Origin of the sequence: Demequina iriomotensis (genome assembly GCF_000971395.1) — a bacterium.
Lineage (GTDB): Bacteria > Actinomycetota > Actinomycetes > Actinomycetales > Demequinaceae > Demequina > Demequina iriomotensis.
Genome location: NZ_BBME01000010.1, coordinates 1 through 226,024, shown reverse-complemented (window position 1 = coordinate 226,024; position 226,024 = coordinate 1). Strand labels below are relative to the sequence as shown.

The 226,024-nt window shown below is 71.8% G+C and carries 218 protein-coding genes and 4 pseudogenes (1 of these 222 cut by a window edge); 172 read left to right on the top strand and 50 right to left on the bottom strand.

All coding sequences use genetic code 11. The annotated features are described in order from the left end of the window. A protein-coding gene (locus tag AOM09_RS04560; RefSeq protein ID WP_062384985.1) for a hypothetical protein crosses the window boundary here: on the top strand, positions 1-303 show its 3' portion. It extends 144 nt beyond the left edge of the window; the window shows 303 of its 447 coding nt (coding positions 145-447); its start codon lies beyond the left edge, outside the window; the stop codon is at positions 301-303. Here the strand turns inward: AOM09_RS04560 and AOM09_RS04555 are convergent. Then, complete coding sequence (locus tag AOM09_RS04555) at positions 300-809, bottom strand: adenine phosphoribosyltransferase (RefSeq protein ID WP_062384983.1); 510 nt, start codon at positions 807-809, stop codon at positions 300-302. The two genes, AOM09_RS04560 and AOM09_RS04555, sit on opposite strands and share 4 nt — an antisense overlap. A gap of 235 nt (positions 810-1,044) precedes the next feature. Between AOM09_RS04555 and ndk the strand changes: the two genes are divergently transcribed. The 17 genes from ndk (at position 1,045) to AOM09_RS04470 (ending at position 19,177) form a co-directional block, all read left to right on the top strand. Continuing rightward, on the top strand, positions 1,045-1,464 hold the full coding sequence (gene ndk, locus AOM09_RS04550) for a nucleoside-diphosphate kinase (protein WP_062384980.1): 420 nt from the start codon (positions 1,045-1,047) through the stop codon (positions 1,462-1,464). A gap of 54 nt (positions 1,465-1,518) precedes the next feature. Continuing rightward, the gene (gene smc, locus AOM09_RS04545; RefSeq protein ID WP_062384978.1) at positions 1,519-5,076 is read left to right on the top strand and encodes a chromosome segregation protein SMC; all 3,558 of its coding nucleotides are present in this window, start codon (positions 1,519-1,521) and stop codon (positions 5,074-5,076) included. A 156-nt stretch (positions 5,077-5,232) separates the two neighbouring features. Next, positions 5,233-5,490: a hypothetical protein gene (locus AOM09_RS04540; RefSeq protein ID WP_062384976.1), complete on the top strand. Its 258-nt coding sequence runs from the start codon at positions 5,233-5,235 to the stop codon at positions 5,488-5,490. Between the two features lie 56 nt (positions 5,491-5,546). Beyond that, positions 5,547-6,677 carry a signal recognition particle-docking protein FtsY gene (gene ftsY / locus AOM09_RS04535; protein WP_228375058.1) on the top strand — a complete coding sequence of 377 codons (1,131 nt, stop codon included), beginning with the start codon at positions 5,547-5,549 and terminating at the stop codon, positions 6,675-6,677. A gap of 195 nt (positions 6,678-6,872) precedes the next feature. Next, positions 6,873-8,132 carry an ammonium transporter gene (locus AOM09_RS04530; protein ID WP_062384974.1) on the top strand — a complete coding sequence of 420 codons (1,260 nt, stop codon included), beginning with the start codon at positions 6,873-6,875 and terminating at the stop codon, positions 8,130-8,132. Positions 8,133-8,134: 2 nt separating this feature from the next. Beyond that, positions 8,135-8,473, top strand: a complete 339-nt coding sequence (locus tag AOM09_RS04525) for a P-II family nitrogen regulator (protein ID WP_042215355.1) — start codon at positions 8,135-8,137, stop codon at positions 8,471-8,473. A gap of 17 nt (positions 8,474-8,490) precedes the next feature. Then, positions 8,491-10,269 (top strand): [protein-PII] uridylyltransferase family protein, encoded by a 1,779-nt coding sequence (locus AOM09_RS04520; RefSeq protein WP_062384972.1) that lies wholly within the window; start codon positions 8,491-8,493, stop codon positions 10,267-10,269. A gap of 29 nt (positions 10,270-10,298) precedes the next feature. Further along, the gene (gene ffh, locus AOM09_RS04515) at positions 10,299-11,906 is read left to right on the top strand and encodes a signal recognition particle protein (RefSeq protein WP_062384970.1); all 1,608 of its coding nucleotides are present in this window, start codon (positions 10,299-10,301) and stop codon (positions 11,904-11,906) included. 1 nt (position 11,907) lies between these two features. Then, positions 11,908-12,981 (top strand): amidohydrolase family protein, encoded by a 1,074-nt coding sequence (locus tag AOM09_RS04510; RefSeq protein ID WP_062384966.1) that lies wholly within the window; start codon positions 11,908-11,910, stop codon positions 12,979-12,981. Positions 12,982-13,039: 58 nt separating this feature from the next. After that, entirely contained in the window at positions 13,040-13,582 is a 543-nt protein-coding gene (locus tag AOM09_RS04505) for an FMN-binding protein (RefSeq protein WP_062384964.1), read from the top strand. Next, on the top strand, positions 13,579-14,991 hold the full coding sequence (locus tag AOM09_RS04500; protein WP_062384962.1) for a ferredoxin reductase family protein: 1,413 nt from the start codon (positions 13,579-13,581) through the stop codon (positions 14,989-14,991). The genes AOM09_RS04505 and AOM09_RS04500 overlap by 4 nt, the downstream gene beginning before the upstream one ends. Positions 14,992-15,162: 171 nt before the next feature. Continuing rightward, complete coding sequence (locus AOM09_RS04495; RefSeq protein WP_062384960.1) at positions 15,163-16,506, top strand: ferredoxin reductase family protein; 1,344 nt, start codon at positions 15,163-15,165, stop codon at positions 16,504-16,506. A gap of 10 nt (positions 16,507-16,516) precedes the next feature. Continuing rightward, entirely contained in the window at positions 16,517-16,927 is a 411-nt protein-coding gene (locus AOM09_RS04490) for an FMN-binding protein (RefSeq protein ID WP_062384958.1), read from the top strand. A gap of 3 nt (positions 16,928-16,930) precedes the next feature. Next, positions 16,931-17,551, top strand: coding sequence for an FMN-binding protein (locus AOM09_RS04485; RefSeq protein WP_062384957.1), 621 nt, complete (start codon positions 16,931-16,933; stop codon positions 17,549-17,551). Further along, on the top strand, positions 17,548-18,324 hold the full coding sequence (locus AOM09_RS04480; RefSeq protein ID WP_062384955.1) for an FAD:protein FMN transferase: 777 nt from the start codon (positions 17,548-17,550) through the stop codon (positions 18,322-18,324). Before AOM09_RS04485 ends, AOM09_RS04480 begins: the two co-directional genes overlap by 4 nt. Before the next feature lie 158 nt (positions 18,325-18,482). After that, complete coding sequence (rpsP, locus tag AOM09_RS04475) at positions 18,483-18,944, top strand: 30S ribosomal protein S16 (RefSeq protein WP_062384953.1); 462 nt, start codon at positions 18,483-18,485, stop codon at positions 18,942-18,944. A 2-nt stretch (positions 18,945-18,946) separates the two neighbouring features. After that, positions 18,947-19,177 (top strand): KH domain-containing protein, encoded by a 231-nt coding sequence (locus tag AOM09_RS04470; RefSeq protein WP_062301210.1) that lies wholly within the window; start codon positions 18,947-18,949, stop codon positions 19,175-19,177. Between the two features lie 69 nt (positions 19,178-19,246). Here AOM09_RS04470 and AOM09_RS04465 read toward each other — a convergent pair whose 3' ends face one another. Continuing rightward, the gene (locus tag AOM09_RS04465; RefSeq protein ID WP_062384951.1) at positions 19,247-19,657 is read right to left on the bottom strand and encodes a hypothetical protein; all 411 of its coding nucleotides are present in this window, start codon (positions 19,655-19,657) and stop codon (positions 19,247-19,249) included. 42 nt (positions 19,658-19,699) lie between these two features. Further along, a complete protein-coding gene (locus AOM09_RS04460) occupies positions 19,700-20,107 on the bottom strand; it encodes a hypothetical protein (RefSeq protein ID WP_062384949.1) in 408 nt (135 codons plus the stop codon). A 78-nt stretch (positions 20,108-20,185) separates the two neighbouring features. Between AOM09_RS04460 and rimM the strand changes: the two genes are divergently transcribed. From rimM to AOM09_RS04420, 8 genes are all read left to right on the top strand, one after another. Further along, complete coding sequence (gene rimM, locus AOM09_RS04455) at positions 20,186-20,719, top strand: ribosome maturation factor RimM (protein ID WP_062384947.1); 534 nt, start codon at positions 20,186-20,188, stop codon at positions 20,717-20,719. Positions 20,720-20,721: 2 nt separating this feature from the next. Beyond that, entirely contained in the window at positions 20,722-21,444 is a 723-nt protein-coding gene (trmD, locus tag AOM09_RS04450; RefSeq protein WP_062384945.1) for a tRNA (guanosine(37)-N1)-methyltransferase TrmD, read from the top strand. Between the two features lie 182 nt (positions 21,445-21,626). Beyond that, positions 21,627-21,974: a 50S ribosomal protein L19 gene (gene rplS, locus AOM09_RS04445; protein WP_062384943.1), complete on the top strand. Its 348-nt coding sequence runs from the start codon at positions 21,627-21,629 to the stop codon at positions 21,972-21,974. Positions 21,975-22,077: 103 nt separating this feature from the next. After that, on the top strand, positions 22,078-22,689 hold the full coding sequence (gene lepB / locus AOM09_RS04440) for a signal peptidase I (RefSeq protein ID WP_062384941.1): 612 nt from the start codon (positions 22,078-22,080) through the stop codon (positions 22,687-22,689). 1 nt (position 22,690) lies between these two features. Then, entirely contained in the window at positions 22,691-23,341 is a 651-nt protein-coding gene (rnhB, locus tag AOM09_RS04435; protein WP_062384939.1) for a ribonuclease HII, read from the top strand. Between the two features lie 67 nt (positions 23,342-23,408). Next, positions 23,409-23,732, top strand: a complete 324-nt coding sequence (locus AOM09_RS04430; protein WP_062309872.1) for a DUF2469 domain-containing protein — start codon at positions 23,409-23,411, stop codon at positions 23,730-23,732. Between the two features lie 218 nt (positions 23,733-23,950). Further along, complete coding sequence (locus AOM09_RS04425; protein ID WP_062384938.1) at positions 23,951-24,574, top strand: TetR/AcrR family transcriptional regulator; 624 nt, start codon at positions 23,951-23,953, stop codon at positions 24,572-24,574. 59 nt (positions 24,575-24,633) lie between these two features. Next, on the top strand, positions 24,634-26,244 hold the full coding sequence (locus tag AOM09_RS04420) for an MDR family MFS transporter (RefSeq protein ID WP_082098832.1): 1,611 nt from the start codon (positions 24,634-24,636) through the stop codon (positions 26,242-26,244). Positions 26,245-26,387: 143 nt separating this feature from the next. Here AOM09_RS04420 and AOM09_RS15615 read toward each other — a convergent pair whose 3' ends face one another. Next, on the bottom strand, positions 26,388-26,684 hold the full coding sequence (locus AOM09_RS15615) for a hypothetical protein (RefSeq protein WP_267127874.1): 297 nt from the start codon (positions 26,682-26,684) through the stop codon (positions 26,388-26,390). Here AOM09_RS15615 and AOM09_RS15510 point away from each other — a divergent pair. The 7 genes and pseudogenes from AOM09_RS15510 to AOM09_RS04390 all read left to right on the top strand — a co-directional run. Further along, positions 26,575-27,105: pseudogene (locus AOM09_RS15510) on the top strand (MFS transporter); the annotation flags it as partial. The gene AOM09_RS15615 and the pseudogene AOM09_RS15510 overlap by 110 nt on opposite strands. 1 nt (position 27,106) lies before the next feature. Further along, entirely contained in the window at positions 27,107-28,105 is a 999-nt protein-coding gene (locus AOM09_RS15505) for an MFS transporter (protein ID WP_228375057.1), read from the top strand. 171 nt (positions 28,106-28,276) lie between these two features. After that, positions 28,277-28,633, top strand: a complete 357-nt coding sequence (locus AOM09_RS04410) for a YraN family protein (RefSeq protein ID WP_062384934.1) — start codon at positions 28,277-28,279, stop codon at positions 28,631-28,633. Continuing rightward, the gene (locus AOM09_RS04405; RefSeq protein ID WP_062384933.1) at positions 28,630-30,138 is read left to right on the top strand and encodes a YifB family Mg chelatase-like AAA ATPase; all 1,509 of its coding nucleotides are present in this window, start codon (positions 28,630-28,632) and stop codon (positions 30,136-30,138) included. The genes AOM09_RS04410 and AOM09_RS04405 overlap by 4 nt, the downstream gene beginning before the upstream one ends. Beyond that, positions 30,135-31,322, top strand: coding sequence for a DNA-processing protein DprA (gene dprA / locus AOM09_RS04400; protein ID WP_062384931.1), 1,188 nt, complete (start codon positions 30,135-30,137; stop codon positions 31,320-31,322). Before AOM09_RS04405 ends, dprA begins: the two co-directional genes overlap by 4 nt. 68 nt (positions 31,323-31,390) lie before the next feature. Continuing rightward, on the top strand, positions 31,391-32,317 hold the full coding sequence (locus AOM09_RS04395; RefSeq protein ID WP_062384929.1) for a tyrosine recombinase XerC: 927 nt from the start codon (positions 31,391-31,393) through the stop codon (positions 32,315-32,317). A gap of 14 nt (positions 32,318-32,331) precedes the next feature. Then, the gene (locus tag AOM09_RS04390; RefSeq protein WP_439644956.1) at positions 32,332-33,153 is read left to right on the top strand and encodes a sigma-70 family RNA polymerase sigma factor; all 822 of its coding nucleotides are present in this window, start codon (positions 32,332-32,334) and stop codon (positions 33,151-33,153) included. A gap of 116 nt (positions 33,154-33,269) precedes the next feature. Here AOM09_RS04390 and AOM09_RS15675 read toward each other — a convergent pair. Then, a pseudogene (locus tag AOM09_RS15675) lies at positions 33,270-33,449 on the bottom strand (M23 family peptidase); the annotation flags it as partial. Positions 33,450-33,989: 540 nt separating this feature from the next. On the opposite strand from AOM09_RS15675, the gene rpsB reads away from it, so the two are divergent. From rpsB to AOM09_RS04305, 17 genes are all read left to right on the top strand, one after another. Then, positions 33,990-34,853: a 30S ribosomal protein S2 gene (gene rpsB, locus AOM09_RS04385; protein ID WP_062384927.1), complete on the top strand. Its 864-nt coding sequence runs from the start codon at positions 33,990-33,992 to the stop codon at positions 34,851-34,853. Positions 34,854-34,864: 11 nt separating this feature from the next. Continuing rightward, a complete protein-coding gene (tsf, locus tag AOM09_RS04380) occupies positions 34,865-35,704 on the top strand; it encodes a translation elongation factor Ts (RefSeq protein WP_062384925.1) in 840 nt (279 codons plus the stop codon). Positions 35,705-35,767: 63 nt separating this feature from the next. After that, entirely contained in the window at positions 35,768-36,514 is a 747-nt protein-coding gene (gene pyrH, locus AOM09_RS04375) for a UMP kinase (protein ID WP_062384922.1), read from the top strand. A gap of 32 nt (positions 36,515-36,546) precedes the next feature. Then, positions 36,547-37,095 carry a ribosome recycling factor gene (gene frr / locus AOM09_RS04370; protein WP_439644959.1) on the top strand — a complete coding sequence of 183 codons (549 nt, stop codon included), beginning with the start codon at positions 36,547-36,549 and terminating at the stop codon, positions 37,093-37,095. A 31-nt stretch (positions 37,096-37,126) separates the two neighbouring features. Continuing rightward, positions 37,127-38,200, top strand: coding sequence for a phosphatidate cytidylyltransferase (locus AOM09_RS04365; protein WP_062384916.1), 1,074 nt, complete (start codon positions 37,127-37,129; stop codon positions 38,198-38,200). Then, positions 38,197-39,309: a dual-specificity RNA methyltransferase RlmN gene (rlmN, locus tag AOM09_RS04360; RefSeq protein WP_062384912.1), complete on the top strand. Its 1,113-nt coding sequence runs from the start codon at positions 38,197-38,199 to the stop codon at positions 39,307-39,309. The genes AOM09_RS04365 and rlmN overlap by 4 nt, the downstream gene beginning before the upstream one ends. Next, positions 39,309-39,872 carry a DivIVA domain-containing protein gene (locus AOM09_RS04355; RefSeq protein ID WP_062384910.1) on the top strand — a complete coding sequence of 188 codons (564 nt, stop codon included), beginning with the start codon at positions 39,309-39,311 and terminating at the stop codon, positions 39,870-39,872. The genes rlmN and AOM09_RS04355 overlap by 1 nt, the downstream gene beginning before the upstream one ends. Continuing rightward, the gene (dxr, locus tag AOM09_RS04350) at positions 39,869-41,023 is read left to right on the top strand and encodes a 1-deoxy-D-xylulose-5-phosphate reductoisomerase (RefSeq protein ID WP_062384905.1); all 1,155 of its coding nucleotides are present in this window, start codon (positions 39,869-39,871) and stop codon (positions 41,021-41,023) included. The genes AOM09_RS04355 and dxr overlap by 4 nt, the downstream gene beginning before the upstream one ends. Positions 41,024-41,028: 5 nt before the next feature. Next, positions 41,029-42,336 carry a M50 family metallopeptidase gene (locus AOM09_RS04345; RefSeq protein ID WP_062384902.1) on the top strand — a complete coding sequence of 436 codons (1,308 nt, stop codon included), beginning with the start codon at positions 41,029-41,031 and terminating at the stop codon, positions 42,334-42,336. Positions 42,337-42,393: 57 nt separating this feature from the next. After that, the gene (gene ispG, locus AOM09_RS04340) at positions 42,394-43,527 is read left to right on the top strand and encodes a flavodoxin-dependent (E)-4-hydroxy-3-methylbut-2-enyl-diphosphate synthase (RefSeq protein WP_062384897.1); all 1,134 of its coding nucleotides are present in this window, start codon (positions 42,394-42,396) and stop codon (positions 43,525-43,527) included. After that, positions 43,524-44,444 (top strand): GNAT family N-acetyltransferase, encoded by a 921-nt coding sequence (locus AOM09_RS04335; RefSeq protein WP_062384894.1) that lies wholly within the window; start codon positions 43,524-43,526, stop codon positions 44,442-44,444. Before ispG ends, AOM09_RS04335 begins: the two co-directional genes overlap by 4 nt. A gap of 144 nt (positions 44,445-44,588) precedes the next feature. Beyond that, complete coding sequence (locus tag AOM09_RS04330; RefSeq protein WP_062384891.1) at positions 44,589-44,933, top strand: hypothetical protein; 345 nt, start codon at positions 44,589-44,591, stop codon at positions 44,931-44,933. Continuing rightward, positions 44,908-46,047 (top strand): sensor histidine kinase, encoded by a 1,140-nt coding sequence (locus AOM09_RS04325; protein ID WP_062384887.1) that lies wholly within the window; start codon positions 44,908-44,910, stop codon positions 46,045-46,047. Before AOM09_RS04330 ends, AOM09_RS04325 begins: the two co-directional genes overlap by 26 nt. Beyond that, positions 46,044-46,727: a response regulator gene (locus AOM09_RS04320; protein ID WP_082098830.1), complete on the top strand. Its 684-nt coding sequence runs from the start codon at positions 46,044-46,046 to the stop codon at positions 46,725-46,727. Before AOM09_RS04325 ends, AOM09_RS04320 begins: the two co-directional genes overlap by 4 nt. Before the next feature lie 118 nt (positions 46,728-46,845). Beyond that, a complete protein-coding gene (locus AOM09_RS04315) occupies positions 46,846-47,526 on the top strand; it encodes a hypothetical protein (RefSeq protein WP_062384884.1) in 681 nt (226 codons plus the stop codon). Between the two features lie 244 nt (positions 47,527-47,770). Next, positions 47,771-49,123: an S-layer homology domain-containing protein gene (locus tag AOM09_RS04310; protein WP_062384879.1), complete on the top strand. Its 1,353-nt coding sequence runs from the start codon at positions 47,771-47,773 to the stop codon at positions 49,121-49,123. 78 nt (positions 49,124-49,201) lie between these two features. Then, entirely contained in the window at positions 49,202-50,995 is a 1,794-nt protein-coding gene (locus AOM09_RS04305; RefSeq protein ID WP_082098865.1) for a proline--tRNA ligase, read from the top strand. 131 nt (positions 50,996-51,126) lie between these two features. On the opposite strand, the gene AOM09_RS04300 is transcribed toward AOM09_RS04305, so the two are convergent. Then, positions 51,127-52,071: a hypothetical protein gene (locus tag AOM09_RS04300; protein WP_062384873.1), complete on the bottom strand. Its 945-nt coding sequence runs from the start codon at positions 52,069-52,071 to the stop codon at positions 51,127-51,129. A gap of 81 nt (positions 52,072-52,152) precedes the next feature. Here AOM09_RS04300 and rimP point away from each other — a divergent pair, with 81 nt between their 5' ends. From rimP to AOM09_RS04185, 23 genes are all read left to right on the top strand, one after another. Then, the gene (rimP, locus tag AOM09_RS04295; protein ID WP_062385264.1) at positions 52,153-52,617 is read left to right on the top strand and encodes a ribosome maturation factor RimP; all 465 of its coding nucleotides are present in this window, start codon (positions 52,153-52,155) and stop codon (positions 52,615-52,617) included. A gap of 6 nt (positions 52,618-52,623) precedes the next feature. Beyond that, entirely contained in the window at positions 52,624-53,631 is a 1,008-nt protein-coding gene (nusA, locus tag AOM09_RS04290) for a transcription termination factor NusA (RefSeq protein WP_062384871.1), read from the top strand. 18 nt (positions 53,632-53,649) lie between these two features. Beyond that, positions 53,650-53,934, top strand: coding sequence for a YlxR family protein (locus AOM09_RS15660; protein ID WP_156162231.1), 285 nt, complete (start codon positions 53,650-53,652; stop codon positions 53,932-53,934). A gap of 128 nt (positions 53,935-54,062) precedes the next feature. After that, positions 54,063-56,804 carry a translation initiation factor IF-2 gene (gene infB / locus AOM09_RS04280; RefSeq protein WP_062384865.1) on the top strand — a complete coding sequence of 914 codons (2,742 nt, stop codon included), beginning with the start codon at positions 54,063-54,065 and terminating at the stop codon, positions 56,802-56,804. Continuing rightward, a complete protein-coding gene (rbfA, locus tag AOM09_RS15145) occupies positions 56,804-57,238 on the top strand; it encodes a 30S ribosome-binding factor RbfA (RefSeq protein ID WP_062384862.1) in 435 nt (144 codons plus the stop codon). The genes infB and rbfA overlap by 1 nt, the downstream gene beginning before the upstream one ends. Before the next feature lie 3 nt (positions 57,239-57,241). Beyond that, positions 57,242-58,180, top strand: coding sequence for a tRNA pseudouridine(55) synthase TruB (truB, locus tag AOM09_RS04270; protein WP_062384859.1), 939 nt, complete (start codon positions 57,242-57,244; stop codon positions 58,178-58,180). 36 nt (positions 58,181-58,216) lie between these two features. Continuing rightward, entirely contained in the window at positions 58,217-59,191 is a 975-nt protein-coding gene (locus AOM09_RS04265; RefSeq protein WP_062384856.1) for a bifunctional riboflavin kinase/FAD synthetase, read from the top strand. Between the two features lie 93 nt (positions 59,192-59,284). After that, positions 59,285-60,034: an amino acid ABC transporter ATP-binding protein gene (locus AOM09_RS04260; protein ID WP_062384853.1), complete on the top strand. Its 750-nt coding sequence runs from the start codon at positions 59,285-59,287 to the stop codon at positions 60,032-60,034. A gap of 53 nt (positions 60,035-60,087) precedes the next feature. Then, positions 60,088-60,978: a glutamate ABC transporter substrate-binding protein gene (locus AOM09_RS04255; RefSeq protein WP_439644958.1), complete on the top strand. Its 891-nt coding sequence runs from the start codon at positions 60,088-60,090 to the stop codon at positions 60,976-60,978. 57 nt (positions 60,979-61,035) lie between these two features. Continuing rightward, the gene (locus AOM09_RS04250; protein ID WP_062384847.1) at positions 61,036-61,686 is read left to right on the top strand and encodes an amino acid ABC transporter permease; all 651 of its coding nucleotides are present in this window, start codon (positions 61,036-61,038) and stop codon (positions 61,684-61,686) included. After that, complete coding sequence (locus AOM09_RS04245) at positions 61,683-62,681, top strand: amino acid ABC transporter permease (protein WP_082098827.1); 999 nt, start codon at positions 61,683-61,685, stop codon at positions 62,679-62,681. The genes AOM09_RS04250 and AOM09_RS04245 overlap by 4 nt, the downstream gene beginning before the upstream one ends. 159 nt (positions 62,682-62,840) lie before the next feature. Beyond that, complete coding sequence (rpsO, locus tag AOM09_RS04240) at positions 62,841-63,110, top strand: 30S ribosomal protein S15 (RefSeq protein WP_062384843.1); 270 nt, start codon at positions 62,841-62,843, stop codon at positions 63,108-63,110. 314 nt (positions 63,111-63,424) lie between these two features. Continuing rightward, positions 63,425-65,641, top strand: coding sequence for a polyribonucleotide nucleotidyltransferase (locus tag AOM09_RS04235; RefSeq protein ID WP_062384841.1), 2,217 nt, complete (start codon positions 63,425-63,427; stop codon positions 65,639-65,641). Positions 65,642-65,916: 275 nt separating this feature from the next. Then, positions 65,917-66,774, top strand: coding sequence for a hypothetical protein (locus AOM09_RS04230; protein WP_156162230.1), 858 nt, complete (start codon positions 65,917-65,919; stop codon positions 66,772-66,774). Further along, positions 66,771-67,151, top strand: coding sequence for a GntR family transcriptional regulator (locus AOM09_RS04225; protein ID WP_062384833.1), 381 nt, complete (start codon positions 66,771-66,773; stop codon positions 67,149-67,151). The genes AOM09_RS04230 and AOM09_RS04225 overlap by 4 nt, the downstream gene beginning before the upstream one ends. Positions 67,152-67,271: 120 nt before the next feature. Continuing rightward, positions 67,272-68,591, top strand: a complete 1,320-nt coding sequence (locus AOM09_RS04220) for a M16 family metallopeptidase (RefSeq protein WP_062384830.1) — start codon at positions 67,272-67,274, stop codon at positions 68,589-68,591. Positions 68,592-68,700: 109 nt separating this feature from the next. Further along, the gene (locus AOM09_RS04215; RefSeq protein WP_062384824.1) at positions 68,701-69,951 is read left to right on the top strand and encodes an efflux RND transporter periplasmic adaptor subunit; all 1,251 of its coding nucleotides are present in this window, start codon (positions 68,701-68,703) and stop codon (positions 69,949-69,951) included. A 41-nt stretch (positions 69,952-69,992) separates the two neighbouring features. Beyond that, complete coding sequence (locus AOM09_RS04210; RefSeq protein WP_062384821.1) at positions 69,993-70,718, top strand: ABC transporter ATP-binding protein; 726 nt, start codon at positions 69,993-69,995, stop codon at positions 70,716-70,718. After that, positions 70,715-71,947, top strand: coding sequence for an ABC transporter permease (locus AOM09_RS04205; protein WP_228375055.1), 1,233 nt, complete (start codon positions 70,715-70,717; stop codon positions 71,945-71,947). Before AOM09_RS04210 ends, AOM09_RS04205 begins: the two co-directional genes overlap by 4 nt. Before the next feature lie 31 nt (positions 71,948-71,978). Then, positions 71,979-72,896, top strand: coding sequence for a hypothetical protein (locus AOM09_RS04200; RefSeq protein ID WP_156162228.1), 918 nt, complete (start codon positions 71,979-71,981; stop codon positions 72,894-72,896). After that, positions 72,896-74,755 carry an efflux RND transporter periplasmic adaptor subunit gene (locus AOM09_RS04195; protein WP_062384814.1) on the top strand — a complete coding sequence of 620 codons (1,860 nt, stop codon included), beginning with the start codon at positions 72,896-72,898 and terminating at the stop codon, positions 74,753-74,755. Before AOM09_RS04200 ends, AOM09_RS04195 begins: the two co-directional genes overlap by 1 nt. 49 nt (positions 74,756-74,804) lie before the next feature. Beyond that, positions 74,805-75,548, top strand: coding sequence for a 4-hydroxy-tetrahydrodipicolinate reductase (dapB, locus tag AOM09_RS04190; protein ID WP_062384811.1), 744 nt, complete (start codon positions 74,805-74,807; stop codon positions 75,546-75,548). Further along, positions 75,545-76,003 carry a hypothetical protein gene (locus AOM09_RS04185; protein WP_156162227.1) on the top strand — a complete coding sequence of 153 codons (459 nt, stop codon included), beginning with the start codon at positions 75,545-75,547 and terminating at the stop codon, positions 76,001-76,003. The genes dapB and AOM09_RS04185 overlap by 4 nt, the downstream gene beginning before the upstream one ends. Positions 76,004-76,115: 112 nt before the next feature. Here the strand turns inward: AOM09_RS04185 and AOM09_RS04180 are convergent, their stop codons facing one another. From AOM09_RS04180 to AOM09_RS04145, 8 genes and pseudogenes are all read right to left on the bottom strand, one after another. Then, complete coding sequence (locus tag AOM09_RS04180; RefSeq protein ID WP_062384805.1) at positions 76,116-76,598, bottom strand: GNAT family N-acetyltransferase; 483 nt, start codon at positions 76,596-76,598, stop codon at positions 76,116-76,118. A gap of 19 nt (positions 76,599-76,617) precedes the next feature. Beyond that, complete coding sequence (locus AOM09_RS04175; RefSeq protein WP_439644955.1) at positions 76,618-76,941, bottom strand: AzlD domain-containing protein; 324 nt, start codon at positions 76,939-76,941, stop codon at positions 76,618-76,620. Beyond that, positions 76,938-77,630: an AzlC family ABC transporter permease gene (locus tag AOM09_RS04170; protein ID WP_062385255.1), complete on the bottom strand. Its 693-nt coding sequence runs from the start codon at positions 77,628-77,630 to the stop codon at positions 76,938-76,940. Before AOM09_RS04170 ends, AOM09_RS04175 begins: the two co-directional genes overlap by 4 nt. Then, positions 77,627-79,381 carry a GNAT family N-acetyltransferase gene (locus tag AOM09_RS14850; RefSeq protein ID WP_169747610.1) on the bottom strand — a complete coding sequence of 585 codons (1,755 nt, stop codon included), beginning with the start codon at positions 79,379-79,381 and terminating at the stop codon, positions 77,627-77,629. The genes AOM09_RS04170 and AOM09_RS14850 overlap by 4 nt, the downstream gene beginning before the upstream one ends. A 55-nt stretch (positions 79,382-79,436) precedes the next feature. Beyond that, positions 79,437-79,958 carry a dihydrofolate reductase gene (locus tag AOM09_RS04160; RefSeq protein WP_062384802.1) on the bottom strand — a complete coding sequence of 174 codons (522 nt, stop codon included), beginning with the start codon at positions 79,956-79,958 and terminating at the stop codon, positions 79,437-79,439. Further along, positions 79,958-80,425 (bottom strand): annotated as a pseudogene (thyA, locus tag AOM09_RS15495) (thymidylate synthase); the annotation flags it as partial. The pseudogene thyA (AOM09_RS15495) and the gene AOM09_RS04160, both read right to left, overlap by 1 nt. Before the next feature lie 807 nt (positions 80,426-81,232). Next, a pseudogene (thyA, locus tag AOM09_RS04150) lies at positions 81,233-81,514 on the bottom strand (thymidylate synthase); the annotation flags it as partial. A gap of 150 nt (positions 81,515-81,664) precedes the next feature. Beyond that, positions 81,665-82,234, bottom strand: coding sequence for a hypothetical protein (locus AOM09_RS04145; RefSeq protein WP_062384797.1), 570 nt, complete (start codon positions 82,232-82,234; stop codon positions 81,665-81,667). A 193-nt stretch (positions 82,235-82,427) separates the two neighbouring features. On the opposite strand from AOM09_RS04145, the gene AOM09_RS04140 reads away from it, so the two are divergent. From AOM09_RS04140 to AOM09_RS04120, 5 genes are all read left to right on the top strand, one after another. Next, entirely contained in the window at positions 82,428-82,766 is a 339-nt protein-coding gene (locus tag AOM09_RS04140) for a cupin domain-containing protein (protein ID WP_062384794.1), read from the top strand. A gap of 44 nt (positions 82,767-82,810) precedes the next feature. Then, the gene (gene dapA / locus AOM09_RS04135; protein ID WP_062384791.1) at positions 82,811-83,704 is read left to right on the top strand and encodes a 4-hydroxy-tetrahydrodipicolinate synthase; all 894 of its coding nucleotides are present in this window, start codon (positions 82,811-82,813) and stop codon (positions 83,702-83,704) included. 10 nt (positions 83,705-83,714) lie between these two features. After that, on the top strand, positions 83,715-85,397 hold the full coding sequence (locus AOM09_RS04130) for a ribonuclease J (protein WP_062384788.1): 1,683 nt from the start codon (positions 83,715-83,717) through the stop codon (positions 85,395-85,397). Positions 85,398-85,593: 196 nt separating this feature from the next. Then, the gene (locus AOM09_RS04125; protein WP_156162225.1) at positions 85,594-88,257 is read left to right on the top strand and encodes a DNA translocase FtsK; all 2,664 of its coding nucleotides are present in this window, start codon (positions 85,594-85,596) and stop codon (positions 88,255-88,257) included. Next, positions 88,242-90,500, top strand: a complete 2,259-nt coding sequence (locus AOM09_RS04120) for a putative bifunctional diguanylate cyclase/phosphodiesterase (RefSeq protein WP_082098824.1) — start codon at positions 88,242-88,244, stop codon at positions 90,498-90,500. The genes AOM09_RS04125 and AOM09_RS04120 overlap by 16 nt, the downstream gene beginning before the upstream one ends. Before the next feature lie 4 nt (positions 90,501-90,504). Here AOM09_RS04120 and AOM09_RS04115 read toward each other — a convergent pair whose 3' ends face one another. Further along, on the bottom strand, positions 90,505-91,842 hold the full coding sequence (locus tag AOM09_RS04115) for a CapA family protein (RefSeq protein ID WP_062384784.1): 1,338 nt from the start codon (positions 91,840-91,842) through the stop codon (positions 90,505-90,507). Positions 91,843-91,926: 84 nt separating this feature from the next. Between AOM09_RS04115 and pgsA the strand changes: the two genes are divergently transcribed. The 10 genes from pgsA to dapF all read left to right on the top strand — a co-directional run bounded on the left by pgsA (position 91,927) and on the right by dapF (position 100,263). Beyond that, a complete protein-coding gene (gene pgsA, locus AOM09_RS04110) occupies positions 91,927-92,496 on the top strand; it encodes a CDP-diacylglycerol--glycerol-3-phosphate 3-phosphatidyltransferase (protein WP_228375054.1) in 570 nt (189 codons plus the stop codon). After that, positions 92,483-92,965: a CinA family protein gene (locus tag AOM09_RS04105; protein ID WP_062384781.1), complete on the top strand. Its 483-nt coding sequence runs from the start codon at positions 92,483-92,485 to the stop codon at positions 92,963-92,965. Before pgsA ends, AOM09_RS04105 begins: the two co-directional genes overlap by 14 nt. A gap of 91 nt (positions 92,966-93,056) precedes the next feature. Next, positions 93,057-93,368 (top strand): helix-turn-helix domain-containing protein, encoded by a 312-nt coding sequence (locus AOM09_RS04100; RefSeq protein ID WP_062384778.1) that lies wholly within the window; start codon positions 93,057-93,059, stop codon positions 93,366-93,368. 4 nt (positions 93,369-93,372) lie between these two features. Next, complete coding sequence (locus AOM09_RS04095; protein WP_062384773.1) at positions 93,373-93,609, top strand: DUF3046 domain-containing protein; 237 nt, start codon at positions 93,373-93,375, stop codon at positions 93,607-93,609. Between the two features lie 197 nt (positions 93,610-93,806). After that, positions 93,807-94,880, top strand: coding sequence for a recombinase RecA (gene recA, locus AOM09_RS04090; RefSeq protein WP_062384770.1), 1,074 nt, complete (start codon positions 93,807-93,809; stop codon positions 94,878-94,880). Between the two features lie 3 nt (positions 94,881-94,883). Beyond that, entirely contained in the window at positions 94,884-95,444 is a 561-nt protein-coding gene (locus tag AOM09_RS04085; protein ID WP_062384767.1) for a regulatory protein RecX, read from the top strand. 27 nt (positions 95,445-95,471) lie between these two features. Beyond that, on the top strand, positions 95,472-96,932 hold the full coding sequence (gene rny, locus AOM09_RS15140; protein WP_062384764.1) for a ribonuclease Y: 1,461 nt from the start codon (positions 95,472-95,474) through the stop codon (positions 96,930-96,932). Positions 96,933-96,935: 3 nt separating this feature from the next. After that, positions 96,936-98,444, top strand: a complete 1,509-nt coding sequence (miaB, locus tag AOM09_RS15135) for a tRNA (N6-isopentenyl adenosine(37)-C2)-methylthiotransferase MiaB (protein WP_062384760.1) — start codon at positions 96,936-96,938, stop codon at positions 98,442-98,444. Continuing rightward, positions 98,441-99,397 (top strand): tRNA (adenosine(37)-N6)-dimethylallyltransferase MiaA, encoded by a 957-nt coding sequence (miaA, locus tag AOM09_RS04070; protein ID WP_062385249.1) that lies wholly within the window; start codon positions 98,441-98,443, stop codon positions 99,395-99,397. The genes miaB and miaA overlap by 4 nt, the downstream gene beginning before the upstream one ends. Positions 99,398-99,411: 14 nt before the next feature. Continuing rightward, a complete protein-coding gene (dapF, locus tag AOM09_RS04065; RefSeq protein ID WP_062384757.1) occupies positions 99,412-100,263 on the top strand; it encodes a diaminopimelate epimerase in 852 nt (283 codons plus the stop codon). On the opposite strand, the gene AOM09_RS04060 is transcribed toward dapF, so the two are convergent. Both AOM09_RS04060 and AOM09_RS04055 read right to left on the bottom strand, forming a co-directional pair. Beyond that, positions 100,260-101,291, bottom strand: a complete 1,032-nt coding sequence (locus AOM09_RS04060; RefSeq protein WP_062384754.1) for a hypothetical protein — start codon at positions 101,289-101,291, stop codon at positions 100,260-100,262. The genes dapF and AOM09_RS04060 overlap by 4 nt on opposite strands. 117 nt (positions 101,292-101,408) lie before the next feature. Beyond that, a complete protein-coding gene (locus AOM09_RS04055; protein WP_062384752.1) occupies positions 101,409-101,996 on the bottom strand; it encodes a class I SAM-dependent methyltransferase in 588 nt (195 codons plus the stop codon). A gap of 76 nt (positions 101,997-102,072) precedes the next feature. Here AOM09_RS04055 and hflX point away from each other — a divergent pair, with 76 nt between their 5' ends. Both hflX and AOM09_RS04045 read left to right on the top strand, forming a co-directional pair. Further along, complete coding sequence (gene hflX, locus AOM09_RS04050) at positions 102,073-103,590, top strand: GTPase HflX (RefSeq protein ID WP_062384749.1); 1,518 nt, start codon at positions 102,073-102,075, stop codon at positions 103,588-103,590. Further along, positions 103,587-105,500 carry an ATP-dependent DNA helicase gene (locus AOM09_RS04045; RefSeq protein WP_062384747.1) on the top strand — a complete coding sequence of 638 codons (1,914 nt, stop codon included), beginning with the start codon at positions 103,587-103,589 and terminating at the stop codon, positions 105,498-105,500. Before hflX ends, AOM09_RS04045 begins: the two co-directional genes overlap by 4 nt. A gap of 54 nt (positions 105,501-105,554) precedes the next feature. Here AOM09_RS04045 and lexA read toward each other — a convergent pair whose 3' ends face one another. Continuing rightward, a complete protein-coding gene (gene lexA, locus AOM09_RS04040) occupies positions 105,555-106,298 on the bottom strand; it encodes a transcriptional repressor LexA (RefSeq protein WP_062384744.1) in 744 nt (247 codons plus the stop codon). A gap of 177 nt (positions 106,299-106,475) precedes the next feature. On the opposite strand from lexA, the gene AOM09_RS04035 reads away from it, so the two are divergent. Next, a complete protein-coding gene (locus AOM09_RS04035) occupies positions 106,476-106,790 on the top strand; it encodes a LysM peptidoglycan-binding domain-containing protein (protein WP_062384741.1) in 315 nt (104 codons plus the stop codon). A gap of 65 nt (positions 106,791-106,855) precedes the next feature. Continuing rightward, positions 106,856-107,341, top strand: a complete 486-nt coding sequence (nrdR, locus tag AOM09_RS04030) for a transcriptional regulator NrdR (protein ID WP_062384738.1) — start codon at positions 106,856-106,858, stop codon at positions 107,339-107,341. Here the strand turns inward: nrdR and AOM09_RS04025 are convergent. Together AOM09_RS04025 and serA are read right to left on the bottom strand one after the other, a co-directional pair. After that, complete coding sequence (locus AOM09_RS04025) at positions 107,304-108,929, bottom strand: DEAD/DEAH box helicase (protein ID WP_228375068.1); 1,626 nt, start codon at positions 108,927-108,929, stop codon at positions 107,304-107,306. The genes nrdR and AOM09_RS04025 overlap by 38 nt on opposite strands. Positions 108,930-109,030: 101 nt before the next feature. Beyond that, a complete protein-coding gene (gene serA, locus AOM09_RS04020; RefSeq protein ID WP_062385246.1) occupies positions 109,031-110,236 on the bottom strand; it encodes a phosphoglycerate dehydrogenase in 1,206 nt (401 codons plus the stop codon). Positions 110,237-110,354: 118 nt separating this feature from the next. Between serA and AOM09_RS04015 the strand changes: the two genes are divergently transcribed. Next, positions 110,355-111,164, top strand: a complete 810-nt coding sequence (locus tag AOM09_RS04015; RefSeq protein WP_156162224.1) for a hypothetical protein — start codon at positions 110,355-110,357, stop codon at positions 111,162-111,164. A gap of 10 nt (positions 111,165-111,174) precedes the next feature. On the opposite strand, the gene AOM09_RS04010 is transcribed toward AOM09_RS04015, so the two are convergent. Next, entirely contained in the window at positions 111,175-113,355 is a 2,181-nt protein-coding gene (locus AOM09_RS04010; protein WP_062385243.1) for a HelD family protein, read from the bottom strand. Positions 113,356-113,510: 155 nt separating this feature from the next. On the opposite strand from AOM09_RS04010, the gene AOM09_RS04005 reads away from it, so the two are divergent. Both AOM09_RS04005 and AOM09_RS04000 read left to right on the top strand, forming a co-directional pair. Beyond that, positions 113,511-114,434 (top strand): PAC2 family protein, encoded by a 924-nt coding sequence (locus AOM09_RS04005; RefSeq protein ID WP_062385241.1) that lies wholly within the window; start codon positions 113,511-113,513, stop codon positions 114,432-114,434. A 142-nt stretch (positions 114,435-114,576) separates the two neighbouring features. Further along, positions 114,577-114,780, top strand: coding sequence for a cold-shock protein (locus AOM09_RS04000; protein ID WP_042214354.1), 204 nt, complete (start codon positions 114,577-114,579; stop codon positions 114,778-114,780). Positions 114,781-114,935: 155 nt separating this feature from the next. Here AOM09_RS04000 and AOM09_RS03995 read toward each other — a convergent pair whose 3' ends face one another. Then, positions 114,936-115,715, bottom strand: coding sequence for a spermidine synthase (locus tag AOM09_RS03995; RefSeq protein WP_062384729.1), 780 nt, complete (start codon positions 115,713-115,715; stop codon positions 114,936-114,938). 83 nt (positions 115,716-115,798) lie between these two features. Here AOM09_RS03995 and AOM09_RS03990 point away from each other — a divergent pair, with 83 nt between their 5' ends. Beyond that, complete coding sequence (locus AOM09_RS03990; RefSeq protein ID WP_062384727.1) at positions 115,799-116,164, top strand: SCO2097 family morphological protein; 366 nt, start codon at positions 115,799-115,801, stop codon at positions 116,162-116,164. A gap of 92 nt (positions 116,165-116,256) precedes the next feature. Here the strand turns inward: AOM09_RS03990 and AOM09_RS03985 are convergent, their stop codons facing one another. From AOM09_RS03985 to AOM09_RS03975, 3 genes are read right to left on the bottom strand one after another with little or no spacing between them, the layout of a single operon-like run. Next, on the bottom strand, positions 116,257-118,422 hold the full coding sequence (locus AOM09_RS03985; protein ID WP_062384725.1) for a transglutaminase TgpA family protein: 2,166 nt from the start codon (positions 118,420-118,422) through the stop codon (positions 116,257-116,259). After that, positions 118,419-119,675, bottom strand: coding sequence for a DUF58 domain-containing protein (locus tag AOM09_RS03980; RefSeq protein WP_062384723.1), 1,257 nt, complete (start codon positions 119,673-119,675; stop codon positions 118,419-118,421). Before AOM09_RS03980 ends, AOM09_RS03985 begins: the two co-directional genes overlap by 4 nt. Further along, positions 119,672-120,667: an AAA family ATPase gene (locus AOM09_RS03975; RefSeq protein ID WP_062384721.1), complete on the bottom strand. Its 996-nt coding sequence runs from the start codon at positions 120,665-120,667 to the stop codon at positions 119,672-119,674. Before AOM09_RS03975 ends, AOM09_RS03980 begins: the two co-directional genes overlap by 4 nt. 243 nt (positions 120,668-120,910) lie before the next feature. Between AOM09_RS03975 and mraZ the strand changes: the two genes are divergently transcribed. From mraZ to AOM09_RS03870, 21 genes are all read left to right on the top strand, one after another. After that, entirely contained in the window at positions 120,911-121,339 is a 429-nt protein-coding gene (gene mraZ / locus AOM09_RS03970; protein ID WP_062385238.1) for a division/cell wall cluster transcriptional repressor MraZ, read from the top strand. A 108-nt stretch (positions 121,340-121,447) separates the two neighbouring features. After that, a complete protein-coding gene (rsmH, locus tag AOM09_RS03965; protein ID WP_062384718.1) occupies positions 121,448-122,443 on the top strand; it encodes a 16S rRNA (cytosine(1402)-N(4))-methyltransferase RsmH in 996 nt (331 codons plus the stop codon). Further along, positions 122,440-122,832: a cell division protein FtsL gene (gene ftsL, locus AOM09_RS15130; protein WP_062384713.1), complete on the top strand. Its 393-nt coding sequence runs from the start codon at positions 122,440-122,442 to the stop codon at positions 122,830-122,832. Before rsmH ends, ftsL begins: the two co-directional genes overlap by 4 nt. A gap of 5 nt (positions 122,833-122,837) precedes the next feature. Then, entirely contained in the window at positions 122,838-124,628 is a 1,791-nt protein-coding gene (locus AOM09_RS03955; RefSeq protein WP_062384709.1) for a peptidoglycan D,D-transpeptidase FtsI family protein, read from the top strand. Positions 124,629-124,630: 2 nt separating this feature from the next. Next, on the top strand, positions 124,631-126,169 hold the full coding sequence (locus AOM09_RS03950) for a UDP-N-acetylmuramoyl-L-alanyl-D-glutamate--2,6-diaminopimelate ligase (RefSeq protein WP_062384704.1): 1,539 nt from the start codon (positions 124,631-124,633) through the stop codon (positions 126,167-126,169). Next, positions 126,166-127,554: a UDP-N-acetylmuramoyl-tripeptide--D-alanyl-D-alanine ligase gene (locus tag AOM09_RS03945; RefSeq protein WP_062384701.1), complete on the top strand. Its 1,389-nt coding sequence runs from the start codon at positions 126,166-126,168 to the stop codon at positions 127,552-127,554. The genes AOM09_RS03950 and AOM09_RS03945 overlap by 4 nt, the downstream gene beginning before the upstream one ends. Then, complete coding sequence (gene mraY, locus AOM09_RS03940; protein WP_062384698.1) at positions 127,551-128,636, top strand: phospho-N-acetylmuramoyl-pentapeptide-transferase; 1,086 nt, start codon at positions 127,551-127,553, stop codon at positions 128,634-128,636. The genes AOM09_RS03945 and mraY overlap by 4 nt, the downstream gene beginning before the upstream one ends. After that, positions 128,633-130,009, top strand: coding sequence for a UDP-N-acetylmuramoyl-L-alanine--D-glutamate ligase (murD, locus tag AOM09_RS03935; RefSeq protein WP_228375053.1), 1,377 nt, complete (start codon positions 128,633-128,635; stop codon positions 130,007-130,009). The genes mraY and murD overlap by 4 nt, the downstream gene beginning before the upstream one ends. A gap of 8 nt (positions 130,010-130,017) precedes the next feature. Then, positions 130,018-131,232, top strand: coding sequence for an FtsW/RodA/SpoVE family cell cycle protein (locus AOM09_RS03930; RefSeq protein ID WP_062384695.1), 1,215 nt, complete (start codon positions 130,018-130,020; stop codon positions 131,230-131,232). After that, a complete protein-coding gene (locus AOM09_RS03925; RefSeq protein WP_228375052.1) occupies positions 131,225-132,337 on the top strand; it encodes a UDP-N-acetylglucosamine--N-acetylmuramyl-(pentapeptide) pyrophosphoryl-undecaprenol N-acetylglucosamine transferase in 1,113 nt (370 codons plus the stop codon). Before AOM09_RS03930 ends, AOM09_RS03925 begins: the two co-directional genes overlap by 8 nt. Beyond that, on the top strand, positions 132,334-133,689 hold the full coding sequence (gene murC, locus AOM09_RS03920; protein ID WP_062384692.1) for a UDP-N-acetylmuramate--L-alanine ligase: 1,356 nt from the start codon (positions 132,334-132,336) through the stop codon (positions 133,687-133,689). The genes AOM09_RS03925 and murC overlap by 4 nt, the downstream gene beginning before the upstream one ends. After that, on the top strand, positions 133,682-134,737 hold the full coding sequence (locus AOM09_RS03915) for a cell division protein FtsQ/DivIB (protein WP_062384689.1): 1,056 nt from the start codon (positions 133,682-133,684) through the stop codon (positions 134,735-134,737). The genes murC and AOM09_RS03915 overlap by 8 nt, the downstream gene beginning before the upstream one ends. Positions 134,738-134,874: 137 nt before the next feature. Next, positions 134,875-136,038: a cell division protein FtsZ gene (gene ftsZ, locus AOM09_RS03910; RefSeq protein ID WP_062384686.1), complete on the top strand. Its 1,164-nt coding sequence runs from the start codon at positions 134,875-134,877 to the stop codon at positions 136,036-136,038. A 6-nt stretch (positions 136,039-136,044) separates the two neighbouring features. After that, complete coding sequence (locus AOM09_RS03905) at positions 136,045-136,776, top strand: purine nucleoside phosphorylase YfiH/LACC1 family protein (RefSeq protein ID WP_062384683.1); 732 nt, start codon at positions 136,045-136,047, stop codon at positions 136,774-136,776. A gap of 60 nt (positions 136,777-136,836) precedes the next feature. After that, complete coding sequence (locus AOM09_RS03900) at positions 136,837-137,313, top strand: cell division protein SepF (protein ID WP_369346016.1); 477 nt, start codon at positions 136,837-136,839, stop codon at positions 137,311-137,313. Between the two features lie 20 nt (positions 137,314-137,333). After that, a complete protein-coding gene (locus AOM09_RS03895) occupies positions 137,334-137,630 on the top strand; it encodes a YggT family protein (RefSeq protein ID WP_062384677.1) in 297 nt (98 codons plus the stop codon). A 101-nt stretch (positions 137,631-137,731) separates the two neighbouring features. Beyond that, positions 137,732-138,571: a DivIVA domain-containing protein gene (locus tag AOM09_RS14835; RefSeq protein ID WP_082098819.1), complete on the top strand. Its 840-nt coding sequence runs from the start codon at positions 137,732-137,734 to the stop codon at positions 138,569-138,571. Positions 138,572-138,673: 102 nt separating this feature from the next. Continuing rightward, positions 138,674-139,126: a TraR/DksA family transcriptional regulator gene (locus tag AOM09_RS03885; RefSeq protein ID WP_082098818.1), complete on the top strand. Its 453-nt coding sequence runs from the start codon at positions 138,674-138,676 to the stop codon at positions 139,124-139,126. Continuing rightward, entirely contained in the window at positions 139,123-139,662 is a 540-nt protein-coding gene (gene lspA, locus AOM09_RS03880) for a signal peptidase II (protein WP_082098817.1), read from the top strand. Before AOM09_RS03885 ends, lspA begins: the two co-directional genes overlap by 4 nt. Next, the gene (locus AOM09_RS03875; RefSeq protein ID WP_062385231.1) at positions 139,655-140,572 is read left to right on the top strand and encodes an RluA family pseudouridine synthase; all 918 of its coding nucleotides are present in this window, start codon (positions 139,655-139,657) and stop codon (positions 140,570-140,572) included. Before lspA ends, AOM09_RS03875 begins: the two co-directional genes overlap by 8 nt. After that, positions 140,572-141,072: a GNAT family N-acetyltransferase gene (locus AOM09_RS03870; protein ID WP_062384674.1), complete on the top strand. Its 501-nt coding sequence runs from the start codon at positions 140,572-140,574 to the stop codon at positions 141,070-141,072. The genes AOM09_RS03875 and AOM09_RS03870 overlap by 1 nt, the downstream gene beginning before the upstream one ends. Before the next feature lie 151 nt (positions 141,073-141,223). On the opposite strand, the gene AOM09_RS03865 is transcribed toward AOM09_RS03870, so the two are convergent. Together AOM09_RS03865 and hrpA are read right to left on the bottom strand one after the other, a co-directional pair. Continuing rightward, positions 141,224-142,195, bottom strand: a complete 972-nt coding sequence (locus tag AOM09_RS03865) for an alpha/beta hydrolase (protein ID WP_062384671.1) — start codon at positions 142,193-142,195, stop codon at positions 141,224-141,226. A gap of 10 nt (positions 142,196-142,205) precedes the next feature. Then, positions 142,206-146,330 carry an ATP-dependent RNA helicase HrpA gene (gene hrpA / locus AOM09_RS03860; protein WP_062384668.1) on the bottom strand — a complete coding sequence of 1,375 codons (4,125 nt, stop codon included), beginning with the start codon at positions 146,328-146,330 and terminating at the stop codon, positions 142,206-142,208. Between the two features lie 233 nt (positions 146,331-146,563). Between hrpA and AOM09_RS03855 the strand changes: the two genes are divergently transcribed. The 4 genes from AOM09_RS03855 to AOM09_RS03840 all read left to right on the top strand — a co-directional run bounded on the left by AOM09_RS03855 (position 146,564) and on the right by AOM09_RS03840 (position 154,422). Beyond that, positions 146,564-147,562, top strand: a complete 999-nt coding sequence (locus tag AOM09_RS03855; protein WP_062384666.1) for a hypothetical protein — start codon at positions 146,564-146,566, stop codon at positions 147,560-147,562. A 60-nt stretch (positions 147,563-147,622) separates the two neighbouring features. After that, positions 147,623-151,165, top strand: a complete 3,543-nt coding sequence (gene dnaE, locus AOM09_RS03850; RefSeq protein ID WP_062384663.1) for a DNA polymerase III subunit alpha — start codon at positions 147,623-147,625, stop codon at positions 151,163-151,165. A gap of 394 nt (positions 151,166-151,559) precedes the next feature. Continuing rightward, positions 151,560-152,864 carry a histidinol dehydrogenase gene (gene hisD / locus AOM09_RS03845; protein ID WP_062384661.1) on the top strand — a complete coding sequence of 435 codons (1,305 nt, stop codon included), beginning with the start codon at positions 151,560-151,562 and terminating at the stop codon, positions 152,862-152,864. Between the two features lie 139 nt (positions 152,865-153,003). Continuing rightward, on the top strand, positions 153,004-154,422 hold the full coding sequence (locus AOM09_RS03840; RefSeq protein ID WP_062384658.1) for an Rv1352/Rv1906c domain-containing protein: 1,419 nt from the start codon (positions 153,004-153,006) through the stop codon (positions 154,420-154,422). A 41-nt stretch (positions 154,423-154,463) separates the two neighbouring features. Here the strand turns inward: AOM09_RS03840 and AOM09_RS03835 are convergent, their stop codons facing one another. Further along, entirely contained in the window at positions 154,464-156,659 is a 2,196-nt protein-coding gene (locus AOM09_RS03835; RefSeq protein ID WP_062384655.1) for a DEAD/DEAH box helicase, read from the bottom strand. Between the two features lie 109 nt (positions 156,660-156,768). On the opposite strand from AOM09_RS03835, the gene AOM09_RS03830 reads away from it, so the two are divergent. The 10 genes from AOM09_RS03830 (at position 156,769) to AOM09_RS03785 (ending at position 164,211) form a co-directional block, all read left to right on the top strand. Beyond that, on the top strand, positions 156,769-158,034 hold the full coding sequence (locus AOM09_RS03830; RefSeq protein WP_082098815.1) for an Nramp family divalent metal transporter: 1,266 nt from the start codon (positions 156,769-156,771) through the stop codon (positions 158,032-158,034). A 49-nt stretch (positions 158,035-158,083) separates the two neighbouring features. Then, positions 158,084-159,178 (top strand): histidinol-phosphate transaminase, encoded by a 1,095-nt coding sequence (locus AOM09_RS03825; protein ID WP_062384652.1) that lies wholly within the window; start codon positions 158,084-158,086, stop codon positions 159,176-159,178. After that, positions 159,175-159,774, top strand: coding sequence for an imidazoleglycerol-phosphate dehydratase HisB (gene hisB / locus AOM09_RS03820; RefSeq protein WP_062384649.1), 600 nt, complete (start codon positions 159,175-159,177; stop codon positions 159,772-159,774). The genes AOM09_RS03825 and hisB overlap by 4 nt, the downstream gene beginning before the upstream one ends. Then, positions 159,771-160,223: a hypothetical protein gene (locus tag AOM09_RS03815; RefSeq protein ID WP_062384646.1), complete on the top strand. Its 453-nt coding sequence runs from the start codon at positions 159,771-159,773 to the stop codon at positions 160,221-160,223. The genes hisB and AOM09_RS03815 overlap by 4 nt, the downstream gene beginning before the upstream one ends. Beyond that, positions 160,220-160,876, top strand: coding sequence for an imidazole glycerol phosphate synthase subunit HisH (gene hisH / locus AOM09_RS03810; protein ID WP_062384643.1), 657 nt, complete (start codon positions 160,220-160,222; stop codon positions 160,874-160,876). The genes AOM09_RS03815 and hisH overlap by 4 nt, the downstream gene beginning before the upstream one ends. A gap of 57 nt (positions 160,877-160,933) precedes the next feature. After that, positions 160,934-161,614, top strand: a complete 681-nt coding sequence (locus AOM09_RS03805; RefSeq protein ID WP_062384641.1) for a hypothetical protein — start codon at positions 160,934-160,936, stop codon at positions 161,612-161,614. A gap of 60 nt (positions 161,615-161,674) precedes the next feature. After that, positions 161,675-162,082 (top strand): hypothetical protein, encoded by a 408-nt coding sequence (locus AOM09_RS03800; RefSeq protein WP_062384638.1) that lies wholly within the window; start codon positions 161,675-161,677, stop codon positions 162,080-162,082. Positions 162,083-162,177: 95 nt separating this feature from the next. Beyond that, positions 162,178-162,915 (top strand): bifunctional 1-(5-phosphoribosyl)-5-((5-phosphoribosylamino)methylideneamino)imidazole-4-carboxamide isomerase/phosphoribosylanthranilate isomerase PriA, encoded by a 738-nt coding sequence (gene priA, locus AOM09_RS03795; protein ID WP_062384635.1) that lies wholly within the window; start codon positions 162,178-162,180, stop codon positions 162,913-162,915. 53 nt (positions 162,916-162,968) lie between these two features. Further along, complete coding sequence (locus AOM09_RS03790; protein WP_062384632.1) at positions 162,969-163,454, top strand: hypothetical protein; 486 nt, start codon at positions 162,969-162,971, stop codon at positions 163,452-163,454. Positions 163,455-163,485: 31 nt separating this feature from the next. Beyond that, a complete protein-coding gene (locus AOM09_RS03785; RefSeq protein ID WP_062384628.1) occupies positions 163,486-164,211 on the top strand; it encodes an SseB family protein in 726 nt (241 codons plus the stop codon). Positions 164,212-164,218: 7 nt separating this feature from the next. Here AOM09_RS03785 and AOM09_RS03780 read toward each other — a convergent pair whose 3' ends face one another. The 5 genes from AOM09_RS03780 to AOM09_RS03760 form a co-directional block, all read right to left on the bottom strand. Then, positions 164,219-164,923 carry a S1 family peptidase gene (locus AOM09_RS03780; RefSeq protein WP_062384626.1) on the bottom strand — a complete coding sequence of 235 codons (705 nt, stop codon included), beginning with the start codon at positions 164,921-164,923 and terminating at the stop codon, positions 164,219-164,221. Continuing rightward, positions 164,916-165,449, bottom strand: a complete 534-nt coding sequence (locus tag AOM09_RS03775) for a hypothetical protein (protein ID WP_062384623.1) — start codon at positions 165,447-165,449, stop codon at positions 164,916-164,918. The genes AOM09_RS03780 and AOM09_RS03775 overlap by 8 nt, the downstream gene beginning before the upstream one ends. After that, positions 165,446-166,204 carry a S1C family serine protease gene (locus tag AOM09_RS03770; protein WP_062384620.1) on the bottom strand — a complete coding sequence of 253 codons (759 nt, stop codon included), beginning with the start codon at positions 166,202-166,204 and terminating at the stop codon, positions 165,446-165,448. Before AOM09_RS03770 ends, AOM09_RS03775 begins: the two co-directional genes overlap by 4 nt. Then, entirely contained in the window at positions 166,204-166,884 is a 681-nt protein-coding gene (locus tag AOM09_RS03765) for a hypothetical protein (RefSeq protein ID WP_062384618.1), read from the bottom strand. Before AOM09_RS03765 ends, AOM09_RS03770 begins: the two co-directional genes overlap by 1 nt. 104 nt (positions 166,885-166,988) lie before the next feature. Then, positions 166,989-167,360 (bottom strand): DUF1844 domain-containing protein, encoded by a 372-nt coding sequence (locus tag AOM09_RS03760; RefSeq protein ID WP_062384614.1) that lies wholly within the window; start codon positions 167,358-167,360, stop codon positions 166,989-166,991. 236 nt (positions 167,361-167,596) lie between these two features. On the opposite strand from AOM09_RS03760, the gene infC reads away from it, so the two are divergent. The 11 genes from infC (at position 167,597) to AOM09_RS15655 (ending at position 179,967) form a co-directional block, all read left to right on the top strand. After that, positions 167,597-168,271 (top strand): translation initiation factor IF-3, encoded by a 675-nt coding sequence (gene infC / locus AOM09_RS03755; protein ID WP_062385227.1) that lies wholly within the window; start codon positions 167,597-167,599, stop codon positions 168,269-168,271. Positions 168,272-168,365: 94 nt separating this feature from the next. Further along, entirely contained in the window at positions 168,366-168,560 is a 195-nt protein-coding gene (gene rpmI, locus AOM09_RS03750; RefSeq protein WP_062384610.1) for a 50S ribosomal protein L35, read from the top strand. 31 nt (positions 168,561-168,591) lie between these two features. Further along, positions 168,592-168,972 carry a 50S ribosomal protein L20 gene (gene rplT, locus AOM09_RS03745; RefSeq protein WP_062294445.1) on the top strand — a complete coding sequence of 127 codons (381 nt, stop codon included), beginning with the start codon at positions 168,592-168,594 and terminating at the stop codon, positions 168,970-168,972. Positions 168,973-168,984: 12 nt separating this feature from the next. After that, entirely contained in the window at positions 168,985-169,836 is an 852-nt protein-coding gene (locus AOM09_RS03740; protein ID WP_062384606.1) for a TrmH family RNA methyltransferase, read from the top strand. 90 nt (positions 169,837-169,926) lie between these two features. Next, the gene (locus tag AOM09_RS03735; protein WP_169747609.1) at positions 169,927-171,612 is read left to right on the top strand and encodes a diguanylate cyclase; all 1,686 of its coding nucleotides are present in this window, start codon (positions 169,927-169,929) and stop codon (positions 171,610-171,612) included. Between the two features lie 9 nt (positions 171,613-171,621). Continuing rightward, positions 171,622-172,077 carry a hypothetical protein gene (locus AOM09_RS03730; protein ID WP_062384600.1) on the top strand — a complete coding sequence of 152 codons (456 nt, stop codon included), beginning with the start codon at positions 171,622-171,624 and terminating at the stop codon, positions 172,075-172,077. A 13-nt stretch (positions 172,078-172,090) separates the two neighbouring features. Beyond that, on the top strand, positions 172,091-173,602 hold the full coding sequence (locus tag AOM09_RS15630) for a GGDEF domain-containing protein (RefSeq protein WP_062384596.1): 1,512 nt from the start codon (positions 172,091-172,093) through the stop codon (positions 173,600-173,602). Positions 173,603-173,816: 214 nt separating this feature from the next. Beyond that, the gene (pheS, locus tag AOM09_RS03720) at positions 173,817-174,902 is read left to right on the top strand and encodes a phenylalanine--tRNA ligase subunit alpha (RefSeq protein WP_062384593.1); all 1,086 of its coding nucleotides are present in this window, start codon (positions 173,817-173,819) and stop codon (positions 174,900-174,902) included. Then, positions 174,902-177,484, top strand: a complete 2,583-nt coding sequence (pheT, locus tag AOM09_RS03715) for a phenylalanine--tRNA ligase subunit beta (protein ID WP_062384590.1) — start codon at positions 174,902-174,904, stop codon at positions 177,482-177,484. Before pheS ends, pheT begins: the two co-directional genes overlap by 1 nt. 217 nt (positions 177,485-177,701) lie before the next feature. Further along, a complete protein-coding gene (locus tag AOM09_RS14830; RefSeq protein ID WP_169747608.1) occupies positions 177,702-178,895 on the top strand; it encodes a DNA cytosine methyltransferase in 1,194 nt (397 codons plus the stop codon). Beyond that, positions 178,816-179,967: a DNA cytosine methyltransferase gene (locus AOM09_RS15655; RefSeq protein WP_369346014.1), complete on the top strand. Its 1,152-nt coding sequence runs from the start codon at positions 178,816-178,818 to the stop codon at positions 179,965-179,967. The genes AOM09_RS14830 and AOM09_RS15655 overlap by 80 nt, the downstream gene beginning before the upstream one ends. Here AOM09_RS15655 and AOM09_RS14820 read toward each other — a convergent pair. Then, positions 179,865-181,073: a 5-methylcytosine restriction system specificity protein McrC gene (locus AOM09_RS14820; RefSeq protein WP_169747606.1), complete on the bottom strand. Its 1,209-nt coding sequence runs from the start codon at positions 181,071-181,073 to the stop codon at positions 179,865-179,867. The genes AOM09_RS15655 and AOM09_RS14820 overlap by 103 nt on opposite strands. Positions 181,074-181,138: 65 nt before the next feature. Continuing rightward, positions 181,139-182,965: an AAA family ATPase gene (locus AOM09_RS14815; RefSeq protein WP_169747605.1), complete on the bottom strand. Its 1,827-nt coding sequence runs from the start codon at positions 182,963-182,965 to the stop codon at positions 181,139-181,141. A gap of 295 nt (positions 182,966-183,260) precedes the next feature. On the opposite strand from AOM09_RS14815, the gene AOM09_RS03705 reads away from it, so the two are divergent. The 4 genes from AOM09_RS03705 (at position 183,261) to AOM09_RS03690 (ending at position 189,371) form a co-directional block, all read left to right on the top strand. Continuing rightward, positions 183,261-186,974: a TM0106 family RecB-like putative nuclease gene (locus AOM09_RS03705; protein ID WP_169747604.1), complete on the top strand. Its 3,714-nt coding sequence runs from the start codon at positions 183,261-183,263 to the stop codon at positions 186,972-186,974. Positions 186,975-187,146: 172 nt separating this feature from the next. Then, positions 187,147-187,989 (top strand): hypothetical protein, encoded by an 843-nt coding sequence (locus tag AOM09_RS03700; protein ID WP_062384581.1) that lies wholly within the window; start codon positions 187,147-187,149, stop codon positions 187,987-187,989. Positions 187,990-188,029: 40 nt separating this feature from the next. Further along, positions 188,030-188,578: a hypothetical protein gene (locus AOM09_RS03695; protein WP_062384576.1), complete on the top strand. Its 549-nt coding sequence runs from the start codon at positions 188,030-188,032 to the stop codon at positions 188,576-188,578. A gap of 7 nt (positions 188,579-188,585) precedes the next feature. After that, the gene (locus AOM09_RS03690) at positions 188,586-189,371 is read left to right on the top strand and encodes a DUF2201 family putative metallopeptidase (RefSeq protein WP_062384573.1); all 786 of its coding nucleotides are present in this window, start codon (positions 188,586-188,588) and stop codon (positions 189,369-189,371) included. A gap of 14 nt (positions 189,372-189,385) precedes the next feature. On the opposite strand, the gene AOM09_RS03685 is transcribed toward AOM09_RS03690, so the two are convergent. Further along, positions 189,386-190,543, bottom strand: a complete 1,158-nt coding sequence (locus AOM09_RS03685; protein WP_062384570.1) for a hypothetical protein — start codon at positions 190,541-190,543, stop codon at positions 189,386-189,388. Between the two features lie 154 nt (positions 190,544-190,697). Between AOM09_RS03685 and AOM09_RS03680 the strand changes: the two genes are divergently transcribed. From AOM09_RS03680 to AOM09_RS03665, 4 genes are all read left to right on the top strand, one after another. Continuing rightward, positions 190,698-192,125, top strand: a complete 1,428-nt coding sequence (locus tag AOM09_RS03680) for a hypothetical protein (RefSeq protein WP_228375051.1) — start codon at positions 190,698-190,700, stop codon at positions 192,123-192,125. Positions 192,126-192,303: 178 nt separating this feature from the next. Beyond that, positions 192,304-193,134 (top strand): hypothetical protein, encoded by an 831-nt coding sequence (locus AOM09_RS03675; RefSeq protein WP_062384564.1) that lies wholly within the window; start codon positions 192,304-192,306, stop codon positions 193,132-193,134. After that, positions 193,131-194,267, top strand: a complete 1,137-nt coding sequence (locus tag AOM09_RS03670) for a hypothetical protein (RefSeq protein ID WP_062384561.1) — start codon at positions 193,131-193,133, stop codon at positions 194,265-194,267. Before AOM09_RS03675 ends, AOM09_RS03670 begins: the two co-directional genes overlap by 4 nt. Positions 194,268-194,561: 294 nt before the next feature. Then, complete coding sequence (locus AOM09_RS03665; RefSeq protein ID WP_062384558.1) at positions 194,562-195,359, top strand: hypothetical protein; 798 nt, start codon at positions 194,562-194,564, stop codon at positions 195,357-195,359. 141 nt (positions 195,360-195,500) lie between these two features. On the opposite strand, the gene AOM09_RS03660 is transcribed toward AOM09_RS03665, so the two are convergent. From AOM09_RS03660 to AOM09_RS03645, 4 genes are all read right to left on the bottom strand, one after another. Next, on the bottom strand, positions 195,501-195,932 hold the full coding sequence (locus AOM09_RS03660) for a hypothetical protein (protein WP_156162220.1): 432 nt from the start codon (positions 195,930-195,932) through the stop codon (positions 195,501-195,503). Positions 195,933-196,133: 201 nt separating this feature from the next. Next, entirely contained in the window at positions 196,134-196,568 is a 435-nt protein-coding gene (locus AOM09_RS03655) for a hypothetical protein (protein WP_062384551.1), read from the bottom strand. Next, positions 196,565-197,032 (bottom strand): hypothetical protein, encoded by a 468-nt coding sequence (locus tag AOM09_RS03650; protein ID WP_062384548.1) that lies wholly within the window; start codon positions 197,030-197,032, stop codon positions 196,565-196,567. Before AOM09_RS03650 ends, AOM09_RS03655 begins: the two co-directional genes overlap by 4 nt. A 129-nt stretch (positions 197,033-197,161) precedes the next feature. Then, a complete protein-coding gene (locus AOM09_RS03645; protein ID WP_062384545.1) occupies positions 197,162-197,737 on the bottom strand; it encodes a metallophosphoesterase in 576 nt (191 codons plus the stop codon). 100 nt (positions 197,738-197,837) lie between these two features. Between AOM09_RS03645 and AOM09_RS03640 the strand changes: the two genes are divergently transcribed. The 9 genes from AOM09_RS03640 to AOM09_RS03600 all read left to right on the top strand — a co-directional run bounded on the left by AOM09_RS03640 (position 197,838) and on the right by AOM09_RS03600 (position 204,686). Further along, positions 197,838-199,394: a hypothetical protein gene (locus tag AOM09_RS03640; protein ID WP_156162218.1), complete on the top strand. Its 1,557-nt coding sequence runs from the start codon at positions 197,838-197,840 to the stop codon at positions 199,392-199,394. Further along, the gene (locus tag AOM09_RS03635) at positions 199,391-200,131 is read left to right on the top strand and encodes a hypothetical protein (protein WP_062384539.1); all 741 of its coding nucleotides are present in this window, start codon (positions 199,391-199,393) and stop codon (positions 200,129-200,131) included. The genes AOM09_RS03640 and AOM09_RS03635 overlap by 4 nt, the downstream gene beginning before the upstream one ends. Before the next feature lie 6 nt (positions 200,132-200,137). After that, on the top strand, positions 200,138-200,419 hold the full coding sequence (locus tag AOM09_RS03630; RefSeq protein ID WP_062384536.1) for a hypothetical protein: 282 nt from the start codon (positions 200,138-200,140) through the stop codon (positions 200,417-200,419). Between the two features lie 304 nt (positions 200,420-200,723). After that, complete coding sequence (locus tag AOM09_RS03625; RefSeq protein ID WP_062384533.1) at positions 200,724-201,503, top strand: metallophosphoesterase family protein; 780 nt, start codon at positions 200,724-200,726, stop codon at positions 201,501-201,503. A gap of 31 nt (positions 201,504-201,534) precedes the next feature. Next, on the top strand, positions 201,535-202,071 hold the full coding sequence (locus tag AOM09_RS03620; RefSeq protein WP_156162217.1) for a hypothetical protein: 537 nt from the start codon (positions 201,535-201,537) through the stop codon (positions 202,069-202,071). 21 nt (positions 202,072-202,092) lie between these two features. Next, positions 202,093-202,644 (top strand): HAD domain-containing protein, encoded by a 552-nt coding sequence (locus tag AOM09_RS03615; protein ID WP_228375064.1) that lies wholly within the window; start codon positions 202,093-202,095, stop codon positions 202,642-202,644. Beyond that, complete coding sequence (locus AOM09_RS03610) at positions 202,641-203,060, top strand: hypothetical protein (RefSeq protein ID WP_062384526.1); 420 nt, start codon at positions 202,641-202,643, stop codon at positions 203,058-203,060. The genes AOM09_RS03615 and AOM09_RS03610 overlap by 4 nt, the downstream gene beginning before the upstream one ends. Beyond that, a complete protein-coding gene (locus AOM09_RS03605; RefSeq protein ID WP_062384524.1) occupies positions 203,057-203,896 on the top strand; it encodes a metallophosphoesterase family protein in 840 nt (279 codons plus the stop codon). Before AOM09_RS03610 ends, AOM09_RS03605 begins: the two co-directional genes overlap by 4 nt. Before the next feature lies 1 nt (position 203,897). Next, entirely contained in the window at positions 203,898-204,686 is a 789-nt protein-coding gene (locus tag AOM09_RS03600) for a metallophosphoesterase family protein (RefSeq protein ID WP_062384522.1), read from the top strand. 38 nt (positions 204,687-204,724) lie between these two features. Here the strand turns inward: AOM09_RS03600 and AOM09_RS03595 are convergent, their stop codons facing one another. Beyond that, positions 204,725-205,066, bottom strand: coding sequence for a HepT-like ribonuclease domain-containing protein (locus AOM09_RS03595; RefSeq protein ID WP_062384520.1), 342 nt, complete (start codon positions 205,064-205,066; stop codon positions 204,725-204,727). After that, positions 205,063-205,494, bottom strand: coding sequence for a nucleotidyltransferase family protein (locus AOM09_RS03590; RefSeq protein ID WP_062384518.1), 432 nt, complete (start codon positions 205,492-205,494; stop codon positions 205,063-205,065). Before AOM09_RS03590 ends, AOM09_RS03595 begins: the two co-directional genes overlap by 4 nt. Before the next feature lie 133 nt (positions 205,495-205,627). Here AOM09_RS03590 and AOM09_RS03585 point away from each other — a divergent pair, with 133 nt between their 5' ends. After that, the gene (locus AOM09_RS03585) at positions 205,628-207,253 is read left to right on the top strand and encodes a sodium-dependent transporter (RefSeq protein WP_082098809.1); all 1,626 of its coding nucleotides are present in this window, start codon (positions 205,628-205,630) and stop codon (positions 207,251-207,253) included. After that, on the top strand, positions 207,250-207,393 hold the full coding sequence (locus AOM09_RS15125) for a methionine/alanine import family NSS transporter small subunit (RefSeq protein ID WP_156162216.1): 144 nt from the start codon (positions 207,250-207,252) through the stop codon (positions 207,391-207,393). Before AOM09_RS03585 ends, AOM09_RS15125 begins: the two co-directional genes overlap by 4 nt. Positions 207,394-207,421: 28 nt before the next feature. Here AOM09_RS15125 and AOM09_RS03580 read toward each other — a convergent pair whose 3' ends face one another. Next, a complete protein-coding gene (locus AOM09_RS03580) occupies positions 207,422-208,450 on the bottom strand; it encodes a transglutaminase domain-containing protein (RefSeq protein WP_062384514.1) in 1,029 nt (342 codons plus the stop codon). A 252-nt stretch (positions 208,451-208,702) separates the two neighbouring features. Between AOM09_RS03580 and AOM09_RS03575 the strand changes: the two genes are divergently transcribed. The 4 genes from AOM09_RS03575 (at position 208,703) to AOM09_RS03560 (ending at position 212,022) form a co-directional block, all read left to right on the top strand. Beyond that, positions 208,703-209,629, top strand: coding sequence for an ABC transporter substrate-binding protein (locus AOM09_RS03575; RefSeq protein ID WP_062384511.1), 927 nt, complete (start codon positions 208,703-208,705; stop codon positions 209,627-209,629). Positions 209,630-209,640: 11 nt separating this feature from the next. After that, positions 209,641-210,606, top strand: a complete 966-nt coding sequence (locus AOM09_RS03570) for an amino acid ABC transporter permease (RefSeq protein ID WP_062384508.1) — start codon at positions 209,641-209,643, stop codon at positions 210,604-210,606. 5 nt (positions 210,607-210,611) lie between these two features. Further along, positions 210,612-211,367: an amino acid ABC transporter ATP-binding protein gene (locus AOM09_RS03565; RefSeq protein ID WP_062384505.1), complete on the top strand. Its 756-nt coding sequence runs from the start codon at positions 210,612-210,614 to the stop codon at positions 211,365-211,367. 103 nt (positions 211,368-211,470) lie between these two features. Next, complete coding sequence (locus AOM09_RS03560) at positions 211,471-212,022, top strand: hypothetical protein (protein ID WP_062384502.1); 552 nt, start codon at positions 211,471-211,473, stop codon at positions 212,020-212,022. A gap of 7 nt (positions 212,023-212,029) precedes the next feature. Here the strand turns inward: AOM09_RS03560 and AOM09_RS03555 are convergent, their stop codons facing one another. Beyond that, positions 212,030-212,929: an NAD(P)-dependent oxidoreductase gene (locus AOM09_RS03555; RefSeq protein ID WP_062384500.1), complete on the bottom strand. Its 900-nt coding sequence runs from the start codon at positions 212,927-212,929 to the stop codon at positions 212,030-212,032. 92 nt (positions 212,930-213,021) lie between these two features. On the opposite strand from AOM09_RS03555, the gene AOM09_RS03550 reads away from it, so the two are divergent. The 3 genes from AOM09_RS03550 to AOM09_RS03540 are packed head-to-tail and all read left to right on the top strand — an operon-like array spanning position 213,022 to position 215,700. After that, entirely contained in the window at positions 213,022-213,852 is an 831-nt protein-coding gene (locus tag AOM09_RS03550; protein WP_062384497.1) for a phosphodiester glycosidase family protein, read from the top strand. 19 nt (positions 213,853-213,871) lie between these two features. Then, positions 213,872-214,789: a phosphotransferase gene (locus AOM09_RS03545; protein ID WP_062384494.1), complete on the top strand. Its 918-nt coding sequence runs from the start codon at positions 213,872-213,874 to the stop codon at positions 214,787-214,789. Between the two features lie 59 nt (positions 214,790-214,848). Then, on the top strand, positions 214,849-215,700 hold the full coding sequence (locus AOM09_RS03540) for an alpha/beta hydrolase (RefSeq protein ID WP_156162215.1): 852 nt from the start codon (positions 214,849-214,851) through the stop codon (positions 215,698-215,700). 28 nt (positions 215,701-215,728) lie between these two features. On the opposite strand, the gene AOM09_RS03535 is transcribed toward AOM09_RS03540, so the two are convergent. The 4 genes from AOM09_RS03535 to AOM09_RS03520 all read right to left on the bottom strand — a co-directional run bounded on the left by AOM09_RS03535 (position 215,729) and on the right by AOM09_RS03520 (position 220,308). Beyond that, the gene (locus AOM09_RS03535; protein WP_228375050.1) at positions 215,729-216,343 is read right to left on the bottom strand and encodes a sugar O-acetyltransferase; all 615 of its coding nucleotides are present in this window, start codon (positions 216,341-216,343) and stop codon (positions 215,729-215,731) included. A 46-nt stretch (positions 216,344-216,389) separates the two neighbouring features. Further along, a complete protein-coding gene (locus AOM09_RS03530) occupies positions 216,390-216,800 on the bottom strand; it encodes a VOC family protein (RefSeq protein ID WP_062384486.1) in 411 nt (136 codons plus the stop codon). A 40-nt stretch (positions 216,801-216,840) separates the two neighbouring features. After that, complete coding sequence (locus AOM09_RS03525) at positions 216,841-218,745, bottom strand: DUF4914 family protein (RefSeq protein WP_062384483.1); 1,905 nt, start codon at positions 218,743-218,745, stop codon at positions 216,841-216,843. 177 nt (positions 218,746-218,922) lie between these two features. Beyond that, on the bottom strand, positions 218,923-220,308 hold the full coding sequence (locus tag AOM09_RS03520; RefSeq protein WP_156162214.1) for a hypothetical protein: 1,386 nt from the start codon (positions 220,306-220,308) through the stop codon (positions 218,923-218,925). A gap of 113 nt (positions 220,309-220,421) precedes the next feature. Between AOM09_RS03520 and AOM09_RS03515 the strand changes: the two genes are divergently transcribed. Then, positions 220,422-221,507 carry an Rv2578c family radical SAM protein gene (locus tag AOM09_RS03515; RefSeq protein ID WP_082098807.1) on the top strand — a complete coding sequence of 362 codons (1,086 nt, stop codon included), beginning with the start codon at positions 220,422-220,424 and terminating at the stop codon, positions 221,505-221,507. Positions 221,508-221,537: 30 nt separating this feature from the next. Here the strand turns inward: AOM09_RS03515 and gnd are convergent, their stop codons facing one another. Both gnd and zwf read right to left on the bottom strand, forming a co-directional pair. Further along, positions 221,538-222,575: a phosphogluconate dehydrogenase (NAD(+)-dependent, decarboxylating) gene (gene gnd, locus AOM09_RS03510; RefSeq protein WP_062384479.1), complete on the bottom strand. Its 1,038-nt coding sequence runs from the start codon at positions 222,573-222,575 to the stop codon at positions 221,538-221,540. Position 222,576: 1 nt separating this feature from the next. Then, the gene (zwf, locus tag AOM09_RS03505; protein WP_062384477.1) at positions 222,577-224,019 is read right to left on the bottom strand and encodes a glucose-6-phosphate dehydrogenase; all 1,443 of its coding nucleotides are present in this window, start codon (positions 224,017-224,019) and stop codon (positions 222,577-222,579) included. 175 nt (positions 224,020-224,194) lie between these two features. On the opposite strand from zwf, the gene AOM09_RS03500 reads away from it, so the two are divergent. The 3 genes from AOM09_RS03500 to AOM09_RS03490 form a co-directional block, all read left to right on the top strand. After that, positions 224,195-224,704, top strand: a complete 510-nt coding sequence (locus tag AOM09_RS03500) for an O-acetyl-ADP-ribose deacetylase (RefSeq protein ID WP_228375049.1) — start codon at positions 224,195-224,197, stop codon at positions 224,702-224,704. A gap of 9 nt (positions 224,705-224,713) precedes the next feature. Next, a complete protein-coding gene (locus AOM09_RS03495; protein WP_062384474.1) occupies positions 224,714-225,541 on the top strand; it encodes a hypothetical protein in 828 nt (275 codons plus the stop codon). Between the two features lie 296 nt (positions 225,542-225,837). Next, positions 225,838-226,024: hypothetical protein (locus AOM09_RS03490; RefSeq protein ID WP_156162213.1), on the top strand; the 187-nt coding region annotated here is incomplete at its 3' end.

Genomic DNA, 226,024 nt, shown 5'->3' with positions numbered 1-226,024 from the left:
TTCGTGGGGCTGCTGCTGCTCAACGTGTCGGTGTTCTACGCGCTCACGCGATGGGCGAGGTTCCTGCGCGAGCACCCCGACACGCGCCAGCTGCCGCCGTGGTTCCTCGTAGCGATCATCGTGGTCGCGGGCGGCGTGCTCGTCACCGGGGTGGCCGTGCACGCGGGCTACCTGCGCTCGCTCGAGACGGTGCCGATGAGCATCAGCCAGGGCTTCGTCGCGTTCGAGGCGTCGTTCGCGGCGCTCGCCCTCGTGCCGCTGGTGCTGCTCGCGGTGCGCTGGTCCGGCGGGTACCGCCGCTAGACCACCACCACGGACGTCACGTCGTAGCCCTCGAGCGCGGCGCGGCCGGGCAGCGCGCCGATCTCGATGAGGAAGCTGAACCGCACCGAGGCGGCGCCGCCCCGCTCGAGCATCTCCGCGACCGCGCGCGCGGTGCCGCCGGTGGCGAGCACGTCGTCGATCACCAGCACGTGGCGGCCCTCGACCGAGCCCGCGCTCACCGCCAGGTCCCGCGCGCCGTACTCGATCTCCGCCGACGACTCGAGCAGATCGGTGCCGGGCATCTTGCCCTTCTTGCGCACCATCGCCATGCCGACGTCGAGGGTCTGCGCGACCACGGGGGCGAAGATGAAGCCGCGCGCGTCGACGCCGGCCACGATGTCGACGGGCGACCCCGTCGGCGGCATGAGCTGGATGCACGCCTCGCGGAAGCGCTCCGGGCTCGCGAGGATGGGCGCGATGTCGTAGAAGAGGATCCCCTCGACGGGGAAGTCGGGATACGTGTCGAAGTCGTCCAGCGTGATCACGCGGACCATCCTTTCACGCACGCTCGACACGTAGGGCCCAGATTCCCGCGTGAGCGAGCCTGAATTCGACACGATCCACCCAGGTTCGCGTGGGTCGGCGAGCGCGGTGGCGGGCAGCGCGCCGCCTCGTCGCGCGCTCTCAAACCTGGTGCGATCGTGTCGAGAACCGCCGGGCAACGGGCGCAACCTGGGCGGATTGTGTCGTAGCGCGGCGCGCGCCGCTAGGCTCCCAGCCATGACGGAACGCACCCTCATCCTGGTCAAGCCCGACGGAGTGAAGCGCGCGCTGTCCGGGGAGGTCCTCCGCAGGGTCGAGGCCAAGGGCTACACGCTCGTCGCCGTCGAGCTGCGCCAGGCGACCCCGGAGCTGCTCGCCGAGCACTACGCGGAGCACGTCGGCAAGCCCTTCTATGACCCGCTGGTGGAGTTCATGCTGTCGGGCCCCGTGCTCGCGGTCGTGGCCGAGGGCGAGCGCGTGATCGAGGGCTTCCGCTCGCTCGCGGGCGCGACCGACCCCACCACCGCGGCGCCCGGCACCATCCGCGGCGACCTCGCACGCACGTGGGACCTGCCGGTGATCCACAACATCGTGCACGGCTCGGACTCGCCCGAGTCCGCCGAGCGCGAGATCGGGATCTGGTTCCCGGGTCTCTGACGACCGGCTCGCGCCTCCGCTGAGCAGGAAACGGGTTCCCCTACACTCGCACCCATGCATCTCAAGACGCTGACGCTGCGAGGCTTCAAGTCCTTCGCGTCGGCGACCACCCTCGAGTTCGAGCCCGGCGTCACGTGCGTCGTGGGGCCGAACGGCTCGGGCAAGTCCAACGTGGTGGACGCGCTCGCGTGGGTGATGGGCGAGCAGGGCGCGAAGACGCTGCGCGGCGGCCAGATGGCGGACGTGATCTTCGCGGGCACGTCGGGCAGGGCGCCGCTGGGTCGCGCCGAGGTCTCCCTCACCATCGACAACTCCGACGGTGCGCTGCCCATCGACTACACCGAGGTGACGATCAGCCGCACGCTGTTCCGCAGCGGCGGCTCGGAGTACGCGATCAACGGCTCGGCGTGCCGCCTCCTCGACATCCAGGACCTGCTGTCGGACTCCGGCCTCGGCCGCGAGATGCACGTGATCGTGGGTCAGGGTCAGCTCGACGCCGTGCTGCGGGCCACCCCCGAGGACCGCCGCCACTTCATCGAGGAGGCCGCGGGCATCCTCAAGCATCGCCGCCGCAAGGACAAGGCGCTGCGCAAGCTCGACTCGATGCAGGCCAACCTCACGCGCGTGCAGGACCTCACCGGGGAGATCCGCCGGCAGCTGGGCCCGCTCGGCAAGCAGGCCGAGGTCGCGCGGCAGGCGCAGCGGATCCAGGTGGATGTGCGCGACGCGCGCTCGCGCCTCCTGGCGGACGACATCGCGAGCCTCACCGAGTCGATGTCGCAGGACAAGGCCGACGAGACCGCGTTGCTCGAGCGCCGCGCGACCGTCGACAAGGCGCTCGCGGAGGCTCGGGACCAGCTCGCGGAGCTCGAGCGTCAGGCCGCGGAGGCCGCGCCCGCGCTGACACGGGCGAACGACATCTTCTACCGCCTCGGTGCCATCCGTGAGCGCCTGCGCAACCTCTCCACGCTCGCCGAGGAGCGCGTGCGCATGCTCGGGAGCACGCAGAGCGAGGCGCCGCCCACCGATCTGGTGGACCTCGACGAGCAGGTGGAGCGCGCCAGGTCCGCGCGCGCCGAGCTCGAGGCGGAGGTCGCGGCCGCCGCGGACGCGCTCGAGGCCGCCATCGAGGCCCGCAAGGACGCCGAGGACACGGCCTTCCAGTCGGACCGCCACCACGCGAACCTGCTGCGTTCGGTCGCGGACCGCCGCGAGGGCGTCGCCAGGCTCGCCGGCCAGGTCGCCGCGAAGCGGTCGCGCGTCGAGTCAGCCGAGGCCGAGATCGGCCGTCTGCAGGAGCAGCTCGCCGCGGCCGAGAAGCGTGCGCACGATGCGACGGCCGAGTTCCAGGTGGTGGAGACCTCCGTCGCGACCCTCGAGCCCGGCGAGGACGACCTCGACGTGCAGCACGAGGCGGCCACCGGGGAGTGGGAGCGCGCCAAGGCGGCGGTCACGGAGCTCAAGGACGCCGTCCACCACGCGATGCGCGAGCGCGACACGTGGGCCGCGCGCGGCGAGGCCCTCGAGCTGTCGCTGGTGCGCAAGGACGGCGCCGGTGCGCTGCTCGCGAGCGGCACGCGCACGGTCATGGGCACCGTGGCCTCGCTCGTCGACGTGTCCGGCGATGCCGAGGACGCGATCGCGGCCGCGCTCGGCCCGCTCGCGGATGCCCTCGCCGTCGCCACCGTCGAGGACGCGGTCGACGCGATCCGCTGGCTGCGCGACGAGGACGCCGGTCGCGCCCGCTTCCTGGTCGCCGACCCGACGGCCGTCGCGACCAACCCCGCCGCAGACCTGCCTGCGGGCGCCGCATGGGCCACCGACCTGCTCGACGGGCCGTCGGGGCTGATCGAGACCGTCCGCTCGCTGGTCGCCGGTGTCGCGGTGGTCGAGGACCTCGCCGCGGCCCGCGCGCTGGTCGCGGCGCACGCGCACGTGGTCGCCGTGACGCGTCGCGGCGACGTCCTGGGAGGACGGACCGCCTCGGGCGGCGCCGGCGACGCGCCGAGCATCATCCATGTCCAGGCCGCCTTCGACGATGCGCGCGAGAGGCGCGACGCGGCCGCGGGGGAGCTCGCCCTCGCGCAGGAGCGCCTCGCCGCCGCGGAGGCGACCGAGACGGAGACGCGCGGCGTGCATGAGCGCACCCTCGCGCGGCTCAACGAGGCCGATGCGAAGGCCGCCGCGGCCGCGGAGCAGCTGGGCCGCCTCGGCGCCCAGGCGCGCTCGGCGAAGGCGGAGGTCGAGCGCTTCACCGAGCAGCTCGAGCTCGCGCACGGCCGCGTCGCGGCCGACGCGGACGACCTCGCGAGCCTCACGGAGCGGCTCGCCGCCGCGCAGGCGGAACCCGAGCAGTTCGAGGCGGACACGCGCGCGGCCCAGGAACGCCGCGACGAGGACGAGGCGATGGCGCGCGACGCGCGTGCCAAGGAGACCGAGGCGCGTCTCGCGCTGCGCACCTCGGAGGAGCGCGCCCGCGCCCTCGCGTCGCGCGCCGAGAGCCTCGAGCGTGCCGCCGTCGCCGAGCGCGAGGCGCGGGCCCGCGCCGAGGCTGCGGCCGCCCGCCGGGAGCTTCAGGCGCAGGCCGCGCGCGAGGTCATCGCCGGCAGCCGCGATGCGCTCGCGCTCATCGACGTCGCCGTCCAGCAGGCGGACGATGCGCGCGCCGCCGTCGAGGCCCAGCGCGCCGAGCGCACGGGGACCCTCGCCCAGGTGCGCCGCAGCGTCGACGAGCTGTCCACCGAGCACGCGCGCCTCACCGACGACGCGCATCGGGACGAGGTCGCGCGCGCCGAGCAGAACGTCCGGCTCGAGCAGATGCGTCAGCGCGCGGTCGACGAGCTCGGCATGGACCCCGACCGCCTGGTCGAGGAGTTCGGGCCCCACCTGGGCGTGCCCGTGGTGGACCCCGACGCCGACCCGGAGGCCGGGCCCGAGACGGTCCCGTACGTGCGGGAGCAGCAGGAGACCCGCCTGCGCAAGGCCGAGCGCGCCATGAACCAGCTGGGACGCGTCAACCCCCTCGCGCTCGAGGAGTTCGCGGCGCTCGAGGAGCGGCACAAGTTCCTCACGGACCAGCTCGCGGACATCAAGCGCTCGCGCGAGGACCTCCTCACCATCGTCAAGGAGATCGACGAGCGCGTCGAAGTGATCTTCGCCGAGGCGTTCGCGGACACCGCGGCGCAGTTCGACCGCGTGTTCCCGCGCCTGTTCCCGGGAGGCGAGGGCCGCCTGGTGCTCACCGACCCCGCGCACATGCTCACCACCGGCATCGAGGTAGAGGCGCGTCCCGCGGGCAAGAAGGTCAAGCGGCTGTCGTTGCTGTCGGGCGGCGAGCGCTCGCTCACCGCGGTCGCGCTGCTCGTGTCGATCTTCAAGGCGCGCCCGAGCCCGTTCTACGTCATGGACGAGGTCGAGGCGGCGCTCGACGACGTCAACCTGGGACGCCTGCTGGAGATCTTCCGCGAGCTCCAGGAGGACTCGCAGCTCATCGTCATCACCCACCAGAAGCGCACCATGGAGATCGCCGACGCCCTCTACGGCGTGACGATGCGCGGGGACGGCGTCACCACCGTGATCAGCCAGCGCCTCCGGGACGACGCCACGGTCTGACGTCCCTGCTAGCCGGGCGATCTCGCTGCGGCTGGAAACTTCTGCCGCGCTCGCGCGTTATCCAGCCGGATCCCTGCGGTCCTTTCGGGCGACTTGTCCGATCTGCAGGGATGGGGCACCATTCCGAGGTCGAGCACCTCGGCGGTAGGGAGCGAGATGTTCAGTCAGATGGTGGGGACCCTGGTGGTCGCGGGGCTCATCGCGCTCGTCGTGTTCGTGGCGGCGTTCGCCGCCGAGGGTCGCGGCCGTCGCGTCGTGAGGCTCGTCCTCGGCGTCGAGGAGCGCCGCGGGGTGCGCGAGCACCTCTACGACGAGATCGAGCGCCCCGCAGCGACGCTCGACGTGGTCGGCGAGCTGGGCCGCGAGACCGGCTCGATCCCGGTGGTCGCGCCCACCGCACGCCACCGCCACTGACGCCCCGGCCGCCGCCGCCCTCCCGGGTGCGCGCGCCGACCTGACAGACTGTGCCCGTGGACGTCTCATGGATCCCAGGTGACAGCGACCTCCTCGTGACCGTGGTCGCGGGGCTCGTGGTGCTCGGCGGCGCGGGTGCCGCCCTGCTCGGCAGGACGCGGAAGGCGCCGCCTCGCGAGGCGCCCCCGCGCGAGGACGATGCGGCGGTCGCCCCGGCGGCGGCCCCCGCCGAGGCGCCGGTCGCGACGGAGCCCGAGTCCGCGGTCGAGACCCCGGAGGCCGTCGACCACCGCTTCGGCCGCCTGCGCGGGCGCGTCGGTGCCGGCCTCGGGCAGTCCCTGCTCGCGATCTTCCGGCGCGGCAGCCTGTCGCAGGACGACTGGGACGAGCTCGAGGAGACGCTCCTTCTCGCCGATGTGGGCGCGGCGGCGACGGACGAGCTCATGGCCGATCTGAAGGCGCGCCTCAGGGCCGATCCCCAGGCGGATCCGCGCGCGCTGCTGCGCGCCGCGCTGCTCGACGTGGTCGACCCGGGGCTCGACCGGTCGCTCAGGCTCGGCGCGGCGGGCGACGGGGCGCTGCACTCCGCGATCGTCGTCGGCGTCAACGGCGTGGGCAAGACCACCACCGTCGGCAAGCTCGCGCGCGTGCTGGTCGCGGAGGACCGGACCGTGGTGCTCGGCGCCGCCGACACGTTCCGTGCCGCGGCGGCCGACCAGCTCGAGACGTGGGGCACACGCGTGGGCGTCCCCGTGGTGCGTTCGCACGTCGACGGCGCGGACCCGGCCTCGGTGGCGTTCGAGGCCGCGGACCGCGCGCGCGCCGAGCAGGCCGAGGTGCTCCTGGTCGACACCGCAGGTCGCCTCCAGAACAAGCAGGGCCTCATGGACGAGCTCGGGAAGATCGTGCGCGTCGTGTCGAAGGTGAGCCCGCCCTCCGAGGTGCTGCTCGTGCTCGACGCCACCACGGGACAGAACGGCCTCACCCAGGCGCGCGTGTTCGGCCAGGTGGCGCCCCTGACGGGCATCGTCCTCACCAAGCTCGACGGCACCGCCAAGGGCGGCATCGTCCTCGCGGTGCAGCGCGAGCTGGGGGTGCCCGTCAAGTTCGTCGGGCTCGGCGAGGGCGCGGACGACCTGGCGCCGTTCGACCCCGCAGGCTTCGTCGACTCGCTCCTGGGGGAGTAGCTCGTACCAGGGGCCGGGCCGCCCGCGGACGTCCGGGAACCTCGAGGCGTTCCGATTCGTACGTCTGCGCAACGCATCTTTTACCTGCGCAAGGACCTTGTAACCATTACGAAACACAAGGGTCGTTCAGGGGAAACAGGAGTGCGCGAGTCTTCTTGACGACTAGCCGACGGGCTAGCGAAAAGGAGAAGCAGAATGGATAGCGGCAACATCGCCTGGCTCCTGACTTCTGCCTCGCTCGTGCTCCTGATGACGCCTGCCCTGGCGTTCTTCTACGGCGGCATGTCGCGAAGCAAGTCGGTCCTCAACATGATGATGATGAGCTTCGGTGCCCTCGGCGTCGGCATGCTCGCCTGGGTGCTCTTCGGGTACTCGATCTCGGCGGGCGACACCGTCAGCAACCTGTTCGGCGACCCCCTGTCGAACCTCGGCATGGTCGACGTCCTGAACAACTACGCGGAGGACCCCGACTCGGTCATCGCCGCCGGCTTCGGTGCGACCTTCGCGATCATCACCGTCGCGCTGATCTCGGGCTCGGTCGCGGACCGCATGAAGTTCGGCTCCTGGCTGCTCTTCGCGTTCCTCTGGGTGGTCCTGGTCTACTCGCCCGTCTCGCACTGGGTGTGGGGCACCGGCACCGCGGGCGAGGGCTTCGACGCCCTCCTCGGCGGCGGCGGCCCGCTCTTCGCGGACCTCCCCGGACCGTACGACTTCGCGGGCGGTACCGTCGTCCACATCAACGCCGGTGTGGCCGGTCTGGTGCTCGCGCTCCTGCTCGGCGTCCGCAAGGGCTTCGGCAAGGAGCCGATGCGTCCGCACAACCTGCCGTTCGTCATGCTCGGCGCCGCGCTCCTGTGGTTCGGCTGGTTCGGCTTCAACGCCGGTTCGGCCTTCGCCGCCGACGGCTACGCCGCCCTCGCGTGGGTCAACACCACCACCGCGACCGCGGTCGCGATGCTCGGCTGGCTGGTCACGGAGAAGTTCCGCGACGGCAAGGCCACCTCGCTCGGTGCCGCCTCCGGTGTGGTCGCCGGTCTGGTCGCGATCACCCCGTCGTGCGCCTCGGTCGACACGTGGGGCGCGATCGTCATCGGCTTCTTCGCCGGTGTCCTCTCCGCTCTCGCGGTGGGCCTCAAGTACAAGCTGGGCTACGACGACTCGCTCGACGTCGTGGGCGTCCACCTCGTCTCGGGTCTCTGGGGCACGCTGGCCATCGGCCTCGTCGCCTCGGGCACCATCAACGGTGACGCCGGTCTGTTCTACGGTGGTGGCATCACGCTCCTCGGTGTCCAGGCGGCCGCCGCGGCGATCGTCATCGTCTACTCGGCGATCATGACCCTCATCCTCGGCCTGCTGATCAAGTACACGCTTGGCCTGCGCGTCAGCGAGGATGTCGAGGTGTCGGGTATCGACCTCGCCGAGCACGGCGAGACGGCTTACGAGGAGGCGAAGTAACCATGAAGCTGGTCACCGCGATCATCCAGCCCCACCGCGTCGACGAGGTCCGTGCGGCTCTCGAGGCCGCGGGCGTCAAGGGCGTCACGGTCTCCGAGGCTGCCGGTTACGGCCGCCAGAAGGGCCACACCGAGGTCTACCGCGGCGCCGAGTACACGGTCGACCTGGTGCCGAAGACGCGCCTCGAGGTCCTCGTGGACGACGCCGACGCCGCGACCGTGACCGAGGCGATCGTCTCGGCCGCGCAGACCGGCAAGATCGGTGACGGCAAGGTCTGGGTCGTCCCCGTCGACGACGTGGCCCGGGTCCGTACCGGCGAGCACGGCGCGGACGCCCTCTAAGGGACACCGCATCACGCATGGGCAGCCACGACGGCTCCCGCGCTGAGGTCCCGCACCCCCGAGGGGTGCGGGACCTCAAGCGTCTGAGGAGAGAGCACGGCGAGATGCTCGCGGCGAGCGCGCTCAGCGGTCGCGAGCGGCGCCAGTCCATGAGCGACATGGTCTTCGCTCACCTCAAGGAGCACTGGGACGAGCACTCGGCCGGGATGCGAGAGGGGATCGCGTTCGGCGCGGTCGGATCCGTGGGCCGCGGCGACGCCGGCCCCGCCTCCGACCTCGACCTGGTGATCCTGCACGACGGATCGACCCACACGAAGGAGGAGGTCGCCGAGCTCGCGCAACGCCTGTGGTACCCGATCTGGGACGCGGGCCTCGAGCTCGACTACTCGACGCGCACCCTCACCGAGTGCCGCCAGGTCGCCTCGAAGGATCTCGCCGCCGCCGCGGGCCTGCTCGACCTCCACCTCATCGCGGGCGACGAGCACCTGCTGCTGCAGGCCCGCACGCATATCTACCAGGATTGGCGGGCAGCCGCGCGCAAGCGGCTGCCCGACCTGCTCGCCGCCTCGCGCGCCCGCGCCGAGCGCCACGGCGAGCTCGCGTACCTCATCGAGCCGCACCTCAAGGAGGCCCGCGGCGGACTTCGCGACTACGTGAGCCTCACGGCCCTGTCCGCGACGTGGCTCACCGACCGGCCGCACGGCGCCGTCGACGAGGCGGGCGACCTGCTCCTCGACGTGCGCGACGCGCTCCAGCTCGAGACCGGGCGCAACGTGGCGGTGCTCGGCCGCCATGTCGCCGCCGAGGTGGGAGCGCGGCTCGGCTACGACGACCCGGACGACCTGCTGGCGGCCCTCGCCGAGGCGGGACGCACGGTCGCCTTCGCGCTCGACACCACGGAGCGCGGCGCGCGGCGCTCGCTCGAGCGGTCCGGCGTCGGCTCCCGCGCCTTCCTCGCGCGGCGGCGCGCGGCGGCGCCGCGCCACGTCAAGGTTGCCGAGGGCCTCATCGACGTCGACGGCGAGCTCGCCCTCGCGCCGGGCCACCGGGCGGAGGACGATGCGCTGCTGCCCCTGCGCGCCGCGGCCACCGCCGCGTCGACCGGCCTCACGTTCACGCCGACGCTGCTCGAGTCGCTCGCGCGCTGCCCTGACCTGCCCGTGCCGTGGCCCGAGGAGGCGCGCCTGCACCTGCGCGACCTGCTGCGGTCGAGCGCGCACCTGGTCCCGGTGTGGGAGGCGCTCGACCTGCACGGCGCCGTCGTGCGCTGGATCCCGCAGTGGGACGGCGTGCGCAACCGGCCGCAGCGCAGCCCGATCCACGTCTACACGGTCGACCGCCACATGCTCGAGGCGGTGACGCTCGCGGCGAAGCACCGCCGCGGCGCGCAGCGGTCGGACCTGCTCCATCTCGCGGCGCTGCTGCACGACATCGGCAAGCGGCCGGGCGCCTCGGACCACTCCGTGGACGGCGCGGCGCTGATCCCCGCCATCGCGGAGCGGTTGGGGCTCTCGGACGCGACGGCGCATGACCTCGAGCTGCTGGTGCGCGAGCACCTCACGCTCGCGGGCCTGGCCACCACGCGCGACCCCGACGCCCCCGAGACGGTCGCCGCGCTGCTCGACGCGGTCGAGCACCGCGAGGACCTCCTCGAGGTCCTGCGCGCGCTCACCGAGGCGGACGCGAAGGCGGCCGGGCCCAAGGTGTGGACGGCGTGGCGGGCCCAGCTGGTCGACACCCTGACGGCGCGCGCGCGTGACGCCCTGGCCTCCGGGGGCGCCTCCGGGGGACGGTAGTCTGGTGGGCACGTTGTGAAGGGATATCCGTGTTCGCCAACCTCTCCGATCGCCTGACAGAGACGTTCCGCAACCTGCGGGGCAAGGGCCGCCTGACCGAGGCGGACATCGACGGCACCATCCGCGAGATCCGTCGCGCGCTGCTCGACGCCGATGTCGCGGTGCCCGTGGTCCGCACCTTCACCGCCAACATCCGCGAGCGTGCGCTCGGCGCCGAGGTCTCGGGAGCGCTCAACCCCGGCCAGCAGGTCGTCAAGATCGTCAACGAGGAGCTCATCGCGATCCTCGGCGGCGAGACCCGCGCGCTGCGATTCGCGAAGCACGGCCCGACGGTCATCATGCTCGCGGGCCTCCAGGGCGCCGGAAAGACCACGCTCGCCGGCAAGCTCGCGCACCACCTCAAGGGCCAGGGCCACACCCCGCTGCTGGTCGCCGCGGATCTGCAGCGCCCGAACGCCGTGACGCAGCTCAAGGTGGTCGGCGAGCGCGCGGGAGTCCCGGTATTCGCGCCCGAGGCCGGCGTGACGCGCGAGGACGAGCGCCCTCGCGGCAACCCGGTCAAGGTGGCGAAGAAGGGCCTCAAGGAGGCCGAGCAGCGCCAGCACAGCGTCGTCATCGTCGACACCGCCGGCCGCCTGGGCATCGACCAGGAGCTGATGCGCCAGGCGTCCGACATCCGCAAGGCCGTCGAGCCCGACGAGGTCCTCTTCGTCATCGACGCGATGATCGGTCAGGACGCCGTCGCGACCGCGACCGCCTTCCAGGAGGGCGTCGACTTCACGGGCGTGGTCCTCACCAAGCTCGACGGCGACGCCCGCGGCGGTGCCGCGCTGTCGGTCGCCGAGGTCACGGGCCGGCCCATCATGTTCGCGTCCACGGGCGAGAAGCTCGACGACTTCGAGGTGTTCCACCCCGACCGCATGGCGTCGCGCATCCTCGACATGGGCGACATCCTCACGCTGATCGAGCAGGCCGAGCGCACGTTCGATCAGGCCGAGGCCGAGCGCATGGCGCAGAAGGTCACCCAGGGCGAGGACTTCACCCTGGCGGACTTCCTCAGCCAGATGCAGCAGCTCAAGAACATGGGCTCGATGAAGAAGATGCTGACGATGCTCCCGGGCATGGGTCAGATCCGCGACCAGATCGAGAACTTCGACGAGCGGGAGCTGGTGCGCACCGAGGCGATCATCCAGTCGATGACGCCTGCGGAGCGCGACAACCCGAAGATCCTGAACGGCTCGCGACGCTCGCGCATCGCGGCGGGCTCCGGCATGCAGGTCTCGGACGTCAACTCGCTGGTCAAGCGGTTCGAGCAGGCGCAGCAGATGATGCGCGCGATGTCGCGCGGCGGCGGGATGCCGGGCATGCCCGGCATGCCCGGTGCAGGCGGTGCGCCCGGCGCGTTCGGCGGGCTGCCCGGCGGCAAGAAGTCGAAGGGCAAGCAGGCGCCCCAGCGCAAGGTCAAGGGCAAGTCCGGCAACCCGGCCAAGCGCGCCCAGCAGGAGGCCGACGCGCGCGCGGGACGGCCGGCGCAGGCGCCGTCCCAGGGCTCCGCGTTCGGGCTGGGCCAGCAGGCGCCGCAGGACGTCGACCGCGATGCGCTGAGCGCGGACCTGTCGAAGTACCTCGGTCGCTGACGTGGTCCTCCACCTCACGGGCCCCGTGGTCGTCGGCGACGACGACGTGCGGGAGCAGGCCTGGGTGGTGGACGGCAGGATCACGTACGCCGCGCCGTCAGAGGCGCCCAAGCGCACGCTCGACGGGACCGTGGTGCCCGGGCTCGTCGACGTCCACTGCCACGTGGGTCTCGACAGCGGGGGAGCAGTGGACCCCGAGCTCGCCCTCAAGCAGGCGTTGGTCGACCGCGACGCCGGCACCCTCCTCATCCGCGACGCGGGCTCGCCCACGGACACGCGCTTCATCGACGCCCTGCCGACGGCGCCGCGGCTGATCCGCGCGGGCCGCTTCATCGCGCGGCCCATGCGCTACCTGCGTCACTACGCGCGCGAGATCGAGGTCGCCGACCTTCCCCGCGTCATGGCGGAGGAGGCGCGCGCGGGCGACGGCTGGGTGAAGATCATCGCGGACTGGATCGACCGCGAGGTGGGCGACCTCACGCCGCTGTGGCCCGCCGACGTCCTGGCCGAGGGCATCGCCGCGGCGCACGAGGCGGGCGCGCGGGTGACCGCCCACGCGTTCGCGACCGAGTCCATCGACGCGCTCCTCGACGGCGGGATCGACTGCATCGAGCACGGCACCGGCATGACCGCGGAGCACATGGCGGAGGCCGCGCGGCGCGCTGTCCCCGTGGTGCCGACGCTGCTCCAGGTGGCGAACTTCGAGGGCTACGCCGCGCAGGGCGAGGCCCGCTTCCCCGCCTACGCAGCGCGCATGCGGCCGATGCACGAGCGCCGCTTCGCGCATGCCCTCGCGCTCCACGAGGCCGGCGTGCCGCTGCTCATCGGCACCGACGCGGGCGGGACCATCGGCCACGGCGCGCTCCCGGCCGAGGCGGCCCACCTGGTGGCGGCCGGCATCCCCGCCGCCGACGTGGTCGCGATGGCGTCGTGGCGCGCGCGCGAGTTCCTGCGGGCTCCCGGTCTCGAGGAGGGCGCGCCCGCCGACCTCGTGGTCTACGGCGAGGACCCGCGCGCGGACATCGGCGCGCTCGCCACCCCGCGCCACATCGTCCTGCGCGGCGCCGTCGTCTGAGGCGTTCCCAGCGAACTCCGAGCATGCGCGCGGACCCCTCCCAGGGTCCGCTGGTGACATGGGGACCATGAAGCGCTCCTCCGGCATCATCGTCACGGGCATCTCGGCCACGCTGCTGTCCACGGGCGCGGTCCTGGGCTCGGGCCTCCTCAGCCCCGACGCGGCCACCACGTCCACCGCGGATGCCGCGGCGGCGAGCGAGACTTCGAGCGCCTCGACCGACGCCGCCGCCACCGACACGGCGACGCCCGCGCCCTCCGAGACCACCGCATCGTCGGAGACCGCCACGCCCGAGGCGACCGCCGCCTCGGACCAGGCGACCGCGGGTACCTACGACGGTGAGGCCGTGAGCTCGCGCTACGGCACCTTCCAGGCCGAGATCACGGTCGAGGACGGGCAGATCACCGCGATCGACTGGCTCCAGTCGGGCGAGGCCGATCACCACTCGCAGCAGATCAACGACTACGCGATGCCCGTGCTCGAGGACGCGATCCTCGAGGCCCAGGACGTCAACGTCGGCTACGTGTCCGGCGCGAGCTACACGTCGGAGGCCGTCGAGGAGGCCGTCTACAGCGCGATGGAGCAGGCGGGCCTGGCATGACCGCGGTCGCCCCCCGTCGCCCGGCATCGTCCGCCCGTCCGCCGGCGCGGGACGCGCGGCTCGCGACACGCCGCACCCGCGGCGCTCGCCACGGCCGTCGCCGGGACGTCCTCGAGGCCGCCGCGTGGCTGGTGGGCGTCCTCGGGGTCGCGTTCATGCTCGCCTCGGGCTCGGTCGACGTCACGTCGCTGTCCGGCCTCCTGGTGACGCTCGGGCGCGTGGCCGGGATCGCCGCGTCGACGATGATCATGGCGCAGCTCATCCTCATCGCCCGGATCCCGCTGGTCGAGCGTGCGATCGGTCACGACCGTGCGGCCCACCTTCACGGGCAGCTGGGCAGGCTCTGCTTCATCGTCATCCTCGTCCACATCGTCCTGCTGGTGGCCGGGTACGCGATGCCGACGCAGACGGGGCTGCTCGCGCAGGCCTGGGACTTCGCGATCGGCTGGGGCGGCCCGATGTTCATGGCGAGCGTGGGCTTCCTGGTGCTGGTCGCGGTGGTGGTGACGTCCTACGCGATCGTGCGGCGCCGGTGGCGCTACGAGTCGTGGCACGCCGTCCATGTGTTCAGCTACCTCGCGATCGGGCTGTCGATCCCGCACCAGCTCACCGACGGCGAGACCTTCATGTCCATGGGCGTCGCGTGGTGGTACTGGGTGGTGCTGTGGACCGTGGCCGTGGGCGGGCTGCTCGCGTTCCGGGTGGTCCGGCCGCTGGCACGGTTCTGGCGTCACGGCGTCCGGGTCGCGGCGGTGGGGACGCTCGCGGACGGCTCGACCGTGATCGCGATGCACGGGCGGCGTCTCACGGCGCTCGGCGCCAGGGGCGGGCAGTTCTTCCTGTTCCGCTTCCTCCAGCGGGACATGTGGGGCCAGGCGCACCCGTACTCGACCTCGCGGACCGTGCGCGACGGCTGGATGCGGATCACCGTGAAGCCTTTGGGCGACGGCTCCGCGGCGCTCCGCGGACTCAGGCCCGGCACGCGCGTCATGCTCGAGGGACCGCTCGGCGTCTTCACGGACGATCAGCGCACGGGCGAGCGTCTGGTGCTCGTGGGCGCCGGCGTGGGCGTCACGCCGATCCTCGCCCTCCTCGAGGACGCGGACATCCGGCCGGGGGAGTGCACCGTGATCGTGCGTGCGCGCACCGAGGCCGAGATCCCGCACCTCGACGAGCTCCGCGAGCTGGCGGCGCAGCGGGGCGCGGACCTCCACGTGCTCACCGGGGCGCGGGGCGGCGGGTGGTCGCCCGCGGCCACGCCCGTCACGCTCGCCGACCTGGTGCCCGCGCTCTCCCGCGCGGACGTCTTCGCGTGCGGGCCGGCGCCCTGGATCGAGGCCGTGATGGACGATGCGGCGCGCGCCGGGGTGCCCGAGGAGAGGCGGCACCTCGAGGAGTTCTCCTGGTAGCGCGCGCCGTGAACGATAGGGACCGCGGTGGTGCCCCAACTCTCAGGGAATCCTCAGGTATCGCGTGGCCGAGGCCGGGCCCCCAGCACGTACGATGCACATGCGCGACCCGGGAGCCTCCCGAGTCGCGCGCGTCGCAGGTCCCCCCGTCCCCGACCTCCCGGAGGCCACGTGAGCACGCTCGAGGCGTACGCGCGCCGCACCCGCGCGCGCGGATGGTGGCGCGACGGGCTCGAGGCCTCGATCTACCTGATCGCGGCCGTGGGTGTCGCGTTCATGGTCGCCGGCGGCGGGCTGCTCGCCACGGCGCCGCGCGACTACGGGTACGCGCTCGGCCGCGCCGTCGGCATCGTCGCCGCGGTGCTGGTGCTCGCGCAGATCACGCTGATCTCGCGCGCCCCGTTCGTCGAGCGGGCCTTCGGGCACGATCGCGCGGCCGCGGTCCACGCGCGCATCGGCAAGGTCGCGTTCATCCTCATGCTCGTGCACGTCGCGCTGATCCTCGTGGTCTCGGCGCAGTACGACGGGCGGTCGATCCTCGCGCAGACCGTCGCGTTCTGGGACCTCGGATGGTTCATGGTCGCCGCGCAGGCGGGGCTCGCGCTCTTCACCATCGTGGTGGCGACCTCGCTGGTGGCCGTGCGGTCGCGGTGGCGCTACGAGCGCTGGCACGCCGTCCACCTGCTGGTCTACATCGCGATCGCGGCGGTGGTGCCGCATCAGTTCCTCGAGGGCTCGACGTTCCGCGGCGCGGGTGCCGCGTGGTGGTTCTGGCTGATCCTGTGGGTCGGTGCGGTGGGCTCCTTCCTGGTGTTCCGCATCGTCCGCCCGCTGGTGCTGCTGCGCCGGCACGGCCTGCGCGTCTCCGCGGTCGAGGCGCTCGCCGACGGCTCCACCAGCGTGGTCATGACCGGAAGCGACCTCGAGCGGCTGGGCGCGCGTCCGGGCCAGTTCCTCCTGTGGCGCTTCCTCGACCGCGAGCGGTGGGCGCAGGCGCACCCGTGGTCGCTGTCGCGCGCCCCGCACCCCGGCTCGCTGCGCATCACGGTGAAGCCGTCCGGGGACGCGTCCGCCCGGCTGCGCGACGTCCGCGTCGGGACGCGCGTGCTGGTCGAGGGCCCGCTCGGCGTCTTCAGCTCCGTCGCGCGCACCGCGCCCGGCACGGTGCTGCTCGCCTCGGGCATCGGCGTCACGCCGGTCCGTGCGCTGCTGGAGGAGGTCGAGGGCCCGTGCACCGTGATCCTGCGGGTGCGCTCGCGGACCGAGGCTCCGCTGCTCGACGAGGTCGAACGGCTCGCCGCCGAGCGGGGCGCCGACCTGGTGCTGGTCGAGGGGCCGCGCGGTCCGGGCTGGGGCACGGCCGCGCAGGAGAGCCTGGCGGCCCTGGTCGCCGACGTCGCGGAGCGCGACGTGTACATCTGCGGTCCCGTGGCGTGGGCCGATGCGGTGGAGGCCGAGGCGCGGGCGGCAGGCGTGCCAGCCGCGGCGATCCACCGCGAGCGATTCGAGTTCTGAGGGAGACGGGATGACGACGATGACGATGACGAGGACCGTGGGCGCGCTGGCCTTCGCCGGAGCGGCGAGCACGCTGCTCGCCGGCTGCGGCGGCGATGCCGAGGCCGAGACCGCGGGCGGGGACGTCGCGGCGACGAGCTACGCGGACGGCACGTACGACGGTCCGGCGGTCACGAACGAGAAGGGCGTCTTCCAGGCGCAGGTCACCATCGTGGACGGCGCGATCACCGCGGTGGCCGCGATCCAGGCCGGCACGCAGGACCCGCAGTCGCTCGACATCAACGCGCGCGCGATCCCCGAGCTCGCGGACAAGGTGGTCGCGGCGCAGAGCGCGGACGTCGAGGCCGTCTCCGGCGCATCGTTCACGTCGCCGGGCTTCCTCGAGTCGGTCGACGGCGCGCTCGACCAGGCGGCGGGATAGCCCATGCGTGCATCGCGGGCCGTGGTCGTCGCGGGCGGGTGCGCCGCGATCGTGGGCGCCGGCTGGGCGGTGTCCCCGAAGGAGCTGCCCACGCTGGACCTGGTCGCGCCGTCCACTCCCGAGGCCTCGGCCACGCCGTCGGCGAGCCCCACGCCGACCGCCACGGCTGCCGCGAGCCCGTCGGCCGTGCCGAGCGACGACGAGGCTGAGGACGACACCGACGACGACAAGGGCGGGGAGCGCGACGAGGACGAGAGCGACGACGCCGCGACGCCGCAGCCGTCCCGGACGGCGACGCCCGTCGAGACCGCCGAGCCGGACCCCGTGGTCACGCCCGTCGAGCCCGCCACGCAGACCTTCGACGGCCCCGTGGTGACCAACCCGCGCGGGCAGTACCAGGCGCGGATCACGGTCGAGGGCGGCACCGTCACGGACGTGCAGGCCGTGGTCGCGGGCACGCAGGACGCGCAGTCGGTCCAGATCAACGCGAAGGCCATCCCGATCCTGCGGGACGAGGTCCTCGCCGCGCAGACGTGGGACGTCGCCGCGGTGAGCGGCGCGTCGTTCACCTCGCCGGCGTTCATCGAGTCGCTGCGGGGCGCCTTCGGGCAGGCGGGCCTGTGACGGGGACCTACCGGGTCACCGTCCACGCGATGGCCATGCCGTTCGTCGTCGAGCTCGACGACGCGGATCCCGAGGCCGCCGAGCCCGCGATCGCCGCGTTCCATGCGGACCTCGTGTGGGCCGACGAGGTGTTCTCGCTCTGGCGCGACGACTCCTACCTGAGCGCGCACCTGCGAGGGGACATCGCCCTCGACGAGGCCCCGCGGGAGCTGCGCGAGGTGCTCGAGGCCTGCGAGTGGTACCGGGAGGCGACGGGCGGCGGGTTCGACGCCCGCCGCGACGACGGCGTCCTCGACCCCACCGGGCTGGTCAAGGGCTGGGCCGTCGCGCGGGCGAGCCGCCACCTGCGCGGCGCGCGAGCGAGCGGCTGGATGGTCGGCGCCTCGGGCGACATCCTCGCGACCGGCGGCCGGCTGCGGCGCATCGGGATCGCGGACCCGCGGGTGACGGGGGACCCGACGGGCACCCCGGTGGTCGACGTGGTCGAGCTCGGCGGCGCCTTCACCGCGCTCGCGACCTCGGGCGGAGCCCAGGTGGTCGACCACATCTGGGACCCGACCACCGGGGAGGTGGCGCGCCATTACATGCAGGTCTCGGTCGCGGGCACCGACCTCACGGAATGCGACGCCTGGGCGACCGCGATCGCCGGCGGCGGGCCGCGCATCGTCCCGGGAGCGCTCGAGCGCGGGCTCGAGGTGCTCCTCATCGCCGGCGGTCGGTACGACGGCACGTACGATGCCCAGACGAGCCCGGGGTGGCCGAGCGTGAGGTGACGCGCGCGAGTTTGGCCGTGCGCCGAGCGTTCTGGCACAATGGGTCGCTGGCGAGCGCGGCCCTCTACCCGTGCACGCCGATTCGTCTTGTCAGTGCGCGACCCGTGTTTCCCCGCGGCGAGCGCACCGGCTCACACCGAATTCAGAAGGAGACAGCCATGGCTGTGAAGATCCGCCTCAAGCGCTTCGGCAAGAAGCGCGCCCCGTTCTACCGCGTCGTCGTCATGGACTCGCGCACCAAGCGCGACGGCCGTGCGATCGAGGAGATCGGCAAGTACCACCCCACCGAGGAGCCCTCGGTCATCGAGATCGACTCGGAGCGCGCGCAGTACTGGCTCTCCGTGGGCGCGCAGCCCACCGAGCAGGTCACCGCGCTGCTCAAGCTCACCGGCGACTGGGGCACCTTCAAGGGTGACAAGGACGCGAAGAGCACCGTCAAGGGTGCCGCCGCGAAGACCGACGCCGCCGACGCGATCAAGGCTCACGCCGACGCCGCCGAGAAGGCCAAGGCCGACGCCGCCGCGAAGAAGGAGGCCGCCAAGGCTGAGGAGGCTGCCGCCGCCGCTGCCGAGGAGACCACCGAGGAGGCCGCCGAGGCCCCCGCCGCGGAGGAGAACTGACGATGGTCGTCGACGCTCTCGAGTTCCTGGTCCGCAGCATCGTCCGCAACCCGGACGACGTCCGCGTGACCGAGCGCTCCGGGCGTCGCGGCACCACTCTCAACGTGGTGGTGCACCCCGACGACCTCCCCCGGGTCATCGGTCGCCGCGGTCGCACCGCGACGGCGATCCGGACGGTCGTCGAGGCCGTCGCGAGGGACGACGTCCGCGTCAACATCGTGGACGTCGCCTGACTCAGGCCCCATGCATCAGGACGCCCTCACCCGATCCGGGTGGGGGCGTTCTGCGTTCGGGGGCGGCGGTCAGGCGGCCTGCAGGCCCTTGAAGAATGCGGCCGCCCGCCGCGTGAGCAGCAGCCCGACGATCGCGACGGCGACCACGATGTTCACGAGCGCGTGCCACGCCGTCGAGCCGCCCACCTGGGCGAGCTCGTAGACCGCGGCCGCGACCTTGGCCGCCATCACCAGGATCACGATGACCCGGGCACCCTGGGACCCCATCCACAGGCCGGCCGCGACCGCCGCCGTGAACACGCCGAGCGCGAGCATCATGAGCCCCAGCCACCACAGGCCCTCGACGTCATCGATGCCGGTCGCGTCCTCGGGGTGGTAGTACAGCCACAGCATCCCCGCGCCCACGAGCGCGTCCAGGGCGGCGGTGAGCCACGCGATGACGGAGACCAGGGTGACGGAGCCGGGACGGGCGCTGGACATGGCGGTCCTCCTTCGCAGCGGCGCGCATCATCGCGCCTGCTCCTAGGATGACCGGAAGTAGGCGAACGCGCTCGGCGTCGCGAGCGCCGCGATGACGAGCGCCGATCCGACCCCCTGGCCCAGCGCCTGCCAGCGGACCAGGTCGCCCAGCACGCTCGACGCGTAGATCGCGGCGGCGATCCGGCCGGCCATGAGCAGCATCACCAGGACGCGCGAGAGCTGCGAGCCCGCGGCGAGGCCGAGCGCGAAGGCGGCCGCGAGCAGGCCGGTCGCGAGCAGCGCGAAGCCGTAGCCCCGCAGCTCGGACTCGGTCAGCGCGATGTCGACGCCCTCGAGGTTGAGGCTGAGCCACACGAAGGCCGCGCCCGTGACGAGGTCCGTGATGGCGGCCACCCAGGTGAGGATGACAACGAAGGTGACGCCCGCGGGGCGTCGCGCGGTCTCGCTCATGCTGCTCCCACCTGCCGTGTGTCGGCTCCACGCTAGCGTGCGCGCGGGCGCCTCCCGGGGTGAAAGTACGCTGGTGTCATGAGATTGACCGTCGCCCGCATCGGCCGCGCCCACGGGCTCAAGGGGGAGGTGTCCGTCGAGCTGCGCACGGACATCCCCGAGGACAGGCTCGTCCCCGGGGAGGTGTTCGACACGGAGCCCGCCGCGGCCGGCCCGTTGACGGTCGCCCGGGTGCGGGTCCAGGCGAACCGCTGGTACGTGCAGTTCGCGGAGATCGCGGACCGCGATGCGGCCGAGGCCGCGCGCGGCGTCGAGCTCACGATCGACGGCGAGGAGTCCGACGAGGAGGACGCATGGTACGTCCATCAGCTGGTCGGGCTCGCGGCCGTGCGTCCCGACGGCGCCGCGGTGGGCGAGGTGGTCGACCTGGTGACGATGCCCGCGCAGGACCTCCTGGTGGTCAAGCAGCCGGGCGGGCATCGGGCGATGATCCCGTTCGTCGAGGAGTTCGTGCCCGAGGTCGACATCGACGCGGGCCGCGTGGTGGTGACGCCGCCGTACGGGCTGCTCGCGGGCGAGGAGCCCGAGGTCACGGGGGAGACGTCGGCATGAGGATGCGCATCGACGTCGTGACGATCTTCCCGGAGTTCTTCGGCGTGCTCGACGTGTCGCTCCTGGGCAAGGCGCGGCAGGCGGAGCTGGTCGAGACCCATGTGCACGATCTCCGCGACTATGCGGCGTTCAAGGCGGACGGCACCGCCGACGTGCATCGGACGGTGGACGATGCGCCCTTCGGTGGCGGCGCGGGCATGGTGATGAAGGCCGATGTGTGGGGCAAGGCCCTCGACGACGTGCTGCGTCCCACGGGCGTGCTGGTCATCCCGTCGCCCGCCGGCGTCCCGTTCACGCAGGCGCTCGCCGCCGAGCTGTCGCACGCGCCCCAGCTGGTCTTCGCGTGCGGGCGCTACGAGGGCATCGACGCGCGCGTCGCGGAGCACTACGCCCAGGACGGCTACCGCGTGGTCGAGGTGAGCCTCGGCGACTACGTCCTCAACGGGGGAGAGGTCGCCGCCGTGGCGATGATCGAGGCCATCACGCGCCTCATCCCCGGCTTCATGGGCAACGCGCAGTCCATCGTCGAGGAGTCGCACGCCGACGGCCTGCTCGAGTACCCGTCCTACACGCGGCCCGCGTCGTGGCGGGGGCTGGACGTCCCGGACATCCTGCTGAGCGGGCATCATGCGAACATCGCGGCGTGGCGGCACGAGCAGCAGCTCGCGCGCACCCGTGAGCGACGCCCCGACCTGCTCCCGCCCACGGAGGACGGCGCCGCGTGACGCGCCGGGTCCGCCGGCCCCTCGCATCGTCCGGGCACGGTGTGGCAGAATAGATCCTCGGTGCGCGCGGAGTCACCACCTGCCACAGGGGGTGCGGCTCGCGACGCGACGCTCCATCCGTTACCGATCGCCGCAAGGCGGATACCGCGTGTGACCTGTGGCATGTGCGAGGAGAGACAGTCATGCAGAAGCTTGACAACGTGGTCGCGGGCCAGCTCCGCGACGACATCCCGGCGTTCCGCGCCGGTGACACCGTGAAGGTCCACGTCAAGGTCATCGAGGGCAACCGCTCCCGTATCCAGGTGTTCCAGGGCGTCGTGATCGCACGCGCCGGCCAGGGCATCGGCGAGACCTTCACCGTCCGCAAGATCTCGTTCGGCGTCGGCGTCGAGCGCCTCTTCCCGGTGCACGCGCCCACGATCGAGAAGATCGAGGTCGAGCGCCGCGGTGACGTGCGCCGCGCGAAGCTGTATTACCTCCGCGGCCTCCGCGGCAAGGCCGCTCGCATCCGCGAGAAGCGCGAGAACTAAGATCGCCACCAGCGCAGACGCACCGGCGGAGGGTCCTCCCTCCGCCGGTCGTCGTGCGTGGGGCTGGGCCAAGGAGATCGTCCTCGTCATCGTCAGCGCGCTCGTGCTGTCGCTGGTGATCAAGACCTTCTTCTTCCAGTCCTTCTACATCCCCTCGGAGTCGATGGAGCCGACGCTCATCAAGGGCGACCGCATCCTCGTCACCAAGTGGCGGCCGGACCCCCTCGCGCTGCGTCGCGGGGACGTGGTGGTCTTCAAGGACCCGGCGCACTGGCTCGGCTACCCGGCCGAGGACGAGTCCGGGCTGCACCGCGCCGCCAAGGACGTGCTCACGTGGACCGGGCTGCTGCCTGAGGACGCGGGCGAGCACCTTGTCAAGCGCGTCATCGGGCTGCCCGGCGACGTGGTCGAGTGCACCGACCCCGACGGCCAGGTGACCGTCAACGGCGAGGCGCTCGACGAGCAGTACATCGCCGAGGGCTCGCACGCGTGCGGCAAGGAGTTCCGCGTCGAGGTCCCCGAGGACTACATCTGGGTCATGGGCGACAACCGTGACGACAGCGCCGACTCGCGGGCCCACATGGGCGACCCGGGCGGCGGCACGGTCCCCATGGACAACATCGTCGGCACCACCTTCGCGGTCGTGTGGCCCTTCGACCGCTTCGGTGGCGTCGGGAACCCGTGGGGCGACGACGCCCCGTCGACCGACGGCTGACATGACGGTCTCGCTCACGCACGAGGCCGCGCTGTGGGACGCAGGCCTCGCCGCCGTCGCCGGCATCGACGAAGTCGGGCGCGGCGCCCTCGCGGGACCCGTCTCCGTCGGCGTCTCCGTGGTGACCCGCTGCGACGCGTGGCCCGACGGCCTCACCGACTCGAAGCTGCTGAGCGCTGCGCGTCGCGAGGCGCTGATCGCACCGCTGCTCGAGTTCGGCGTCGCGCGCGCCGTGGGCCACGCCTCGTCGGCGGAGATCGACGAGGTCGGCATCGTCGCTGCGCTGCGGCTCGCCGCGCGCCGTGCGCTCGACGCGATCCCCGTCACGATCGACGCGGTGCTGCTCGACGGCACCCACGACTGGCTCACCCCGCCGCCGGCCGACCTCTTCGCGGACGATGCGGAAGACTGGGCCGCGCCGCCCGTCACCATGGTCGTCAAGGGGGACCGCGCGTGCGCCTCGATCGCCGCGGCGTCCGTGCTCGCCAAGGTCGAGCGCGACGCGCTCATGGCCGCTGCGCACGCCGAGCACCCCGAGTACGGGTGGGAGAGCAACAAGGGGTACGGCGCCGGGGCGCATCTGGACGCGCTGCGCGAGCACGGCCCGTCGCCCCTCCACCGCGTCTCGTGGCGGCTGCCCTTCCGTGCGTGAGGCCAGGTCCCGCGTCCTTCCGGCGCGGGAATGGCGCATCGGCGGCGGTCCGCGCCAGAATGGACCGGTGAGCCACGAAGACCTCGAGAACTACGAGACCGAAGCCGAGCTCGCCCTCTACCGCGAGTACCGGGACGTCGTGGGACTGTTCCAGTACGTCGTGGAGACGGAGCGCCGGTTCTATCTGTGCAACAAGGTCGATCTTCAGGTCAAAGCCTCGGGCGGGGACATCTACTTCGAGGTGACCATGACCGACGCCTGGGTCTGGGACGTCTACCGTAGCGCGCGCCTGGTCAAGAACGTCCGCGTGGTGACCTTCAAGGACGTCAACATCGAGGAGCTCGCGCGCGACGACGACCTCCCGGACATCCGGCAGCTCCGCGGCCGCTGAGCCGGGCGCGGTGCGCACCGCATCGGCCCGCCCACCCGGCCCCGTTCCGGCCTGCCCGGCCCGCCCCCGGCTGCAAGTCACGGCTCTGGAGAGCCTCGGATCCGGTTTCCCGTTGCGGCGCGGGAACGCACGCCCCGAGATCCGTGACTTGTGGTGTGAGGCCGGGGCCGCAGCGCCCGTCCTTGCGGCAAAGTTGCAGAGACTGCAACAATGCAGCCATGTCCTCCGTCGCCCCCGCCTCCGGCCTGCGCGAGCGCAACCGCGTGCGTCGCACGCGTCGGGTCGAGCGCGCCTCGCTCGAGCTCGCGCTCGAGCACGGCGTCGACCACGTGACGGTGGACATGATCTGCGAGGCGAGCGACATCTCGCCCCGCACGTACTTCAACTACTTCGGGACCAAGGAGGGCGCGCTGCTCGGTCTGGGCAACGTGCCCTATGCGGAGTCCGACATCGAGGTGTTCCTCTCGGCGGGCGGGCACATCGTCGAGGACCTGCTCCACCTGGTCGCCGCGACCTTCGTGGCGAGCGAGCCCGACCGCGACGTCTACCTCATGCGCAGGCGCCTGTTCGCGCGCGAGCCGGAGCTCCAGGGGCTGCAGCTCGCCCGCATGGCCGGCAAGCGCCACGCCCTCACGCGCGTGGTCGAGCAGCGGATCGCAGCCGAGCGGCCGGACCTCCCGCCCGCAGAGGTTTGCGACGAGGCGCAGCTGGTGGTCGCGGTGGCCGCGGGCGCGTTCCCCGTCGCCGGGCGGGTGTGGGCCGAGCGCGAGGACGCCGCGGAGCACATCGAGGTCGTGATCGCCGACGTGATCGCGCGCGTGCGCCGCATCGTCGCCTCGTAGCCGCCGCCTGCGAGGCCCCCGCCGCGCGCATCGTCCTGCGAGGCCGCAAGATGGCAGGTATGACGCCACCACCCGCCGAGGCCCATGAGGTCAGCCGCAGGGAGATCCTGCTCGTCATGGTCGGACTGATGACCGCCATGCTCCTGTCCGCGCTCGACCAGACCATCTTCTCGACGGCGCTGCCGACCATCGTCGGCGAGCTCGACGGGGTGGACCACATGCTGTGGGTGACCACCGCGTACATCCTCGCGGCGACGGTGATGATGCCGGTCTACGGCAAGCTCGGCGACCTCATCGGGCGCAAGTCGCTGTTCATCGGCGCGATCGCCGTGTTCATCGTCGGCTCAGTGGTCGGGGCGCTGGCGACGGCGATGCCGGAGCTCATACTCGGCCGCGCGATCCAGGGGCTGGGAGGCGGCGGCCTCATGATCCTGTCGCAGGCCGTCATCGCGGACATCGTGCCGGCGCGCGAACGCGCGCGGTACATGGGCCTCATGGGCGCGGCCTTCGCGGTCTCGTCGGTGGTCGGCCCCTTGCTGGGCGGGTGGTTCACGGACGGGCCCGGCTGGCAGTGGTGCCTGTGGATCAACGTGCCGCTGGGTGCGATCGCGATCGGCTCGGTGATGTTCTTCCTGCACCCGAACCCGCAGGACCGCGGCCGCCCCACGCTCGACGTGGCGGGCATGCTGCTGCTCGCGATCGCCGCATCGTCCCTGGTCCTGTTCACGTCGTGGGGCGGCGGGCACTACGAGTGGACGGACCCGATCATCCTGGGCCTCATCGCGCTGACGGTGGTCGCCGGCGTCGTCTTCGTGCTCGTCGAGCGGCGCGCGAAGGAGCCCGTGATGCCGCTCATGCTGTTCGGACGGCGCAACTTCAACCTCACCACCGCCGCGGGCCTGCTCATCGGTATCGCGATGTTCGGCACGCTCGCGTACATGCCCACGTACCTCCAGATGGTCGGCCAGGTGGGGGCCACGGAGGCGGGACTGCTCATGATCCCGATGATGGGCGCGATGCTGCCCACGTCGATCATCGTGGGCAACACGGTGTCGCGGACGGGACGGTACAAGCGCTATCCGATCCTCGGCGCCGCGATCGTGACGCTCGGCCTGTTCCTGCTGTCGACCATGTCGCCCGAGCACGGGCTGTGGCTCACGTGCCTCTACCTCGCGGTGTTCGGGATGGGCCTCGGCATGATGATGCAGACGCTCGTGCTCATCGTGCAGAACACGTTCCCCATCACGATGGTCGGCACCGCGACGGCCGCCAACAACTTCTTTCGCCAGATCGGCGCCTCGCTGGGCGCCGCGGTGGTCGGCTCGATCTTCACCAACAACCTCATCGATCTGCTGACCGAGCGCATCCCGCCCGACGTCGCCGCCGGCGGGGTCGAGGGCGCGAACTCGATCACCCCCGAGATCGTCGGCACGCTCCCGCAGGCGGCGCAGGACATCATCATCGGCTCGTACAACGACGCGCTCACGCCGGTGTTCCTGTCCATCGTGCCGCTCACGCTGCTCGCGCTGGTGCTGCTGGTCTTCGTCAAGGAGGTGCCCCTGCGGACCTCGGTCAGCGAGGACGCCGTGCCCGAGTCCTTCGAGGTGGACGGCGGCTCCAGCGCGTACCTCGAGCCGCACGAGCGCGAGGGGGCGGGGGAGGGGCGGTAGGCCCGGCGCGACCTGAGCGCGCCGGGGCCTAAGCGCGCCGCGACCCGAGTGCGCCCTGGCCTGAGCACGCCGGGACGATGCGCCGCGAATCGTCCCGCGTCCGACTGCACTTGACGCAAACTTGCAGAGACTGCAATGATGCGTCACGTGCACGATGCGCCGACGCGCCGTGCCGAGTCCCCACCGACGCGCGCGCCGCGTCCCAGTCCCCTGAGGAGGACCCTCGGAATGACGACCACCCTCGACGCCGACGCGAAGGCTCCCGGCCGCGCGCGGAACTCCGTGATCCCGGTGTTCATCGGCCTCATGACGGCGATGCTGCTCGCGTCGCTGAGCCAGACCATCTTCGCGACCGCGCTGCCGACCATCGTCGGCGAGCTCGACGGCGTGGACCACATGCTGTGGGTGACCACGGCGTACATCCTCGCGTCGACGATCATGATCCCCGTCTACGGCAAGCTCGGCGACCTCATCGGGCGCAAGCACCTCTTCATCGCCGCCATCTCGATCTTCATCGCCGGCTCGATCGTGGGCGGGCTCGCGGGTTCCATGCCCGCGCTCATCGCGGCCCGCGCGATCCAGGGCCTCGGCGGCGGCGGCCTCATGATCCTCGCGCAGGCGATCATCGCCGACATCGTGCCGGCGCGCGAGCGCGGCAAGTACATGGGGATCATGGGTGCGGCCTTCGCCGTGTCGTCCGTCGCCGGGCCGCTGCTCGGCGGCTGGTTCACCGAGGGCATCGGGTGGCGCTGGGGCCTGTGGATCAACATCCCGCTCGGCATCCTCGCGATCATCATGGCGGCGGTGTTCCTCCCCCCCCGCGCCCGAAGCTCGCGCCAAGCCGCGCCTCGACATCGCCGGCATGACCCTCCTCGCGATCGCGACCACCGCGATCGTGCTCGTCACGTCGTTCGGCGGCCGTACCTACGACTGGGGCTCGGTCCAGATCATCGGCCTGTGCGTCGTCACGGTGGTCGCCGCGGTGTCGTTCGTGCTCGTCGAGCGGCGTGCCGCCGAGCCGGTGATGCCCCTGCACCTGTTCGGCTCGCGCACCTTCAACCTCACCACGATCGCGGGCATGCTCACCGGCGTGGGCCTGTTCGGCGTCATCGGCTACATGCCGACGTACCTGCAGATGGTCGCGTCGGTGGACGCCACCGAGGCCGGCCTGCTCACGGCGCCCATGATGCTGGTCATGCTCGTCACGTCGACCGCGACCGGCTTCGTGGTGTCGCGCACGGGCCGCTACAAGTGGTACCCCGTGGCGGGTTCGGTGCTCATCGCGATCGCCCTCTACCTGTTGTCGACCCTCGCGTTCGACACCTCGATCTGGGTGACCGTGTGCTACCTCGCGCTGCTCGGTCTCGGTCTCGGCCTCTCGATGCAGATCATCGTGCTCATGGTCCAGAACGCCTTCCCGTTGCGCATCGTCGGCACCGCGACGGCGGCGAACAACTACTTCCGTCAGGTGGGCGCGTCGCTCGGCACGGCGGTGGTGGGCTCCATGTTCACCACGCGCCTGCTCGACCTGCTCGCGGAGCGGCTCCCGGCCGATGCTCTCGCGTCTGGCGGCGGGTCGAACTCGCTGACGCCGGCCGCCGTCGCGGAGCTGCCCGATCAGATCCACGACGTCATCGTCGGCGCCTACAACGACGCCCTCACGCCGGCGTTCCTGGTGATGATGCCGCTCGCCGTGGTCGGCGCCGTGCTGCTGCTGTTCGTGCGCGAGGTGCCCCTGCGCACCACGGTCGAGAAGGACGCGGTCGCCGAGGCGGCGGAGATCGACGGCGAGACCGCCGTGTACCTCGAGCGTCGCGAGGACGATGCGCCGGCCAAGGACGCCGCGGAGGCGCGCGTGTAGCCAGGGCGCGGCGCCCTCGGGGGGCGGGGAGGGGCGACCCTCCCCGCCCCCTTGCGCGTGCGTGCGGGACGATGCGCACGGTCCCGGATGGCGCCGCCGCCATCCACACGCACGCCGCCGACCCGGACGGCATGGTCCGGGTTTCGCCACCGTGGAGCGCGGAGGTGGCGCATGGCGGTGAAGGACGCGGTGGGGCGGTACGGCGAGGAGCTGGTCGCGCGGACGCTCGCGGAGGACGGCTGGGTGGTGCTCGCTCGCAACTGGCGATGCGCGCACGGCGAGGTGGACATCGTCGCCGCGGAGGGGCGCGAGCTGGTGTTCGTCGAGGTGAAGACGCGCCGGTCGGACGCGTTCGGGTGGCCGCTCGCCGCCGTGACGCGCGGCAAGCTCGCGCGGCTGCGGCTGCTTGCGGGCGAGTGGGTGGTCACGGAGCAGCGCGCGTGGGCGGGGATCCGCATCGACGTCGTCGGCGTGACGCTGCCGCGGGCGGGCCGCGCGGTCATCGAGCACCTGCGGGGCGTCGGATGATCGGGCGCTGCCGGTCCGTGGTGCTCACCGGCCTCACGGGCCACGTGGTGGAGGTCGAGGCCCATGTGGCGCGGGGCCTGCCAGCCTTCACCATCGTCGGGCTGCCCGACGCATCGCTCGCGGAGGCGAAGGACCGGGTGCGCGCGGCGGTCGCCTCCTCGGGCGTCGAGTGGCCGCGCCATCGCATCACGGTCAACCTGTCGCCGGCCTCGCTGCCCAAGTCCGGCCCCGGCACGGATCTCGCGATCGCCGTCGCGGTGCTCGCGGCGGCGGGCACCGTCGACGCCCTGCGGGCCCGCGACCTGCTCCTGCTGGGAGAGCTCGGCCTCGACGGGAGGGTGCGGCCCGTGCGCGGCGTGCTGCCCGCGGTCGCGGCGGCTGTGGCCGCGGGATGCACGCGGGTGGTGGTGCCGGCGGGCAACGCAGCCGAGGCGACCCTGGTCGCGGGCGCACGGGTCGAGGGTGCCGTCGCGCTCGCGACCGTGCTCGGCTCGCTCGGGGCCGATGCCCAGGCGGAGTCGCTCGAGGAGGTGCCCGCGCCCGCGGTCGCCGCCACGCGATCCGATCCGCCGGACCTCGCGGAGGTGAGGGGGCAGCCCGTCGCGCGTCGCGCGCTCGAGGTGGCGGCAGCCGGCGGCCACCACCTCCTCATGGTGGGGCCCCCTGGCGCCGGCAAGACGATGCTCGCGGAGCGGCTCCCCGGGATCCTCCCGGCGCTCGGCGACGAGGAGGCGGTGCGCGTCACGGCGGTCCACTCCCTCGCGGGGGCCTTCGATGCGGCGGCGGGCCTTATCAGGCGCCCGCCCTTCGAGGCGCCGCATCACACCGCCTCGGCGGCGGCGATCGTCGGCGGGGGCGCGGGGCTCGCTCGGCCGGGGGCTGTGTCGCTCGCGCATGCGGGCGTGCTGTTCCTCGACGAGGCGCCCGAGTTCCCCTCGCGCGTGCTCGACACGCTGCGACAGCCGCTCGAGCGCGGCGAGATCGTGCTCCATCGCGCGCACGGCGCGACGCGGTACCCCGCCCGCTTCCAGCTCGTGCTCGCGGCCAACCCGTGCCCGTGCGGCATGTTCGTCGGGACCGGCGAGGGATGCACGTGCACGCCGCTGGTGCGGCGCCGCTACCTCGCGCGGCTATCGGGGCCACTGCTCGACCGTGTCGACATCCGCGTCGCGGTGGGGGCGGCCGCGCGAGCCGACGAGCCGGGCGAGGGCACCGAGGCCGTCGCCGCGCGCGTGGCGGAGGCCCGCGCCGCTGCCCGAGCGCGGCTCGCGCCCGAGGGGTGGAGCGTGGCGGCCGAGGCCTCGGGGCCGTGGCTGCGCCGCGTGACGTCCCGTGCGGCCTGCGCCGGGCTGTGGAGGGCCGTCGACCGCGGGGCGCTCACGGCCCGCGGCTTCGACCGTTCGCTCCGGCTCGCCTGGACGCTGTGCGACCTCGACGGCTCGGGCTCGCCAGCGGTCCATCACGTGGCGGAGGCCCTCGCCCTGCGCCAGGGGGAGGGCGCATGACCGGCGAGCACGATGCGGCGATCGCGTGGAGCGCCATCGCCGAGCCCGGCGACGCCGAGGCGCTCGCTCTCGTCTGCGCGCTCGGGCACGCGGAGGCGCTCGCGTGGGCGCGGACGGCGGCGCACGACCCCGTCGCGGGCGGGATGTCGCTCGGTGCGGACCCCGCGATGCATCGGCGGCTGACGGCGGCGCTCGGCCGCTGGGCGCCGCGCCTGGACTCCGCGCGGCCCGAGGAGCTGCGCGAGCGCGCGGCCCGCGTCGGCGCCCGTGTGCTCACGCGCACGGACCGAGGCTGGCCGCGGGTGCTCGAGGGTTTCGTTCTCGGGGAGCCGCACGCGTTGTGGGTGCGAGGCGTCGCCGACCTCGACGCGGCATGGAGCAGGTCGCTCGCCGTCGTCGGCTCACGTGCCGCCACCGCGTACGGCTCGCACGTGGCGGCCGAGATCGCGGCGATCGCCGCCGGTCGCGGCCTCGCGGTCGTCTCCGGAGGCGCGTACGGCATCGACGTCGCCGCTCACCGCGGCGCGCTCGCGACGGGCGGGGTCACGGTGGCCGTGCTCGCGGGCGGGGTCGACCGCCTCTACCCTGCGGGGAACGCCGCGCTGCTCGAGCGGGTCGTCGACGCGGGCGCGGTCGTGAGCGAGCAGCCGCCGGGCTTCGCGCCGTTCCGCGGTCGGTTCCTGCAGCGCAACAGGCTCATCGCCGCGGCGAGCGCGACCGTCGTGGTCGAGGCCGGGCTCAGATCGGGCGCGCTCAGCACGGCGAACCACGCGCTGCGGCTCCACCGCCCCGTCGGAGCGGTGCCCGGGCCGCTCACGTCGGCGGCGTCGGCCGGATGCCATGCCCTGGTGCGACGCGCGGAGGCGACGCTGCTGGGGGCGCCGGCGGACGCGGTGGAGCTCGCGGTCGCGCTGGGGGAGGCGCCCGAGCCTGAGGTCGAGGTCGGCGGGACCGACTTCGGGTCCGCCCACGAGCGACAGGCCTACGGCGCGATCCCGCCGCGCGGGGCGCCCGCCGCGGCCATCGCCGTCGCCGCCGGGCTCGCCCCGAAGGAGTGCGACGCGGCCCTGCGAGGGCTGCGAGGCCGAGGCCTGGCGCGCCTTGCCGACGGTCGGTGGGTTCGCTCGAACGTCACGAACACCCCTGATAAATCGGACAATCAACCACAAACGCAGCGTGAATGATGAGGTTGGTGTGACAAATGTTACTCGAGGTATTGATTTGACAGATGTGACGGTGCCATGGTGTCGGCATGGTCACCACGGACGCCGCCGCGAGCGAGCTGCTCGCCGCCTTCGAGGGGCACCTGCGCCATGAGCGCGGCCTCTCGGGGAACACGGTGCGCGCCTACCTCGGCGACCTCGCACACCTGGCCTCCCACCTCGACGCCGGCGACGCGCCGGTCGACGGCGTCCTCGCCGGCGTCGTGCTCGCCGACCTCCGTACCTGGCTGGCCGCCATGGCGGAGGAGGGGCTGAGCCGCACCACCTTGGCCCGCCGGGGCGCCGCGGTGCGCGCCTTCTACTCGTGGGCGGCGGACTCCGGCCGCATCGTGCCCAACCCTGCGATCCGCCTCGCCTCGGCGCGGCCCGCATCGGTCCTGCCGACCGTGCTGTCGGCGGGCGACGTGGTCTCCCTGCTCGACGTGGCGCGCACCCGCGCCGACGACGGCGAGCCCGTGCACCTGCGCGACTGGGCCGCGGTCGAGATGCTCTACGCGACCGGCATGCGCGTCGGCGAGCTCGCCGGGATCGACCTGGGCGACGCCGACCTCGGCGAGCGCCTGGTGCGGGTGACGGGCAAGGGCGACAAGGAGCGGGTGGTGCCCTTCGGGGTGCCCGCGGCGGATGCGCTCGCGCAGTGGCTCGAGCGCGGCCGTCCGGCCCTGGTCGCCCCGGGCACGGGGTCGGCGGTGTTCCTGGGCCGGCGCGGCCAGCGGGTCGACCAGCGCCAGATCCGCGAGGCCGTCCATGAGCTGTGCCGCCTCGCCGGGCTCGAGGAGGTCGCGCCGCACGCGCTGCGGCACACCGCGGCGACCCATCTTCTGACAGGCGGCTCGGACCTCCGCAGCGTCCAGGAGGTCCTGGGCCACGCGAGCCTCGCCACCACGCAGCGTTACACCCACGTATCCGCCGAGCGGCTCCGCGCCGCCTATCACCTCGCCCATCCGCGCGCCTAGAGGGGGACGCCGACATGAACGAGCTCCACGCACTGCTGACCGAGACCGAGACCGAGCCCGAGGCGCCCATGGCCGTGCGCTCACCCGCCGCCGGCTGGTGGGACAGGCTCGCGGCCGGGGGAGAGGACCGCGCCGCCGCCCGCGACGCGCTCATCACCCACTACGCGCCGCTGGTGACCCAGGTCGCCACGCGCATGATCGGCAAGCTGCCCGACACGGTCGAGCTCGCCGACCTGGTCTCCTACGGCATGTTCGGCCTCATCGACGCGGTCGAGCGCTTCGAGGCGGACCGCGGCTTCAAGTTCGAGACCTACGCCTCGACGCGCATCCGGGGAGCGATCATCGACGAGCTCCGCGCGGCCGACTGGGTCCCGCGCTCGGTGCGTTCGAAGGCCAAGACGCTCGAGCACGCCACCCGGTCCCTCGAGCAGGAGCTCCTGCGCCCGGTCACGGACGAGGACGTGGCGCACCACCTGGGCTGGGCGACCGCCGAGGTGAGGACCGTGCGCGCCCAGGTCGCGCTCTCCCACGTCGCGGCGCTCGACGGCATGCCTGCCGAGCCCGACACGCAGCCCATCCCGACGCTCGGCTCGGCCGCCATGGCCCACGCCTCGTCCCGCCTCGAGGCTCGCGAGACCTCGGTGCTCCTCGCCGCGGCCGTGCAGGGCGTGCGCGACCGCGAGCAGGAGGTGCTGCGCCTCTACTACTACGAGAACCTCACGCTTGCGCAGATCGGTGAGATCCTCGGGGTCACCGAGTCGCGTGTCTCGCAGATCCACTCCGCGGCGGTGAAGAAGCTCCGCGAGTCCCTGGTGCGCACCGGCGCCTTCTCCTGAGCCGCGAGGCCTGGCGGCAGCAGCCTCACGGGGCCGAAGCCCTCGAGCAGGTCGAGCGGGTCGGTGTAGACGCCGTCCACCCGCACACCCCAGTGCAGGCATGTCGCGGGAGCGCAATGGCCCGGCACGGTCGCGACCGTGCCGAGCGGATCGCCGCGCGCGACGCGCGTGCCCGCCGCGGGTGCGTCCTCCACCGGTTCGAGCGAGGACAGGACCCCGCCGCCGTGGTCGATGGTCACCACGCCCCGATCGACGACGCGCCCGGCGAAGGCGACCACGCCGGACCCCGGCGACATCACGCCGTCGCCGGGTGAGGCGGCGAGGTCGATCCCGCGATGCCCCGCGGCCCACGGCGCCGCCGGAGCGACGAAGAACGCCAGCGCGCGCATCGTCCCCACGGGCGCGGAGAGCGCGGGCGAGGCGCCGTCGGCGCCCGCCGCCACCCCGACCAGCGCGCACGCCAGGGCGAGCGACGCGAGGGTGCGGGCGAGACGTGACATGCGACGATGGTGCGGCGTCGGGGCCGGCGCCGGGGCGTCGCCCATGCCGAGCGGGGAGAGGCGAGGCGCGACACAGGCCTGGGGGCATCGCCCGGTTCGTCGCGGGGGCCTCCGATCCGGTACTCTTGAACCCGCATCCGGCCTGCCCGGATGACGTCGCGCATCATTCGCCTCCCGTCGGAGGCGCCGGAAGGGCGAGGTCCGAGCAATCGGGGCCCGACCGCGTTGATGCCAGGGATGCGAGCCGCCCGGCCCGCATCGTCAACCGAAACCGGTGCCCGGGAACGGGCGCCACAGGAACATGCACGCGCCGCGCGCGTGAGACAAGGAAGTGCCATGGCCGTCGTGACCATGCGCCAGCTGCTCGACTCGGGTGTCCACTTCGGCCACCAGACCAGCCGTTGGAACCCCAAGATGAAGCGCTTCATCTTCACCGAGCGCAACGGGATCTACATCATCGACCTGCAGCAGTCGCTCGCGAAGATCGACGCCGCCTACTCGTTCGTGCGTGACACCGTCGCGCACGGCGGCACCGTGCTGTTCGTCGGCACCAAGCGCCAGGCGCAGGAGCAGATCGCCGAGCAGGCCAAGCGCGTGGGCATGCCCTACGTCAACGAGCGCTGGCTGGGCGGCATGCTCACCAACTTCCAGACGGTGAGCAAGCGCGTGCAGCGCCTCAAGGAGCTCGAGGAGATCGACTTCGACGACGTCGCCGGCTCGGGCCGCACCAAGAAGGAGCTGCTCAACCTCCGCCGCGAGATGGAGAAGCTCGACAAGACCCTCGGCGGCATCCGCGACATGGCCAAGGTCCCCTCGGTCGTGTGGATCGTCGACACCAACAAGGAGCACCTCGCGGTCGACGAGGCGAAGAAGCTCGGCGTCCCGGTCGTCGGCATCCTCGACTCGAACTGCGACCCCGACCAGGTCTCGTACGGCATCCCCGGCAACGACGACGCGATCCGCTCCGTCGGCCTGCTCACCCGCGTGATCGCGGACGCGGTCGCCGAGGGCATCCGCCTGCGCCACTCGGGCGGCACCACCGGTGCCGAGGCCGAGGCGACCGGCGACGCCGAGCCCCTCGCCGAGTGGGAGCAGGAGCTGCTCGACGGCGCGAAGGCGGAGGAGAAGGCCGAGGAGGCCCCCGCCGCTGAGACCACCCCCGCCGCCGAGGCCACCGAGGCCGCGGCCGACGAGAAGTAAGGACGCATCACATGGCGAACTACACCGTCGCTGACATCCAGGCGCTCCGCGAGCGCACCGGTGCCGGCATGCTCGACGTGAAGAAGGCCCTCGACGAGGCGGACGGCGACCAGGAGAAGGCCGTCGAGATCCTCCGCATCAAGGGTCTGAAGGGCGTCGCCAAGCGCGAGGGCCGTTCGGCTTCCGAGGGCCTCGTCGTCACCAAGATCGAGGGCGCCGAGGGCGCCCAGGTCGGCACGCTGATCGAGATCAACTCGGAGACCGACTTCGTCGCGAAGAACGAGAAGTTCATCACGCTCGCCGAGCAGGTCCTCGCCGCGGTCGTGGCCGCCGGTGCGTCGAACGCCGAGGAGGCCCTTGCGGCCGACATCGACGGCAAGACCGTCGGCGCGTTCATCGACGAGTCGGCCGGCACGCTGGGCGAGAAGATCGTCCTGCGTCGCGTGGCGCGCATCGAGGCCCCGGTCGTGACCGAGTACCTCCACCGCACCAACAAGGACCTCCCGGCCCAGGTCGGCGTCCTCGTGGGCACCGACGAGAAGGCCGCCCCGGTGGCCAAGGACGTCGCGATGCACACCGCCGCGTACTCGCCCGCCTACCTCACCCGCGAGGACGCCCCCGAGGAGACCGTCGCCAACGAGCGTCGCGTCGCCGAGGAGGTCTCGCGTGCCGAGGGCAAGCCCGAGGCCGCGCTGCCGAAGATCATCGAGGGCCGCCTCAACGGCTGGTTCAAGGAGAACGTGCTCGTCGAGCAGGCGTTCGCCAAGGACCCGAAGACGACCGTCGGCAAGGTCGTCGCGGAGACGGGTGGCGCTCTGGTCGCCTTCGCCCGCTTCCGTGTGGGAGCCTAAGGCTTAGCCTTCACCCCACCACCCATACATGAGCAAGGCGCGGCGCGCCGTCAGGAGGAATCCGTGTCCGAGACCAGCGATCTGATCCCGGGCAAGGAGCCCCAGACGGCGCGCCGCGTGCTTCTCAAGCTCTCCGGCGAGATGTTCGGGGGAGGCCAGCTCGGCCTCGACCCCGACGTCGTGAGCCGGGTCGCCCGCGAGATCGCCGACGCCGTCCGTCAGGGCGTGCAGGTCGCGATCGTCGTGGGCGGCGGCAACTTCTTCCGCGGCGCGGAGCTCTCCGAGCGCGGCATGGAGCGTTCGCGCGCCGACTACATGGGCATGCTCGGCACCGTGATGAACGCGCTCGCCCTCCAGGACTTCCTCGAGCAGGCCGGCGTGACCACGCGCGTGCAGACCGCGATCACCATGGGCCAGGTCGCCGAGTCCTACCTTCCGCTGCGGGCCATCCGCCACATGGAGAAGGGCCGCGTCGTCATCTTCGGCGCCGGCGCCGGCATGCCGTACTTCTCGACCGACACCGTGTCCCTCCAGCGCGCGCTCGAGACGCGCTGCTCCGAGGTGCTCATGGGCAAGAACGGGGTCGACGCGGTCTACACCGCGGACCCGCGCAAGGACCCGGACGCGACGCGCCTCGAGCACGTCACCTACGCGGAGGCGCTGCAGAAGCGCCTCGCCGTCATGGACGCCGCCGCGTTCTCGCTCGCGATGGACAACCGGATGCCGATGCAGGTGTTCGGGCTCGACACCCCTGGAAATGTGACTCGCGCCCTCCTGGGTGAGAGAATCGGAACCCTGGTGACGGCCTGACGCCGCACCGTTAGGAGACAAGCGTGACTGAGATGATCCTCCTCGAGGCCGAGGAGAACATGGACCAGGCCGTGGAGGTCGCGAAGGACAACTTCGCGAAGATCCGCACCGGCCAGGCGAGCTCGGCGATGTTCGCGAGCATCGCCGTCGACTACTACGGTGCCCCCACGCCGCTTCAGCAGCTCGCGTCGATCAACGTCACCGAGGCCCGCACCGTGGTCATCGCGCCGTACGACGCGAGCGCCAAGAAGGAGATCGAGTCCGCGCTGCGGAACTCGGACCTGGGCGTCAACCCGTCGGACGACGGCACGGTGCTGCGCGTGGTCCTTCCCCAGCTGACCGAGGAGCGCCGTCGCGACTACGTCAAGCTCGCCAAGGCCAAGGCGGAGGAGTCCCGGGTCACGCTGCGCAACATGCGTCGCAAGGCCAAGGACGCGATCGACGCCGGCGTCAAGGACGGCGAGTTCGGCGAGGACGAGGGGTCCCGTGCGGAGAAGGAGCTCGACGCGCTCACCAAGAAGCACGTCGACGCGGTCGACGCCCTCCTCTCCCACAAGGAGAGCGAGCTGCTGGCGGTCTGATGCCTGACGCGACCGCGCGACAGGGCGTCTCATGAGGTGGGGGCGCCGCCACGAGGCGGACCCCGACACCTCGCACGCCGGCACGGGTCCCGCGGTCGACACCTCGATCTTCGCCCCCGTCCACCCCGTGGCGCCCGTCGGCGACCAGGGTGCGGCGCCCACCCCGGCGCCGGTGGCCGAGGCGGTCGCGCGCGCGGAGGCGCGCGTGGTCCCGCCCACCGCGGCGGAGGACGATGCGGCGGACCCCGTCGACGTCGAGACGCCCCTTCCCGACGCGGTCCCGGCGCCCCGTCGCCGCGGTGGCCGCAACCTGGGCCTCGCGACCGTGGTCGGCGTGGTCCTGGGCGTCGGCGCGCTCGTGAGCGCGTGGTGGCACCCGCTGCTGTTCGCCGCGGCGATCTACGGCTTCTCGATCGCGGCGGTGGTCGAGTGGCGCGCCGCGCTGGCGCGCCACGGCATGCACATCTCGCTCACGCCGGTCATCGTCGCGACGCTCGGCATGGGGGTCGCGACGTGGTACGGCGGCGGCGAGGGTCTCGTGGTGGCGCTGCTGGTCGCGTGCGCCGGCGTGGTCGCGTGGCGCATCGTCGACGACCGTGTCGAGAACACGATGGCGGACTCGCTCGTGAGCATCCTCACGCTCACGTGGATCCCGTTCCTCGCCTCGTTCATGCTCCTCATGGAGCTCGCCGACGACGGCTGGAAGCGCATCGTCATCGTGATCCTCGCCGTCGTGCTCAACGACACGTTCGCGCTGTTCACGGGCATGCTCCTCGGCCGTCGCAAGCTGCTCGAGCGCGTCAGCCCGAACAAGACCTGGGAGGGCGCGATCGGCGGCGCGGTGTTCGGCATCGTCGGCGCCTCGGTCGGCGCCCTCGTCCTGCTCGACGGCCGGTGGTGGATCGGCGCCGCCGTCGGCATCGCGTCCGTGACCGCGGCGGTGCTCGGGGACCTCGCCGAGTCCGTCCTCAAGCGCGACCTGTCCGTCAAGGACATGTCCAGCGCCATCCCGGGTCATGGCGGCGTGCTCGACCGCCTCGACTCGTTGCTCCCGGCGGCCGCGGCCGCCTACGTCGTCTTCGCACTCTTCCTGGGGGCCTCATGACCTCGCTGCCCACCCTTCCCATGCTCGCGCCGCGCCGCGGCAAGCCGCCGCGCCACTTCGCCGACCTCGACGCCGTCGAGCGCGTCGACGCGCTCAAGCAGCTCGGCCAGCCCGGCTTCCGGGCCAAGCAGCTCGCGACGCACTACTACGACCACCTCACGGTGGACCCCGCCGACATGACGGACCTTCCGGCGGCGGCGCGCGACACCCTGGTCGGCGAGCTGTTCCCGCCGCTGCTGACTCATGTCACGCAGCTCACGGCGGACGACGGCGCGACCATGAAGACGCTGTGGAACCTCATCGACAACGCCAAGGTCGAGTCGGTGCTGATGAAGTACCCCGACCGGGCGACGCTGTGCGTCACCAGCCAGGCGGGCTGCGGCATGGCCTGCCCGTTCTGCGCGACCGGCCAGATGGGCCTCACGCGCAACCTCTCGGCGGGCGAGATCATCGAGCAGGTGCGCCTCGCCGCCAAGCAGGCGCGCGACGGCGAGCTGGGCGGCGACCCGGTGCGCCTGTCCAACGTGGTCTTCATGGGCATGGGCGAGCCGCTCGCGAACTACTCCGCCGTCATGACCGCGGTGCGCGCGCTCACGAGCCCGGCGCCCGAGGGCTTCGGCCTGTCGGCGCGTCACGTCACCGTCTCCACGGTGGGCCTGGTCACCGGCATCGACCGCCTGGCGGGGGAGGGCATCCCGGTGACGCTCGCGCTGAGCCTCCACGCGCCCGACGACGAGCTCCGCGACTCCCTGGTGCCCATCAACGCGCGCTGGAAGGTCGACGAGGCCCTGGACGCCGCGCGGCGCTACTTCGACGCCACGGGGCGGCGCGTGAGCATCGAGTACGCGCTCATCCGCGACATGAACGACCACGCGCACCGTGCCGAGCTGCTCGGGAAGAAGCTCAACGCACGCGGCGACGGCTGGGTCCACGTCAACCCCATCCCGCTCAACCCCACGCCGGGCTCCAAGTGGACCGCCTCGGACCCCAAGGTCGAGCAGGAGTTCGTCCGCATCCTCAGAATGCACGGGATTCCGACGACCATCCGGGATACTCGGGGGAGCGACATCGACGGCGCGTGCGGCCAGCTGGCCATCAAGGAGAGGTGATGACTGTCCTGTTCCCCAAGGTGGGCTCACTCAAGCTCGGCTACAACACCATCCAGGTCGAGGACTTCTTCGACCAGGCACGCGCGGCCTACGAGCGTCCGGGCGAGGTCGAGCGTCCGCTCGAGCCGCTCGACGTGCGCCGCACCGCATTCGACCTCAAGCACGGCGGCTACGACACGTCCGCCGTGGACGCCGCCCTCGACCGTCTCGAGACGGCGTTCGTGGGGCGTCAGCGCGAGTCGTTCGTGCGCGCGAACGGTCAGGACGCGTGGATGCAGGAGCTCGCCTCGCGCGCGCAGACGCTGTACCCGCGCCTGCGCCGTCCCGCGGGCGAGCGCTTCGCCCACCCGTCGGTCATGAGCACGGGGTACCACGCGGCGGACGTGGACGCGCTGCTCGCGCGCGTCACCGCGTTCTTCGACCGCGGCGCACCGCTCACCGCCGACGAGGTCCGCGGCGCGACGTTCCGCTCGGCGCGCGGCTCGCGGGCCTACGACGAGGGCACGGTCGACGCGTTCCTCGCGCGCATGGTCGACATCCTCCTCGGCGTCACCGAGGGATGACCCGCACCGTCTCCCTGCTCGGGTCCACCGGTTCCATCGGGACCCAGGCGCTCGACGTCGTCGCGCGTCACGGCGACCGCCTCGACGTGGTCGCGCTCGCCGCCGGCGGCGCCGATCCGGGTGCGATCATCGCCCAGGCGCGCGCGCATCGTCCCCGGTTCGTGGCCGTCGCGCGCGAGAGCGCCGTCGCCGAGATCGCCGAGGCGCTGCCCGGCATCGAGGTGCGGGGAGGGGCCGATGCGGTGGTGGACGCCGCGCGCATCGGCGCCGACGTGGTGCTCAACGGGATGACGGGCTCGGTGGGGCTCCGCCCCACCCTCGCGGCCCTCGAGGCCGGGTCCACGCTCGCGCTGGCGAACAAGGAGTCCCTGGTCGCGGGAGGCGCGCTGGTGCTCGCCGCCAAGCAGCGCGAGGACCAGATCGTGCCGGTCGACTCCGAGCACTCCGCGCTCGCGCAGTCGCTGCGGTCGGGCACGCACGGCGAGGTGCGCCGCCTGGTGGTGACCGCCTCCGGAGGCGCCTTCCGCGGCCGCTCGCGCGCGTCGCTCGCGCACGTGACGCCGTCAGACGCGTTGGCCCACCCCAACTGGGACATGGGCCCGGTGGTCACCATCAACTCCGCGTCGATGGTGAACAAGGCGCTCGAGGTCGCCGAGGCGCACCTGCTCTTCGGCATCCCCATGGACCGGATCGACGTGGTGGTGCATCCGCAGTCGATCGTCCATTCGATGGTGGAGTTCGTCGACGGCGCCACCATCGCGCAGGCCTCGCCGCCCGACATGCGGCTGCCGATCGCGCTCGGGCTCAGCTGGCCCGAGCGCCTCGCGGACGTCGCGCCCCGCCTCGACTGGACGCACGCGACGGCGTGGACGTTCGAGCCGCTCGACGAGGACGCGTTCCCCGCGATCCGTCTCATGCGTGCGGCCGTGGCGGCGTCGCCGCTCCATCCGGCCGTGCTCAACGCGGCGAACGAGGAGTGCGTGCAGGCCTTCGTCGACGGCGCGCTCCCGTTCCTCGGGATCGTCGACACCGTCCGGCGCGTTGTGGAGGCGTACGAGGCCCCGGCGAGCGTGACGCTCGAGGCGGTCGACGAGGCGGAGGCATGGGCGCGCGCGAGCGCGCGTCGGGCCGTCGCGGGAGTGGGAGAGTAGTGGGTATGGCTGAGGTCGTGGGCTGGCTGGTGCTCGTCGTCGGGCTGCTCGTGTCGGTGGCGCTGCACGAGCTGGGGCACATGCTGCCCGCCAAGCGCTTCGGCGTGCGCGTGAGCGAGTACTTCGTGGGCTTCGGGCCCAAGCTCTGGTCCCGCCAGGGCAAGGAGACCGAGTACGGCATCAAGGCGATCCCGCTGGGGGGCTACGTCCGCCTGGTCGGGATGATCCCGCCCGCGGAGAGGGTCAAGCCCGTCAAGGGCACAGGTCGCATCGCGCAGCTCATCGCCGACACGCGCGAGGCGTCGGTCGAGGAGATCCCCGAGGGCGAGGACCACCGCGCGTTCTACCACCTCACGTGGTGGCGCAAGGCGATCGTGATGTTCGGCGGCCCCGCGGTGAACCTCGTGCTGGGCGTGCTGCTGTTCACCGGCGTGCTGTTCGTCATGGGCAGCGCGGGCGAGCCGACCCTCACCGTGACGAACGTCTCCGAGTGCGTGACGCCCGTCGACCGCGTCGAGTGCGAGGCGGGCGATCCGCAGGCGCCCGCGGCCGCGGCCGGCCTCGAGGCGGGCGACGTCATCACCGCGGTCGACGGCACCGCGGTCGCCACGTGGGACGAGTTCACGTCCTACGTGTCGGCGCGTCCCGGCGAGGACATCGCCCTCACGGTGGAGCGCGACGGCGAGGCGACCGAGCTGACGGTCACCCCGGCGCTCACCGAGCGCTACGTGGTCGAGGACGGCGCGGTGGTGCTCGACGATGCGGGCGACCCCGTGACGCACGAGGTCGGGTTCGTGGGCATCGCGCCCGAGGTGCCCACCGTCCACGAGCTCGGCACCGGCCTCGAGTACACCGGCTACGTGCTGGGCGCGACCGCCGACGCGGTGATGCACCTCCCGTCCAAGGTCTACGACGTCGCGCTCGCGGCGGCCGGGGTCCAGGAGCGCACCACGGACTCGCTCATGAGCGTGGTCGGCGTCGGCCGCGTCGCGGGCGAGATCAGCGCCGCGGACGTGGACGGCTACGGCATCGGCGCCAAGGTCGCCGACATGCTCATGATCCTCGGCAGCCTCAACATCGCCCTCTTCGCCTTCAACATGATCCCGCTGGTCCCGCTCGACGGCGGGCACATCGCCTCGGCGGTGTGGCAGGGGATCAAGAACGGGTGGGCGCGACTGCGCGGCCTGCCTCGCCCCGCGCCCGTCGACGTCGCGCGCATGATGCCCCTCGCGTACGGGGTGTTCGCGCTGCTGCTCGTCATGGGGGCGATCCTCATCTACGCGGACATCGTCGTGCCCGTCAGCGTGGTCTGACGAAGCCCGCAACCGACCCTGGGAGATACTGGAACCGTGACAGCCATCGGACTCGGCATGCCCGCCATGCCCGCACCTGTGCTCAGCCCCCGTCGTAAGACGCGCAAGATCAAGGTGGGCGACGTGTACGTGGGCGGCGATGCGCCGGTCAGCGTGCAGTCGATGTGCACCACCAAGACCCACGATGTGAACTCGACCCTTCAGCAGATCGCGGAGCTCACCGCCGCCGGCTGCGACATCGTCCGCGTCGCGTGCCCGACGCAGGACGACGCCGACGCGCTGCACGCGATCGCCAGGAAGTCGAACATCCCGGTCATCGCCGACATCCACTTCCAGCCGAAGTACGTGTTCGCCGCGATCGAGGCGGGCTGCGCCGCGGTCCGTGTCAACCCGGGCAACATCAAGAAGTTCGACGACCAGGTCAAGGAGATCGCCCAGGCGGCCAAGGACCACGGCACGTCGATCCGCATCGGCGTCAACGCCGGCTCGCTCGACAAGCGCCTGCTCGAGAAGTACGGCAAGCCCACGCCCGAGGCGCTCGTCGAGTCCGCCGTGTGGGAGGCGAGCCTGTTCGAGGAGCATGGCTTCCACGACTTCAAGATCTCGGTCAAGCACAACGACCCGGTGGTCATGGTGCGCGCCTACGAGATGCTGAGCGAGCGGGGCGACTGGCCGCTCCACCTCGGCGTCACCGAGGCCGGCCCCGCGTTCCAGGGCACCATCAAGTCCGCGACGGCCTTCGGCGCGCTGCTGAGCCAGGGCATCGGCGACACCATCCGCGTGTCCCTCTCCGCCCCTCCCGTCGAGGAGGTCAAGGTCGGCATCCAGATCCTGCAGGCGCTCAACCTCCGCCCGCGCAAGCTCGAGATCGTCTCGTGCCCCTCGTGCGGCCGCGCCCAGGTGGACGTCTACGAGCTCGCGGAGAAGGTCACCGCCGGGCTCGAGGGCATGGAGGTGCCGCTGCGCGTCGCCGTCATGGGCTGCGTGGTCAACGGCCCGGGCGAGGCGCGCGAGGCGGACCTCGGCGTCGCGTCCGGCAACGGCAAGGGCCAGATCTTCGTCAAGGGCGAGGTCATCAAGACCGTGCCCGAGAAGGACATCGTGGAGACCCTGATCGAGGAGGCGATGAAGATCGCCGAGACCATGGAGCCCGTCGAGGGTGCGTCGCCCGAGGTGATCGCCGCGTCATGACCGACTCGTTGCTCAGGCGCGCCCAGCACTCGCTGGCGCCCCTGCAGCGACGCGACGTCGACGGCGCGCTCGCGCTCGCGATGCAGGACCCGGTCGCGCACGTGGTGCCGGCCATGCACCTGGAGATCGCCAAGGCGTCCGGGGTGATGCCGGGGTCGCTGTGGGGGGTGCGCCGCCGCGCGGGCCTGCATTCGTCGCTCGTGGGCGTCGTGTGGAACGGCGCGAACCTGTGCGCGGTGCTGCCCGAGGGTGACGCCGAGGAGGACGATGCGCTGCGCGCGGAGGTCGCGGCGGGCGCCATCGCGCGTCTCACGCGCCCGGCGGCGCTCGTCGGGCCCGCGGGCGTGACGCTCGACCTGTGGGGCCGCGTGGAGCCCTGGTGGGGTCCCGCGCGCGAGGTGCGCGCGCGTCAGGTGTCGATGGCGATCGCCGGCGATCCGGTCCGCGTGCCCGGCATCGACGCCGGCGATCTGGCGCTCGAGGCGGTCCGCCGCTCGACGCTCGACGACTACGACGTGCTGCTCCCGGCGTGCGTGCACATGTTCATCGGCGAGGTCGGCTACGACCCGTTGCGGCACGGTCGCGCGGGCTACGAGGAGCGTCTGCGCTACCTGGTGCGCGCGGGCCGCTCGTACGTCCAGATGGGGACCGTCGACGGCCGGCGGCAGGTGGTGTTCAAGGCCGAGGTGGGCGCGCTGGGAGGGGGAGTGGCGCAGGTCCAGGGAGTATGGGTCCACCCGTCGGTGCGCGGGCGCGGGCTCGCGCGTGCCGGCATGAGCGCCGTGATCGAGGCGATCCGCGCACAGCTCGCGCCCACGGTGAGCCTCTACGTCAACGACTTCAACCCCGTCGCGATCCGCGCCTACGAGGCGGTGGGCATGCGCGAGGTGGGGACCTTCGCGACCGTGATGTTCTGATCGAGGCGCCCTCTCGCTCGTCCGTGGGGATGAGCGGCTCCTGGTCCTCGGGGCCCAGAACGGACTCGGTCGCCGGCCCGATCCCCTCGGACGGATCTGCGCGCACGCTGGAGGCTCGCCAGCCATCCGCAGAGGAGAGCCTCCATGTCCGCAGCCGCTCCGCCCGCCCTCGCCGCCCTCCTGGGGCGGGGACTCGATCAGTCGCGCCGCATGCCGCCGATGGCGCGATCGTGGCCGCCCGAAGCCGATCCCGGCGCCGGGCTCGCCTCCGTGAGGTCCTCCGAGCCGTCGCGCACGAGCGGGCTCGCGTTGCGCCGCGCCGCGTTCGTGGGGGTGCCCGTCGTCGCCGCGGGTCTCGCGCTCGCCGGCCTGAGCGCCTTCGCGAGCGCGGGCGCGGCGACCGTGCTGGTGTCCGCGTCGGTGCTGCTGCGCGCCGCGGGCCGCGTCAGGTACGCTCGCGCTCGTGTCCACCCTGGTACGCGGGCGTAGGTGGGCCTCTCGGCCGTCCACGCTCGACATCGCGATCGCCGGGCTGTTCGTCGCGCTCACCGCGGCCGAGACGTTCACAGTGCACGACGACCGCGAGCCGTGGCAGCACGCGGTCGCGATGCTCGCTCTGGCCGGTCTCGCGTGGCGGCGCATCGCCCCTGTCACCACCGCGTTCGTGCTGGTGGTGGCCGATCAGGTCACCAACCCCGCGGGCAGGTTCTCCACCGTCCTCGCCCTGGTGCTGGTCTCCTACACCGTCGGCTTCGAGACCAAGGGGCTGCGCCGCTACCTCGGATTGGCGCTCGTCCTCGTGCCGTTCGTCGGCGCGTCGGCGCTGCGCCCGAGCTTCGAGGTCTCGGACCTGGCCGCGGCGACCGCCTTCATCGGAGGGCCGTGGCTGGTGGGGGTCGCGACCGCCGCTCGTGCCGAGAGCTCCGCACGCGCCATCGCACGCGCCGAGCGGGCGGAACGCGAGCAGGGACGGCTCGCGGCGGAGGCGGTGGCGGACGAGCGCGCCCGGATCGCCCGCGAGCTCCACGACGTGGTCGCGCATTCGCTCACGGTCGTGACCATCCAGCTGCAGGCGGTGCGCCGCCGGCTGGGCGAGGACCATGCGGACGAGGCTCGCGACCTCGCGGCGGCCGAGACGGTGACGCGCGAGGCGATGGGCGAGATGCGTCGGCTCCTGGGTGTGCTGCGTGGCGGAGGCGAGGGGGATCTGGCGCCTCAGCCCGGCCTGAGCGAGCTCCCGACGCTCGTCGAGCGTCTCGACACGCCTCGCACGCGGGTCCGGCTCGCCGTGGAGGGCGATCCCGGTCTGCTCTCGCCGGGTATGGACCTGGCGGTGTTCCGCGTGGCGCAGGAGGCGATCACCAACGCCACGCGCCATGCGCACGCGAGCGCCATCGACGTGCGGCTCGGGTGGTCGCCGTCCGCGGTCGAGCTCGAGGTGTGCGACGACGGGGTGGGCATCGTGGGCGATCCGGCCTCCGGACACGGTCTCGTTGGCATGCGCGAGCGCGTCGCGCTGTACGGCGGCGAGCTGGCCATCGGACCCGGTGAGGGGACCGGGCTCGTGGTGCGTGCACGGTTCCCCAGGGAGGTGACGCGGTGAGCGGTGCGGTGAGGGTGGTCGTGGCGGACGACCAGGGGATGGTGCGCGCGGGTTTCCGGTCGCTGCTCGACGGCGAGCCGGGCATCGAGGTCGTGGGCGAGGCAGGCGACGGCGAGGCGGCGGTCGCCGAGATCAGCCGCCTGCGCCCCGATGTGGCGCTCATGGACATCCGCATGCCGGTGCTCGACGGCATCGAGGCGACACGCCGCGTGGTGGAGGCGAGGCTGCCCACCCGTGTGCTGGTGCTCACCACCTTCGACTTGGACGAGTACGTGTTCGCCGCCCTCGAGGCAGGTGCATCGGGGTTCATGCTCAAGGACGCGCCGGCCGAGGAGCTGGCTGCCGCGATCGCCGTCGTGGCCGCAGGCGAGGCGCTCCTCGCACCGCGGGTGACGGCGCGGGTGATCGATGCGTTCGTCACGCGCGCTGCCGTGCGCCGTCCCGCGCCGGGACGTGACCTCGAGCGCCTCACCGCGCGTGAGCTCGAGGTGCTCGGGCTCATCGCGCGCGGGTCCTCCAACGCCGTCATCGCCCGCGCGCTGTATGTGTCGGAGGCCACCGTGAAGACACACGTCTCCAACCTGCTGGCCAAGCTCGGCCTCCGGGACCGGGTGCACGCGGTCATCTACGCGTACGAGCACGGCGTCGTGGCGCCGGGCGAGAACCCCTCTCCGTCCTAGGAGGGAGCACGGACTCGTGCGGACGGCGGACCCGAGGATCGGGCCACCGGGCGATCCGCGGCGAGGCCGTCGCGACCACGCTGGTCCTCGTCCGCTCCAGATGAAGGGAAGTACCAGCATGTCCACCATCGCACCCACCCTCGCCGCGGTCGATGCCGCGGCCCCGCCGCTCGCCGTCCGCCTCCGCCGCTGGGCGCTGATCGCGATGCCGGTCGCCGCGGGCGCGCTGTGCATCGTCGCCACCGTGGCCGACCCGGCGCCCGGCGTCGACGGCATGGGCATGTACGAGGCCTACACCACCGGCATGGAGGCGCTCCAGATCAAGTCGTTCAGCTTCCACTGGGCGTACGCGCTCTGGGTGCTGCCCGCGCTGCTCGTCGCCGCCTCGGTGCGGGGTCGCGGGCGGTTGCTCGCGAACATCGGCGCGGTCCTCGCCCTGTTCGGCCTTGCCACGATGCCCGGCATGCTCATGGTCGACTGGATCCAGTCGGCGATCGGCCAGCTCTACGGCGCCGAGGCGATCGGCGAGGTGTTCGACCTGGTCGACCAGCAGGCCTGGGCGCTCCCGCTGCTACGGACCCCCGCGATCCTCGGGCTGACGTTCGCGCTGCCGATCGCCACCTGGGCGCTCGTGCGTGCCCGACGTGCTCGGTGGTGGGCGCCCGTGGCCGCGTTCCTGGCATGCGCGGCCTTCATGCTGTCGGCGGCGACCCTGCCCGGCACCATCGCGGCCGCGGTGCTGCTCACCATCGTCGCGGTGGAGCTCGAGCGGGCCACCCGACCGGGCAGCGGGTTCTGACCGTCCCTCGCGCCGCCCGCCGGGACGGTCCCGGCGGGCGGCGTCGTGCGTCGGCGCACCGTGGTGTCGAGGAACGTGACACCCGCGGGCTCCATGCCTCCGGATCGGTCACGAACGCCCTGCGTGGGCAGCGCCTCGGGTCGCCGGGCAGGGGTATCGGCACCTGGTAGCGTGATCGGCCAGACGCGGCGGGCCGACCCGCCGCGCGCCGGCCGTGACGTGCGGCGGCGCCGAGGGGGTACCGATGTCCGTAGCCGTCCGACGTCCGCTGCGCGCGACCGCCGCGCTCCTCGCCATGACGCTGGCGCTGATCGGGCTGCCCAGCGCGGCGGAGGGCGCGGTCACGCGCGCCATCGTGGGCGAGGTCGCCGGCGGCGACGTCGATGCCGGCTGGGCCGAGCTCTACACGTGGCAGGGCGACTACCTCGCCACCGCGCCCATCGAGGACGGCGAGTACCGCTTCGACGGCGTGCCCGCAGGGGCCTACAAGGTCCTCATCGAGGGCGTCCCGGGGCGTTCGCGCCAATGGGCACGCTACTCAGAGAGCTCGATCCTGGGACTCGGCGAGGTCGCGTTCCCGGGGCGCATCGCGGTGACGTCATCCTCCCCGAGCACCGTCAGGGCGTGGGACGTCGAACTCGACACGTCGACGCCGCTCATGGTGCCGGTCAAGGGCAAGGCGCGCTGGACCAGCGAGGTCGTCTGCGTGGCCGCGTACCGCTATCCGTTCCGTGACGTGGACGGCGACGTGGTCGAGACGCGGTACCCGGAGAGCGAGGCGTGGCCCGACTCCGTCGACTGCACGCGTCCAGGAGGGCTTGCCGTCCTCGACGAGGTGGTGGCGGGCAAGCGCTACGCGCTGAGGATCGTTCCGCGAGACCTGCGCACCGTGGCCGCGTGGACGGGCTACGAGGGCGACGACTACTGGTACGGCAACTACGACGACGCGTTGCGCAACAGCGCGGTGGCGCCGCCCGGGACCCTGGTGCTTGGGACGTTCGACATCCCGCCGACGCTCATCAGGGTCGCCGAGGCGGTCGGCGGCGACTGGTACGAGGCGGCGCACTTCACCGACGTGGGCGGCGCCTCGAAGGCCTTCGTCGAGATCTCGTGGCTGAGCGGTCAGAGCATCGCGTCCGGCTACGCCGACGGCACGTTCCGCCCGCGCGAGTCCGTGACACGTGGCAACCTCGCGAAGCTGCTCTACCGCTACGCGGGACGGCCCGACGTCGACCTGCCCGCGAAGTCTCCGTTCACCGACGTCAAGCCGAGCGACGGCGGCTACCGGGCGATGGTGTGGCTCTACAGGTCGGGCGTGGCGTCGGGCTTCCCGGACGGCTCGTTCCGGCCCGATGAGGAGGTGTCGCGCCGCAATCTCGCGAAGCTCCTGTACCGCTTCGCGGGGCGGCCGGACTTCGCGGTGCCGGCGCGGTCGCCGTACAAGGATCTCACCACGCGCTCGGGCGGCTACCGAGCGATGGCATGGATGGACGTCACAGGAATCGCGTCAGGGTTCTCCGACGGGACGTTCCGGCCGGAGCAGGACGTCATCCGCCGCCAGCTCGCGACCTTCCTCTACCGGTTCACCTTCGCCTGACCCGGGACGATGCGCGGGCGAGGCCGTCCCCGCGCATCGTCCCGTGCCGCGCCCGATACCCTTGTCCCCATGCTTCGCATGTCCACTCTCTTCCTGCGCACGCTGCGCGAGAACCCCGCCGACGCCGAGGTCGCGTCGCACCAGCTGCTGGTCCGCGCCGGCTACATCCGCCGTGCCGCGCCCGGCATCTACACCTGGCTGCCGCTCGGCCTCAAGGTGCTCGCCAAGGTCGAGGCCGTCGTGCGCGAGGAGATGGACGCCGCGGGCGGCCAGGAGGTCCACTTCCCGGCGCTCCTGCCGCGCGAGCCCTACGAGGCGACGGGCCGCTGGACCGAGTACGGGCCCAACCTGTTCCGCCTCAAGGACCGCAAGGAGAACGACTACCTGCTCGCGCCCACGCACGAGGAGATGTTCACGCTCCTGGTCAAGGACCTGTACTCGTCGTACAAGGACCTGCCGCTGACGATCTACCAGATCCAGACCAAGTACCGCGACGAGGCCCGGTCTCGCGCGGGCCTGCTGCGCGGCCGCGAGTTCATCATGAAGGACTCGTACAGCTTCGACATCTCCGACGAGGGCCTCGACGCGTCGTACGCCGCGCAGCGCGAGGCGTACATCCGGATCTTCGACCGCCTGGGTCTCGAGTACGTCATCGTCACCGCGACCTCGGGCGCCATGGGCGGCTCGAAGTCCGAGGAGTTCCTCTCGCCGACCGCGGTGGGCGAGGACACGTTCGTGCGCTCGCCCGGCGGGTACGCCGCGAACGTCGAGGCCGTCACCACGCCGGTGCCGGCGGCGATCGACTGGACGGACGCGCCGGCCGCGCACGTCGAGGACACGCCCGACACGCCCACGATCGACAGCCTGGTCGCGGCCGCGAACGCCGCGCACCCGCGCGCCGACCGGGCGTGGACCGCCGCGGACACGCTCAAGAACGTCGTGCTCGCGCTGACCTCGCCCACGGGCGAGCGCAGCCTGCTGGTGGTCGGCATCCCCGGCGACCGCGACGCCGACATGACGCGCCTCGAGGCAGCGCTCGCGCCCTTCGACGTCGAGGCCGCGAACGAGCAGGACTTCGCGAAGCATCCCGAGCTCGCCAAGGGCTACATCGGCCCCGGGGTGCTCGGCCCGCAGGGCCGTGCCGAGGGCGTCGCGCGGGGAGCCGAGGAGGACACGGCGATCCCGTACCTGGTCGACCCGCGCATCGTCCCCGGCACCCGGTGGATCACCGGCGCGGACGTCCACGGCAAGCACGTGTTCGAGCTCACCATGGGGCGCGACTTCGCGGCCGACGGCACCATCGAGGCCGCCAACGTGGTCGCCGGCGACCCGGCGCCCGACGGCTCCGGCCCGCTCGAGCTCGCGCGCGGCGTCGAGATCGGCCACATCTTCCAGCTGGGCCGCAAGTACGCCGAGGCGCTCGACCTGCGCGTGCTCGACGAGAACGGCAAGCAGCAGGTGGTGACCATGGGCTCGTACGGCATCGGCGTCACGCGCGCCGTCGCGCTGCTCGCGGAGAACAACCACGACGAGCTGGGCCTGCGCTGGCCCCTCCACGTCGCGCCGTACCACGTGCACGTGGTCGCGACGGGCAAGGACGATGCCGTGTTCGAGGCCTCGGCGAAGCTCGCCGCGGACCTCGAGGCTGCCGGCGTCGAGGTCTGCTACGACGACCGGTTCAAGGTCTCGCCCGGCGTGAAGTTCAAGGACGCCGAGCTCATCGGCGCGCCCTACATCCTCGTGGTCGGCCGCGGCCTCGCCGAGGGCACCGTCGAGCTCAAGGTGCGCGCCGAGGGCACGTCCGAGGCGCTCCCCGTGGACGATGCGGCGGCGGCTGTCGCCGCACGCGTCAAGGAGGCCCTGGGCGCCTGACGCTCGTCGCGTCGCCCTCCTGGACACTGACAACGGATCTCGGTCCGACACGCCGTCTCTGCGCCCGGTGACGGGCGCCGGAGACGGCGTGTCGCCGTCAATTCCGTTGTCAGTGTCCGGTGAGGGCGGGGTCAGGGGGCGACGGTGAGGCCCGGCAGGGCCGGGATGCTCTGCGGGTCGAAGCCCGGCAGGGCGGCCGCCGCGGCGAACGCATCGAAGGCGGCGTCGAGGATCCACGTCACGTCGACGGCGGCGGCGCCGTCGAGCAGCGCGGCGTAGTCCTCGCTCAGGCCCGTCTCGATCTCGATCTCCGTGGCCGCGCGACCGGCGGCCGTCGCCGTGCCGATCGGCGGCACGTCGTAGAGCGGGGTGCGCCGGTCCTCGACGCCCGGCAGCGCCACCAGCGACTCCGCGCGGGCGGCGTGGATGCGCGACCGCACCAGGGCCTGCGCGCGCTCGTCGCCCTCGGCGCGCGCGGCCGCGACCTCGTAGGCGAAGGCGGCCCGGTCGTGGGCGAGCGCGAGCGCCGCGAGCGCATCGCCGTCGACTGCCGTGTCGCTCGTCGGGATCCAGGCGCCGTCGCCGTCGCTGCCCGGCATCGGCCGTTCGGCGGGCTCGGCGCCAGCGAGGTCCTCCGCGGCCAGCACGCTCGCATGCGACAGCGCGATCGATCGCAGCATCGCGGCGAGGCCGGGGTCCTCGTCGTCTGCGGCCGAGGCATCGGCGAGCGCGGCGTCGATCGCCTCCGCGACCGCGTCCTCGAAGGACAGGGCCGCCGGCGAGGGCGACGGCGAGGAGGACGGGTGCTCGACGTAGATCCCGCCCAGCGCCTCGAGGCGCTCGGGTGCGAGGCCGGCCTCGAGCACGCCCGCGTCGGAGGAGTCGACGGTGTCGATCACGGCCTGCTCGCGCTCCGCGGCCGCGTCGCGCAGCACCACGGTCGGGGTGGGAGTGCGGCTCGGGATCGGGGGGGTCTCGGCGCGCCACGAGCACCCGCCGATCGCGACGGCGAGCCCGGCCGCGGCGCCGACCAGGCGCAGCGTGCGGGACGGGGCGGACGTCATGGCGGTCATCATGACACGCCCCTCCGGTGGCCCTAGAATGTGACCGACCGAATTTCAGGAACGGAGCGCGTGCCGCGCGTGGGAGGCGATGCCATGGACATCTCGAGCCGCATCATCGAGCTTGCCGCGCCGGCGGCGGAGGCAGCCGGGCTGGTCGTCGAAGGGGTCGAGGTGATGGCTGCGGGCAAGCGCTCGCGCGTCCTCGTCACCGTCGATCTGCCCGAGACCGAGGTCGGCAGCGCCGACCTGGACAAGGTCGCCGAGGCCTCCCGCAGCATCGGCGCCGCGCTCGACGAGGCGAACGTGCCCTCGACGCCGTACCTCCTGGAGATCTCGACCCCCGGGACGGACCGCGCGCTCACCGAGCGCCGGCACTTCCTGCGCGCGCGCACGCGGCTCGTCGAGCTGCGCCTCGCGGACGGCGCGCTCACCGGGCGGCTCGCCGACGTCGACGGGGACGAGCTGGTGCTCGACGTCGACGGGGAGGAGCGGCGCGTGCCGCTCGCCGAGGTCTCCGAGGGCCGCATCGTCGTGGAGCTCAAGAGGCTGGGAGAGTAGCAGGACATGGACATCGACATGCAGGCCCTGCGGGGCCTCGAGCGCGAGAAGGACATCCGTCTGGACGTGCTCGTCGACGCGATCGAGCAGGCGCTCGTCTCGGCGTATCACAAGACCCCGGGCGCCTACAGGCACGCCCGCGCGCACCTTGACCGCGTCACCGGCAAGGTGTCGATCCTCGCGCGCGAGGATGCCGAGGAGGGCCAGGACCCGGTCGAGCTCCCCGAGTTCGACGACACCCCGAAGGACTTCGGCCGCATCGCGACCTCCACCGCGCGCCAGGTGATCTTCCAGCGCCTGCGCCAGGCGGGGGACGATGCGGTGCTCGGCGAGTACGCCGGGCGCGAGGGGCAGATCGTGTCGGGTCTGATCCAGCAGTCGTCGGATCCCAGGAACGTCCACGTCGACCTGGGCGACGTCGAGGCCATCCTGCCGCCGCACGAGCAGGTCCCGACCGAGGTCTACGTCCACGGGGAGCGGCTTAAGGGGTACGTGCTCGAGATCGGCCGGGGCCAGAAGGGTCCGTCGATCACGCTCTCGCGGACCCACCCGGGCCTGGTCCGCAAGCTCTTCGAGCTCGAGGTCCCGGAGATCGCCGACGGCACCGTCGAGATCATGAGCCTCGCGCGCGAGGCCGGCCACCGCACCAAGATCGCCGTGCGTGCGACCGTCCCCGGCGTCAACGCGAAGGGCGCGTGCATCGGCCCCATGGGCTCGCGCGTGCGCGCCGTCATGAGCGAGCTGCGCGGCGAGAAGATCGACATCATCGACTGGGACGACGACCCGGCGACGTTCGTGGGCAACGCCCTGTCGCCGTCGCGCGTGGTCTCGGTCACGGTGGTCGACGAGGAGGCCCGCGCGGCCCGCGTGGTGGTGCCGGACTTCCACCTGTCGCTCGCGATCGGCAAGGAGGGCCAGAACGCCCGCCTTGCGGCGCGCCTGACGGGGTGGCGCATCGACATCCGCTCGGACGAGCAGCCGGACGTCCCCGGGCGTGCCGGTTCCGGCCGCTGACGAGGAACCGCTAGACTGGTGCAGCCGAGAGATCCGTCTCGTGACGTCGGCGCCCCCGCCACCGCATCCTTGGGACCGGTGCGGACGTGCGTCGGCTGCAGGGGTCGGGGGTCTCGGTCGGTCCTTGTGCGAGTGGTGCAGGTGGACGGCCGCGCGGTCGTCGACCAGCATCGGAGCATGCCGGGCAGGGGAGCGTGGTTGCATCCCGATCCGGACTGCCTCGCGCTCGCGGTGAAGCGACGGGCCCTGGTGCGCGCGCTGCGCGCCACGGAGCTCGACGTGTCCGGCCTCGCGGTCGGCTAGCGTGGACCGTGCCCACCATCGAATCAGACGGGATGAAAGCCCATGGCCCAGCGATGAGCAGCTCACGATGAGCACCCAGCCGTAACGATGGCTCGACCCTGTCTTGGTCGAGCCGAGACAGGAGAGAAGTGGCAAAGCCCCGCGTCCATGAGATCGCGAAGGAGCTCGGAGTCTCGAGCAAGGACCTGATCGCCAAGCTGAACGAGCTCGGCGAGTACGTGAAGGGTCCGTCCTCCACCCTGGAGGCACCCGTGGTGCGGAAGGCGCGCGACGCCTTCCCCACGTCGAAGGCCGCACCCGCGGCCGACAAGCCCGCAGCATCGGCGGCCCCGGCGGCCCCGGCGGCCAAGCCGGCCGCCAAGCCCGGCGCGCCCAAGCCCGGCCCGAAGCCTGCACCCGCGCCCGAGGCGGCGCCCGCGCAGCCCGAGCCGGCCACCGTCGCGCCCGAGGCGAAGCCCGCCGTCAAGGCGAGCGCGCCCGCGCCTGCCCCGGCACCCGCCGCGAAGGCCGAGCAGCCCGCGTCCGAGGACGCCGCGAAGGCCGCTCCCAAGCCGGGGGCGCCGCGTCCCAACGTGCCGCTGCCCAGCGACATGCCGCGCCCGCGTCCGCGCCCGGCCGGCAACAACCCGTTCAGCGACCGTACGGCGGGCCCGCGCCCGCGTCCGCGTCCCGGCGGCAACAACCCGTTCCAGGCGAACCGCCCGGGCGCCCGTCCCGGCGGCGCCCCCGGTGGCGCCGGTGCCGGTGCGGGCCGTCCCGGTGCACCCGGCGGCGCCCGTCCTGGTGGTCCCGCGGGGACCCCGGGTCGCGGCTTCGGTCCGCGTCCGGTCGGTGGACCCGGCCAGGGTGCCCCCGGCCGTCCCGGCGGCGGTGGCCCCGGTGGCTTCGGCGGCCCGGGTGGCCGTCCGGCCCCCGGAGGCCGCGGCCGTGGAGGCGGCACCGCAGGTGCGTTCGGTCGTGCGGGCGGCAAGCCCGTCCGCGGTCGCAAGTCGAAGCGTGCGAAGCGGGCCGAGTACGAGCAGCAGCAGGCTCCCGCGATCGGCGGCGTGCAGATCCCGCGGGGCGACGGCGCGACGCCGATCCGCCTGCGCCGCGGCGCCACCCTGACCGACTTCGCCGAGAAGATCGATGTCAACCCCGCGTCGCTGGTCACCGTCCTGTTCCACCTGGGCGAGATGGCGACCGCGACGCAGTCGCTCGACGAGGACACCTTCGAGGCCCTCGGCTCCGAGCTCGGTTACGTCATCCAGATCGTGTCCCCCGAGGAGGAGGACCGCGAGCTGCTCGAGGACTTCAACATCGACATCGAGGCCGAGCTTGCGGCCGAGACCGATGAGGAGCTCGAGGCGCGTCCGCCGGTCGTCACCGTCATGGGTCACGTCGACCACGGAAAGACCCGACTGCTCGACTCGATCCGCAAGGCCGACGTCATCTCGGGCGAGGCCGGCGGCATCACCCAGCACATCGGCGCCTACCAGGTGCACACCACGCACGAGGGCGTCGAGCGTGCCATCACGTTCATCGACACCCCGGGTCACGAGGCGTTCACCGCCATGCGTGCCCGCGGTGCCCAGGTCACCGACATCGCGATCCTCGTGGTCGCGGCGGACGACGGCGTGATGCCCCAGACCATCGAGGCGCTCAACCACGCCCAGGCGGCCAACGTGCCGATCGTGGTCGCGGTCAACAAGGTGGACAAGGAGGGGGCCAACCCCGACAAGATCCGCCAGCAGCTCACCGAGTACAACCTGGTGGCCGAGGAGTACGGCGGCGACACGATGTTCGTCAACGTCTCCGCGCTCAAGGGCCAGGGCATCGACAGCCTCCTCGAGGCCGTCCTGCTCACCGCCGACGCGGGGCTCGACCTACGTGCGAACCCGAACAAGGACGCGCGCGGTGTGGCCGTCGAGGCGCACCTCGACAAGGGCCGCGGCGCCGTCGCGACCGTCCTGGTGAACTCGGGCACGCTGAAGGTCGGCGACGCGATCGTCGCGGGCACGGCCTACGGCCGCGTCCGTGCGATGTTCGACGAGCACGACAACCAGGTCTCGGAGGCGCTCCCCGCGCGTCCGGTCATGGTCATCGGTCTTACCTCGGTGCCCCGCGCGGGCGACACCTTCCTGGTGGCCGAGGACGATCGCACCGCGCGTCAGATCGCCGAGAAGCGTGAGGCCGCCGAGCGTGCCGCGCAGCTGGCCAAGCGTCGCAAGCGCATCTCCCTCGAGGACTTCAACAAGGCCCTCGAGGAGGGCAAGGTCGACACCCTCAACCTCATCATCAAGGGTGATGTGTCCGGTGCCGTCGAGGCCCTTGAGGACGCGCTGCTCCAGATCGACGTGGGCGACGAGGTCGACCTGCGCATCATCCACCGCGGTGTCGGTGCGGTGACGCAGAACGACGTCAACCTCGCGACGGTCGACAACGCGATCATCATCGGCTTCAACGTGCGCCCGGCCGAGCGCGTCCAGGAGCTCGCGGACCGCGAGGGCGTGGACATGCGCTTCTACTCGGTCATCTACCGCGCGCTCGAGGACGTCGAGGCCTCGCTCAAGGGCATGCTCAAGCCCGAGTTCGAGGAGCGCCAGGTCGGTGGCGCGGAGATCATGGAGATCTTCCGCTCCTCCAAGTTCGGCAACATCGCCGGTTCGCTCGTGCGCACCGGTGTCATCCGCCGCAACGCGAAGGCCAAGGTGGTGCGCAACGGCGTCGTCATCGGCGAGCCGACCATCGACACGCTCCGCCGCTTCAAGGACGACGCCACCGAGGTGCGCGACGGCTACGAGTGCGGTATCGGCCTCGGCAAGTTCAACGACATCCAGGTCGGCGACATCATCGAGACCTTCGAGATGGTCGAGATCCCGAGGTCCTGATGGCTGACAAGGCGAGGGCTCTGAAGCTCGCGGGCACGATCAAGAAGATCGTCGCCCGCGGGCTCCAGACCGAGATCAAGGACCCGCGGCTGGCGTTCGTCACCGTCACCGATGTGCGTGTGACGGGCGACCTCCAGCAGGCCTCGGTGTTCTACACGGTCATGGGCGGGGACACCGAGCGCGAGGACGCCGCGAAGGCGCTGCAGAAGGCCAAGGGCCGGCTGCGCTCCCTCGTGGGGTCCGGGCTCGGCATCCGCCTCACGCCGACGCTCGAGTTCCACCTCGACGCGGTCCCCGAGACCGCGGCGAGCCTCGACCGTGCCCTCCACGAGGCGCACGTGCGGGACGAGGAGCTCAAGCGCCTGCGTGAGAACGCCGACTTCGCCGGGGAGGCGGACCCGTACAAGCGGCCCGCCGACGAGGACCAGGACTAGCCCATGGGCAGGCGAGGCCCGGAGCCCGCTCCGGGCATCGTCGTCGTGGACAAGCCGCAGGGCTGGACGTCGCACGACGTGGTCGGGCGGGTGCGGCGCTTGGCGCAGACCTCCAAGGTCGGCCACGCCGGCACGCTCGACCCCATGGCCACGGGCGTCCTTGTTCTCGGTATCGGGCGCGCCACGCGCCTGCTCACCTACATCGTCGGGCACGATAAGGGCTACGAGGCGACGATCCGCCTCGGACAGGCGACTGTCACGGACGATGCGGAGGGAGAGGTCACCGGAGTCGCGGACACGTCCGCGGTGAAGGACGAGGCCATCCTTTTCGCCATCGCCCGGCTCACGGGGGAGATCCTCCAGCGACCTAGCGCGGTCAGCGCGATCAAGGTCGACGGCAAGCGCGCGTATGCGCGAGTGCGCGGGGGCGAGGACGTCGAGCTGCCAGAGCGACCGGTGACGGTCGCGGCGTTCGACGTCCTCGCCATCCGGCGCGCGACCGCCGAGGATGGCACCGCCGTGATCGATCTCGACGTCTCGGTCGAGGTGTCCTCGGGCACCTACGTGCGCGCGCTCGCGCGCGACCTGGGCGCCGCGCTCGGCGTCGGCGGCCATCTGACCGCGCTGCGCCGCACGCGTGTGGGCGGCCTCGGGCTCGACCTAGCGCGCACGCTCGACGAGCTCGGCGCGATCGTCGAGGGAGGCGAGCCGTTGCCGCGCACCTCGCTCGCCGAGGCGGCCGCGGCCACGCTGCCGGTGCTCGAGGTCGCCGATGCCGATGCGACCGCGCTCGGCTTCGGGCAGTTCATCGACGCCCGGATCGACGGCCCCACCGTCGCCATCGCGCCGGGTCCCCGCGCGATCGCCGTGCTCGAGCCCAAGGGCGCCCGCGCGAAGCCCGTCGTGGTGTTCGAGCCCGCCGGCGCATCGTCCCCCTCCTGACGGGCGGTTCGCGCGCGCTCGGGCACAATGTCCCTCATGCATGTGTGGCGCTCGCTCGCGGAGATCCCCGACCTCGGCCCCGCCGTGGTGACGCTCGGCAACTTCGACGGCGTCCACCGCGGGCACCAGGCCGTGCTCGAGGCGATGGTGGCGGACGCGCGCGCGCGAGGCCACGTCGCCCTCGCGATGACGTTCGACCCGCACCCCAAGGCCGTGCACGACCCGGCGCACACGCCGGAGCTCATCACCGGCGTCGACGATCGCCTCGAGCGGCTCGCGGCGACCGGTCTCGACGGCGTGCTGGTGGTCCGCTACACGCTCGACTTCGCGCGGCAGACGCCCGAGGAGTTCGTGCGGGACTACCTGGTGCACGGGCTGCGGGCCTCGTGCGTGGTGGTGGGACGCGACACGCGGTTCGGGCGCGGCAACGCCGGCGACGTCGCGACGATGCGCGCGCTGGGCGACGAGCTCGGCTTCGCCGTCGACATCATCGACGACGCGTGCGCGGTGTCGGAGTCCGGCCGACGCTGGTCCTCGACCTGGGTGCGCGAGCTCCTCGAGGCGGGCGACCTCCCCGGCGCGACCGCCGTCCTGGGACGCGAGCATCGTCTGCGGGGCACGGTGATCCACGGCGACGCCCTCGGACGCGAGATCGGGTTCCCGACGGCGAACCTCGACCACGAGGCCGGCATGATCCCGCGGCACGGGGTCTACGCGGCGTGGCTCACGGTGCTCGACGGACGCGACAACGCGCGCGCGGCCGCCATCGTGGGGGAGCGGATGCCCGCCGCGGTGAGCCTCGGCATGAACTACACGGTCGGCGGGACCGACCTGCGCGTCGAGGCGTTCGTGATCGACCGCACGGGCCTCGACCTGTACGACGCCGAGGTGGCGCTCGACCTGGTGGAGTGGCGCCGGCCGATGCTCGACTTCGGCTCGCTCGACGCGCTCGTCGCCGCGCTCGGCGAGGACGTCGACTGGTGCCGGGACAGGCTCGCCATCCGCGCGTGAGACCACGCCCGCGGGTGTTACCAGGGGATTAAGTCTCGGTCACGATCCAGGCGAAACCCTGCTTTGTCCGGTTCGTCGGGCTATGGTCGAAAGATGCCTGACTCCAGCGACGCTCTCGTGGTGCTCGACAAGGTCAACAAGCACTTCGGCGACCTTCACGTGCTCCAGGACATCGACCTGACCGTCGCGCGCGGCGAGGTGGTCATCGTCATCGGCCCCTCGGGCTCGGGCAAGTCCACCCTGTGCCGCGCGATCAACCGCCTCGAGACCATCGACGACGGCACCATCACGGTCGACGGCAGGGCGCTCCCGCAGGAGGGCAAGGCGCTCGCCCACCTGCGCGCCGAGGTGGGCATGGTGTTCCAGTCCTTCAACCTGTTCGCCCACAAGACCATCCTCGAGAACGTGACGCTCGGTCCCGTCAAGGTGAAGAAGCTGCCCAGGAGGCAGGCTGAGGACGAGGCGATGGCGCTGCTCGAGCGCGTCGGGGTCGCGAACCAGGCGCAGAAGTATCCCGCGCAGCTCTCGGGCGGGCAGCAGCAGCGCGTCGCCATCGCCCGATCGCTAGCGATGAGGCCCAAGGTGATGCTCTTCGACGAGCCCACCAGCGCGCTCGACCCGGAGATGATCAACGAGGTGCTCGACGTCATGGTGGCGCTCGCGCACGAGGGCATGACCATGATCGTCGTCACCCACGAGATGGGCTTCGCCCGCAAGGCCGCGAACCGCGTGGTGTTCATGGCGGACGGCCGCATCCATGAGCAGGCCACGCCGGAGGAGTTCTTCACGAATCCGCGGTCGGAGCGCGCCAAGGACTTCCTGTCGAAGATCCTCACGCACTAGGGGTATCCAGAATCAGCGCCCCGGCTGGGGCGAGGGAGAGGAGAAGCACCATGATGATCCGGAAGAAGGCGGCAGCCGCCGCGCTCGGCGTGGCGGCGGCAACCCTGCTCGCGGCATGCGCGTCCGACGAGGGCCCGGAGACCGACGACTCGATGGCGGGCGACGATGCGATGGCCGCAGGGGACTTCCCCGAGGGCTCCACGATGGCCGCGCTCGCGGAGGCGGGCGAGATCACCATCGGCACCAAGTTCGACCAGCCCCTGTTCGGCCTCAAGCCTCCCTCGGGCGACCCCGTCGGGTTCGACGTCTCGATCGGCACGATCATCGCGGGCGAGCTGGGGATCGACGCGGACTCGATCACGTGGGTGGAGACCGTGTCCGCGAACCGCGAGCCGTTCATCCAGGACGGCTCCGTCGACATCGTCGTCGCGACCTACACGATCAACGACGAGCGCAAGGAGCTGGTGAGCTTCGCCGGGCCGTACTACAACGCGGGCCAGGCGCTCATGACCATGGTCGACAACGAGGACATCGCCGGTCCCGACGACCTCGCGGGAACGAAGGTCTGCTCGGTCGAGGGCTCGACCCCGGCGGCGAACATCGCGGAGAACTACCCCGACGCCGAGCTGTCGCTGTTCGCGGCGTACGGCGACTGCCTCGATCCCCTGCGCAACGGGCAGGTCGACGTGGTCACCACCGACAACGTGATCCTCGCCGGCTACGTGGACCAGTACCCGGACGAGTTCAAGGTGGTGGGCGAGCCCTTCACCGAGGAGCCGTACGGCATCGGCCTCGCGCACGACGACGACGAGTTCCGTGACTGGATCAACGACGTGCTCGAGGAGATCTTCGAGGACGGCCGCTGGCTCGAGGCCTGGAACGAGAACGTCGGCGACATCCTCCCGGAGCCCGCGGTCCCGACCGTGGACCGCTACGAGAACTAGCGGCCTCGCCATGCGGCCCGTCCTCCGACGGGCCGCATGGCTCGTCCCGAGGAGATCATGGGCACCTTCATCGAGGAGTTCGGCACCATCTGGGGAGCCTTCCTCGCGACGCTGAGCCTCACGGCGGTGTCGGGCGTGCTCGCCTTCGCGTGGGGCACGGTCCTCGCGGTCATGCGCGTGTCGCCCGTGGGACCCCTGCGCACGTTCGGCACGGGCTACGTCGAGCTGGTCCGCAACACGCCGCTCACGGTGATGTTCTTCTTCTGGGTGTTCGTGGCGCCGTCGCTCGGCTTCGTGCTGCCCCTGGGGTTCTGGATCGCGGTCATCGCCATGACGCTCTACACGGCGTCGTTCGTGTGCGAGGCGCTGCGCTCCGGCGTGAACTCGGTCGGCATGGGGCAGGCGGAGGCCGCGCGCAGCATCGGGCTGACGTTCGGCCAGACGCTGTCGCAGGTGGTGGTGCCCCAAGCCTGGCGCACCGCGATCCCGCCGCTCATCTCGGTGCTGATCGCGCACACCAAGAACACGTCGGTGGCTGCCGGCTTCGCCTACTTCGAGCTGGTGGCGAGCATGCAGCGGCTCACGAACAAGCATCCGACCGACGGCATCGTCATCTTCTTCGGGATCGGCCTCATGTACCTCGTCATCACCATCCCGCTGGGCCTGCTCGCGGCCCGCATCGAGCGGAAGGTGGCGTTCGCACGATGAGCGGCTCGATCCTCTACGACGCCCCTGGTCCGCGCGCGAAGCGGCTGGACCGGACCCTGAACATCGTCTTCTCGCTGGCCTTCGTCGCGGTGGCCGCCTGGATCGGCTACGCGTTCTGGCAGCGCGACATCTTCAACGACCGCTGGGCGGTCCTGTGGGACGGCGCGCTGGGGCAGTCGCCCGCGGATGTGTGGGGCTCCCTCGCGAAGGGGCTGGGCCGCACGCTCCTGGCGGCCGCGATCGCGGCTCCCGTGGCGATCCTCATCGGCGGGGCGATCGCGATCCTGCGCCGCGGCGCGACCACCCGATGGGTGTCGATGCCGCCGACCGTCCTCACGGAGCTCGCGCGCGGCCTCCCGGTGCTGCTGCTGATGTTCCTCGCGAAGTTCGTGTTCGGGTGGGCCTTCCTGTGGTCCGTGGTGTTCGGCCTGGTGGTCTACAACGCGGCCGTGGTCGCGGAGATCCTGCGCGCGGGCCTCGCCGCGCTGCCCCGGGGTCAGCGGGAGGCCGGCCTGAGCATAGGCCTGTCGCCCATGCGCACCACGCTCCTCATCGAGCTGCCGCAGGCGGTCCGCATCATGCTCCCGGCGCTCATCTCCCAGCTCGTCGTCCTGCTCAAGGACACGTCGCTCGGCTTCATCATCGCGTACGAGGAGCTGCTGCGGACCATGAAGCTCAACTCGGAGTTCTTCGGCAACGAGTCCCGCATCGTCTTCTTCACCGTCGGTGCGGGGATCTACATCCTCATCAACATGTCCGTCTCGCGGCTCGCCACCTTCGTCGAGCGACGCCTGCGGGAACGCGGAGGCGGCAAGGGTCTCGAGCCGCCCGAGATCGGGCCGGCGGGGCCCATCCCGCAATCGGGGGTCGGCGGCCCCGCTCGCGAGGAGGGCGCGCACGCCGGCGATCCCATGTTCGGCGCGGGCCGGCGGCCCGAGTCGCGCCCGATCCCGCAGCGTCGCCCGGGTGACGGCGAGCGGCGGGGGAGGCCGTAGCATCGTCCCGGGCCATGGAGTCCGTGCCGGCGCCGTGCGGTCGCGGGTGCCCACGCGCATCGTGTATCCTTGATCGTCGCCGTATGAACGGCCGCGGATCCCAGTGCACCGGAGAACAAGCCCGGTTGCGCCGCGCAACGACACGAAAGAGAGAACACAGTGGCGCTCGACGCAGCAGTGAAGCAGTCCATCATGGCCGAGTACGCGACCCGCGAGGGCGACACCGGCTCTCCCGAGGTCCAGGTCGCCGTCCTGACCCAGCGCATCAAGGACCTGACGGAGCACCTCAAGGAGCACAAGCACGACCACCACTCGCGTCGTGGCCTGCTCCTCCTGGTCGGCCGTCGCCGCAACCTCCTCAACTACCTCCAGCGCGTCGACATCGAGCGCTACCGCGCGCTCATCGAGCGTCTGGGCCTGCGCCGCTAAGCGCGCAGCCCCACCCAGCGTCTGCCCGGCCGCTCCCTCCATCCCGAGGTCGCAGCGGCCGGGCTTTCGCGTACCCGGGCACGATGCGGGACGTCCTCCGCCGTGCATCGTCACCCCGCGCTGATACGATGTTCGCGGCCCGGCACGCCGGGCCACCCAACTCAACCTGGCAGGCCAGCCGGATGCTGATCCTCGGTGGTGACGATCAGAACCCCACCTCGATGGGATTCTTCTGCGCGTTTCGACTGACGATCAGTGACGCGGCGTGAGCCGCATCCGCCTGCCTGCCACGAATAGGCAAGGAGCAACTCCTGATGGAGGGTCCTGAGATCAAGTTCGCCGAGGCCGTCATCGACAACGGCGCCTACGGCACCCGCACGGTCCGCTTCGAGACGGGCCGTCTCGCGCAGCAGGCCGCGGGCACCGTCGCCGCGTACCTCGACAACGACACCATGCTGCTGTCGGCCACCACGGCCGGCAAGAGCCCGCGCGACGGCTTCGACTTCTTCCCCCTGACCGTGGACGTCGAGGAGCGCTCGTACGCTGCCGGCAAGATCCCCGGCTCGTTCTTCCGCCGCGAGGGTCGCCCCTCGACGGACGCGATCCTCACGTGCCGTCTGATCGACCGCCCGCTGCGCCCGACCTTCGTGTCGGGCCTGCGCAACGAGATCCAGGTGGTCGTGACGGTGCTCGCGATCAACCCGGACGACGCGTACGACACGCTCGCGATCAACGCGGCCTCCGCGTCGACGCAGATCGCCGGCCTGCCGTTCTCCGGCCCCATCGGCGGCGTGCGCATCGCGCTCATCGACGGCCAGTGGGTCGCGTTCCCCAAGTACTCCCAGAAGGAGCGCGCCGTCTTCGACATGGTCGTCGCCGGCCGCATCGCGGGTGACGACGTCGCGATCATGATGGTCGAGGCCGAGGCCACGGACGACGCCTTCGAGCTCATCGCCGAGGGTGCCAAGGCCCCGACCGAGGAGGTCGTGGCCGAGGGACTCGAGGCCGCGAAGCCGTTCATCCGCGCGCTGTGCGAGGCGCAGATCGCCCTCGCCGCGCAGTCCTCGAAGGAGACCGCGGAGTTCCCGCGCTTCCTCGACTACCAGGACGACGTCTACGCCGCCGTGTCGGGCGCCATCGAGGGCGACCTCGCCGAGGCGCTCCAGATCGCCGACAAGCAGACGCGCGAGAACCGCCTCGACGAGATCAAGGACGGCGCGCACGCCCAGTTCGACGCGCAGTTCGAGGGTCGCGAGAAGGAGATCTCCGCGGTGGTCCGCGCGGTCACCAAGAAGACCATCCGCCAGCGCATCCTCAAGGACGGCGTCCGCATCGACGGCCGCGGCCTCAAGGACATCCGTCCGCTGTCGGCCGAGGTCGCCGTGGTGCCCCGCGTGCACGGCTCCGCGATCTTCGAGCGTGGCGAGACCCAGATCATGGGCATCACCACCCTCAACATGCTCAAGATGGAGCAGCAGATCGACTCCTTCAACCCGGAGACGAAGAAGCGCTACATGCACCACTACAACTTCCCGCCGTTCTCGACGGGTGAGACCGGTCGTGTGGGTTCGCCGAAGCGTCGCGAGATCGGCCACGGCGCGCTCGCCGAGCGTGCCCTGGTGCCCGTGCTCCCGTCGCGCGAGGACTTCCCGTACGCGATCCGTCAGGTGTCGGAGGCGCTCGGCTCGAACGGCTCGACCTCGATGGGCTCCGTCTGCGCCTCGACGCTCGCGCTGCTCAACGCCGGCGTGCCGCTGAAGGCCCCCGTCGCGGGCATCGCGATGGGCCTGGTGTCCGACACGGTCGACGGTGAGACCCGCTACGCGGCCCTCACCGACATCCTGGGCGCCGAGGACGCGTTCGGCGACATGGACTTCAAGGTCGCCGGCACGTCCGAGTTCGTCACCGCGATCCAGCTCGACACCAAGCTCGACGGCATCCCCGCCTCGGTGCTCGGCGGCGCGCTGTCGCAGGCCAAGGACGCCCGCCTTCACATCCTCGGTGTGATGGAGCAGGCGATCGCCGAGCCCGACGAGATGAGCCCGCACGCCCCCCGCGTGCTCGCCGTGCGCATCCCCGTCGACAAGATCGGCGAGGTCATCGGCCCCAAGGGCAAGATGATCAACCAGATCCAGGACGACACGGGCGCGGACATCTCCATCGAGGACGACGGCACCGTGTACATCGGCGCCACCGACGGCCCGTCGGCGGAGGCCGCGCGCGCCGCGATCAACGCGATCGCGAACCCGCACGTCCCCGAGGTCGGCGAGCGCTTCGTCGGCACCGTGGTGAAGACCGTCGCGTTCGGCGCCTTCATCTCGCTCAGCCCGGGCAAGGACGGCCTGCTGCACATCTCGCAGATCCGCAAGCTCGTCGGCGGCAAGCGCGTCGAGAACGTCGAGGACGTGCTCGGCGTGGGCCAGAAGATCCAGGTGGAGATCACCGAGGTCGACCCGCGCGGCAAGCTCTCGCTCGGCGTGGTCGAGGAGGCGGGCTCCGAGGAGGCCGCCGAGGAGACCGTCGAGGCGTAAGCACGTCTGGCAGTTCCGCTCGAAGGGCGGTCGGGGTGACCCGGCCGCCCTTCGGCGTCCCCGGGGGACGATGCGGGGCGGCGGGCTCGGGCGGACGGTGACACGGATGTCGGGCCGAGCCGCGCACGGTCCGCCGGAGGGGTCGGTGGCGGCACCCCTGTCGGATCGATGGGTCCTCGGACCGCCGCACCCGGCGCGGCCGTCGCCCTCTTGTGTCGCATGGCTGATACATGCCAGTGTTGTCTTGTATCAATCACGTGGTGCAAGGGGGAGCGGTGCTCGGAATTCCGGTGTTCTTCATGGCCGCGGTGGCGGTCGGCGCGCTGGCGGGTGGAGCGGCGCTCGCGTGGCGCCGTGAGGTGATCCTCCAGGTCCGGGGCAGGCTCCTCCTGGCGCTGGGGAGCGCGGGGATCGCGCTGCTGGTGCTGTGGCTCGTCGCCGCCGAGCGCACGGGCGGGTACCAGGGCCGCGTGCTGGTCGCCGGCCCTGGCCTCGCGGCGGCGCTCGCGCTCCTGGTGTTCGCGCTGCCGGTGTGGCGCACGCCGGACGCCGGGCCGCTCCGCACCGCGAGCCTCGAGGCGCGGGCACCGCGCCAGGCCCTGCGCCCCGCGGCCCTCCTCGGGTTCGGAGCCCTGGTCGCGGTCCTGGGTGCGCTGCTGATCCTCGGCGCCGTCACGGCGACCCCGGGCGACACCGACAGCTTCAGCGTGTCCCGCGGAACGCGGACCCACGGGCTCGGTCCGTACCCCGGGTGGTTCTACGGGCTGCCGATCGCCCTCGTCGTGGCCCTGCTCGCGCTGTCGGTGGCGCTCGCCGCGCGGCGGCTCGTCAGGCTTCCGGCGACCACGGACGATGCGGTGGCCGACGGGGAGTGGCGCGCCGCCGCGGGCTCGGCGGTGATCGCGCTGGCGGACGCCGTCGTGCTCGTCTACATCGCGGGCGTCACGCTGCTGTTCACGCGGGTCCCGGGAGTTCTCGAGGACATGGGCGTGCCCGGGCCCTGGGAGGTGGCGCGGACCGCGGCATGGACCATCGTGACGGTGGCGGTCGTCGGCGCGATCGTCTCGGGACTCGTGTTCGTGGCGAAGGCCGGGCGGGTGGACGCGGGCGCCCGCGAGGAGGCGCGGGTGTGAGGATCGCCATCGACACGTCACGCGCGACTCCGCCGTTCGAGCAGATCCGCGATCAGATCGCGGCCCTGATCCGAGCCGGTGGGCTCGCCGATGGCACGCGCCTGCCGCCGATTCGCCAGCTCGCCGCCGACCTGTCCCTCGCGCCCGGCACGGTGGCCCGAGCGTACGCCGAGCTCGAGGCCGCCGGGCTCGTGGCGACGGGGCGCGCACGCGGGACCCGAGTGATCGGCCAGGGCGCGCCGGACCCGCGGCTCGTGGTTGCCGCCGACGCCTTCATCGATCTCGCCGCATCCCGCGGACTCGACGCCGCGGCGATGGCCGCGTTGATCACCACCCGCGCATCGGCGCGTGGAACGTCGCCCTCCGATTCCCCATGACACGTGGGCCACGTGCGCACGCGTGTCACGGCTGGGGCCGCCGCAGGCGCCCGGCGGTCCCAGCCGACCACATCTGTCATCGGGATTCACCCGAGGGGTCCCGCGACTAGGCTCGCCCTCATGCCTCACATGCTTCCCCTCGTCCACGCCGGCGCCATCGGCGCGGATCTCACCATCGAGCAGGACCACGGCGCGGTGGTCCGGCGCACGATCCTCCCCGGCGGCGTGCGCGTGCTCACGGAGCAGATCCCGGGCATGCGCTCGGCGACGCTCGGCGCGTGGGTCGGCGTGGGCTCGCGCGACGAGGCGCCGGAGCACGCAGGCTCGACCCACTTCCTCGAGCACCTGCTGTTCAAGGGCACGGCCCGCCGCACCGCGCTCGACATCGCCGAGGAGTTCGACCGCGTCGGCGGGGAGTCGAACGCCCTCACCGGCAAGGAGTACACCTGCTACTACGCGCGGGTGATCGACACCGACCTGCCCATGGCCGTCGACGTCATCCTCGACATGGTGACGAGCGCGCGGCTCGACCAGGCCGACTTCGACATGGAGCGCGGGGTGATCCTCGAGGAGCTCGCGATGAACGAGGACGACCCGGGCGACGTCATCCACGAGCGCTTCACCGAGGCGGTGCTGGGCGGGCACGTGCTGGGCCGCCCCATCGGCGGCACCCCGGAGATCATCAACGCCGTGACCCGCGACGCGGTGTGGGCGCACTACAAGCAGCACTACACGCCCGCGGGCCTCATCGTCACGGCGGCCGGGGGAGTGGACCACGACGCCGTGTGCGCGATGGTGGCCGATGCGCTGGTGCGCGGCGGCTGGGACCTCGCCGACGGCATCGTGCCGGCAGGCCGACGCGACCGCCTCGCGACCGTCGAGGCGACCCTCACGCCGGAGGTGCGCATCACCCGCCACGAGCTCGAGCAGGCGCATGTGCTGCTGGGCACGCGCGGCTTCAGCGCCACGGACGAGCGGCGCAGCACGCTCGCGGTCTACAACGCGATCCTGGGCGGCGGCATGAGCTCGCGCCTGTTCCAGGAGATCAGGGAGAAGCGGGGCCTCACGTACTCGGTCTACTCGTTCGGCGCCCCGAGCACCGAGACCGGCGTGTTCGGCGTCTACGGCGCGTGCACGTCCGCGAAGGTCGACGAGGTCGAGCGGCTCATGGCGGTCGAGCTCGAGCGCATGGCCGACGGCATCACCGAGGCGGAGCTCGAGCGGGCCAAGGGCCAGATCGCCGGCTCGATGGTCCTGCGGCTCGAGGACTCGTACTCGCGCATGTCCCGCCTGGGCAAGGCGGAGCTGGTGTTCGGCGACCTGTGGTCGATCGCGGAGATGCTCGATGACGTCCACGCGGTGACCGCCGACCAGGTCCGCGTGCTGGCCGCGGACATCGCCTCGCGCGAGCGCGTCTCGGTGCGCGTCGGCCCCGCGTAGCGTCGCCCGGGGCGACTCCTTACGTTGCCCTTATCCGCCTCCCAGGAATCTCCCAGGTTCCGTCCATACGTTCGGCATCGACAGCCCGAGATGACCGAACGGACGGACGATGCCCCAGAACTCTTCCCGATGGACGCGAGCGCGGCGATGGGGGATCCCCACCGGCACGCTCCTCGCCGGCGCCGGGCTCGGCGCCGGGGCGATGGCCCTGTGGGGACCGGCCTCGACGGAGCCCGTCGACGGCCTGCGCTCCATGGAGGCCGCCGGACAGCAGACGACCACCGTCGGACTGCAGACGCTCGAGGAGACCGTGTCGGCCTCGGGCACGCTCGCCGCGGTCTCGAGCGGCTCGCTCGCGTTCGAGGCCTCGGGGACCGTGACGAAGGTCAACGTCGAGGAAGGTGACACCGTCGAGGCGGGCGACGTCATCGCGCGCATCGACACGCTTCAGCTGACGGCCTCCCTGCGGTCGGCCGAGGCGGATCTCGCTCAGGCCGAGGCCTCGCTCGCGAATCTCGAGGACGAGGACGACGGCACCGACTCGAGCGCGGCGCGCATCGCCTCGGCCGAGGCGCAGGTGGAGCTCCTTGAGAGGTCGGTGGCCGAGGCCGAGGAAGCGATGGCGGACGCGAGGCTGGTCGCGGACATCGACGGGCTGGTGACGTCCCAGCCGTACGCCGTGGGCGACGTCGTCAGCGGCGGCTCCTCCGCCGCGTCGGGGGCGACGGGGATGACCGGGAGCACGGCGACCACGACGGCGAGCACCTCGTCCGGCGTGACGATCGTCGGTCAGGACGCGTGGACCGTGTCGGTGAGCCTGTCGGAGGACGAGGTGGCGCTCATCGACGAGGGAGACCAGGTGACCTTCACCTCCGAGGACGTCGACGGCGAGTTCTTCGGCGTCGTCTCCGACATCGCCAACCTGCCCACCACCACGGGTGGCAGCGCGACCTACGCCGTCGAGCTCCAGGTGACGGGCGCGGTCGAGGGCCTCTACGAGGGCACCTCCGTCGGCGCCGAGATCGTCTACCTGCGTCGCGTCGACGTGCTGGCGGTGCCCTCGAACGCCGTCACCACGGCCGACGGCGTGTCGACGGTGACCGTGGTCGACGATGCCGGCGCGGAGGAGGAGCGCACCGTCACGGTGGGCGAGACCATCGGCGGCTACACCGAGATCACGGCCGGCCTCACCGAGGGCGAGCAGCTCCAGGTCACGGTCACCACGGGTGCGAGGGACGGCTCCACCACGTCGGAGGAGGGCTTCGGCCAGCTCCCCGACGGGTTCGAGCTGCCCGACGGCGTCGAGCTTCCCTCCGGCGGACAGTTCCCGGGCGGGGCGGGCGGGTTCCCGGGCCAGTAGCCCGGGCGCCCACCGAGACGACGACTACCTCAAGGACCTTCATGACCGTCATGACCAGCGATCCGCTCGCCTCCGCCGCACCGGTGATCGAGCTGACCGGAGCGCGCAAGACCTATCACACCGGCGACATCGAGTTCGAGGCGCTGCGGGGCATCGACTGCCGCATCTTCCCCGGCGAGTACGTCGCCATCGTGGGCCCCTCCGGATCCGGCAAGTCCACCCTGATGAACATCCTCGGCTGCCTCGATGTGCTCACGAGCGGCCGCTACGTGCTCGCGGGGGAGGACGTGTCGACGCTCGACGAGGATGCGCTCGCCTCGGCGCGCAACCGTCGCATCGGCTTCGTGTTCCAGCAGTTCAACCTGCTGTCGAGCCTGTCGGCGCTCGGCAACGTCGAGCTGCCGCTCATCTACGCGGGCGTCGCGCCTGCCGAGAGGCGGGCGCGTGCGCTCGCGGCGCTCGAGCGCGTCGGCCTCGGCGATCGGAGCCGCAACCATCCGGGCCAGCTCTCGGGCGGTCAGCAGCAGCGCGTCGCGATCGCGCGCGCCCTGGTGACGGAGCCCGCGATCGTGCTCGCCGACGAGCCGACGGGAAACCTCGACTCGCATTCGACGCGCGACGTGCTCGCGATGCTCGACGACCTGCACGCGGAGGGCCGCACCATCGTCCTCATCACCCACGAGGGCGACGTGGCGGCACGCGCGAGCACCGTCTACAACGTCACCGACGGCCAGTTCGTCGGCGCGGGAACGGAGATCGCCAAGTGAGGCCCGCGGACCTTCTCAGCAGCGCCTGGCGCGCGATCCGCTCGCACAAGATGCGGTCGGCGCTCACGATGCTCGGCATCGTGGTCGGCATCGCCTCGGTGGTCCTGACGGTCGGCCTCGGGCTCGGCACGCAGAAGGACGTGAGCGAGCAGATCGCGGCGCTCGGCTCGGACCTCCTCATCGTGTCGCCCGGCTCGTCCACGGACGAGAGCGGCATGCGGGGCGGGTTCGGGAGCGGCACCACCCTCACGCGGGCCGATGCCGACGCGCTCGCCTCGACCGTGGCGGTGCCCGATGCCAAGGCGGTCGCCGCGGAGAAGACCGCGAGCGTCTCCCTCGAGTACGGCGAGAGCAACTGGACCACGGAGGTCACGGGCACGTCGACCAGCTGGCCCGAGGTGCGCTCGCGCGAGCTGCTCTACGGCACGTTCTTCACGGACGAGCAGGCGGACGAGGCCGCGAGCGTGATCGTGCTCGGTTCCGAGACGGCGCAGGAGCTGTTCGGCTCGACGGCCGTGGTGGGGCAGGAGGTCACCATCGACACGGAGAGCTACGAGGTGATCGGCGTGCTCGCCGAGGCGGGCTCCTCGGGCGACGGCTCGCTCGACGACCTCGCGGTGGTCCCGATGACCACCATGGTCGAGCAGGTCGACAGCTCGAGCGCGAGCGAGTCGGTCGGCACCATCTACATCAAGGCCGCGTCGTCGGACCTGCTCGGCGCCGCGTCGCAGGAGGCCGAGTCGCTGCTGCTCAACCTCCACGGCATCGCGGCGGCGGAGGACGCCGACTTCACCATCGAGGTGCAGGACTCGCTCCTCGACGCGGCGACCTCCGTCTACCAGAGGCTCACGGTGCTGCTCACGGGCATCGCCGCGCTCGCGCTCCTGGTCGGCGGCATCGGCGTGATGAACATCATGCTCGTGTCGGTCACGGAGCGCACCCGCGAGATCGGCCTGCGCAAGGCGCTCGGCGCCGCCCCGGCGACGATCCGCAACCAGTTCCTCATCGAGGCGATGATCCTCGGGCTGAGCGGCGGCGCGGTCGGCGTGATCATCGGCGTCGGGCTCGCGCTGGCGCTGCCGGCGGCGCTCGGCTCCACCATCGTCGTGTCCGGCCTCGCGCTGGTGGTGTCGGTGGTCGTGGCGGTCGGCATCGGCGCCGTGTTCGGCGTGTACCCCGCGGCGAGGGCGGCGCGCCTCGCTCCGATCGACGCGCTTCGAGACCAGTGAACGTGAACTCCCAGGACAGGAACGGATGACCATGAACAAGAACCGGATCGCGATGATGGCGGCGTGCGGCGCGATGCTGCTGGCAGGATGCTCGACCGACGGTGCGGAGACCTCCACCTCGCCCACGACCGCGGCGGAGGACGCGGTGATCGGCTCGGTCCCCACCACGGGAGACGCTCCCACGGACAGGGAGGGCCGAGGCGGGCTGACGGGCGAGATCGCCTACGTCGGGGACGGCGTGGCGCAGGTGCAGGACGGGTCGACCCAGACCGCGGTGACCTTCGGCTCGGACACGACCTTCACCCAGGAGGTCGCGCTGACGCTCGCGGACATCGCGGTCGGCTCGTGCATCGTCGCCACCCTCGGTGACGACGATGCGGCGACCGCGGTCACCGTGTCCGAGGCCGACGAGGACGGCTCGTGCGCGACGGGGCTCGGCGGCGCGTTCTCGGGAGGCGGCTTCCCCGGCGGAGACGGCGACATGCCCACCGACATGCCGACCGCGATGCCCGACGGGATGGAGCTGCCGGACGGCGCCGAGCTTCCCGACGGGATGGAGCTTCCCGACGGCGCCGAGCTGCCGGACCGCGGCGACGGCGGCTTCGCCTTCGCCGGCGTCACCGCCGGCACGGTGACCGCGGTGAGCGGCGGCACGCTCACCGTCGAGGACGCGGACGGCGCCGAGAGCACCGTGAGCGTCGCGGACGATGCGACCGTCACCGGCCGCGCCGACGCGGACGCCGACGCGGTCGAGGTCGGCATGTGCCTGACGGCCACCGGTGAGGCGGATGACGCGGGCGGCTACGTCGCCTCCACCGTCTACGTCTTCGACGGCGGCGACGAGGGCTGCGTCTCCTTCTCCGGCTTCGGCGGTCGCGGCGGCATGGGCGGTGCACCCGGCGGCGGCTCGTCCGAGGTCGGCGAGCCCGCGCTCGAGAGCGGGCAGTGATGTCTCGCGCATCGCGGTTCGCGCGCCGGTGGCGATGGCAGCTCGCCGCCGCACCGGTCGCCGCGGGGGCGCTCGCGGCCGGCGTGGTGCTCACGGGTGCCTCGTCGGCGACGGCCGCGTACCGGACCGCGACGGTCTCGACCGGCGACGTCACCCAGACGCTCACCGCGACGGGGTCGCTGTCCTCCGCGAGCCAGCACGACCTCGCCTTCCAGGTCGACGGCGAGGTCGCCAAGGTCCGGGTGGGCGTGGGCGACACCGTCGAGGCGGGCGACGTGCTCGCGACGCTCGACACGAGCGACCTCGAGGACGCCGTCGCGGAGGCCGAGGACGCGCTCGCGGACGCCGAGGAGGCGCTTGCGGACGATCTCGACGCGCAGAGCGAGGGGACGACGTCGAGCTCCGACGCCTCGTCCGCGGCCTACGACGCCGACGCCTCAGAAGGCGCCGCGGCGGCGGTCGTCCTGACCGCGGCCTACGTACCCGGCACGGTGGCCGTCACGACGGCCACGGCCGAGGACCCCGCGGTCGCCCAGGCCCGCGCGGCGCTGGTCGCGGCGCAGGAGACCCTGCTCGCGCAGTACGACACGGCGCAGGCGCTGCTCGAGGCAGCGGACGCCGCCGCGGTCGCGGCTCAGGAGATCTGCGCGGCCTTCACCTCCGCGGGCGACGATGCGTCGGGCGAGGACGAGCCCGGCGAGGAGCCGGAGGATGCCGACGAGTCCGACGAGCCGGACCTGGCCGCCGCGCTCTCCGCGTGCCAGGACGCCACCGCCGCCGCGCTCGCGGCCTCGCGGGAGTCCATCGACGCCCAGTCGGCGCTGATGGACCTCGCCGGCGAGGTCGACGACGCGGTCGCGGCGCTGCAGCTCGCGCTCGCGGCCGACGATGCGGGCGGCGCGCCGGACGACGGTTCCGCCGGGCAGCCGGGCGGCGATGCCGGGAGCGGCACGGCCCAGCCCGACGGGGGAGCGGACGGCTCGACGGGCATGGACGGCTCGACCGGCATGGACGGCACGACCGGCATGGACGGCACGACCGGCGGCGACGCGGTCGACACCGGCACCGTGCCGAGCGCCGCCGACATCCTCGCCGACAAGGCCGACATCACCGATGCGAAGGCCGCCCTCGCGGTGGCGGAGGGCCAGCTCGAGCATGCGACGCTCACCGCACCCGTGGCGGGCGCGGTGGTCGCGGTGAGCCTCGAGGAGGGCGCGTCGGTCACGGGCGGCGACACCGCCGCGTCGATCACGCTGATCGCGGACAACACGTACCTGGTCGCGCTTGCGGTGTCGCTGACGGAGGCCCAGCTGCTCGCGGTGGGGCAGGACGCCTCCCTCACCCTCACGAGCACCGGCGACGTGGTCGAGGGCACCGTGTCGAGCGTGTCGCACACCAATACCGGCAACACGTTCCAGCAGTCCTACGCCGTCACCATCGCGGTGCCCGACCCCGGCTTCGACATCCGCATCGGTGCCGCGACCCGCATGACGATCACCGTGGCGAGCGCGACCGGCGTCCTCGTGGTGCCCACGTCGGCGGTGTCGGACGCCGCCGGGGACGCCACCGTCAGCGTCATCGGCGCCGACGGCGAGCCCACCGCCGTCAGCGTCGAGACCGGCGCGATCGGCGCGGTCTACACCGAGGTGGTCTCGGGTCTCGCGGCGGGGGACGAGGTGGTCCTCGCGGACCTCACGGCCGACGTCGGGACGGCCGACGACGACGCCTCGGACGGCTCCGGCGGGCTGCTCGGCGGCCTCGGCTCCGACGGCGAGGAGTCGAGCGGCGGACGCGGGGAGCAGGGCTTCTCCGGGGGCGGTTTCCCGGGCGGCGGCGCGCCCCCGACGATGAACGGGTAGGCCGCCTGGCTCGCATCGTCCCCCGGATGGCGCCCGGTACGCTCGACGCATGATCAACGTCGCCGTGCTGGGCGCCTCCGGGCGCATGGGTTCCCACGTGGTCGAGGCGGTGAACGGCGCGCCGGACCTGGCGCTCGTCGCCGCGGTCGACCACGGCGGCTCCGTCGCCGACGCGGCGCGCGCGGGGGCCCACGTCGCGGTCGACTTCACGGTTCCGAGCGCGACCGAGGCGAACGTCCACGCGCTCATCGACGCCGGCGTCCACGCCGTCGTGGGCACCACCGGCTGGACCGAGGAGTCGCTGCTGCGGGTGGACGAGCACCTCAAGGAGCGTCCCGAGCTCGGCGTGCTCATCGCCCCCAACTTCGCGCTCGGCGCGGTGCTGTCGATGCGCTTCGCCGCTGCCGCCGCCCGGTACTTCGAGTCCGTCGAGATCGTCGAGCTGCACCACCCGGACAAGGTCGACGCCCCCTCGGGCACGGCGGTCCACACCGCCGCTGGCATCGCCGCGGCGCGCGCCGCGGCGGGCATCGCCCCGTCGCCCGACGCGACCACGCACGATCCCGAGGGCGCGCGCGGTGCGGTCATCGACGGCGTCCACGTGCATGCGGTGCGCCTGCGCGGCCTCGTCGCGCACGAGGAGATCCTCCTGGGCAACCCGGGCGAGCAGCTCACGATCCGCACGGACAGCTTCGACCGGGTGAGCTTCATGCCCGGCGTCCTGCTCGGCGTCCGCGAGGTGGTCGGGCGGCCCGGCCTCACCGTCGGCCTCGACGGGTACATGGCGCTGTGAGCGTGATGCGCCGGCCGGCCTTCATGGCCGCGGTCGCCACGACGGTGCTGGCCGTGCTGCTGCTCGGCTTCGTCACCAACCTCGCGTGGGCGATGCTCCAGTCGCCGACGGCGATCGGCAAGGTGCTCGGCGTGCTGGTGCTCGTGATCCCGGTGATCGCGCTGTGGTACCTGGTCAACGAGTGGCGGCTCGGCATCACGGTGCAGCGCATGGCGTCGCGCCTCGAGGCTCAGGACCGGCTCCCGCGGCACGACGGCGCGCGCACCGCGGGCGGGCGGCTCACCGAGGAGGCCGCGTTGGACGTGTACGAGGTCGCGCGTCGCGGCGTCGAGATGTCACCCGAGGACTGGGCTGCCTGGTTCCACCTCGCGTTCGCCTACGACGAGGTCAAGGAGAAGGCCGAGGCGCGCAAGGCCCTCCGTCACGCGGCCGCGCTCTTCCGCGCCGCCCGCTGACACTGGCAACGGAATTCGATCCGACACGCCGCGCCGGGCGCGTGTCGGGACGGATCTCGCGGCGTGTCGCCGCGAGATCCGTTGCCACTGTCAGGATGGGGCGGGGTGGGTGCTACAGGCCCGCGCGGTACATGACCTCGACCAGGTCGCCCGCGGGACCCTCGAGCGTGCGCCGCAGGCCGCCCTCCGCCAGGCCCGCGGAGGTGAGGAACCCGATCCGCGCATCGTCCCCCTCGAGCGCCCAGGCGCGCACGTCCTCGCGGCCCTGCGCCCTCAGCGTGTCGATGCACGCCGAGAGCAGGCGCGACGCGTGGCCCGCGCGGCGGTGCTCCGGCGCGATCTCGAGGGCCATGATCTCGCCCGGCTGCAGGGCGGCGAAGCCGACCACCCGGGGCCCGTCGCACGCGACGAACACGCGGTGGTCGCGCGACGGGGCGGCGACGATCGCCGCGGCCCAGCGTGCGCGCACCTCGTCCGCGGGGAGCGCGTCGACGGCGTCGCCCAACCATCCGCGCCACGCGGCGAGCTGGATGGCGGCGATGGCGTCCTCGTCGCCGGGGACGGCGGGACGGGCGGAGACGTCGGCGTGGATCATGCCGACCAGCGTAGGCGGCTCAGCCCCAGCCGAGCGCACGCAGCCCGGCCGCGACGCCCGCCGCGGCGGCCACCACCACGATGAAGGGCGCGCGTCGCCATAGCAGCACCGCCGCGACCGCGACCGCGGCGAGCCTCGCGTCGACCGCGAGCGTCCGGCCGTTCGCAAAGGTCTGCACGCCGACCAGCGCGGCCAGCAGCGCCACGGTCACGAACGCCGCGATCCGGTGGACGCGAGGGTTCTCCAGCCAGTGCTCCGGAACGGCGTGCCCGGCGAGCTTGATGAGCCAGGACAGCGCTCCCGCCCCGACGATCGCCACCCACATCCACGCGTAGGCGCTCACTCGGGCACCTCCTCGGGCCGCGGATGGCCCCACCCGGCGGCGATCGCGACCGCGGCCGCGGCCAGCACGGGCAGGCCCGCGGGCACCAGGGGGGTGAGCACCAGCGCGAGGACGCACGATGCGGCGGCCACGGCCTGCGCGCGACGGTGGGCGAGGCGCGGCCACACGAGTGCGAGGAACGCCGCCGCGGCGGCGGCATCGAGGCCCCAGTCCGCGGGGTCGCCGATGCGGGAGCCCAGCAGCGCGCCGAGCAGCGTGATCGCGTTCCACGCGATGAAGACGCCGATACCGGTCCACCAGAAGCCGGCGCGCCGCGCCGCGCGGTCCTCGACCGGCTGCGCGAGGGCCACCGCCGTCGACTCGTCGATGGTGACCTGAGCCGCCGCCGCGCGGCGGGCGCCCCGCATCGGCCTGAGCACGGGCGCGAGCCCGACGCCGTAGAAGCCGTTGCGCAGGCCCAGAAACGTCGACGTCGCGACGGCGGAGACAGCGGAGCCGCCGGCGCCGATCACGCCGATGAACGCGAACTGGGATCCGCCCGAGAACACCAGGAGCGACAGCGCGCACGTCTGCCACACGTCGAGCCCCGCCGCGACGGAGAGCGCGCCGAAGCTCAGCCCGTAGGCGCCCGTCGCCAGCGACACCGAGAGGGCCTGCTGGCGTGCCGGGTCGAGGCGGACCCGGGTCACGGGTGCCCCGGCGCCTCGAGCGCCCACGCGAGCAGCCGCTCACCGCCGCGGACGCGCTCGCCGAGCGCCGTGTACCCGCACCGCTGCGCCACGGCGTGCGAGCGGACGTTGTCGGCGTCGCACCAGATCTCGGCGCGGCGCGCCCCGGCCTCGAAGGCGACGCGGGTGAGCGCGCGCACTGCCTCGGTGACGAGGCCGTGGCCAGCACGGTCCGCGGCGATCCAGTAGCCGACCTCGAGCGCCTCGGGTCCGACGCGCGTGTGAAGCCCGGCACCGCCGATGAACGCGCCGGTGACGCGGTCGAGCACCGCGAAGCGGAACTGCTCGCCCGCGTCGAACGCGCGCGAGTGCTCGGCGAGCTGCTCCACGCGCTGGGCGAGCGTCAAGGGCTCGTCCTTCGCCCACGGGATGAACGGACGCAGGTGGTCGAGGTTCGTGAGGACGGCCTCGTGCACGGCGTCGACGTCCTCCGGCTCGTACCGGCGCAGCACCAGTCGTTCGGTGTCGATCCGCGACGGCACATCCCAGATCTGCCACGCGACGGCCGTGCCATCCGCATCCGCGAGGCGCGGGAAGGGCGCGATCGCGAGAGGCTCCACCGTGAGCGTCCCGCGATCGGCGACCCACCGGTGCGCCTCAGCACCGTCGTCGGTGTCGCGGGTGAGGCCCGCGTCCGTGAACCCCAGGCGTCGCGGCACGGCACCGGAGCGTGCGTTGTCCGGGCGATGGAAGATCTCGACCGTGTCGGCTCCCGCGTGCATGAGACCGACTCGGGTGAGAGCGGCGACCGCCTCGGACATGAGACCGCGGCCCTCGTGCTCCGCGGAGAGCCAGTAGCCGACCTCGAGGCCCGGGCGGTCGTCGAGCGGGTGCAGTCCCGCGCTGCCGAGGTACTCGCCGCTCACGCGATCGAACAACCCCATGAGGAAGTCGACGCCGGCCTCGTGGTGGGCGATGTTCTGCGCGATCGTGGCGGCGCGCGCCTCGGGGGTCTTCGGCTCGTCCTCGGCCCAGGCCAGGTACCGGACCAGGTGATCGCGGTTCGCGGTGATCACGCGGGAGACCTCCGGCACGTCCTCGTGGCGGAAGCGTCGGATCACCAGCCGCTCGGTCTCGATGCGCGCGGGCACGTGCCACAGCGGCCACCCCAGCGCGGCACCCGAGGCGTCGCGCAGCGTCGGCAGCGGTGTCGAGGCCGCGGGCTCGCGGGTGAGCGTCGAGACGTCCGCGACCCAGCGCTCCATGGCAGGACCGTGCTCGTCGGCCTCGGCGAGGCCTTCGTGGGCGAAGCCTGCGCGGCGGGGGACCGCTCCCGAGCGGGCATTGTCCGGCGCGTGATAGATCTCGACGCGCCGCGCGCCCGCGTAGAGCAGCGCCACGGCGGTTTGCGCCAGCACCGTCTCCGTGACGAGCCCCCGTCCCTCGTGCGAGGAGGCGATCCAGTAGCCGATCTCGAGGACGCCCGCGCCGCGCCGCGTATGGAAGCCCGCGCCGCCGACGTACTCGCCGGTCGCGCGCTCGAAGATCCCCATGGGGAAGTCCTCGCCCGACTCGTGCTGCGCGATGAAGAGCGCGACCGTCGCGCGGCGCTCGTCGTCGCTCACCGGCTCCGCGCGCGCCCACGGAAGGTACGGCGCGAGGTGCTCGCGGTCGGCGGGGATCACGCGGGACATCTCGGCGACGTCCGAAAGCTCGTACTTGCGGATCACCAGCCGCTCCGTCTCGATGCGCGCGGGAACGGTCCAGGTCATGGCGTCCATCCTGGCACCGGGCCGTAGCGCCACGGTGACGCCGTCCGGCACCGCCTCAGTCCTGGCGGTGGCCCTCCGCGGGCACGTAGGTGACGAAGCGATAGGCGAGCCCCGAGGACGACACGGCGGGCTCAGTCGCGGCGACCACGGACCAGTCGTCGGCCGCCAGCGGGGGAGCGAACGTGTCGCCCGCCACCACCGTGTCGATCTCGGTGAGCTCGAGCGCGTCCGCATGAGCGAGGGCCTCCGCGAAGAGCCCCGCGCCTCCGATGACCCAGCGGTCGGTCTCCGGCGACAGCGCCGCGGCCGCCTTCAGGGCATCGTGAAGGGACGATGCGCGGGTGGCGCCCTCGGGCGCCCCGCCGGAGGTCACCACGACGTTGACCCGTCCCGGCAGCGGACGGAAGCGCGGCGGCAGCGACTCCCACGTGCGGCGTCCCATGATGACCGCGTGCCCGCGGGTGAGCGCCTGGAAGTGCGCGAGGTCCTCGGGCAGGTGCCACGGCATCGTCCCGTCGAGACCGATGACGGGGCGGCCGGACACGTCCCGGGCCTGCGCCCAGATGGCCTTGATCACTAGACGGCCACCGGCGCCTTGATGCCCGGGTGGTGCTGGTAGTTCTCGACCGTCACGTCGTCGATGTCGTAGTCGAACAGCGAGTCCTTCTTCGCGAGCCGCAGCGTCGGATACGGGAACGGCTCGCGTGCGAGCTGGCGCTCGACCTGCTCGAGGTGATTGGAGTAGATGTGGCAGTCGCCGCCGGTCCACACGAAGTCGCCGACCTCGAGGCCTGTCTCCGCGGCGATCATGTGCGTGAGCAGCGCGTAGGACGCGATGTTGAACGGCACGCCTAGGAAGAGGTCCGCGCTGCGTTGGTACAGCTGGCAGCTGAGCTTGCCGTCCGCGACGTAGAACTGCGCGAGTGCGTGACATGGTGCGAGCGCCATACGGTCGATCTGGCCTGGGTTCCAGGCCGAGATGATGATGCGACGCGAGTCGGGGTTGTGCTTGATATCGGCGACGGCTTGGCGCACCTGGTCGATGGTGCGGAACCGGAGAGGAGCCTCTGCGCCGTCGCGCGCAAGTGACAAGCGAGTTCCGTCCGAGGTCGGCCGTTCGAGTCGTAGCAGCTCAGACACGCGACCGGGCGAACGACCGATGCGCGCGGCGGCATCGCGGATGCTCCCGACGCGCTCGATTCGTCCGTCCTCCCACGTGATCTCAATCGGCGTAGAGGAACGCGAGTTGGTCGACTGGTCGCGCGTGGTGCTCCAGACGACGGTGTCCTTGGAGTAGCAGTTCGACGAGAAGTAGTCCTTGTCGAGGGAGTAGTCCGCCGGGAACTCCTTCTTGAGAAGCCAGCCCGGCACGCGCTTGACGTCGGCAACGAACGAGGAGAACACGAGCCACTCGGGATGAACGAAGACTCCGCGGCCCCCGTAGTTCGCGTACGCGCTGTGTGTGGTGTCGTAGCAGCGCTTCAGGATGCCCACCCAGGTCTGGTAGAGGAGCGCACGGTCTTCGTCCGAGACCGGATCTCCGAGCGCCCCGACTCCCACGGCAGTGGGTGCAAGGCGGTCCTTGAGCGCTCCGTTCCTGAACGCCTGGGGCGTCACGTTCTCCACGATGGAGCCCGTGCCGGGGAAGCCGCACACGAGGCGCAGCGAGCCGGTCGGTGTGCCTTCGACACGCGGGACCCGGTACTCGCGCAATGCGAGGGCTTCGCCGGTCGCTGTGGCGACGACGGTGCCGACGAGGCCGCTTTCATTTGACGCGGCATCGATCGGCGGAAGCGGGCGCGCGTTCGGCGTGCGCGCGATCGCAGGGTCGACCACGCGGGGAGGAACGCGGTCCCAGCTCTCCCACGACCGCCACTGGTAGCCGTAGACCGGGCCCAGCTCGCCGTCCTCGTCGGCCCACTCGTCCCAGATGGTGATGCCGCGGTCCTGCAGCCAGCGCACGTTGGTGTCGCCGCGCAGGAACCACAGGAGCTCGCCCACCACGGAGCGCAGGTGGACGCGCTTGGTGGTGATGAGCGGGAAGCCCTGCGAGAGGTCGTAGCGGATCTGGCGGCCGAACACCGAGACGGTGCCGGTGCCCGTCCGGTCACCCTTGGGGGTGCCGGTGGCCATCACGTCGCGCAGCAGGTCCTCGTACGGGGTGGGGATCGCGGTCACGGTGACCAGCGTACGCGTGGGGTCGGACGATGCGGCGGCGCCCTGCCGATGGTGCCCCGCCCCGGTCGCGAACCGGGCGCCGCCTGCGCGGTGCGGGGCGGGGCGTCAGCCCCAGTACACGAACTTGGAGACCACCCGGTAGGCGCCCTTCTTCCACTCGAAGTCGACCGACGCGACGCCGTCGACGGAGTCCGGCACCGGCCAGTCGATCGTGAGCATGCGGTCCTCGGTGTCGCGCAGCTCGAACTGCGTGGTGCCCTTGGTGTCGGCGATCGCGCGCACCTCGGCGAGGGTGAGGCCCTTCTTGACCTGGCGGAACTCGCCGTGCGTCATCTTGTTGCGGGTCTGCTCGGGGCCGTCCATCCACATCGCGAGCTTGCCGTCGACCACCCACACGCCGTCCTTCTTGACGAAGTCGAGCATGACGATGCCGTCCGCGCTCGTCGTCGCGGTCCACGAGCGGACCTGGTGGCGCGCGCCGTCGTACGAGTCGAGGTCGAGCTGGGTGCCCCTCGAGTCGAAGCGCTCCTTGACCACGGCGATCGTCTCGCCCAGCTTGGTGGCCGCGAACTCCTTGCGGTCGACCTGGGGCGAGTCGTCCGCGCTCGCGGCGGTCGCTCCGGTGAGCGCGATGGCGACGCCGGCGAACGCGGCGGTGATGACCCTCAGCTTCATGTCGGTTCTCTCTGAGTCGGCCGGGCCACGCGGACCCGGGCGGGTGTTGGGATCGGCGACCGGCGGGGGGTCGGGAGGCCGTGGGCACGGGGGACGTCGGCGTCCCGCGTGACGCATAATGTAGCGCCTCCGTGCGCGCGCGACCATGCGCCGCGCGAACCGATGCGCGACACTGGCCGGGGAGGGAGCATCCATGGATCCCATCGACCTCGCCGCCGTGGTGGAGGACCAGCTCGAGCTGGCCCGCGCCGAGACCAGCGGACGCCACTCCGTCACGCTCATGGGGGACCGCGGCACGGACCTGCGTCAGACCGTCATCGCCCTCGCGGGCGGTCGCCGCCTCCACGACCATGAGAGCCCGGGCGAGGCGACGCTGCAGGTCCTGCGCGGCGACGTGATCCTCACCGTCGACGGGACGCAGCAGCCGCTCGCGGAGGGCGCCTATCTCGCGATCCCGCCCGCGCGACACGGCCTCGAGGCCACCACCGACGCGGCCGTCCTGCTCACCGTCGCGACGCGGGCCCGGGACTAGGCGGAAGGCGCCGGGGCAGGGGCGTCGCGCGGTAGGTTGGCCCCATGGCATCCACCTCCCGCCCGTTTGGCACTGTGCTGACCGCGATGGTCACCCCGATGCACGAGGGAGGGGCGCTCGACCTCAAGGGCGCCCAGGATCTCGCCACCTACCTGGTCGCGCACGGCTCCGACGGCCTGGTGCTGTCGGGCACCACGGGCGAGGCGCCCACGACGCACGCGCCCGAGAAGGTGGACCTCATCGTCGCCGTGCGTGAGGCCGTGGGCCCGGACGTGACGATCCTCACGGGCGCGGGCTCCAACGACACCGCGCACGCGGTGCGGATGGCCGAGCAGGGCGAGGAGGCCGGGGCCGACGGGATCCTCGCGCTCACGCCCTACTACTCGAAGCCCACGCAGGCGGGCGTGGTCGCGCACTTCCGCGCGATCCTCGGCGCGACCGGGCTTCCCGCGATGCTCTACGACATCCCGGGTCGCACCGCGCTCGCGGTCTCGGACGAGTCCTACGACGAGCTCGCCTCGCACCCGCGCGTGGTCGCCGTCAAGGACGCCACGGGCGGCGTCGACCAGGCCAAGGAGCGCATCGCGCGCACGGGCCTCGCCTGGTACTCGGGCGACGACCCGCTCACCCTCGACTTCCTCCGGGCCGGCGCCGTGGGCGTCGTGTCCGTCTCGTCCCACGTGGTGGGGCGGGAGATCGCGGCGATGATCGCCGCGCACGAGGCGGGCGACACGGCGGAGGCCGAGCGCCTCCACGAGTCCCTCCTCCCGGTGCACGAGGCCGTGTTCAGCGGCCCCGGCGCCATCAACGCGAAGTCCGCGGCGCACTGGCTCGGAGTCATCCCGAGCCGCGCGATGCGGCTTCCTCTGCTTCCCCACCCGCCCGCGGAGCACGACGCGCTCATCACGCGCCTCGAGGCCGCCGGCATCCACCCCTGACGGAGACCGCATGACCTTCAACCCCGACCTGCTCCCGCCCCCCGCGCTCGAACCCGGAACCCTCCGGCTCGTCCCGCTCGGCGGCCTGGGCGAGGTGGGCCGCAACATGCACGTGCTCGAGCTCGACGGGCGACTGCTCGTCATCGACTGCGGCGTGCTCTTCCCCGAGGACCACCAGCCCGGCGTCGACCTGATCCTGCCGGACTTCGGCTACATCGAGGACCGGCTCGACGACATCGAGGCGATCGTGCTGACGCACGGCCACGAGGACCACATCGGCGCCGTGCCGTACCTCCTGCGCATGCGCAGGGACATCCCGATCCTCGGCTCGCAGCTCACGCTGGCCTTCGTCGAGGCGAAGCTCCGCGAGCACCGCATCAACCCCGTCACCCTCGCGGTGAAGGAGGGCCAGCGCGAGCAGCTGGGGATCTTCGACCTCGAGTTCCTCGCGGTCAACCACTCGATCCCCGACGCGCTCGCGGTGTTCGTGCGGACGTCGGCGGGCACCGTGCTCAACACGGGCGACTTCAAGATGGACCAGCTGCCGCTCGACGGCCGCATCACGGACCTGCGCGGCTTCGCGCGCCTGGGCGAGGAGGGGGTCGACCTGTTCCAGGTCGACTCGACCAACGCCGAGGTCCCCGGATTCACCACCGCCGAGGTCGAGATCGGCCCCGTGCTGGACCGCCTGTTCATGCAGGCGACCGGGCGCATCGTCGTCGCGTCGTTCGCGAGCCATGTCCACCGCGTCCAGCAGGTGATCGACGCGGCGGAGTCCCACGGACGTCGCGTCGCGTTCGTGGGGCGCTCGATGGTGCGCAACATGGGCATCGCCGCGGACATGGGATACCTGCGCGTACCGGACGGCATCCTCATCGACCCCAAGAAGGCCGACGACCTCCCGGGCGAGCAGGTGGTCTACATGTCCACCGGCTCGCAGGGCGAGCCGATGGCCGCGCTCAGCCGCATGGCCAGCGGCGACCACAAGGTGACGGTGGGGGAGGGCGACCTGGTGATCCTCGCCTCGTCCCTCATCCCCGGCAACGAGAACGCGGTGTTCCGCGTGATCAACGGCCTCATGCGCCTGGGCGCGACCGTGGTCCACCAGGGCAGCGCGCGCGTCCACGTCTCCGGCCACGCGAGCGCCGGCGAGCTGCTGTACTGCTACAACATCCTGCGCCCGCGCAACGTCATGCCGATCCACGGCGAGGTGCGCCACCTGCTCGCCAACGGGCACCTGGCCATCAAGACCGGGATCGCCGCCGAGAACGTCATGTTCGCGGAGAACGGCACCGTGGTGGACCTCAAGGACGGCGTGGCCCGCGTGGTCGGCGCGGTCGAGGTACACAACGTGTACGTCGACGGCTCGTCGATCGGCGAGATCACCGACGCCGAGCTCAAGGACCGCCGCATCCTCTCGGAGGAGGGCTTCGTCTCGGTGTTCGCCGTGGTCGACTCCTCCAACGGGCGCGTGGTGAGCGGCCCCGAGGTGCACGCGCGCGGTCTCGCGGAGGACGACTCGGTGTTCGACGTGATCCTCCCGGACATCAAGAAGGCCATCGAGGACGCCGCGAAGGGCGGCTCGACCGACACGCACCAGCTGCAGCAGGTCGCGCGTCGGGTGCTCGGGCGCTTCGTGGGCACCAAGCTGCGCCGCCGCCCGATGATCATCCCGGTGGTCGTCGAGGCGTAGCGCAGGGCGGCGTACCTCTCACCGCGATCGCTTGCCATGGCAATCCTCAGGATTGCCATGGCAAGCAGTTCCGGCGCGAGGCGGTCCCTCCCGCGGGGCGCGGCGGCCGCATCGTGCCTTTCCCGGAGGGACGATGCGGGGGCGGCGCGGGGTGGCAACCTCGCGCCGTCGGTGCGGGGCACTACCGTGCTGTGCCATGGCACAGACGCGACAATCACGACCCGCGCCGAGGACGCAGCAGGCGAAGCGCTCCTCGTCGTCGAGCTCGCGCTCGACCGCGCAGGCCAAGCGCCGGCCCCCTGCGATCCTGCGCGGCATCGGCGCGCTCGGCCGGGGCACCGCGAACGCGGTCGGGTCCGGCGTGCGCAGCATCGGCCACGGCGCGCGCGACGTCCCGCCGGCGGTGCGTCGCGACGGCATCGCGATCACGCTCGTCATCCTCGCGATCCTCATCGCGGCGCGCGAGTGGTTCGAGCTCGCCAGCTGGGCGGGCACCGGCATCCACTGGGTGGTCGCCGGGATGTTCGGCCTGCTCGCGTACGGCGTGCCGGTGGTGCTGCTGGTGCTCGCCGTGCGCCTCATGCGCGCACCCCAGGAGGAGGGGACCAACCACCGCATCACGTTCGGTGCCCTGCTGCTCGCGATCATGGTCGACGGGATCCTGCACCTCGCCCACGGCCAGCCGAAGCCCACCGAGGGCGCCGAGGGTCTCCAGGAGGCGGGCGGCGTGCTCGGCTTCCTCATCGGCACCCCGCTCGCGTCGCTCGTGACCGTCCCGCTCGCCTATGTGGTGCTCGTCCTGCTCGCGCTGCTGTCCGTGCTCATCATCCTGGGGGTGTCGGTGCGCGAGGCCGCCGCGTGGGTGGGGGAGGTCACCTCCAAGGTCCGCGAGGAGCGCGAGGGCGACGGCGACGACGCGCTCGACCTCCCGGAGCACCGCACCCTCGAGCGGCCCGGCGACACCGCCGTGATCAAGCCCGCCAAGGGGCGCGCGAAGCGCCTCCTCGACCGCGCGCTCCATGGCGAGCCGCCCGCGGACGATGCCCTGGACGAGTACGAGGCCGACGAGGCGTTCGCTCACGCGGCCTCGGTCGAGCGCTCGGAGTTCGACCGGCTCATCGACCCGGACCTGGCGGATGTCCCGGTCACCGACGTCATCTCGCCGTACTCCGTCGACGTCGCCGCCGAGGAGCTGCCCCCGTGGGATCCGGCGCCCGCCGCGCCCCAGGACGTCCCGACGCAGCTCATCGAGGTGCCCGGCGAGCCCTCCGCCCCGGAGACCACCAGCTTCGTGCCCGCGGGCGAGCAGGGGATGCTCGAGAACTCGACCCCCTACGTGCTGCCGTCGCTCGAGCTCCTCGCCAAGGGTGCGCCCCACAAGGAGCGCTCCGCCGCCAACGACCGGGTGGTCGCGGCGCTGCGCGACGTGCTCCAGCAGTTCGGCGTCGATGCCGAGGTCACGGGCTTCACGCGCGGGCCGACGGTCACCCGCTACGAGGTGGAGCTCGGTGCGGGCGTCAAGGTCGAGAAGATCACGCAGCTGAGCAAGAACATCGCGTATGCCGTCGCCAGCGCCGACGTCCGCATCCTGTCGCCCATCCCCGGCAAGTCCGCGATCGGCATCGAGATCCCCAACGTCGACCGCGAGACCGTCGCCCTCGGCGACGTGCTGCGCTCGCCCGTGGCCCAGCGCAACGAGCACCCGATGGCCATCGGCATCGGCAAGGACGTCGAGGGCGGCTACGTCATGGCGAACCTCGCGAAGATGCCGCACCTGCTCGTCGCGGGCGCCACCGGCGCCGGAAAGTCGGGCTTCGTCAACTCGCTCATCACGTCGATCCTCATGCGCGCGACGCCGAACGAGGTCCGCATGGTGCTGGTCGACCCCAAGCGTGTCGAGCTCACCATCTACGAGGGCATCCCGCACCTCATCACGCCCATCATCACCGACGCGAAGAAGGCCGCGCAGGCCCTCGAGTGGGTGGTGAAGGAGATGGACATGCGCTACGACGACCTGGCGCTGTTCGGCTACAAGCACATCGACGACTTCAACAAGGCGGTCCGCGCGGGCAAGGTCAAGCCGCTTCCGGGCTCCGAGCGCAAGATCAAGACCTACCCGTACCTGCTGGTCATCGTCGACGAGCTCGCCGACCTCATGATGGTCGCGCCGCGCGACGTCGAGGAGTCCATCCAGCGCATCACGCAGCTCGCGCGCGCCGCCGGCATCCACCTGGTCCTCGCGACGCAGCGTCCCTCCGTTGACATCATCACGGGCACCATCAAGGCGAACGTGCCGTCGCGGCTCGCGTTCGCGACCTCGTCGCTCGCCGACTCGCGCGTGGTGCTCGACACCCCGGGCGCGGAGAAGCTCATCGGCCAGGGCGACGCGCTCTTCCTGCCGATGGGCGAGTCGAAGCCGATGCGCGTGCAGGGTTCGTGGGTCACCGAGTCGGAGATCCACGGCGCTGTCGAGCACTCGAAGCGTCAGGCCGACCCGGAGTACCGTGACGACGTCACGCAGGCCTCGGCCGGAGCGGCCGCGGTCGCCGAGGACATCGGCGACGACCTCGACGATCTGCTGCAGGCGGCCGAGCTGGTCATCACCACGCAGCTCGGGTCCACGTCGATGCTCCAGCGCAAGCTCAAGATGGGCTTCGCCAAGGCGGGGCGGCTCATGGATCTGCTCGAGACCAGGGAGATCGTCGGGCCGTCCCAGGGATCGAAGGCTCGTGACGTATTGGTCACACCTGACGAGCTGGCGTCCACTCTTGCTGTCCTCAGGGGGGAGGGAGGCGCTACGGTGGGCACGGCCACCGTCGACCCGGAGGCTGAGGACGGCGGGGAATGGGCGGAGTCTTAGAGCTCTTCGCGCAGCCGGCATTCGTGGCCGGCGTCGGCGCGCTCCTCGTGCTGCTCGCGCTCTGCGCGTTCTACTTCTTCTGGCGGTCGGGGCGCGAGCGCGCCGCGCGCGACACCGCGCTCGCGCGCGAGCGCAAGCTGCGCCACCAGTTCGACGCCGTGATGACGTCCTCGCGCGACGGCGTCCTGCTCGTCACCGAGGACAGCGAGGTCGCGCTGATCTCCGACATCGCGTGCTCGATCCTCGGGTTGAGCGCCGCGGAGACCACGGGCAGCCCGCTGACGCGCCTCCCGGTGCGCGCGGTCGACCCGAGCATGCGCCCGCTGCTGCCCGCGGACGCGTTCGCGCCCACGGACGACGGCCGCCCGCGGGTCGTCGGCGTGCCGGGCCGGCGCGGAGCCGAGGACATCCGGTGGTTGCACGTGCGGTCGCGCAAGGTCGAGGACCCGGGCGACGCGCTGCCCGTCCGCATCATCACCGTCATGGACACGAGCGGGCTGCGCGAGGCCGCCGAGGCGCTCAGCCGATCCGATGCGCAGTTCCGTCGCGCGATGGAGAACGCGCCCACCGGGATGGCGCTCGTCGACCTCGAGTGGCGCCTCATGGAGGTGAACCGGGCGTTCGCGGAGATGATGGGCTCGACCGTCGCGGCGCTGCGCGGGACGCCCTTCAGCGCGCTGTCGCATCCGCAGGACCTGCACGCCGAGCGCGACCAGCTCCAGCGGCTGTACGACGGCCACCAGAACCACTTCTCCGTGGAGAAGCGCTACGTCAAGGGTGACGGCAACGTCGTGTGGGCGGTTCTTGAGGTCGGGCTCGTGCGGTACGCCGGGGGAGCGCCCGACCACTACGTGGTCCACGTGCGCGACACCACCGAGGTGCGCATGCGCTCCGAGCTCATGCAGCATCGCGCGATGCACGACCCGCTCACGGGCCTGGCCAACCGCAACCTCTTCCACGACGTGCTCGAGGACCTCCTCGCGAAGCCCGACGCCGACACGCGCGTGGGGGTGATCGCGGTGGACCTCGACGGCTTCAAGGGCCTCAACGACCGCTTCGGTCACGCCGCGGGGGACAGCGCGCTCGTGCACGTCGCGGGCGTCCTGCGCGCCGCGACCGGCGGGCGCGGGACGGTGGCGAGGCTCGGCGGCGACGAGTTCGTCATCGCCGTCGAGGATCCGGACTGCTCGAAGGCGCTCGTCGAGATCGCCGCCGCGATCCACGAGGGCCTGCGCAAGCCGCTCGCCGTCAAGCGTCACCAGATCCAGCTCGCCGCCTCGCTCGGGATCGCGCTCGCCGACGAGGAGACCGTCTCGGGCGGCAGCGCGACGCTGCTCACCGCCGCGGATGCGGCCATGTACCGCGCCAAGGCCGCGGGCCGCAGCCGCACCGAGGTGTTCGAGCCGTCGATGCGCGTCGCGGACGATCACCACACCGCGCTCGCAGCCGAGCTGGCGCGCGCGATCGAGCACGGCGACCTGGTGCTGCACTATCAGCCGATCCTCGAGCTCGCGAGCCGCACCGTCGTCGGCTACGAGGCGCTCGTGCGGTGGCAGCACCCGACGCGCGGGCTGCTCCTGCCCGCATCGTTCCTGCCTCTCATCAGCGACCGCGGCCTCGCGGCGACGGCGGGCACGGCGCTCGTCGAGCAGGCCGCGCAATTCCTCTCGCGCACGCCGTCCGACACCACGTGGGTGTCTCTCAACGTCTCCGCGGACCAGCTGGGGGACTCGGAGTTCGCCGACGGCGTGCTCGCCGCGATCGGGCGCCATCACCTCAGCCCGCAACGCGTGGTGATCGAGCTGACCGAGGCGTCGCTGGTGGCGCCCAACACCCGCATCCGGCACGAGCTCACGGAGCTGCGGAACGCGGGCGTGCCCATCCTTCTCGACGACTTCGGCACCGGCGTGTCGCCGCTGTCGTACCTGCGCGACCTTCCCGTCTCGGGGGTCAAGCTCGACATGTCCTTCGTGGCCGGCATCCCCGAGGATCCCGCGGGCGCACGTGTGTCGCGTGCGCTCGGCGCGCTCGCGCGCGAGCTGGGCCTGGCGACCATCGCGGAGGGCATCGAGACCGAGGCGCAGGCGGAGTTCCTCGCGGACTGCGGCTGGCGCTACGGCCAGGGCTGGCTGTTCGGCGTCGCGCAGCCCGCGGCGACGGCGCTCGCGCAGCATCCCTACACCGGCACCAGCCTCATCGACCCGCGCCCGGCCGAGCCCGACCCGGTGTTCGGCGAGCGCTAGGCCCTCACGCGCCCGGTGCCGGTCGCAGGAGCGCGAACGCGTGCTCCGCGAGGCTCGCGGGCGGCTCCGTCACCTCGGTCGGCTGGTCGCCGACGGCGTCCCGCACGAGCGCGTGGCGCGCGGCGACATCGGCCGCGGAGAGGGTGCCGGCGCCGTCGGCGATGTCCGCGAGCGCGCGCACCGAGTGCCCGTCGCGCCGGTCGACCGTGGTGGCCACCCACCCCGCGTCGACCGACACCGCGCCATCCGGCGTGACCGTGAACGTCGCATCGAGCAGCACCCCGTTGGCGGTCTCGGGCGCGCAGCACCACGAGTCCTGGTTCGACAGGAGGTTGCCGAGCCCGAACGCCGTCCACATGCCCTCGCCCGACGGCCCGCCCGGAAGCAGCTCGATCGGCTGCGGCACGTGCGCGTGGTGGCCGATGTAGAGGTCGACCAGGCCCGACTCGGCGATCTGCGTGGCCAGCGAGCGCTGCGCGTCGGTCGGTTCGGTGCGGTACTCGACGCAGCAGTGGACCGAGGCGATCACCACGTCGGCGCCGTCGTCCCGCGCGCGCTGGGCCGCGTCGATGATCGGCGAGGCGTCCGCATCGTCCGCATCGAAGAGGTCGACCTCCCAGGGCTGCGACACCGGCATGCCGTTGGTGCCGTACGCGAAGCTGAGGTGCGCGACCTTGACCGTGCGGTCCCCGTCCTGCACCGCGTAATACGCGACCTGCTCGGACTCGTCCTCGGTGCGCGCCGTGCCCGCGTGCTGCAGCAGGTTCGCGTCGAACGCGGCGAGCGTCGACTCGACGCCGGCGACGCCCTTGTCGACGCTGTGGTTGGACGCCGTCGAGCACCCGTCCCACCCGACCTCCTTGAGGTCGCGGACCAGGGCCGACGGTGCCGAGAAGACCGGGTAGCCCGAGGGTGGGGTGTCGCCGGGGGACACGGGCACCTCGAGATGGCAGATCGCGAGGTCGGCGCCCTCGAGGTAGGGGCGGAGGCCCGCGAACAGCGGGGTGAAGTCGTACCCGTCCTCGGTCGCCGCGGAGTCGTTCACCGGCATGTGGGTGAGGACGTCGCCGCCCGCGACGAGCGTGAACCGGACGTCGCGCTCCGCCTCCTCGGTGGGCGTCGCCGAGGGCGACGGCGCGGACGATGCGGTGGGGGCGGGGGACGAGGGCGTCGGCTCCCCGTTCGGCGCGTCCTCGACGACGGGCGCGGCCCCGGCACGCGCATCGGCCGCGTTCCCGGCGGAGAAGCCCACCGCCGCGCCCGCGGCCACGGCGATCGCGGCGGCGAGCGCGAGGGCGACCGTCGCGGGGCGGGCGTGAGCGTGGCGGACGGGCTGGGGCATGGCTCGATTATCCCGCCGGTGGAGCCACGGCCCGCGCGGCGCCGCCGCGCGCCTCGGGGTCCGTGTCCGCATTAGTGTGTGTCCGTGACCTCCGCAGTTCCCAACGTGCTCACCGTCGCGCGCCTCGTCATGGTGCCCGTCGTGCTCGCCCTCCTCCTCGTGGACGGCGGCGACGAGGGTACGGCGCGGACCTGGGCGCTCGTCCTGTTCATGATCGCCGCGGCCACGGACTTCTTCGACGGCTACCTTGCGCGTCGCTGGGGCGTGGTGAGCCCGTTCGGCAAGCTCGCCGATCCGATCGCGGACAAGGCGCTCGTCCTCGGCGTGCTGGTGGTGCTCGTGCTCGAGGACGGGATCCCGTGGTGGCCCGTCGCGATCATCGCGGCTCGCGAGCTCTGGGTGACCGTGGGCAGGCTGCTGGTCGCCGCGGGCACGGTGATCCCCGCCTCGCCTGGGGGCAAGGCCAAGACGATGGCCCAGCTCCTCGCGATCTGGCTGTACCTCCTGCCCGGCATGCCGGCGTGGGTGGACGAGGCGGCGTGGTGGGTGCTGCTCATCGCGACGGCGCTCGCGCTGGTGACGGGCGTCGACTACACGGTCAAGATCGTCAAGGCGGCGCGTCGCCAGCACGCGGACGGGCATGCCGCGGCCTGACGAGGTGGTCGACGCGCTGCGGGAGCGGCAGGCGACGCTCGCCACCGCGGAGTCGCTCACGGGAGGCGCGGTGTGCGCGGCCCTCGTGTCGGTGCCCGGGGCGTCGGACGTGATCCGCGGCGGCATCGTCGCGTACTCCGCGACCATGAAGGCGGCGCTGCTCGGCGTGGACCCCGCGCTCATCGCCGCGTCCGGCGTGGTGTCGGAGCCCGTGGCGCTCGCCATGGCGCGCGGCGCGCGGGAGGCCACGGGCGCGACGCACGCCGTCGCGACCACCGGGGTCGCGGGACCGGAGCCTCACGGAGGGCGTCCCGCAGGGACCGTCTGCCTCGCCGTCGAGGGCCCCGCCGGCTCGCGCGCCCTCACCCTGGAGCTGCCGGGAGATCGCACCGCGGTGCGTGCGGCGGCGACGGAGGCGGCGCTCGCGCTCGTGACCGCGGTCCTCGACGAGTTCGTGACCCGGTCGTAACACCCGCGCGACGGGGGCGGAACACCCGTGGGGTATGGTGCGTTGTGTCACCATGGACCAAGGCCGCATGACGACGATGAGGGGAGGGCGCATGCCCGTGCTTCGCAACGAGATCGGCGACGTTCTTCGCGACGCTCGCCTCACCCAGGGTAAGACGCTGCGCGACATCTCGTCGGGCGCTCGCGTCTCGCTCGGGTACCTCTCCGAGGTCGAGCGGGGGCAGAAGGAGGCCTCCTCGGAGCTCCTCGCCTCGATCTGCGACGCGCTGGACATGCCCATGTCGATCATCCTTCGCGAGGTCTCCGACCGCTTCGCCGCGGCCGAGTCCCTCGAGACCGTGCCGGTGATGCCGTCGATCCCCGACACGGTGCCCGAGCTGCTCAGCTCGATGCGGTCGCGCTAGGCACGTGCGCCTCAGCGAGTTCTGGGATCTCGCCGATGCGGTGTTCGGGGAGTCCTACTCCCGTACGCTCGCGCGCGAGCTCTCGCTGACCGACCTCGACTCGCTCACGCCCGCGGAGGCGCTCGAGGCGGGTCGCGCTCCTCGCGACGTCTGGCATGCGTGGTGCGCGCAGATGGACGTGCCGGTCGACCGCCGCGACGGCGGCGACGACCGCCGCATGGTCCCGCCGCCGCGCCGCTGACCGCCCTGCGGCGCGCTGACACGCCCGGGCGGCGTGTCGTTTCCCTTCGAACAGATGTTCGATATACCGTGGTCCCCAGGACGCCGCGTCGCTCGCACCCTCCACCGTGAGGACCGATCGGACGGCGGTGTCAGTGGGTCGACGTAGCGTCGTCCACGACACGGCAGACCTGCCCCGGATGGATGTGAGGAACCGACATGGCACAGGCACAGGACCGCGCGAAGGCGCTCGAGGCGGCGCTCGGACAGATCGACCGCCAGTTCGGCAAGGGCTCCGCGATGCGGATGGGCGAGAAGACGGTCGTCCCCGTCGAGGCCATCCCCACCAGCTCGCTCGCGCTCGACATCGCGCTGGGCATCGGCGGCCTCCCGCGCGGCCGCATCGTCGAGATCTACGGTCCCGAGTCGTCCGGTAAGACCACCGTCGCCCTGCACGCGGTCGCGAACATGCAGAAGCAGGGGGGCACGGCGGCGTTCATCGATGCGGAGCACGCGCTCGACCCCGAGTACGCGCGCAAGCTGGGCGTCGACGTCGACAACCTCATCGTCTCGCAGCCCGACACGGGCGAGCAGGCGCTCGAGATCGCGGACATCCTGGTCCGCTCGGGCGGCATCGACATCCTCGTGATCGACTCGGTCGCGGCCCTGGTGCCCAAGGCGGAGATCGAGGGGGAGATGGGCGACAGCCACGTCGGTCTCCAGGCGCGCCTCATGTCGCAGGCGCTGCGCAAGATTACCGGTGCGCTCAACACCACCGGCACCACCGCGATCTTCATCAACCAGCTGCGCGAGAAGATCGGCGTGTTCTTCGGCAGCCCCGAGACGACCACGGGTGGAAAGGCGCTGAAGTTCTACGCGTCGGTCCGCCTCGACGTCCGCCGCATCGAGACCCTCAAGGAGGGCACCGAGCCCGTCGGCAACCGCACCCGCGTCAAGGTGGTGAAGAACAAGATGGCCCCGCCCTTCAAGCAGGCCGAGTTCGACATCCTCTACGGCCAGGGCATCTCGCGCGAGGGCGGCATCATCGACCTCGGCGTCGAGCACGGCTTCGTGAAGAAGTCCGGCGCCTGGTACACGTACGAGTCGGACCAGCTGGGCCAGGGCAAGGAGAACGCCCGCAACTTCCTCAAGGACAACCCGCAGCTGGCGGACGAGATCGAGCGCAAGGTCAAGGCCAAGCTCGGCGTCGGCATCCAGCCCGGCGAGGAGAACCAGGACCCGGATGACGCTCCCGCCGCGCCGGCCGGCAAGAAGGGCAAGGCCGACTTCTAGCCGATGAGCGAATCCGTCGAGGCGCCCCGGGGCCGCCGCACGCGCCGTGCGGCGGCCGCCCCGGGCGAGCCGCGGGAGCCGATCACCGATCCCGAGAAGGCGCGCGAGATCGCGCTCGGGGTCCTCACCCGCGCGCAGCGGTCATCGGCGCAGCTGCGCGAGAAGCTCGTCGAGCGCCGGGTCGACGCCGGGCTGGCCGATGAGATCGTGGCGCGGTACGCCGAGGTGGGCCTGATCGACGACGCGGGCCTCGCGCAGACCATCGTGCGGACCCGGCACGCCGAGCGCGGGCAGTCCCGCAGGGCGATCCGCATGGAGCTCGCGCGCAAGGGCTTCGAGGATGAGGACATCGCCGGCGCGCTCGACCAGATCGACGACGAGGACGAGCGCGCGCGGGCGGCCGAGCTCGCCCGACGTCGCTGGGAGCAGCTCGCCTCCCACCCCGAGGATGTCCGCACGCGGCGCGTGGTGGCGATGCTGGGGCGCAAGGGCTACCCGAGCTCGTTGGCATTCGCACTCGTGAAAGACTTGCGACGTGCCGATGACGGTGATGGCGGGTGCTGACGGGCCTGCATCGAGGAGGAACACGGGATGCCGCAGTCGTTGATCGTGCTGGTGCTGCTCGGCTCCAGCCTGATCGCGCTGCTCCTCGTCCTCTTCGCGCGCCGTGAGGCGGCGGCGGAACGTGCGGCCGCGCGGAACGAGGCCTCGATGCTGCGCGAGGAGGCGCAGCAGCGGCTCGCCGAGGTGAAGCGCCGCGAGGAGCATTCGCTGCAGCGTGAGAAGGACGCCGCGAGCGACCAGCGCAACGCGCAGCAGTACGCACGCTCGCTCGAGGAGCGCGCCGCCGTAGTGGTGCGGGACGAGAAGCGCCTGGCGCGCGAGCGCGCGCTCATCGAGGACGAACGTGCCGCCGCCCTCGCCGCCGTCGCGCGCACCACGGTCGAGGAGGCGCGCGCGGAGCTCGCGTCGCACCTGGCCGGGCGTGCCGCCGCGGACGCGGAGGTCGAGCTCCGGCGGCTCGAGAAGCGCACGCAGGCGACGGCCGAGCATCGTGCGCGGGAGATCCTCGTCGAGGCGATGCAGCGGCAGGCCGCGGCGTCCTCGGCCGAGCACGCGACCACCTGGATCGATCTCCCCAGCGAGGAGATGAAGGGCCGCATCATCGGCCGCGAGGGACGCAACATCCGGGCGTTCGAGGCCCTCACCGGGGTGACGGTGATCGTCGAGGAGGGCGTCAACGCGGTCCAGCTGTCGTGCTTCGACCCCGCGCGCCGGGAGATCGCCGAGGTGACCCTCGCGGCGCTGGTCGAGGACGGCCGCATCCAGCCGCAGCGGGTGGAGGCGGCGTATGCGCGCGCGGTCGCCGGATCCTTCCAGCGGCACCGGGGCGCGGGCCTCGACGCCCTGTCGGCGGCGGGGGTGTCGGGCGTCACCACCGAGATCGTCGACGTGCTCGGGCGGCTGCGCCTGCGGACCTCGTACGGCCAGAACGTGCTCGCGCACCTGGTGGAGACCTCGCAGATCGCCGCCGACATCGCCGCGGCCCTCGGCGCCGACGTCGAGGTGGCCCGTCGCGGCGCGCTGCTGCACGACCTGGGCAAGGCGTTCAGCCACGAGCAGGCCGGCACCCACGCCGCGCTAGGCGCCCGCTTCGCCGCGGACCACGGCGAGGACCCCGCGGTCGTGAACGCGATCGCGGCCCACCACGAGGAGGTGCCCGCCACGAGCCTCGAGGCGGTCATCGTGCAGGTCGCGGACGCCATCTCCGCGTCGCGCCCCGGGGCGCGCCGGGAGGACCTCGACGCCTACGTGACCCGCATGGAGAACCTCGAGCGGCTGGTGCTCGCGCACCACGGTGTCACCCGCGTGCTCGCGATGGCCGCGGGGCGCGAGGTTCGCGTGGTCGTGGAGCCGGACGAGATCGACGACGCGGGGACCCAGGCGCTGGCGCGTACAATTGCTGAGCACATCAGCAAGGACTTCACCTTCCCCGGAGAGATCAAGGTGACGGTGATCCGCGAGCTACGCGCGGACGCCATCGCCGGATAGAGCATGACCGACACCACCTTCGCACCCACGTACCTCGTCAGGACCCTCGGGTGCCAGATGAACGTGCACGACTCGGAGCACATGGCCGGCCTCCTCGAGGGCGCCGGCTACACGGCCGCGCCCGAGGGAGCCGACGTCGCCGACGTCGTCGTGATCAACACCTGCGCGGTCCGCGAGAACGCCGCCACCCGCCTGTACGGCAACCTGGGGCAGCTCGCGTCCGTCAAGGCCGAGCGGCCCGGCATGCAGATCGCCGTCGGCGGCTGCCTTGCGCAGAAGGACCGCGGCGAGATCGTCACGCGCGCCCCCTGGGTCGACGTCGTCTTCGGCACGCACAACATCGACGTCCTCCCGGTGCTGCTCGAGCGCGCCCGCCACAACGCAGCCGCGCAGGTCGAGATCGAGGAGTCGCTCAAGGTCTTCCCGTCCACGCTGCCGTCGCGCCGCGACGCGATCGCGTCCGGCTGGGTGTCCATCTCGGTCGGCTGCAACAACACCTGCACCTTCTGCATCGTGCCGTCGCTGCGCGGCAAGGAGCGGGACCGGCGCCCGGGGGAGATCCTGGCCGAGATCGAGGCGCTCGTCTCGCAGGGCGCGGTAGAGGTCACGCTCCTCGGGCAGAACGTCAACTCGTACGGCGTCGAGTTCGGCGACCGCGGTGCCTTCGCCAAGCTCTTGCGCGCGTGCGGTGAGATCGAGGGCCTCGAGCGGGTCCGCTTCACGTCGCCTCACCCGGCTGCCTTCACCGACGACGTCATCGAGGCCATGGCCGAGACCCCCAACGTCATGCCGAGCCTGCACATGCCGCTGCAGTCCGGCTCGGACCGCGTGCTGCGCGCGATGCGGCGCTCGTACCGTTCCGACAGGTACCTCGGGATCATCGAGCGCGTGCGCGCGGCCATGCCGGACGCGGCCATCACCACGGACATCATCGTCGGGTTCCCCGGCGAGACCGAGGAGGACTTTCTCGAGACGATGCGCGTGGTCGAGGCCTCCAGGTTCACCTCGGCGTTCACGTTCCAGTACTCGCCGCGCCCGGGCACCCCGGCGTACGAGCTGGAGCCCCTGCCCAAGGCGGTGGTGCAGGAGCGGTTCGAGCGCCTCATCGCCCTCCAGGAGCGCGTGACGCTCGAGGACTCCCAGCGCTTCGTGGGGCGCACGCTCGAGCTCATGGTGCTCGACGGCGGTGGGCGCAAGGACGGCGACTCGGCGCGCATGAGCGGCCGCGAGCCCGGCAACCGACTCGTGCACTTCGCGCTACCCGAGGGCGCCGAGGCGCCCCGTCCCGGTGACATGGTGACCGTGCGCGTGACGCACGGCGCCCCGCACCACCTCATCGCCGACTCGGCCCTCGACGGCGGGCCGTACGCCGTGCGCCGGACCCGCGCGGGCGACGCGTGGGACGCCGCCAGGAGCGACGATCACGATCACGGCGGAGGCTCGTGCGGGACCGGTGCCTCCGCGCCCGCGGGCCCGGTCGGCCTCGGCATCCCGACGCTGCGTCGCGCGTGAGCGCCGCGGAGGACGATGCGTCGGTGATCGTCGCGGTCGTCGGCGCCACCGCGACGGGCAAGTCGGCGCTGAGCCTTGCGCTCGCCGAGCGCCTCGACGGCGAGATCGTGAACGCGGACTCGATGCAGTTCTACCGCGGCATGGACATCGGCACGGCGAAGCTGCGCGTCGAGGACCGGCGTGGCATCCCGCACCACCAGATGGACATGCTCGACGTCCACGAGGACGCGTCGGTCGCCCGCTTCCAGGCCGAGGCTCGTGCGGACATCGCCGCGATCCACGCGCGCGGTCGGCGCGCGATCGTCGTCGGCGGATCCGGGCTCTACCTGCGGGCCCTGCTCGACGTCTTCGAGTTCCCGGGAACCGATCCCGCGCTGCGGGCGGCGCTCGAGGCGCGTGCCGAGTCGGAGGGGCCCGGGGTGCTCCATCGCGAGCTGTCCTCGGTCGACCCCGATGCCGCGGCCAAGATCCCGGCGCAGAACGTCAAGCGGCTCGTGCGCGCGCTCGAGATCATCGCGCTCACGGGCTCGACGCAGAGCTCCCTGCCGCGCCACGCGTATGCCGCACCTGCGCTCACCATCGCGCTCGACCTGCCGTACGACGTGCTCGACCCGCGCATCGACGCTCGCGTGGACGCGATGTGGGCCGAGGGCCTGGCCGACGAGGTGCGCGCGCTCGAGGCCGCAGGCCTGCGCGAGGGCGTGACCGCACGCCGCGCGGTGGGGTACGCCGAGACCCTGCGTCACCTCGACGGCGACCTCGACGAGGACGAGACGCGCGCCCTCATCGCCCAGCACACGCGGCGCCTCGCCAGGAAGCAGGCGCAATGGTTCCGGCCCGACCCGCGCGTGCGCTGGATCGACGCGCCGCGCGACCACGGTGACGTGGCACGGGCCGCCGCCGACGCATCGTCCCTGGTCGACGAGGCGGACGCGGAGCGTCGGACCCGCTGACTAGGCTGGGGCGCATGACGCTCGCCTTCACCAAGGGACACGGCACGGAGAACGACTTCGTGCTGCTCTTCGACCCGCACGGCGAGCTGGAGCTCACCCCTGCGCTCGTCCGGTTCCTGTGCGATCGGAGGGCCGGGATCGGCGGCGACGGCGTCATCCGGGCGGTACGCGCGGGAGCCCTCGAGGCGGGCGTGGCCTTCGAACCGGCGACCTGGTTCATGGACTACTGGAACGCCGACGGCACCACGTCTGAGATGTGCGGCAACGGCGCGCGGGTCTTCGGCGCGTTCCTGGAGGCCGAGGCCGGGGCGGACCTTGCGGGCGGGCTCGAGTTCGGCACGCGCGGCGGCCCGCGGACGGTGACGGCGCTCGGCGACGGCCGTTACGCCGTCGGCATGGGGATCTACCAGGTCGGCGACGCGACCGACGGCTTCGACTCGGAGGTGGCCGCGCGCGGCCTCGACCCGGTGCGTCCCGCGCTGAGCGTCGACATGGGCAACCCGCATCACGTGGTCGCGCTGGCCGATGCGGCGGAGCTCGAGGCGCTCGACCTCACCGTCGCGCCCGAGGTGCGACCCGTGCCCCCGCACGGCACCAACGTCGAGTTCGCGGTCGCGCTCCGGTACGAGCGCGACCGTGGCCGGGTCCGCATGCGGGTGCACGAGCGCGGGTCCGGTGAGACCCGGTCGTGCGGCACCGGGGCGTGCGCGGTGGCCCTGGCGATGCGGGAGTGGGCGGGTGCCGGTGCGCCCGACGTGTGGGACATCGAGGTGCCTGGCGGCCTCGTGACGGTGCGGATCGCGGGGGACACCACGGTCCTCGAGGGCCCCGCCGTGCTGGTTGCCGCAGGGTCCGTGCGGGTCTAGGGCCCTGCGGTCGCCGGTTCGCCATCGCCCTCGGGCCGTCCTTGTGCGGTTTCAGGGTCGACGGGCCAGCGCCTCTGCGGCCAACGAGCCAGCCGGTACTCGACAACACCCGGCGCTCGCCTGAGTGTGCGCATCACCGTGACCCGGGCCTTGCGCCGCTCGCGACTCGGCCTTCCTTCCCTCACCCGATCCACCCAGTCGCGGATCGCCTCCCGTGCGCCATCGGGCAACCACACCAGATCCGTGTCTTCGCTCCCACGAGGCTCGGTGCTGGTGCCGACTTTCAGCCACCCTTTCCCGTCCTTCCAGAGCGTTGCGTAGCCGGTGCTCCAGTCCGGTGCGCCTTGCCGCGGGTCGGGTGGGACCACCCAGACAAGGCTCGGCGTGGGGTGGGTGGGCAGGTCGCGCCATCTCCTGGCCGCGCACAACTTGCGCGTGGACTTGTGAAAGGTGCCCTCGGTCGACGCGCCCCGGCACGCCATGAGAGGCGCGGCTACCGCCGCGCCGGCGGCCCACCACGGTCGCCCCGCACAGAAGGCCATGATTGCCGCGCCGGCGAACGCGACCGCGAGCGCGTTGTGCATCGTGAACTCCGCGCGAATCTTCGCGACGAGCGCGCCGCTTGGCGGATCGTTGGCCCTGAGCCAGTCGTAGCCCTTGCCGGCACCTTGGTCCTCGAGGACCCACGAGTAGCGGGGTCGCAGGGCTGCGCGCACGCCCGGCGCCGCGTGCCGGTCGCGGCTCGGTCGTGGCGGATGCCACCACCCGTGCTCGTTGCCGCGCTGCACTGCCTTGGCAAGCGGTGCGATGACGTAGCCCGCCACGAAGGGCACGAAGATCAGGGCCGCCGCGGCTGCCGGGAAGGCATTGTCGGCGTCGAGCTTGCCGCCGAGCACCTTGGTCAGCAACGACGACCACGCCGCGTCGCCGGGAAGCAGGATCCACGCACCGACCAGCACGAGGCCCGGTACGTACCGCGCGTAGAAGTCGAAGAAGACCTGTGGGATCAACTGCATGAGCGAGCCCATGGGCACCCCCGGCGCCGCGTGCCACGGAGACGCGGACAGCGGCGCCTCCCTTGCTCACCATGGTCGCACCGAGGCGCCTTGCTCGCCGCCGGTGCCGCCTGGCGGCGAGAGGGTCCGCTAGGCGGAGACGCGCAGCACGCGGAAGCCCTTGGAGCTCCCCATCTTTTCCACGGCGCCCCAGCCCTGGGCCCCGATCCACCGGGCGAGCGAGTCGGCTCCGAGGTTCTTCTGGACCACCAGGAAGGCCTCGCCGCCCGGGGCGAGGCGGGGGAGCCACGTCGCGAGCAGCGCGTGGAGCGCGTCCTTGCCGATGCGGATCGGCGGGTTCGACCAGATCGTGTCGAACGTCGCGTCCGCCGGGACCTCGCCCGGCGACGCGGCCGTCACGGTCACGCCGAGCCGCGCGGCGTTGCGGCGCACCAGGTCGAGCGCACGCTCGTTGACGTCGACCGCGGTCACCGTCTCCGCGCCGCGCAGCGCGGCCTCGAGCGCAATCGGCCCCCAGCCGCAGCCGATGTCGAGGACGTGCCCCCGCGGATCGGGCACGGCGCGCAGGAGCACCTGGGTGCCCAGGTCCACGTGCCCGGGGGAGAAGATGCCGGGGGCCGTCTCCACGGCGACGTCACGGCCCGCGAGCGTGACGGGGATGATCCGCCGCTCGTCGGCGGAGGCGGGGCGCGCGGTGAAGTAATGGTCCTCGGTCACGTGGTCGAGGGTATCGCCCGCGCATCGTCCACCGCCGTGTCCGGGCGTCGGACGGGGGTGAGACAATGGTCCACGTATGAGCGACACAGCAGCAGACGACCGCGAGGAGATCTCGCAGGCCACCCCGGACATCAGCCGCGCGGACGCGGTGATCGACCGCGTGCTCTCGCGCGCCGGCACCGCGGTCGCCGCGGGCGGGACGGTGGCCACCGACTACGACGGCGATCAGTACGACCGCGAGGAGCGCGCGGCGCTGCGCCGCGTCCAGAACCTCTCGACCGAGCTCGAGGACATCACCGAGGTCGAGTACCGGCAGCTGCGTCTCGAGCGGGTCGTGCTCGTGGGCCAGTGGTCGCACGGCAGCGCGGAGGATGCGGAGATCTCGCTGCGCGAGCTCGCGGCGCTGGCGGAGACGGCGGGCTCCGAGGTGCTCGACGGCGTGCTGCAGCGGCGGCCGCATCCCGACCCGGCCACGTACATCGGCAAGGGCAAGGCGCACGAGGTTCGCGACATCGTCGCGGCGGTCGGCGCGGACACCGTCATCGTCAACGACGACCTCGCGCCGAGCCAGCGCCGTGCGCTCGAGGACGTGGTCAAGGTCAAGGTCATCGACCGCACGGCGCTCATCCTGGACATCTTCGCGCAGCACGCGAAGTCCAAGGAGGGCAAGGCCCAGGTCGAGCTCGCCCAGCTCGAGTACCTGCTGCCGCGCCTGCGCGGCTGGGGCGAGTCCATGTCGCGCCAGGCCGGTGGACAGGTGGGCGGCGCCGGAGCAGGCATGGGATCGCGCGGCCCCGGCGAGACCAAGATCGAGCTCGACCGCCGCCGCATCCACACGCGCATGGCCCAGCTGCGCCGCGACATCAAGGCGATGGAGCCGGCCCGCCAGGTGCGGCGCGAGAAGCGGCTGGGCGTGCCCAACGTCGCGATCGTCGGCTACACCAACGCGGGCAAGTCCTCCTTGCTCAACCGCGTGACGGGCGCGGGCGTGCTCGTCGAGAACGCGCTGTTCGCGACGCTCGACCCGACGGTGCGTCGCTCGCAGACTCCCGACGGCCGCGAGTTCACCGTCTCGGACACCGTGGGCTTCGTGCGGAACCTGCCGCACCAGCTGGTGGCGGCGTTCGCCTCGACGCTCGAGGAGGTCGCGCATGCCGACCTCATGCTCCACGTCGTCGACGCGTCGCACCCGGACCCGGAGAGCCAGATCCGTGCGGTGCGCGAGGTGCTGGCGGACGTCCCCGGCGCGGATCAGGTCAAGGAGGTGCTGGTCCTCAACAAGGCCGACGTCGCCGACCCGGAGACGCTGATGCGCCTGCGTGCGCGCCGCGAGATCACCATCGAGGTCTCGGCGCTCACCGGCGAGGGCATCGACGCGCTCATGGAGCTGATCGGGCGCGAGCTGCCGCGGCCGGAGGTCACCGTCGACGTGGTGGTGCCCTATACCCGTGGCGACCTGGTGAGCGAGGTCCACCGTCACGGCGAGGTGCTCGCGCAGTCGCATGTGGCCGAGGGCACGCACCTGACGGCGCTCGTCGACGCCGGGCTCGCCGCGCGCCTCGAGGAGGCCGGCGTCACGTCGGCGTCCCTGTGACCGAGCACGACGCCGATGCGCTGCTCGGCCGCGCGGTCGGGGCGCTCGGCGGGGAGCCGCGCGAGGGCCAGCTCGCCATGGCACGTGCCGTGGCCGATGCGCTGACGGGCGACGCGCACGCGCTCATCCAGGCGGGCACGGGCACGGGGAAGTCGCTCGGCTACCTGGTCCCCGCGGTCGCGCACGCGGTGAGGACGGGCACGCGCGTGGTGGTCTCCACCGCGACGCTCGCTCTCCAGCGCCAGATCTTCACCAAGGACCTCCCTCTCGTGGCGGAGGCGCTGGAGCCCCTGCTCGGCGAGCGCGCGCGGATCGCCTTGTTCAAGGGGCGCGGCAACTACCTGTGCGTCCACAAGATGGCGGGCGGCTACCCGGACCCCGACGAGGACATGCTTCCCATCGGCCCGACCAGCGAGCTCGGACGCGAGGTGCTCCGCGTCAACGAGTGGGCGGACCAGACCGAGACCGGCGATCGGGACGACCTGGTGCCGGGCGTCAGCGGGCGGGCGTGGGCGCAGGTCTCGGTGTCGGGACGCGAATGCCTCGAGTCGAAGTGCCCGGTGCTGGCCGAGTGCTTCTCGCAGCGCGCGAGGGACGAGGCCGGGCGGGCGCACGTGGTCGTCACCAATCATGCGGTCCTGGGGGTCCAGGCGACCAGCCACGACATGCTGGGGGAGCACGGCGTCCTCATCGTCGACGAGGCCCATGAACTCGTGAGCCGCATCACCTCGTCGGCGACGCATGAGCTCACGGTGGCGATGGTCGACCGGGCGGCGCGCCACACGCGGCGCTGCGGCGTCGTCACCGAGGACCTCGACCGGGCCGCGCGGCACCTCGACGGCGCGCTCGGCGACTGCGACCCGGGTCGGTTGCGGCGCGGGCTGCCCGAGGCGCTCGCCGCGGCCGTCGAGGAGGTGCGCGCGGCGACGCGCCGCTGCCTCACGGAGGTCCAGAAGAACGCGGAGCAGGCGGGCGCGGCGGGCAAGGTCGCGGGTGCGTCGCTGGGCGAGGTGTTCGACGTGTGCGCGGACCTTCAGGGGGAGCACGGATACCAGGTGATCTGGCTCGCGCCGCGCGACGGCGACTACGAGTCGCCGGTGGCCGAACGCATCCTCGCCGCACCGCTCGACGTGGCGGGCCTCATCCGCGAGAAGCTGCTCGACGAGAAGGCGTCGGTGATGACATCCGCGACGCTCGCGCTGGGCGGCGACTTCGGCGCGATCTCGCGGCACCTGGGCGTGGACCACGCGGTGACGCTCGACGCCGGGAGCCCGTTCGACTATCCCCGACAGGGCATCCTCTACGTGGCCAAGCACCTCCCGAAGCCTGGCATGGGAGGCATCTCCGACGAGGCGCTCGACGAGCTCGCCGCGCTCATCGAGGCGGCGGGCGGCCGCACGCTCGGGCTCTTCTCCTCGCACAAGGCCGCGCAGATGGCCGCCGAGGCGATGCGGGAGCGGCTCGACGTGCCCGTGCTCTACCAGCTCGACGATCAGCTGCCGACGCTGGTCCAGCGGTTCAAGGCCGACGAGCCGACGTGCCTGTTCGGCTCGACCTCGCTGTGGCAGGGCATCGACGTGCCCGGGCGCACCGCGAGCCTCGTGGTGATCGATCGGATCCCGTTCCCGCGTCCCGACGAGCCGGTCGCCCAGGCCCGGACCGAGGCGGTCGCGCAGTCGGGGGGCAACGGCTTCATGGCGGTGAGCGCGACGCACGCGGCGCTGCTCATGGCGCAGGGCGCCGGCCGTCTCATCCGTGCGAGCGGGGATCGCGGCGTGGTCGCGGTCCTGGACCCGCGCCTCGCGACGGCGCGGTACGGAGGCTTCCTCGCCCGTTCGATGCCCGACCTGTGGCCGACCACGGAGCGGGACGTCGCGCTCGGCGCGCTGCGCCGGCTCACCGGTTCGTAGGGGTCCCGGCCCGGACGGCACGATGGCGGCGCTGCTCCCGCGCGCATCGTGCCGTCAGACGCGTCGCAACACCGAGACGACCTTGCCCATGATGCTCGCGTGCGTCCCGTCGATGGGCGTGTACGCCGGGTTGTGAGGCATGAGCCAGACCTGGCCGTCCTTGCGCCGGAAGGTCTTGACGGTCGCCTCGTCGTCGAGCAGCGCGGCGACGATGTCGCCGTTGTCGCAGCTGTTCTGGCGCCGCACCACCACCCAGTCGCCGTCGCAGATGGCGGCGTCGACCATCGAGTCGCCGGAGACCTGGAGCATGAACAGCTCGCCGTCGCCGGTGAGCTGGCGAGGCAGGGCGAACGTGTCCTCGACGCTCTGCTCGGCGAGGATCGGGCCGCCGGCCGCGATCCGTCCGACGAGCGGCACCAGCGAGACGTCGTCGGGCATCCCGGGGGCGACCACGACGGGCGCGGGCGGAGCGGCCACCACGGACGGTGCGGGCTCCTCGCCGGGCAGCACCACCTCGATGGCGCGGGGACGATGCGGGTCGCGCCGGAGGACGCCCTTCTGCTCGAGCGCGGTGAGCTGATGCTTGACCGACGACGGGGAGGTGAGGCCCACCGCGTCGCCGATCTCGCGCATCGACGGCGGATACCCGCGATCGAGCACGGTGGCGCGGATGAAGTCGACCACGGCGCGCTGCCGCGCCGTGAGCCCGGTGGCGGGATCGCGGAGCTCGTGAACGGTGGCGTCCGTGCGCGACACGCGTCCGTCGGATCCGGCCTCGCTCGAGCCCTGGTGCCCCATCACTGCCTCCCGGCGTCCTCGTTGTCAGACCTCGGTGGTCCTCTTGTCTCACGACGCTAGGGCAATGCGAGCGCGAAATCAAACATATGTTCGACCGTGTCTTGTCACCGTCGGACCCGAGTGCTAGAACTAGAACATACGTTCGATAGAACAGGTGTTCGAATCGAGGAGGCAGAGATGAGCATCTACGCACCGCAGAACGCAGAGGCGCGAGCACGCCGTACCCGTACCGGCCGTGTGGCCGGCGTGACGCTGCTGCTCGCAGCGGCAGCGATCTTCGGCCCGCAGGCCTTTGCGTCCGATGCGCCGGCGGAGCCCGTCGCGGTCGACGCCTACACCGTCGCGTCGGGGGAGACGCTGTGGGACATCGCCGCGGCGATCACCCCGGACGGTGACGACGTGCGCGACATGATCGCCCGGATCCAGCACCTCAACTCGATGCCGTCGACCGCGCTCGCCGCGGGCGAGCAGATCTACCTGCCCGTCGAGTAGGGCGGGCCCGGCGCGAGCGGCTGCGGCGATTGGGAGAGGGGCCGTGTTCGTGGCAGAGTGAACGCATGCACTGCCCGTTCTGCCGCAACGGCGATTCCCGCGTCATCGACTCGCGTACCTCGGACGACGGCTCGTCGATCCGCCGGCGCCGCGAGTGCCCCGCGTGCGGCAAGCGTTTCACCACCGTCGAGACGGCCAGCCTGTCGGTTCTCAAGCGCAACGGAGTGACCGAGTCGTTCAGCCGCGACAAGATCGTGTCGGGCGTCAAGAAGGCGTGCCAGGGGCGCCCCGTGAGCGACGACGACCTCGCGCTCCTCGCCCAGAAGGTCGAGGAGGCGATCCGCGCGAACGGCCAGGCCGAGATCAATGCTCTCGACATCGGCCTGGCCATCCTCACGCCGTTGCGCGATCTGGACGAGATCGCCTACCTGCGCTTCGCCAGCGTCTACCAGGCGTTCGACACCCTCGATGACTTCGAGGCCGCGATCGCCCGCCTGCGCGAGGAGGACGCCGCTAGCGCCCGCTCCTCGGCTTCCGAGGCTTCCGCGTAGAGCTCGAGTCGAACGAGCCCTTCCCGCCCTTCGAGGACTTGCCGTAGGGCTTGCCCGACCGGCCGGAGGACGCGCCGCCGCGGTCACCGCGGTCGTTGGCGTAGCCGCCCTTGCCGTAGCCGCCCTTCGCCGGGCGCTCGTCCCGGCGCGGCGCGCGGTCGTCGAGCTTCGCCTCGCGCTCGGACAGGCCGCGCTCGCGCGCCGACAGGGCTGCCTCGCGCTCGGCGAGGTTCGCCTCCATGCGCGCGAGCCGCTCCTCCATGCGCTGCGTCGCGGCAAGCACGTCGTCCGTGCGTGAGTCGTCGCGACGCGGGCGTGCCTCGCGGTCGTCGCGCCGCGGGCGCTCGTCGCGGTCCCACGTGCGCGCGGGGCGGTCCTCCCAGCGCCGCTCGGGACGCTGGCGGTCGCCGCGACCGGGCCGGTCGCCCCGACCCGGACGCTCGTAGCGTCCGCGTCGCTCGGGACGCTGCGGACGCGGCTCGCGCACAGGCTGCCACGACGGCTCGCGGCCGCCGGTGAGCTCGTCGACCATCGCGAGGGACTCGTCGTCCTCGCCGCGCACCTTGCGGAACGTGACGTCCACGCCGGCGCGCTCCAGCATGCGGTCCGTGGAACGGCGCTGGTGCGGTAGCACGAGCGTGACGACGAGCCCGTCCTCGCCGGCGCGCGCCGTGCGCCCCGAGCGGTGCGTGTAGTCCTTGTGGTCCGCGGGAGGGTCGATCTGCATCACCAGGTCGACGTGGTCGACGTGGATGCCGCGTGCGGCGACGTCGGTGGCCACCAGCACGGGCACGTCGCCCGCGCGGAAGGCGCTGATCGCGAAGTTGCGCTCCGCCTGCGAGCGGTCGCCGTGGATCGCGAGGGCGAGCACGCCGGCCTCCCGCATCTCGTCGGCGATGCGCTCGGTGGCGAGCTTGGTGCGTACGAACACGATGGTGCGGCCCTCGCGCGCCGCGATGCGGGTCGCGATCTGGTACTTCGCGTTCGGCGGGACGTTGAGCACCACGTGGCGCATCGTGGCGGGCTGGTCGTCGCCGTCGGTCACGTCATGCGTGACGGGGGCGTGCATGTACGTCCGGACCAGGCGGTCGACGTCGCCGTCGAGGGTCGCGGAGAAGAGGAGGCGCTGCCCACCCTCGGGCACGCCGGCGAGGATCTCCGTGATCTCGTCCATGAAGCCCATCTCGGCCATGTGGTCGGCCTCGTCCATGACGATGAGCTCGAGCTCCGAGAGGTCGGCGTGACCGTTGCGGACCAGGTCGGCCATGCGGCCCGGGGTCGCGACCACGAGGTGGACGCCGCGCTCGAGCGCCTGGACCTGCTTGGACATCGAGAGTCCGCCGGCGACGAGCTTGAGGGACACGTGCATGGCGTGGGCGTAGGGCTCGAGCGCGTCGGACACCTGCATGCCGAGCTCGCGGGTCGGCACGAGCACGATCGCGCGCGGTCGGCGCTTCGCGGGACGCGGCCCGGCGGCGAGCCGCACGATCGCGGGCAGACCGAAGCCGAGCGTCTTGCCGGAACCGGTGCGGGCCTTGCCCAGCACGTCCTTGCCCGCGAGCGCATCGGCGATGGTCGCCGCCTGGATGGGGAAGGCGGTGACGATGCCGTGGCGTTCGAGCGCCTCGACGAGCGGGTCGGGCAGCCCGAGCTCGGCGAAGGAGACGGCGTCGGTGGGATCGGTGGTGTTTATGAGAGGACTCGCAGACGTACGGTGCCGGGCATGCTCGACAGTGCTCGGATGGCGTCGTCGTCGAGGCCGGATGCGACGTCGGTCACCACGTAGCCGAGCTCGCCGCGCGTGCCGAGGAGCTGGGCGTCGATGTTGACGTTGTGGGCCGCGAAGACCTGGTTGACGGCGGCGAGGACGCCGGGGATGTTCTCGTGCAGGTGGGCGACGCGGTGCGAGCCCTGGACCTGGTCGAGCGAGAGGTTGGGAAGGTTCACGCTGAGCGAAGTGGACGCGTGGAACACGTAGTCGCGCAGACGCGTGGCGACGAAGATGCCGATGTCGCGCTGCGCCTCCTCGGTCGACCCGCCGATGTGGGGGGTGAGGATGACGTTGGGCATGTGCTGGAGGGGCGACTCGAACGGGTCGCCGGTCTTCTTGGGCTCCTCGGGGAACACGTCGATCGCCGCTCCGCCGATCGCGCCGGACTCGAGGCGCGACTTGAGCGACTCGATGTCGACGATGAACCCGCGGGAGAGGTTGAGGAAGAGCGCGCCCTGCTTCATCGCGTCGAACTGCTCGACGCCGAAGAAGCCCTGGTTGCCCTTGCGTCCGTCGACGTGGAGCGTGACGATGTCCGCCTCGCGGAGCAGCGACTCGAGGGTCGGCATCCGCGTGGCGTTGCCGAGCGCGAGCTTCTCCGCGCTGTCGTAGAAGATGACGTTCATGCCGAGCGCCTCGGCGATCACGGACAGCTGCGACCCGATGTTGCCGTAGCCGACGATGCCGAGCGTGCGCCCGCGGATCTCGTGGGCGCCGGCCGCGGACTTCGACCACACGCCCTCGTGGAGGCTCCGGTTGTGGTCGGGGAGGCGACGCGTCAGCGAGATCATCTCGGAGACCGCCATCTCGACGACGGAGCGCGTGTTGGAGAACGGCGCGTTGAACGCCGCGATCCCGTGGCGCGCGGCGGCGGCGAGGTCGATCTGGTTGGTGCCGATCGAGAACGCCCCGACGCCGATGAGATCCGGACACGCCTCGATCACGCGCTCCGTCAGCTGCGTCTTCGAGCGGATGCCGAGGAGCTCGACGCCCTGGAGGGCCTCGATCAGCTCGTCCTCGTCCATCGCGCCGCCGTGGTTCTCCACGGAGATGTCGGCGGCCTCGAGGATCTCGGTGGCCTTGGGGGACAGGTTCTCAAGCAGAAGTGCGCGCACGGGCGCTATCGTCTCGCACTTCGTGGCCTTCTCCAACTCGGGACATGCCTCGGAGGACGCCTGCCGTGTGACGAGGACCACGGCGGACGGTGACGGCCGTCGCGGACGGCCGTGGGAGAGTGGCGTCATGAGGCAGGTGGGCCGGTTCGTCGTCGTCACGGTGGTGGCGGCATCCCTGTTCGCCGCGGGCGCATGGTGGCGCGGGGTGACGTGGTCCGACGTCCGCCACTGGGGTACGCCCCGCAACGCCATCGAGGCGAACGGCGAGACCATCCGCATCCCCCTCGCGCAGGGCGAGGAGCAGCGCCTGCTCCCCGAGGTCACGGTGTCGACCGTGGGCTCGTACGACCTGCTGTTCCGCGAGGGCGGCCCGGACGGCGGCCCGGTGCGGTACGACCCCTGCGTGCCGCTCGCCTACGTCATCTCGCCGCAGGACATGCCCGAAGGCTTCGAGGAGACCGTCCACGCAGCCGTCGCCTCGGTGTCGCAGGCGACGGGGCTCGAGTTCGCCTATGAGGGCTTCACCGACGAGCCGGCGCGCTTCGATCGTGCGCTCGTGCAGCCGCGCTACGGCGACCGCTTCGCGCCGATCGTCATCGGCTTCCAGGCCGAGGCGGACAACCCCGACCTGGCCGGCACGGTGACGGGCCTCGGCGGGTCGAGCGCGGTGCCCGGCGCCTACGGTGACGCGCAGTACCTGCGCGCGGGAGTCGTGATCATCGACTGGGAGGACGTGGCCCGGATCCGTGAGGACGGCGAGGGCGAGGAGCTCGCCCAGGCGGTCGTCGCGCACGAGCTCGGCCACGTGGTGGGCCTCGCCCATGTGGGGGATACGCACGAGCTCATGCACGAGTCCAACCTGCGCCTCATCGACTGGGGTCCGGGCGACCTCGCGGGCCTCGCGCTCGCGGGAGCGGGCGGCTGCGAGCCGCGCTGAACGCGGGCCGTCAGACCGCCAGGCCGTCGGGCAGCGCGCTCGCGTGCACGATCTCGAGCCGCCGGGTCGGTCGCGTGAGCGCGACGTACAGGTCCCCGGGCCGCTCGGCGATCTCGGCAGGCTCGACGACGATCGCGACGTCGAACTCGAGTCCCTTCGACTCGCGGGCGGTGTAGAGCTCGACCGTTCCCGGCAGCCGCGAGCGCAGCGCGCCGTGAAGGCGCGGCGGCGCGATGACCGCGACCAGGCCGCCGTCGCCCTCGGCGAACGCTCGCTCATGCGCGGCCGCGATCCGTGCCGCCGTCCCCACCGCATCGTCCGCGCGCGTCGCCGCCGCGGCATCGTCCAGCTCGCGCGCGGCGCGGAGGTCGCTCACGGGCAGCCGCGCCGCCTTCGCGTAGGCCTGCGCCGCATCGGCCACGGCCGCCGGGATGCGGTAGGAGATGGTGAGCTCGCGCAGCTCCCAGCCGGCCTGGAACAGGGGGTCCATGGTCTCGGGCCACCACCGGGTGCCGGCCACCGCGGTGGTCTGCGCCACGTCGCCCACGATCGTGAACGAGCGCGTCGGGCAGCGGCGCAGCAGCATCCGCCACGCCATGGGGCTCAGCTCCTGCGCCTCGTCGACCACCACGTGCCCGTAGGTCCACGTGCGGTCGCCGCGCGCGCGCTCGGCCACCGACAGGCGCGCGGTGCCGCCCTTCATGCGGGCGGCGAGCGACTCGGCGGTCACCATGCCGCCGTCGCCGAACGTCTCGAGCACGTCCTTGGCGTACTGGATCTCCTCGGCCGAGGGCTCGTCCGACCGGCGGGACCGGCCGCCGGGGAGCTCGCCGAGGAGCTCGGCCGCCTCGTCCAGCAGGGGCACGTCGGCCTCCGTGAACGGGGCGGCGGAGGGGCGCAGCAGGAGGTCGCGCTCGTCCTGCGGCAGCATGCGGGCGGCGTGGTCGAGCAGGTGCGGCTTCGAGAACAGGTCGCGCAGCAGCTGCTCCGGGGCGATCGGCAGCCAGCACAGGTTGAGCGCGATCCGCACGTTGCGGTCGTCACGCACATCGCGCTCGAGCTCGATGCGGTCCTCGTCCGAGTAGACCTCCAGCTGCTCGACCAGCTGACGCGTGAGGCGACCGATCATGTCCTTCGCGAACTGCGCGCGCGCCTGGTTGTGCGGGCGGCCGTCGCGGCGGGCCCGCGCCTGCGCATCCTTGACGTCGCCGCGACGGATCACGACGGTCCGGCCGTCGATGCGGATCTCCTTGTCCGCGCGCGGGACGCGCTGGCGCTCGCGCACCGCGGCCTTGATGATGTCCGCCATGACGGTGCGGCCCTTGACCTCGGCGGAGGCGTCGGGCTCGACCGCCGTGACCGCGACGCCGGGCACCAGGCCGGCGAGGGTGGTGGACACGGCGCCCGTCTCGCCGAGCGACGGCAGCACGTGATCGATGTAGCGCAGGAAGGTCTTCGAGGGCCCGATGAGGAGCACGCCGCGCGACTCGAGCTGCTCGCGGTGGTGGTAGAGGAGGAACGCGGCGCGGTGCAGCGCGACGGCGGTCTTGCCGGAGCCGGGGCCGCCCTGCACCACGAGCGCGCCCGCCATGGGCGCGCGGATGACCGCGTCCTGCTCGGCCTGGATGGTCGCGACGATGTCGCCCATGCGGCCGGTGCGGCGCGCGCCGAGCGCGGCGAGCAGCGCGCCCTCGCCCGCGAGGGCCTCGTCGGCGCCCATCTCGCGCAGCGCGTCGACGTCCAGGACGTCGTCCTCGACGGCGGTGACGCGCCTGCCCAGCGTGGTGAGGTGACGGCGGTTCACCACCTCGCCCGGGTTGGCGGCGGTCGCGGAGTAGAAGGAGCGTGCGGCGGGCGCGCGCCAGTCCGTCAGGAGCGGCACGTGCTCGGCGTCGGACAGGCCGATGCGGCCGACATAGAAGCGTTCGCCGTCGCGCAGGTCGAGGCGACCGAAGCAGAGGCGGTCCTCGACGGCGTCGAGCTGGGCGATGCGGTCCTCGTACAACGTGGCGAACGCGTCGCGCTCCGAGCGGTTCTGCGGGGAGCCAGACGGCCCCTCCTTGCGGATCGCCGCGAGCCGGCCGCCGGCCTCGTCGCGTAGGGCGTCGAGCCGCGAGTAGAGGCCGTCCACGACCTCCTGCTCGGGCGCGAGGCCGCTCCGTTCCGCCGTCAGTCCGCGCTCGTTCGCCATCGGCATACCCTCCACACTCCCTGTGTTGACGTCAGCAGGGCAGTCCCTCATTATCGCGCGTCCGCGGGCATGTCGGAAGCACCTTCGCGCACGAGCGTTTCGCGGAGGGCGAGAAAAGGGTCCGGTGTCGGTGGCGGGTGGAAGGATGGATGATCATGGAACGACCTCTGCTCACGTGGGACCCGGACGGCGTCGAGGCATGGGCCGCGGCCGCGCCCCAGGAGGGCGCCGCGCTGCTCCACTCGCTGCGCGGCTTCATCGACGCCGGCCGCGCCGGCGCGCTCGTCGCGGATCACATCCTCGACGTCGGCGATCCCGTGCGCGTCGCCACCTTCGACATCGACCAGCTGCTCGACTACCGGTCGCGCCGCCCCGAGATGACCTTCTCGGTCAACCAGTGGACCGCGTACGACGAGCCCCACCTCGCGCTCGACCTGGTGCGTGACGTCGAGCAGACGCCCTTCCTTCTGCTCCACGGCTTCGAGCCCGACATCCAGTGGGAGCGGTACATCGCCGCGGTGCGGGACATCGTCCAGCGTCTGGGCGTCGGCCTCACGCTCGGCTCTCACGGGATCCCCATGGCGGTGCCGCACACGCGCGACCTCACGGCGACGATCCACGGCACGGACCCCGACCTCCTGCCCGACACGCCGACGATGTTCGGCACCGTCACCGTGCCGGCCTCCGCCCAGAACCTGCTCGAGTACCGCTTCGGGCAGTGGGGCATCCCCGCGGTCAACGTGGCCGTCCATGTCCCGCACTACCTCGCGCAGTCCTCGTACCCGCAGGCGGCCCAGCGGGCGCTCGAGGGCCTCGAGGACCTGTCAGGTCTGGACCTCGACCCGGGCGCGCTCGACGAGCCCGCGGCGCGCGCGGCCGAGGAGATCGACCGCCAGCTCGCGGAGAGCGAGGAGGTCCAATCCCTGGTCGAGGCGCTCGAGAACCAGTACGACGCCTTCCACGAGGCGAGGGGTCGCGGGCTGCCGCTCGAGGGCGGTCTTCCCTCCGCCGATGAGATCGCGGCGGAGTTCGAGAAGTTCCTGGCTCAAGAGCGAAGGGATCCCCCCACGGCGCCTTGATTTCTGCCACACTGGCCCCGGTTGCAAGAACGTAGTGTGCAAGAACCTGTCTTAGGGGTGGGGACGCGGCATTGCGGCGACGAGGCGCGGCGCGGTGCCGCACCTTCCCGTCACCCGGGCATGAAGGTTAGGAAAGACAGGCATGGCACAGGGCTCTGTGAAGTGGTTCAACGCGGAGAAGGGCTACGGCTTCATCGCGCAGGACGGCGGCGGTGCGGACGTCTTCGTCCACTACTCGGCGATCGAGACCGACGGTTACCGCTCCCTCGAGGAGGCGCAGCGCGTCGAGTTCGAGGTCACCAACGGTCCGAAGGGCCCGCAGGCGGAGCAGGTTCGCCCGCTCTGATCCGACCGGGATCCGTCTCCCGAAGGCCGTCGCCCCGCAACGGGCGGCGGCCTTCGGCGTGGTGGGGACGATGCGCGGTCAGGCGACCGTCGCCCCGGGACGGCACCGCGCGGCGGCCTTCGGCGTGGTGGGGACGATGCGGGGTGCCGCTCCGGTCATCCGGTCCAGTCGGTGGCGACGCCCGTCGGCAACGGGGCCGATGCGGCGTAGCGGCGCAGCGCATCCAGGTCGAGGACGCCGTCGACCGGGCCGGCGAGCACGACGTTGCCGCGACGCCGCCCCTTGAGCACCGCGTGCTCGCCGATCGCCGCCACCGTGCCGAGCACCGCGCGCGCGGCCGCGGCATCCGCGGTGGCGGTGCGGTCGCCCGGGCGCGTGCCGACGTTCGCGAGCGCCAGCCCGCCGGGGCGCAGCACGCGCGCGGCGTGCTCCCACCACTCGGGCGACGCGAGGGCGGCGGGCGTCGCGTCGCCCGCGAAGGCGTCCCTGACCACCAGATCGAGGCTCGCATCGCGGCGCGTCGCGACCGCCTCGAGCCCATCCTGCGCACGGACGCGCAGGCGCGGTGCGCGGGGCAGGTCCCACCACGTGCGCACCAGCTCCGGCAGCGTCGCGTCGATGTCCACCGCGATGTGACCCGAGTCGCGGTACCGGTGCGCGAGGTGTCGCGGGAAGGCGCAGGCTGCGGCGCCCACATGCAGCGCGAGCATGCGCGGCGGAGCGCCCCACGCGTCCACGGCCGCCGCGAGGTGGCGCATGTACTCGAAGGCGAGGTAGGCGGGATCGGGGTCCAGGGGAGAGCTGGGAACTCCGTTGACCCACAGGAACGTTGTCCCATCGGGCTCGTCTCGGAGCTCCGCGACGCCGGTCGCGATGGCGAACTCGACCCCTCGCGGGACCTCCGGGGCGACGCGGGCGGCCTGGCGACGGGACATGGGCCTCACCCTAGACGCTCGTCTGGTACGTGGGACCGGCGACCGATAGACTTGGCACCACGGTGCACCGGAAGGAGGGCGCGATGCCGCTGTCGGAATACGAGCAGCGCGTGCTCGAGCAGCTCGAGAGGGACCTTGGCTCGGATGCCAAGCTCGGCTCGGCGATGGCGCGTGCGTCGCGTCCGCGCGGACGTTATGTGTGGGCGGGTATCGGCGTCCTCGCCGGACTCGGGATCGTGGTGGCGGGAGCCGTCACCCAGCTCGTGATCGTGGGAGTCGCCGGCTTCGCCGTCATGCTCGCCGCCGCCATCTGGGCCCTCACGGCGCCGCGCCCGACGGCAGCGCCGCAGGGCGCCGCTCCGTCCGCCGGCCGCCGCAAGGCGGACAAGGGATTCATGACCCGCATGGAGGAGCGCTTCGAGCGTCGCCGCGAGCAGGGCGACATTTAGTTTCTGCAGTTCCGTGAATGGCGGATCCGCAGCGCTGACGGGACCGCGGCCGAGGCCGCGGTCCCGTCGCATGTCCGGACCGTGACCGCGCCTCAGGCGCGTGAGCGCTCGCGAGCCCGGCGGTCGGTCTCCGTGACCGCGGCCGTGACCGCGGCGACCTGCTCGCGCAGCTCGTCGGCCGAGGCTGCGGACCCGCGCGGCGAGTAGCGGTGGTCCTCCAGGGCCACGCGCAGCGAAGCGAGGGCATCGCGCGCCTCGACGCCCAGCTCGTGGCCCTCGGCGACGATCCACCGCTCCGCCTCCGCCGGCGTGAGCGACTCGTCGCCCGCGCGATCGCCCAGCGTCCGCCGCAGCGCGCGCCACGCCGCCTCGGGATCGCCGATCACCGGCGGACGGGAGCGGAGGCGCCACCAGACGCCCGCACCCGCACCGAGGGACAGGAGGAGGACCGCACCCGCGATCGCCGCCCACTGCGTTCCCGGCTCGCTCTCCACCACAGGCGTCGCGGTCGGCTCGGGGGCGCTCGTCGGCAGCTGCTGCTCGGGTGCGGTGGTGGAGCGCGGGTTCGGCTCCACGATCGAAGGCCCCTGCGGCGTGACCTCGTCGGGAGCGGCGTAGACGGGCCGCGGTCCCGTCTGCTGCGCGGGTGTCGGCTCGAACCGGACCCAGCCGTGGCCGGGGAAGTAGAGCTCGGGCCACGCGTGCGCGTCGCGCCCGCGCACCACGAACCGCTCGCCGTCCTCGACTCCGCCCAGGAATCCCACCGCCATGCGGGCGGGGATGTCCAGCGTCCGCGCCATCATCACCATGGCCGTCGCGAACTGGACGCAGTAACCGCGGCGCTCCTCGAGGAACGTCGACACGGCATCGTCCCCCGACGGGGCGACCTCGGTGTCGTAGGTGAAGCGCGGCCCGCGGAGGTACTCCTGCAGCATGCGCGCGGCCTCGTAGCGGTCGGCCGCGCCGTCGGTCTGCGCCTCGGCGAGCGCGCGGATGCCCGCGATGTCCATGCGTTCGTTGAGCTCGAGGTAGCGGGCGGGGACGGCGCCGTCGCCGCCCGACGCGATGAGACCGTCGGCGCCGCGCAGCCGGTCCTCCGTCGTGTACCCGGCCGCCTGGCGCACGGTGTAGGAGAGCCCTCGCGTGCCCTCGGCGCGGTCGAGCACCACCTCGTCCGTCGAGGGGTCGTAGCGGGACTCGACGCCCGCGACCAGCGACCGCGGTGCGGCGGGGACGGGGATGCGGGTCTCGGCGAGGGAGCCGATGGAGACGCTGACGGTGCCGGGATCCGTCAGGGAGGCATCGGAGACGTCCTCGGGCCACAGGATCCCGTTCGCGGCGAGGGTCTCGCCCTCGGGGTCGCGATCCCAGCGCGTCCCGTCGAAGGTCCCGAACGAGTAGGCGCGCAGCACGTCGACGCGACCGGTCGACGAGGTGTAGGTGAGCACGGGTTCCGAGGACCGGGCGGTGAGGGAGTCCCTCAGGTCGATCTCGAGATCGAGCCGCGAGGACCCTCCGAGCGACGCGGGCAGCGTGAGGCGGGGCATGTCGCCCCATCCGGGCCCGCCGATGACCAGCGGCGCGGCGGCGAGGCCGACGACGAGCGTCGCGGCGATCGCCAGGGCCGCGACCCCCGCGGGCGCGGGCGCCGCTCCCTCGCGTGCCCGCGCGCGCCACGAGCCGTGGTCCGCGCGGCGCGACAGCGTCACCACGGCGAGCCACGCGGCGAGCGCGCCGGCGAGCGCGAGCGTCGGCACGCGCCTCTCGAGGGTGAGTGCCGGCAGCCAGGGGACGAGCAGGAGGAAGCCGGACGATGCCGCGAAGCCCGCACCGACGGCGAGGGCGTCCACCAGCAGCAGCAGGGCCACGGCGGCGGCGGCGATCGCGCATGCGAGCTCCGGGGTCACCACCGCCGGTGCCACGGTGCGCTCGGCGTACGACACCGCCTCGGCCGCGATCGCGCCGATGGCGTCGAGCGTGCCGGGACCGGGGAGCCACCGGATGCCGCCATCCTCCGCCGGCACGTAGGCCACGAGCAGGAGCCAGGCGGCCGCGAGCGCGCCCGTCGCCGTGGGAAGGAAGGGGCGCGAGGTCGCCAGGCGCGTGAGGACGATGACGGCGACCGTCGCCCCGAGGATCGCCGCGACCGGCACGAGCCACGCCCCGAACTCGACCAGGCCGGAGAGCCCCGCGAGCCCCAGGCCGACGGCGATCGCGACCAGCGGGGTGGCGAGCAGACGCCACCGCCCGGCGCTCACACCGGCTCCTCGGAGAGCAGACGCGCCCATGCCTGAGTGAGGGGCTCGGGCTCGAGGGACACGATCGCGCTCCACCCCGCCGCTCGCAGCGCGGCGACCGTGCGGTCCGCGCGAGCGCGCGCGGCGTGGGGAGCGCGCACGAGCGCCCACGCGCGTCCGGAGTCTCCGAGCGGGGCGAGCGCGCGTAGCGCGGTGGGGCCGAGCGGCTCGACGACGGCGACGACCACGTCGTGCCTGTCGCCGGGTACGAGCCCGGCGCTCGCGGCGAGCAGCCGGTCGGCCTCGGCGGCGCTGTCGCTGGGTTCCAGGTCCAGGGTGGCGTCGAGGAGCGTGGCGCGCGCGGACTCCGCGGCGCGCCCGCGCGCCTCCTGCGCGGTGGTCGCCTCGGCGCCGGCGATGAGGCGGACGGGGTGGCCGGCCTCGACCACGGACAGCGCGACCGATGCGGCGGCGGTGATGGCCCACTCGAGCCCGGACGGCGACGCCGGGAGCCCGAGCAGCACCGTCGCGGCGGTCCGGCCCTGCTGCTCCTCGGATCGCACCACCAGGGTGCCGCGACGCGCGGAGGAGGCCCAATGCACACGCCGCAGGTCGTCGCCGTCGCGGTAGTCGCGCAGCGAGACATCGTCGGCGGCGGGGGTGCGCGCACCCGCGTGGGCGCGGTCCGCGATGCCCATGAGCTCGCCCGCGCTCGCGGCCAGGTCGATGACGGCGGGCCACACGGCGACCTGATGCGCCTCGCCGATCGCGCGGTCCGCCCACGCGAGCCCGAACGGGTCGGTCGCGCGTGCGAGCGCAGGGCCGAGCGACCAGCGGCCGCGCCGCACCGGGTCGAGCCGGTACCGCAGCTCGACGCCTCGCGGCCTGCGGGTGATGGAGGCCCGCGTCGCGCCCCCGCCCGTGAGCTCGGCCGCCGCCTGCTCGCGGATCCGCAGGCGCCGCGCGATCCCGCCGCTTGCGGAGACGCGCACGACGACGTCGCCCGGCACCCCCGCCGTGAGGGTCGCGGGCGTGACCTCACGGGTAACGTCGGCGATGCGGGTGCGCGTCGCGAGGACCTGGGCACCGATGATCGCCGCGGCGATCGCGACGGCGGTCACCACGGTCGCGGCGATGAGCACGAGCGGCGCGGAGGCGAAGCCGACCCCGACGATCAGCAGGGCGCCGCCGGCTGCCGCGAGACCGACCCCGCGCGGCAGCACCGCCGTCTCGGCGCCGTCGCGGCGGCGCCCCGTCCTCGGCCTGCCGATCATCCCCGTGCGAGGGCCTCGGGCACCCGCGCCGCGGGCACGGCGACCCGCGAGAGGGCGTCCTCGATCACGGACTCGGCGGTGCGTCCAGCGGCGCGCGCCTGCGCCGACGGGATGACGCGGTGCGCGAGGACCGGCACGGCGAGCGCCTTCACGTCGTCAGGCAGCACATGGTCGCGCCCGGCCATCGCGGCGCGGGCCTTGGCTGCGGACAGCAGCTGGAGCGAGGAGCGCGGCGAGGCGCCGAGGCGCAGGTCCGGCGTCTCCCGCGTCGCCCTCACCACGTCGACCAGGTACTGCTTCACCGCGGTGGCGGCGTAGATCCCACGCACGGTGGCGATCGCGCGCTCGAGGTCGGCGGCGGTGGCGACCGCGCGGACTTCCGCGAGGGGATCGTGACCGTCGTGCGCCTCGAGCATCGCGACCTCGTCGGAGCTCGACGGGTAGCCGACCGCGATGCGGGTCATGAACCGGTCGCGCTGCGCCTCGGGGAGCGGATACGTGCCCTCCATGTCGATCGGGTTCTGCGTCGCGACGACGAGGAAGGGCGCGGGCAGCGGCCGGGTCTCGCCGTCGACCGTGACGGAGCGCTCCTGCATCGACTCCAGCAGGGCCGCCTGGGTCTTCGGCGAGGCACGGTTGATCTCGTCCGCGACGACGATGTTCGCGAAGACCGGCCCGGGCCGGAACTCGAAGCGATGCTCGTCGGTGCGGAAGACGCTCACCCCGGTGACGTCGGACGGGAGCAGGTCGGGCGTGAACTGGATGCGCCCCACCGAGGCGTCCAACGCCCGGCCCAACGCGCGGGCGAGCGTGGTCTTCCCGACCCCGGGGACGTCCTCGAGGAGCAGGTGCCCCTCGGCCAGGACCGTCGCGAGCGTGGCGTCCACCGCATCGTCCAAGCCGGACAGGACGGTGTCGAGCTGCGCGCGTACGCGCTGCGCGAGCCGCGCGACCTCGGCGAGCTGGTCGGCGGTCGGGACGGTCGTCGTCATGGGTTCCCCTCTCCCTTGAACAGAGCCTAGTTGAGTCCACCGGCTCGCGGGTGTGATGATTCCCTCCACTCCGCTCCACATGTTGTACCTGGGATTTCATAGAGATTACGGCAGGTTCTTGCTGCATTTCCGAGATTTGTGGAGGGAAGTGGAGTAAAGTGGGGGACACGGGAGAGACGGGGAGCCGCCGGAGGGGAGGGGCGCATGTCGGAGACCGCGACGCTGGGCCTCGGGCCCACGGGCGTGTTCCTCGGCACGTTCACGCCGCGCCTCGACGACAAGGGGCGGCTGATCCTCCCGGCGAAGTTCCGCGGCCGCCTCGCCTCGGGGCTGGTCGCGACCCGTGGTCTCGACCGCTGCGTGTTCCTCTTCCCGCTGGACGAGTTCGCGCTCATCCACGACCGGCTGCGGCGCGCGCCGCTCGAGAACAAGCAGGCGAGGGACTACCTGCGCAGCTTCCTCGGGCACGCGAGCGACGACATCCCCGACAAGCAGGGCCGGATCCTGCTGTCGCAGCCGCTGCGCCGCTACGCGGGGCTCGAGCGCGAGGTCGCTGTGGTGGGGATTGGCTCGCGCGTCGAGGTGTGGGACGCGGAGAAGTGGGAGCAGTACCTGGAAGCCGGCGAGGACGCGTACGCGGAGACGGCGGCGGAGATCTTCGACGACTTGTAGGAGCGCGTGCCCCGTGGCCTCCTCCCGGATCGCTCTGGCGGACTTCCCCCCGCCAGAGGAGCTCGGAGGGAGACCACGAGGCACGAGCCGGTGGAGGGAAAGGGAGGGATGATGGGCGACGAGCACGAGGCGGCCTCACGGCACATGCCGGTGATGCGCGACCGCTGCGTCGACCTGCTCGCGCCCTCGCTCGACCACGCGGGCGCCGTCGCGATTGACGGCACGCTGGGGATGGGCGGGCACACCGAGGCGATCCTCGAGCGCTGCCCGCAGGCGCGCGTGGTCGGCATCGACCGCGACCCGCAGGCCATCGCCCTCGCCTCGGCACGCCTCGCCCGGTTCGGCGACCGCTTCCTCGCCCACCACGCCGAGTACGACGACATCGCGGGGGCGCTCGCGGTCGCGGGCGTGGACCGCGCGGACGGCATCCTGCTCGACCTGGGCGTGAGCTCGCTCCAGATCGACGATGCGGAGCGTGGGTTCTCCTACGCTCAGGACGCGCCGCTGGACATGCGCATGAACCCCGAGGACCCGGTCACGGCGGCCGATCTGCTCCGCGACCTCGACGAGCGCGAGCTGACCCGCATCCTGCGCGAGTACGGCGAGGAGCGGTTCGCGGCCAAGATCGCGCGATCGATCGTGCGCCGACGCGAGACCGAGCCCTTCGAGCGGTCGGCCCAGCTGGTCGACCTGGTCCGCGCGTGCATTCCCGCCGCGACCCGCACCCAGGGCGGCAACCCCGCGAAGCGCACCTTCCAGGCCCTGCGGATCGCCGTCAACCGCGAGCTCGAGGTGCTCGAGCGCGCGATCCCCGCGGCGATCGAGGGCGTCGGCGTCGGAGGCCGGGTGGTGGTGGAGTCTTACCACTCGCTCGAGGACCGCATCGTCAAGCGGGCGTTTGCGGCCGGCGCCGAGTCCCAGGCGCCCCCCGGGCTGCCCGTGGTGCCGGAGGCCGACCAGCCCTACCTGCGCCTCCTCACCCGCGGAGCGGAGAAGGCCTCGCCCGAGGAGGCCGAGCTGAACCCCCGCGCCAAGCCCGTCCGTCTGCGCGCCGCCGAGCGGCTGCGCCCCACCCCGCCCGAGCGACTGAGGAGGAACGCATGAGCGCCGCGCCCCTGCGCCAGCAGCGACCCGCATCCGCTCCGCGGACCTCTCCGACGGCTCGTCCGAACCTGCGTCCCGTCGCGGCGCCCGAACGCGGCCGGTCGCTCCTGCCGTTCGTGTCGCTGTGCGTCGGCGTGGTGGTGCTCGCGCTCGGCAGCGTGCTGTTCATCAACACGACGATGGCCGAGGGCGCCTACGAGCGTCGCGACCTCAAGATCCAGATCGCCGAGCTCCACGTCGAGCAGCAGGCGCTGCTCGAGACGCTCGACGCGAACGCGGCGCCCGAGAGCCTGGCCGCACGCGCGGGCGCGCTCGGCATGGCGCCCGCATCCGCCCTGGGCTTCGTGTCACTATCGGATGGCATCGTGCTCGAGAACGGGAAGAAGTAGACCGCATGCCCTCCTCCCGCGCTCCGCGTCTCGCGGACCCGCGGCTCCGTCAGCGCATCATCGCGCTGGCGCTGCTCGCGGTCCTCGTGGTCTTCGCCGGTCGGCTCGTCATGGTGCAGGCCGTCAACTCCAAGTCGATCGCCGCGGACGCGCTGTCACAGCGGCTCGTCACCCAGGAGATCACCACGCCGCGTGCCGACATCGTCGACCGCGACGGCGTGGTGCTCGCGACGTCGGTCGAGCGGTACAACGTGGGCGTCAACCAGCAGAAGGTGCTCGAGTTCGTGCGCAGCGAGGACGGCAAGGTGGTCGCTGAGGGGCCCGCCGGAGCCGCGGAGATCCTCGCGCCGATCCTCGACATGGACCCTGACGAGCTCGGCGCGGAGATGGTGGGGGACAGCACGTTCCACTACCTCGTCAAGGACATCTCGCCCGAGACCTGGGAGCTCATCGCGGCGGAGAAGGTCCTCGGGATCGAGCCCGAGAAGGTCGAGAAGCGGCTCTACCCGAACGGCGCGCTCGCGGGCAACGTGGTCGGGTTCATGGGCGGCACCGCCGAGGGCAGCGGCGAGGTGGGCCTCACGGGGGTCGAGGCGGCCTACGAGGACGAGCTGGAGGGCACGCCGGGCGAGCGCACCTACGAGAAGGACAGCTCGGGCGCGTACCTCATCCCCACCGGCGTGCAGGAGGAGACCGCCGCCGTCGCCGGGCAGGACGTGGTGCTCACGCTCGATCGCGACATCCAGTGGTACGCGCAGCAGCGCGCCGCGGAGGCCATGTCGGACACCGGGGCGAGCCAGGCCACCGTGGTGGTGCAGGACACGACCACCGGGGAGATCCTCGCGCTCGTGGACTCCGAGAGCGTCGACCCCAACGACCCGGCCGCGTCGGACTCCGACGATCGTGGCGCACGCTCGGTGTCGACCGTGTTCGAACCGGGCTCGACCGCGAAGGTCATCACCATGGCCGCGGCGATCGAGGAGGGCGTCGCGACGCCGCTGTCGAAGTTCACGGCGCCGTACAAGTACACGACGGCCAACGAACAGACCTTCCAGGACTCGCACGACGAGGGCGTCCAGAAGCTCACCCTCTCCGGCATCCTCGCGGTCTCGTCGAACACGGGAACGGTCCAGGTGGGCGAGCTCCTCACCCCGAAGCAGCGCTGGCAGTACCTCCACAAGTTCGGCTTCGGTCAGACCACCGGGGTCGGGCTGCTCGCGGAGTCGCCGGGCATCCTGCACGACTGGGAGGACTGGGACGGCCGCACCACGTGGGCGGTGACGTTCGGCCAGGGCGTCGCGGTGACCGCGCTCCAGACCACGCAGGTCTACTCGATCATCGCCAACGGCGGCATGAAGATCCAGCCGTCCGTGGTCAAGGGGTTCCAGGACGAGGACGGCACGTTCACTCCCGTCGAGACCGACGAGCCGAGCCGCGTGATCTCGGAGTCCACCGCGACCCAGGTGCTCACGATGCTCGAGGACGTCACGCAGGACGGCGGCACCGGCGTGCTGGCGAAGATCGACGGCTACCGCGTCGCGGGCAAGACCGGAACCGCGCAGGCGACGGGAGCGGACGGCAAGCTCAGCTCCTACGTCGCCTCGTTCGTCGGCATCGCGCCGGCCGACGATCCGCGTATCGTCGTGTCCGTCATCCTGCGCGATCCCAAGACCGAGATCTGGGGCGGTACCACGGCCGCACCCGTCTTCAAGGATGTGGCAACCTTTGCGCTGCAGACGCTGCGCGTGCCGCCGTCCACCACGGAGCCCACGCTCTACCCGACCACCTGGAAGTGAGAATGCCGGACCTTTCGATGCGCCCCGATCGCGTCGCCGGCGCCCTGCTGAGCGCCATCGAGGCGCGCGTGGGCGCCGCGCTCCATGGCGCCGATGTGCGGGTGACGGGCGCGACCGTCGACTCGCGCGCCGTCGAGCCGGGCGACCTGTTCTGCGCCCTGCCGGGCGAGAACGTCCACGGGGTGCGGTTCGCCGCGCAGGCGGTCGAGCGCGGCGCGGCCGCGATCCTTACGGACGCGGACGGGGCCGACGAGGCGCGGGCGACCGGGGTACCGGTGCTCGTGGTCACCCACCCGCGGCGGTCCGCGGCGCTCGCCGCCGCCGAGGTCTACGGCGACCCGTCGCGCGACGTTCCCCTCATCGGGCTCACCGGCACCAACGGCAAGACCACCACGGCGTTCCTCACCGAGGGCGCGCTGCGCGCCGTCCACGCGAAGGTGGGCCTGCTCGGCACGGTCGAGATGCGCATCGGCGACGAGGCCGCGCCCGCGGCCCGCACCACGACCGAGGCGCCGATGCTCCAAGGGCTCCTCGCGCGCATGCGCGAGCAGGGCGTCACCGCGGCGGTGGCCGAGGCGTCGTCGCAGGCCATCGCGCTCGAGCGCGTCACGGCGACTCGCTTCGCCGTGGTGCTCTTCACCAACCTCTCGTACGAGCACCTCGACTTCCACCACACGATGGAGGAGTACTTCGAGGAGAAGGCAAGGATCTTCACGCCGGAGTTCGCCGAGCGCGCCGTGGTGCTCGTCGACGACGAGTGGGGGCGCAGGCTGGTCGACGAGGTCACGGTGCCCGTCGAGACCGTCGCCACGCGCCCCGGCTCCCCGTGGTCGGACTGGAACGCGATCGACGCCGCGCCGACCGAGCGCGGCGGGATGCGGTTCGTGCTCGTGGCGCCCGACCGCTCGCGCCACGACGTCGAGATCCCCCTGCCGGGCCTTATCAACGTGTCCAACGCGACGGGCGCCATCGTCGCCGCGCACGCGCTGGGCGTGCCGCTCGACGCGGCGATCCGCGGCGTCGAGACCGCGCGCCCCGTCCCCGGACGCACCGAGATCGTCACCACGCGCGACGCGTCCACGCCGATGACCGTGGTCGACTACGCCCACACGCCGGACGGGATCGCGAGCGTGCTCGACGCGATGCGCCTCGTCACGCCCGGGCGCCTCATCATCGTCTTCGGGTGCGACGGGCTGCGCGACGACTCGAAGCGGCCGGGCCTCGGCGTCGCCGCGGCCACGCACGCCGACATCGTCATCGTCACGGACGAGAACCCCCGCACCGAGCCGCCCGAGCACATCCGGGCCCGCATCCTCGAAGGGGTCGACGCCGAGCGTCCCGGCCGGACCGACGTCCACGAGATCTTCCCGCGCGCCGCCGCCATCGAGGCGGCCGTGCGGCTGGCGTCGCCCGCGGACACCATCATCGCCACCGGCAAGGGGCACGAGACCACGCAGGAGATCGACGGAGTGCACCACCCGTACACGGATGCCGGGGCGTTCCTCGCCGCGCTCGTCACCATCGCCGAGGAGACGGCGTGAGGCCGGTCAGGGCCCAGTGGATCGCGAACGCCGTCGGCGGCACGCTCGCCGCCGACGTCGACACGCTGGTCCTCGGCGTCGACAAGGACTCGCGCGCGATCCAGCCCGGGTGGCTGTACGTCGCTTTCGTGGGGGAGAGGGTCGACGGACACGACTACGTGCCCCAGGCGGTCGAGGCGGGCGCATCGCTGTGCCTCGTCTCGGAGCCCGTCGACGCGCCGCACGTGCTGGTCGAGGACGTCCAGACCGCGCTCGGGCGGCTCGCGCGCGCCTACCTCGCGCTCCTGCGCGCCGAGGGCGAGATCACGGTGGTGGGCATCACCGGGTCGAACGGCAAGACCACCACCAAGGACCTTCTCGCGCAGGTGCTGCCGGACGTGGTCGCGCCCGTGGGGAGCTTCAACAACGAGATCGGCATGCCGCTCACGGTGCTGCGCGCGGACTCCACCACGCGCCACCTGGTGCTCGAGATGGGCGCCAGCGGCCTCGGCCACATCGCCTATCTCACGTCGATCGCGCCGCTCGACGTGGCCGTGGTGCTCACCGTCGGCACCGCGCACATGGGGGAGTACGCCTCGCCCGACGACGTCGCGGTGGCCAAGAGCGAGATCATCGCCGGGCTCCGGCCAGGCGGCGTCGCCATCCTCAATGCGGACGATGCGCGGGTCACGGCCATGGTGCCGCCCTCGCCGGACCCCGACGGTCCGTTCGTCGCGGGGCCCGCCGTCATCCGCTTCGGCGTGTCCGAGGCGGACAACCAGGCGATCGGCCTGACGAGCGATCGTGGTCGCGCATCGTTCTCGATCGGTGGGCTGCCGCGCCGCACGCTCACACTGGTGGGCGAGCACCACGTCACCAACGCCCTCGCGGCGTTCTCCGTGGCCGTGCAGTGCGGCGTCGATCCCGCAGCCGCGTGGGAGGGCATCGCTGCGGCGAAGCCGCTCTCCGCGCACCGCATGGCGCTCACCGAGCGGCCCGACGGCGTCACCATCATCGACGACGCCTACAACGCCTCGATCGAGTCCGTGCGCGCCGCGCTGCGCGCGCTCAAGATGGTCGCCGAGGGCGGCCGTACGTTTGCGGTGCTCGGCGAGATCCGCGAGCTCGGGGAGGCCTCGGTCGAGATCCACGACAAGATCGGCACCGAGGTGGTGCGGCTGCGGATCGACCGCACGATCATCGTCGGCGCGGGCGCGCGGCCGGCCTACATCGCGGCCGTGCGCGAGGGCTCGTGGGGCGATGAGGCGGCCTACGTCGATACAATCGCCGAGGCACGCACGGTTCTCGAGGAGTCGCTGCGACCGGGGGACACCGTCCTCGTCAAGGCCTCCCACGGCTCCGGGCTGTGGGAGCTCGCGGACCAGCTCGTGGGAGGAGTCGCATGAAGGCGGTCGTCTTCGCGGCGGGCCTCGGCGTGCTGCTCTCGCTGCTCGCGACCCCGGTGCTCATCCGGTACCTCACGCACCGCCAGTTCGGCCAGTTCATCCGCCAGGACGGACCCGCCAGCCACCACGTGAAGCGCGGCACGCCGACGATGGGCGGCGTGGTGATCATCCTGGCCGCCGTGCTCGCGTGGCTCGGAGGCAACCTCCTGGTCGGACGGGCGCCCAGCGCATCGTCCATCCTGGTGGTCTTCCTCATGGTCGGGCTCGGGCTGGTCGGCTTCCTCGACGACGCGATCAAGATCTCGCGCGAGCGCTCGCTCGGCCTCAAGGCGCGGTGGAAGTTCCTGGGCCAGGGCGTGGTGGGCATCAGCTTCGGCGTGCTCGCGCTGCAGTTCCCCAACGAGCAGGGCGTGACGCCGGCCTCGACCGCGATCTCGTTCCTGCGCGACACCAACCTCGACCTCGCGATCTGGGGGACCACGGCGGCCCTGATCCTCTTCGTGCTGTGGTCGAACCTGCTCATCACCGCCTGGTCCAATGCGGTCAACCTCACCGACGGCCTCGACGGCCTCGCGTCCGGCACCGCGGTCATCTTCTTCGCGGCCTACGTGCTCATCGGCGTGTGGCAGATCAACCAGACCTGCGGCGTCTCCGACGCGGGCGGCACCTGCTACGAGGTCCGCGACCCGTGGGATCTCGCGATCCTCGCGGGGGCGATCGCGGGCGCGTGCCTCGGCTTCCTGTGGTGGAACACCAGCCCCGCCAAGATCTTCATGGGCGATACGGGCTCGCTCGCGCTCGGCGGTGCGATCGCGGGCATGACGATGCTCACGCGCACCGAGCTGCTCGGCGTCGTGGTCGGCGGGCTCTTCGTCCTCGAGGTCGCGAGCGCGGTGCTGCAGATCGGCTACTTCAAGATCTCGGGCGGCAAGCGGCTGTTCAAGATGGCGCCGATGCATCATCACTTCGAGCTCATGGGCTGGCACGAGGTCACCATCGTCACGCGGTTCTGGATCATCGCGGCGATGTTCACCGGGCTCGGTGTGGGCATCTTCTACGCGGAGTGGGTGGCATCGCTGTGACGGACCTGACGTCCCTCGAGGGCCGTCGCGTCCTCGTGCTCGGCGTCGGCATCGCCGGCACCGCGGCGGCCGAGGTCACGCGCGAGCTGGGCGGCACCGCGGTCACCGTCGACGCGAACGGCGAGGCCGACCATCGTGACGTGTCCGAGCTCGACCTGGGCTCGTTCGACGTCGTGATGGCGTCGCCGGGGTTCCCGCCTCACTCGGCGGCCGTGCGCGCGTGCGAGGCCGCGGGCCTCGGGATCTGGTCCGAGATGGAGTTCGCGTGGCGCGTGCGCCGCCCGGGGATCCCGTGGGTGATGGTGACCGGCACCAACGGCAAGACCACCACGACGCAGATCGTGGGCGCGATCGCGAAGGCCGGCGGGCTCGACGTCCGCGTGTGCGGCAACATGGGCATCCCCGTCATCCACGCGGCGCGCGAGGAGTCGGACCTGGTCGCGGTCGAGATCGCGAGCCTGCAGCTCCACTTCGCCAGCACCATCTCCCCGCACGCGGCCGTGTGCCTCAATGCGGACGACGACCACACCGACTGGCACGGCAGCCTCGAGGCGTACCGCGCCGACAAGGCGAAGGTGTACCAGCACGTGCAGGTGGCGTGCGTGTATCCCGCCGCCGATGCGCTGGTCGAGGGCATGGTCGCCGAGGCCGAGGTGGTCGAGGGCGCCCGCGCCGTCGGGGTCACGCTCGGCTCGCCGGGTCCGTCCCAGCTCGGCCTCGTCGAGGGGCTGCTGGTGGATCGCGCGTTCGTGCCCGACCGGCACCGGGAGGCCGTGGAGCTCGGCGAGATCGACGACCTCGCGCACCTGGTCGCGGGAGGCGTCCCGCCCTACCTGGTCACCAACGCGCTCGCGGCTGCGGCCCTGTGCCGCGCGGTCGGGGTGCCGGCCGAGGCGGTGCGCGACGGCCTGCGCTCGTTCCGCCTCGATCAGCACCGCAGCGCCTGGGTGCGCGACCTCGACGGCGTCACGTACGTCGACGACTCGAAGGCCACCAACGCGCACGCGGTCCAGGCCGCGTTCGGGGGACGGCGCGAGCGGTCGGTCGTGTGGATCGCGGGCGGGCTCGCGAAGGGTCAGGAGTTCTCCGGGCTGGTCGGCGAGGTCGCGGCACGCGTGCGCGCTGCCGTGCTCATCGGTGTCGACCAGGAGCCCTTGCGCGGGGCGCTTGCGACACACGCGCCCGATATACCCGTCCTGGCCGTGCCGCCGGGGGAGGATGTGATGCAGCGGGCGGTCGACGCGGCCCGCGGGCTGGCGGAGGCGGGGGATACCGTCCTCCTCTCACCCGCATGCGCATCGATGGATCAGTTCCGCAGCTACGCGGACCGAGGAGAGGCGTTCACCAGGGCGGTGGAGGCATTGGACCGCTAGGAGGTGACATGACGGCGACCGCGGCCCGACCCGACAGCACCGTCAACGCCTGGCGCTCCCCGCTCACCTCGTACTATCTGCTCGCGGCGGCCACCGGCATCCTCGTGCTCGTGGGCCTCGCGGTGGTGCTGTCGAGCTCCTCGATCACCTCGATCCGCACGGCGTCCGGCAACGCCTACGCCGGCTTCATCACGCAGCTCATCGCGCTGACGGTGGGGCTCGCGGCGCTCGTGGTCGGCTCGCGCCTGCCGGTCAGGGCGTGGCGGCACCTCGCGCCGTGGATCCTCTACGGCTCAATGGTGCTGCTCGGGCTGGTGCTCGCGACCGGCGAGGCGTCCGGAGGCAACCAGGCGTGGATCCGGGTCGGCGGCTTCAGCCTGCAGCCGTCCGAGATCGCGAAGCTGGGCCTCGCGCTGTACCTCGGAGCGGTGCTGAGCCGCTTCCGCGACAGGCTCACGCATCCCCGGCACATCCTCATGCCGGGCGGCCTCATGGCGGGCGCCGTGCTCATGCTCGTGCTGCTCGGGCGCGACATGGGGACCGCGATGATCCTCATGGTCGTGGTCGCCGTGGCGTTCTGGGTCGCGGGCGTGCCCGCGCGCTTCTTCGGGCTCGCCGGCATCGGCGTCGGCGTGCTGATCCTCATGCTCGTCAACTCGGGCGAGACGCGCATGGCGCGCATCCTCCAGTGGGCGGGCGACTCGTGCGTCGACGTGCAGGAGTGCTGGCAGCAGACGCACGGCACGTGGGCGCTCGCGTCCGGCGGGCTGTGGGGCCTGGGCCCCGGCATGAGCCGCGAGAAGTGGGGCTACCTGCCCGCCGCCGACAACGACTACATCTTCGCGATCATCGGCGAGGAGTTCGGGCTGCTGGGCACGCTCCTCATCCTCGGCGCCTACGCGATGATCCTCATCGCCGTGACGCGCGTCGTCACCCGCTCCACCGATCGGTTCGTGCAGATCTCCGGCGCCGCGATCGGCGCGTGGATCATCGTGCAGGCATGCGTCAACATCGCGGTCGTGCTCGAGCTCGCCCCGGTGACGGGCGTGCCGCTTCCCCTCGTCTCCTCCGGAGGTTCGTCGCTCATCATGTCGCTCGCCGCTGTCGGGGTGCTCATGGCCTTCGCACGTCAGGAGCCGGGGGCGCCCGAGGCCTTCGCCGCGCGCACCTCGGTGGTGCGCCGCTCGCTCGCCGTGCTGTCCCGGGGGCGCCGCCGTGGCTAGCCTCCTGCTCGCCGGCGGGGGCACCGCCGGTCACGTGAACCCGCTGCTCGCGTGCAGCCACGCGCTGCTCGAGCGCGGTCATGACGTCGCCGCCGTGGGCACCCCCGACGGGCTCGAGGCGGACCTGGTGCCGCGTGCCGGGCTGGACCTCATCGAGATCGAGAAGGTCCCGTTCCCACGCCGGCCCGATGGCGCCGCGCTGCGCTTCCCCGCGCGGCTGCGCGCCGCGATCAAGGCGTCGGAGGCGGCGATCGACCGCGTCGGGGCCGATGCCGTGGTCGGGTTCGGCGGATATGTCTCGACTCCGGTGTACCTCGCGGCACGCCGTCGGAGGCTCCCCATCATCGTCCACGAGGCGAACGCGAAGCCGGGCATCGCGAACCGGCTCGGCGCGCGCCTCACGTCCCACGTCGCGGTGACGTTCCCGGGCACCCCGCTGCCGCATGCGACCGTGACGGGCCTGCCGCTGCGGCCCGAGCTCGAGGCGCTCGCGGCCCGGCTCTCCGATCCCGTGACACGCGCGCAGGCGGCCTTCGACGCGAAGCAGGAGCGCGGCTGGGCGGCCGATGCGCCGGTGCTGCTGGTGTTCGGCGGCTCGCTCGGGGCCGCGAGCCTCAACGCGGCTCTCGCCGAGGCCGTCGGCACGCTGGTGACGCGGGGCATCCACGTCATCCACCTCACCGGACGCGGCAAGACCGACGAGGCCTACCGGGCGCAGGCGGATCTGCCCGCATCGCAGCGCGGCATGTACGCCGTGTCCGAGTACGCGCACGACATGGCGGCGGCCTTCGCCGCCGCGGGAGCCGTGGTGTGCCGCTCGGGTGCCGCCACCGTGTGCGAGATCGGTGCGCTCGGCATCCCCGCGCTCTACGTCCCGCTGCCCCACGGCAACGGCGAGCAGGCGCTCAACGCCGCCGCCGCGGTCGCTGCCGGCGCCGCGACCGTGGTGGGCGACGCGGACCTCACGCCCGCGCTCCTCACCCATCACGCCGAGCGGATGCTGCTCGACCCCGAGGCCGGACCTCGCATGATCGAGGCGGCGCGCGGCATCGGCATCGCGGACGGCGCGGCACGCCTGGTCGCGCTCGTGGAGGCGGCGCTGTGAGCGAACGGATCCACTTCATCGGCGTCGGGGGCTCGGGCATGTCCGCCGTCGCCCGGCTCATCGCGGCGCGCGGGTACGCGGTGAGCGGCACCAACCTCACCGAGACGGCGTACTTCCAGGCCTTGCGGGACGCCGGGATGGATGTGCAGCTCGGGCACGATGCGGTGCTCGTCGACGGCGCGGCCGCCGTGGTGGTCTCGACCGCGGTGCGCGAGACCAACGTCGAGCTCGCGCGGGCGCGGGAACTCGGCATCCCGGTGTGGCACCGGTCGGAGGCGCTCGTGCGCGCGCTCGAGGGTCAGCGCCTCGTCGCCGTCGCCGGCTCCCACGGCAAGACCACCACGTCCGCGATGGTGGCGCACGCGCTGCACGCCAGCGGCGTGGACGCGGGCTTCGCCGTGGGCGCGCGCGTGTTCGGGATCGAGGGCGCGGTCGCGGGCGGCTACGCCGGCACGGCGGGCGTGTCGGTCCTCGAGGCCGACGAGTCGGACGGGTCCTTCCTCCGCTACCGCCCCGAGGTGTCGATCCTGCTCAACATCGAGCCCGACCACCTCGACTTCCACGGGACGGTGGAGAACCTCCACCGCGCCTTCGCGGACTTCGCCGCGCAGTCGCGCACCGTCATCGCGTGCGTGGACGATGCGGTGGTGCGCGGCCTCGTCGACGCGGCGCGCGCCGCCGGCGCCCACGTGATCACCTACGGCACGGCGGATGCCGACGCCGTGGTCGGGCCCGAGGGCATCACGCGAAACGGGGTCACCCTGCCCCTCACGGTGTCGGCGCCCGGCGCGCACAACCGCCTCAACGCGACGGCCGCGTGGCTCGCTGCCGTCGAGATGGGTGCGGACCCGGCGTCCGCGGCTGCCTCGTTCGCGACGTTCGGCGGGACCGGGCGGCGCTATCAGCTGCGCGGCGAGGCGGCAGGCGTGCGCGTGATCGACGACTACGCCCACCATCCGACCGAGGTCGCTGCGCTGCTCGCCGCGGCGCGCGACGGGGGAGCGGGCCGGATGGTCGTGCTGTTCCAGCCGGCGCTGTTCTCGCGCACCCGCGATCACGCCGCGAACTTCGGGCGCGCGCTCTCGGTCGAGGACGCCGCCGTGGTGCTTGCGCCCGTCTTCGGCGACCGCGAGGACCCGATCCCCGGCGTGTCGTCGGAGTTGATCGCGGCGCATGCCTCGATGCCCGCGGGCTCGACGCTGACGCTCGCCGCGGATCTCGAGGAGGCGGCGAGGCTTGCGGCCGATGCGGCGCGCCCCGGGGACACGGTCTTCACCGTCGGCTCGGGCACGGTCACGCTCGCGGCGGACTGGATCCTCGCGCGGCTCGCGGAGCGGGACGCGGATGGCTGAGGTCCGCCGGCCGCCGCGCCCGGCCGCGCGGCGCGAGCAGCGCCCTCCCGTGCCGCAGCGCCCGGCCCCGCAGCGGCCGCGCAGCGCGGGCGTGGCCACGGGCTCGGCGCCGCGCGTGCCGACCGTCCGCGCCGAGGCGGAGTCGGAGGAGGTCGCGCAGCCGTGGCGACGCGATCCCGCCCGAGCCCGCGCGGCGAGGGCGTCCGAGCAGTCCGTTCCCTCCGCGGTCGCGTCGATGGGGGGTCGGCTGCGGCGCGGAGCCGTACGCGGCACCGGCGCCGCGGCTGATCAGCTGGGCAACGTCACGCTGCGCCTGCAGGCGCGTCTCAAGGAGCGCGCGGCCGCGCAGCGGCGCCTCTCGGCGATCGTGTGGGCCCGCCGCGCGGGATACGTCGCGGTCGCCGCGCTGCTCGGTTGGGTGGTGCTCGCCTCGCCCGTGCTCGCGCTCGACCCCGCCCAGGTGGAGGTGACGGGCTACGGCACGGTGGTCGCGGCGGACGACGTCGCGGCCGTGGTCGACACTCACGAGGGCCAGTCGCTCGCCACGCTCGCATCGTCGCGCCTCGCCGACGAGCTCCGGGAGGTGCCCGGCGTGCGCGACGCGTCCGTCGAGCGCGTGTGGCCCCGCGGTCTCCTCATCACCCTCGAGTCCCGCGAGCCGGTCGCGGCGGTGCCCAGCGCGGACGGCGGCTACGACCTGCTCGACGCCGAGGCCACCCGGGTCGGCCACGCCGCGAGCACCCCCGACCGGCTGCCCGTCGTGGCAGTGCCGGTGGGCGAGGGAAATCAGCGCATCCTCGACTCGGTGCTCGGCGTGGTCAACGAGCTCCCCATCAAGCTGCGCAACCGGGTCCAGGACGTCAGCGCGACCACCGAGGACACGGTGACCTTCGTGCTGCGCGACGGCCCCGAGGTCAAGTGGGGGAGCGCCGAGGACTCGGCGCTCAAGGCGAAGGTCCTCCAGGTGCTGCTCAAGTCGGCCGAGGCGAAGGACGCGGTCGAGATCGACGTGTCCGCTCCCACGCTGCCGACCGTCACCTCGGCGTGAACGACGCGCGCCGATAATTCTTCGGACACGCGCGTGTCCTGAGTCCGATTCGCACGGTGCGCCCGTACCTTCGACCTTGAACGACTTGACATAACTATAACTCTCAAGTTGAGGGTTAAGGTTGAAGGGACAGGCACATGGCCGCACCGCAGAACTACATCACGCACATCAAGGTCGTCGGCGTGGGCGGCGGCGGCGTGAACGCCGTGAACCGCATGATCGACGTCGGCCTCAAGGGTGCCGAGTTCATCGCGATCAACACCGACGCGCAGGCGCTCCTCATGTCCGACGCGGACGTGAAGCTCGACATCGGCCGCGAGCTCACGCGCGGCCTCGGCGCCGGCGCCGATCCCGAGGTCGGGCGCAAGGCCGCCGAGGACCACGAGGACGAGATCGCCGACGCGCTGCGCGGCGCCGACATGGTTTTCGTCACCGCGGGCGAGGGCGGCGGCACCGGCACCGGCGGCGCGCCCGTGGTCGCCCGCATCGCCCGCTCGCTCGGCGCGCTCACCGTCGGCGTGGTGACCCGCCCGTTCGGCTTCGAGGGCCGCCGCCGCGCGGACCAGGCCGAGAACGGCATCGCGAACCTCCGCCAGGAGGTCGACACCCTCATCGTCATCCCGAACGACCGCCTCCTCGACATCTCGGACGCGCAGCTGAGCGTGCTGGGCGCGTTCGCGGCCGCGGACCAGGTGCTCCAGGGCGGCGTCCAGGGCATCACCGACCTCATCACCACGCCCGGCCTCATCAACGTCGACTTCAACGACGTGAAGTCCGTCATGCAGGGCGCGGGCACGGCGCTCATGGGCGTCGCCAGCGCGCGCGGCGAGACCCGCGCGCTCGAGGCCGCCGAGGGCGCGATCGCGTCGCCGCTGCTCGAGGCGTCGATCGAGGGCGCGCACGGCGTGCTGCTGTCCATCGCGGGCGGCTCGAACCTCGGCATCAAGGAGGTCGAGACTGCGGCGCGCCTGGTCCGCGAGGCCGCGCACCCCGAGGCGAACATCATCTTCGGCACCGTCATCGACGACTCGCTGGGCGACGAGCTCCGGATCACGGTGATCGCGGCCGGCTTCGACGGCGGCGCCCCGACGCACCGCGCCCATGCGGGCGCGCTGGGCGCGATCGAGTCCGCACCCGCGCCCAAGGCCGAGGAGCTCGAGCCGATCGACGCGCCGGTCGAGGCCGATGTGCTGCCGCCCGCGCCGGTCGCGGTCGAGCCCGCGCCGGCGACGGACGCGATCCCCGCGGCGCCGTCCCGGCCGGCGGCGGACACGCTCGACGTGCCCGAGTTCCTCCGGTAGGAGGCGGTGCTCGACGCCGGGCTGCCGGTTCGCGCGTTCTTCACCGCTCGGGCGGGCGGCGCCTCGGCGCTACCGTACGGGACCCTCAACGTCGCCACGCATGTGGGCGACGCCCCGGAGGCGGTCGCGCGCAACCGCGCGGCCGTCTCCGTCCTCGCGGGGGCGCCCGTGTCGTTCCTCAACGCGGAGCACGGCATCCGCGTGGCCGAGGTGACGCGACCGGGGGAGGAGCCCGCCGTCGCCGACGTGCTGGTGACGCGCACCCCGGGCGTGGCGCTCGGCGCGATCGCGGCCGACTGCATGCCCATCCTCATGCACGATGCCGTGACGGGCGCCGTCGCGGCGATCCACTCGGGTCGCGAGGGGGTGCGCAGGGGCGCGGTGGACGCGGCGGTCGCCGCGCTGCTCGACATGCGGACCCCGCAGCAGAGGCGGCGGCGCGACGGGCTCGCGGCGAGCATCGGCCCCGCCATCTGCGGCCGGTGCTACGAGGTGCCGGCCGCCATGCGCGAGGAGGTCGCGCATCGTCACCCCACGGCCCGGTCGGCGACCGGTGCGGGCACCCCCGCGCTCGACCTGCCGCGGGCCGCCGAGACCCGGCTCGGAGAGCTCGGCTTCGCGGCGGTGGTTCGCCACCGCGTGTGCACCTACGAGGACGAGCGCTACTTCTCCCACCGCCGCGACGGCGTGACGGGCCGTCATGCCGGGGTGATCGTCTGCGGCGTGTCGGTCCGCTGACCTTGACGTGAGGCGCTCTACCGTGAAGTCGACATTCCGCACCACCACCAGGGGGTCATGATGAGCGCATTGCGCAAGGCGATCCAGTACCTCGGCTTCGACGTCAACGAGCAGGAGGAGTACGACTACGCCGAGCCCGAGCTCGCGCCCGTGACCCACCTGCACGACGTGTCCGAGGTGAAGCAGGCGCACGGCGCCAAGTCCGGCTCCGCGAAGGCCTCGCGCGCCGTGCACGAGCCGCAGGGCGCGCCCGCGCAGGACCTGCGCCGCATCCAGACGATCAAGCCGCGCACGTACAACGACGCGCGCCTTATCGGCGAGGCCTTCCGTCAGGGCGTGCCCGTCATCATGAACCTCACCGAGATGTCGGACGCCGACGCGAAGCGCCTGGTCGACTTCTCGGCCGGCCTGTCCTTCGGGCTCTACGGGTCGATCGAGCGCGTCACCACCTCGGTGTTCCTGCTGTCGCCCGCGCATGTCGAGATCGGCATCGACGAGGAGCCGCAGCAGGACCAGGCCTTTTACAACCAGGCCTGACCCTCCGGTAGGCTCGCCGGGTGGCATTCATCCTGGGCGCGGTGCAGTTCGTCCTCTTCCTCTTCATGCTGGCGCTCTTCGCGCGGATCATCATCAGCTTCGTGATGGTGTTCGCGCACGACTGGCGCCCGGCCGGCCCGGCGCTCGTCGCGGTCGAGGGGGTGCTGACGGTGACGGACCCGCCGATCAAGGCGGTGCGGCGCGTGGTGCCGCCGCTCACGCTCGGCCAGGTGCGCATCGACCTCGCGTTCCTCATCGTGTTCATCGCGGTGTCGATCCTGCAGCAGGTCCTGGGCAGCATCATCCGCGCGCTCTGACGCGCGTTCTCAAGTGCGTGCCGATACACATGTCGGTACAGTGACGAAATACCCGTTCGGCCGGGTGAACCGGCCCTGATCAGGCAGAGGTGGAAGTCGACATGGCATTGCTCACCGCCGAGGACGTTCTCAACAAGGCCTTCTCCAAGACCAAGTACCGCGAGGGCTTCGACCAGGACGAGGTCGACGACTTCCTTGACGAGGTCGCCGCCACCATCTCCCAGCTCACCGCCGAGCGCGACGAGCTCGCCGCGAAGGTGGAGGCGGGCGGCGGCGCGGCCCCCGCGCCCGCGGCCGAGCCGAGCACCGACGCGGGCCTGCTGCAGGCCGCGACCGACCCCAACCCGCCGACGCCGACCGGCATGCTCGCGATGGCGCAGAAGCTCCACGACGAGTACGTCGCCGCGGGCGAGGAGGAGAAGGAGCGACTCGTCGAGGAGGGCAAGGCCAAGGCCGAGTCCATCGTCGAGCGCGCCGAGACCGACGCCGCGGCCCGCATGGACGAGCTCAACTCGGAGCGCTCGCTCCTCGAGACCAAGATCGACGACCTTCGCCGCTTCGAGCGCGACTACCGCGCCCGCCTCAAGAGCTACCTCAGCAACCTGCTCGGCGACCTCGACCACGCCGAGGGCACGGCGCCCGCGCCCGTCGCCACCTACGTGGGCGAGGACGAGCTGTCCGAGGACGTCGCCCCGGAGCCCGAGGCCGCCGTCGAGGAGGACTTCGCCGCCGAGGAGGAGGCCGAGACCGACGCCCCCGCGGACGACGAGTCGGACGATGCGGCCGAGCCCGAGCAGCCTCAGGGCTTCGCGCCGATCACGGGTGTGACCCCGAAGGTCGCCGAGGCTCCGTACCAGCCGCAGTCGACCCAGTTCGGCACGCCGTACACGCCCCAGAACCCCTGGAACCCGGCTGCCGAGGGCGACGACGAGCAGCGCTGACCTAAACGGACAAAGCGGGGCGCCGCGCCGATGGGCGCGGCGCTTTGCTATGTCGCCCGCGGGGGACTACCCTCCTTTCACCAGGCAGAGACGAGGACGATCATGAGCAGCACCGATGTGACCATCGTGGTGGTGGACCCCGCCGAGCTGAAGCCGGCGGACGCCAAGCAGCTTCCCGTGCGCGAGGGCGACGACGCCTGGAAGATCGCGGACCTCCGGCAGATCGTCGAGGTGCTCAACGCCGACGTCGAGCGGCTCGTCACCGAGCTGGGCGTCACCGAGCACGAGCTGGACGACCTGCTTCACACGTCCGAGGGCGCGGGCGACGACCAGGCCGATGCGGGATCGACCGCCCTCGAGCGCGAGCAGGAGATGTCGATCGTCAACAACACCCGCGACATGCTCGAGCAGAGCGTCGACGCGCTGCGCCGCATCAAGAACGGGCGCTACGGCGCGTGCCAGTCGTGCGGGCAGGGGATCGGCCGGGCGCGCCTCATGGCGTTCCCGCGCGCGAACCTGTGCGTGACGTGCAAGCAGCGCGAGGAGCGCCGTTGACCTGGAGGCCTGCCTTCTGGCTGTGCGCCGCGGGTGTGGTGGTCGCGGATCAGGCGACCAAGGTGTGGGCGCTGCGCGCCCTCACGCCCGGTGACAAGCACGAGCTGCTCGGGAACCTGCTGTCGATCCAGCTGGTCCGCAACTCCGGTGCCGCGTTCAGCCTGGGTCACCAGTCGACGTGGATCCTCACCATCGTCGCGCTGCTGGTGACCGCGGGCATCGTGTTCTACGCACGCCGAGCGCAGGCGACCTGGTCCGCGGTGGTCTTCGGCATCGCTCTCGGCGGCGCCGTGGGCAACCTCATCGACCGCCTGTTCCGCGAGCCGTCGTTCGGCCAAGGACATGTGGTCGACATGATCAACTACGGCGACCAGTTCATCGGCAACGTCGCGGACATCGCGATCGTCGGCGCGGCGATCGCCCTGGTGATCGCCGGGCTCCTGTCCAAGCCGGTGCTCGCACCCGCCGAGGGCGAGCAGGGCGACGATGCGCCGGACGCCCAGCCGCATCCCGACGGGGCGGACCCGCGTGGCTGACACGCGCTACCTGCCGGTCCCCGACGCGCTGGTCGGGGAGCGGGCCGATGCCGCGCTCGCGCGCATGCTGGGGATGTCGCGCACCAAGGTGGCCGACATCCTCGACGGCGGCGGCGTCTCGCTGGACGGTCGCACCGTCGGACGCTCCGATCGCCTGGCCGACGGCATCCTCGCGGTGGACCTGCCCGACGAGCGCGCTGCCGCGCCCGAGCCCGCGATCCCCGGCGGGCTGACGGTGGCGTACGAGGACGACGACATCGTCGTCGTCGACAAGCCCATCGGCGTCGCCGCCCATCCCTCGCCGGGGTGGACCGGGCCGTCGGTGGTGGGCGCGCTGGCCTCGGCCGGCTACCGTTTGTCGACCATGGGTCCGGCCGAGCGCCAGGGCATCGTCCATCGCCTCGACGTCGGCACCTCGGGCCTCATGGTGGTCGCGCGCTCCGACGCGGCGTACCCCGTGCTCAAGCGCGCCTTCAAGGAGCGCACGGTCGAGAAGATCTATCACGCCGTCGCGCAGGGGCACCTGGACCCGACCGCCGGCACCATCGACGCGCCCATCGGCCGCCACCCGAGCTCGGACTGGAAGTTCGCGGTGGTCGAGGGCGGCAAGCCATCGGTCACCCACTACGAGGTGCTGGAGATGTTCCCGAGCGCCTCGCTCGTGGAGATCCACCTCGAGACGGGCCGCACCCACCAGATCCGCGTGCACATGACGGCGATGCGCCACCCGCTCGCCGGCGACCTCACCTACGGTGCGGATCCGGTCCTCGCGAAGCGGCTCGGGCTGACGCGGCAGTGGCTGCATGCGCACGAGCTCGCCTTCGAGCACCCGGTCCGCGGCGGCGAGGTCCGGGTGACGTCGCAGTACCCCGAGGACCTCGCGACGGCGCTCGCGCGGCTGCGCGGCTGATGCGGGTGGTGGAGGTCCGCACACCGGACCAGCTCGAGGACGCGATGCGGGTGCGCTTCGCCGTGTTCGTCGACGAGCAGGGCGTGTCGGCCGACATGGAGCGCGACGCCCAGGACGACGACCCGCGCACCGTCCACGTCGTCGCGTACGCGGACGACGGCACGGCGCTGGGCACGGGACGCCTGCTCGCGCCTCATACGGACGACTTCCATGCCGACCACGGCGCCATGGATCCGGCGAACCCGCACATCGGCCGGCTCGCGGTGTCGGAGGCGGCGCGGGGCACCGGTGCGGGACGCGCGCTCATGCTGGCGCTCGAGTCCGCCGCGCTCGCGCGCTTCGGCGCGGACGGCCGCGTGCGGGTCGAGCTCAGCGCGCAGGACCAGGCGATGCCGTTCTACGCGCGGCTCGGCTACGTCGCGCACGGCGAGGGCTACCTCGACGAGGGCATCCCGCATCACGACGCCTACAAGGACCTCACCGCCCCCTCCCCCCGCTGACACTTTCAACGGAGTTGGTCCCGGTTGGGCGGCGTGTCGCGGCCCGTGACCGCTCACAACCCGGGGTGTCGCGGCGAGATCCGTTGGCAGTGTCCGGGTGGGTTGGCAGTGTCCGGGTGGGAGGGCGGTGGCCACGTGGGCGCGGCGGGCCTCAGTCCTCTAACGGGCCGTCGAGGAGCGCGAGGCTGGCCGTGGTGATCTGCTCGCGGGCCGCATCGTCGGAGATGGCCGGCGTGCCGTCGCCGGGCTGGGACCCGTAGGCGCCGAACTGAGCATGCGAGCCGCCCTCGACCACCCAGAAGAGCGCATCGTCCGGCAGGTTCTCGCGCGAGGCGTCGATGTCCGCGGGCGTCGCGAGGCCGTCCTCGGAGCCCGAGATCGACAGCACCGCGCCCGGAAAGCCCGAGATGTCGCCGGCGGGGTACGAGCCGTACAGGAGCAGCCCCGCGGGCGCGGCCTGGTCCGTCGGATAGGCCGTGTCCGCCTCGATCGCGGCGACCGTGCCGCCGAGCGAGTGGCCGCCGACCACCCAGGAGCCGGCGCCCGGCACGGCGTCCTTCGCCTGCTCGTAGCCGCCCATCGCGAGGAACGCGATCCCGAGCGGCTGCTTGGTGATGACCACGGGGTGGCCCGCCTCCGCGAGGGGGCGGAGCACGGCCGCGTACGCGCGCGCATCCACGCGCGCGCCCGGCTGGAACGCGAGCGCGACGTCGCTCGCTTCTCCCGTGGGCTCCATGACGATCCGGGTCGCGGTCTCCGTGACCGTCACCGCATCGTCCGACGCCATGGCCGTGAGGGCGGGCTCGGTCGCGGTGAAGGGTCGGAGCCACGCGAGCAGCGCGACCCAGGCCACGCCGCCGAGGACGCCCGCGACCCGCAGCACCAGGAGGCCCGCGCCGCCCGCGCGCCGGGCGTGCCGCCAGCGCCAGAGGGTGAGCGCCGCGAGCACGACCGTCAGGCCGAGCAGGATCGCGTAGGCGGGATGCCCGTGGACCACGCCACCCCACGCGATGATCGCGAGCAGCAGGGCGACGGCCAGCGCGAGCATCGCGACGCCGCGGATGCTCCACGCCTCCCACGCGGGCGAGGTGCGGGGGGCGTCGGAGGTCGAGGGCTCGGTCATGGCAGGAACGCTATCCGATCGCGGCGAGCGCCTTACGGATGCGCTGCTCGCTGATCGGCCCGTCGGTGCCGAGCCGCTGGGCGAAGAGGGAAACGCGCAGCTCCTCGAGCATCCATCGGACGGACTCGAGCGCTGCCGCGGTCTCGAGGGACGTCCGTCCCTTCGCGTGCGCGGCCCGGACGGTCTCATACGCCTCGCTCGCCTGGGCCACCTGCCAGGCGAGCTGCGCGTCCTTGTGGGGGTCCGCTTGCGCCTTCTCCAGACGATGGGCGGCGGCCTTGAGGTAGCGCGCCAGGTGAGGCAGGCGATCGGCGGGCGTGGTGCGGACGAAGCCGTCCGCGACCAGGGCGGCGGACTGCTCGCGCAGCTGCTGGAGCGTCGACAGGAGCGCGAGCGAGGTCGCGCCGCGCACCGCGACGTCGAGCTCGCGTGCGGCGGTGAGGGCAGCGGCGGCCTCGCGCGCGACATCGAGCACGGCGTCCTCGAGGTGGTCCTTGACGTGGCCGCGGAGCGCCTCGTACGCCGCGCGGTCGCGCACCGCGCCGGCGTCCGGCACGAGGCGCGTGACGGCCGCCAGCTGAAGGTCGTCCACCAGCGCCTCGGTGCTGCGGTAGGGGGACGCCCCGAGCGCGAGCGACTCCGCCGGGCTCCACCGGGTGGTGACCCGCTTGACCGGCAGCCCCACCTCGGTCAGCAGCAGGCGGCGGACGCCACGCGCGTGCGCGGCGTCGCGTTCGGAGACGTCCGCGAGCACCCGCAGCGCGGCTCGCACCCCGCCCTTGCGCTCCTCGACGATCGCCGGGTACCCGCGTGCGACCACGCCGTGCACGGCGCCCTCGACCTCGGAGGGTAGCCGGTCGAGGCTCGGCCAGGCGGTGAGCGGGTCGACCTCGGCGACCGCTGCGCTCGTGGGGCGCGGCGCGTCGGACGCGCGGGCGACGGCCGCCGCGGCCGTATGCGCCGCATCGTCCCCACGTCCCTTGCCGCCGGCGGCGGCATCGGCCGCGCGCTGGACGGCGGTCCGCACGGCGGCCTCGGCCTTCGGCGCGAGCGTGCGCTGCAGCACCAGCAGGTCGTGGGACTCGTCGAGGATCCGCTGCCCGCGCCCCGTGGGCTCGACCACGCGGAAGGTCATGCGCAGGTGAGCGGGCAGGCGCTCCGCGAGGCCGTCCCAGGCATCGTCCGGGACCTCGACGTCTCGGAGGGCCAGCACGGCGCGCGTGAAGGCGTCGCGGAACGGTTCGGCCATGTCGCCCGCGCGCACCACGTCCTCCCACGCGGGCAGGTGGTCCTGCATCCACGCGACGATGTCCCGGGCGGCGTCGGGCGCGGGCACCAGCAGGCGACGGACCGTCTTGGGCAGCGCGCGGATGGTCGCGGTGACGAGCTCGGGGAGCATGCCTGGGACCAGCCAGTCGAAGCCGGCCTCGACGACGCGCGGGAGGACGCCCACGGGGACGTGGACGGTCACGCCGTCCGCGGCGGTGCCGGGCTCGAACTGGTAGGTGAGAGGCAGCTCGAGGTCGAGCTGGGGCCAGCGCTCGGGGAAGAGTCTCGGATCGATCGCGGCATGCTCGGGGACCAGCTCGTCGAGCGTGAGGGTGAGGAGCTCGGGGTCCTCACGGCGCGCGCCCTGCCACCACCGGTCGAAGTGCCGTGCGGACACGATCGACTCGGGCAGGCGGGCGTCGTAGAACGCGACCAGCGTCTCCTCGTCCGCGATGACGCCGCGCGTACGTGCGCGCGCCTCGACCTCGGCCGCCTGCTCCAGCACCCGCTGGTTGCGGCGCCAGAAGCCGTGGTGCGTGGTCCACTCGCCCTGCACCAGGGCGTGCCGGATGAAGAGGTCGCGGGCGTCCTCGCGGTTCACCTTCGCCCACAGGACGGGGCGGTCCGCGACCACGGGCACGCCGTAGAGCAGCACCTTCTCGGTCGCCATCGCGGCGCCGCGCTTCGACGACCAGTGCGGCTCCGAGTAGGTCCGCTTGGCGAGGTCGCCCGCGAGCTCCTCGACCCAGGCGGGGTCGATCCGGGCGACGTCGCGCGCCCACAGCCGGCTGGTCTCCACCAGCTCGGCCGCCATGACGAACTCGGGCGGCTTCTTCGACAGCGGCGAGCCGGGGTTGATCGCGAAGCGGATGCCGCGCGCGCCGATGAACTCGTTCGACGCGCGCTTCCTCGCGCGCCGCATCTCCTTCGCGCGGGCCTCGCCCTTGAGATGGGTGAACGAGCTCGCCTTGAGCTGCAGCACGTCCTGTGCGCCGATCTGCGACAGCAGGCCCGCGAGGATGCTGCGGTGGATGCCGTCGTCGTCCCACACGTGCCTGAGGGCGCCGGTGCCCTCCGCATCGTCCACGGGCGCAGGCTTCCGGTACGCCATCTCGATGTCGATCGCCTTCGCCGCGTCGCGCAGCTGCTGGACCAGGTCCTGCCACTCGCGCACGCGCAGGAAGTTGAGGTGCTCGGACTTGGCGAGGCGCCGGAACTGGTTGCCCGACAGCGCGTGCTGGCGCTCGCGGACGTGCTCCCAGAGGTTGAGGTAGGAGAGGAGGTCGGAGGTGGGATCCGCGAAGCGACGATGCAGGAGGTCTGCCTCCTCGCGCCTCTCGGTGGGGCGCTCGCGCGGGTCCTGGATGGACAGCGCGGCCGCGATCACGGCCACCTCGCGGGCCACGCCGTGACGCGCGCCCTCCACGATCATCCGCGCCTGACGAGGGTCGATGGGCAGGCGCGCGAGCTTGCGGCCCGTCTCGGTCAGCACGGTGCGCCCGTCGCGCGTCGCGATCGCGCCCAGCTCCGCGAGCAGCTGCACGCCGTCGCGGATCGCGCGGGTGTCCGGTGGCTCCACGAAGGGGAAGCGCGCCACGTCCTCGGGGGACTCGACCACGCCCACCGAGATCATCTGCAGCAGCACGCTCGCGAGCGAGGTGCGCAGGATCTCCGGCTCCGTGAACGCGGGCCGCGACTCGAAGTCCTCCTCGGAGTACAGGCGGATCGCGATGCCGTCCGCGAGGCGGCCTGCGCGGCCGGAGCGCTGGCGTGCGCTCGCCTGCGAGATCGGCTCGATGGGGAGGCGCTGGACCTTGGTGGCCTTGGAGTACCGCGAGATGCGCGCGGTGCCGGGGTCCACCACGTAGTGGATGCCGGGCACGGTGAGGGATGTCTCGGCGACGTTGGTCGCGAGCACGATGCGGCGGGCGGCGTGACGCTCGAACACGCGGTGCTGGTCCGCGGCCGACAGGCGGCTGTAGAGCGGCAGGATCTCGACGCGGCGCGGGTGGCGCGGGTCGCGCGCGCGGTCGCCCAGGTGCGCGTCGAGGCCGTCGGCGGCGTCGCGGATCTCGCGCTCGCCCGAGAGGAAGACCAGGATGTCGCCGTCGCCCCAGGTCATGAGCTCGTCGCACGCGTCGACGATGCCGGTGACCAGGTCCTTCTCCTCGCCCTTGGCCGCGCCCTCGAGGGGTCGGTAGAGGATCTCGACGGGGAAGGTGCGTCCGGTGACCTCGACCACGGGGGCCGTGGGCGCATCGTCCGCGTCCTCGGGATGCGGGCCGCCGGGCCCGAAGTGCCGGGCGAAGCGCTGCGAATCGATGGTCGCGGACGTGATGACGATCTTGAGGTCGGGGCGGCGGGGGAGCAGGTTGGTGAGGTAGCCGAGCAGGAAGTCGATGTTGAGGCTGCGCTCGTGGGCCTCGTCGATGATGAGGGTGTCGTACGCGAGCAGGTCGGGGTCGCGCTGGATCTGGGCGAGCAGGATGCCGTCCGTCATGACCTTGACAAGCGTGTCCTCGGAGCTCTGGTCGGTGAAGCGGACCTGGTAGCCGACGATGCCGCCGAGCTCCGTGCCCAGCTCCTCGGCGATGCGCTCCGCGACGGATCGCGCGGCGATGCGGCGCGGCTGCGTGTGGCCGATCTGGCCGGCGCGGCCGCGGCCGAGCTCGAGGCAGATCTTGGGCAGCTGGGTGGTCTTGCCCGAGCCGGTCTCGCCGGCGACGATCACCACCTGGTGGTCGCGGATCGCGGCGGCGATCTCCTCGCGCCGGGCGGACACCGGCAGCTGCGCGGGGTACGCGATCGCGGGCACCTCGACGGCCGCGCGCCGCGCGGCGGCCGCCTCGAGGGCGCGCGTGCTCACCCGGGGACGATGCGCATCGTCCCGTCTCCCTCTGCCGCGCCTCGGTCGCCTGTCCGCACTCACCGGGACATTGTTCCAGGCGCGGGTGACACCGCGGGTCGCGCGGGGCTCGCGCCGCTCCGGCGGCTGATTCGTGCGTCTCGGCCCGCGATCCTGGCCCTCGCCGCGACGCGGACGTACGGTGATCGTGGCGCGGGCACCGAGCCCGCCATGACGTCCCGGGGGGCGGGGTCATGGGTGCGAACCACGGATCTCTGCCGGCGCGCGCGGCGGTCGCGGTCGGCACGCTGATGGCGCTCGCGGGGTGCTCCCCGGCGACCACGGCCGATGCGCTGGAGACCGGATCGCCGCCCGCCATGTCGGCGTCGCCGGTCGCGGACGCATCGTCGCCGCCGGCGGCGGAACCGTCCTTCGCCGATGCGAACGGGTACTGGTGCATCCCCGACGAGGGGACGCAGGTGCAGTTCGGGTGCGTCGTGGTCGACCTGCCGACGGTCGTGTTCGAGGATTATGCCGATGCCGTCCAGTACGTGTTCACCGACCTCGAAGCCGATCCGCGTGCCTACGGCGTCGACGACTACGCCTTCCCCGCGAACTCGGGCGACTGCTGGGCCGGCAAGATCGACCACTACCCGCTCACGATCAACGTCACCTTCCGCTACTGCCCGGCAGGCGCCGCCGATCCCGGCGAGTACATGGCCGAGTGCGCGCCGATGGAGATCCCCGACTACACGGATCGCGACCGGCTCTGGATCACGGAGGGCCTGTGCGAGATCCCGCCGTACCTGAGATCCGCCGAGCCGGAGAACCCGCCGGGGGACGACGAGGCGAGCCTCGTGGACGTCGACGGACGCTGGTGCCCGACGTCCCCGGAGCAGTTCGGCGAGGAGTGCGTCGAGGTGGTCCTGCCCATGGTCGGGCCGCCCGACGGCGCCTACGTCTACGTCGGCGCGATCGACGACCCGCGCGGTCTCGCCGCCGCCGACTACGCCGTGCCTGCGGACATGGGCGAGTGCTGGGCGGGCACCGCATCGTCCTACCCTCCGCAAGGCGGCACGAGCTTCTGGTACTGCCCGGCCGGGGCGCTGTCCGGTCAGGAGTTCATCGACGACCCGGAGGAGTTCGCTCTCGTGATGGGCACCGGTGCGGAGTTCCCCGACCACCGCGACGAGGACCGCCTCTACCTGGCGCAGGACATGTGGCCGTATCCGTACATCCGGGATCAGGGGTGATGCTCCGCGCGCCGCGACACGCGGTGGGCGCTGTCGGTCGCCGCGCCTAGACTCATCGCCATGCCGGGTAAGGATTTCGTTCATCTCCACGTCCACACCGAGTACTCGATGCTGGACGGCGCGGCGAAGATCGGCGACCTCTTCCAGGAGGCCGAGCGCCTGGGTCAGACGGCGATGGCGACCACGGACCACGGCTACCTGTTCGGCGCCTACGAGTTCTGGAACAAGGCGCAGCAGACGTCGGTGAAGCCGATCATCGGCCTCGAGGCGTACCTGACGCCGGGCACGGCGCGTGGCGACCGCACGCGCGTGCGCTGGGGCGAGCGCGGCCAGGAGTCGGACGACGTCAGCTCGGGAGGCGCGTACACGCACGCGACCATGTGGGCCCGCAACACGGCAGGCATGCACAACCTCTTCCGCCTCGCGTCGTACGCCTCGCTCGAGGGCCACTTCTACAAGGCGCGCATGGACCGCGACCTGCTCCAGCGGTTCTCCAAGGGCATCATCGCGACCACCGGCTGCCCCTCGGGCGAGGTGCAGACGCGACTTCGCCTGGGTCAGTACGAGGAGGCGCTCAAGGCGGCCGCGGAGTTCCAGGACATCTTCGGCAAGGACTCGTACTACGTCGAGCTCATGGATCACGGCCTCGACATCGAGAAGCGCGTGTTCGAGGACCTGCTGCGCATCTCGAAGGCCATCGGCGCACCCCTCGTCGCGACCAACGACCTCCACTACACCAAGCGCGAGGACTCCGTCTCGCACGAGGCGCTCCTGTGCGTGCAGTCCGGCTCCACGCTGAGCGAGCCGACCTACGACCAGGGCGGCAAGCGCTTCGCGTTCTCGGGCGACGGCTACTACGTGAAGTCCGCCGAGGAGATGTGGAACATCTGGGGCGACTACCCCGAGGCGCTCACCAACACCCTCGCGATCGCCGAGCAGTGCGAGGTCGAGTTCAACACCAAGGCCGACTACATGCCGGTCTTCGACTGCCCGCCGGGGGAGGACGAGCACTCGTGGTTCGTCAAGGAGGTCCAGAAGGGCCTCCACGAGCGCTTCGGCGCCGAGATCCCCGCGCACGTCCAGGAGCGCGCCAACTACGAGATCGAGGTCATCGCCGGCAAGGGGTACCCCGGCTACTTCCTCGTGGTCGCGGACTTCATCCAGTGGTCCAAGGACAACGGCATCCGCGTGGGGCCGGGCCGCGGCTCCGGTGCCGGCTCGATGGCCGCGTACGCGATGAAGATCACCGACATCGACCCCATCGTCCACCAGCTGTACTTCGAGCGCTTCCTCAACCCCGAGCGCGAGTCCAAGCCCGACTTCGACATCGACTTCGACGAGCGCAGGCGCGGCGAGGTCATCCAGTACGTGACCGAGAAGTACGGCCAGGAGCGCGTCTCCATGATCGTCACGTACGGCACCATCAAGGCCAAGCAGGCGCTCAAGGACTCGACGCGCGTGCTCGGCAAGCCGTTCTCGCTGGGCGAGCAGCTCACCAAGGCCTACCCCGAGGCGATCATGGGCAAGGACATGCCCCTGATCGGCGTCACCGACTCCGAGCATCCCCGTCACCACGAGGGTCAGGACTTCCGCGCCCTGCTCGAGACCGACCCCGACGCCAGCCAGGTGTTCGAGCTCGCCCAGGGCCTCGAGGGGCTCAAGCGTCAGTGGGGCGTCCACGCGGCGGGCGTCATCATGTCCTCCGACCCGCTCATCGACATCATCCCGATCATGCGCCGCGAGCAGGACGGCGCGGTCATCACGCAGTTCGACTACCCGACGTGCGAGACGCTCGGCCTGGTCAAGATGGACTTCCTGGGGCTCCGCAACCTCACGATCCTGGACGATGCGCTCGAGAACATCGTCGACAACGGCAAGGAGCCGCTGGTCCTCGAGGATCTCGAGCTCGCCGACGAGGGCACGTTCGAGCTGCTGGGCCGTGGCGACACCCTGGGCGTGTTCCAGCTCGACGGCACCGCCATGCGGCAGCTGCTGCGCCAGATGAAGCCCGACACGTTCGAGGACATCTCCGCCGTGCTCGCGCTGTACCGCCCGGGCCCGATGGGCATGAACTCGCACACCAACTACGCGGAGCGCAAGAACGGCCGTCAGCCGATCGCGCCCATCCACCCCGAGCTCGACGAGCCGCTCAAGGAGGTCCTCGGGATCACCTACGGCCTCATCGTGTATCAGGAGCAGGTGCAGCGCATCGCGCAGATCGTCGCGGACTACACGCTGGGCGCCGCCGACCTGCTCCGTCGCGCGATGGGTAAGAAGAAGAAGGAGATCCTCGACAAGGAGTTCCAGCCCTTCGAGGCCGGGATGAAGAAGAACGGGTACTCCGACGCCGCCATCAAGGCGCTGTGGGACACCCTGCTTCCGTTCGCGGACTACGCGTTCAACAAGGCGCACACCGCGGCCTACGGTGTCCTCTCGTTCTGGACCGCCTACCTCAAGGCGCACTACCCGACCGAGTTCATGGCGGCGCTGCTCACCTCGGTGGGCACCGACAAGGACAAGTCGGCGCTGTACCTCGCCGAGTGCCGCCGCATGGGCATCACCGTGCTGCCGCCGGATGTGAACGAGTCCAAGGGCACGTTCGCGGCCGTGGGCAACGACATCCGCTTCGGTCTCACCGCCGTGCGCAACGTCGGCGCGAACGTCGTCGCCGAGATCGTCAAGGCGCGCACGGAGAAGGGCGCGTTCACGTCCTTCGCGGACTTCCTCGACAAGGTCTCCGCGACGGTGTGCAACAAGCGCACCATCGACTCGCTCATCAAGGCGGGCGCCTTCGACTCGATGGGCTACTCGCGCCGCGCGCTCAACGCGGTGCACGAGCAGGCGATCGACTCCGTCATCGGCGTCAAGCGCCAGGAGGCGACCGGCCAGTTCGACCTCTTCGCGGATGCCGAGGAGCTCGGCGGGGGAGTGACCGTCGAGGTGCCCACGCTCGACGAGTGGGACAAGAAGACCAAGCTCAACCTCGAGCGCGACATGCTGGGTCTGTACGTGTCCGACCACCCGCTGTCGGGCCTCGACCACATCATCCGCTCGGAGGCCACGCACCAGGTCCTCTCCGCGACGCCCGCGAACGGCGTCCAGGAGGGCGGCCAGATCGTGCTCGCGGGGCTCGTGACGCGCGTCGACCGGCGCATCGCGAAGTCCGGCAACCCGTACGCGATCGTGACGCTCGAGGACATGACCGGCGACACCGAGGTCTCCTTCTTCGCGAAGACGTACGAGACCTTCGCGCGCGACCTCGCGGAGGATGCGGTCCTCGCCATCAAGGTGCGGTGCCGCGAGCGCGGCGACGGCGGTCTCCAGTTCTCCGCGGTCGACGTGAAGATCCCCAACCTCAACGTGGCGGACACGTCGCCGGTCGCGATCACCGTGCCGGCGACGCGCGTGACGCTGCCGCTGGTCGAGCAGGTCAAGGGCATCCTGCGCTCGCATCCCGGCTCGATCGAGGTGCGGATGGTGCTGACCGGGCCCGACCAGCCCCTCACGATGCGCCTGGGCGACGAGTTCCGCGTGTCGCGGTCCTCGGCGCTCTACGGCGACCTCAAGGCGGCGCTGGGCCCCAGCTGCCTCGCAGGGGGCTGACCAGCCCCGTGCCCGCGTTGTGGGGCATCCACGGTCGATCTGCGGCGGGCGTGGCGCGCCATGGGGCAACCGGTGACTCCGGGGCCGCGCGCCCGCAGGCTCTGCTGCCCTCACACGTCCGGAATGGGGCATCCACGGTCGATCGATGGCGGTCGTGGCGCGCCATGGGGCAACCGGTGACACCGAGGCCGCGCGTCCGGGCCGGGCAACGGGCCGGGCAGCGGGCCGGGCAACGGGCCGGGAGTGGACCTGGGGGGAGCGATGGCGGATGCCCCATGGCGCGCACACGATGCGCGGGATCGACGCTGAGTGCCCCATTACGGGGCAGGGACGGAGCGGGCGGGAGGAGCGTGGGCGCGGTCGGCGCGCCGGCCTCGCCAGTAGAGTGGACTGCGTGCTGACCAGGATCGATCTGCGGGACCAGGACCTCACCCCACGCGAGCTGCTCGACGTGGTGCCGCGCGCCGAGGTCAACGTGAGCGACGCGCTCGCGGTGGTCGAGCCGATCATCGCGGACGTGCGCGTTCGCGGCGAGGCCGCGCTCAAGGAGCTCGCGGCGCGGTTCGACGGCGTCGACCTCGCGCAGGTGCGGGTGCCGGAGGACGCGATCGGGCGGGCCCTCGACGAGCTCGACCCCGCGGTCCGCGACGGCCTCGAGGAGGCCATCGACCGCGTGGGCCGCTTCCACCGCGCGACGGTCCCGCCGCCGGTCGACGTCGAGCTCGCGCCCGGCGCCGTGGTGTCCCAGCGATGGATCCCCGTCGGCCGCGTGGGCCTCTACGTGCCGGGCGGGCTCGCGGTGTACCCGAGCTCGGTCGTGATGAACGTCGTGACGGCGCAGGCCGCCGGCGTGCCGTCGATCGCCGTGACGAGCCCGCCGCAGCGTGAGTTCGGCGGCCTCCCGCACCCCACCATCCTCGCGGCGTGCGCGCTGCTCGGGGTCACCGAGGTGTACGCCGTCGGCGGCGCGCAGGCGATCGGGATGCTCGCGTACGGCGTCGAGGGCCTGTGCGAGCCGGTGGACGTCATCACCGGCCCGGGCAACGTCTTCGTCGCCGCCGCCAAGCGCGCGGTCAACGGCGTGGTCGGCATCGACTCGGAGGCCGGACCCACGGAGATCGCGGTGATCGCCGACGCGACGGCGACGCCGCGCTGGGTCGCGGCGGACCTGCTGAGCCAGGCGGAGCACGATCCGATGGCGGGCTCGGTCCTCATCACCGACTCGGTCGAGCTCGCCGGCGAGGTCGAGCGCCACCTCGGTCTCCTGGTCGACGAGACCAAGCACCTCGCCCGCACCAAGGAGGCGCTCTCGGGACGCCAGAGCGCGGTCATCCTCACGTCGGGGATCGATCAGTCGATCGCGGTCGCCGACGCCTACGGCGCCGAGCACCTCGAGATCCACACCGCCGACGCGCGGGAGGTCGCGGGTCGCATCCGCAACGCCGGCGCGATCTTCGTGGGCGGGCACTCGCCCGTGCCTCTTGGCGACTACCTGGCGGGCTCGAACCACGTGCTGCCGACCGGCGGCACGGCACGCTTCGCATCGGGCCTCGGGGTGACGGCGTTCCTCAAGGCGGTGTCCTTCATCGACTACAGCGCGGACGCCCTCGGCGCCGTCGGCGAGAAGGTCGTCGCGCTCGCCGAGGCCGAGGACCTGCCGGCGCACGGCGCCGCGATCCGCGCGCGCCTCGACGGGTAGCCGGCGCCTCCGTCACCACTGGTAGACGGCCGACCGCGACACGAGGTGTCGACTTGGTCACAGCCTCGCGCCGCGTCGCGTCGCACCCTGTCATGATCCTCTCACCGCCATCGTCGGCGGCTCGTCACTGAGGGGAACCATGACCACCATTCCTGGGCCGGCCGCGCGGCCGTCCGGGCGCATCGTCGCCGGCGTGCTCGCCGTCGCCGCCGCTCTCACCTTCCTCGCGCCGGCCGCCGCTCGCGCCGCCGAGCCGATCGCCAACACGGGACAGCCCGGCTTCGTCAGCGACATGCGCGTCGGGTCCACCGTGACCGCGCTGCCCGGCGAGTGGACCCCGGAGCCCACCGCCTTCGACTACGAGTGGTACCTGGACGACTCCCCGGTGGCGACGGGGGAGACCTACACGCTCGCGGCGGACGACGTCGACCGCGGCCTCATGCTCAAGGTCACCGCGCATCTCGACGGCTACGAGGACACCGTGGCCTGGTCCGAGCCGGCCGCGGTGCTCGCGGGCGTCCAGGACGGTTTCACGACCGCGATCTCGGGCCGCATGGTCGTGGGCTCGACTGTCACGGCCACGGTCCCGTCCGAGGGCACCGTCTCGGTGCGCTGGCTGCGCGACGGCGCGAGGTTCAGCGGCGGCACCGCCGCCAGCTACGTGGTGCGGCCGGCCGATGCGGGGCACACGCTCTCGGTCGTCGTGACCCGGGCGCTCCCCGGCTTCACCACGGCGACCGCGACGGCGACCGCGTCGACGCGCGTGCTGAACGTGTTCGAGGCCGCGCCGAAGCCCACCGTCTCGGGTCGCGTGCGCGCGGGCAGCACGCTCACCGCCGTGACCGACGGCGCCAAGCCGAGCGACGCGAAGCGCACCTACCAGTGGTTCCGCGACGGCGTCGCGATCGCGGGTGCGACGAAGCGCACGCTCGCGCTCAAGAACGTCGACGCGGGCAAGACCTTCTCGGTCACGGTGACCTACGCGAAGTCGGGCTACGCGAAGGTGACGAGGTCCTCGGCGACCACGAAGGCCGCGGCCGCGCGTCCCAAGGTCGCCGCCAAGAACGGCTACTACCGCGTGGGCAAGGACTTCCAGCCCGGCACGTACTACCGCACGGGCTCGAGCGTGTGCGAGTGGTACCGGCTCTCGGGCAAGGACATCGACGTCGCCAAGAACGTCCGCGGCAACAACGGCGGGCTCGGTCGGGTCTACCTCCAGGTGAAGGCCACGGACACGTGGATCCACGTGAGCGGCTGCGGCGGCTGGACCAGGTTCGACGGCACGGGGGCACAGCGCACCTCGATCGGCGGCAACGGCACCTACGCGGTAGGGGCCGACATCAAGCCGGGCACCTACACCTCGGACACGGTCTCCGGCTTCAGCCTCTACGGCATCCGGCTCGACTGGTGCTTCGTGGGCGTCGAGAGCCGCCCGCTCGGCACGGACTCCTCGGCCGTCGACTTCTGGATCGCCGAGTCCGGTCCGATCGAGGTGAAGGCACGGTCGGGGCAGTTCCTCACGGTGTGGGGCTGCGGCACGCTCACCCGCACCGCCTGACGCGTCCGCGCGACACGCAGCGGCCCTAGCGGACGATGCGCCTACCGCACCCCGAGCACGAAGGGCAGCGCGGCGGCGGCTCCGGCGCGCCTCAGCAGCCGCGACGCGACGGTGAGCGTCCAGCCCGAATCCGTGAGGTCGTCCACGAGCAGCACGGTCGAGCCCGCCACGGCGCCGTCGGGGACGTCGAGGGTGAGGCGGCGCGCGACGCCCGCGAGCCGCACCGCGGAGTTGACGTCGTGGCGGTCCGGTCCCGGCCGGTCGGGCGCGGGACGCACCCACCCGACGAGGGGGACGCCGAGCCAGCGCGCCAACCCGGGGGCGAGGTGGCCGGCCAACGCGGGCCGCGTCGCCGACGCCACGCCCACCACGGCGTCGACGAGGGTCCGCCGCGCGCCGTCCGGGCCCGCGGGTCCCCACAGCGCGACCCAGTCCTCGAGCACCCGCACGGCGGCGCCGCGCAGCGGCACGGGCGTCTCCGCGTCGAGCGGCCTGCCGTCGGCGTCGCGGCTCTCGAACAGGTCGCGCAGCGCGCCCGACCAGCCGAGCCCGTCGAGGCGCGCGATCGCGCGGCCCGGCTCGGCCTGCTCGGCGGGTGCGATGCGCCCGCGCAGGTCGAGGCCGAGCGCGTCCATCCCGGTGGGCCATTGGCGTCGCGCGGTGACCTCGACGCCCACGCGGTCGAGGCCCGCCTGAGCCGACGCGACGGCCTGGGCGCCGGGCGCCTCGGGCAAGGCCACGCCGCCGCACACGTCGCAGCGCCCGCAGCTCCAGCCGTCCTCCAGCTCCGGATCGTCGAGCACGGCGCGAAGGAACGCCATCCGGCATCCGGACGTCGCCTGGTACTCGAGCATCGTGCGCTGCTCGGCGGCGCGTGCCGCCGCGACCCGCGCGTACCGCTCCGCGTCGTAGGACCAGGCGGAGCCGGTCGCGATCCAGCCGCCCTGCACGCGCCGCACCGCGCCGTCCACGTCGAGCACCTTGAGCATCGCCTCGAGCCGGGAGCGGCGGAGGTCCACGCGTGCCTCGAGCGCGGGAAGGGACAGCGGGGCGTCCGTCGGCAGCGCGGCGAGCGTCGCCCGCACGGTCTCCTCGGGCGGGAAGGCCTGCGAGCCGAACCAGTCCCAGATCGCGCGGTCCTCGCGACCCGGCAGCAGCGCCACCACGGCGCGCTCGACGCCGCGCCCCGCGCGTCCGACCTGCTGGTAGTAGGCGATCGGCGACGACGGCGCGCCCAGATGCACCACGAACGCGAGGTCGGGCTTGTCGAACCCCATGCCGAGCGCCGACGTCGCGATGAGGGCCTTCACGCGGTTGTCCTTGAGCTCGCCCTCGAGGCGTTCGCGCTCCGCCGGGTCCGTCTGACCCGTGTACGCGGCGACCTCGAGACCCGCCCCGCGCAGCTGCGACGCGACCTCCTCGGCGGCCGACACGGTGAGGCAGTAGACGATCCCGGAGCCGTCGAGCGCCCCGAGCGATGCGGACAGCCATGCGAGGCGCGCGGCGGGATCGGGCAGGTCGAGCACCGCGAGATGCAGCGATTCGCGATCCAGCGGACCGCGGAGCACGAGCACCTCCTCGGCGAGGCCGGAGCCGGTGACGCCCAGCTGCTCGGCCACGTCCGCCGTCACGCGCGCGTTCGCGGTCGCGGTGGTGGCGAGCACGGGGATCCCGGCGGGCAGGTCGCCGAGCAGCGTGCGGATGCGGCGGTAGTCGGGCCGGAAGTCGTGCCCCCAGTCCGAGATGCAGTGCGCCTCGTCGATGACGACGAGCCCCGCATCGGCCGCGAGCCGGGGCAGGACCTCGTCGCGGAACTGGGGGTTGTTGAGCCGCTCCGGGGAGCACAGCAGCACGTCGACCTCGCCCGCCGCGATGGCGGCGTGCACCTGGTCCCACTCGGTGACGTTCGCGGAGTTGACGGTGACCGCGCGGATCCCGGCACGAGCAGCGGCGCCGATCTGGTCCCGCATGAGCGCAAGCAGCGGGGAGACGATGACGGTGGGCCCGGCCCCGCGGTCCCGCAGCAGGCGCGTCGCCACGAAGTACACCGCGGACTTGCCCCACCCGGTCCGCTGGACCACCAGGGCGCGCGCCGACCGCGACACGAGCGCGTCGATCGCCGTCCACTGGTCCTCGCGCAGCGTGACGCCGTCGCGCCCCACGAGCGAGCGCAGCGCGGCCTCGGCATCCTCGCGCAGGGACGATGCGACGGGTGCGGGGGAGCCTGTCTCGACCATCCCCCGATGGTAGGGCGGGGAACCGGCGCGTCGGCCGCCCTCGAGAGTTCGGGTAGCCTAACTTTGAGCGGAAGGGCCGCATCGGAGCGGTCCGGGAGAGGAGCGACGGGTGTCGAACACGTTGGTCGAGCGCAACCGCGAGCTCGCGGAGCGCTCCCACGGACCCGTCCGCCGCATCGTCACCCTGCTGGGGCCCGCGTTCGTCGCGGCGGTCGCCTACGTGGACCCCGGCAACGTCGCCGCGAACCTCACGGCGGGTGCCGAGTACGGATACCTGCTCGTGTGGGTGCTCGTCGTGTCGAACCTCATGGCGGTGCTCATCCAGTACAGCTCCGCGAAGCTGGGCCTGGTGACGGGCCGCTCGATGCCCGAGCTGCTCCGGACCCGGCTGCCGCGGCGCGGCCGGATCGCCTACTGGGCGCAGGCCGAGCTCGTGGCCGCCATGACCGACCTCGCCGAGGTGATCGGCGGCGCCCTCGCGCTGTACCTGCTCTTCGACGTGCCGCTCGTGCTGGGCGGGCTGATCGTCGGCGGCGTGTCGCTGATCCTGCTGCTCGTGCAGAGCCGCCGGGGCCAACGGCACTTCGAGTTCGTCATCATGGGGCTGCTCGCGGTCATCTCGGTCGGGTTCGTCGCGGGGCTCGTGGTGTCGGACCTCGACTGGGGAGGCGCCGCCGGCGGCCTGGTGCCGCGCTTCGACGGCGCGCCCACGGTGCTGCTCGCCGCCTCGATGCTCGGCGCGACCGTGATGCCGCACGTCATCTACCTCCACAGCTCGCTCTCCCGGGACCGCCACGGCGTGGGGCATGACGAGCCGCGTCTGAGGCGCCTGCTCCACGCGACCAAGTGGGACGTCGCCGTCTCGCTCGTGATCGCCGGGTCCGTCAACATCGCGATGCTCCTGCTCGCGGCCGCGAGCCTGCGCGGGGTCTCCGGCACGGACTCGATCGAGGGGGCGCATGCCGCGATCGAGAACGCGCTCGGCCCGGTCATCGCCGCGGTCTTCGCCGTCGGGCTGCTCGCGTCGGGCCTCGCCTCGACCTCGGTCGGCTGCTACGCCGGCGCCGCGATCATGGGCGGCCTCCTGCACCGGCGGATCCCCGTGTGGGTGCGGCGATCGGTCACGCTCATCCCCGCGCTCGTGCTGCTCGGGGCGGGAGCCGACCCCACCTGGGCGCTCGTGATCTCGCAGGTGGTCCTGAGCCTGGGCATCCCGTTCGCCGTGATCCCGCTGGTGCGGCTGACCTCGGACCGTGCGCTCATGGGGGAGCACGTGAGCTCGCGCGCCACGCAGGTGGTCGCGTGGGCCGTGATCGCGCTCATCGTCACGCTCAACGCGGCGCTCCTGGTGCTCACGTTCTCCGGCCGCATCTAGGCACGATGCGCGGCGCGGACGCCGCCGCGAGGCTCACTAGACTCGCCTCATGACCTTGCCGATCCGCCCCGACCTGGCCGGGCTCGAGCCCTATGGCGCTCCGCAGCTCGAGGTCGCCGCGCGCCTCAACGTCAACGAGAACCCGTACGCCCCGCCGAACGCCGTGGTCGACGCGATCGCGTCGGCCGTGCGCAAGGCCGCCGAGGGTCTCAACCGCTACCCGGACCGCGACTTCCTGGGCCTGCGCCAGGACCTGGCCGCCTACCTCGCGGCCGAGAGCCACGTCGACTTCCTCGAGGCGCGCAACCTCTGGGCCGCGAACGGCTCGAACGAGGTCATGCTTCACCTCCACCAGGCCTTCGGCGGCCCCGGCCGCAAGGTCCTGAGCTTCGCGCCGACGTACTCGATGTACCCCGAGTACGCGCGCGACACCATCACCGAGTTCGTGACGCTGCCGCGGCGCGACGACTTCTCGCTCGACATCGACGCGGCGACCGCCGCGATCCGCGACGTCGCGCCCGCCATGGTCATCGTCGCGAGCCCGAACAACCCCACGGGCACCGCGCTGCCGCTCGAGCACGTCCGCGCGCTGGTCGAGACGGCGGCGGAGGTTCCCGGCGGGTGCCTCGTGGTGATCGACGAGGCGTACGCCGAGTTCCGCCGCAAGGGCACGCAGAGCGCGGCGACGCTCATCCCCGAGCACCCCCACCTCGCGGTGAGCCGCACCATGTCGAAGGCGTTCGCGCTCGCGGGCGGCCGGCTCGGCTACCTCGCGGCGCACGAGGAGGTCATCGACGCGCTGCGCATCGTGCGCCTGCCGTACCACCTCAGCGCCGTGACGCAGGCGACCGCGCGGGCGGCGCTCGCGCACCACCGCGACCTCCAGGCCCAGGTGGACGAGATCCGCGCGGAGCGCGACGACACCGTCGCGTGGCTGCGCGAGCGCGGCTTCACGGTCGCCGACACGGACGCGAACTTCGCGCTGTTCGGCCCCTTCGAGGATCGTGAGAAGGTTTTCTCCGGGCTGCTCGCGCGCGGGGTGCTGATCCGCGTCACGGGCCCCGAGGGTTGGCTGCGGGTGTCGATCGGCACGCCGCAGGAGATGGCGCTGTTCCGCAGCGCGTTGCTGGAGGTCACGTCATGAGCCGCACCGGTCGCATCGAGCGCACCACGAGCGAGTCGAGCGTCCTGGTCGAGCTCGACCTCGACGGCGCCGGCCGCACCGAGATCAGCACGGGCGTGCCCTTCTACGACCACATGCTCACGGCGCTCGGCAAGCACTCGCTCATGGACCTGCGCGTGCAGGCGACGGGCGACGTCCACATCGACTCGCACCACACGGTCGAGGACGTGGCGATCTGCATCGGCGAGGCCCTCAAGCAGGCGCTCGGGGACAAGGCCGGCATCTCGCGCTTCGGCGACGCGCTCGTGCCGCTCGACGAGGCGCTCGCGCAGTGCGTCGTCGACGTGTCGGGACGCCCCTACTTCGTGCACGTCGGGGAGCCCGTCGGCCAGGCGACCCACCTCATCGGCGGCAACTTCGCGGGTTCGCTGACCGGCCACGCGCTCGAGTCGATCGCGCACCACGCGGGCATCTGCGTCCACATGCGCGTGCTCGCCGGGCGCGACCCGCACCACATCGTCGAGGCGCAGTTCAAGGCGCTCGCCCGCGCGCTGCGGTTCGCGGTCGCGAAGGACGGGCGCGTCCAGGGCATCCCCTCGACCAAGGGTGCGCTGTGACCGATGTCGCGGTCATCCTGACCCCGATCCCGCGGGCCAGGTTCCTCACCGCCCTGTGCGGCCTGCACAAGGTGGCCGGCACGGTCCTGGAGACCAGCGGCGGTCCCATCGTGGTCCTGGACGATGCGTCGCGCGAGTCGGCGGAACGCGCCGCCCGAGCGCTGTCGGGCTTCCTCAAGGGCACCCCGTTCCTGCTCGCCGAGTCGCGTGCGGGGAACGTGCGGGTCCAGGAGTGGCGCGGGGGTGCGGTCGAGAACGAGCCTCCCGCGGGGCTCGCGCTCGCGGACTCGCCCGGCGTGGTCACCACCATCCTCACGGGCGCCCAGTCCATCGCGCAGGTGGCCGAGACCCACGAGGACAAGGTCCACTCCACCGCGATGGGCCGCGTCGCGGCCTACCGCGAGCTGCTGAGGGAGACCAAGGAACTGCGAAAGGCCCACGGATCGTGACCGCACCGCTCGTCTGCGTCTTCGACTACGGATTCGGCAACGTCCGCTCCGCCACGCGCGCCCTCGAGCACGTGGGCGCGCGCGTGGTCCTCACGAGCGACCGCACCGTCGCGGAGAACGCGGACGGGCTGGTGGTTCCGGGCGTGGGCGCGTTCGAGGCGGTCATGAACGGGCTCAGGCAGGCGCGCGGCGACCAGGTGGTGGGCCGCAGGCTCGCCGGCGGGCGTCCGGTCCTCGGCATCTGCGTCGGCATGCAGGTGATGTTCGAGCGCGGCGTCGAGCACGGCACCGAGACCGCGGGCCTCGACCAGTGGCCCGGGGTGGTCGAGCTGCTGCAGACGTCGGTGGTGCCGAACATGGGGTGGGCGACCGTGGAGCCGCCCGCGCACACGTCGCTGTTCCAGGGTGTCGAGTCCGAGCGCTTCTACTTCGTCCACTCCTACGGCGCACGCGCCTTCCCGCTGGGGACCACCGAGGACACGGGGCGGTTCGCGTCGCCGCTGGTGACGTGGTCGACCGCGGGCGCGGGGGACCGCGCCGACAGGTTCGTCGCGGCGGTCGAGAACGGCCCGCTCTGCGCCACGCAGTTCCACCCCGAGAAGTCGGGCGAGGCCGGCCTCCACCTGCTGCGCAACTGGGTCGCGACGCTCTAGGCGACGGTGCGGCCACGGGGCTGTTAGCCTCGCTTCATCGGGAGCGAGGGGGCCCCTGTGATCTACTCACGTTCGCGGCGCTTCATCTTCCTCAAGACGAGGAAGACCGCCGGCACCAGCATCGAGATCGCGTTGTCGCAGTTCTGCGACTCCGGCGACGTCATCACCCCGATCTCGGGGGATGACGAGGCGCTGAGGGCCGGACTCGGCTATCAGGGTCCGGTCAACGACGCGTTCCCGTTCTCCACGTACGAGCTGCGCGACTGGGGACGGCTGGCGCTCAAAGGTCGCCGCGCGCGGGCCCGCAACCACATGCTCGCGCGCGACGTGCGGAGGCTCGTCGGCCAGGAGGCGTGGGACGAGGCGTTCAAGTTCACCGTCGTCCGCAACCCGTGGGACGTGGTCGTGTCCGGGTACTACTTCAACGGCGATCAGGACGCGGGACTGACCGCCTACCTCGAGAGCGACAACTACCGGAAGCTCGTCAGCAGCGCCGACGTCTACATGATCGACGGCGAGGTCTGCGCGGACCTCGTGGTGCGGTACGAGCAGCTGGGCGAGGGAATGACGGAGGTCTGGGAGCGGCTAGGCGTCTCGGATCCGGGACCGCTGCCGCGCGCGAAGGCGGGCACGCGCAGCGACCGCCGCGCGTATCGCGAGGTGCTCACCGAGGCCCAGGCTGAGGTCATCGCGCGCGATTTCGCGGTCGAGATCGCGGCGCACGGCTACGCGTTCTGACCGTGTCGCGCCCCGGTCCCAGGGCTGTCGCCACGCGCACGGCGCTGCCATGATGGCGCCATGACACGCCTGCTGACCGCCGCGACGGCGGCGTCGCTGGTGGCGCTGCCGCTCACGGGATGCAGCCTCACCGTCGAGATCTGCCGCGACCTCGACGTCACGCTGTCGGACCGCGCGGTGACGGCGGGCGACCCGGTCGCGGTGACCGTCGACACGGTGACCGTGAGCTGCGCGGACCGCGGGGACCAGCCTGCGCCCGATCTCGAGGGGCCGGCGCTGATCTTCCTGCTCGAGCCCGGCTCGGGGCTCATCGCATCCTCGGTCGGGGTGCCGCTCGACGAGGACGGCCACGGCGTTGCGACGCTCGAGACGAGCGCCGCCATGGTGGCGGGCTCCTACGACGTGGTCCTCGGTGGATTCGTCGACGAGGGCACCAGCCTCGGCCGGCTCGAGGTCAGCGCGCCCTGAGGTGCGACGCACGGCGCGCTCGCGCGCGCCGGACGGGTAGCCTGGAGGCCGCCGCATCGGCCCCCATCACGCTGTACTGCCACGAAAGCGAGACCATGACCGAGACCTCCCGCCTCGAGCTCCTGCCCGCCGTCGACGTCGCCGACGGCCAGGCCGTCCGCCTCACGCAGGGCGAGGCGGGCTCGGAGACCGGCTACGGCGACCCGCTCGCCGCGGCGCAGGACTGGGTCGCCGGCGGCGCCGAGTGGATCCACCTGGTGGACCTCGACGCGGCGTTCGGGCGCGGCTCCAACGCGGAGCTGCTCGCGAGCGTGGTCAAGGCGGTCGACGTCAAGGTCGAGATGAGCGGCGGCATCCGCGACGACGCGTCGCTCGAGCGCGCCCTCGCGACCGGCTGCGCGCGGGTCAACCTGGGCACGGCCGCGCTCGAGGACCCCGAGTGGACCGCGCGTGCGATCGACCGCCACGGCGACCGGATCGCGGTGGGCCTCGACGTGCGCGGCACCACGCTCGCCGGCCGGGGCTGGACCCGCGAGGGCGGCGACCTGTGGGAGGTGCTCGCGCGCCTCGACGCCGCGGGCTGCGCCCGCTACGTGGTGACCGACGTGAAGAAGGACGGCATGCTCTCCGGCCCCAACCTCGAGCTGCTCACGCAGGTGTGCGAGGCGACCGACGCCCCCGTGGTCGCGAGCGGAGGCATCAGCTCGCTCGACGACATCGCCGCGCTGCGCACCCTCACGGGTGCCGGCATCGAGGGTGCGATCGTCGGCAAGGCCCTCTACAACGGCAACTTCACGCTCCCGCAGGCGCTCGACATCGCCGGTCGCCCCTGACCCCAACGCTTCCAGCGTCCCGCGCGTCTAGCCTGGGAGCGAAGGGGTGGACGATGCGCGGATGGGCGACGGTGGCGATGCTGACGGCCGTGGTGCTCGCCGCGTGCGCGCCGCCTTCCGACGTGGGCGACACCCAGCCCACGACGGACGCCACGCCGCGGTGCGCCGAGACGCTCACGCCCGCGACCGGGCCCGTCGAACCGGCGGCAGGTGCTCCCGAGATCGGCGAGCTCACCGCCGCGTGGGTGTGCGTGTACTCCATAGGCGAGGAGTGGACGCTCGCCGAGGGCCCCGCAGCGATCGAGGACCTCGACGGCGTGCGTGCGCTCGTCGACACGCTCGAGCCTGCCGACCTGAACCAGGCATGCACCATGGAGCTGGGCCCCGAGTACGTGCTGCACCTGGTGGAGGACCAGCGGCACCTCCGGATCGTCATCGACGACTACGGCTGCCGGTGGGCGCGGATGGGGGACTCGTCGGAGATCCTCACGGGATCGGACTCGTTCCTCGCGGACCTCACGGCGCTCGCGGGTCTCTGACGCGTCGCACCCTGGCCCTAGGCTGGGAGCCATGAGCGACGACGAGCCCCGCAAGGAGATCCCCGAGTCGATCTTCGCCGACGACGACGGCAGCGCGGACGCGCAGCTCGCGCAGGCGCTCATCCGCTACTCGCGCGGCAAGGGACCGCTGACCGACGTGGTCGACGCGCTCGCCTACGCGCGCGTGCTCATCCCCGTGGTCGCGTCCGGCGAGAAGCGCGTGGTCGGGCGCCACGGGCTCGAGCAGGACGAGGTCGCGTCGACGGGCGTGGTCGCGGTCGAGATGCCGGACGGGCGCAGCGCGCTGCCCGTCTTCACCGACGTCGACGCGGTCAAGGCCTGGAGCGACACGGCCCGTCCCATCCCCGCCGAGGGCCCGCGGGCCGCGCTCGCCGCGGTCGCCGAGGGCTGGAGCGCGCTCGTGGTCAACCCCGCCATGGAGACCGTGCTCATCCCGAGGCCCGCCGTGTGGGCGCTCGGTCAGGGCGAGCCCTGGCGGCCCGCGGTGGCCGACGGCGCGGTGGTGCCCGAGGTGCGCGACGCGATCGTCGAGGCGGTCGAGCTCGGGGACGCGCTCACGAGCGTCGACGCGGTCCCCGGCCGCGGCGCCGAGGTGGCTGTGGTCCTCGGCCTGGTCGCGGGCCTCACACGGCCCGAGGTGGATCAGATCGTCGAACGCGTCCAGGGTCAGCTCGCCCGGTCGGCCGTGGTCGCGCAGCGCGTCGACAGCCTCGAGCTGAGGCTCTCCCAGGCCTGACGCGTCCTCAGCAGGACGCGTCCACCCGGGTGCGTTCCGCATCGTCCGCGAGGAAGGCCTGGAGGCGGGGGAGCGCCACCGCGCCGGCGAACGCCTCCAGGTCGGAGGAGAACAGCACGCCCACCACGTCGCCCGCGGCGTCGACCACCGGCGATCCCGAGTTGCCCTCCTGCGCGAGCATGCGGACGAAGTAGATCTGCGCGCCGTCGGGGTCGAGCTCGTTGACCCGTCGCTCCACGAAGGGCCCCGACACCGAGGCGAGCGGCCCTCCGAGGGCGAAGCCGGCGGCGGTGAGCTCGTCGCCCGGGTCGGGCTCGTCCGCGGCGACCGTGCCCCTCGCGGGGAACTCACCGTCGATGGTGATGAGAGCGAGGTCGTCGCTCTCGGAGTACTCCGCGACAGTGCCGTGGTAGGCGTTGCCCTGGTAGTCGGTGAGCTCGATGACCGTCGCGTCCTCGATCACGTGGCGGTTGGTGACCGCGTGCGTGCGGTCGAGCATCCACGCGGAGCCGTTGCGGTAGGCCGTGCACGTGCGCGCCCACACGCGCAGCGCGATGCGCTCCGCGTGCGTGAACCCGTCCTCGCCGGACGATGCGACGGTCGCCCCCACAGGTGCGGGCGTCGCATAGGGCGGAGGGCCGAGCGGGGCGCAGGCCGCGAGGAGCAGCGCGAGCGCCGCGGCGACGGCGACCGCGGCGCGGCGGTCACCCATGGGAGGCCTGGAAGGCGTCGTACGCGTCCTCGACCTCGGCGCAGTAGTCGAGGATCGACCGCTCGGACTCGTCGATGCTCGACGCGACGTAGCGGTCGGCGTGGCGCAGCACCTCGAAGTGGTCGGCCTGCGCCTCGACGCAGCGCGCGTAGGCGTCGACGATGTCCTCGAGCTCCTCGACCAGCTCGGTGCCCTGGGCCCCCGCGTTGACCGCGGCCGAGTACTCCTCCTTGAGGGCGGCGAGCTGCCGCTCGCTCTCCTCGAGTGAGGCGATCCGGGCGCTGTCCGCGGATACCTGCCCCGTGAGCACCTCGACCCGGTCGCGCAGCTGGGCGTTCTGGTCCTCCCACAGGTGGCGCGACGTCGCGAGCAGCGCGACCGCCACGCCGAGGCCCACGACCACGACGAGCGACAGCGCGAGCGCGACGACGAGGCCGCGGCGCGGGCGCTGCCGGGTCTCGCGCGGGGGTGCGGCGGGCGTGGGCGCGCCGTCCGCCTCCGGGGCGTCGGTCTCGGGTTCGCTCACATCGATCCCAGGTGCTGCGACGCGGTCGCGCAGCTCGCCTCGGGAACGAACAGCGACTCCTCCCGCAGCAGGGTGTTGAGCGTCGAGATGGGCACGATGAAGCTCTGGTTCGAGTAGTTCTTCGCGTAGATGACGCCCACCACCCGACCGTCCTCGTCGAGCACCGGAGAGCCGGAGGACCCCTGCTCGACGCTCGCGCTGGTCGCGAGCACCGTGCCGACGGCGCCTCCGAGCGGGTCGGTGGTGGGGCCGAGCACCACGCCCGCGGTGCTGGTGAGGCGCCCGCCGTTCGGGTACCCGACCACGGTGATGACGTCGCCCTCGGCGGGATCCTCGTGCGCGCGGAACGCGTATGCCGAACCGAGCGACTCCTCCGTGGTGATGATGGCGATGTCCGCGACGGTGGTGGTCGAGGCCGCGGTCGCGGCGATCGACCGGCCGTCGTAGGTGGTGACGGTGATGCGCTTGGCATCCGCGACCACGTGGCGGTTGGTCACCAGCGTGTGCGAGTCGAGCGCGAAGCCGGTGCCGGTCGCGATGAAGCCGCACCCGACGTTGCGGACGCGCACCGTCATGCGCTGCGCCGCGGAGAAGCCGTCCGGGGAGAGCGCGCCCGCGCCGTCGCCGGGCGAGGCGGTCGGCTCAGGGATGAAGTCGTCGGGCAGCGCACCGGGCGCTTGCGGCAGCGAGGCGCAGCCCGCGAGCGCGAGCGCGAGCACGCCGGCGAGCAGGCCGCTCGCGGCGCGGGTCCGCATCACGGCGCCACCGAGATCTGGAACGCGACGTTCGCGTCGGACGCGGCCGTGCACAGCGCATCGACGCTGTCGGCGAAGCTCGCGATCTCCTTGGGCTTGTAGTCGTCGGGGGAGCGCAGGTAGTCCGCGAGCTGCTCGTGGCCCTCGATGCAGCGGCTGAGCGAGCTCGCGACGGAGGTGGCGTTGGTGATGACAGTCTCCAGCGCGGCGATCTCCTCCTGCGCGAAGGCCGCGTCGTCACCCCACTGGGCGTTCTCCGCCTGGAGGCGGCTGACCGTGTCCTTGGAGGCGTTGAGCTGCTGCGTGACCAGGTCGAGCTGCGACTGGGTCGTGGCGAGGCTGTCCCGCTCCGCGGCGACCTGCTCGCCGAGCTCGTAGCTGGTGTCCGTCATCTCGGCCACCTGGGCCTCCCAGGCCTCCGAGACCCGCCACAGGTATGCGATGAGCGCGGACGCCCCGAGGAGGAGCACCGTCATGAGAGCGAGGGTCACGATGAGCGCCGCGGGTCGGCTGCGGTGCACCACCACCTGCGGCTCGGGCGCGGCGTCCGCGGTGGGCTCGGGGACCACCGGGTCGGCCGCATCGTCCTCCCCGAAGGGGTGCGCGGCGTCGACCACGGCGGCGCGCACGACCGGGATCTCGTCGGTGTCGATGCGGTCGTGCGCCGAGGGCTCCGTCACGGGAGGGAACGGGGAGAGGCGGGCCCGGGCAGTCACCGAGACCCGCGCAGGCGCGTCGGTCTCACGTGCGTCGGCCGCCGGCCGGCTCTGCTCCCCAAGAGTCACTACGTGACCGCCCCCGTGTACTTCTCGCCGGGCCCGTCTCCGGGCCGGTCCGGGACGGCCGAGGCCTCCCGGAATGCCAACTGTACGCTCCGCAGCCCATCCCTCAGCGCCCGCGCGTGCGTGTCACCGAGGTCGGGTGCGGCGGCGGTGACGAGACCGGCGAGCGCGTTGATGAGCGTGCGCGCCTCGTCGAGGTCCGTGAGGTCCTCGCCGTCCTCCGCCAGGCCGCACCGAAGCGCGGCCGCACTGAGAAGATGAACGCTCACCGTCGTGATAAGTTCCACGGCGCCCACGTCAGCGAGGTCGCGAGCGGCGTCGTCGGACGTGCCCGCGGGCGCGCCGGGACCTGGTTCCTGGTCTTTCTGGCTCATGGTTGCTATTCTTGTCCATCGACCGGTTGCGGCATGCGCTGCAACACGCAAGTGGAGTCCACTCCCACCCGAGGACCATAGGGGCCTGGGTATCGGTTTCGGTGTCAGGCGCCTCGCGTGCCAGGGCATCGGCGCTGTGGTGGCCTCTGCTCGCATTCGGGCAGGGGCCTTTCCTCGTTTCCGGGGAGGGGACGCGGCCCGCGGTCGGTAGACGACAGCAACGAGAAGGAGCCGCTATCAACGAGCCGCGCATCAACGAGCGCATCCGTGTCCCCGAGGTCCGCCTGGTCGGTCCGAAGGGCGAGCAGGTCGGCATCGTCCGTATCGAGGATGCCCTCCGTCTGGCGCAGGACGCCGAGCTCGACCTGGTCGAGGTGGCGCCCAACTCGCGTCCTCCCGTCGTCAAGCTCATGGACTACGGCAAGTTCAAGTACGAGGCGGCCGTCAAGGCTCGTGAGGCCCGGCGCAACCAGGCCAACACCGAGATCAAGGAGATGCGCTTCCGCCTCAAGATCGACGGACACGATTACGAGACCAAGAAGGGCCACGTCATCCGCTTCCTCAAGGGCGGCGACAAGGTCAAGGTCACCATCATGTTCCGCGGTCGCGAGCAGTCCCGCCCCGAGATGGGCCGCCGCCTGCTGATGAAGCTGGCGGAGGAGCTCCAGGAGTACGGCGTGGTCGAGAATGCGCCGAGCCACGAGGGGCGCAACATGTCGCTCGTCCTGGGCCCGCTGAAGAAGAAGGCGGAGGCCAAGGAGGAGCAGCGGAAGGTGCGCGAGGAGCGCAAGGCCGCCGAGGCGGCCGCGCGCGACGAGCGCAAGGCGCCCAGGGGTGCCGAGGTGGCCCCCGAGGTCGCCGAGGGGACCGAGGAGGTCGCCACGGAGGTCGAGGAGTCGGCCGCCGAGTAGCCGTCGCGAGACGCACGCAGGCTTCGGGCGCAGGTCGCCCGTGAAACGTGCTGGGTTCCACCGGTCCCAGCCAGACCTAGAAGGAGAGGCAGCAATGCCCAAGAACAAGACCCACTCGGGTGCCAAGAAGCGCTTCAAGCTGACCGGCACCGGCAAGGTGAAGCACGCCCACGCCATGAACGTGCACAAGTTCGAGGAGAAGCACTCGTCGCGCAAGCGTCGTGTGGCCGTGGACGCGATCCTGTCGGACGCGGACTCGAAGAAGATCAAGAAGCTGCTGGGCAAGTAAGCCCGTACCGAAAGCCCAAGGAGACTAAGAAATGGCACGCGTCAAGCGGGCGGTCAACGCCCAGAAGAAGCGCCGGACTACCCTCGAGCGCGCTGCGGGTTACCGTGGCCAGCGTTCGCGCCTCTACCGGAAGGCGAAGGAGCAGGTCACCCACTCCCTCGTCTACTCGTACAACGACCGTCGCAAGCGCAAGGGCGACTTCCGCAAGCTGTGGATCCAGCGCATCAACGCGGCTGCCCGTGCGAACGGCATCACCTACAACCGCTTCATCCAGGGCCTCAAGGCCGCTGGCATCGAGGTGGACCGCCGCATGCTCGCCGAGCTCGCGGTGAACGACGAGGCCGCGTTCGCGACCCTCGTCGAGACGGCGAAGAAGGCCCTCCCGGCCGACGTCAACGCGCCCGCCGCGTAAGGCGCCGTCTCCATGACAGGACGCCCCGCCGGGCCTGCAGACCTCTCCGTGTCGCTCTCGAACCCGAGGGCCGAGCGCGTGAAGAGAGTCGCGGCCCTGGCGGGGCGTTCTGCGCGTTCCCGCGCCGGCGTGCTGCTGGTCGAGGGGCCGCAGGCGGTGCGCGAGGCCGTGCGGTTCGCCGCCGACCGCGTGCATGACGTCTACCTCACGCCCGACGCCTCGGCGCGCCACCCCGAGATCGCCGCCGAGGCGCTCGCCGCCGACCTGTACGTGCACCTCGGCACCGACCAGGTGCTCGAGGCGATGAGCGCCGACGCGCAGGGCGTGGTCGCGGTGCTCGGGTCCAGCGGCACCTCGCTGGACGATGCGCTGGCGGGCGGGCCGCGGCTGGTCGCCGTGCTCTCGAACGTGCGCGACCCCGGCAACGCCGGCACCGTGATCCGCGCGGCCGATGCCGCGGGCGCCGACGCCGTCATCCTCGCCGGCGAGGCAGTGGACCCCGGCAACCCCAAGGTGATCCGCTCGACCGCGGGCAGCCTGTTCCATCTCCCGGTCGCGCGCGCGCCGCTCGCCGACGCGGTCGAGGCCCTGCACGCCGCCGGGCTCACCGTGCTCGCCGCGGACGGCTCGGGCGAGGACCTGCTGGGCGACGCCTCGGCGGGCTCCGGAGCGGGCGGCGCCGCGTCGCTCGCCGGGCCCACCGCGTGGGTGTTCGGCAACGAGGCCTGGGGCCTGCGCCCCGAGGAGCTCGCGCTCGCCGATGCGGTGGTGCGGATCCCGATCCACGGCCACGCCGAGAGCCTCAACCTCGGCACGGCGGCGGCGGTGTGCCTCTACGCGTCCGCCACCGCGCAGCGCGCCTGACGGCTGTCGGGCGCTCGCACGGGCGCGAGTGTGGCGAAGACCACGCCCGGATCGGTGAACCCGGCGTCCCAGGTAGCCGATAGTGGAATGGTGACCCGACTGATCCGACGCAGAAGGACGCCCCGCGCGCGGGGCGTCGCCGTCGGCATCACTCTCGTGTCCGCGGTGCTCGTCGCGCTCGTCGGGACCGCGGTGGTCAACGCCTACGTCGCGGAGCGCACGCTCCAGGCCGCGACTGAGGACACGTACACGTACGTCGGCGACCTCATGGCCGAGCGGGTGTCCGGCGTGGCCGACGCCGTCGCCGACGTGGTGGTGGGGACCGTCGCCGAGATCGAGCGGCACGGCGACGCGCTCGACGGGGAGCTGTTCCTCGACGCCATGGTGACGCAGCTCGACCGCGAGCCGGCCGCCGGCTCGATCTTCGTCGCGGACCCCGACGGTCGCGTCATGCTGCTCGCACCGTTCGACGACGGCTACGTGACGCTCGAGGTCACGCCCATCGCCGGCAACCGGACCCACGTGGTGCGGACCGAGTACGACGCGGATCTCGAGGTGATCACCGCGCGCGAGGCGGACGACGACTACACGGTCACGGACCGCACCTGGTTCCGCGCCGGCCTCGAGGCGGATGAGCTGGTCTGGTCCGATCCGTACATCTCGGTGCGCACCGGCGAGGTCGCGGTCTCGCCCGTGCTCGCCGCACGCGTCGACGGCGAGGTGGTCGCGATCGTCGGAGCCGACCTGGACCTCGACCTGCTCGGCGGCCTGCTCGAGGACATCCCGCTGGGCGGCGACGCGCGCGCGTTCATCCTCGCCTCCGACGGGAGCGTCATCGCCGCGCCCGCCGGCGCGCGAGACGACGTGCGCCGCGCGCTCGACGCCGGCATGACGGTCCCCGACGCGGCGGACCTCGGGCTGCCCCAGGGCACGCTCGTGCCGCATGCACCCGAGGACGGCACACCGCCGGCATCACCGCCTCCGGAGGCCGCCGGCGAGGGCTCCGCTCCGCCGGACGTGTCGAACAACGTCGTGGTCGAGCGCGCCATGGACCCCGACACCGGGATCGACTGGGTGCTGCACCTCGACGCCGACCCGGCGGCGCTCGCGCCCGCGGTGTCGAGCATGAAGCGCGTCACGATGGTGGTGACCGGCGTCTCGATCGCGCTCGTCGTCGCGGCGGCGCTCATCGCGCTGCGCCTGTACCGGCCGCTGCGCATGATGCGCCAGCGTGCGGAGACCGATGCGCTCACGCGCCTCGCGAACCGCTACGACTTCCAGCGCCGCGGACGCGCGATCCTGCGCGCGGCGCAGGCGGGCGGGGACGACGCGCTCATGGTGCTGTTCGACCTCGACGGGCTCAAGCGCGCCAACGACGAGTTCGGGCACGATGCGGGCGACACGGTCCTCGCGGCCGTCGGCGACGCGCTGCGCGAGTCCGTGAGGTCGCGGGACATGGCGGCGCGCATCGGCGGCGACGAGTTCGCCGCGATCATCACCCTGCGCGACGGCGCCCAGCCCGTCGACATCGCGAGGCGCCTGCGCGACAACGTCGCGCGCGTCGTGTCACGCTCGTGCGCGGCGGGCGCCCAGGTTGGTGTGACGGCCGGCTTCGCGGTCGCGTCGGAGGCGGGCTTCGACCTGCGGCCCCTGCAGTCCGCCGCCGATCAGGCGCTGGTCGCGGGCAAGAAGGTGCACAAGGGGCGTACCTACGCGCCGGGCCACGAGCAGGGCCCGGGGCCGCAGGTGCCGGCTGGTAGTGTCCCCCTCGACTGAGGAGGCCCCATGGACACCACACGCCGGCTCGACATCCCGGGAGCACGCGGCAAGGTCGAGGTCGACGGGGTGCTCGGGCTGCTCTACAAGGTCCGCATCGACGGCACCGTGGTGAAGCGCACGCGAGGCGCGTGGGCCGTGCCGATGCGCAACGGGTCCACGGGTCGCCTCACGGCGAACGGCGTGATCCCGGGCTTCCAGACCCTGCGCTTCCAGGGCGAGCCGATCCTCACGATGGGCGCGCACGTCGAGCCCGCCGCGAAGGTGGCGATGTTCGCGCCGCTGCTGCTCATCGCCTTCTCGTTCGTGGGAGCGATGCTCGCCGTGGTGATGTTCCTCACCAACGTGCTGCTGGTGAAGAACCCCCAGGTTCCGGCGCCGCTGCGCATCGCGCTGCCGGTGATCAACACCGCGGTGATGGCCGCCGTGCTCGCCCTCATCGGCGTGCCGAGCCTGCTCTTCTAGGAGCCCTCCCGCCATGTCCCGTCGCCTCGCCGTGCGCAGCCCGGCGGATCCGTTGCCCTGGGCGTTCGCCGTGGTGCTGACCGCGCTCGTCCTCATCGGCGCTACCACGCTCATCGCGCGCGCGAGCGTGACGGCCGACTCCGCGGGCGCCGCGATCGAGGGCACCACCCTGGTCGGCGACGCGACGGCCGTGCAGCTCGAGGCCGCGACCCGTCCCGCCGAGGCGACAGTGCGCGGCGTGGCGGGAACCGTGGGGGTCGACCCCGCGATCCTCGCGGATCCGAGCCGCATGCTCGACGAGCTCGGCCGCCTCATGGACGGGACGTCGAGCATCGCCGCGATCTCCGTGGTGGCCGCGGACGGCTCCGAGAGCGAGCTCGATCGGCGCGAGCCGGGCTTCGTCTTCCGCACCGTCGACGCGGAGGGCGCCGTCGAGACGACGGTGCTCGACGAGTCGCTCGAGCCGGTCGAGCCGCGCGGGGAGGCGCCGCGGCGCGGGCGTCCCGAGCGTGCGTGGCTCGATCCTGCGCTGTGGTCGACGGGCGTCGTGTGGAGCGACCCCGAGCGGCTCGCCGCGGTCGACCGCACGGTGGTCCACGCGTCGATGGCCGCTAGGGACGTCGACGGCGCCGCGGTCGCGATCGTATCCGTTCGCCTCGACAGCGGCGTCTTCGAGCGCCTCCTTTCCGGCTCCCCGGCCGCGACCTACGGCGAGGTCTCGGTGGTGGGGGAGGACGGGACCGTGCTTGCGGGCGAGACGAGCCTCGCCCTCCCCGAGGACGCGGAGACCTCGCCCGCGTCGCAGGGCGTGGTGACCGTGGGCGAGGTGGTGACCTACGAGCGCGCGGTGAGCGACACCCTGCCGTGGACGCTCACCGTCGTGGTCGACGGCGACCGCGTGCTGCCCGCGATCGCCTCGCTCGATCGCACGATGCTGCTGTACACGGTGGTGATCGTCGTGGTCACCGTCCTCATGAGCCTCCTGCTGTGGGCCCTGCGCCGGCCCGCGGGCGAGGTGTCCGTGCGCGCCCGCACCGACGCCCTCACCGGGCTGAGCAACCGCCACCACTTCGAGGTGCGCGGCCACGACGTCCTCCAGGCGGCACGCCGACGCGGCGCGCGCGTCGCGGTCGCCGTGTTCGACCTCGACAACTTCAAGGCGGTCAACGACGGCGCGGGGCATGAGGAGGGGGACGATGCGCTGCGCGCCGTCGCCGACGGACTCGCCCGGGCGTCGGGCCCGCGCGACGTGGTCGGACGGCTCGGCGGGGACGAGTTCGCCGCGGTGCTGTGGCTCGCGGCCGACGAGGAGCCGGCCGAGGTGGTCGAGCGGCTCCGCTCGGGCGCCCACGGATCGCTCGCCCGGGTCGTCGGGGATCGCTTCGCGGTCGGGGTGAGCGCGGGCTGGGTGGATGCCGCGACGGCGGACTACCGCCTCGCGCCGCTCGTGCGCGCGGCGGACGACGCGCTCGTGGCCGGCAAGCGCGCGGAGAAGGGCGTCGCGTACGAGGCTGCCCGCGCGTGACCGGGCCCGCGCATCGTCCTGCTACCGTGGCTCCATGACCACGCGCCAGGCCCGCATCACGCGTCGCGCCGCCGTGCGTCTGTTTCTCTAGGCCCGGGGAGAACCCCCGGGCCTGACGCCATGGTGCGCGCCCGCATCGTCCCTCCGCCCTCGGAGCCGCCCGCGCGCCCGCTAGACTTCCCCCGGTTGTTTTCGAGGCTGTGAAGGGCCATCCATGACTGAACTCTCCCCGCTCGACGCCGCTGGCGTCGATGCCGCGGTTTCCGATGCGCTGGCGGCCTTCGCCGCCGCCACTACCCTCGACGAGCTCAAGGAGGCGCGGCTCGCCCACACCGGCGACAAGGCGCCGCTGACGCTCGCGAACCGCCTTATCGGCGGTCTCGAGCCCGCGGACAAGGCCGCTGCTGGCAAGGCGATGGGCGGCGCCCGTGCGGCGATGGGTCGCGCGCTCGCCGCGCGCACCGCCGAGCTCGAGGCCGAGCGCGACGCGCGCGTGCTGGTCGAGGAGGCCGTCGACGTGACGCTGCCGTCCTCGCGCGCGCTCGTGGGCGCCCGCCACCCCATCGAGACGATGCAGGAGCGTATGTGCGACCTGTTCGTGTCGATGGGCTGGGAGGTGGCCGAGGGGCCGGAGATGGAGGCGGAGTGGTTCAACTTCGACGCCCTCAACTTCGACCCGGACCACCCGGCGCGCGAGATGCAGGACACGTTCTTCATCGACCCGCCCTCGTCGGGGCTGCTCATGCGCACCCACACCTCGCCGGTGCAGGTGCGTGCGGCGCTCGAGCGTCGCGACTCGCTCGAGGAGGGGCGCGGCATCTACGTGGTGTGCCCGGGCAAGACGTTCCGCACGGATGAGCTCGACGCGACCCACACGCCGGTGTTCCACCAGATCGAGGGCCTCGCCATCGATCGCGGTTTGACCATGGCTCACCTCAAGGGCACGCTCGACCACTTCGCTCGCGCGCTGTTCGGCCCCGAGGCGATCACGCGCCTGCGGCCGGCGTTCTTCCCCTTCACCGAGCCCTCGGCGGAGATGGACCTCCGCTGCTTCGTGTGCGGCGGCGCCGATGCGGCCTGCCGCACGTGCCGCGGCACCGGGTGGATCGAGTGGGGCGGCTGCGGCATGACCCACCCGAACGTGCTCCGCGCCGCCGGGATCGACCCGGAGAAGTACACCGCCTTCGCGTTCGGCATGGGGATCGAGCGCACCCTGATGTTCCGCCACAACGTCACCGACATGCGCGACATGGTCGAGGGCGATGTGCGCTTCTCTCAGCAGTTCGGGATGGAGATCTGATGCCCAAGATTCCGCTTAGCTGGCTCGCGGAGTCGGTCGCGCTCGAGCCCGGCGCTTCGCCGGTCGACATCGCCACGTCGCTCGCTCGCGTCGGTCTTGAAGAAGAGGGCATCCACGGCTCGGGCGTCGAGGGTCCGCTGGTGGTCGGGCGGGTCATGTCGTTGGTCAAGGAGGAGCAGTCCAACGGCAAGACCATCAACTACTGCCGCGTCGACGTGGGGGAGTTCAACGACCCCGAGGGGCCGGGGCACAAGCCCGACAACAAGGTCGACTACCCGTCCTCGAAGGGCATCGTCTGCGGTGCCCACAACTTCGTCGAGGGCGACTACGTGGTCGTGGTGCTGCCGGGTGCGACGCTGCCCGGGCCGTTCCCCATCTCCGGCCGCAAGACGTACGGCCACTGGTCGGACGGCATGATCTGCTCCGCACGTGAGCTGGGACTCGGCGAGGACCACTCGGGCATCATCGTGCTCACCGAGATGGGGTTCTCCGCTGACTCTCTCGAGCCGGGCCAGGACGCGATCGCGCTGCTGGGGCTCGATGAGAAGACCATCGAGATCAACGTGACGCCGGACCGCGGCTACTCGTTCTCGATCCGCGGGGTGGCGCGCGAGTACGCGCACGCGACCGGCGCATCGTTCACCGATCCCGCCGCGCTTGCTGTCTCGGGGGCTGCCGGCGACGGCTTCCCGGTGCTGATCGAGGACGCCGCGCCCGTGCGCGGCAACGTGGGCTGCGACCGGTTCGTCGCGCGCATCGTCCGGGGCTTCGACCCCGCCGCGGCGTCGCCGGGCTGGATGAAGCAGCGCCTCGAGGCGGCGGGCATGCGCTCGATCTCGCTCGCGGTGGACGTCACCAACTACGTCATGCTCGAGCTGGGCCAGCCGCTGCACGCGTACGACCTCGCGACGCTGACCGCGCCCATCGTGGTGCGCCGCGCGCACCCCGCCGAGCAGATCGAGACGCTCGACGACGTCGAGCGCGTGCTCCACGGTGAGGACCTGCTCATCACCGACTCGCTCGGGGGCCACGGCGCCCGTCCCGTCGGCATCGCCGGCGTCATGGGCGGCGCGCTGACCGAGGTCTCCGCCTCGACCACGGACGTGCTGCTCGAGGCCGCGCACTTCGACCCGATCACCATCGCGCGGACCGCGCGGCGTCACAAGCTCGGCTCGGAGGCCTCGCGGCGCTTCGAGCGGGCCGTGGACACCGCGCTGCCTCCCGTGGCGGTGCAGCGGGCGGCGAACCTGCTGGTGGAGCTCGGCGGCGGCGTGATCGAGGACGTGTTCACGGATGTGGACAACGTGCCGGCGGTCGAGCCGATCGAGATGGACGTCGACTTCCCGTCGCGCATCGTCGGTGTCGCGTACTCGCCGGAGCAGGTCATCGACTCGCTCACCCAGGTGGGGTGCACGGTCGAGCGCGACGGCGAGGTGCTCATCGTGACGCGTCCGACGTGGCGCGCGGACCTCGAGGCGCCCATCAACCTGGTCGAGGAGGTCGCGCGCCTGCAGGGCTTCGACGGCCTGCCGTCCGTGCTGCCCGTGGCGCCTCCGGGACGCGGCTACACGCACTCGCAGCTGGTCCGGAAGTCGGTGGCGCGCTCGCTGGCCGAGGCCGGGCTCACCCAGGTGCTGACGTACCCGTTCATCTCCGAGGCGCGGCTCGACGAGTGCCTGCTGCCTGCCGACGACGTCCGTCGTGACGTCATCCGCCTCGCCAACCCGCTGAGCGCCGAGCAACCGCTGCTGCGGACGGCCCTGGTGGAGACGCTGGTGGACGCGGTGCGTGTGAACCTGGGTCGCGGCGCGCAGGACGTCGCCGTGTACGAGACGGGGCGTGCGTACCTCGGTCGCCTCGTTGGGGCGATCCCGGCGACCTACTCGGGTACGTCGATCACGCCCGACGATGTCGAGGCGCTGAACAAGGCCATCCCCGGCCAGGTGCGCCGTGTGGCGGGCGTGATGGCGGGCAACCGCGTGACGTCGGGGTGGGACGGCCACGCGACGCCGTGGCGGTGGACCGATGCGCTGGCGATGGTCGAGAAGGTCGAGCGCGCGTGCGGCGTGGTGCTCGAGATCTCGTCGGAGGCGGGGGAGCGGCAGTCGACGGCTCCGTTCCACCCGGGCCGCGTGGCGGTGTACCGGCTCGAGGGCGAGATCGTCGGCGTCGCCGGCGAGCTCCACCCGAAGGTGTGCGAGAACCTGGGCCTCCCGGCGCGGACCGTGGCGTTCGAGCTCGCGCTCGACCCGCTGATCGAGGAGAGCGAGGGCGTGCTGGTGACGGCGTCGCCCGTGTCGGGGCAGGTGCTGGCGAAGGAAGACTTCGCTTTCGTGGTCGACTCTTCCGTGACGGCAGGCTCGCTTGTCGACGCCGTGATTTCCGCTGGGGATGGGCTGGTCGAGGACGCGCGCGTGTTCGACGTCTACACGGGCGAGCAGATCGGTGAGGGCCGCAAGTCTTTGGCCGTCAACGTGCGCATGCGCGACGCTGACCACACGCTGTCGGCCGAGGAGGTCCTCACGGTGCGCGAGGCGATCATCGCGGCGGCCGCCGAGAAGTTCGGTGCCGTGCTGCGGTAGTTCAGCCTGAGCTGAAGATGCGGCGTCCGGCGGGGGAGACCCGGCCGGCTGCACGATGACGTCTCGATTGCAGTTTTGCGAACGCCGCGCTGGATCAAACGTCACGTGAGTGTCGACGACGCTCGATGCGCCAGGAATCCGTAGGGTTGCCCACGAACGCGAGTGTCAGGGGTGCTCAGTACGGTTGGCGCACTGACCAGCAGGAGGTATGAATAGCATGAGTAAGGCCCTGGAGCCGGCCGGACCGTCTGATGGCGTGAACAGGTGGGGATTGGTCGACCTCTTTGCGGGATGCGGCGGAGCGTCCGCAGGCTTTCTTGCGACGGGCGCGTTCGATCATCTTTGGGCTGCCGACAACGATAGGTGGGCGGCCGCGACCTACGAGAAGAACCTGGGCCACGAGGTGGCGACGGTGGATCTGCTCGAAGTTGCCGAGTCGAGCGCGGATGTCTGGGCGGCCGGAATTCGAGCTCGGCATCGGGGCCCGATTTGTCTTGTCGGCGGGCCACCGTGTCAGGGCTTTTCAAGTCACGTCAAGGTCCGTGGCGATAGTCGCGGGCGGAACACCCTCTATGGCGCGTTCGTTACGTTGGCTATTGCACTCGAACCCGAAGTAGTGGTCATCGAGAACGTCCCCGATCTATTTGCCACGCGGAACTGGGAACTCTTCGCCGACGCACGGTCGAGACTCAGTGACGCGGGTTATAGAGTGCGAGCGCGAATCCTAAACTTCGCCGAGTTCGGCGTTCCACAGGAGCGATTCCGTGCCGTGGTAATCGCATCGCGCGCAGACCACCCTGAGGTGCGCTTTCCGGCTCCGACACACGCCCAGGGGGCATTCTCCAGCGTCCAAGAGTGGATTGGCGAGCTCAGCCCAGTTGCCAGCGGCGAAGTTGCGGAAGACGACGCGATGCACCAGGCGAGTCGGCATTCCAAGGCCACGCTCGAAATCATCCGCCAGGTTCCTGCAGACGGCGGCAACAGACCCATTGGTGTGGGCCCTGAGTGCCTAGATCGTACGCGGACCTCTCACGGCGGTTACACGGATGTCTATGGACGACTTGCCTGGCAGACTACCGCGCCAACCATCACTGCACGGTGTCGCACCCCTTCCTGCGGGCGGTTCATTCATCCCGAGCAGCATCGGGGCCTCACCGCGCGAGAGGCTGCACTGCTTCAGACATTCCCTTCGAATTGGCATTTCGTCGGTCCGTTTGACGACCGATTCAAGCAAATCGGAAATGCAGTTCCCCCGCTTGCCGCACGTCGTATCGCTGAGGCTGTGCTGTCGGGTGGCTCACACAGTGAAGCGGGGGTGGTTGAGATTGGCGATGAGCCGATTGGGTCATCGTTTTCTGTTCTTATTCCGGGTATCAGACGTCGAGGAGGTAGGCTTGCCGAAGGCAATTGACGCATTCGCGGGCGCTGGTGGTTTGAGTTTGGGCCTTTGCCAGGCAGGTTTCTCCGTGGGTCTTGCATTTGACCACGATCCAATCGCGGTGGCCACACACGAGGACAACCTCGACGCCCGTGCGATGGTGCTTGACGCGAACTCTGTTTCGGGAGGGGATTTGCTCGCTCTCGCTGGCATAGCGAGGGGCGAGCTCGATCTCTTGGCAGGCGGACCGCCATGTCAGGGCTTTTCTCTTCAGCGCAGGGGCGAGCGCAGTGACCCTCGCAATGAGCTCGTCCTTCGGTACTTAGAGTGGCTTAGCGACATGCAGCCACGAGCATTTCTTGTCGAGAATGTGGCCGCGATTACGTCGGTACGGGGGCGGGCGGTAATCTCTGCTGTACAGGAACATGCTGAAAATCTGGGCTACTCGTGCGAACTCAAGGTTCTCGACGCAGCAGACTTTGGGTTGGCTCAGCATCGGCGCCGCGCGTTCCTAGTTGGCATCTTGGGAGGTAAGGGCGCGTTCAAGTGGCCAACTCCATCTGCCGAGCACAGCTGCCGCACAGTACGCGACGCGATCGGCGATCTGCCAAGTCCCCCTTTGGACGGCAGCCCGCATCCAGAAGTCGCAAATCACTATAGAGAAGCTCGTCTCTCGCCTCTAAATGAGGAACGTATAAGCTATGTCCCTCAAGGGGGCGGACGCCTTGACATCCCTGAGCGTCTGCAGTTGAAGTGCCATCAGGGTTCTCATCGCCACCTTGATGTCTACGGGCGTCTTGCCTGGGATGCTCCAAGTGGGACCATCACCGCACGCTTCGACAGCTTCACCCGCGGGCGTTTCGCGCATCCAATCGAGAATCGCAGCCTGACAATCCGGGAGGGTGCCCGGCTTCAAGGCTTTCCCGATGACTTCGTCTTTCGAGGAAACAGGGAGGCTGCAGCGCGGCAGGTTGGGAATGCCGTGCCGCCGCCGCTGGCATATCAGCTGGGTGTCGCGATTCGGAGCGCTTTGAACGCGGTCGACCAAGACAACGCGCTCGAAAGCTCGCCCACATTGGTGGGATCGGCAGAGAGTACGGCGTAAGTGCAGCCGCGAGAGTCCGTCCCAAGGACCTCAACGCCCGGTGATTGACCGGGAAGCGCGGGCGTCACCAGGGCCGCGGCCGTCGCATTCCATGCGTCTGCGTGGGCCATGAGCTGGTAGAGAGATTGTTCGCTAGCAACGTTCCCGGTACTGCGGTACTTTGCGTCGAATATGACTGTGCGAGATCCATTCTGGATTACTACGTCGGGCTCGGCCCTGCGAAGACGGGTCGCTGCGTCGCCACGCTTGAGCAGCGCTCTCGGAGAAGACTTGCCGTGGAACACATGTGCTGGACTGAAGAGGGTGCTCGTCAAGGCCAGTACGGCGCGTTCAAAGAGGTCGGGCACGTCCACCCACGCTGACATAGGCGATGTGAGCGCGGCGCCGGATCCAACGAGTGTCATACCAGTGATGAGTAGCTCGGCGATGTCGACCAGGGCAACATCCTCGCCCCTCCCAGCCATGACGGCGTAGCGTCTAGCATGCTCAAAATCGGGGAGCACTTGGGGCGTTACGCCGGCAAGCCGTGCACAAAGTGCGCCGCCGAGCGAAGCGGTATCTGAGTACGCGGTAATTTCGTATGCGCGCAACGCGCCAGCCGCTAGAACACGATTGAGCGGCGTGTCTGGCGTGAGCCGACGAATGCTCGTTGCGAGTACGTTCCTACGCCCTGTCGCCCAAGCCTTCATAGTCCGGGCCGTGTCGAGTCGACCGCTCGGTTGCTCGCCCAAATACCGGGAGGCTTCGTACCTACGATCGATGCCGCTAGCTGTGGCTTCAAGCGCTGCGGAAATGAATGAGCGCGCAATCAGCTCGTGCGGAGGCTCAGATCTTGGATCGGTCCTCGTAGACTGGCGGGCGACGCGTATTCTCTGGTGAGTCGCGATCGGGAATAAGGCGTGTACGGTGCCAGGCACCAGCTCTCGCACTTCGATTGTGTGAGAAGTACCGATCGCCAGATGGCCTGCAAAGCCATAGGAGTCGATGCGCACGTTTGAGTTTGCGACTGTGAGAGTCGCGACTCGGTTCCGGACCCAAGGCAAGGTGCTCAGCTCGATCGCGGACTCAGCGAATTCAGCTTTCGGTATGTCGATCGTTGCGTACATAGCCATTTGGTGGTGGCGATGGCTCGAGGCGAAGCTTCCTCGAGGTGCCCCTGTCGTCGAGGCGATCACGGGACGCTACGCACAGCTTGGTCGCCGTCGGGGAGCGTTGCGGATGCTTCACTTTCGCCGATTGTCGCTCCCTCGGAGCCACTTGAGGAATCGGGCTCTGCGTCGAGATTCTTCCACTTGAACGAGGTGGCCACTGCCAAGGCGTCTGCGTACACCGGCACACCGCCCCTGGTAAGGAAGTGAGTGAGCACCTCATCCCACAGATCAGCTAGATCTCGTTCAGTCTTGCAGCCCACGAACACGCCCTGAGCAAAGGGGAGGTCTTCTGGGCAACGTTCGTACCATTCCACCAATTGGGCCGCCAGTAGGTCGTCCATCCCGTTGGATCGCAAGATGTCTCGGAGGCCCTCGACGCTCCTCCCGATCGGGATTTGCCGCAATCTGCGAACGAGCGCATCGTCCATGTTGAGGACACTTCGGTCTTGAGGGTTCATAGTGGCGAGAAACACGAGATTGTCGGCGAGTTCGACTTCACGAGCAAGTCCGGCGACCCAGAATGGCACCCGACGATATTCGATGTAAGTGAGAACTTCGCCCAGAGTGTTGGCGAGATCGGCGCGACTAAGCTCGTCGATAACAACTACGTGCCGACGGCCGGGATTTGCTAGTGCGCTTTTATTGAGGTCAAGTAGTTTCGAAGGCGTTCGCGTAAACTCTCCAGCCCCGCTGGGTTGGAGACCCCCAATGAAATCCTCGTATGCGAAGTTGGCATGAAACTGAATCTCCAAGATGTCCTCGGGATCCGCGATTTCTTTCGCTGCGGCGCGAGCAAGCGAGGTCTTGCCACTTCCAGCGGGGCCCGACAAGCAGAGAATTCGGCTATCGCCGAAACGTTCGACGGCAGATACGACGCGTTCGAGGAGGCGGATGCGTCCAGGTCCCAGCGCTTCGGGCGCCGTGTCCCGTGGTGCGTGAGTCAAGGGCTGAGCGGACGATAGCCATGCCATGTAGCTGTCGACGTCAGCCGGTACAGGGCTGGCGCTTGGCGCTGCGAGGCTTGCATCGACTAGGTCCAGGATGCTGGAGTGAAGGTGGTGGAAGCCTTCGCTGTCGCCTCGGACCGTGAGAATAGCGTCCTTGAAGCCGGCCCGGGAGATCCAAGCGATCGTGCGATCGTGGTAGTTCCCACCGCTTAGCTCGGGAGGTGCGACGTCGCCGAGTAGCCTTTGAGCAATATCGTCGTTATCAGGACTGTACTCATCCGTGTCGCGTGCGGCGCGAACCTTCCCGATCGCGGCGTCTAGATCGCTTTCCTGCAGAACGTGTGCCAGGACCCGAGCTACTTCTTGCCAGTGAATCTTGTTGTCGAGACTTCGCGCCGCCTTGAGTATTGCGAAATACGGCCGTATATCCGTTCCAGCGGGATATGACGTCTCGTTTTGGCGAATCGGCGAATCCAGCCTGTGGCGTACCAGTACTGGGAGCATAGTCGCGGCGAGTTCGCGGCGCTGGAGCTCTGCATGTACCTCGCCCGCTCGTGTTGCGACATCGAGGCTCTCATCGACCAGCTCGGCAACGCGCTTTCCCGTTTGCGTAAGCCGAACCTTCTTGTCGGAATCTACATAGACGAGGCCTAGGCCACGAAAATACGTCAGCCAGGTGCGAAGACGCGATGCCGACTGCGTCTCTCGCTCGGGATCGACGTTCTTTTTGCGGACGCCCATCGCTGTCAGCAGGTCATCATATGGGGCCTGCCATGCCTTGCCATCGATGTCGGCCAAACCGAGGAAGATCCTTGCGCCGGGGTCCTTAGGCGCTCCAACAGGTGTGTAGTCGGGGACAACGTCGCGCGCCGACCAACCCCAACCTTGCGTTGTGTTCATGCCGTCGAAAGTAGCGTGAGCGGACTGCGCTCGAATGCAGCCGCGCCGAACCACCAAGGGTGACGCCCGCGCACAGCTAGCTGCCCCAATCATCCCGGGAGACGCCGCTCGCCGAGTTGGCTCGGACCTCCGTTAGTTCCGGTGCATCGCGTGATGTGCGTCACATGGGAATTCAGCGACTGGCGTGCCCCGGCCGGGTTGTCGGTACCTGGCGCTACTTTCGCCCGTGATCCTACTGAAGCTGTGCTCGTTGATTAGCGGAGCATTGCTGTAACCGCTGGGGAGTGAGATGTACGTGGCAAGGCAGAAGATGATGTGGAGCGCGTCCGACGTGGTGCTCGCCGCCGAATGCGAGTACGCGACGCTGCGCCGTCTTGACGAGGTGCGCGGGCGCTCTCTGCGCCTCGCAGTCGAGGCCGATGCGCTGCTCGAGCGCGCTGGAGCTCTCGGTGAGCTTCACGAGGCAGACGTGCTCATCGCGTATCACGACGCCGTGGCGGCGGCGAGCGGTCTGGATGCGACCACCGTGATTTGGACCTGGCGGCCCGGCGATGATGAGACGCTGCCCGCTGACGTCACCGCGCGCATCGTCGCCATCGAGGCGCGGCCCGAACACCGCCGGCCGACCGCGGACGAGCTCGCCGCGTCCGCTCGAGTCTCTCTGGCCGCGCTCGCGGCGGGTGCCGCGGTCGTCTACCAGGCCACCATCATGAGCGATGGCTTCCACGGCTTCGCGGACTTCCTGCTGCGGGAGGACGTGGCAGCGGGGGAGATCGACCCGGCCAAGGGAGCCGGAGCCGCGTACGTCGTCGCGGACTCCAAGGTGGCGCGTCACGTCAAGACCTCCGCGCTGCTGCAGATCGGCTGCTACGCCGTGACACTGCGCGACGCGGGCGTGGCTCTCGCCGACGCAGCACGTGTGATCCTCGGCACGGGCGAGCACATGGACTACTCGCTCGGGGAGGTTGAGGCCGTGGCGCGCGCCGCGATGGCGCGCTTCCAGGAAACCATGGTGGCGCACTCCGCGAGCGAGGTGCCCGTCGCCTGGGGCGACGACTCCATCGCGATCTGCGGGGCGTGCGCGCACTGCATGGATGCGATCGCGACCCACGATGACCTGCTTCAGGTCGCCAACCTCCGTCGACAGCAGCGCGCCAAGCTTCGCGCTGCCGGGATCACCACCGTGGCGGCGCTCGCGGAGGCCACCGAGCCGCCCACCGGGATGGCGCGCGAGACCTTCGAGACGCTGCGCTTCCAGGCCGCGATGCAGAAGGGTGTCGCCCCACTCGCACCTGACGGCGGCACCGTTGAGTACGCCAAGGACGGGGCGACGCACAGGCTCAGCTGGCGGCTCATCGACCGCAGCCGCATCGACGCGCTGCCCGCGCCGTCCGAGGGCGACGTCTACTTCGACTTCGAGGGAGACCCGCTGTGGCAGTCCGCAGATACGGGGGAGTGGGGGATCGACTACCTCTTCGGTCTGGTCACGCGACCCGAGTCCGAGAGTGCTGCGCCGCCGTTCACAGCCTTCTGGGCCCATGACCTTCGCCAGGAGAAGCAGGCGCTCAAGGACTTCATCGCCTTCGTCGACGAACGCCGCGCGGCCTACCCCGACATGCACGTCTACCACTATGCGCCGTACGAGAAGACGCATCTGCTCTCGATCGCGAAGCGGCACCAGACTTGCGAGGACGCCGTCGACCGGCTCCTGCGCGAGGGCGTGTTCGTCGACCTGCTCCCGGTGGTGCGGGGGAGCCTGCGCATCTCGGCGTCGTCGTACTCGATCAAGAAGCTCGAGCCGCTCTACATGGGCGACCACCTCCGCACGGGCGACGTGACCGACGCGGCGACCTCGGTCAATGTGTACGCCGACTACTGCACTGCGGTGGCGGCAGGCAAGGCCGACGAGGCGGCGGACCTCATCCGGGGCATCGCCGACTACAACGAGTACGACTGCGTCTCCACGCTCGAGCTCGACGCCTGGCTGCGTGCCCGCGCCACGGAGTCGTCGATGCCGTTCGTCACGCCCCTCGTGCGCACGCCCCGTGAGAGCAAGGACGATGCGGAGGAGCCTGACGCACCGGTCGGCCCGTCCGTTGTCGACAAGATCCGCGACCTGGTCGAGGCCCATGACGACGCTCACGGTCACTCCGGGCGCTCGGTCGACCTCCAGGCGCTGGCGATGCTCGGCGCGGCGGGCGAGTTCGCCGACCGTGAGAAGAAGGTCTACTGGCAGGACCTCATCGGCCGGCTGCAGACCCCCATGGACGAGTGGAGCGAATCTCGGGAGCACATCCCCTTCGTCGGCGCTCGCGTTGTCGAGGACTGGCGCGACCCGACCAAGGGGCGGACCGGCAAGTCCCTGGCCCGCACTCTCGAGGTCGAGGTCGACCTGCCCGCCGGCGCGAAGCTCGACTCGATCAAGGCGATGTACTCCGCGTCCACCGATCACCCCGGATCCTGGGCGCCCGACCTCGCCGAGTACGCCACCGGCGGCGGCACTCTCCGCCTCGCGAAGGACGACGACGGCGAGCCGATGATCGAGAGGCGCGGGACGCTCGCCGTGCTCACGCTCGTCGAGACGTGCAAGACCGAGAACGCGCCCGACGCCTGGGACGACCGCCCGCTCGCGATCCTGCCCGGGTCGCCGCCGGACGCGCGCGTGGTGCAGGAGTCGATCCGCGCCGTCGCCGAGTCCGCGCTCGGCTCCTTCGCCGCACCCGACATCGCCGACGAGTCCGCGGTGCTGTCCCTCCTGCGTCGCGCCGACGCGGTGCTGCCGGCCGTCGCCGGCCATGACTACGCCGGTGCCATTCTCGGCGCCCTCGCGCCCGCATCGTCGTGTGTCTCCGTGCAAGGCCCTCCCGGGACAGGCAAGACCTACACCGGCTCGCGGGTGATCGCCGCCCTGATCGAGCGAGGCTGGCGCATCGGTGTCGTCGGCCAGAGCCACTCGACCGTCGAGAACATGCTCATGGGCGTCGCGAAGCTCCCTACCGTGGACGCGAAGGGCCAGGTGTTCAAGGTGGGCGGGCCCAAGAATCGCGACCCGTGGACGTGGCTGGACAGCATCGACAAGCGCCCGGCTGACGGCGGCTACGTGGTGGGCGCGACGGCGTGGGGTTTCTCCAAGCTCGACGATGCGGCGTTCGACCTGCTCGTGGTGGACGAGGCGGGTCAGTACTCGCTCGCGTTCACCATCGGGGCCGGTCGGTCAGCGGAGCGACTGCTGCTGCTCGGTGATCCGCAGCAGCTCGGACAGGTGAGTCAGGCGGTGCACCCCGAGCACGTAGCCGAGTCTGCGCTGTCCTGGGTGGCCGAGGACGGCCTTGTCCCCGAGAGCCGCGGCTACCTGCTCGACACCACGTACCGCATGCACAGCGCCGTGACGGCGCCAGTCTCGCAACTGTCTTACCGAGGCAAGCTACACTCCGACCCGTCGACCGACGCGCGTGCTCTTAAGGGCATCGTGCCCGGGCTCGAGGTGGCGATGCTTGGCCACCTCGGCAATGCCACGTCCTCGATCGAGGAGGCCGACGAGGTGGTGCGCCAGGTCGAACGGGTCATCGGACGGGAGTGGGACGACGGCAAGAAGGCTCGTGTGATCGGCGAGGCGGACATCCTGGTGGTCGCGCCGTTCAATGCGCAGGTCGGGCTCGTGCGCGAGCGGCTCGCGGTCGCCGGGTACGAGGAGATCGAGGTCGGCACGGTCGACCGGTTCCAGGGACGCGAGGCGCCGGTCGCGATTCTCACCACCGCGACGTCGTCGCCCGAGGACTCGCCGCGGGGGCTGAGCTTCGTGATCGAGCGCAACCGCACCAATGTCGCGGTGTCGCGTGCGCAGTGGCTTGCCGTGATCGTGCGGTCCAAGCACCTGACCTCGGCGATCCCGAGCACGCCGGAGCAGTTCGTGGAGCTCGGGGCGTTCGTGCGGCTGTGCGACTCCGGACGGGCAACGCCGAGCGTGTCGTCGGTCGCGACGGTGGCGACGGCGCATGCCCGAGGTTGACGCAAAGCCGAGCGCCGGCTCATCTGTCCCGTCGACGGTGCGGCGCTCGCGCGTGCTGCGGGCGGCTCGCTGGCAACCCCGCGGCCGCCTGTCGGCGGCCATCGATAGGGTGCGACCAACATTGGCATCGCGTGTCATTGCGCTGTGCCCGAGATCAACGAGGAGGCCTTGCATGGCGATTCCCACCCAGGTCCAACCGCAGACGATTCCCGCGGCTGAGCTCGTGAGCATGCTCGAGCGCGTGGGTGCTTCCGCCGCGCAGCTCGCTCGTGCCATCGACACGGAGGCGCATCGCGTGACGGCGTGGACCCGGAGGGGAGTGCCGTCCGAGCACGCCGGAACCGTGCGCGCAGCGATGTCCGACGCCGCCAGGCTCGAGGCCGTGCGCCGGACTCCCGGGGTCAAGCCCGGGCCGCTCGCGATGGACCCGAATACCTTTGCCCGGCTTGTCGAGAAGTCCGGGATGAGCAAGGCTCAGCTCGGCTCCATGTTCGACGTCCACCCGGACACCATCTCGCGATGGATCGACGATGGTGTGCCGTCGACGGGTGGCGAGATCTCCGAAGCGATGCGCGAGCGATTCGCCTGGATGGAGGCGCCTCAGCGGATGTCCGGTCCCGACTTTGTGCGGGCGATGGACGACGCTGGTCTTTCGGTGAACACCCTTTGCAAAAGGCTCGACGTGACCCGGTTCACTGTGACGAACTGGCGAAGCAAGGGAGTGCCGGCGAAGTGGGTCCGTCTGGTCGAGGCGCACCTCAGAGGCGATGCCGATGCGCCGACCATCCCGAAGCGCACAGGCGGCCGCGTGGGTGTGCCGCCCGCCGACGCCGTCAAGTCCGAGCCCATTCTCGGCGCCGAGTTCGCGAAGATGCTCGCCGATGCCGGCCTCAACCAGACCCAGGCAGGCCCCATCCTCGGCGTCACGCAGACCACGGTCAGCCAGTGGACTCGCACGCACGTGCCGGGGCATCGTTCGGTCGCCGTTCGGGATGCCCTGGCGCCGCTCACCTGATTCGCTGCGCACGTCACCACCACGATCATTGGAGTAGAGAATGGAGATCATCTTCATGGCGCGCTGGGCTCCCGAGGACCCGGCACTTGTCCGGCATAAGCTTGACGATGCGGTGACGGCTCTCGGGGCCGAGACGGCCCGCATCTGGCGATCCGCCGGCGGCAGTCCGACCGCGTTCACGCCATACGGCGTCGAGGTGCCGTCGACGCTGGACCTCGCCCACGCAGCCTTTCAGCGGATCGTGGACCATGCTGCAGACGAGGACGGTTCGCCTGAGGCGACCGAGGCTGTCGAGGAAGTGCGCACGTTCATCCGCAACCGGGTCGACCTCGCGGCCTACCTTGAAGAGCTCGAACTAGTCGACATGGACACGTGGTCGGACGCGCTCGTTCAAGACACGAATTCCGAGTGGGACGGCCAGGGGGAGAACCTCCCCGTGGACAGCGAGTTTCGCGAGTACCTGTGGAACGGCAACCTTCGTAGTGCGCTCGATGTGGCGACTGCGTGGGTCTGGGCGGTCGATCTGCTCGCGTGCGTCGACGAATGGCTGGCGTCCCGGCCCGCCTCCGACGAAGCTCAGCGAGCGTAGGTCACCGATGGCCGACGCGGTCATGGGGACAGGCACGGGGACGACTGGCGGAACGATGGTATTCGCTGCGATCCCCGAACCCGACGGCTTCGACGAGGAGTCCGCTCGGCTCGTTTGCGCCGCCTTCGAGGACCTCCGCGAGGAGCTGCCCGAGTTCGGGCGGACGTTCGGGTTGGTGCGGCCCGTCGCGATCGACCTCACTGCACCCTCGCCGTATGAGTCGTTGGTGGGCGACGTCGACGCCAGCGATCGCATCGCGCAGATCGAACCGTCGGGTCGGATGTCCATCAATCCCGACGTTTTCTCCGGCATGCTCCCGCCGGAACGCGCCGCGGTCGTGATGCATGAGCTGATGCACCTGCTCAACATGGAGATCCTCGGGCGGTACGCGCGCGGTTTGCGCGGCTTCCAGACGGCCTTCGGGTGGAACATGTGTGCGGACGCATCGATCAACGCGGCGATCCGCGATCTAGCGGCGAGGGGCATCACAGCCACGGTGACGCTCCCCGAGGGCTGTATCTATCCCGAAGCTCTCGACGAGCTCGAGCACTACGACGGCGCACCGTCCGTTCCGGCCTGGGCCACCGCGGGAGGCTACTACGACTTCCTGCGGGCGCGCATCGTCCACAAAGGACTCGGTCGTATTCCGGAGCTCGACCCGATTGAACCGTCACCCGAGCTGGCCGAGCGGTTCGAGAAAGTCGCAATGGTGGCACGGGACGTGAAGTCTGCAATTCTTGCGAACCCTCGCTACCGGGGCTCCTACCTCGCCGACTGGTCGCGCTCCGACTGAGCGGGACTTGTTCGTCAGTACTCGGGATCAGGCGCGGGTTCTCCGAACTCGTGCGGTTCCGCGAGATCCCACGGCTCGAGGAGTCGCACGCGGAACTTGCGCGCGCGCACGGTCCACCAGCGCGCGTTCTTGTCATATGCGGCGTCGATGAAGCCGGCGTCGGCGAGCGCGCGCAGCGCGGCACGCCCGCGGCGCACCCCGACGTCGGAGAACAACGTTTCTTCATCCAGATGCCACACCGGGATGCTTCGCACTCCCGCGAGGATGTTCGCGGCAACCGGATCGTCCTGGAGGAGGGCGCGTCGTGCGCCTCGGTAGCGTTCGGGACGGTTCGCGTAGCGGAACAGCTCGGCGCTTCCCGCGAGATGATGCGCTCCGGTGCCGACCGCGAGGAACACCTCACGGAGCACCGTGTCGAGCTCATCGTGGTCGATCTCGCCGGGCCCCGCGAGGACGCGCGCGCATCGTGCCCAATCGGTGCCGCGCTGGAGCATGCCCATAGACAGCCCGCTGGGCCCCAGGTGATTGCCGGCGAGCGCCCAGTCGAAGAGCGTGCGAGCGCCGACGCCGTGCAGTGCGTCGTCGTGATCCAACGCCGCGAATGCGAGCATCGTCAACGCCGCCTTGAGCACCGCGTGCGGCGACTTCTGCGTGCGCCACTGTGCGGCTCCGCGCTCGAACGGGTGCAGCACCGCGGCGGGCGCGACGGCACGCGGGACGTCGCGGAATCGGTCGGGATGGTCGGGCAGTGCGTTGTGCATGAGTGGCAGCGCGACCCCGCGCCATGCGACGTCGAGGTCCGTCGCCGCCCGCGTCGCCGCGATGGAGGCGTGCCATGCGACATTGTTCTGGACCACGTCGCGGCGGTCCTTGCGCTGGTAGCTCCACATCGTGGCGACCGTGCCCATGGCGCGCCACGTGGTGCAGTACCCGCCGAGCTCGGCGTTCGCCCACCCATCGATGCGTGTGATGTGCTCCTGGTGATAGCGCGGCCAGCCCTCGAGCATCGTGGCCCACAGGTAGCCAAGTCCGTGCGCGGCCTCGGCCATCGCATCGGCCGTCGCGGGCGAGAGGGTGACGTCGATCTCCCACGGCATCGTCGGGATCCAGTGCCGCAGCGCGGGCAGCTCCGGCCGGCTCGCCGGCGCGGGCATCTCGATGTAGTGGCCCATCCGCACCTCCTTTGCAGGCCAGACGCTAGCGCGAGGCTCCGACATCCTGTGTCAACGACGCTGTCGGAGCCTCCCGGTACGGTGTCGCCGATCGAGAGCAGGAACGGACGATGCGGCGCTGGCGTGAGTGGCCGGCCGAGGGTGGGGGAGCGTGATGCAGGTCTTTGTTCCGAGGGTCGTGGGGCGCATCCTTCACGAGCTGCTGGCGGCGCCCGGGTGCCCGGTGCGCGGCCTCCACGTGCCAGACTCCGAGGCGGCCGATTGCGAGCCGTGCGTGCAGGCGAACACGCCCTCGGGCGAGCCGGTCGCGCTGGTATTCGAACCCGTGCATCGGGAGAGGCAGTCGCCGTACCGCTTCGACACGCCGGACCTCGCGGTGCCGCGCGAGCCGATGCGGGTGTCCTGGCTGCCCGGCGTCGGACCGCATCGTGACGACGGCCCCGCCGTGGTGTGGAGCGAGGTGGAGCTGTGGTGCTCCGAGGGGCTGGTGCACCGGGACGGGGCGCCCGCGCTGGTGATGTGGGACTACGAGGTGTGGTTCGAACGTGGCCGCGTCCATCGGATCGACGGGCCCGCAGTTGTCAGCGACTGGGACCGTCGGTGGGTGAACCATGGCGTGCCGATCGACGAGGACGAGGCCTGGGTCCGCTTCCTCTGGGAGGAGGCCGGAGTGGTGCCGGACAACGACGGCGCGCACCGCCTGCTCAGTGGAAGCCCGGACCTCACGTGCGAGGGCACCTTCCGTCGACCGGACCCCAAGCGCGTCGCGGCGATCCTGCGAGTGTCGCCCAACCTCGGGGATCACGGGCCGCGCGAGGAGGGAGTCCCCGATCCGCGACCGCGAGAGGTCGACGGTTCGCATCCCTTCCATGCGAGCTGGGCCCTGGCCGAGGTCGCCGCACCGCTTCCGCGCATCGACTACGACCATGACGACATTCGCCGCCGGCTGATGCTCGGGGAGCGGCACGGCACGCTACGGCGCTGGGCACGGCCGGTCGACGAGATCCTCGGGCAGACGCATGAACGCAGGGACCACGTCGGGCAACTGCTGCGAATCGACCCGATCGCGCATTCCTGGGCGGAGGCCGAGCGGGGCAACCTCCTGCACGCGATCCTCGACGGGCACCCGCGACGAGAGCTGCTGACGGGGTTGGCGTATCGCGCGGAGACGATGCGCGACATGGTCGACCAGGCGTGCGACCTTGCCGTGGCAAGCCACGCCACAGGTGGTTGGCCGGCCGGGCTGGCGCACCAGCCGGACCGCTCGATCGAGTCGCCCGTCGAGCGCGCCTTCGAGTTCGCCGCGCGCCTCATCGCGGCGGGTGTCGACCATGCGCTCGCCGTGGCGTGGGCGTGGGGGATCGCCGCCGCGCACGGCTACGAGCTGCGTGAGCCTTTCCTGGGTGTGCGCTACCGCGACGATTGTGGGAACGCCCCGATCGACGAAGGGCTCAAGCCGCCGTCCACGCCCCTGTCCGAGTACTACGAGGCGGCGCTGGCGGACCTGCGCGATCGCCAGGACGGGCACCGGTTCATGGAGCTGATGGTGCGCACGTACACGCGGCCGACGGTGCTGGTGTAGGTGATCGGCGGCGGATTCCAGGCGTGAGCGGAGCGTCGTCGAGCAATGTCGGCACTCCGTGCCATGATCCAGTCCGGCTGTCTGTGAGGGGGAGAAGTTGTCTGCTGCTGAGAAGCGTGTCCGGTGCCGTTCGCTCGTCGGATTCCATGTCACCAAGCGGGGCCGGCTGAGGTGTCCCGTGCATCGTCCGGTGCTGGAGTGCACGTGCGGGATCGACCACGCGGCGGCTGAGCCGTCGCCCGAGGCGCAGGCCGCGTGGGCGGAGCTCGTCGCCGAGGTCGTGAGCCTCAAGGATGCACGCGCCGAGCTCGGTCGCTACGCCGACTTCCCCGTCGACGTGGTGAATCAGCTGGTCGACGCCTATGCACCCCGGCTCGGCGGCGACAGGGCCATCGCGCTCGACTGGGTGTGGGAGGCCCAGCAGCGGACCAAGGCATGCACTGTGGATGACCTGGTCAAGTTCGCCCAGGACGAGCAGCACCTTCAGTCGCTGACGCCCGACGATGACGGAGTCGTGCGGATGAAGGGGGCCGAGGTGTACCTCCACTACACGGAGACGCCGCACTTCAGCATCCCCACGACGGCCGCACGGCTCGAACAGCTCCGCACGCTGCGCATCGGCGATACCTTCGCGTTCGAACAGACCATTCGGACGATGCTCGACCCTGCAGTCATGACGCACCAGTCGGACGACTATCGACCCGCGCCGCAGTCGCTAGGCGAGGTCGCGGCGATGAAGCAGCCGGTCATCCGCTACCTGTTCCAGGACCCGCACTACGGCACGTACATCGGCCGCGACAAGCAGCCGTTCTTCGTGCCGGCCGACGTGCTGCTGACTGCTCGCACGTGGCGAGTCGTGGGGATCGAGGAGCACGGGATCGCGGCAGATGCCTCCGTGCGTGACCTGTGGATCGTCCTTCGCGAGCTGGCAGACGATTCCGAACCCATCGAGGCGCTCCTCGACACGCCGGTTGACGACCTCGCCCCGAACCTTGAAAGGCACGCATGAAGCAGACGTTCACCACCCGGCTCCCGATCAAGGCGTCGCGCTCGGTCCGCCGCGCCATGGTGGAGCGCGCGCAGGTCGATGGGCGCGTCGTCGATGGCCTGCTCGATGCGCTCGCCGCGTCCGGCAGGCCCGTCAACGACCCCGGTCTCCATGAGTTCGCGATCTCCGCGCTGAACGCGCTCGCCGCGCTCGACGGCGCCGACGATGCCTGGGTCTCCGATCACATCACGTGCGTGTACCGCGCGCTGCAGGACTACCGCGACACGTTGCGGACCCTCGACTCGAAGGGGTTCCCTCACCCGACCCACGACCAGGTGCGTCTGGCGCTGGAGAAGGTTCGCCGTGCGCAGTACACGTACGCGCTCATCGACCGCAAGAGCGCCTTCGGCGTCGACTGGAGGATCATCGAAGAGGGCCTGCTCGCGCTCATCGCCGACGGCGATGAGCCGGTCCATGCCGACATCCGCAACATCGGCGAGGTGGAGATCCGCGGTGCCGGCCCGCGCACGCTCGGTACGGAGGCATTCATCAAGCGCATCCACGTCGAGGTACGTGGCGACCGTCGATACCTGACCGCCGTGGTTCAGCACAAGACCGATGCCGAGCCGGCACGGCCCAACAGGGAGTTCGCCGGGCTCGTGCGCGTCGCCGCCACGCGTGCCACCATCGTGGCCGACGACCGCGGGATCTCCGTCTCCGCGATGGTGGACGAGGGGCGCTCGATCAAGGAGCTGGTGGCGAAGTCCCGCACGCCCCACGGCGATGGTGTCCAGCACATGCGCCTGTCTCGCAAGATGATGGACGCTCGGAACAACTACTTCCGGCAGTACGCCGTCAAGGTCGCGCGCTACGCCGAGGCGAACAATCTGGCGGTCGAGATCGCGTTCCACGAGGGCAACACGCGCGGCAACCCGAAGATTCTGGGTATGAACACGCGGCTGCGGCGCATGCTCACCGAAGAGATCTTCCGTCAGAGCCGCAAGCGGGGAGTGGTGTTCAGGTTCGCTCGCACCGCCGCGGAGGTCGGCTTCCATCCGTGCGCTCATCCCGAGGATGTCGTCGTCGGCGGGCTCGTCGGAGCAACCGTCCACGGCATGTGCGGCGACTGCGCCTCGCAACTTGCGGTAGCGTAGCGGCCGTACCTGGACGCCATGCGTTCGGTGCGTTCATGGGCAGGGGGCCTGCCCGGCTGAGTTCGCTCGCCGTGAAGCCCACACTCCTTTCTGGGGCGGTCCGACTTCGGTCGGGCCGCCCCTTCTTCTTGTGTGGACATGCCCGACGCGACCCGGTGCCGGGTACGCCGCCCTTCCGGGGACGATGCCGGAGCGTGCGTCCGCCCTGCCTCTCCATTCCGGTCGGGCTCGATGTCAGACCCCCTGAGTACTGTGATCATCGTGCCTGGCACTGGCAACGAGAGGGGGAGAGACATGCACGAGGACGAGGATGAGCGGGTGGCGAGCCCGGACCGGATCCAGGAGGCTGTGCGCGCGGTGTCGGCGTTCGAGGCGGCGGCCGGATACGGGCGCCGCCGTGCCGCCACCTGGTTCGCGGGATGCGGTCGCGAGCTCGCGGAGCTCGAGTCGCCGGTCGCGGCGGCGGGGATGGCGATCGCGTGGGACGACGAGTGCACGTGCGGTGCGCCCGACCTGCTGTATTCGCGTCTGATGCTCGCGTACGGGGTCATCGAGTGGCGCCACGCGGGGGACTACGGGTACATCATCGATCGGATGGTCGAGTGCGTCGACGACTTCGAGCGCGCCGAGGACATCGAGCGTCTCGGCATCGCGCTCCAGCTGTTGCACGCGTCGGAGGCGGTGGTGCTCGGGCCGGGCGCCGCCCGGAGCGTCGCTGATCGGGCGATGCCCTACGTCGCGCGCAGCGTCGCGTGCTGGTGGACCGTCGTCGCGGCGCTGGCGCACGAGTCCTGCCCGGACCCCGATGTGCTGGACCGGCTCAAGGCCGCGATGCAGGCGCACCGCATCGGCGGCCTCTCGGCCGGCCACGAGGCTGCCATGCACGGCGTGGTGCTCGAGCTTCGACGTGCGTGCGGCGGTGACCGCGTTCCCGACCACGCCCGGATCATCGACTTCGTCCGCGGCATCGACGGTTGCGGCCTGCTGGTCGAGGAGGGGGCGTGCGTGCATCGGCCGGTGTGCTGGGATCCCGTCCTGCCGTGGAGCCCGCTGCTGCTCACCGTCGAGGCTGACACGGAGGCGGTGGGGTAGCGCGGGCGGGGACGGCTGAGTTCGCTCAGTCGCGCCGTTCGCACTGTCTGAGGTGGAGCGCGGCTACGGCCTCCGCGGTGAAAACGTCGGCGGCGAGCATCGAATACGCGGTGGGTCTCATGACCCCGCACGACGCGCCCGTCACGATGCGTCCGAGGGGTAGAGCGGTCCCAGGCGCATGGCGAGGATCGGGTTGCGCTCGGTGAGCGAGGCCAGCGCGGCTTGGTCTTCCCAGGTCTCGAGAATGGCGATGTACGCCTGGACGACCTTGACGCAGTAGAGGGCCGCCTCATGAGCCGTGGTCGCGTCCTCGGGGACCGGCACGACTTCGCCGTCGAGGAGGACAGCGGGGACGGGGTACCGCTCGAACGGGAGCCCCGCGGCGTCGGACTGGAGCGCCGAGAATTTGGAGGGTGCCATCGCCATGAAGGTGTCGGCGGCCTCCATCGCGATCCTCATGCCCACGCGGAAGGCGAGGCGCAGGTTGTCAGCACAGAACTCCTTGCCCGCATGCGCGAGCAGCTCGATCGTGTAGCCCGCGACACCACCCGCGAGCCACTCGAGCGCCGTCACCGAGGCGCCTTCGTGGATCTCACGTTCATCCTCCGGGCTGGCCCTGAGCACATTCAGGATCGCCACCCCAAGCTGGGCGCGGAGCAGCCGCTCGGGCTCCCAATCGTCATGGAATACCAAGGGAGAACTCCTCGTCGTGGTACAAAGCGGCTACCAACGCAACGGCGATGGTAGGTGTGGTCGCCGCAGTGCGGCAGGAGCTCATTCGACCGGCGACGCCTCGACGGTCGCCAGCCACTCGGCGACCTCCGCGGGCATCGCCTCGACGGCGCGCAGCTCCCTGCAGGCGCTCGACTGCACCCAGTAGTAGGGAGGCTTGCCAGGCGTGTCGTCGGGCGCGAAGAGCACATGTCGGGCGCCGGCACGCAGGACCCATTCCCGCGAGTCCTCGTCGTCGACCTCGGCATCGTCGAGATACGTCTCGCCGTTCCAGCACACCGGCAGCGAGACGAGCATCAGCAGCGGTTGCCACGTGGCGTCGAGCCGTCCGGTGAAGGAGTCGAGGCCCGAGACCCGCAGGTAGCGCGGCGGCACGCCCAGCCTGGTATCGACGTAGTAGCGCGAGCTCGATTCGACCGAGCGGAGCTCGTACAGACCCGGTTCGACAAGGACGTCGACGTGCTGAAGCGCCGTCATGCGTCGACTCCGCCCCGGTGCGGCCCGTCGAGAAAGTCGACCTCATCGGCATCGCGGGTGAGCGCATCAGGTGCAGGCATCTCGTCGAGCAGCTCGATGCTCTGGGCGGTCCGCTGGAGCCACCATGTGGTATCCGAGAGGCGCGGGCGGAAGCTCCCGAGCGGCGCTCGCGAATGGTCTGCCTCGTGCCACCAGTACTGGTGGCGGAACCCGACACGCAGGACGCCGTGTCCGGACGCGGGGCTCGCGAAAGGACCCTCGTCGCCCCGGTACGAGTCGATGCCGCGAAGGTAGAGCCACTGGTTGTCCAGCGCGCTCGCGTGGGTGCGACCGTCGCCGCGGGCCCGCATCAGCGTCGGATGCTCGCCTCGGGCATCGACGTAGTAGACCGTGCTCGACGAGCTGAGGATCCGGATCAGCACCGGTTCCTTGCTCAGGTCGACAGCCTCCACCTGCTCGGTCACGCGCCTCTCCTCTCGATGCTCGATGGTCGGATGGCTCAACCGCCCGACCTGCCTGCGGTGACGCTACCGCCGAGGTCCGACAGCGCATCGTCCGAATGTCGTCTGCGCGGGCACGATGCGCGAGTCGGCTTACGCGGCGGCGAGCGTCCGCGCGACCCACGACTCGGGCACGAGCGCCATGCCGTGCGCATCGAGCCCCACGTGGATCTGCAGCGTGCCCGTCGAGGAGCGCGTGAGCTGCTCAGTCGAGTGGGTGTGCCCATGGATCACCGGCAGACCGACGTCCCGCAGGCGGTGGCGCTCGCTGCTGTCGTCCGTGTAGGAGTCCCCGTCGAAGGGGAAGTGGGAGAGCATCGCGACGGCACCGTCGAAGGCGCGGATCCCGTGCGTGCCCACCGACTCGAAGACGTCGCGGTACATCGACTCGGCCTCCGCGTAGTCCGCGAACAGAGGATGCGCCGCATCGTGATTGCCCAGGATCAGGCGCTTGCGCCCGGGCAGGGTCGCGATGCGGTTCAACGCGTACGCGTGCTCGCGCACCGTGAGGTCGCCGAGCACGTACACGATGTCGTCGTTGTCCACGACGTTCCACCATGCGCTGCAGATCGCCTCGTCGTGGGCGTTGGTCGACGCGAACCCGCGCACGTCCGCCACAAGCTGGTGGCGCAGGTGAAGGTCGGCGGTGAACCAGATCGACGGTGCCATGCGTGGACTGTAGCGCCGGGCGGCGACAGCGCCCGCGTGACTCCTCGATGTCAGACCCCGTCGCCATACTTGCTGGCAGTCGCAGAGAAGTGGGGGAGAGATGTTCTGGGGAACCATGGCGTTCGAGGGGTGCGGGGCCGACGGCTGGCACGTCGCGGACGCGGAGCTGCTGGCCTGCGAGTGGTGCCGTGTCGGCAACCTCGGTGTGGGGAAGGCGCGCCCCGAGGCGGAGACGGTGATCCGTGAGATCCCGTTCGACGCCCGGGAACCCGACAAGGACCTCCAGCAGGTCTCGATCGTGCCGTGCTACGGCACGCATCGTGCCGATGGGTTCCCCGCCGACTTCGGCCCGCGGGACGAGTGCTACTACTGGTTCGGCCAGGACGAGGACACCGAGACGTACCTCTGGTGGTGGCTCAATGAGCGCGGTCCTGTCGCGCGCCACAACTCCGAGGCTCTCGCGTGGCTCGCCGAGAAGGCGGGCGTATGCATCGACCCCACGGTGATCTCGTCCGGACCCACGCAGCCGTTCCGGGAGGTCACCGCCGAGGACATCGCGCTCGCGACCACCATGTACCCCGACCCCGCGCCGCACCGCTATCCCGATGACCGCTTCGAGGTGGAGCCCCGCCACGCGGCGCACCCCGAGCGCCTGCTCGCGGGTGTGCGCGACGACGTCCGTGTCGCCTACGACCCCCTCGTCGTGCGACGCCGCATCCACATCGACTACGACGGCTCGGTCGTGTCGCAGGTGGGGTCGGCGGTGAGGGCCGCGCGCCGCGACATCTTCCACGACCTGGTGGTCGAACTGGGCGTTCCGCTGTCGGAGGGCGTGGACGATGCGCGGGTGCGGGGCCTTTACGCCGCCGCCGGGGGCGAGGTCGCGGAGGGCCTGGACGAGTCCGAGGTGGCGCGCGCCGCCGTGCTGCGCCATCGCTACGTGACGATGCTCCGCTGGGCCGGGCGCGCGCCGTCTCCGGACGGGATGGCTCACGCGGTGGAGGTTCCCCTGCCGAACCAGGGCATCGCTCACCCGCCGGAGCGAGCGCTGGAGTACATGGCGCGGCTCATCGCGAACGGGGTCGACGTGCCGACCGCTCGACAGCTCGCGGTGCGAGTCGCGCTCGAGAACGGGTTCGAGGGACCCAAACTTCACCTCATCGGATGGGACGCGCAGATCGACGCCTGCTGGAGCGAGGCGCTGCGGCGGCTGCGTGACGAGGGAGATGCCCATCAGTTCATGGACGTCATGACTCGCTCCGATCGCGGGTGGTGGGACGCCCCTGGCTCCGAGCCGTGGTGGGAGCGGGATCCTGCCACCGAGCTCACGGAGGAGGAGCGGCCTGAGCCCGTTCCTGCGCCCGACCCTGTGCTGGTCGCTCTCGATCGGCTCGTCTCGACGTCGGACCTCATCGGCTTCGCTCCGATCGAGCGGATCGAAGGCGGAGTCGGGACTCTGGTCGGCTGGGCGCTCTCCGTGGAGGCGAGGGCGCGGCTCGACGCGATGCTCGGCGAGGGCGGGGTCGATGCGGCGTTCCACGACGAGTTCGCCAGGGTCACGCACGACGCGTGGCGGGAGCGCGAGCGCGAGCGAACGGAGCAGCGGCGGGCGAAGCTCGAGCAGTGGCGTTCCGCTCGGCAGGGGGCCGACGAGTGAGCGCGATCCATGTCGACATCGAGCTTGCGAAGCTGCGCAAGGCGGTCGATGCCTTCGAGGACGCCGCCGGCTACGGCGACGGTCGCCCCGGTTGGCTTCACGGCTGCGGCCGGCGTCTGCTGCGCCTCGCCTGGGAGAGCCAGGTGGCGCTGAGCTCCCTGGAGCGCTACACCCTCGCGAACGGCCTCGGCCGGCCCGAGCCGCTCGATGCGGTGTGGGCGCGATGGTGGCTCGCGACCGCGATCGGGCGGTTCTTCACTCGCGACCGCCGTGAGGTCCCCCTCCTGGCCGATGCCGCGCGTGACGGGCTCGCCGCGCGCGGTGACTGGCGACGCGCCGCGATCGCCGCACAGATCGCGATCGCGGCGACCGATGTGATCGCGGGCGAGATCGGTAGCGGCCTCGCGCCGGGCCCCCTGGAGCGGGAGCTCGACGTCAACGTCACGGGCCTGTGGTTGGGCATCGTGAAGGAGTTCGGTGACGGCGAGCTCACGCGGGATCAGGTCGAGCATGAGTTGGACCGTTGGCGAGCGATTCACTCGTCGCGTTCGCGCGGCCGGCCGCGTGAGGAAGCGGCGACTGCGGCGTCGGGCGGCTTCGGCAAGCCGGACGGCGGGTGCGAGTGCGAGCAGGACGACGAGTGGTGCCACGCACCCGTGCTCGCGTCGACGCCGCTGTCGTTCGCGCTTATGGAGATCGATGAGGGCTCGGCGGGGCTTGATGACCTTGGTGCTTGAAACGCGATGAGTGCAGGTGACGACGAGCACCCGGCGGTCCCGCCTAAGGATGCCGAGACCTGGCTCGCATGGGCTTGCCGCCTGAACCAGGAAGTGGAGCGCGAGTGGCGGGACCGCGACGAGGCGGAGCGCCGGGCCGTGGCGACCGCGATGCGTGAACGGATGCCCGATCCGAGCCGGTGGCACCTCCCCGAGCACAGTGGCTGGTTCGGCATCCTCGCGCTTCTGCATGCGGAGCTCGTCAATGCGAGCCCGAACTACCTGCTTCGCGAGGTCAAGGAGAGGTGAGGGCTGCTCCGCGTCTACGTCGACCATCCCGATGGCGTGCCGGAGAAGGCGCAGCTGAGGTGCCTGGCGCTGGTAGATGAGGCCGCCGATGAATCGTCGACGACGTGTCGCGAGTGCGGGCAGGCTGGGCGGCTGCGCTCGGAGATCTACGCGACGCTGTGCGACGCCTGCTGGAGCGAGCGGGTGAAGGGCGGACGCTGACGTCCGGTCCGGCGCCACTGTCAGACCCCCTCCCTAGTCTGTGGGCTACCAGGAACGACAGCGGCGACATCGAGGATCGCCGCGCTACAGAGGGGAGGCGGCTATGAAGGTCGCACTGCTGGGGGACACGCACGGCAACGAGGAATGGATCCGTCACGCGCTCGAGGAGTTCGCCACGGCCGGGCTCGACACCATCATCCAGGTCGGAGACCTCGGCGTCTGGCCGGGACCGGCCGCCGGGAAGATGTGGAACAAGATCGACGAGCTGCTCGCGCGGAACGGCCAGACGATGTACGTCGCGCCGGGGAACCACGAGGACTACGACCGCATCGACCGGCTCGAGGCGCGCGATGACGGCTGGCTCCGGTTCCGTCACCACATCCTGCTCGCGCCGCGTGGTCATCGCACCGAGCTGGGAGGGCGGACCCTCGTGTGGCTGGGCGGAGCGGCGAGCGTCGACCGTGGCTGGCGGCGCTACCTGGAGTCCATGACCGGTCAGAAGACCTGGTGGCACCAGGAGGAGATCACCGCCGCCGATGTCGAAGCTGCCGCGGCCGGCGGTCACGCCGACATCATGGTCGCCCACGAGGCGCCGCACGGCGTGCCGTCGATCGAGCGGCAGATCGCCGGCAACCCGGGAGGCTTCGCCCGGGAGGACCTCATGTACGCGCACTACGTGCGTCGCGCCTTCACCGACGCGTTCGAGGCGGTCCGGCCTGGGCTGCTCCTTCACGGCCACTACCACCTCCCCGTCGACGAGCTCGTGGAGTTCGACGGCTTCCGCACGCGGGTGTTCGGACTCTCCCTCGACGGTGACCCGCTCTCGCTCGGCGTGCTCGACCTCGACACGCTCGAGCCGGGCTTCCTGGGGGGAGAGCTGTGATGGGGATCCGTGTCGAAGAGAAGGGCAGGTGGTGACGATGATGATCGACCTCAAGGAGCTCGCGCGAGCCGAGCGGGAGTGGGCCGTGACCGTGCTGCCCGACATCGACGGCGGAGCGGGGGCGACCACGGTCGACCGGCACGGTGATCGCATCGTCTGGCGCGATTCGTCCGCGGCCTTCGCGTCCGTGGGATCCGATGACCCGCGCGAGCGGGCCCATGCGCTCGTCTGTGCGCAGTGGTACTTCGACAGGGCCGCCGGCATCACGCATCGTGCCCCTCGCCCGCGCCCCGCCCGGGCGCACCCCGTGCCGTGCCCGCCCAAGAAGCTGAAGGTGCGGCGGCGCGTCTGCCTGTGCCACAGCGCGGACGGGGGCTGGAAGCGGATGTACGCGACTCTGGACAGGGCTCAGGAGGTCGCCCTCCGCATGTCCGCCAAGAACGGCACGACCATGAACCCGTTCGCGTGTCCCTCGGGGGAGGGCTTCCACATCGCGACGAGCGTGGCGGACAAGCGCACGCGGCGCACGCTGTCGTCGCCTCACGATCTCCCGGATCGTCGCCGATGACCGCCGCCTCCGCGCGCGCTCCTGCTCCTCGACTTCGACGGGGTGCTGAACATCGACGCGTCGCGCGGCGCGTACAAGAAGAACCCGAATGTGCCGCATCACTGGCAGCAGAAGCTGCTCCACGCGGACGGCATGGCGTACCGGGTCCGCTACTCGTGGGAGGTGGTGCGGCGCCTCAACCAGATGCGGCTCGCGTACGGCTTCGAGTGGCTGTGGCTCACCACGTGGCGCGAGCACGGACCCGGCGTGATACGTCCGGCGCTGCGCACGCTCGACGACGGCTTCATCCCGTGGAAGGAGTCCGATGGCCAGGGTTTCCCGGGGTACGAGCGCGATCCCCACGGCGCCGCCAAGGTGGCGCATGTCGAGAGGCTCAACGACGAGGAGGCGCGGCCCTTCGTGTGGGTGGATGACGTGGCGATCCGATGGTTCGATCGCGCGCGCCTCCGGACGCCCGTGCCGCACCTCAACGTGCAGACCGACCCCATGTGGGGGCTCACCAACGACGACCTCGACAGGATCGAGGCATTCTTCGCCGCGCACGCGTGGCACGACGACGAGAGGCATGCATGATGAAGGACGGTGACGACGTGAAGGTCCCCGATGACGCTGGCGAATATGCGGAGGGTCTGGCCGCGATCCTGCGCCGCATCCCGCGTCATTGGGGCCGCTCCCTTCGGTGCGACGCCGGCTGGTACGGGATCATCACGCGCCTTGACGCCGAGCTCTACGCGCTCGTCGGCGAGTACGAGATCAACCAGGTCAAGGAGAAGTTCGGTGGGCTGCGGTACTACTGCGAGTATCCGGACGGGACCTCCCGGCACGTGGCCGAACGCTGCGACGCGCTGATCCGGGCGGCGGAGGCGCAGTCGTTCGAGACGTGCGAGAAGTGTGGCGCGTCCGGGAAGCTCCGCACCAGCTCCTACTACCTGGTGACGCTGTGCGATGACCACGAGCGGGCGCGGTACACGGGGCAGGCGGGCGAGTGAAGATCGGCATCCTGGGTGACACCCACCTGAACTTCAACTGGATCGCCTATGCCCTCGGCCGGTTCGCCGAGCGCGGCCTCGAGACGATCGTGCAGACGGGCGACCTCGGCGTGTGGCCCGGCGAGCGCGCCGCCCGCGGCTGGGACGCCATCGACGAGCGCCTCGCCGCGCACGGCCAGCGCATCCTTGCGGCACCCGGCAACCACGAGGACTACGACCAGATCGACGGGCTGCCCGTCGACGATGACGGCTTCCTCGTCTTCCGAGACCGCATCCGCCTGGCGCCCCGTGGCCACCGCAGCGCGCTGGGTGATCGAAGCGTCGTGTGGCTCGGGGGCGCGGCGAGCATCGACCGGGCGCACCGTCTCGAGCGCGAGGCCTCCGGGATCGCGCCGACCAAGGAATGGTGGGCACAGGAAGCCGTCAACGCGGAGGACGTCGCGCGTACCGTCGCGGGCGGTCACGCCGACATCATGGTGAGCCACGAGGGCCCGCACGGCGTGGTCGCGCTCGAACGTCGGCTCGAGGAGAAGCGTCCCTACAGCGCCGTCGAGGACGTCATGTACTCCGAGCACGTCAAGCATGTGTTCACGCAGGCGGTGCATGGCGTGAAGCCGTCGCTCCTGCTGCACGGGCACTATCACGCGCACCTCGACGCGCACCTCGCCTACGAGGACGGTCGGGCGACGCGCATCGTCACCCTCGCCTGCGACGGACAGAACGGTGCCATGGGAGCCCTTGAGACGGAGACCCTCGCCGTCGAGGTGTGGGACGAGCCCGTGGCCTGGGGAGAGATCAAGGCGCGGCTGATCGCGCACGACGAGTGGATCCGGTGACGTGAAGGTCGGGCTGCTCGGCGATATCCACGGCAACGCGAGGTGGGCACGCCATGCGATCGAGGTGTTCGGCGCACGCGGGATCGCCACGGTGGTCCAGGTGGGCGACCTGGGCGTCGCTCACGGAGGCACCGAGATCGAGAAGTGGGATCGGGCGAACAAGCTGCTGCGCGTGCATGGCATGACGATGCTCGTCGCTCCGGGCAACCACGAGGACTACGACCACATCGACGCACTCGAGCCCCGTGCGGATGGCTGGATCCCGTTCCGCGACCGGATCCTGCTCGCGCCGCGCGGGCACCGGAGCGAGCTCGGCGGAAGGTCGGTCGTGTGGCTCGGCGGTGCGGGCAGCGTCGACAGGCACGCGCGCCGCCAGCGTGGCGAGTGGCAGGGGAGGCGGAAGCTGTGGTGGGAGCAGGAGGCGATCTCTGACGCGGACATCGAGCGCGCCGTCGCCGGCGGGCACGCGGAGATCATGGTGACCCACGAGGCGCCTGCACCCGTGCCGTCGATCGAACGTGCGCTCGGAGGACGCACACCCTTCAAGGCTCACGACCGTGAGTACGCGGCCCACGTGCGCGCCGCGCTGACGCGAGCCGTCGACGCGATCCGCCCCGCCGTGCTGGTGCACGGTCACCACCATCGCATCGTGCGTGACGGGTGGCGCCATCCGGATGGCGGGGGAGCCACCCGCGTCTTCGGGCTGGCAGCGGAGTACTCCCACGGCGGCCTGGGCGTGCTCGACACCGCGACCCTCGAGGTCGAGCACCTCGCGTTCGACACCATGTGAGATCGGCAGGCGGCATCGTGGCGGAGAGCGGGCCGCCCCTACTGCTCGCTCAACACCTGCAGCGCATCATCGAGCAGCCGCGGGACCGCGTCGTCGACCGTGGCCCACACCACCTCGCGGCTGACCCGCCAGTACTCGTGGACGATGATGTTCCGTTGCGCCTTCGGCGTCCCTGGCGGCAGCGAGCCGAGGCGAGCGTAGGTGGCGTCCGACACGTGGGCGAGCGCCTCTCCGATGACGGTGAGGCAGTGAAGCACCGCGTCGAAGGTGCGAGGGTCGTCGAGCGCGGACGGCGACCCGCCCACGTACCGGTGGATGCGTTCGCACGCGTCGACCACGTGGCGAAGCCGTTCCGCGTCGCGCGCGGGCACGGCGGTCACAGGACAACCGATGACGCGAGGACGGCGTCGCGATCCTCGGGCGGGATGCTGCTCAGGGTGACCAGGTCGACCTCGCACGCCAGGAGCTCCGCGAGGCGCCCGCGCAAGGCGGCCAGGTGGAACAGCGTCGTGCCAGGCGCGCTGTCGATCCAGAAGTCGACGTCGGAGTCGGGGCCGTCGTCTGCCCGGGCCACCGACCCGAACACGCCGATGCGCAGCGCGCCCAGGGTCCGGGCGGCCTCCACGATCTCCTCGCGTCGCCGGAGCACGTCGACGATCCTCGAGCGGTCCGCCGTTCCCGACGCGAGGTACTGCGCGAGCGCGGCCTCGACCACCGACGTGAAGGTCGGGCGGCCAGGCTGGGCGGCGACGAACGCGACGAGCCGCTGGTCGAGCTCGTCGGGCAGGGTCACGGTCGCGCGCCGCATATCGCGACGCTATCACCAGATGGTGACCGTGGTGAAGAGTCACGGCGCGCCCGCGCACCCCACGCATCGTCCCCGCTCACCAGGCACGACGCGCGCGCCCGGTTTAGCGTGAGCGGTGGAGGGGAGGATCGCCATGGCCGATCACGCCGAACAGCCCGCAGACGGCGCAGCAGCACCCCACACCCACGAGAAGCGCGAGCACTGGTCCGGCCAGACGGCCTTCATCCTCGCCGCGATCGGATCCGCCGTGGGGCTGGGCAACATCTGGCGCTTCCCGGGCCAGGCCTACGAGCACGGGGGCGGGGCGTTCATGATCCCGTACCTCGTGGCCCTGATCACGGCGGGCATCCCGATCCTGTTCCTCGAGAACGCCATCGGCCACCGCTTCCGGGGCTCGGCGCCGCTCGCGATGAAGCGGGTCCACAGGAACGCCGAGGGCGTGGGCTGGCTGCACGTCGCCATCTGCTTCGTCATCGGGCTGTACTACACGGCGATCATCGCGTGGGCGGTGAGCTACTTCTTCTTCAGCTTCGACCTGTCCTACGCCGACGACCCGGCGGGCTTCTTCACCGCCGACTACCTCCAGCTGGGCGAGGCGGGCACCGTGAGCCTCAGCTTCGTGCCGCATGTGCTGATCCCGCTCGCCGCGGTGTGGGTGGTGACCATCGTCATCCTCGCGCTCGGCATCCACAAGGGAGTCGAGCGTCTCAACGTCATCGGCATCCCCGTCCTGGTGGCGACCTTCCTGGTGATCGTGGTGCGGGCGCTGTTCCTCGACGGCGCCGCGGACGGCGTCGCGGCGCTGTTCACCCCCGACTTCGCCGCCCTCACGGACCCGCAGGTGTGGATCGCGGCCTACGGGCAGATCTTCTTCTCGCTGTCGCTCGCCTACGGGATCATGATCACGTACGCGTCCTACCGGCGCCGCCGGTCCAACATCACCGCGCCGGGCATGGTCGTCGCGTTCGGCAACAGCTCCTTCGAGCTGCTCGCCGGCATCGGGGTCTTCGCGACGCTCGGCTTCCTCGCCCACGAGCAGGGCACCACGGTGGCCGGGCTCGACAACCTCGCCGGGCCCTTCCTGTCCTTCGTCACCTTCCCCGCCGTGATCGCGGAGATGCCGGGCGGGGCCTTCTTCGGTGCCCTGTTCTTCGGGTCCCTGGTGCTCGCGGGCATGACGTCGCTGGTGTCCGTGCTCCAGGTGATCTCCGCCGCGCTCCAGGACAAATTCGGCCTGCACCCGCGCGGCTCAGCGGTGGCGGTCGGGCTCGTCTCGGCGGTGCTGTCGATCATCGGCTTCGGCACCACCACGGGCCTGTACCTCCTCGACACCGTGGACCAGTGGTCCAATCAGCTTGGCATCGTCGCGGGCGCCATCACCATGATCGCCGCGGCCCTGTGGTTCGGCCGCCGCGGTCACGAGCTCGAGCGCCACCTCGCGGCGGTGTCGACCATGCGCCCGGGCCGCTACTGGATCTGGCTGGTCAACGCCGTCGCCGTGCTGCTCATCTACATGTTCGCCGAGAAGGCCGTGAGCCTCATCCGCGACGGCTACGGCGGCTATCCCGGCTGGTACCTCGCCGTGTTCGGATGGGGAACGGCGGCCTTCCTGCTCGCGGTCGCGCTGCTCATGCCGCTCCTGCGATGGCGCCGCGATATCGCGCGCTTCCACGCGTGGCCCACGCGCGAGCAGCTCGCGCTGCCCGCGGAGGTGGGGGAGCGCCATACCGAGGACTACGACCCGAAGGGGGAGCCATGACCGGCGACGCGCTGACGCTGATGCTCGTGTCCATCGTGCTCATCTGGGGCGGGCTCGCCGCGTCGATCGTCTACGTCGCCCGCCGCCCCGAGAACGACCACATGCCCGCGGGCGGCGAGGACACGCGGGTCCCGGATTGATGATGCGCGCCGCACCGGCGCGCGCGGCTCACGACGCGTAGCCGCCCAGGTGGGCGTCCACCATCCACTCGTCGTCCGTGGTGCGGGTCGAGAGCAGCGGATCGCCGTCCTCGATGAGCAGGTAGTCGTGGCGCGGGCGGCGCGGCCCGTCGATGTCGTCCCACGTGACGTCGACCAGCATCCACCGCCCGTCGACGCGCACCTTGTTCCACGCGTGGTCGCCGCCGGTGAGCCCGGCGGAGTCCGAGCCGGTGACCTCGACCGCCTCGAGCCCCACGGCGTGCGCCATGGCGAGGAACGCCTGCGCGTAGCCGGTGCACACCGCGGTGCCGTCGACCAGGATCCCGTACGCCTCCTGGGACCGCGCGACCAGGGCAGAGTCCACCTCGCCGCGTGTGATCGCCTCGAAGGCCGCCTTGTCGTAGGACGCGGAGGAGGCGAGGTAGTCGTGGATCGCCGTGACCTGCCTCGCCTCGGTGGTGGCGGTGGCCGCGCCCGACACCGCGATCGCGTGCTGCACCGCGGTCGCGGTGGCGACGCGCCTGCGGTCCGCCTCCGCATCGTCGTACACGTAGCCCGGCTGGACGGTGACGCGCGCGAGGCTCCTCGCCGTCGTCCAGCCCTGGACGAAGACGTACGGGTTCTGGCTGAGGGCCTCGCGCATCGCGTCCTCGACCGCATCGTCGCCGTCGGCACGCGCCCAGTAGGTGACGTCGATCGTTCCGTCCTGCGCGACCATCCCGGCTGCGAGGTGGCGCACGAGGTCGGTCGAGCCGTTCACCGGGTACGCGACGTGGGCGGACTCGGGCCTACCCGACGGGGTCATCGCCGCGGCGGCTCGCGCCGCGAGGTTCGCCGACTCGGGGAGGATGCCGAGCTGGCCCGCGACGCTCACGCCGAGGAACGTCACGAGCACCACGAGCGTGCCGGTCCATGCGATACGCCGCCGGCGCGCCGCCCGGCGCGAGCGCGCGTAGGCCGCGTTCACGCGCGCGTGGGCATCCGCGGCCGACCACCCCTGCGGCGGCGCGGGATCGCGCTCCGGTGTGACGACCATCGTGCCCCCTCGAGCGGCCGCGTCCCTCGCCGCGCCCACGCGTGAACCTACCAGCGCGGCGGTGGCCGAGGCGCCGGGGTGACGCATATCACCCCACGTAGACGCCCCTTTCGCCCCGAGTGTCCGCGGTCCCATTCATCCTCATGCATAATGATGCATAGCGATGCATCGCCTTCCGTGAGCGACCGACAGGTATCACCTCGCGGGTCCCCGGAGGCCGATGCGCCCTCACACCCTCGAAGGAGCACTCCCATGCGTACGCCTGCCCTCGTCGCGATCGCGGCGACCACCGCCCTCGCCCTCACCGGCTGCACCTACGCCTCGCAGGAGACCGGCTCCAGCACGGGCACGAGCACCGACGCCGCCACCGCCGCGGCCGTCGAGGGCTTCGACGCCGCCACGGTCGCCGTCAACGAGGACGCCGTCGCGCTGCTGCCGCAGGACGTCGTGGACCGCGGCACGCTCCGCGTCGGCATGGAGACCACCTACGCGCCCGCCGAGTACCTCGACGTCGACGGCCAGACCCCGATCGGCTACGACGTCGACATCTCCGAGGCGATCGCCGCCGCGCTCGGCCTCGAGGCCGAGGTGCAGTCCGCCGCGTTCGACTCGATCATCCCGTCGATCGGCACCAAGTTCGACGCGGGCATCAGCTCCTTCACCATCACGCCGGAGCGCGTCGAGGTCGCCGACATGACCTCCTACCTGTCCGTGGGCGAGGCGTACGCGGTCGCCGCGGGCAACCCCGCTGGCATCGACGCCGCCGACCTGTGCGGCGCGACCGTCGCCCTGCAGACCGGCACCGTCCAGCAGGACGAGGCGACCCAGATGGCGGCGGACTGCGAGGACGCGGGCAAGGACGCCCTCGAGATCCTCAACTACGACTCGCAGGCGGACGCCGCCACCAACGTCGTCGGCGGCAAGGCGGACGTGCTCTTCGCCGACTCGCCGATCATCGGCTACGCGGTCACCCAGACCGGCGGCCAGCTCGAGCAGCTGGGCGACGCCTTCGCGACCGCGTCGCAGGGCATCGTCACCGCCCAGGGCTCCGAGGTGACCGACGCGATCGCGCTCGCCCTGCAGGGCCTCATGGACGATGGCACGCTGAAGAGCATCCTCGACGCGTGGGGCGCCGCCGACGGCATGCTCACCACGGCCGAGGTCAACCCCGCGTCCTGACGGGAGACCCCATGAGCGCCGCATCGTCCACCGACCCGGTACCCAACCGCATCCATGCGCGCCCCGTGCCGCGCCCCGGCCGCTGGATCGCGGCGGCGATCGTGCTGGTGCTCGCCGCGATGGCGGTGCACTCGCTGGTGACCAACCCCAAGTTCGCGTGGGACACCGTGGGGCTTTACCTGCGCGACGTCACGGTCATCAGAGGCGTCGGCTGGACGCTCATCCTCACGGTGGGCTCGATGCTCATCGGCATCGTGCTCGCGGTGCTCCTCGCGATCATGCGCCGCTCCGACAACCCGGTGCTGCGCTCGGTGGCGTGGTTCTACATCTGGCTGTTCCGCGGCACCCCGATCTGGACCCAGCTGGTGTTCTGGGGCCTCATCTCGGTGCTCTACCCGACGCTGAGCATCGGCATCCCGTTCGGGCCCGAGTTCGTCACCTTCGAGACCCAGGCCGTCATCACGGCATTCTGGGCGGCGTTGCTGGGGCTGGGACTCAACGAGGCCGCGTACCTCGCGGAGATCGTCCGCGCCGGCCTCGGCTCCGTCGACAAGGGCCAGGAGGAGGCCGCGCGGGCGCTCGGCATGAAGGAGTCGACCATCCTGCGGCGCATCGTCATCCCGCAGGCCATGCGCGTCATCGTCCCGCCCACCGGCAACGAGACCATCTCGATGCTCAAGACCACCTCGCTCGTCTCCGCGGTGCCGTTCACGCTCGACCTCACCTTCGCGACCAACGCGATCGGCAACCGCATCTTCGAGCCCATCCCGCTGCTCATCGTGAGCGCGTTCTGGTACCTGCTCATCACGTCCGTCCTCATGGTCGGGCAGCACTACCTCGAGCGGTACTACGGCCGCGGCACGGGGGAGTCGAAGCCGAGCGGCCGCGGGCCTCGCAAGCCGCGCCTGGGACGCCAGGCGGCGATCAAGGCGTCCGGCACCGCCAAGGACGCCCCCTTCCTGGAGGTGACCCCGTGACCCCGATGGTCGACGTGCGCGCGGCGCACAAGATGTTCGGCGACCTGCACGTCCTCAAGGGCGTGGACCTCACGGTCGCTGCCGGCGAGGTGTGCGTGGTGCTCGGGCCGTCCGGGTCCGGCAAGTCCACGCTGCTGCGCTGCCTCAACGAGCTCGAGGTGCTCACGGGCGGGTCCGTCCGCATCGACGGCGAGCTGCTCGGCTACCGCAAGGACTCCTCCGGCGCGCTCCACCGCCTCCACCCCAAGGCGATCGCGCGGCAGCGTGCGCGCATCGGCATGGTGTTCCAGCGCTTCCACCTGTTCCCGCACATGACGGCGCTCGAGAACGTGGTCGAGGCGCAGGTGCAGGTGCTGCGTCGCCCGAAGGCGGAGGCGCGTTCCAAGGCCACCGAGCTGCTCGAGCGCGTGGGGCTGTCCGACCGCATGGGCCACTACCCGGCGCAGCTGTCGGGCGGGCAGCAGCAGCGCGTCGCGATCGCCCGCGCGCTCGCGATGGACCCCGAGATCATGCTCTTCGACGAGCCGACCTCGGCGCTCGACCCCGAGCTGGTCGGGGAGGTCCTCGCGGTGATGAAGGACCTCGCGGCCGGCGGCATGACCATGGTGGTGGTGACCCACGAGATCGGCTTCGCCCGCGAGGTCGCCGACCACGTGGTGTTCATGGACGAGGGCGTCGTCGTGGAGGAGGGGCCGGCCTCGCAGGTCATCGATGCGCCCGCCCACGAGCGCACCCGGGAGTTCCTCGCGCACGTGCTCTGACCAGGCGCAGGCATCGTCCCTGACAGACCCCAGAAGTGGGGGCTGATGCCGCGCGGCGGCGGCGCGCTACCGTCCAGGTCTTCGCACCTGAGAGGCGGCGCCCATGCGTTCAACCGTCCCGACGACGGCCGTCGACATCCCCGTGCCCGCGCTCGAGGCGGTGGTGCCCGACGCGCCCGGAGCGTTCGGCGGTCCCGGCTTCGTCGAGGGGTTCGCGGGTCTCGGGCTGGTCGCGGTGGGGCTGGTGGTGCTCGTGGGCGCCGTCGCGTTCTCGCTCGCGGGTGCGATCGCGAGGCGACCGCGCGGCCGCGGTCTCGGGATCGCGTACGTCGTGGCGCTCGTGCTGGTCGGCGGGGGCGGCGTGATGCTGCTGGTGAGCGGGCACGTGAGCGACGCCGCGCAGGCCGAGTACGAGGCGGCGATCGCCGTCCAGGAGGACGAGCTCGACCGCGTCGCGGCGGGCCTGGCCGCGGACGTGCTCGCGCAGACCGGCGTGACGGTGTCGAACCCCGCCTCGGTGGTGGTCAACCTCGACGGCCCGCAGCTCGTGGACGGCGTCGATGCGGCGGGCGCCGACGTCGCGTGCGCCGTCACCGGCACGCGCGACGGCGCGGGGTGGACCGTCCGCGTCGAGTGCCCGGCGCCGGCCTCCTGAGCCGGGCTCAGGCCAGGCGGGACGCGCGCACCGCGGCCGCCATGTCCTCGGCGCCGTGACCGGCGTGGACGATGCGGTCGAGGCGCTCGCGCGCGCCGTCCAGCGCGTCGACGCGGACGCCCGCGTCGCGCGCGGCGTCCGTGATGAGCGCGGCGTCCTTCGCGGCGGTGGCGGCGCCGAAGCTCGCCTCCTCGAGGCGGTCCTCGAGGATCAGCGCCGCCTTCGCACGCAGGTATCCGAGGTCGAGCGGGCCGCTCTCGATCAGGTCGAGGAACGCGTGAGGGTCGACGCCGAGCCCGTCGGCGAGCGCGAGGGTCTCCCCAGCGGCGTTGTTGACAGCGAGCACCCAGCTGTTCGCCACCAGCTTGAGCCGCTGCGCCGTGCCCGCCGCCGCATCGTCCCCCGTCCACACGGTGCGCGTCGCGATCGCGTCGAAGACCGTCATCGCGGTGTCGCGCACCTGCGCGGGCCCGGCCGCGAGAACCGTGAGGCGGCCCGCCTCGGCGGGCTTGCGGGTCCCGAGCACGGGCGCGTCGACGAGGACGAGGCCCAGCTCCGCGGCGAGCCCGGCCACCTCGGGGAGCACCTCGAGCCCCACGGTCGACGCCTGGATCCACAGCGTGCCGGGACGCAGCCCCGGGGCCGCGTGGCGCATGACCTCGAGCACCACGGGGCCGTCGTGGAGCATCGTCACCACCGCGTCGGACTCGTGCACCGCCTCCGACGGCGTGGTCGCGACGGTCGCTCCGTCCGCGGCGAGCGCCGCCGCGGTCGCGTGCGTGCGGTTCCACACGCGCACCCCATGGCCGGCGCGGACCAGGTTGCGCGCCATCGCCGCGCCCATGATCCCCGTGCCCAGGACCGCGATCGCGAGCGGACGGGGTGCGGCGGCGGGGTTGTCGGACATGCGGGCTCCTCGGGTCTGGATGGGGGAGGCGGATCGCTCCGATTGCTCAACGGTTGAGCCGTCTCGAGCCTTCCCTCGCGTAGCCTCGGGGCGTGCGCACCGCCTTCCTCGCTGCCGTCGCGGCGCTGTCCCTCGCCGGCTGCTCGCTCCTCGGCGGCGAGCCGTCGGGCTCTCCGACGGTCGCGATCGCCGAGCCGAGCGCGGCGACCCCCTCGCCCAGCCCGAGCGCCGCATCGTCCGCGCCCGACCCCGACGCCGTCGCGGTCCCGACCGAGGTAGTCGACCTGGGAGAGCACGGGTCCTACGGCGTGGTCACGCTCGACCTCGCGCAGTGGGACGTGCGGGTCGACTGGCCCCAGGACGAGGACGGCACCGATCTCGCGGAGTACATCGACGCGCACCCCGGCATCGCGGCCCTCACCAACGCCGGGATCTTCTCGGACGACCTCACGCCGGGCGGGCTCCTGGTCGCGGACGGCGAGGAGCTGCGCGCTCTCAACCTCGCGGACGGCTACGGCAACTTCCACCTCAAGCCAAACGCGGTGTTCGAGATCCGCGACGACGGCACCGCCGCGGTGGTCGACTCGACCCTCTACGATCCCGTGGGCGTCGCGCAGGCCACGCAGTCCGGCCCCGCGCTCTTGCTTGACGGCGAGATCCACCCCGAGTTCGCCGAGGGAAGCACCAACACGGCGCTGCGCACCGGCGTGGGGGTGAGCCCGGACGGCGCCACGGTGTACCTGGTCATCACCAGGAACTACGTCAACCTGTGGGACTTCGCGACGATGTTCCGCGACGAGCTGGGAGTCGAGGACGCGCTCTACCTCGACGGGCAGATCTCGCAGCTGTGGGTGGCCGGCGCCGCCAAGCCCACCTCCTACCTGGGGCCCTACGCCGGGGTGATCGCCGCCTACCCGCGCTGAGGCGGGCTAGCGTCGAGCCATGAGGCTCGACCCTGCCGCCCGCGCGTGGCTCGAGTCGCGCCTGGGCTCCGCGCCCGTCGAGGTGTTCTTCGAGGCGTCCTCGATGTCGGACGTGCGGGGGGTGCGCCTCGCCGACGGTCGCCGCGTCGCGGTCAAGCGCAGGGACGGCGGCGCGCGGCTCACGATCGTGGCACGCGCCCACCGCGCCGCGGTGGCGGCGGGCATCGACGCGCCGGCCCTGCTGGCCGGTCCCGACGCGCTCGGGGACGATGCGTGGCTTACCGCGGAGGCATGGCGTCCGGAGGGGGCGCTCGCCCCGCACGGCGACGCGCCGACGGCCTACGCGGTGCTGCTCGCGCGCATCGTCGCCGCGCTCGCGGACGTGCCGGCGGACGGGCTCGAGCCGACGCCGTGGCTCCACTACGACCACGACGATCCGCGGCGCGTGTGGCCCCCGCCCGGATCGGACCGGTGGGACCCGCATCGGATCGAGGCGGAGCTGCCGCCCGCGCTCGCCTCGATGGCGGCACGCGCCCGGTCGCGCATCCTCGCGTGCGGCCTGCCGCCGGTGCTCGGGCACGCCGACCTCAACGCGCTCAACGTCCGCTGGGCGGGGGAGCGGGCCATCGTGCACGACTGGGACTCGATCGTGGCGCGGCCCGAGGCGGTGCTCCTCGGCACGCTCGCGCTCGACCACGTCGCGGGGCCGGGCGCACCCGCGGCCGCCGACATCCCGACGGGCGCGCGGGTCCTTGCCGCCTACGAGGCCGCCGCCGGGCGGGACCTGAGCGCCGCGGAGCGCGAGGTCGCCTGGGCGACCTCGGTGTGGCTCGCCTGCTACAACGCGGCCTTCGAGCACCTCAAGGGCGGCCCGGACGCGGTGACGGCCCGCATCCTCGACGACGGCGCGCAGCGGCTCGCGCTCGCGGGGGCGTGAGCGCGAGCCGCCTCTCTCGCCGAGCGGCCGCACGGGTGCCGTCCTAGGGTCGGAAGGAGATGACTGCTCACGGGATGACGCCGCGCGAGCGGGAGCAGGTCGACGCCGCGAACGCGGCGGGCGGCCCCGCCGTCGTGCTGCTGCATGAGATCTGGACCCTCGCCGGCTCGTGGGAGCCCTGGCGCGCGCGACTCGCCGAGCATGGCCTGGCGTCGGTCGCGGTGGCGTGGCCCCGCGAGCCCGCCTCGGCCGAGAGGTCCGCCGCGCACCCGACGGCGATGGCCGGGGTGGGGCTCGCCGAGATCCTCGAGCACACACGTACCGTGGTGGAGGCCCTGCGCGAGGCGCCGTTCCTGGTCGGCCACGGCATCGGCGGGCTCACGGCCCAGCAGGTCGCCGGCAAGGGCGAGGCTCGGGCCACGGTGGCGATCACGCCGGCGCCGATGCGCGGCGCGCCACGCGTGCCCGACGTGGTCCTCATGTCGGCGTCACCCGTGCTGCGCGACCGCGCCAACCGCGACACCACGGTGCGGCTCACGTACCCCGAGTTCCGTTTCGCGTGGGCCAACGCGATCCCGCCCGACGAGGCGCGTGCGCTGTGGGAGGCGCATCACGTGGCGGGGCCCGGTCGGGTCGCGTTCGAGGTCGCCTCCCAGCGACGGGAGGCGCGCGCCCCCGCCGGGGTCGACACGGTCACCGTCGACCGCGGCCCGATGCTCGTCATCGCCGCGGGCAAGGATCGCCTGGTGCCGCCCGTGGCGGCGTCGGACACGTTCCGCATCCAGAGCCGCAACCCGTGCCCCACGGACTTCGTCGAGTTCGTCGACCGCGGCCATACGCTCACCCTGGATCAGGGCTGGCCCGAGGTCGCCGACCGCGTGGTCGAGTACCTCGACCGCCACCGCGGCTAGACGCCGAGCATGGCGCGCGGGCGCTCGGTCACAGGGTGCGGATCACGCGCGCGGGGTTGCCCGCCACCACGCTCATCGGCGGCACATCCTTGGTGACCACCGAACCCGCCGCGACCACGGAGCCGCGGCCGATGGTCACGCCCGGGCAGATCACCACGGAGCCGCCCAGCCACACGTCCGCCTCGAGCGTGATCGGGAAGGCGCGCTCCCAGCCCTCGCGGCGGATGTCGACGTCGAAGGCGTGGTTGACCGTGTAGAAGCGCGCGTCGGGGCCGATGAGCGCGTGGTCGCCGATGGTGACGATGCCCGAGCCCAGGATCATGAGGTTCGCGTTGATGAACACGTCGCGGCCGAAGCGCACGCGCTCCTTGTACTCGAGGTAGATCGGCGGCCGGAAGTCGAGGCCGTCGCCGCACTCGCCCACGAGCGCCGCGAGGCCGGCCGTCGAACCCTCCGGGTCCTCGTAGTAGCCGGCGTTGAGCTCGCGGAGGCGCGCGAGCGTCGCCCGCTGCATCGCGGCGAGCTCCGGGCCCGCGCGGTACTTGAACCACTCGTCGTCGCTGAGCTTCTGGTGCTCGGTGCGGGTGGGGTCCTCGACGGGGATCTCCGCCATCGCGGCCTTCATGCGCTCGGGGTTGGTCACGCACCCAACCTAGGGCCGCGGCGCGCGCGGCGCGCGGGACCTCGGTCTACTCGGGATCGACCTGCGTGAACAACGTGAGCTGGATCCCGAGAGGCGTCTCGAGGCGCGCGTTGAGCGAGCCCCACGGGGTCGCCGTCGGCGGCGCCACCTGCGCCGCGCCCGCCGCGACCGCGGCGGCGGTGGCGACCGCCGCATCGTCCACCTCGAGCGCCACGCGGACCTCGCGCGCGACCGGGCGACCGACCTCGAGGGTGTCGATGAGCGCGCGCTGCGCGGTGTTGACCAGCTCGAGCGTCGCCCGGCCCGCGTCGAGGACGACGACGCGGGCGTCGCCGTCCGCGGTGGGGGTGGTGAGGTCGAGCTCGGGTGGCATGCCGAGCGCGTCGCGGAAGAGCGCGAGCGCGCCGTCGAGGTCCTCGGCGTGGAGGACGAGGCGGAGCTGAAGGGTCCCGGTCATGCCGCCACGATCCGTCCGCGGCGGCATGACCGTCAACCGTTCAGAGGTACATCGGGGTGAGCGCCTCGTAGTCCTCGACGGTGCCGTCGCGCAGGCACGTCTCGATGATCTGCCGGCCCAGCGGGTCCAGGTCGTCCGTGAGGAACTTCTGCAGCTCGGACCTGAAGAACCCGGTGAGGATCGCGCAGCCCGCGTCGTACGCCGCGAGCCCCACCTGCGACTGCGTCTCCGGACGCAGGAGGGTGCGGCGGATCGGCTGGCCGTCGAGCGTGATCTCCTTGGGCGCGTACCCGAACAGCGCGCAGCGGGCGGGCTCGAGCTGGTCCGCCCGCATGCGGCCGCCGCCCTTGCGGGCGAGCCACTCGCGCGTGAGCCACTCGGCCGAGAAGCCCACCTTGTAGGCGCCGATGTGCTGGTTGGGTGTCAGCACGTAGCGCGTGCGGTGGAACTCGAGGATCTGCTTCAGCAGCAGGTTCGCCGCCTCCACCTGGGTGCCCGTGGAGAACGGCCAGTAGGAGCCGACGCCCTCGGACACCATGCCGCCGTGCTCGAGCTTCTTCACCGCATCGGCCGCCTCGCCGATCGACGGGTTCTTGTCGCCGCGCGGCGCGATGAGCCGCCACAGCCACGCGATGGCCGGCGGCACGAAGTGGGTGAGCCCCATGATCCCGTAGGTGGGGTTGTCGGCCGTGCACGCGGGCATGCGGGCCCCGAAGGTGCGGACGTCGACCGGCTCGGGCTGGTGGACGATGCCGTGGATCATCGAGCGCGGGATCACCACGCGGGGGTTGGGGCACGGCTTGCCGGTCGAGTCGAGCGTGTGCTCCCAGGGCAGCACCGTCGCGTCCGGCACCCCGTCGAGGCTGAAGAAGACGAGCGGGGCGTCGGGGTGGATGACCGCGCGCTCGAAGTGGACGTCGGCGCCGTAGGCCTTGAGGTTGTCGACGCGGACGAACCAGCCGTCCTCGGCATCGGCGACCACCATCTTCCCCGAGCCGTCCTGGACGGCCGGGTGGCACAACGTCATGTCGTCGGTGACGGGGGCGAGGTCGCACGACTCGGACAGCGTGATGAGGTACTCCTCGCCGGTGACCACGTTCTCGCCCAGCAGGATGCGGCCGTCGTCCTCGCGGCGCAGGTCCTGGCACATCTCGGACTTGCCGCCGCCCGAGGCGCCCTCGTGCATGATCACGGTCTCGTTGTCGTACGGGGTGGTGACGCGCACCGCGGAGGCGTGCGCGGTGATCCAGCCCTCCTGCTCGCCGATGTCGAGCAGGACCGAGAACACGCCCTTCTTGGCGCTCGGCCCGGGGTAGAGGTTGTACGCGAAGATCTCATGGAGGGTCTCCGAGCGGTCGTGGACCACCACCTGCTTGCCGTCGAAGTGGGTGTGGCGGAACGGGGGAGCGACGTACAGGATCGAGCGCGGCGAGAACTCCCCGAGCTCCTCGAACGTCGTCCAGCCCTGCAGGTCCACCAGCGCGGTCGCGAAGAACGCCGCGTTGACGGGCATGATCGCGATCGACGGCGAGCCGTGGGTGAGGCCGCCGGCCTTGAACGGCACCACCACGAGGTCCTGGTGAGCGAGCCACGCGAAGGTGTCGGCGCGCGTGCCGTCGAAGCCGTGGCCGAACCGGTCCGCGAAGCGCGTCTTGTCCGTCGGGCGGTCATCGGCGATGACCATGCACTGCGGGTCCCGGCGGCGCATGTAGTCCTCGGGGTAGTTGACCGCGATGCCGTTGCGGCAGCGCGTGACGGTGGCCTCCGTGACGACCTCGCCGTCGACGTCGTAGTCGACCCAGAACGTCGGGCCGCCGGCGGGGCCGAGCGCGAGGGCGTACAGCTCCTCGCGCGTGGCGGGGATGGTCACCGAGGGTGCGGCCTCGAGGGCGGCGCGCACCTCGGGCGCGAGGGAAAGGCGGTCAAGCTGGGTGAGGGTGTGCATCGCTCGGCTCCTTCGGCTTGCGGACGCAGGCGGCAGCCTCCATCGTCCGCCCGTTCCGGCGAGTCTGCCGATCCAAAAGGAAAGGTAAAAGGGACGTAGGTCACGGGTCACGGCATGGTCACGCGCTGGGAGGGCGGGACCTGGGACGATGCGGTGCTCGGGTCTCCGGGCGCGCCGTCAGATCGCGGGGGGCTCCGGCGTGGGTTCGGGCGCCGGCGCGGGCGCGTCCGTGCGCAGCACGGCGTAGAGCGCGCCTGCGAGCGCCAGGATGAGCGCGCCGACCGCGACGCCGAGCGGGGTGAAGGGCCGCAGGAGCGCGAACAGCAGCAGGAACACGAGCGCGAGCCACGGCCACAGCAGCCAGCCGCGTCGCTGCAACGCGCCCGAGATCGCCGCGGGTCGCCAGCCGCGCGCGTCGAGCGCCGCGGCGCCGCGCGACGCGTAGGAGCCGCCGCGACCCCGGGCTGCGACCGCGGCCGACGAGCCTCCGAGCGCGAGGCCCACGAGGATCGCGACGGCTCCCGCCACGATGTAGGCGATCAGCACCGCTCCCGGCTCGGCGGTGAGGGCGCCGTAGATCGCGGCGGTGGTCGCGGTCGGGACCTCCGTGGCGAGCGCGGTGGCGACGATGCCGCCGGCGGTGCCCACGACGAGCGCGAGGATCGCGCCGACCACCAGCAGCAGCGTCCCCGCGACGATGCTCGCGCGCGGGCGGCGCGGGTGGAGCAGGATGCCCGCCGCGATGAGCGCGAGCGCGATCCACGGCAGCACCGCGCCGACGGTCGAGAGGATCGAGTAGCCGAGCCGCGCCTGCGCGACCTGCGGGACCTCGGCGAGGGTGATGCTGACGTCGACGTCGGGGATCGAGTCGGCGAGCGTGAAGCCCGCGTCGACCAGGGCGGGCCTGAGCTCGGCGATGATCGGCTCGAGCTGCAGCGCGACCACGCCGGTGTCGTCGATGGTCACGGCGCCCTGCGCATCGGCCTCAAGAACGCCGACCACCTGGCCGTGGGCGAGCCCGAGCGCCTGCTCCCAGACGGTGGAGAAGGCCTCGGTCGCGACCACCTGGGTGAGCGCGCTGCGGATCGCGACGCGAGCCTGGTCCGCGAGCAGCGGCCCGAGCGTGTCGGCGGCGTCGGCGAGCCGGGGGGTGGCGCCCTCGTCGATGACGCTCGCGAGCAGGTCCGCGACCAGGGCGTCGGTGTCGAGCGCCTGGTCGATCGCCGCGGTCGCCTCGTCCACCACGAAGGCCTGAACCTCGGGGTCGTCGGCGAGCGGCGCGAGCGTGGCGACGAAGACGCCGGTGTCGCCCACCATCCGCGCGGCGTACGCGCTGACCGTCGCGAGCGGCGCGACCAGCGTGCCGAGCACGATGAGCACCACCGCGAGGAAGGCGCGTCCGCGCGAGGCGCGCGGGGCGACGGGTGCCGGTGCGGGTGCGCCGTCGGCGGCGTGCGTCTCGCGGAGCCGCACGTTGGCCTCAAGGGCCTCCTGGAGCCGATCGTTCTCCGCCTCGAGCTCGGCCAGGCGCGCCTCGAGCTGCGCCTTCGTCATCCCTGCCATGGCTCCTCCTCGGGGCGCGTGCTGCGCGGGGCGTCGCCCCTGGTGTCGAGCCTACGGGACGCGGTCCGGCGTGGGCGCTTGACCGCCGTTCGAACACATGTTCGAATGGCGGGGTGAGATGGGACGGCCAGGCGCTGCGCGCGGAGACGGACGATGCGCTGCCGGCGCTCGCGAGGATGTCGAACCTGGTGCGGACGGTCACCACGCCCGAGTTCGCGGGCGTGACGTTCCACGAGGTGCTCGCGAAGAGCGCGCTCAACCGGGTCGGTCCCGGCAGCGCGGTGCCGTTCACGTGGACCGTCAACCCGTACCGGGGCTGTACGCATGCGTGCGTGTACTGCTTCGCGAGGCCGTCGCACCGGTACCTCGAGCTCGACGCGGGGGTGGACTTCGATCGCCAGATCATCGTCAAGATCAACGTCGCCGAGGCGCTGCGGAAGGACCTGGCCACGGCGTCCTGGCAGCGGGAGCACGTGGCGCTCGGCACCAACACCGACCCGTACCAGCGGGCCGAGGGTCGCTACCGGTTGATGCCGGGGATCATCCGAGCGCTCGCGGACTCGGGCACCCCCATGTCCGTCCTCACCAAGGGCTCGCTGCTGCGCCGGGACCTCCCGGTGCTCGCCGCCGCCCGTGCGTCCGCGCCGGTGGACCTCGCGTTGTCGATCGCGATCGCGGACGACGATCTTCAGCAGGCGATGGAGCCCGGCACGCCCACCACGCAGGCACGGCTCGCGACCGTGTCCGCCGCCGCCGAGGCCGGCTTCGACGTGGCCGTCTTCATGATGCCGATCCTGCCGTTCCTCACCGACTCCGAGGAGCACCTGAATTCCGCGCTCGGGCGCATCAAGGCCGCGGGGGCGGCATCGGTGACGTACACCGCGCTGCACCTGCGCCCCGGCGTCAAGGAGTGGTACGCGCGATGGCTCCACGTGCATCGTCCCGACCTGGTCGACCGCTACCGGGAGCTCTACGGCGACGGCGCCTACGCGCCGAAGGAGTACCGGCGGTGGCTGGCCGCCCGCGTGAAACCGCTGATCGCCGCGCATGGTCTCGCGCGCACGCCCGAGGACCCGAACACGGGCACGGTCGCGTCACGCGCGAACGCCCGCGACGATCAAGGGGAGTGGCGGCGCACCTCCGCGGGCCGCGAAGCCGCCCCGATCGAGGGCGCCGCCGACGCGATCGTGCTCTTCTGACGTCGGTGGCGTCCTGCAAGAAGGGCACGGTCACTCGCCCGTGGGCTTCTCCTCGTGACCGCCGAATCCCTTCCGCATGGCCGAGAGGGTGCGCTGGGCGTAGTCGTCGAGATCGCGCGAGGCGAACCGCGAGTACAGCGCGGTGGTGAGGACGGGGGTCGGCACGCCCTCGTCGATGGCCGCGATCGAGGTCCACCGGCCCTCGCCCGAGTCGGACACGTGGCCGGAGAACGAGGCCAGGTCGGGGTCGGCGCGCAGCGCCTCCGCCGTGAGGTCGAGCAGCCACGAGCCGATCACCGAGCCGCGTCGCCATACCTCGGCGACCGCGGCGGTGTCGATGTCGTAGCGGTAGTACTCGGGCTGGGCGAGGGGAGCGGTCTCCGCATCGGCCTCGCGTGCCTGCGCGCCGATGTTCGCGTTCTTGAGCACGTTGAGCCCCTCGGCGTAGGCCGCCATGAGGCCGTACTCGATGCCGTTGTGGACCATCTTCACGAAGTGACCGGCGCCGGTAGGCCCGCAGCGGAGCCACCCCTCCTCACCCGGCTCGAGGAGTCCCGGCACGCCCTCGGTCGCGATGCCGGGGGTGCGCTCCGCGGCGTCGACGCCGGGCGCGATGGACCGCCACAAGGGCGACAGGCGGGTCACGGTCTCCTCCTCGCCGCCGATCATGAGGCAGAAGCCCCGCGCGAGCCCGTGCACGCCTCCCGAGGTGCCCACGTCGACCAGCCCGATGCCGCGTGCGGCGAGGAGCGCCGCGTGCGCGATGTCGTCGCGGTAGTAGCTGTTGCCGCCGTCGATGACGGTGTCGCCTGGCTCGAGGACGTGCGAGAGCGCCTCGACGACGCGCTGCGTCACCTCGCCCGCCGGCACCATCACCCAGACGGCGCGCGGCGCCTCGAGCGCCTCGACGAAGCCGGCGAGCTCGTGGACGGCCACGGCGCCGTCGGCGGCGAGCGCTTCGATCGCCTCCGCGCTGACGTCGTGGACCGCGACCGTGTGGCCGTCCCGCAGGAGCCGCCGGGTCAGGCCGGCTCCCATCCTGCCGAGGCCGATCATGCCCAGCTGCATGTCACTTCCCCGTCCTGTGCGCGGAGCCGCGCCGTGCATCGTCCTGGAGGACCGGGTCGTGCCAGGGGCCGTCGGCCCCGATGAGGGTGTCCGCCTCCGTCGGGCCCCATGTGCCAGGCGCGTAACGGATGGCGGGGGCGTGGTCCGTCAGCACCGCATCGACCGCGCGCCAGGCCGCCTCGACGGTCTCCTCGGCGGTGAACAGCGCGCGGTCACCCTCCATGGCATCGGCGAGCAGGCGCTCGTACGGGTGGCGCGAGCCGGCGCCGCCGGTGCTCACCACCAGCTCGCGCTGCTCGCCGACGAACTCCTCGCCGGGGGTCTTCACGCGGGCGCCGAGGGCGATCTCGCCGTCGGGCTGCAGCCGGAACCGGAGGTGGTTGGGGTGCTGCGCCATCATCGCGTCGTCGAACAGCGCCTGCGGCGGCTTCTTGAACTCGACCACCACCTCATGCGCGGTCACCGGCAGGTGCTTGCCCGTGCGCAGGTACCAGGGCACGCCGGCCCACCGCCACGAGTCGATGTGCAGCCGCGCCGCCGCGTACGTCTCGACGTCGGAGCCGCGCGCCACGCCGGGCTCGTCGCGGTAGCCGTCGAACTGCCCGCGCACGATGTCGTTCCTGGTGAGCGGGCGGATCGCGCGGAACACGTTGGCCTTCGCCTCGTGGACCGCGCCGTACCCCTGATAGGCGGGCGGCTCCATCGCGAGCAGGGCGACGATCTGCAGCATGTGGTTCTCGAGCACATCGCGTAGGGCGCCCGCCGTGTCGTAGAACGCGCCGCGGCCCTGGACGCCGAAGTCCTCCGCGATGGTGATCTGGACGCTCGCGATGTGATCGCGGTTCCACACGGGCTCGAGGAACGAGTTCGCGAACCGGAAGTACAGGAGGTTCATGATCTCGTCCTTGCCCAGGAAGTGGTCGATGCGGAACACCGCCTCCTCGGGGAAGGCGCCCCGGATCTCCGCGTCGAGCTCCTGAGCGCTCGCGAGATCGCGGCCGAACGGCTTCTCGACCACCACGCGCGCATCCGTGTGGAGCCCGGCCCGCGCCAGGCCCTGGATCACGGTGCCGAACATCACGGGCGGGATCGCCAGATAGTGGACCGGCCGCCGGGCGTCGCCGACCGCCTCCTTGAGCGCCTCGAACGTGGCGGGCTCGCGATAGTCGCCGTCCACGTAGCGGAGGAGCCCGAGCAGCGCGTCGAGGACCGCCGGATCGTGCTCCGGGATGGCCGCCGCGACGGACTCTCGGGCGCGCTCCTTGAGGTCCTCGAGCGTCCAGCGGGAGAAGGCGACGCCGACCACCGGCGCATCGAGCTCGCCGTGCGCGACCATGCCGTACAGCGCCGGGAAGATGAGCTTGCGCGCGAGGTCGCCGGTGGCGCCGAAGAAGACGAGGATGTCGGCTCTGTGCTGGGTGGATGCTGCGGGCCGGTCGGCCATCGGTGCTCCTTGCCTGGTGCGGATGTCCCTCCTGGACCAACCTCGCACAGGTCGCCCTTGTTCCGCAGGCGCACGCGGGCTCGCGGATCTAGGGTGGGCGTGCAGGGGGCACGCCGGGGGGCAAGGGAGACACGATGGGCATGGGGGAGCACGCGCGGGCGGTCGGGGGTCCGCGGTGACGGCCGTGGTGTCGGTCCGTCGCGCCGACATCACGACGATGAGCGTCGACGCGATCGTCAACGCGGCCAACGAGTCGTTGCTGGGCGGTGGCGGGGTCGACGGCGCCATCCACCGTGCCGCCGGGCCAGGGCTCCAGGACGAGTGCGAGACGCTCCATGGCTGCGCGACGGGCTCGGCGAAGATCACGGGTGCCTACGCGCTGCCGGCGCGCCATGTCATCCACGCCGTCGGCCCGGTATGGCACGGGGGCGACAGGGGAGAGCAGCTGGCCCTCGCATCGGCCTACCAGGCGGCGATCGCGCTCGCGCATGAGCACGGCTGCCGGAGCGTGGCGTTCCCCTGCATCTCGACGGGGATCTACGGCTATCCGAAGGCGCTCGCGGCCGAGGTCGCGGTGAGGGCGGTGGGGCGGGCGCTCGCCTCCGCACCGTCGGTCGAGGAGGTCACGTTCTGCGTGGTCGACGACGAGAACCTGGCGCTCTACCGGGGAATCCTCTCCCGCTAGGGTGCGTCCATGAGGGTGCTGCGCGGCTCGGACGCCGGCGAGTGGTTGCACGGGCGCGTGTTCGCGGCACCCGGTTTGCAGGGCGTCGCGGGGACCGGTTTCGACGCGTATGCGCGGCTGCTCCATCCGCTCCAGGGCCGGCGGCTCGACTGGACCGATCGCGGCGAGGGCATGATCCCGCGCGTGGTCGAGGAGCGCGAGTGGACATGGGCGGAGGCGGCGGGAGCGCTCGGCAGCTCGCTTTCGCCGTTCGCGCGGACGGCCGAGGACGTGGTGGGCATCGGCGGCGCGCGCTGGGACGACGGCTGGGAGATCGACCGCCCGCCCCTGGGATGGCTCGACCCCGAGCGGCTTGCGCGCCTGCTCCCGGCGCTGTCGCGCGCGACGGCGACGCCGGACGATGCGGTGCTGGGGGTGTGGGTGGGCTGGGCGGGTCTCGACGGTGGCGCCGATGCAGTGGCGACGTTGGTCCTCGATGGCACGGGGGCGGTCCTCGCGGGCCGCCGGGGGCTCTCCCCGGAGGTCAGCGGCGCCATCCGCGCCGGCGACTGCCTCGAGCTGCCGGGGCGGTCCTACCTGCGCCTCGGGTGCGCGCTCGACGAGCTCGCCGATCCTGATTGGGGCTTCGCCCTCGGGCTCGGGTGGCGCGGGCCGTGGCGCGAGCCGATGCCGCAGCTGATCTGGCCGCGCGATCGCGCCTGGCTCGTCTCGACAGAGGTCGACCTCGACTCGACGTTCATCGCGGGACCGCGCGCGCTGATCGACGAGGTGCTCGCGCTCCCCGGTCTCGAGGCGGTCGAGATGCACGGGAGCGACGAGCTCGACCCCTGGTGGTGACGGTGCCGAGCGGTCGTCGACGTCACGCGGTTGCTGCCCTCGCCCGGCCTGCCCTCGCCCGGCCTGCCCTCGCCCGGCCAGCCTCGCTTCCCCGAATGGGGCGCTGGTGGTCGTTTTCGGGGGCTCGGTGCGCGGCGTGGGGCGTTGGCGGTCGCGGGCCGCGCGGACTCCTCTGCGCCTCCTCAACCGCCAGTGAGCGGGGTGTGGTCCACAGGCCCGGGCTGGGTTGAGTTTTCCACATCTACCTGGGGGGATGGTCGGGGCTGACTGTCGGTGGGTGGTGTTTGACTGGTCTCATGAGCTTCTCCACCGCCTCGGCCGATGCGGCCCGGCGTGCACTCGTACCGTTCGAGGAGCGTGACCTGTCGCAGCTGTCCGAGGTCGAGCTGGCACGGGTCCAGGAGCTGGCCTGCACGTATGCACGGCTGGCTGCGGTCCCGCAGGCCCGGATCGCTGCGGAGGTGGCGCGGCGAACGGACGCCG

What these genes read in the sequence shown, in the direction of transcription:
- AOM09_RS04220 (WP_062384830.1), top strand. Translation starts at nt 67,272, where the DNA reads ATGCCTCACATGCTTCCCCTCGTCCACGCCGGCGCCATCGGCGCGGAT.
- AOM09_RS03825 (WP_062384652.1), top strand. Translation starts at nt 158,084, where the DNA reads ATGACCTTGCCGATCCGCCCCGACCTGGCCGGGCTCGAGCCCTATGGC.
- AOM09_RS14815 (WP_169747605.1), bottom strand. Translation starts at nt 182,965, where the DNA reads ATGAACACAACGCAAGGTTGGGGTTGGTCGGCGCGCGACGTTGTCCCC.
- AOM09_RS04000 (WP_042214354.1), top strand. Translation starts at nt 114,577, where the DNA reads ATGGCACAGGGCTCTGTGAAGTGGTTCAACGCGGAGAAGGGCTACGGC.
- AOM09_RS03565 (WP_062384505.1), top strand. Translation starts at nt 210,612, where the DNA reads ATGGTCGACGTGCGCGCGGCGCACAAGATGTTCGGCGACCTGCACGTC.
- AOM09_RS04530 (WP_062384974.1), top strand. Translation starts at nt 6,873, where the DNA reads ATGGATAGCGGCAACATCGCCTGGCTCCTGACTTCTGCCTCGCTCGTG.
- AOM09_RS03740 (WP_062384606.1), top strand. Translation starts at nt 168,985, where the DNA reads ATGACAGGACGCCCCGCCGGGCCTGCAGACCTCTCCGTGTCGCTCTCG.
- AOM09_RS03585 (WP_082098809.1), top strand. Translation starts at nt 205,628, where the DNA reads ATGGCCGATCACGCCGAACAGCCCGCAGACGGCGCAGCAGCACCCCAC.
- trmD (WP_062384945.1), top strand. Translation starts at nt 20,722, where the DNA reads ATGCGCATCGACGTCGTGACGATCTTCCCGGAGTTCTTCGGCGTGCTC.
- gnd (WP_062384479.1), bottom strand. Translation starts at nt 222,575, where the DNA reads ATGCAGCTGGGCATGATCGGCCTCGGCAGGATGGGAGCCGGCCTGACC.
- AOM09_RS03835 (WP_062384655.1), bottom strand. Translation starts at nt 156,659, where the DNA reads ATGGTCGAGACAGGCTCCCCCGCACCCGTCGCATCGTCCCTGCGCGAG.
- AOM09_RS03570 (WP_062384508.1), top strand. Translation starts at nt 209,641, where the DNA reads ATGAGCGCCGCATCGTCCACCGACCCGGTACCCAACCGCATCCATGCG.
- AOM09_RS04130 (WP_062384788.1), top strand. Translation starts at nt 83,715, where the DNA reads ATGACCTTCAACCCCGACCTGCTCCCGCCCCCCGCGCTCGAACCCGGA.
- AOM09_RS03630 (WP_062384536.1), top strand. Translation starts at nt 200,138, where the DNA reads ATGAGTGCAGGTGACGACGAGCACCCGGCGGTCCCGCCTAAGGATGCC.
- AOM09_RS03865 (WP_062384671.1), bottom strand. Translation starts at nt 142,195, where the DNA reads ATGACCGAGCCCTCGACCTCCGACGCCCCCCGCACCTCGCCCGCGTGG.
- AOM09_RS15615 (WP_267127874.1), bottom strand. Translation starts at nt 26,684, where the DNA reads ATGATCGTCGACGCGAGGATGTACGCCGTGGTCACCCACAGCATGTGG.
- rbfA (WP_062384862.1), top strand. Translation starts at nt 56,804, where the DNA reads ATGGCTGACAAGGCGAGGGCTCTGAAGCTCGCGGGCACGATCAAGAAG.
- AOM09_RS03980 (WP_062384723.1), bottom strand. Translation starts at nt 119,675, where the DNA reads ATGATCGGCAGGCCGAGGACGGGGCGCCGCCGCGACGGCGCCGAGACG.
- AOM09_RS03555 (WP_062384500.1), bottom strand. Translation starts at nt 212,929, where the DNA reads ATGTCCGACAACCCCGCCGCCGCACCCCGTCCGCTCGCGATCGCGGTC.
- AOM09_RS04215 (WP_062384824.1), top strand. Translation starts at nt 68,701, where the DNA reads ATGCCCCAGAACTCTTCCCGATGGACGCGAGCGCGGCGATGGGGGATC.
- AOM09_RS03695 (WP_062384576.1), top strand. Translation starts at nt 188,030, where the DNA reads ATGGAGATCATCTTCATGGCGCGCTGGGCTCCCGAGGACCCGGCACTT.
- AOM09_RS03610 (WP_062384526.1), top strand. Translation starts at nt 202,641, where the DNA reads ATGATGAAGGACGGTGACGACGTGAAGGTCCCCGATGACGCTGGCGAA.
- AOM09_RS04335 (WP_062384894.1), top strand. Translation starts at nt 43,524, where the DNA reads ATGACCGACTCGTTGCTCAGGCGCGCCCAGCACTCGCTGGCGCCCCTG.
- AOM09_RS03870 (WP_062384674.1), top strand. Translation starts at nt 140,572, where the DNA reads ATGCGGGTGGTGGAGGTCCGCACACCGGACCAGCTCGAGGACGCGATG.
- AOM09_RS14830 (WP_169747608.1), top strand. Translation starts at nt 177,702, where the DNA reads ATGAGTAAGGCCCTGGAGCCGGCCGGACCGTCTGATGGCGTGAACAGG.
- AOM09_RS03785 (WP_062384628.1), top strand. Translation starts at nt 163,486, where the DNA reads ATGAGCGACGACGAGCCCCGCAAGGAGATCCCCGAGTCGATCTTCGCC.
- AOM09_RS03525 (WP_062384483.1), bottom strand. Translation starts at nt 218,745, where the DNA reads ATGCACACCCTCACCCAGCTTGACCGCCTTTCCCTCGCGCCCGAGGTG.
- AOM09_RS14835 (WP_082098819.1), top strand. Translation starts at nt 137,732, where the DNA reads ATGGCATTGCTCACCGCCGAGGACGTTCTCAACAAGGCCTTCTCCAAG.
- AOM09_RS03975 (WP_062384721.1), bottom strand. Translation starts at nt 120,667, where the DNA reads ATGACGACGACCGTCCCGACCGCCGACCAGCTCGCCGAGGTCGCGCGG.
- rpmI (WP_062384610.1), top strand. Translation starts at nt 168,366, where the DNA reads ATGCCCAAGAACAAGACCCACTCGGGTGCCAAGAAGCGCTTCAAGCTG.
- AOM09_RS04210 (WP_062384821.1), top strand. Translation starts at nt 69,993, where the DNA reads ATGACCGTCATGACCAGCGATCCGCTCGCCTCCGCCGCACCGGTGATC.
- frr (WP_439644959.1), top strand. Translation starts at nt 36,547, where the DNA reads ATGATCCTCCTCGAGGCCGAGGAGAACATGGACCAGGCCGTGGAGGTC.
- AOM09_RS03580 (WP_062384514.1), bottom strand. Translation starts at nt 208,450, where the DNA reads ATGGTCGTCACACCGGAGCGCGATCCCGCGCCGCCGCAGGGGTGGTCG.
- AOM09_RS03625 (WP_062384533.1), top strand. Translation starts at nt 200,724, where the DNA reads ATGAAGGTCGCACTGCTGGGGGACACGCACGGCAACGAGGAATGGATC.
- AOM09_RS03645 (WP_062384545.1), bottom strand. Translation starts at nt 197,737, where the DNA reads ATGGCACCGTCGATCTGGTTCACCGCCGACCTTCACCTGCGCCACCAG.
- dprA (WP_062384931.1), top strand. Translation starts at nt 30,135, where the DNA reads ATGACCGGCGAGCACGATGCGGCGATCGCGTGGAGCGCCATCGCCGAG.
- AOM09_RS04500 (WP_062384962.1), top strand. Translation starts at nt 13,579, where the DNA reads ATGACCGCGGTCGCCCCCCGTCGCCCGGCATCGTCCGCCCGTCCGCCG.
- pheT (WP_062384590.1), top strand. Translation starts at nt 174,902, where the DNA reads ATGCCCAAGATTCCGCTTAGCTGGCTCGCGGAGTCGGTCGCGCTCGAG.
- AOM09_RS15125 (WP_156162216.1), top strand. Translation starts at nt 207,250, where the DNA reads ATGACCGGCGACGCGCTGACGCTGATGCTCGTGTCCATCGTGCTCATC.
- AOM09_RS04485 (WP_062384957.1), top strand. Translation starts at nt 16,931, where the DNA reads ATGCGTGCATCGCGGGCCGTGGTCGTCGCGGGCGGGTGCGCCGCGATC.
- AOM09_RS04390 (WP_439644956.1), top strand. Translation starts at nt 32,332, where the DNA reads ATGAACGAGCTCCACGCACTGCTGACCGAGACCGAGACCGAGCCCGAG.
- AOM09_RS04235 (WP_062384841.1), top strand. Translation starts at nt 63,425, where the DNA reads ATGGAGGGTCCTGAGATCAAGTTCGCCGAGGCCGTCATCGACAACGGC.
- AOM09_RS03590 (WP_062384518.1), bottom strand. Translation starts at nt 205,494, where the DNA reads ATGCGGCGCGCGACCGTGACCCTGCCCGACGAGCTCGACCAGCGGCTC.
- dnaE (WP_062384663.1), top strand. Translation starts at nt 147,623, where the DNA reads ATGCCGGGTAAGGATTTCGTTCATCTCCACGTCCACACCGAGTACTCG.
- AOM09_RS04105 (WP_062384781.1), top strand. Translation starts at nt 92,483, where the DNA reads ATGCCGCGGCCTGACGAGGTGGTCGACGCGCTGCGGGAGCGGCAGGCG.
- AOM09_RS04300 (WP_062384873.1), bottom strand. Translation starts at nt 52,071, where the DNA reads ATGATGACCGCCATGACGTCCGCCCCGTCCCGCACGCTGCGCCTGGTC.
- rnhB (WP_062384939.1), top strand. Translation starts at nt 22,691, where the DNA reads ATGACGGTCTCGCTCACGCACGAGGCCGCGCTGTGGGACGCAGGCCTC.
- rny (WP_062384764.1), top strand. Translation starts at nt 95,472, where the DNA reads ATGCCGCAGTCGTTGATCGTGCTGGTGCTGCTCGGCTCCAGCCTGATC.
- nrdR (WP_062384738.1), top strand. Translation starts at nt 106,856, where the DNA reads ATGCACTGCCCGTTCTGCCGCAACGGCGATTCCCGCGTCATCGACTCG.
- AOM09_RS03520 (WP_156162214.1), bottom strand. Translation starts at nt 220,308, where the DNA reads ATGGCAGGGATGACGAAGGCGCAGCTCGAGGCGCGCCTGGCCGAGCTC.
- rpsB (WP_062384927.1), top strand. Translation starts at nt 33,990, where the DNA reads ATGGCCGTCGTGACCATGCGCCAGCTGCTCGACTCGGGTGTCCACTTC.
- AOM09_RS04355 (WP_062384910.1), top strand. Translation starts at nt 39,309, where the DNA reads ATGACTGTCCTGTTCCCCAAGGTGGGCTCACTCAAGCTCGGCTACAAC.
- AOM09_RS04035 (WP_062384741.1), top strand. Translation starts at nt 106,476, where the DNA reads ATGAGCATCTACGCACCGCAGAACGCAGAGGCGCGAGCACGCCGTACC.
- AOM09_RS14850 (WP_169747610.1), bottom strand. Translation starts at nt 79,381, where the DNA reads ATGACCTGGACCGTTCCCGCGCGCATCGAGACGGAGCGGCTGGTGATC.
- AOM09_RS03900 (WP_369346016.1), top strand. Translation starts at nt 136,837, where the DNA reads ATGAGCGCATTGCGCAAGGCGATCCAGTACCTCGGCTTCGACGTCAAC.
- AOM09_RS04540 (WP_062384976.1), top strand. Translation starts at nt 5,233, where the DNA reads ATGTTCAGTCAGATGGTGGGGACCCTGGTGGTCGCGGGGCTCATCGCG.
- rlmN (WP_062384912.1), top strand. Translation starts at nt 38,197, where the DNA reads ATGACCTCGCTGCCCACCCTTCCCATGCTCGCGCCGCGCCGCGGCAAG.
- AOM09_RS04420 (WP_082098832.1), top strand. Translation starts at nt 24,634, where the DNA reads ATGACGCCACCACCCGCCGAGGCCCATGAGGTCAGCCGCAGGGAGATC.
- rplS (WP_062384943.1), top strand. Translation starts at nt 21,627, where the DNA reads ATGCAGAAGCTTGACAACGTGGTCGCGGGCCAGCTCCGCGACGACATC.
- AOM09_RS04345 (WP_062384902.1), top strand. Translation starts at nt 41,029, where the DNA reads ATGGCTGAGGTCGTGGGCTGGCTGGTGCTCGTCGTCGGGCTGCTCGTG.
- AOM09_RS03840 (WP_062384658.1), top strand. Translation starts at nt 153,004, where the DNA reads ATGACCACCATTCCTGGGCCGGCCGCGCGGCCGTCCGGGCGCATCGTC.
- AOM09_RS04305 (WP_082098865.1), top strand. Translation starts at nt 49,202, where the DNA reads ATGTCCACTCTCTTCCTGCGCACGCTGCGCGAGAACCCCGCCGACGCC.
- AOM09_RS03780 (WP_062384626.1), bottom strand. Translation starts at nt 164,923, where the DNA reads ATGGGTGACCGCCGCGCCGCGGTCGCCGTCGCCGCGGCGCTCGCGCTG.
- rimM (WP_062384947.1), top strand. Translation starts at nt 20,186, where the DNA reads ATGAGATTGACCGTCGCCCGCATCGGCCGCGCCCACGGGCTCAAGGGG.
- AOM09_RS04145 (WP_062384797.1), bottom strand. Translation starts at nt 82,234, where the DNA reads ATGAAGCTGAGGGTCATCACCGCCGCGTTCGCCGGCGTCGCCATCGCG.
- dxr (WP_062384905.1), top strand. Translation starts at nt 39,869, where the DNA reads ATGACCCGCACCGTCTCCCTGCTCGGGTCCACCGGTTCCATCGGGACC.
- AOM09_RS04405 (WP_062384933.1), top strand. Translation starts at nt 28,630, where the DNA reads ATGATCGGGCGCTGCCGGTCCGTGGTGCTCACCGGCCTCACGGGCCAC.
- AOM09_RS04365 (WP_062384916.1), top strand. Translation starts at nt 37,127, where the DNA reads ATGAGGTGGGGGCGCCGCCACGAGGCGGACCCCGACACCTCGCACGCC.
- AOM09_RS03670 (WP_062384561.1), top strand. Translation starts at nt 193,131, where the DNA reads ATGAAGCAGACGTTCACCACCCGGCTCCCGATCAAGGCGTCGCGCTCG.
- rsmH (WP_062384718.1), top strand. Translation starts at nt 121,448, where the DNA reads ATGATGGGCGACGAGCACGAGGCGGCCTCACGGCACATGCCGGTGATG.
- AOM09_RS04470 (WP_062301210.1), top strand. Translation starts at nt 18,947, where the DNA reads ATGGTCGTCGACGCTCTCGAGTTCCTGGTCCGCAGCATCGTCCGCAAC.
- hflX (WP_062384749.1), top strand. Translation starts at nt 102,073, where the DNA reads ATGAGCGACACAGCAGCAGACGACCGCGAGGAGATCTCGCAGGCCACC.
- AOM09_RS15655 (WP_369346014.1), top strand. Translation starts at nt 178,816, where the DNA reads ATGAGCCGATTGGGTCATCGTTTTCTGTTCTTATTCCGGGTATCAGAC.
- AOM09_RS03680 (WP_228375051.1), top strand. Translation starts at nt 190,698, where the DNA reads ATGCAGGTCTTTGTTCCGAGGGTCGTGGGGCGCATCCTTCACGAGCTG.
- AOM09_RS03885 (WP_082098818.1), top strand. Translation starts at nt 138,674, where the DNA reads ATGAGCAGCACCGATGTGACCATCGTGGTGGTGGACCCCGCCGAGCTG.
- AOM09_RS04180 (WP_062384805.1), bottom strand. Translation starts at nt 76,598, where the DNA reads ATGATCCACGCCGACGTCTCCGCCCGTCCCGCCGTCCCCGGCGACGAG.
- AOM09_RS04245 (WP_082098827.1), top strand. Translation starts at nt 61,683, where the DNA reads ATGAGCGGCTCGATCCTCTACGACGCCCCTGGTCCGCGCGCGAAGCGG.
- AOM09_RS03560 (WP_062384502.1), top strand. Translation starts at nt 211,471, where the DNA reads ATGCGTTCAACCGTCCCGACGACGGCCGTCGACATCCCCGTGCCCGCG.
- AOM09_RS04120 (WP_082098824.1), top strand. Translation starts at nt 88,242, where the DNA reads ATGGGCGGAGTCTTAGAGCTCTTCGCGCAGCCGGCATTCGTGGCCGGC.
- AOM09_RS04015 (WP_156162224.1), top strand. Translation starts at nt 110,355, where the DNA reads ATGAGGCAGGTGGGCCGGTTCGTCGTCGTCACGGTGGTGGCGGCATCC.
- zwf (WP_062384477.1), bottom strand. Translation starts at nt 224,019, where the DNA reads ATGGCCGACCGGCCCGCAGCATCCACCCAGCACAGAGCCGACATCCTC.
- AOM09_RS03990 (WP_062384727.1), top strand. Translation starts at nt 115,799, where the DNA reads ATGCCGCTGTCGGAATACGAGCAGCGCGTGCTCGAGCAGCTCGAGAGG.
- AOM09_RS03995 (WP_062384729.1), bottom strand. Translation starts at nt 115,715, where the DNA reads ATGTCCCGTCGCCAGGCCGCCCGCGTCGCCCCGGAGGTCCCGCGAGGG.
- AOM09_RS04520 (WP_062384972.1), top strand. Translation starts at nt 8,491, where the DNA reads ATGGGCAGCCACGACGGCTCCCGCGCTGAGGTCCCGCACCCCCGAGGG.
- AOM09_RS03915 (WP_062384689.1), top strand. Translation starts at nt 133,682, where the DNA reads ATGGCTGAGGTCCGCCGGCCGCCGCGCCCGGCCGCGCGGCGCGAGCAG.
- AOM09_RS03700 (WP_062384581.1), top strand. Translation starts at nt 187,147, where the DNA reads ATGGCGATTCCCACCCAGGTCCAACCGCAGACGATTCCCGCGGCTGAG.
- AOM09_RS03655 (WP_062384551.1), bottom strand. Translation starts at nt 196,568, where the DNA reads ATGACGGCGCTTCAGCACGTCGACGTCCTTGTCGAACCGGGTCTGTAC.
- AOM09_RS03730 (WP_062384600.1), top strand. Translation starts at nt 171,622, where the DNA reads ATGGACACCACACGCCGGCTCGACATCCCGGGAGCACGCGGCAAGGTC.
- ispG (WP_062384897.1), top strand. Translation starts at nt 42,394, where the DNA reads ATGCCCGCCATGCCCGCACCTGTGCTCAGCCCCCGTCGTAAGACGCGC.
- AOM09_RS03575 (WP_062384511.1), top strand. Translation starts at nt 208,703, where the DNA reads ATGCGTACGCCTGCCCTCGTCGCGATCGCGGCGACCACCGCCCTCGCC.
- AOM09_RS04460 (WP_062384949.1), bottom strand. Translation starts at nt 20,107, where the DNA reads ATGAGCGAGACCGCGCGACGCCCCGCGGGCGTCACCTTCGTTGTCATC.
- AOM09_RS03665 (WP_062384558.1), top strand. Translation starts at nt 194,562, where the DNA reads ATGCACGAGGACGAGGATGAGCGGGTGGCGAGCCCGGACCGGATCCAG.
- ftsZ (WP_062384686.1), top strand. Translation starts at nt 134,875, where the DNA reads ATGGCCGCACCGCAGAACTACATCACGCACATCAAGGTCGTCGGCGTG.
- AOM09_RS04085 (WP_062384767.1), top strand. Translation starts at nt 94,884, where the DNA reads ATGAGCGAATCCGTCGAGGCGCCCCGGGGCCGCCGCACGCGCCGTGCG.
- AOM09_RS03760 (WP_062384614.1), bottom strand. Translation starts at nt 167,360, where the DNA reads ATGAGCCAGAAAGACCAGGAACCAGGTCCCGGCGCGCCCGCGGGCACG.
- AOM09_RS04315 (WP_062384884.1), top strand. Translation starts at nt 46,846, where the DNA reads ATGTCCACCATCGCACCCACCCTCGCCGCGGTCGATGCCGCGGCCCCG.
- miaB (WP_062384760.1), top strand. Translation starts at nt 96,936, where the DNA reads ATGACCGACACCACCTTCGCACCCACGTACCTCGTCAGGACCCTCGGG.
- AOM09_RS04250 (WP_062384847.1), top strand. Translation starts at nt 61,036, where the DNA reads ATGGGCACCTTCATCGAGGAGTTCGGCACCATCTGGGGAGCCTTCCTC.
- AOM09_RS03640 (WP_156162218.1), top strand. Translation starts at nt 197,838, where the DNA reads ATGTTCTGGGGAACCATGGCGTTCGAGGGGTGCGGGGCCGACGGCTGG.
- AOM09_RS04200 (WP_156162228.1), top strand. Translation starts at nt 71,979, where the DNA reads ATGAACAAGAACCGGATCGCGATGATGGCGGCGTGCGGCGCGATGCTG.
- recA (WP_062384770.1), top strand. Translation starts at nt 93,807, where the DNA reads ATGGCACAGGCACAGGACCGCGCGAAGGCGCTCGAGGCGGCGCTCGGA.
- AOM09_RS04310 (WP_062384879.1), top strand. Translation starts at nt 47,771, where the DNA reads ATGTCCGTAGCCGTCCGACGTCCGCTGCGCGCGACCGCCGCGCTCCTC.
- ndk (WP_062384980.1), top strand. Translation starts at nt 1,045, where the DNA reads ATGACGGAACGCACCCTCATCCTGGTCAAGCCCGACGGAGTGAAGCGC.
- AOM09_RS04125 (WP_156162225.1), top strand. Translation starts at nt 85,594, where the DNA reads ATGGCACAGACGCGACAATCACGACCCGCGCCGAGGACGCAGCAGGCG.
- AOM09_RS03690 (WP_062384573.1), top strand. Translation starts at nt 188,586, where the DNA reads ATGGCCGACGCGGTCATGGGGACAGGCACGGGGACGACTGGCGGAACG.
- AOM09_RS04410 (WP_062384934.1), top strand. Translation starts at nt 28,277, where the DNA reads ATGGCGGTGAAGGACGCGGTGGGGCGGTACGGCGAGGAGCTGGTCGCG.
- AOM09_RS04100 (WP_062384778.1), top strand. Translation starts at nt 93,057, where the DNA reads ATGCCCGTGCTTCGCAACGAGATCGGCGACGTTCTTCGCGACGCTCGC.
- AOM09_RS04060 (WP_062384754.1), bottom strand. Translation starts at nt 101,291, where the DNA reads ATGGGCTCGCTCATGCAGTTGATCCCACAGGTCTTCTTCGACTTCTAC.
- tsf (WP_062384925.1), top strand. Translation starts at nt 34,865, where the DNA reads ATGGCGAACTACACCGTCGCTGACATCCAGGCGCTCCGCGAGCGCACC.
- smc (WP_062384978.1), top strand. Translation starts at nt 1,519, where the DNA reads ATGCATCTCAAGACGCTGACGCTGCGAGGCTTCAAGTCCTTCGCGTCG.
- pheS (WP_062384593.1), top strand. Translation starts at nt 173,817, where the DNA reads ATGACTGAACTCTCCCCGCTCGACGCCGCTGGCGTCGATGCCGCGGTT.
- AOM09_RS04505 (WP_062384964.1), top strand. Translation starts at nt 13,040, where the DNA reads ATGGGGACCATGAAGCGCTCCTCCGGCATCATCGTCACGGGCATCTCG.
- AOM09_RS03800 (WP_062384638.1), top strand. Translation starts at nt 161,675, where the DNA reads ATGACACGCCTGCTGACCGCCGCGACGGCGGCGTCGCTGGTGGCGCTG.
- AOM09_RS04465 (WP_062384951.1), bottom strand. Translation starts at nt 19,657, where the DNA reads ATGTCCAGCGCCCGTCCCGGCTCCGTCACCCTGGTCTCCGTCATCGCG.
- AOM09_RS03955 (WP_062384709.1), top strand. Translation starts at nt 122,838, where the DNA reads ATGCCCTCCTCCCGCGCTCCGCGTCTCGCGGACCCGCGGCTCCGTCAG.
- AOM09_RS03540 (WP_156162215.1), top strand. Translation starts at nt 214,849, where the DNA reads ATGACTGCTCACGGGATGACGCCGCGCGAGCGGGAGCAGGTCGACGCC.
- AOM09_RS04195 (WP_062384814.1), top strand. Translation starts at nt 72,896, where the DNA reads ATGTCTCGCGCATCGCGGTTCGCGCGCCGGTGGCGATGGCAGCTCGCC.
- AOM09_RS04265 (WP_062384856.1), top strand. Translation starts at nt 58,217, where the DNA reads ATGCATGTGTGGCGCTCGCTCGCGGAGATCCCCGACCTCGGCCCCGCC.
- AOM09_RS15630 (WP_062384596.1), top strand. Translation starts at nt 172,091, where the DNA reads ATGTCCCGTCGCCTCGCCGTGCGCAGCCCGGCGGATCCGTTGCCCTGG.
- AOM09_RS14820 (WP_169747606.1), bottom strand. Translation starts at nt 181,073, where the DNA reads ATGTACGCAACGATCGACATACCGAAAGCTGAATTCGCTGAGTCCGCG.
- AOM09_RS04525 (WP_042215355.1), top strand. Translation starts at nt 8,135, where the DNA reads ATGAAGCTGGTCACCGCGATCATCCAGCCCCACCGCGTCGACGAGGTC.
- AOM09_RS03685 (WP_062384570.1), bottom strand. Translation starts at nt 190,543, where the DNA reads ATGGGCCACTACATCGAGATGCCCGCGCCGGCGAGCCGGCCGGAGCTG.
- rpsP (WP_062384953.1), top strand. Translation starts at nt 18,483, where the DNA reads ATGGCTGTGAAGATCCGCCTCAAGCGCTTCGGCAAGAAGCGCGCCCCG.
- rimP (WP_062385264.1), top strand. Translation starts at nt 52,153, where the DNA reads ATGGACATCTCGAGCCGCATCATCGAGCTTGCCGCGCCGGCGGCGGAG.
- AOM09_RS04425 (WP_062384938.1), top strand. Translation starts at nt 23,951, where the DNA reads ATGTCCTCCGTCGCCCCCGCCTCCGGCCTGCGCGAGCGCAACCGCGTG.
- AOM09_RS03530 (WP_062384486.1), bottom strand. Translation starts at nt 216,800, where the DNA reads ATGACCGGGACCCTTCAGCTCCGCCTCGTCCTCCACGCCGAGGACCTC.
- AOM09_RS15505 (WP_228375057.1), top strand. Translation starts at nt 27,107, where the DNA reads ATGACCCTCCTCGCGATCGCGACCACCGCGATCGTGCTCGTCACGTCG.
- AOM09_RS04010 (WP_062385243.1), bottom strand. Translation starts at nt 113,355, where the DNA reads ATGGCGAACGAGCGCGGACTGACGGCGGAACGGAGCGGCCTCGCGCCC.
- AOM09_RS04395 (WP_062384929.1), top strand. Translation starts at nt 31,391, where the DNA reads ATGGTCACCACGGACGCCGCCGCGAGCGAGCTGCTCGCCGCCTTCGAG.
- truB (WP_062384859.1), top strand. Translation starts at nt 57,242, where the DNA reads ATGGGCAGGCGAGGCCCGGAGCCCGCTCCGGGCATCGTCGTCGTGGAC.
- AOM09_RS03770 (WP_062384620.1), bottom strand. Translation starts at nt 166,204, where the DNA reads ATGCGGACCCGCGCCGCGAGCGGCCTGCTCGCCGGCGTGCTCGCGCTC.
- AOM09_RS04490 (WP_062384958.1), top strand. Translation starts at nt 16,517, where the DNA reads ATGACGACGATGACGATGACGAGGACCGTGGGCGCGCTGGCCTTCGCC.
- nusA (WP_062384871.1), top strand. Translation starts at nt 52,624, where the DNA reads ATGGACATCGACATGCAGGCCCTGCGGGGCCTCGAGCGCGAGAAGGAC.
- mraY (WP_062384698.1), top strand. Translation starts at nt 127,551, where the DNA reads ATGAAGGCGGTCGTCTTCGCGGCGGGCCTCGGCGTGCTGCTCTCGCTG.
- AOM09_RS04115 (WP_062384784.1), bottom strand. Translation starts at nt 91,842, where the DNA reads ATGCCCCAGCCCGTCCGCCACGCTCACGCCCGCCCCGCGACGGTCGCC.
- AOM09_RS03790 (WP_062384632.1), top strand. Translation starts at nt 162,969, where the DNA reads ATGCGCGGATGGGCGACGGTGGCGATGCTGACGGCCGTGGTGCTCGCC.
- AOM09_RS04260 (WP_062384853.1), top strand. Translation starts at nt 59,285, where the DNA reads ATGCCTGACTCCAGCGACGCTCTCGTGGTGCTCGACAAGGTCAACAAG.
- dapF (WP_062384757.1), top strand. Translation starts at nt 99,412, where the DNA reads ATGACGCTCGCCTTCACCAAGGGACACGGCACGGAGAACGACTTCGTG.
- AOM09_RS03495 (WP_062384474.1), top strand. Translation starts at nt 224,714, where the DNA reads ATGAGGGTGCTGCGCGGCTCGGACGCCGGCGAGTGGTTGCACGGGCGC.
- rplT (WP_062294445.1), top strand. Translation starts at nt 168,592, where the DNA reads ATGGCACGCGTCAAGCGGGCGGTCAACGCCCAGAAGAAGCGCCGGACT.
- AOM09_RS04005 (WP_062385241.1), top strand. Translation starts at nt 113,511, where the DNA reads ATGGAACGACCTCTGCTCACGTGGGACCCGGACGGCGTCGAGGCATGG.
- AOM09_RS04255 (WP_439644958.1), top strand. Translation starts at nt 60,088, where the DNA reads ATGATCCGGAAGAAGGCGGCAGCCGCCGCGCTCGGCGTGGCGGCGGCA.
- ftsL (WP_062384713.1), top strand. Translation starts at nt 122,440, where the DNA reads ATGAGCGCCGCGCCCCTGCGCCAGCAGCGACCCGCATCCGCTCCGCGG.
- priA (WP_062384635.1), top strand. Translation starts at nt 162,178, where the DNA reads ATGACCGAGACCTCCCGCCTCGAGCTCCTGCCCGCCGTCGACGTCGCC.
- AOM09_RS03950 (WP_062384704.1), top strand. Translation starts at nt 124,631, where the DNA reads ATGCCGGACCTTTCGATGCGCCCCGATCGCGTCGCCGGCGCCCTGCTG.
- AOM09_RS03545 (WP_062384494.1), top strand. Translation starts at nt 213,872, where the DNA reads ATGAGGCTCGACCCTGCCGCCCGCGCGTGGCTCGAGTCGCGCCTGGGC.
- AOM09_RS03855 (WP_062384666.1), top strand. Translation starts at nt 146,564, where the DNA reads ATGGGTGCGAACCACGGATCTCTGCCGGCGCGCGCGGCGGTCGCGGTC.
- dapA (WP_062384791.1), top strand. Translation starts at nt 82,811, where the DNA reads ATGGCATCCACCTCCCGCCCGTTTGGCACTGTGCTGACCGCGATGGTC.
- AOM09_RS03930 (WP_062384695.1), top strand. Translation starts at nt 130,018, where the DNA reads ATGACGGCGACCGCGGCCCGACCCGACAGCACCGTCAACGCCTGGCGC.
- AOM09_RS04140 (WP_062384794.1), top strand. Translation starts at nt 82,428, where the DNA reads ATGGATCCCATCGACCTCGCCGCCGTGGTGGAGGACCAGCTCGAGCTG.
- dapB (WP_062384811.1), top strand. Translation starts at nt 74,805, where the DNA reads ATGATCAACGTCGCCGTGCTGGGCGCCTCCGGGCGCATGGGTTCCCAC.
- AOM09_RS04330 (WP_062384891.1), top strand. Translation starts at nt 44,589, where the DNA reads ATGTCCGCAGCCGCTCCGCCCGCCCTCGCCGCCCTCCTGGGGCGGGGA.
- hisB (WP_062384649.1), top strand. Translation starts at nt 159,175, where the DNA reads ATGAGCCGCACCGGTCGCATCGAGCGCACCACGAGCGAGTCGAGCGTC.
- lexA (WP_062384744.1), bottom strand. Translation starts at nt 106,298, where the DNA reads ATGGGGCACCAGGGCTCGAGCGAGGCCGGATCCGACGGACGCGTGTCG.